We start from the raw sequence: 224,193 nt of genomic DNA, 5'->3' as shown, positions 1-224,193 counted from the left end.
AGGCCAGCTGCCACGGCATAGGACGTCACCGTGCCCGTGGCCTGCCGCGCGCGGTCGCGCATGTAGGCTTGCGTGGCGCGCCTGACGCGGTTCAGCCTCTGCTCGAGCCCCAGCCGCAACAGCTCTCCCGGCGGTGCAAGCATGTGCGTCCTCCAAAGGTCATCCGCCGCGCGCGAACCGCCGGCCCGCGAGATGAACGTGGAGGATTTGCGAAGGTTCCGGGGCGACCTGGGCTGTGGTTGCAGGAGCTGGCGACGTCGCGCTGACGACTCCGCTCGCGGGGCTGGCCAGCGTCGCTGGATGGCGACCTTTTCCAAGGACGTCGGGAGATGAAAAAGTAATGTTCAGCTGGAAAGATCGCCGGCGCCTATGGGACGGGGAAGGTCGCGCGACGATGGCTCGGTTTCTGCTGCCGAAGAATCCGTGGATGTACAATTACGGCTCCGATGCGCTCGATGGCGACGTCGACCAGGTCGCCTTCGAAGAGCCCGTGCCGGATGCGCTGGAGCACTTTCCTCCCCGGAGATGCTTTGGCGGCGGCGCGCGGGTTTCTAGCCGCAACATGCCGACCCGGTTGCGCCTGAAAGGGCGCAAGCGGACGTTGCTCGACTTCGACAACCAGTTTCACATGCTCTTGGTCAGCCGCCGTTTCATCGATCTGGTCGAGAGCCTTCAGCAGGACCTTCAGTATTTCCCTATCCAATGCGTCTGGCGCGATGGCTCCAGTGCTGGGCAGTTCTTCTTTTTCTTCACGACGGTGCTACGCGATGCGGTCAACCGAGAAAAGACCAATGCCAAATGGGTTCAGACATCCGGCGGCGGACTGTGGCAACCGGAATCAGGCCAAACATTCGCCTTCGACAAGGCCCGCATCGGCGACGTGCACATGTGGGTCGATCCGCACATGCCAACGAAGGGGCCGCTGGTCTCCGAGGAATTGTTCAAGAGGCTGAAGGACGCGGACATCCGCTCATTCTACGATGCTCCGCTGTTTGAAGAAGTCTGAGCATTGGCCGAGGGCAGATTGTGGCGGCCTCGATCGTAGCTGCTCCGCGCGCCTGGTCCTCGCAAGAAGCCGGCTCCGGCATGACGGTCGTCTGATGCGGTCGACAAAAATGGCGGCCACAAGGGCCGCCATTTCATCGAGGCTCGATGACCGCGCGGCTTACGCCACGGCCTTGATGACCTTGCCGACCTTGTCGATGATCTCGCCGATCTGGTCCTCGTTGATGATCAGCGGCGGGGTCAGGGCCAGGGTGTCGCCGGCGATGCGCAGCATCAGGTCGGTGTTGTGGAAGGCGTGCTCCATCGCGGAGTAGCCGCGCTTGCCGACCGCGTCGGGCAGCGACGCGAGGTCGATGCCGGCCGTGAGACCCACCGTGCGGATGTCGAGCACGTTGGGCAGGCCCTTCAGGCTCATCACGGCGTCGGCGAATTTAGGCTCGATGCCGCGGGCATGCTCGAACAGCTTCTCATCGCGATAGATGTCGAGCGTGGCGAGGCCGGCGGCGCAGGCGATCGGATGCGCCGAGTAGGTGTAGCCGTGGGTGAACTCGACGAGGTGCTCCGGGCCGCTCATGAAGGCGTCGTGGATGGTGTCGCGCACCAGCACGCCGCCCATCGGCGCGGCGCCATTGGTGACGCCCTTGGCGAAGGTGAGCAGGTCCGGCGTCACGCCGTAGCGCTCGGCGGCGAAGGCGTGGCCGAGGCGGCCGAAGCCGGTGATGACCTCGTCGAAGATCAGCAGGATGCCGTGCTTCTGGGTAATCTCGCGCAGTTTCTTGAGATAGCCCTTCGGCGCCGGGATCACGCCGGTCGAGCCAGCCATCGGCTCGACGATGACGGCGGCGATGGTGTTGGCGCCATGCAGCGCAACGAGGTTCTCCAGCTCATCGGCGAAGTGCGCGCCATACTCCGGCTCGCCCTTGGTGAAGGCCTGCTTCTCGCGGTCATAGGTCGCCGGGATGTGATCGACGCCGGTCAGGAGCGTACCGAACAGCTTGCGGTTGTTCACGATGCCGCCGACCGAGGTGCCGCCGAAGCCAACGCCGTGATAGCCGCGGACGCGGCCGATCAGGCGGGTGCGGCTGCCCTGGCCGTTGATCTGGTGATAGGCGAGCGCCATCTTCAGCGCGGTATCGGCCGCCTCCGAGCCGGAGTTGCAGAAGAACACGTGATCGAGACCGGCGGGCGCGAGGTCGGCGATGCGGTTGGCGAGCTCGAACGCCTGGGGAATGCCGAACTGGAACGGCGGCGCGTAGTCGAGCGCGGCGGCCTGCTTGCCGATGGCTTCTGCGATCTGGCTGCGGCCGTGGCCGGCGTTGCAGCACCACATGCCGGCGGCGGCGTCGATGATCTTGCGGCCGTCGACGGTGATGTAGTGCATGCCTTCCGCGCCGGCGAGCAGGCGCGGGTTCTTCTTGAACGCGCGGTTCGCGGTGAACGGCATCCAAAGCGCGGCAAGATCGTTGGGGACGGTGACGGCGGGGCGGGGGCTCTTGTCCAGCATGGGGACCTCTCGGACGGTTGAGGCAGGTTGTGCGACGGCGGCAGCATGATCCGGAAAAGTGGCGAACCGGTTGCCAGAACAGCTCGCCGAACGGATCGTGCCTGAGGGGCCTGAATGCGCGCGCCGACGTCGTCAGCCGATGATCCGGGCCGGCGGCAAGCTATCAGTTTCGCGGACGGACGGAAACGTCAAAGGTCCCAGCGTTCCCGCTGCCCTGGTGAGCGGTTTCTGCACAGCGGCAGCAGATTGTGCCGCATATTGGAAGTCGCTGCGTCATTTCGCGTCAGCGCGAGTCGGACGGGCGTGCCTCAGACCAGATCGCGCGCGGTGATCCAGAACACCTCGCCCTCGGAATCCTCGGTGTCGAGCCACAGCAGCGGCAGGTCCGGATAGGCGGCTTCGATCTGCGGCCGGTCGCGGCCGACCTCGCACAGCAGGCCGCCCTCGGCGGTCAGATGGTCGCGGGCCTGGCTGAGGATGCGGTGGATGATGTCGAGCCCGTCGTCGCCGCCGTCGAAGGCGAGCGCGGGCTCGGCACGGCATTCCCTGGGCAGCGCCGCCATGCCCTCGGCATCGACGTAAGGTGGATTGGTGATGATCAGGTCATAGCGGCGCTGGCTGAGCGGCGCGAACAGGTCGCCGCGGTGCAGCGAAAGGCGCTCGGCGAGGTCGTAGTCGGCGACGTTCTTCGCGGCGACCGCGAGCGCGTCCTTGGAGATGTCGACGGCATCGATCACGGCGTTGGGAAAGTGGCGGCTGGCCAGGATCGCGAGGCACCCCGAGCCGGTGCAGAGGTCGAGCACGCTGTCGACCGCGAGGGGATCGTCGATGAGCGAGGTGCCGTCGGCCTCGGCGCCGCCGAAATGCGTCTCCAGGAGTTCGCCGATGAACGACCGCGGCACGATGACGCGCTCGTCGACATAGAACGGCAGGCCGCGCATGTAGACCTTGTTGACCAGATAGGCCGCCGGCTTGCGCGTGGTGATTCGGGCCGTGATCAGGTCGAGGATCTGCCTGCCCTCGGCGGCGGTGACCCGGGCCGTGACGAAGCTCTCAAACTGGTCGGGGCGCAGATGCAAGGCTTCGCCGATCAGGAAGGCGGCCTCCGAGACCGGATCGGTGGTGCCGTGCGCGAACACCAGCTCGGCATCCTGGAATCGGCTCACCGCGTAGCGCAGGTAGTCGAGCAGGGTGAGAAGTTCGCCGGCATTGACCTTCGGCAGCTTCGGCGGGGGCGCCTTGCGCGGCGCTGCCGCCTTCGCTTTCTTCGTCATCACTTTGTCCAGCGCGCCGCGGCGGCATCGTCGTGGCTCTTGGCCTCGACCCAGCTGCCGCCGTCGTCGGTTTCCTCGCGCTTCCAGAACGGCGCGTTGGTCTTGAGATAGTCCATCAGGAATTCGGCCGCCTCGAACGCTGCCTTTCGGTGGCTCGATGCTGTGACGACGAGCACGATGTTCTCGCCGGGCGTGATGCGGCCGAAGCGGTGGATCACGGTGAGCCCCTGCAGCGGCCAGCGCGCCATCGCCTGCTCGGCATGGCGCATGATCTCGGCTTCCGCCATGCCCGGATAATGCTCGAGCGTCAGGGCTGAGATCGGCGTGTCCCGATCGTTGCCGCGGCACAGGCCGGAGAAGCTGACGACGGCGCCGATGTCGCTGCGGCCATGGCTGAGCGCCGCGATCTCGGCGGCGGTGTCGAAATCCTCGCGCTGCACGCGGACGGTGACGATCGCGGTCATGGATGTCTTCTGTCGCTTCAGCCGCCGGTCATCGGCGGGAAGAACGCAATCTCGCGGGCGCCGGCGATGGCGGCATCCGCCTGCACGTGGGACTGGTCGATCGCGGCGCGGATCACCTTCGGCTTCTCGAACGCATAGGCGTAGCCCTCGCCGCGCTCGGTCAGCCAGGCGATCAACTCGCCCACGGTGCGCACGCTCTCGGGCGGCTCGACCGTCTCCTCGGCCTTGCCGATGCGCTCGCGCACCCAGGCGAAATACTTCACCCTCATCGCTCGTCTTCCGCAATCAGGTGGTGGATGCCGAGGCGGAAATAATCGTAGCCGGTGTAGATCGTGAAGATCGCCGAGGCCCACAGCAGCACGATGCCGGTCATCGTCACCACCGGAACCAACTGGTCACCAGCCTCGCCGGCGAGCAGGAAGCCGATCGCGATCAGCTGCATCGTAGTCTTCCATTTGGCGACCTTGCTGACGGGCACGCTGACGCGGAGTGCGGCGAGATATTCGCGCAGGCCCGAGACCAGGATCTCGCGGCACAGGATCACGATCGCCGCCCACAAGGTCCAGCCATGGATGCTGTTGTCGGCGGCCAGCATCAGCAGGCAGGAGGCGACCAGCAGCTTGTCGGCGATCGGGTCGAGCATGCGGCCGAATGCCGATTGCTGGTTCCAGATGCGGGCGTAGTAGCCGTCGAGGTAATCGGTGACGCCGGCGGCAATGAACACGGCCACTGCGACCCAGCGCAGCCACAGCGGATAGTCCATGATGGACTGCGCGTAGATGCAGCCGACCACGACCGGTATCGCGGCGATGCGCGTATAGGTCAGGATGTTCGGCAGGGACGTCGACGTCTTGCTGGGCACGCGTGTGGTCGCAATATTCATCCGGTGTACCAATACTGCCGCCGTTCGAACGTCAACCTCCGAGCCGATCAGCCTGGGCAGGATGACGCAGATATGACGCTGTTCGCAACGAAGTCTTTGCGCAGATGGGAACTCTCCTGCCGGGAGCAAGACGAGCGCTAACGCTTCCTTAAGCAACGATACGTGCTCGCGCCAGTGCCGAGATCGGCCGGCGGCGCTGCATGGGCGGCTGACCATATTGCGACGCAATGACAGATGCACGAAGCACGGTCGCGCGAAGGGGTCAGATCGCCTCCGCGTTGTGGACCGCGCACCAATGCGCCTGGCGCTCCGCGAACAGGCGGTCGCGGACATAGGCCAGCGCCTCCTCATCGAAGGTCTCGATGACCTCCAGGCTGAACGCGTCCTCGCCATGAGCCGTCCAGGCCGCCTGCAGCCCGCCGCGGCGGTGGCCGCCCTGGCGCAGGGTGAACCAGAGGCGGTTCTGGATCTTGTCGAGGTCACCAGCTGAGCCGATCCAGCGCGCGCCAGTGGCCGCGCAGGTCACGGCGTAGATGCCGGCCGGCGTCTTGCGCTCCTTGTAGGCGGCGACGGCCGCCTTGCGCTGATCGGGGGTCATGGGAGGCTCCTGAATTTCACCCGGGTTCATATCTGATATTTATGTCCGGGTAAAATAAATTTTGAGCACCAAGCTTCCGCCAGGGGCTGGCCCGCCGTTCACGCGAAACTCTCTCCGTCATTCCGGGGCGCCCGAAGGGCGAGCCCGGAATCCATAACCACCACCATCAGTGATCATGCGCGATGATGCCACGGCCTGTCCCGTCCCCACGCCTGCCTGGGGGTATGGATTCCGGGCTCGCGCTGCGCGCGCCCCGGAATGACAGCGTGGAGAGAGCAGGGCCCAAGCTGTACCCGGGAAGCCAGTTGGTCGCCCGGTCCCCCTCAACCCGCGTTGCTGTGGAAGTACTCGAAGATCTTCCGGGCGCTCTCGGCGCTGACGCCGGGCACCTTGCCGAGATCGGCGATCGAGGCGCGCTCGATTTCCTTCAGGGTGCCGAAATGGTGCAGCAGCGCGCGCTTGCGTGACGGGCCGATGCCGGGGATCTCCTGCAGGCCGGCTTCGCGGATGTCCTTCTTGCGCAGCTTGCGGTGCGAGCCGATGACGAAGCGGTGCGCCTCGTCGCGCAGGCGCTGGATGAAATACAGCACGGGATCGCGCGGCTCGAGCTTGATCGCTTCGCGCTCGGGAATGAACAGCGTCTCGCGGCCGGCGTCGCGGTCCGGCCCCTTGGCGACCGACATCAGCGCCACCTTGGTGACGCCGAGCTCGGTGAAGATCTCGCGGACGGCGTTGAGCTGGCCGCGGCCGCCATCGATGATGACGAGGTCGGGCCATTGCGGCACGTCGTCCTCCTTGGCCGCGCGCGCGAGATCCTTTTCCGACGGCGCGACCAGCCGCTTGAAGCGGCGCTGCAGCACCTCCTTCATCATCGCGTAGTCGTCGCCGGGCGTCAGCCCTTCCGACTTGATGTTGAACTTGCGGTACTGGTTCTTCATGAAGCCGTCGGGGCCGGCGACGATCATCGCGCCGACCGCGTTGGTGCCCTGGATGTGGCTGTTGTCGTAGACCTCGATGCGCTTCGGGGTCTGAGGCAGGCCGAGCGTCGTCGTCATCGCCTCCAAGAGGCGGCTCTGCGTCGCGGTATCCGCGAGCTTGCGGCCGAGTGCCTCGCGCGCATTGGTCAGCGCATGCGCGACGAGGTCCTTCTTCTCGCCGCGCTTCGGGCAGGACACCTCGACCTTGTGGCCGGCCTTGACGCACAGCGCCTCGGCAAGCAGCTCGGCTTCCTCGATCTCGTGCGACAGCAGGATCAGCTTCGGCGGCGGCTTGTCGTCGTAGAACTGCGTGATGAAGGCGGACAGCACCTCCTCCGGCAGGTAGCTCTTCTCCGCGCGAGGAAAATAGGCGCGGTTGCCCCAGTTCTGGCCGGTGCGGAAGAAGAACACCTCGACGCAGGAATAGCCGCCCTCCTGGTGGATGGCGAACACGTCGGCCTCCTCGACCGTGCGCGGGTTGATGCCCTGCTGCGAGGAGATCGCCGACAGCGCGGCGAGACGGTCGCGATAGACCGCGGCGGTCTCGAATTCGAGTTCGCCGGAGGCTTTCTCCATCTCGGTCGCCAGCAGCGACTTCACCGCCTGGCTGCGGCCGGACAGGAAGTCGGTCGCCTCGCGCACCAGCTCGGTATAGCCGGGGAAGTCGATCTCCTGCGTGCACGGCCCGGCGCAGCGGCGGATCTGGTGCAGCAGGCAGGGACGGGTGCGGCTCTCGAAGAACGAATCGGTGCAGGAGCGGATCAGGAAGGCGCGCTGCAGCGCCGTGATGGTGCGATTGACGGCACCGGCCGAGGCGAACGGGCCGAAATAGCGGCCGGGCCGCGACTGCGCGCCGCGATGCTTGAGGATCTGCGGCGCCCAATGGTCGCCGGTGATCAGGATGTAGGGAAACGACTTGTCGTCGCGCAGCTGCACGTTGAAGCGCGGCTTGAGCTGCTTGATGAGGTTTGCTTCCAGCAGGAGCGCCTCGGTCTCCGTACCGGTCGAGACGATCTCGACGGTTACGGTGGCGGCGATCATGCGCAGGATGCGCGCCGGCAATGGCGCATTGGCGCGCGCATAGGACGACAGGCGCTTTTTGACGTTCTTGGCCTTGCCGACATAGAGCACGTCATGCGCCGCATTGAGCATGCGGTAGACGCCGGGCGAGGTCGGCGCCAGCCGCACCGCGTTCTCGATCGCGGCATGGCCGATCGCCAGCGGGCCTTCGCCGACCGTCTCCGCGCTGTCCTCGGTCAGCTCCGGCAGGCGGCCGTCGTCGTCCTCGTCCGCCGCAGCGGCGGGATCCAGATCAGGCGTATCGATGGCCTCGGGCGGCAGGTCGGCCCCGGCGCCACGCCGGCTTGCGGGCGCTGGCGCCTTGGGTGGATCGGAGCTGTGGGTGGTCATGGCCGACAAATTAAGCGCTGCCGCGCCGTCCCGCCAGCATGCGCTGGCGCCATGCACAGGGCAGGGCAGACAAGGGGCGGTAACGCTTCGTTAAGCACATTAATCGATCGCTAACCGGGCTTAACAACGGCTTAACCTAAAACTCTCGATAAATGCTCACGAAAAAAGACGGAGTTCCGTAACCATTCCGGCCCGCGCACGGCATCGCGCGACGCAGGTCCGGCTGGCAGCGGCGAGTTGCGTGGGAGTGAGCGATGAACAGGTTCTTGGTCGGTGCTGCCGCCGCGGCGGGCTTGGGCGCAGCGGCTTTCGGATCGGGGTCGGCGCAGGCCGCCGATCTCGGCTACGGGCGCCAGGCGCCTTATACGGTGAACCAGCCCCTCAACGCCTACAGCTGGGCCGGCCCTTATCTGGGCGGCACGCTGGGCTATGAATGGGGCTCGGTCGGCAACAACCCGACCAAGCCGTCCGGCCTCACTGGCGGCATCACCGCCGGCTACAATTGGCAGAACGGCCCGTGGGTGTTCGGCGTCGAAGGCGATTTCAACCTCACCGGCGCCAACGACACCTTTGCGCCGTGGAAGTTCTCGAACCCATGGTTCGGCACCTTGCGCGGCCGCGCCGGCTACGCCTTCAACAACATTCTGTTCTACGGCACCGGCGGTCTCGCCTTCGGCTCGCTGCGCGCCGAGACGTTCGGTCTGTCGGAATCGCACACGACGGCCGGCTGGACGCTCGGTGTCGGCACCGAGTTCGGCCTGGCACAGAACTGGAGCGCCAAGATCGAGTATCTCTATGTCGATCTCGACAGCAGCAATTTCGTGATCACGGGGGCGAAGAACGACTATCGGTCTGGATTGATCCGTGCAGGCATCAACTTCCACTTCTGATAGCAACAAAAATTAGGAAGAAGAAACGTCGAACGACGACCTTCCGGCCGCTCACGCGGCCGGAATTTTTTTGTCGTGACGAGTCGAGCGACCCGACCTGACAAGCTGACGTTGCAAGCTGACCAGGAGGCGTGCGTCATCATGCGCAGGCCGCGCGTGCTGATCAGCCAAGGCTGAGCACGCGAGCCGACTGCGCTGTCGGCAGCTTCCAAACCAATCTGTGAATGACGTTGCGGCGCCCGCTGGAGCAGGTCACGCTGGCGCGTGCCCTCCGCGGGCTCGCGCTACGACGACAGGACCAGGTTCACCGCCTTCGGGCCTTTGCCCTTCTTGTCCGGCTCGACCTCGAAGCTGATACGCTGTCCCTCGGTCAGATCCTTCAAGCCCGCGCGCTCCACCGCCGTGATGTGCACGAACACGTCGCGTCCACCGTCGTCCGGCTTGATGAAGCCGTAGCCGCGCTCACCATTGAAGAACTTGACTGTCCCAGTCATGGCCATCGGGAAACTCCTCCCCCGCAATGCTTCCTCCACTGCGCGCCCTGCGCAGCGTCCGACCGGTCATCACTTCAATCGGAAAGCGTTGGCCACCTTAACGCCCAGCGCTCGCCACGCCGGATCGTCGGATCTTGTTAGGCCTTGATCACCCCGCCGCAACCATTCGCGGAAGCGGAACGTAAAGCCAGTCTTACAGTCAGACACAATAATACGGTTCCGCGCCGATTGACTACGGCTTTTCGATGCGCGCCCGCTTCAAGCTTTGGGGATGTCCAGCCTGAAGCGTGCAGTGCCGCCCTGACCGAGCGGCCGCTGCAGTTCCTGCAGGATGAGCTTGAGCTCATCATGCAATGTCCATGGCGGGTTGACGATCAAGAGCCCGGTCGAGGTCAGCGCCTCGCCTTCGATCTGCGGTGCGACGCTGAATTCGACCCGCAACACCTTGCCCGGCGGCTTCGCTGCAGCGGCGAGATGCGCGACGCGATCGGTCAGATCCTCGGTCGCACGGCGGCTCTTGGCCGGATACCAGAGCACGTAGATACCGGTCGGCCACTTCGCATAAGCGGCAGCGAACCGGTCGGCGAGCCGCTCGAACTCGTCTTTCGCCTCGAAGGCCGGATCGATCAGCACCACGCCCCGCCGCTCGTTCGGCGGCACGAAGGCGGGCAGGGCGACCCAGCCGTCGAGATCGACGACGCGGGCCTGCGCATCGCGGCGCAGCACATCGATCAGCTGCTTGCGCGGCTCAGGTGCCAGCTCGCACAGGGTCATGCGATCCTGCGGCCGCAGCAGCGCCCGCGCGATCAGGGGCGAGCCGGGATAGGCGATCAGCTCGGGGGTCGGGTTGAACGACCGGACGATGTCGAGATAGGGCGCGACCAGGGCGTAGGCCTGGTCCGACAGCCGCGCCTGCAGCAGCCGCGCGATGCCGGTGAGAAACTCGCCGCTGCGGGTCGCCTCGTCGCCGGTCAGATCGTACAGCCCGGCGCCGGCATGCGTATCGATGACGCGAAACGCCGCCGGCTTGTCCTGCAGGTAGACCAGGATGCGCGTCAGCACGATGTGCTTGATGACGTCGGCGAAGCCGCCGGCGTGAAAGGCGTGTCGGTAGTTCATGCCGCAGGGGTTACGCCGTTCCGCGACAAAAGGGTACCCATTCGTGCGGTCGCGCGCGGGCCCGCCGGCCCGAGGCGCTAGCCGCCGCGCACCGGCGGCATGTTGATCTCGTCACGCCGGCAGGCCTGGCGATCGACCTCGTCGCAGCTGCGGAACTCGAGGTCCTTCGACAGGCAGATCCGCACCTCGCTCAGCCGGGTGCGGTTGCAGGTGACGGCGATGGCCGATGTCGTCAGCTTGGGGTTGACCTTGATGAAGGCCTCCTCGATGGCGGTCGGCGACGCGGTCTTGGCCTGCGACGGATCGAAGAACTCCGGAGGAATCTTGACCACGGCGCGGGCCTTGCGGATGGCCTCGAAATAGGCCTTTGCCGACAGGCCCGAGCAGGTGCCGTGCTTGTCCCACTCGTTGTAGATCAGCCCCGGCGCCGGCATCAGGTCGAGCATCGAGGTCATGATGTTGCGCGGCAGGCGCGGCGACGGCTGCTCGCAATATTCGGGATAGCCGTTTTCATATTGCGGCCACAGCCCATGCACGACGAAAGAGTAGGGTCGGCCGCTGCACTGCTGCGAGCCACGGCCGCGGCCACCGCGCTCCTCGGCCTCGGCGCAGAAGGACGGCGACCAGGACAGTGACAGGACGTAGAAGTCGAACGCGCCCGGCGCGTTCTGGCGGCGGTCCTGCGCTCCCGCGGGCGCGCACAGCAGCAGGGCGAAACCGGCGATCGCGGTGACAATGGCGGCAGGTCGGCGCAGGCAATCGAACATGGCAAACTCCCCGGACAATACCAGGAACTTAGCAGTCGGCCGGAACATTACAAGAACAAAAACGGCTGCCCGGAGGCAGCCGATAACCGAAGCTCAGAAATTCGCCGTGTGACGGCCGAATCAGGGCTTGGCGGCGCGGCACGCCGGATTGAAGGCCCAGTTGCGGTCGAGCCCGACCACGCAGAACTCGACACCCTGATCGTAGCCGGCGAAGCCGCCATCCTCGATGATGGAGTAGTTGACGGTGCGGACCTTGCCGTCGCTGACCATGACGCTGCCGGTGCAGTAGCGGCGCGGGATGTTGTCGGACTGCCAGGGCCGGAAGGCGATCTCGCGGACATTGGCGATGCCGGTGATCGTCAGCGACGAATTCCAGAAGGTGCTCTCCTTCTCCTGGAAGCGCGACACGATGGTCGGGACGGCCGCCTCGCAGGGCGCGACGCGGCCCTCATATTTCGGACCCGACAGCCAGAAGTTCATTTCCAGCGGGTTGGCGGCGTGGGCCGGCGCAGTGGCGACGAGAGCCGCGAGCAGCGCGCCGCAAGCAGCGCCGAGCGTCTTGATAGGGGTGCTGAAGTCGCGCATGGGCCGTCCGCAAGGTCTGATCCGGGAACATGGACCGTGCCGCGGCGGCCACAGGAGGTCAAGTGCAACGCGGCAACACTCCACGATTAGTCCTGTTAACCCGGGGCCGGTGTTCTTTTCTTGACGGGACAGGACCTTTAGGATGGCGCCAGCGCTAAGGAGACTCCAATGCGGATGCTGAAGGTCGGGATCGCGAACACCCGATTCGTGAAGATGGCTGGTGTGATGGCCGGCTTAACGGCCGCTTTGGCGGTGATGGCCGCCGCGCCGGCCCGGGCCGACTGGGTGCCGGCGTTCAAGGGCAACGACACCGGCGGCATCATCGCCTATCCGCTGGCCCAGACGGCGGACGCGCGCCAGATGGCGGTCGACCACTGCGCCTCCTACGGCAAGGTCGCGAAATTCCGCGCCGTCGATGCGCGCTATGGCGGCTACGTGTCGTTCTCCTGCCGCTGGGTGCCGTATGGCTCGGCGCAGCGACCGCTGCGGACGCTTTACTGAACCGCATCGAGGCCTGACTACACTAACGCCATGATTCGGCGTCATCGGTCCGCCGATCGACATCAAGCCGGAACACAATCATGACACGTCACCGCCTCGTCCTCGGACTCCTCTGTTGCGGCATGCTGGGCGTCACGGCGAGCGCGGCCGCGCTCGAGCTTCCGGTGCGCAAGGCGGGGCTGTGGGAGTTGAAAATGATCAGATCCGGCGGCCAGCTGCCGGAGATGACCATGCAGCACTGCACCGATGAGACCACCGACAAGGACATGAACAACATGGCCTCGCCGATGGCGCAGCAGGTCTGCTCCAAGCAGGACATCCAGAAGACGGCGACCGGCTATGTCAGCGATTCCGTCTGCAGCTTCGGCGGCATGAGCACGACCTCGCATGCCGACATCACCGGCGACTTCAACTCCGCCTACACGGTCAAGACGACCTCGAAGATCCAGGGCGGCGCCGCGGGGGCCAAGGACACCGCGATGACCATCGAGGCCAAGTGGCTCGGCGCCTGCAAGGCGGACCAGAAGCCCGGCGACATCGTCATGCCCGGCGGCATGAAGATGAACGTCAAGGACATGGCCAAGCTGAAGAACCTGATCCCGGGCGTGAAGCAATAGGCCGGCGCTCGTCGCGCGCGGCGGCCGCAGAGACGCCGTTTGGCGCTCATTCGCGGACGCGAAGCACGATCTTCCCGATGTGTCGGTTCGTTTCCATGCGTTCGTGCGCGCCGGCTGCCTCGGACAGGCGATAGGTGCTGTCGATTGGCGGCCGAATCGCTGTCCCGAGCAGGGGTGCGATGCGCTGCTTCAGGTCGGCTGCGATCCGCCGCTTGAGGTCGAGCGGCGTCGAACGCAACAACGCGCCGGTGATGCTGGCGCGGCGCGCCATCAGGCTGCGCAGCGGCACCGCCAGTTCCTTGCCCTGTCCTGCCGAGAGATGGGCGATCCGTCCTCCCATGGCCAGCGCCGCAAGGTCCTGTACGATGTGAGCGCCTGCGGAGGTGTCGAGGATGCAGTCGACGCCGCGCGTCCCTGTCGCGGCGCGGATCTGCTCGGCGAGATCTGGATCGGCATAGTCGAACACGGCGTTGCAGCCGAGCCCGAGCGCTGCGGCGCGCTTCTCCGCGGTGCCGGCCGTGGCCAAGACCGGATGACCCAGCGCGCGCAGCAGCTGGATCGCGATCGTGCCGACGCCGCTGCTGCCACCATGAATCAGAGCCGTCTCGCCGGGCGCCATGCGCATCAGCTCGAAGAAGTTGAACCAGGTCGTGAACAGCGCCTCGGGCAGCGCGGCGCCCTGGATCCAGTCGAGGTCGTCCGGCAGATCCAGAGCAAGATGCTGGTCGGTGGCGACGTATTGCGCGTAGGATCCGCCATCGGTCAGCGCAATCACCGCTTTCCCGAGTCGTCCCGGGGCAACGTTGGCGCCGCAGGCAACGATGCGTCCAGCGGCTTCCAATCCCGGGACGGGATTGGGCTCCCGCGAGGGCCCGGCGGCGCGCTGGTTGCAGTCGTGACGGTTGATGCCGGCGGCTGCGACCTCGATCAGCACGTCATCGGGGCCAAGCCGCGGGACCGGCCAGTCCTGACGCTCCGACAGAACCTCCGGTCCGCCCGGGGCGGTGATGATGACGGCGCGCTGATAGTCCGGAATCATGCTGGCTCGCTCAAGTGCTCACTTGCCGACCAGGCTGCATTTGCTGCGGTCGAGCGGACGAAACGCCTGATCGGGCGCGATCTTCGTCACCAGCTTGACGAAGTCCCACGGCGCCTTCGATTCGGCCGGTGTCTTGACCTGGACCAGATAGAGGTCGTGCACCATGCGCTGGTCGTCGCGGATCTGGCCGTGGTCCGCATAAGCATCGGCGACCGGCGTGGCCTTCATCTTCGCCATCACCGTTGCGCCGTCATCGCTGTCGGCATCCTTCACCGCCTGCAGATAGTGCCGCACGGCCGAATAGACGCCGGCCTGGATCTGTGACGGCATCGCCTTGCGGCGCGCGTAGAAGGCATCGGAGAAGCGTCGCGCGGCGGGCGAGGCATCCTCGAAGAAGCTGGTGACGATGAGATCGCCCTGCGTCGCCTTGAGGCCGATGGCTTCGATGTCGACGTTCTGGAACGACATCGGCACGATCTTCATGCCCTGGGCCGCGAGACCGAACTCCTCCGCCTGCTTGATCGCGGTGGCGTTGTCGCCGGCCACATTGAGCGCCAGGATCTTGGCGCCGGAGGCCTGCGCCTGCAGCAGGAACGAGCCGTAATCCGGCGTGCCGAGCTGCGCCTTGACGCTGCCGGCGACCGTGCCGCCGAGCTCGGCGATGCGGGCGCGCGCGGTCGCCTCGACCGAATGGCCGAAGGCGTAGTCGCCGGTGATGAAGAACCACGGCTCCTTGCTGGTCTGCATGATGCCCGAGACGACCGCGGTCGCGGTCGAATAGGCGTCGTGCGTCCATTGCACCGAGGTGGACGCGCACGCCTCTTCGGTCAGCTGGTTGGCGCCGGCCCCCGAGATCAGGAAGACCTTCTTGTTGGCGCGCACCAGCTCCTGCACGCCGAGCGCTGCGCCGGAGCTGCCGCCATCGGCGATCGCCTGCACGCCGTCCTGCTCGAACCAGCGCCGGGCGAGCGAGACCGCGATATCCGGCTTGTTCTGGTGGTCGGCCTGCAGGATCTCGATCGGCCTGCCGTTGATCTTGCCGCCGAATTCGTCCGCGGCCATCCGTGCTGCTTCCACCGAGCCGGGGCCCATCGCGGTTGCGAAGATGCCGGTCATGTCGGTGAGCACACCGATGCGGATGGCTTTTTCCTTGATCTCGGCCTGCGCGGATGAGCCCGCAAGCAGCAGCAGCGCGGCGATGCCGGATGTGAGACGGCGCGACATGATGATCCTCCCCGGATTCAACGATTTTGTTTGTTATGTCGTGTCTGGTTGGTACGCCTCGCGGTTGTCCGCGAGGCGCAGACGTCAGGCCGCCGCTTCGGCCGTCACGGAATTGCGCAGCACGCCAATGCCGGAGATCTCGACCTCGACCGTATCGCCGGGTTTCATGAACAGCGGCGGGGTGCGCTTGAAGCCGACGCCTCCCGGTGTGCCCGTGACGATCACGTCGCCCGGCAGCAAGGTCATGATCGTCGAGCAGTACACGATCAGATCAGGCACGTCGGTGATGAGCAGGTCCGTGGTGGTCTGTTGCACGGTCTCGCCATTGAGGCGGGTCTGCAGTGTCAGCCTGGACGGGTCGGGGATTTCATCGGCGGTGACCAGCCAGGGGCCGAAGGCGCCGGACTTGTCGAAGGTCTTGCCCGACAGGAATTGCGACGTATGGCGCTGCCAATCGCGGATGCTGCCTTCATTGTAGCAGGAATAGCCGGCGATGTGCGTGAGCGCATCCTCGCGCCGGACATGCCGGCCGGCCTTGCCGATCACGAGCGCAAGCTCGCCTTCGTAGTCGAAATGTTCGGAGACATCGGGGCGAACGATCGGCTGCAGATGTCCCACTTGGCTGGTCGGAAAGCGCGCGAACAGCGCGGGCTTCTCGGTGACGGTCCGTCCGGTCTCGGCAACGTGGTCGCGATAGTTCAGGCCGACGCAGATGATCTTGCCGGGGTCGGCAATGACGGGCGCGAAGGTGATCGCACTGAGAGGATAATCCGCCTGTTCAGCGGCGAGCAGCTTGGCGGCGTCGCCGAGCGCACCCGCTTCGAGCAGCGCGCGCAGGCTCTTCGACGGCAGCCGCCGGCCGAGGTCGACGACGCCGTCGCCCTTCACCGCGCCGTAGCCGGCGCGACCGTCGATGACAAAGGAAACCAGCTTCATACGTGAACCCTCTCAGGAAAGCAGAAACGATCAGGCCGCGCGCGGCGGCGGCGCAAGGCAGGTGAGGCCGGACAACAGCGTCACGGGATCTTCGCCGTTGCGGACAGCACCCATGATGTAGCGGTCAGGACGCATCAGCACGGCGTCGAAGCCGTGCTGATCGAGCCAGGCATCGAGGCCGCCAGCTTCCTCGCCGCAGATGATCGCGACGTCGGCGGCCGACAGGTCAGAATGATGCTGCTCGATCACTCCGGCACCGCGTCCCGACCGGCACAGCAGCGCGAAGCGATAGCCGACGCGGTCGTCGCTGCGGCCGTGATCACGGCTGCGGAATTGTGGGGCCAGCTTTCCCGTCAGGCTGCGATCGCCGCAGGCGAGGCCCGGGCCGAGCAGTGGCTTCTGCACGTCGAGCTTGAGCTGGCCGTCGCCCTGGGCCGTGCCGGTCGCGAGCGCCGCCGCGACTGCCTTGGTGTTGATGAGGCCGCCGAGCCGGATCGCAATCTCGATGAACTCGCGCACATGCGGGGCGCGCTCGCTTTGATAGGTGTCGAGAAGATCAGGCGCCGCCTTGCCGGCGATCACATAGGCGAGCTTCCAGGCGAGGTTGGCGACATCGCGAATGCCGGCACACATGCCCTGGCCGAGGAACGGCGGGGTTTGATGCGCGGAATCGCCGGCGAGCAACAGTCGTCCACCGCGCCATTGCTGCGCGACCGCGGAGTGGAACGTGTAGACGGCGGCGCGTTCGATCTCGGCCTCCGCGGGCTGGAGCCAAGGCGACAGCAGCTCCCATACGCGCGCCGGCTGGGTGATCTCGACCGCGTCCTCGTCGGGACGAACGGTGATCTCCCAGCGCCGGCGGTTGCCGGTGCCGCGGATGTAGGTCGCGGGACGCTGCGGATTGCAGTGCTGGACGCTGAAATCGCCGAGATCGGGCCGCTCCGCGCTGAGCAGCACGTCGCAGACCAGCCAGCGCTCGTGAAAGCCGAGATCGTCCAGCCCGGAGCCGATGAAGCGGCGCACCAGCGAACGTGCACCATCGCAGCCGACGACATAGGCGCAGGAGATGTCGACGAGCCGGCCGGTGGCGAGGTCCTCATAGCGGACGCGGGCGCCGTCCTGGTCCTGCTCCAGCGCGAAGACATCGCAGCGCGTGCGCAGCTCGACATGAGGCCAGCGCTCGAGGCCATTGTTGAGCACGGCTTCGAGATCCGGCTGGTGAAAGCGGTAGCTCAGATTCCAGCCCATCGCCGTCGGCTCACGCGTGCGTGGCCAGTCCAGCAGCAAGCGGCCCTCGGCATCGACGAAGCGCATGCCCGGACTTAGAGTGAGGTGGGGCAGGATGGCCTCGGCGAGGCTGATGGTCTGGAACACGCGCATGCACTCGTCGTCGAAATGCACTGCGCGCGGCAGATGGTAGGTCTTTGCCTCGCGCTCCAGGATCAGCGTGCGGATGCCGCAGAGGCCGAGCAGATTGGCGAGCGTCGAGCCGACGGGGCCGCGACCGACGATGACGACGTCGAAGTTCTGGGAGTGTTCGGCCGTGTTGCTCATGGCCGCATCTGATCCGCAACCGCCTCGCACCTTCAAGGCGCGGTCACGAACTGTCCGCCCTGCGGACGCTTAACGCTCGACGGGAATGGCGGCTGCGGTGTCGCGCAACGGCGCAGCATACTGGGCAACCGCCTCCTCCAGGGTCATGGCGGAGCGGATCCAGATGATCGAGATGCAGCCGAACACGATGTCGTCGCGCACGATCGGCACCGCGATCGACGACGTCTTCGGATTGAATTCGCCCTCGTCGCGGATCGCGTAGCCGCGCTGAGCTGTTTCATTCATCATGCGCTGCAGCCGCTCGGGCGCCAGGAAAGGAACGTCCTCGGCATCCTCGATGCGTCGCAGGTGGTTGATGATGAGGTCCCGCTCCGCGGGCGGGCAGGCCGCCAGATAGGCGCGGCCGGCCGAGGTTCGCAGCATCGGCAGGCGCTTGCCGATCATGCTGCGATCGATCGAGAGCGGGCTGCGCGCATGCGTGGTCTCCTGGATGACCATCGCGCCGTTCTCATAGGTCGACAGATCGACCGGCCAGACCAGGGTGCGGCTCAGCTCCGCGAGATAGGAGGCGGCTGCCTGGCAGATGACGATGCCGGGATCATAGCCGTCGCCGAGGCTCAAGGCGTGGCGCGTCACCCGGAAGCGGTCATCGCTGGCGCTGCGCGCGACATAGCCGAGTTCCTCCAGTGTTTCGAGCAGGCGATAGACCGTGGGCCGCGGCAGATCGAGCTGGCGGGCGACGTCGCCGGCGCGAATGCCGCCGGACCGGTTGACCGCGCGCAGCACGTCCAGGCCCCGCTTGAAGGCGCGGACACCCTCCGCAGGACGGGCTTGCGGAGCTCGCGTCCGTTGCTTGGACACCTGGAAAATCCTCCCTGTTCTTCGTTTGCGTCCGCCGATACCGTCTTGAGAACGCGAGCCGGATGCAGGGGCGGCAGTCTACTGCAGGACCGCGCGGAGCTGATACGAAATTCGGCCCGCGCCTTTCGGGAGAACACGTCATGGAAATAACGGCGCTCGGCTACATCGGCATCAAGTCGTCGCAGGCGGAGCAGTGGGGAAGGATGGCGACCGAGCTGCTGGGGATGCAGCGCGTCGATCGTGCCGCCGGGATGCAGGCCTATCGCATGGACGACCGCAAGCAGCGGCTGATCGTCGACGGCAGCGGTGACGACGGGCTCGCCGTGATGGGCTGGGAGGTCGGCGATGCCGCCGCGCTCGCGCGCCTCGCGGGCCGGCTCGAGAACAATGGCGTGAAGGTCATCAGCGGTTCGCAGGCGCTAGCCGACGAGCGTCATGTCAGCGAGCTGATCTCATTTCAGGATCCGGCCGGCCACACCATCGAGGTGTTCTGGGGCGCTGCCGTCGCCTCCGATTCGTTCAGGCCGGGACGCCCGATCTCGGGCTTTCGCACCGGACCGCTCGGCATGGGACACGCCGTGCTCAACGTCGAGGAGGTCGAGCCGCTGCTGGCGTTCTATCGCGACCTGCTCGGCTTCCAGGTGTCCGACTTCGGCCTGACGCCGTACAAGCTGTATTTCTTCCACGTCAACGGCCGCCATCATAGCTTCGCGATGGTCGGCTCCGGCCGCCGCACGCTGCATCATTTCATGGTCGAGCTCGGCAGCCTCGACGACGTCGGCCAGGGCTACGATCTAGCGCAGCTCGACGACGGGCGCGTGGCCTACACGCTGGGCCGTCACACCAACGACCACATGACCTCGTTCTACGTCAACACGCCCTCCGGCTTCTTCATCGAATATGGCTGGGGCGGCCGGGTGATCGATCCCGCGACCTGGCAGCCGCACGAGACGTTCGATGGCCCGTCATTGTGGGGACACGAGCGGTTGTATCTGCCGGATGAGCCGCGCAAGCGCATGCGCGACATGCGGCTGTCCGCCGCCGCACGCGGCGTCCGCGTGCCGGACCCGCGCGTACCGCCGCTGAACTGCGCGTGGCTCGATGCTGTCATTGCGCAGGAGTGAGTTGACCCGGCGCGCTACACCGGGATCCGCACGCTTGCGCGCAGGCCGCCCATCGGGCTGTCGCCGAGCGTGATGTCGCCGCCATGCGAGCGGGCGATGTCGCGGGCGATGGCGAGGCCGAGGCCGGTGCCGCCTTCGTCCTGGTTGCGCGCGTCGTCGAGGCGCAGGAACGGCTTGAACACCTCCTCGCGCATGTTGGCCGGAATGCCCGGGCCGTCATCGTCGACGGTGATGGTGAGGTAGCGGTGGTCGCGATGGCCGGTGATGGCGATCGCATCGGCATGGCGCGCGGCGTTGGAGACGAGGTTGCCGAGGCAGCGCTTCAGCGCCTGCGGCTTGACGGTGACCACCGGCAGGCCGTGGAACGACACCGTGGCGGAATGGCCGTTGCGCTCGGCGTCGCTGCGCAGCTCCTCGAGCGCGTTGGAGATGTCGGTCGGCTGCGCAATCTCGCCATTGTCGCCGCGCGCAAACGCCAGATAGTCCTCCAGCATGTGCGACATCTCGTCGACGTCCTTGCGCATGGCGTCGATCTCGGGGCCGTCGCCGAACAGCGCCAGCTCGAGCTTGAAGCGCGTCAGGATGGTGCGCAGGTCGTGGCTGACGCCGGCGAGCATCGCGGTGCGCTGCTCGAGCGTGCGCTCGATGCGCGCCTTCATCTCCAGGAAGGCGTGCGCCGCGCGCCGCACCTCGCTCGCGCCGCGCGGCCGGAAGTTCGGCACCTCGCGGCCCTTGCCGAAACTCTCCGCGGCGTCCGCGAGGCGCAGGATCGGCTTGATCTGGTTGCGCAGGAACAGCACCGAGACGATCAAGAGGATCGACGAGGTGCCGACCATCCAGAACAGGAAGATATCGGTGTTCGAGGCATAGGCCGCGCCGCGTTGCGCGAACACCCGCATCACGGCGTCATCGAGCGCGATGCGGATCTCGACCAGGTTGGAGCGGCCGACGGTGTCGATCCAATAGGGGCGGCTGATCTGGCGGCCGATCTGGCTCGACAGCGACTGGTCGAGCAGATTGAAGAACGGCTTCGGACCCGGCGGCGGCATGTCGCCGGCGGGCAGGAAGTCGACCACGAGGTTGAGCCGCTGCTGCGCGATCCGGCGCAGCATGGTGCGGTCCTTGTCCTGCGGATAGCCCTTGTAGATGTCGATCAGCGCCGCGACGTCCTGCACCACGGCGGCAGACAGTCGCCGCGTCACAGTGTTCCAGTGCCGCTCCATGAACACGCCGGCGACCACGGTCTGCAGGATCACCATCGGCACGATCATGATCAGCAGCGCGCGCGCATAGAGCCCGGTCGGCATCCAGCCCTTGAACGCGTTGCCGACCACGCTGTTGACGCGCGACACGCGGCGCGAGGCGGTGCGGATCAGGGTGAGGCCGGTGTCGAGCGTGGTCATGTGCGAACAAGGGGTTGTAGTTGCACGATCGCGCGCAGCGAAATCGGTGCACCCTCTCCCCTTGTGGGAGAGGGTGGTTTCGAACGAAGTTCGAAACCGGGTGAGGGGTATGCCTCCGCAGATGAGATCGCGGAGGCATACCCCTCACCCGGCTCGCATTTCGCTGCGCTCATGCGATCCACCCTCTCCCACAAGGGGAGAGGGGGCACCGCGTATGCCGCTGGATGTGTGCACAACTTCGTCGGCGAAGATGGAGCTCTGCCGTGATGCTCGCGTCGGATCATCACCCCGTCACCATCAGCCGATAGCCGATGCCGCGCACGGCCTGCAGGAACAGGGGATTGGCCGGATCGATCTCGAGCTTGCGGCGCAGGCGGTTGATCTGGACGTCGACGGCGCGCTCGTTGACGGTGCCGTTGCCGGTCAGCGCGCCGCGCGGCACGGTCTCGCCGCGGGCGTTGGCGAGGATGCGCAGCATCTCGCGCTCGCGGTCGGTGAGGTGGACGATCTCCTCGCCCTGCTTCAGCTCGCCGCGCGCCAGATGATAGACGAACGGACCGAACGCGATCTGCTCGACGACTTCCTGCGCCGGCGGCGGCGCCGCGCGCTTCAGGATGTTGCCGATGCGCAGCGCCAGCTCGCGCGGCTCGAACGGCTTGGCGACGTAGTCGTCGGCGCCGAGCTGCAGGCCTTCGATGCGGCTGTCCGGCTCCGCGCGCGCCGTCAGCATCACGATCGGCACCGAGGATTGCGTGCGAATGGAGCGAGCGAGATCGAAGCCGCTCTCGCCGGGCATCATCACGTCGAGGATCAGGAGGTCGAAATGCAGCCCGGTCAGCTTGGCGCGGGCGTCGCTCGCGCTGGCTGCCGTCGTCACGCGGTAGCCTTCGCCGCGCAGGAAGCGCGACAGCAGATCGCGGATGCGCCGGTCGTCATCGACGAGCAGGAGATGCGGCGCGTCGTCGGCCGGGGTCTGCGGATGATGCGGCGTGATGGCGGCGATCGTCACGGTCACTCCTTGGCAGCGGCGACGGGCGTCCTGAAGATCGCTTCCAGCACCTTGTCCGGATCGTCGCGATCGATCATGGCGCGCAGGAATTGCCGGACCTTCTCGGCACCGGCCGGTCCGACCTGCTCCAGCGCACGGTCGATGCGCCGCGTCTGCAGCCCGGCCAGCTTCACCACCAGCGCCTCGCCCTTGGGCGTGGCGAAAAGAAGGCGCTGCCGGCGGTCGTTGTTGCCGGTCTTCTGCACGATGTAGCCCTCGTCGAGCAGCTGCTTCAGCACGCGCCCGAGCGACTGCTTGGTGATGCGCAGCACGTCCAGGAGATCGGCGACCTTCAGGCCTGGATAGCGTGTGACGAAATGCATCACGCGGTGATGGGCGCGGCCGAAGCCGAACGCCTCCAGCTCGTGGTCGGCATCACCGACGAAATCGCGATAGGCGAAGAACAGCAGCTCGATGATGTCCCAGCGCAGCGGCCCCCCATCGGCGGCGGCCGCAGGCTCAGCCGCGCGCAAATCGGGGCTCAACGTCGGAGACGAGAAATTTATGTCAGCCATATTGACGTTTCTGCGGTTCAATGTTACAAAACAATCGCCCGCCACGAAATTTTAAATCGTTTCATTGGCGGGTGATGGTCTCGAGGCGTGTCTCAGCGGGCCGTGAGCAACCCGAACGGGCAGCTTGGGCCACGCATCGAACAACCGTGTGATGTCGAGCGGCATTTCGGCAAACCATACTGGACTTCCGCGGGGCGCAAAAGCATGTCCTGTGGTGGCATGCTTGCCCGTCGACCGGCCCTGAGACCGGCCGGGCAGGTCCGAAAATCAAAAAGCCGACTGGTCCCGGATGGACGGGTCGGCGTCAGAACTCGCGCAGGCGACCAGAGCGGGGGAAACAAGGACATGACTTTGACATTCGACATCAGGCCTTCGACGAACCCGACCTCCGACCAGGAGCGCGCTACCAAGCTCGCCAATCCGGGCTTCGGCCGGGTGTTCACCGATCACATGGCCGTGGTCCAGTACAGCCAGGACAAGGGCTGGCACAGCGCGCGGGTCGAATCCCGCGCCAATTTCCCGCTCGATCCGGCGGCGGCCGTGCTGCACTACGCGCAGGAGATCTTCGAGGGGCTCAAGGCCTACAAGCGTGACGATGGCGGCGTGAACCTGTTCCGCCCCGACGCCAACGCCAGGCGGTTCTGGAATTCGGCCGAGCGCATGGCGATGGCGCAATTGCCGCCGGAGGTCTTCATCGAGGCGGTCGAGCAGCTCGTCCGCATCGACCGCGCCTGGATCCCGGGCGGCGAGGGCAGCCTGTATCTGCGCCCGTTCATGATCGCCAACGAGGTGTTCCTCGGCGTCAAGCCGTCGGCGGAGTACATCTTCGCGGTGATCGCCTCGCCGGTCGGCTCCTATTTCAAGGGTGGCCCGGCGCCGGTCTCGATCTGGGTCTCCGAGAACTACACCCGCGCCGCGGTCGGCGGCACCGGCGGCGTCAAGTGCGGCGGAAACTATGCCGCGAGCCTTAAGGCGCAGGCCGAGGCGATCGCGAACGGCTGCGACCAGGTCGTGTTCCTGGACGCGGTCGAGCGCCGCTATGTCGAGGAGCTCGGCGGCATGAACGTGTTCTTCGTGTTCGCCGACGGCTCGCTGTCGACGCCGCCGCTCGGCACCATCCTGCCCGGCATCACCCGCGACTCGATCATCGCGCTGGCCCGCGATGCCGGCCGCGAGGTGCGCGAGGAGGCGTATTCGATCGACCAGTGGCGCGCCGATGCTGCGAGCGGCAAGCTGAAGGAGGCATTCGCCTGCGGCACCGCCGCGGTGATCTCGCCGATCGGCAAGGTCCGCTCGACGAGCGGCGATCTCGTCATCAACGGCGGCGAAGCCGGCCCGGTCGCCATGGGCCTGCGCAAGCAGCTGGTGGATATCCAGTACGGCCGCAGCCCGGATCCGCATCAGTGGATCAGGGATGTGAAGTAGGGCTGTCGCCGCACCGACGGTCGACTCCCCTCCCCCTTGCGGGGAGGGGTCGGGGGTGGGGGTCCCAGCAAAGACTGCCCGTGTGGACCCCCACCCCCAACCCCTCCCCGCAAGGGGGAGGGGGGCGCACTGCCCGTGAAGCGAACATCCTGGCTCTCATTGGGCATGAGTGACCCAATGAGATGCGTGGTTGCCCAAGGCCACCCGCGGGTTGCCGCACCCCGCCCTGACTGCTACCAACCGAGCCAAAGCATTCCATCCCGTAGGGTGGGCAAAGGACCGCGCAGCGGGCCGTGCCCACCACTGCGATGTCAGCCACGGTGGGCACGCTTCGCTTTGCCCACCCTACGGTCGAGTCCCATGTCCGACAAACCCAAGAAACCCCAGAAGTTGAAGGCGCGGCTGCCGCGCGGGCTCGAGGATCGTGGCCCGGCGGCGATCGCCGCCACGCGCGAGATGGTCGAGAAGATCCGCGCCGTCTACGAGCGCTACGGCTTCGAGCCGGTGGAGACGCCGGCGTTCGAATACACCGACGCGCTCGGCAAGTTCCTGCCCGACCAGGACCGTCCGAACGAGGGCGTGTTCTCGTTCCAGGACGATGACGAGCAGTGGATCTCGCTGCGCTATGATCTCACCGCGCCGCTGGCGCGCTACGTCGCCGAGAATTTCGACGCGCTGCCGAAGCCGTATCGCAGCTATCGCGCCGGCTACGTGTTCCGCAACGAGAAGCCCGGCCCCGGCCGCTTCCGCCAGTTCATGCAGTTCGATGCCGACACCGTCGGCTCGGGCTCGCCGGCGGCGGATGCCGAGATGTGCATGATGGCGGCCGATACGATGGAGGCGCTCGGCATTGCCCGCGGCGACTATGCGGTCAAGGTCAACAACCGCAAGGTGCTCGACGGCGTGATGGAGTCGATCGGCCTCGGCGGCGACGAGAACTTTGGCCGCCGTCTCACCGTGCTGCGCGCGATCGACAAGCTCGACCGTCTCGGCGAGCGCGGCGTGCGCGAGCTGCTCGGCCCGGGCCGCAAAGACGACAGCGGCGACTTCACCAAGGGCGCGGGGCTCGACGAGACGCAGATCAAGAAGATCGAGACCTTCGTCAATGCGCGCGCGCTGGTCGCGCCGCCGCTGCTCGCCTATGCCGGCGACAAGGACGTCGCGCAGCGGCTCGCCGGTGACGCGGATCGCAAGGAGAGCGAATACGAGGTTGCACGCCGTATCGCGGACATGCTGCGCGAGACCTTTGCCGATTCCAAGCTTGCGGTCGATGGCCTCGACGAACTCGTCGAGATCGCGCGCCTCGTCGATGCCTCGGGCTATCACAACCAGATCATGGTCGATCCGTCTGTCGTGCGCGGGCTCGAGTACTACACGGGCCCGGTGTTCGAGGCGCAGCTGCTGGCGGCGATCCCGAACGAGAAGGGGCAGCCGGTGGTGTTCGGCTCGGTCGGCGGCGGCGGTCGTTATGACGGGCTGGTCTCGCGCTTCCGCGGCGAGCCGGTGCCGGCGACCGGCTTCTCGATCGGTGTGTCCAGGTTGCAGGCGGCGCTGACCCTGCTCGGCAAGCTCGACACGCGGCCGGCGTTCGGCCCCGTGGTCGTCACCGTGTTCGATCGCGACCGCGTTGCCGACTATCAGAAGATGGTCTCGACCCTGCGCGGCCACGGCATCCGCGCCGAGCTCTATCTCGGCAACCCGAAGAACATGGGCAACCAGCTCAAATACGCCGACCGCCGCAACGCGCCATGCGTCATCATCCAGGGCTCGGACGAGAAGGCGCGCGGTGAGGTGCAGATCAAGGACCTGATCGAGGGCGCGAAAGCCGCCGCTGCGATCGCCTCCAACCAGGAATGGCGCGAGAGCCGCCCGGCGCAATTCTCCGCCAAGGAGGACGAACTCGTCGCCGCCGTCCGCGAGGTGCTCGCGCGCCATGACGTGAGCTGGGGGGAGGGCAGATCGTCATGCGCGGGCTCGACCCGCGCATCCATCACTTCACAACGGCCGGTCATTTGCGAAGATGGATTGCCGGGTCAAGCCCGGCAATGACAACTAACAAACCAGGTCACAACAGGGAGCAACCAATGCCTGAGATCACCGTGAGCATGGCCGCCGGCCGCACCGACGAGCAGAAGGCCAACATGATGCGCGACATCACCAAGGCGCTGGTGACGCATCTCGGCGTCGATCCGGAAGCGGTGGTGATCCAGATCAACGAGGCGCCGCTGGCGCACAAGATGAAGGGCGGCAAGACCTTCGTCGAGCGCGCGGCCGAGCTGAAGAGGTAAGCCCCGCCGTACTACCGGCGGAGCGTGGCCATCGCATCTGTCTCGACAACCACCGCCGTCGTCCCGGCGCAAGCCGGGACCCATACCCCCAGGGAGCGGTTTGAGGCAACGCTGGTCATTGGCCTTTTGCTCATCACGGCCGCCGCGGCGTATGGATCCCGGATCGGCGCTTCGCCGCGCTGGCGCGCGTCGCAGCTTGTCCGGGATGACAACGGAGTTCGGAGCCACCATGGACGCGCGTGAGATCATCAAGCCGGGGATGCGGGCCGAGCGGTTGCTGGTGGTGCCGCCGGAGCGCACGGTCGGGCACTTCGTGCCGCACATGCCGATGGTCTATGCGACGCCGATGATGATCCTGGAGATGGAGATGACCTCGGGCGACGCCATCAACCCTGTGCTGCCGCCGGGCTGGGTGACGGTCGGCACCGAGGTCAATGTCCGCCATCTCGCGGCCTCGCCGGTCGGCGCCACCATCCGCACCGCCGCCGAGGTGATCGAGGTCGAGCGCCGCATCATCCGCTTCGTCGTCCAGGCGTTTCATGGCGAGACCAAGATCGGCGACGGCCGCCACGGCCGCGGGCTGATCAATGTCGAGCAGTTCAAGAAGCGGTTCGCGGTGCCGTAGCGGCGCCTGGTGCGGATGACCCGCGATCGGAGCGTAAAATACGCTCGTCATGCGCGGGCTTGACCCGCGCATCCATCATCTCATCAAGCCGTTCTTGCCAAGAGGATGGATTGCCGGGTCAAGCCCGGCAATGACGGCGGAGCGCGTTGCGGCTACTTCGCCAATTCCTTCGAGCGTGCCGTCGCCGCCGCCACCGCGCGCTCCAGCAGCGGCTGGAAGCCGTCGGTCCCCATCAGCACCGACAGCGCCGCCGCGGTGGTGCCGCCGGGGGAGGTGACGTTCTGCCGCAGGGTCGCGGACGGCAGCTCGGACTGGCGCAGCAGTTCGCCGGCGCCCGACACGGTGTGCCGCGCCAGCTTCGTGGCCAGCGCCTCGGGCAGGCCGGCGGCGATGCCGGCGCGGGCGAGTTCCTCGGCGAGCAGGAACACATAAGCGGGGCCGGAGCCGGACACGGCGGTCACCGCATCCATCAGCGCCTCGTCATCGACCCATTCGACCGCGCCGGTGGCGCGCAGCAGCGCATCGGTCAGCGCGCGCTGCGTGGCGCTGACATTGGCGGCGGGCACCGCCACGGTGATGCCGCGGCCGATTGCGGCCGGCGTGTTGGGCATGGCGCGCACGACGGCCCCGCCGACCACGTCCCGCAGGCTCGCGATGGTCGTGCCGGCCATGATCGACAGCACCAGCGTCGTGTCGCCGACCCAGGGCTTCAGCGTCGGCCCGGCCTCGCGGAACATCTGCGGCTTGACGGCGAGGATGACGACCTCGGCGGCCGCAGCCTGCGCCGGATTGAGCCGAACGCCCTTGGCCGCCAGCGCGGTGATCTCGGCCGACGGCATCGGCTCGATCACCACCACCCGCGCCGGATCGAGGCCGCCGGCCAGCCAGCCGGTCAGCATCGCCCCGCCCATCTTGCCGGCGCCGGCCAGCACGATGGTGCCGGTGGTGTGTTGGAGTTCGGAAACGGTCGTCATCAAGCCACCACCCGTCATGGCCGGGCTTGACCCGGCCATCCATCGATCAAGAGAAGCGGCTTTTTGATGTGAGATGGATGCGCGGGTCAAGCCCGCGCATGACGAGAGGAGACGGCTTACGCCTCACCTTCCGTGTCGAACAGCGCCGCGGCCATCGCGTCCGGGGTCGACTTGCCGGCCCACACCACGAACTGGAAGGCCGGGAAATAGCGCTCGCAGGCGTGGATGGCGCCGGCCAGCATGCTCTCGCATTGCGGGCCCGAGGCGGTGATGCCGCCCGGAAGCACCAGGGCCTGGCGGTGCATCACCATGCCGGTGTGGGTCCAGATGTCGAAATGGCCGAGCCAGAGCTGCTCGTTAATGGCGGCGATCAGCCGCTGCACCTCGGCGCGGCGGGCTTCCGGAATCTTCATGTCGAAGGCGCAGGCCAGATGCAGCGCCTCGATCTCCGCCATCCAGGTGAAGGAGATCTGATAGTCGGTCCACTGCCCCTTGGAGGCGATCGTGATCTCGTCGTCGCCGGAGCGCTCGAACATCCAGTTGTTGTCGGACGCGATGTTCTCGACCACGCTCAGCGGATGATCTCCGGAATCGATAGTGCTTTCGAGCAGGGACATGCCGTCTCGACCTCGTCTTCTTGATTTCGTTGGTACTTACGCGGCGACCCGGCCCACGCCCTCACGGCGCTTCGAGACCCGGCTTGCAGCCCCGGAGGTACCCCGGGCGTGCGAGGACAAACTGATGTGATTTGCGGAATCTGCGCAACGGGGGGGTGAGTCCGTCCACAGCGAAACACCGCTTCGTCCACAACTCCTGTCCGGCCTGTGGAATCATGGCCGAACCAGAACAAAACGGAATCGGAATCGGATCAGCCGCCCGATCCGGCCCGAATGGGTGTCGGCCCTGCTGGCACGCGGCGCATGGCCGCCCTCCGCGGATCGCAGGTGTGAGCTCTTGTCGGCGCTGTGGCGTCCCTGCATAGTTCGCTCGGGCCGTCCAGCCGGGCGGCTCATGTTCTCAGGGCGGGGCGAAATTCCCCACCGGCGGTAAGCGCTCTCGGTCGAGCGCGCGAGCCCGCGAGCGCCTTCTCTGCAAGGGGCAATCCGGAGAATCCTGTTCTTCGGATCGCATCGAACAGAGAAGGGTCAGCAGATTCGGAGCAACTCCGAAGCCGACGGTCACAGTCCGGATGAAAGAGAACGGGTCCCGGCACCCCGCGCAATTCAGCGTGGGGGCGTCGTCGTTCCGTGTGCCCTGATTCTGGCGTCTTACGAGGACAACCATGAATCAGATGTTGCAAGACTCCATCGAAGCCACTTCCACCGAAGCTCCCACTCCCGAATCCGTGGCGACAACGGACACGCCGGTCGCGTCTCCGCCCGCCCCGTCGCATCCGCGCTTCAGCAAGCCGCAGCGCGTTGCCTTCGTGCAGGCGGCCTGGCATCGGGACGTCGTCGCCGAGTGCCGGATCGCATTTCTCGACGAGATCGAGGCGCGCCACATCCCGCGGGACCGCGTCGACATCTTCGAGGTGCCGGGCTCGTTCGAGATCCCGCTGCATGCGCAACTCTTGGCGAAGACGCGGCGCTACACCGCGATCGTCGCCGCCGGCCTCGTCGTCGACGGCGGCATCTACCGCCACGAATTCGTCGCCGACACCGTCATCAAAGCGCTGATGGACGTGCAGTTGCGCACCGAGGTGCCGGTGTTCTCCGCCGTCCTGACGCCCCAGCAATTCCACGAAACGCAGGCGCATTTCGAGTTCTTCCGGAAGCATTTCGCGACCAAGGGCATCGAGGTGGCGACGGCTTGCGCGGAGACATTGTTGAGCTTGGAGCGGCTGCGCAGCCAAGTGGCGGCGGGGATCGTCTGAGACGGAGTTGGTGTGTGGCCGGTCGCGGCCGGCCACACATGCTTCGGTGTAGGGACACGAACTCTCCCCGCGATGGCAGTCGACTCCCCTCCCCCCGCGCGAAGCGGAGCTTCGCTAGGCGGGGAGGGGTTGGGGGTGGGGGTCTCCGGGCGCTGATCTCCGTGAGATTCGCCTCTGCCAATATACTTCTTGGAGTCGAGGCTCATCAGTCTGAGCGGGACTCGTGGACCCCCACCCCCGACCCCTCCCCGCCTAGCGAAGCTCCGCTTCGCAAGGGGGGAGGGGAGCTCACCGCCGTTGTGGCGGCAGTGTGAATCAAATTTTCCTGTCGGCCGCACTTCCTCCTTTTGCCTCACGCCCAGCGACAACACGCCCGCGTACGCTCGCCGCCTTGTGTTGTCATTCTGCGCACGACGTCTATAAAATAATACCCGGAGGAGGCTGGCCCGTGGCGACGGGCGGCCGGCAAGGATGATCGAAGGATACGATCCTTATCTCGTCGCGCTCTCGGTGGTGATCGCGAGCCTGGGTGGCTATACCGGATTCAGTCTGACGGCGCGCATCCGCAGCGGGCCGGGAGCGAATCCGCGCGTGCTGCTGTCTGGCGCGGCGGCAATCCTGGCGGTGGGCATCTGGACGATGCATTTCGTGGGCATGATGGCCGCGCCATTGCCCGCCGATGCCGTCTATCTGGTGCTGCCGACCATCATCTCGTTCCTGATCTGCGCGCTCGTCGTCGGCATCTCGTTGTTCTTCGTCAGCATCGGCGATCCTTCGCCCCGGCGCGTCATCCCCTCGGCGCTGCTGCTCGGGGCCGGCATCGCCAGCATGCATTATGTCGGCATGCACGGGCTCGCGGGCAGTTTCGGATTGACGCATGATCCGCTGCTGGTCGTGCTGTCGGTCGGCATCGCGATCGTCGCCGCCTATGGCGGCCTGCGCATTTTCCTGGCGCGGCAGGATGGATTGCGGCTTGCCATCAGCGCGGTCGCGTTCGGCATCGCTGTTTCCGGCATGCACTATACGGCGATGCTCGGCATGCATGTCGAGCCGCAGGGCGAGGGGCATCGCCATGCGGCCATTGGTCTGGCTGCATCGCCTCAGGCGCTCTCGATCGTTGTCGCGGTGTTGTGCTTCGTGATTGCGGCTGGATTCCTGTTGTCTCTGGTGCCGGACCGCCGTCAGCCCCAACCGGCGCCTGTGGTCGCTGACACGGCGCCGCAGCCCGCACCGGAGCAGGCCGCGGCTGCCGAGCCGCCGGTCGAGGCCGTGCCGCCGAGCCGGGTCATCGCCGCGCCACTCGGCGGCATCGGCCAGCCGCCGCGGGTGACCGCGGCGCGGTTGCCGATCGAGGGCGCCAATGGAACCCATTTCATCGATGCCGGCGACGTCCGCAGCCTGCGCGCCGATGCTCATTATACAAGGGTGCATGATGGCACCCGCGAGCGGATGTGCCCATGGTCGATCTCCGAGGCCGAGGCGCAGCTCGATCCCGGCCGTTTCATCCGCGTCCATCGCAGCCACATCGTGGCGATCGAGCACGTCACCTTCGTCGGCAAGGAGGGCGAGGGCGCCATCATCGAGCTCGATGGGCCCTCGAAGCCGCGCGTGCCGGTCAGCCGTGCCAAGGTCGCCGAGGTCAAGGCGCGGCTCGGGCTGCGGCGGCCGGCCTGATCCGTTCGTAGCCGCGAACCCAAATCCTGCGCGCAATGGTTTTTGCATCGCACAGATGCGTCGCCGACTCTCGCCCACGATCCAGTTCAGCGCGCTCGCATTGCCGCTTTGAACTTCAAATCATCCTGTCTTCACATCGTCATGCCCGGACGTGTCCCAGGCATCCACGTCTATCCAAGGATGCCGAACGATTTTGATGGCCGCGACATGCCCGGGCATGCCGGTGGGGAGGAAACCGACCTCAAGCTTGGACCATCCCGGTACGCCGCGGCCGGGCGCGATGGGTCGCACTCGCTGACGCAATTCGTGCGCGGTCGACCGCAGTTCGTGCGAATTCGCCGCTCTCCGTGTCCGGTTCGTTGCGCAACTGGCTATCCCGATCGACGCTCGCCGCCAACCGCGATGCGACCGCGCGCACTTCGCTCACGCAGCATGAAGTCCGCCGCAGCAGCGCAAACGGCCAAGCCGACAAGGCATGCCAAGCAGAGGAGGGGAAACGAGATGATTCCTGGTCCGTTCGACTATCACCGGCCTGCGAGCGTCGGTGATGCCATCAAGCTGCTCGCCGATCTCGGCGACGAGGCGCGCCCGCTCGCCGGCGGCCACAGTCTGCTGCCGATGATGAAGCTGCGGTTGGCGACCCCGGCGCACCTGGTCGACCTGCACGGCATCGCCGGCCTCAAGGGCATCTGCCGTGATGGCGACCGCATCGTGATCGGCGCGATGACGACCCAGGCCGAGCTGCTGGCGTCAGCCGAGATCGGAACCAGCCTCCCCATTCTGCACGAGACCGCGCTGCTCATCGCCGATCCGCAGGTGCGCTACCGCGGCACGCTCGGCGGCAACGTCGCCAATGGCGATCCCGGCAACGACATGCCGGCGCTGATGCTGGCGCTGGACGCGAGCTATCGCTTGGAAGGGCCGAACGGCGCGCGCGAGGTCGCGGCGCGGGAGTTCTATCAGGGCGCCTATTTCACCGCGCTGGAGCCGGGCGAGATCCTGACCGGAATCAGCATTCCCGTGCCGCCCGCTGATCACGGCTACGCCTATGAGAAGCTGAAGCGCAAGGTGGGCGATTATGCGACGGCGGCTGCCGGCGTCGTGCTGACGATGGCGGGTGGCAAGGTTGCGAGCTGCGTGATCGCGCTCACCAACCTGCACGAGACGCCGCTGCTGGCGACGGATGCAGCAAAAGCCGTGATCGGCACGACGCTGGATGATGCGGCCCTGAAGGCCGCCGCGACGGCGGCGCGCGCGATCATGCAGCCGGCCTCCGATGCGCGAGGTCCGGCCGAATACCGCATCCATGTCGGCGGCATCATGGTGATGCGCGCCCTGCAGCGCGCGGCGAGCCGGGCGAAGTAGCGGCTTTGCCGATGGGTAGCCGCGCAGACGGGTGAGGGGACAGGTCTCACCACGAACACTTCCCGCGCGGCTGCCCCTCACCCCAACCCTCTCCCCGTGAAGAACGGGGCGAGGGAGCGCACCGAGATCGCGGCTAGCAGCTCGGCAAACGATTCAAAGAATTCCAAGGGAGCACCGAATGCCCAAAACCCACATCACGATGAAGGTGAACGGCAGCGAGGTCGAGGGCCTCGCCGAGCCGCGCACGCTTCTGGTTCATTTCCTGCGTGAGCAGGCGCAACTCACCGGCACGCATATCGGCTGCGAGACCAGCCATTGCGGCGCCTGCACCGTCGATATCGACGGCATGAGCGTGAAGAGCTGCACCATGCTCGCGGTGCAGGCCAATGGCGCCGAGATCACCACGATCGAGGGCATGGCCAATGCCGACGGCACCTTGTCGCCGCTGCAGGAGGGCTTCCGCATGATGCACGGTCTGCAATGCGGCTTCTGCACCCCCGGCATGATTCTGCGCGCGCATCGGTTGCTGAAGGAGAATCCGTCACCGACCGAGGCCGAGATCCGCGCCGGCATCTCCGGCAACATCTGCCGCTGCACCGGCTATCAGAACATCGTCAAGGCGATCCAATACGCCGCCGCCAAGATCAATGGCGTTGAATTCCAGGAGGCCGCGGAATGAATGACCTCACTCCCACGCGGGAACAACGCGAAGCCGCCCTCGAAGGCATGGGTTGCCGGCGCAAGCGCGTCGAGGACATCCGCTTCACGCAAGGGCGGGGCAACTACGTCGACGACGTGAAGTTGCCGGGTATGCTGCATGGCGATTTCGTGCGCTCGCCGCATGCGCATGCGCGCGTCAAGGCGATCCATACCGAGGAGGCGCTGAAGGTGCCGGGCGTGCTCGCGGTCATCACCGCGGAGACGCTGAAGACCGTCAACCTCGCCTGGATGCCGACGCTCGCCGGCGACGTGCAGATGGTGCTGGCCGACGGCAAGGTGCTGTTCCAGAACCAGGAGGTCGCGTTCGTCGTCGCCACCGACCGCTACGCCGCCGATGACGGCGTCGCCAAGGTCGTGGTCGAGTACGAGGCCCTGCCGGTGCTGGTCGATCCGTTCAAGGCGATGGACCCGGATGCGCCGGTGCTGCGCGAGGATCTTGCCGGTAAGACCACCGGCGCGCACGGCCCGCGCAAGCACCACAACCACATCTTCGAATGGACCGTCGGCGACAAGGAGCTGACCGACGCGGCCTTCAAGAAGGCGGATGTGACGATCAAGGAGATGATCTCCTATCACCGCACCCATCCGTCGCCGCTCGAGACCTGCCAGTGCGTGTGCTCGTTCGACAAGATCAAGGGTGAGCTGACGATCTGGGGCACCTTCCAGGCGCCGCATGTCATCCGCACCGTGGTGTCGCTGATCGCAAAACTGCCGGAGCAGAAGATCCACGTGATCGCGCCGGATATCGGCGGCGGCTTCGGCAACAAGGTCGGCGCCTATCCCGGCTATATCTGCGCGGCCGTCGCCTCGATCGTCACCGGCAAGCCGGTGAAATGGGTCGAGGATCGCATCGAGAACCTCACGGCGACGTCGTTCGCCCGCGACTATCACATGACCACCGAGATCGCGGCGACCAAGGACGGCAAGGTCACCGGCCTGCGCGTGCACGTGCTGGCCGACCACGGCGGCTTCGATGCCTGCGCCGATCCGTCGAAATGGCCGGCCGGCTTCTTCAACATCGTCACCGGCTCCTACGACTTCCCGGTCGCGCATCTCGCGGTGGACGGCGTCTACACCAACAAGGCGCCGGGCGGGGTCGCCTATCGCTGCTCGTTCCGCGTCACCGAGGCGGCCTATTGCATCGAGCGCGGCATGGACATCCTGGCGCAGAAGCTGGGAATGGATCCGGCCGAGCTTCGCCTGAAGAACTTCGTCAAGCCGGAGCAGTTTCCCTATCACTCCGCGCTCGGCTGGGAATACGATTCCGGTGACTATCACACCGCCATGCGCAAGATGATGGAGACCGTGGACTACGCGGGTCTGCGCAAGGAGCAGGCCGAGAAGCGCGAAGCGTTCAAGCGCGGCGAAACACGCGAGATCATGGGCATCGGCGTCTCGTTCTTCACCGAGATCGTCGGCGCCGGCCCTTCGAAGAACTGCGACATTCTCGGCATCGCGATGTTCGACTCCTGCGAGATCCGGCTGCACCCGACCGGGGCCGGCATCGCGCGCGTCGGCTCCAAGAGCCAGGGCCAAGGCCACGAGACGACTTGGGCGCAGATCATCGCCAGCGAGATCGGCATTCCCGCCGACAATATCATGGTCGAGGAGGGCAACACTGACACCGCGCCCTACGGCCTCGGCACCTACGGCTCGCGCTCGACGCCGGTTGCGGGTGCAGCCATCGCGATGGCGGCGCGCAAGATCAAGGCCAAGGCGCAGATGATCGCGGCCTACAAGCTCGAGGTCCATGAGGACGACCTCGAATGGGACATCGACGGCTTCCGGGTCAAGGGCCTGCCGGAGAAGGCGATGTCGATGAAGGACATCTGCTGGGCGGCGTACAACTCCGTGCCGCCGGGCATGGAGCCGGGGTTGGAAGCGGTGAGCTACTACGATCCGCCCAACATGACCTATCCGTTCGGCGCGTATCTCTGCGTGATGGACATCGACGTCGACACCGGCGTGTACAAGGTCCGGCGCTTCTACGCGCTCGATGATTGCGGCACCCGCATCAACCCGATGATCATCGAGGGCCAGATCCATGGCGGCCTCACCGAGGCCTTCGCCATCGCGATGGGCCAGGAGATCCGCTACGATGCCGAGGGCAACGTCGTCACCGGCTCGTTCATGGACTTCTTCATGCCGACCGCGGTCGAGACGCCGCATTGGGAGACCGACTTCACGGTGACGCCCTCGCCGCATCACCCGATCGGCGCCAAGGGCGTCGGCGAAAGCCCCAATGTCGGCGGCGTGCCGGCGTTCTCCAACGCGGTCAACGACGCGTTCTCATTCCTGGGCGCGACGCACATCCAGATGCCCCACGACTTCTGGCGCAACTGGCAGGCGGCGAAGAAACTGGGAGCGGTGGCGTAGGCGCGAGCGAAGCCAACATCACCGGCGTCCTTGCGAGGAGCGAAGCGACGACTTGTCCGCCATAGCCCGAAGGGCGACGGCGGAAGCAATACAGAGTCCCACCCGAGCCCCTGGATTGCTTCGCTTCGCTCGCAATGACGCGGAGGACGCGTACGATATAGCGGCAAACGAAATCGCGGCACCGACGGTGCGCTCCCTCTCCCCGTTCTTCACGGGGAGAGGGTCGGGGTGAGGGGCAGCCGCACGGGAAGTGTGTGTGGAGAGACCAGTGCTCCTTAAGACGACAAAGCGTTGGCCGTCCCGAGAGGCACAAACGTTACGATGACAATCCGCGACGACATCGCCCAATCCCTCGCCGCCTGCGGCTACATCGCCGATGGCGAGCTGGCGACGGCGATTGCGCTGATGCGGCTGTTGAAGCGGCCGCTGCTGCTGGAGGGCGAGGCCGGCGTCGGCAAGACCGAGGTGGCGAAGGTGCTGGCGGCGGTGCACGGCACCGAGCTGATCCGCCTGCAATGCTATGAAGGCCTCGACCAGAGCGCTGCGCTGTACGAGTGGAACTACCAGTGCCAACTGCTGGCGATCGAGGCGCATCGTGGCCAGCCCGATACGATCGAGGACCAGATCTTCTCCGAAAAATATCTGCTGGAGCGTCCCCTGCTGGCGGCGATCCGCCGCGCCACGCCGCCGGTGCTGCTGATCGACGAGATCGACCGCGCCGACGACGAGTTCGAGGCGTTCCTGCTGGAGCTGTTGTCGGACTTCCAGGTCTCGATCCCCGAGCTCGGCACCATCAAGGCCGCCAGCATTCCGCATGTGGTGCTGACCTCCAACGGCACCCGCGAGCTGTCGGACGCGCTGCGCCGGCGCTGCCTGTATCATTACGTCGACTATCCCGACGTCGACCGCGAGGCCCGCATCATCCTGGCGCGGATCGACGGCGCGTCCGCGTCGCTCGCTTTGCAGATTGCGCGGCTGGTGGAAAGCCTGCGCAAGGAGGAGCTGCGTAAGCTGCCCGGCGTTGCCGAGACGCTCGACTGGGCGGCGGCGCTGGTCGGGCTCGACGTGCGCGATCTCAGGGACCAGCCGGAGGTCGTGCATGACACGCTGATGTGCCTGCTCAAGACCCACGAGGACCGCTCGCGGATCACACGCGAGGTCGCGGCGCGATTGCTGGGGAGGGTCGTATGAGCTGCTGTGGCGCCACGCCGGACCATGAGGATCTGAACGCGGCGGCGCAGTTCGTGGCTGGCCGGCTCGGCGCCTTCCTGCGCACGCTGCGCGACAACGGCTTTGCGATCGGCCTGCCGGAAGGGCAGGACGCCGCCGCTGTCATGGCCGCAGGCTATGCCGGCACGCCCGGTCTGTTGCGTTCGGCGTTCAAGCATCTGTTCTCGGCGCGCAAGAGCGAGTGGGACCGCTTCGACGGCTTGTTCGATGCGTTCTGGCTCGGCAAGCGCGTGCGCTCGCGCTCACTCGTCTCCGGCGCTGCGCCGGCCGCCAACAGCCCGTCGCTGAAGAGCCTGCAGGACGCGGGCGCTGGCCAGCGCGGTCCTCAGGGTGCGACCGATCAAATCATCTCCGACGAGAAACCTGATGACGCCGGCGGCGAGGGCGTGCGCGAAGGCGCCTCGCGCATGGAATCGATCGGCGATACCGACTTCCGCAAGCTCGCCGATCCCGACCAGGTCGCGCTCGCGCATGAGGCGGCGGCGCGGCTGGCTAAGGTGATGCGGACGCGGTTGACGCGGCGTGATCAGATCAGGCGCAAGGGCTGGAGGCTCGACCTTCGCCGCACCATCCACCGCAACATCAGCCATGGCGGCGTACCGATCGCGCTGGTGCATCGCCGCCGCAAGGTGAAGCCGCTGCGGCTGGTGGTGCTGCTCGACGCGTCGGGTTCGATGAGCGCCTACACCGCGGTGTTCCTGCGCTTCATTCACGGCGTGCTCGACGCATTCCGCGAGGCCGAGGCGTTCTTGTTTCATACAAGGCTCGCCTACGTCTCCGACGCGATGAAGGAGCGCGACGCGGCGCGCGCGCTCGACCGGCTCTCGATGATGGCGCAGGGGGCAGGTGGCGGCACGCGGATCGGCGAGAGCCTGCAGACCTTCAATCGATGGCACGCCGCGCGCGTCATTCATTCGCGCACCTGCGTGATGATCGTCTCCGACGGTTACGACACCGGCGATCCCGCGCTGCTTGGCCGGGAGATGGCGCAGCTGTCGCGCCGCTGCCGCCGCATCGTCTGGCTCAATCCGATGCTCGGCTGGGACGGCTACGCGCCGGAGGCGCGCGGCATCAAGGCGGCACTGCCGCATGTCGATCTCTATGCGCCCGCGCATACCCTGAGCTCGCTCGCGGCGCTCGAGCCGTATCTGGCGAGGCTGTGATGGTCATGCCGCCAAGTGAGCCACCAAGAGGGATCAGCCGATGACCGCGTCTGTCGAATTGCTCGATCTCGCCGCGCAGCTCAAGGCCAGGGACGAGAGCTTCGTGCTCGCCACGGTCGTCCGCACCGTGTCGGTGACGGCGGCCAAGGCCGGCGCCAAGGCGATCATCCGTCCCGACGGCACCATCGTCGCCGGCTGGATCGGCGGCGGCTGCGCGCGTGGCGCGGTGTTGAAAGCCGCACGCGAGGCGCTCGGCGACGGTGTGCCGCGCATGGTCTCGGTGCAGCCGGACAATCTGCTCGCCGAGCTCGGCGTCAGTCCGGGCGAGACCAAGGAGGGCGTGCGCTTCGCCGCCAACATGTGCCCGAGCAAGGGCACGATGGACATCTTCGTCGAGCCGGTGCTGCCGCATCCCGCGCTGGTCGTTCTCGGCGCGAGTCCGGTGGCGCTCGCACTTGCTGCGCAGGCGCGGCCGCTCGGCTATCACGTGACGCTCGCCGCACCATCAGCCGATGTCGTCGGCACGCCGGAGGCGGATCGCGTCATCGACGGTTTCTCGCTGGACGATCTCGCCGGCGGCCGCCGCTTCATCGTGGTGTCGACGCAGGGCAAGGGCGACGAGGCGGCGTTGCGCGCCGCGCTGTCATGCGATGCCGCCTACCACGCCTTCGTCGGCAGCCGCCGCAAGATGGACAGCCTGCGCGAGAAGCTGATCAAGGACGGTATCGACGCGGCGCTGCTCGACAAAGTTAAAGCGCCCGCCGGGCTCGATCTCGGCGCCATCACGCCGGAGGAGATTGCGATGTCGATCCTCGCCGAGATCACCTTGACCCGCCGGCGCGGCCAGCGCGGCTGAGATCCGTCACGACGCCACCGGCAGGTCGAACCCCACCTTGAGGCCGTCGGTGGCGAAGTCGCGCGTTACCTCGCCCTTCAGCGCGGCGCCGAGGATGCGCTCGAACAGCAGCGAGCCGAAGCCGTTGCGCGTCGGGGGCGTGACCGGCGGGCCGCCGTTCTCGTGCCAGGACAGCCGCAGCCGGTCGTCAGCATGCGTCCAGCTCAGCGCCACCCGGCCGTCATCGGTCGACAGCGCGCCATATTTCACCGCGTTGGTGACGAGCTCGTGCAGGCCCATCGACAGATACAGCGCGACGCCCGGCGCGAGCTGCACGGCGGGACCATCGACGGCGACGCGGTCGGGTTGCAGCGGGGCCAGCTCGGCGCGGACCAGCTCGTCGAGCGCGATCGCCTCGCGGCCGCGATCCAGCGCCAGCGCGTGGCTGCGGGTGAGCGCGGCGATGCGGCCGCGCAGCACCTCGCCGAACTCGGCGAGGCCGGCATCGGCACGGATGCTGAGCGCGATGACGCTGTCGACCAGCGCCAGCGTGTTCTTGACGCGGTGATTGAGCTCGTGAACCAGCACGCGCTGGTGCTGCTCGATCGTGCGTCGCCGCGCGTTCTCGGTGCGGAGCGCGATCTCGTCCATCACGATCTCGCTGAGCTCGGTGAGCTGGGCGATGTCGTCGTCGGTCCATGTCCGAGGCACATAGTCGATCGCGCAGAGCGCGCCGATGACCTCGCCGCTGGGCAGCCGCAGCGGAACGCCGAGATAGGCGATGACGCAGAGGCTGGCGGTCGACAGACTGTCGCGCACCAGCGGCAGCTGGTTGGCGTCGTTGACGACCAGCGGCTCGGCCGTGATCACGACCTGCTGGCAGAACGAGTGGCTGAGCGGCGTCTCGCGCAGCGAGGCCCACGGCTCGCAGAGCCCGACCGAGCTCTTGAAGAATTGCCGGTCGCGATCGACCAGCGCAATGATCGAGGCCGGTGCCTGCAGCAGCCGCGACGTCAGCCGCGTGACGCGGTCGAAGCCCGGCTCCGGCGGCGAGTCGAGCAGCTCCGTCTGCAACACGGCAGTCATGCGGTCGGGCGCGGAGGGATCGCGATCGGACGTCATGAAGCCTTCGTCGGTCGGGCGTTCAGCCGGTGACAGGGGTGCACGACGAACCCGGCCGGGCGCCAATCCGGGCCGGGCGATCGTGCGGTGTAGTGGAATTCGGCTGAGACGAAGCCGGCACGGACACGAGATGGAACCGTTTCAAGCGATTGCTGGCCCGCTTTTGCGACGGAGGCGAATCCCGGTTCCATGCAGGTAACCAAGGGGCAGACTGTGGCTTGACCAAGGCAAATCTGGCATTCCGCTGCAGGTTATACTGGAATGCATTATACCGAACAAAACGCCGAAATCGCCACGACGTCAGCCGCCTTTCACGGCGCCCGCGGTCAAGCCGGCCACGATCTGCTGCTGCGCAAACACCGTCAGCAGCAGCACCGGCAGCGTCACGATCAGCGCCGCCGCGGCGAGCGGGCCCCAGCTCAGCTGGTCGAACGAGATCATGTTGTAGACGGCAACCGGCAGCGTGCGTGTCTCACGGCCGGCCAGCACGATGCCGAACACGAAATTATTCCACGAGAAGATGACCGCGAGGATGAAGGCCACCGCGAGGCCGGGCTTGGCCACCGGCAATGCCACGTGGCGGAAGACCTGCCAGCGCGTCGCGCCGTCGATGCGCGCGGCCTCCTCGAGCTCGATCGGCGTCGTCTCGAAATAGCCGATCATGATCCAGATCACGATCGGCACGGTCACGACGAGGTGGATGATGATCTGCGGCCACAGCGTGCCGAGCAGGCCGAGCCACTGGAACAGCAGGAACAGCGGAATCAGATAGGACAGGCCGGGCGTGATGCGCGCGATCAGGATCACGATCGCCGATTTGTGCGCGGCCATCCGCGCGATGCCATAGCCGGCGGGCACGCCGACCAGCATCGCGAGCGCCGTCGCGCCGCCGGTCACCAGCAGGCTGTTCTTGAAGTAGGTGAAGAAGCGGTTCGACGACAGCACGTCGGTGTAATTCTTCCAGGCGAAATGCTCCGGCCAGAACACCGGCGGATAGGCGGCGTTGTCGACCTCGAGCTTGACCGACAGCGAGATCATCCAGAGGAAAAACAGGATCGCCGGCGAGACGATGAGGAAGACGCCGAGCGCCAGCCCGAGCCGGCCGAGAATTGTGTTCACGCTCATGTCTCGCTCCCCAGCGCATTCCACTGCGCGCGCCGGCGCAGCACCAGGAGCAGCGCGGTCAGCGCGACGATCAGCGCGAAGAAGATCACCGCGATCGCCGAGGCATAGCCGAGGTCGTAATACACGAAGGCGACGCTGTAGAGGTAGAGGTTGATGGTCTCCGACGCCGAGCCGGGGCCGCCTTGGGTGATCGCGAAGATGATGTCGAAACTCTTCACCGCGTCGATGCCGCGGATCATCGCGGCGATGAACAGGAACGGCATGATCAGGGGCAAAGTGATGTAGCGGAACATCTGCCAGGTCGAGGCGCCGTCGATCTGCGCGCTCTCATACGGCTCGGTCGGCAGTGAGGCGATGCCGCCGAGCACGATCAGCATGACCAGCGGCGTCCATTGCCAGGTCTCGACCAGCACCAGCGAGGGGATCACGGTGCCCGGGTGGAACACCCAGAGCTGCGGCGGCAGCCCGACCAGCGACAACAGGTAGTTCAGAATGCCGAGCTGAGGGTGGAACATCATCGTCCACACCAGCGCGATCGCCACCGGCGTCGCCATCATCGGCATGATGAACAGCGCGCGCAGCAGGCCGCGCCCGGGGAAGCGGGCATGGAAGACGACTGCGGCCAGGGTGCCGAGCACGAGCGGCAGCAGCACCGACAGCGCGGTGTAGGACAGCGTATGCCCGACCGCCTCGACGAAGCGCGGATCGGCCGGCAGCCGCAGATAGTTCGACAGCCCGACGAAGGTCGTGGGCGAGCCGACCTTCCACTCCTGGAAGCTCATCCAGATCGTGAACAGCCAGGGAAAGATGATCACCGCCAGCACGGTGACCAGCGCCGGAATCACGAACGGCCAATAGGATGGCGGCCGCAATGCACGCTCCGGCGCAGCAGCGTCCGCTGCTGCGCCAGCCTGTTCGACAATCGTGCTCACGCTTTTTCGCTGCGCTCCAGGATCGGGCGGAACTGCTCGTGCGCCTTCTTCAGCTCGGTGGCCGGATCGGCGCCCGACAGCGTGGCGGTCAGCGCCGCGCCGACGAGATCGCGGAATTCGGCCACCGGGATGATCACGGGCAAGCCGAGCTTCGAGATCTTGCCGGAATCGATCGCCGACTGCAGCCATTCCTTCGGCATCTTGACGCCGCCCTGGACCTCGGCGTCGTTGAGCACGGAGTTGCGGAACGGCACGCCGCCGCCGGCCTGCACCAGGCGGGCGCCCTGCGCCTTCGAGACCATCCACTGGCACAACAGCCAGGCGGCCTCCTTGTTCTTGCACGCCGCGGGAATGCCGACGCCGTCGCCATAGGTCGCCGAATACTGCCCCTTGGGACCGGCCGGCACCATGGTGTAACCGACTTTGCCGACGACGCGCGAGGCATTGGGGTCCTCCAGCGGCGGCGCCCAGCCGACGCCGTCGATCCACATCGCCGACCGGCCTTGCGTGAACGAAGCCATCGACTCCATCCAGTTGAAGCCGGCCACGCCGGGCGGCGCGTAGGTCGTCAGCAGCTTCTGGTACATCTTGGTGGCCTCGACGGCCTCGGGACCGTCGGTCAGGATGTTGCCCTTGGCGTCGAGGAACTCGCCGCCATAGTTGAGGAAGAAGTTCGTCCACAACGTCATGTTGGCGTTGCGCAGGCCACGGCCGACGAAGCCGAAGGTGCCGTCCTTGGGGTCGGTGAGCTTCTGCGCCGCAATGACCATCTCGTCGAGCGTCTTCGGCACCTCGACGCCCTTCTTCGCGAACAGCTCCTTGTTGTAGTAGAGGATGAAGTAGTCGACCGACCACGGCAGCGAGAACATGCGGCCCTTGTCGTTGCTGGCGTAAGTGCGGCCGGCGGCGGAGAAATCGCTCGCCATGAGGTCCGGCGCCGTCAGGTTCGGATCCTTCATGAAGTCGGTGATGTCGGTGAGCCAGCCGGCCTTCTCGAACTGCCGCTTCTGCACGTGATAGCTGAGATGCACCACGTCGAAGCTCGGCTTGCCCGATGACAGCTCGATCACCACCTTCTGCCGCTGCTGCTGCTCGGGGATCTGCTCGGATTCCACCTCGATGCCGGTCAGCGCGGTGAATTCCTTGATGTTCTTCTGAAGATTGTCGCCGCGCGGCCCCTTGGCCAGGATCACCTCGAGCTTGGTGCCGGCATATTTCTTCCACTGCGGCTCCGACCAGGCCGGCTGGCCGGTGAGCGCCAGCGCGCCTGCTGCTGCCGTTCCCGCAAGCATGTTGCGGCGCGTGATCGCAGTCATTCGTATCCTCCCAGGATCAATTCAGAGTGCATTGTTCTTGTTCTGGAAGTGTAGCGCGATCCAGCGGCGCTGCAACAGGGCGTTGTCCGTTCGGCTGGGGATGCGGCGACACGGCGTGGTGCGCTGCGGCAACCTGCTCAGGCGCTGGACGCTGCCGCAAAATCCGCCCGCTCCAGCAGCCACGAGATCGCAAACCCCGCGACGAGGCCCCAGAATGCGGCGCCGATGTTGAGCAGCGGCACGTCGGCGACGGTGACGAGGAAGGCGACCAGCGCGCCGAGCGAGAATCGCGTCTTGAACGCGGTGACGAACGCCGTCTGCAGCACGCGCAGCATGGCGACGCCGGCGAGCGTCGTGATCAGCGATTTCGGCGCGATGAGCAGCAGCGTCGTGAAGGTCGGCGCCAGCAGGCCGAAGCCGAGCGCGAGCAGGCCGACGACCATCGCTGCGGTATAATGGCGCTTCGGCTCGCCGCCGGAGACGACGATGGCGTTGGTCGGCCCGGTGAGGCAGGTCGAGACTCCGCCGACGACCGCTGATAAGGCCGAGCCGATGCCGCAGGCGACGGTGACCAGGTTGACCGGCGGCTTATGGCCGGCTGCGGTGAGCACGGCGAAGCCTTGGCCGTTCTGCACCACCAGCACGGTGACCGCGAGCGGCACCACGAGCTCGATCAGGGCCGCGAGCGACCAGGACGGAGTCGGGATCACCGGGGTGATCAGCGCGAGCTGCAGCGACGCGCCGTGATCATATTTGCCGAAGATGATGGCGGCGAGCGTGCCGATCGCCAGCGCGCCGATGATCGGCGGACAGCGCCGCCCGAGCGCGGGAAGCGCGGTCAGCAGCAGCCACACCGCGACCATCGGCCCGGCAATGGCGAATTCGCCGAGCACGGCGCGAACCAGATCGAGCCCGAAGCGCAGGAACACGCCGGCAACCATGCCCATCACGATCGGCATCGGCACCAGCTGCATCGCGCGCTTCACCCAGCCGGACAGTCCGAGCACCAGCATCAGCAGCGCCGTGCCGTAGAACGCACCCACCACCTGCGCGAAGCTCAGATGCGTCAGCGACTGCCCGACGAGGACGGTCCCCGGAATGGTCCAGAACAGCACCAGCGGCTCGCGATAGCGCCACGACAGCAGAATCGTGATCAGCCCATTGATGAAGAACACCCCGAAGATCCACGACGCGATCTCGCCCTGCGACAGCCCGCCATTGGCGCCGACCGACAGGATGATGGCGACCGGCCCGGTGATCGCGAACAGCCAGCCGATGAAGCCGTGCGAGGCATAGAGCGGACCGAAATCATCGGCGATCTGGCGCAGGCCGGGCGGGGTGCCCGCGGGGCGTTCGATGGCGCTGAACATGGCGGGCAGGGCTCGTGGTGTTCTTGTTGTTGTCCTCGGGCGGTGTGGGGGATGTTGTGGCCGAATGAGGCGAGCTGTGCAAGGCGAGGTGGTGACGGGGAGCCGACCGGATCGAGTGTCCGGTTGGGCCTGCCGATCCATCCGCGCGTCATTCCGGGGCATTCGCGTTCGCGAAATGGCAAAGCCATTGCGTGAACGCGAATGAGCCCGGAATCCATCACCACAGGCAGTCATTTTGGAGATGACACTCGCGGCGTTCAGATATCTCGATTCACCGCGAGCGATCGTGGATATGGATTCCGGGCTCGCGCTCACGCGACTTCGTCGCTCCGCGCGCCCCGGAATGACGATCGAGAGAGCGCCGGATTCGATTCACCTTTCAAGGCCGATCAACGGTATGATCGATCATGAACTGGTTCATGAGAAAACGCCTCCGCGCCGTTTTTGGGGACTTCTTGACCAAGGAGGCGCTGCACACGATCGCGCAAGGCAATGTGCCCATGCCGCCGCTCGAGCGGTCGATGGTCTGTCATGTGCTTCTCCAGGTCCGCGATGACACGGCCGAAGACGTCTCGCAGAACGTGTCCGACGTGAGTGAGCTCCTCGTGCGTGAGGGCGCCATGATCGAGAGCATCCTGTCCTCACTGGTCTCCGCAGCCTTCCCACTGCAGGCGAACCGACTGGACGTGATCGAGGTGGCTCTCGGTCGGCTCGGGCCAAATGTCAGGGCTGTGTATCAGGCCGGCGAATATCCGCGCGGCATGTTCGGCTCACTCAGCCGCTTCGCCTACGGGACCGTCGTTCCAAACATGAGCGTGGCGATGGAGAGGCTGTTGCGCCTGGAGTTTGGTCGTGCCGAGCGGCTGGAGGGATGAAACGGAATCGATGTAGTCCGGTTTTGCGGTATCGCAGGCCGATGTTTTCGCGACGTCAAGCCGAAGCGGGCGGCGACGCGCGTGAAACCAGCTCGAGATCTGGATCTGCCACCTCATAGTGGATCAGTCCGTAAGTTGGAAACGCAACGAGAGCACCTTTCCCGAGATACGCCCATTCCGCTCGCGGATAGTCGGCGCTGTATTCGTTCGCATCGATGTGTGCGACGACGAGGCCGCCGTCATCCATGCCGAGGCGGACCCGATCTCCCAGCGTGATCGTTTGCCCGTCGGGATATCTCATCGTTCATCTCCGCAACGCGTGCGATCCAGATATTTAAATGATCCATGCCCGCCGGGCAAATCAGCTCAACCGTCGCAGATCTTGTCCAGCCCTTCGGATAAAAATAATTCCCTTGGAGATTTCGTCAATTCAGCATTATGGTCCCGCTCGTTCCGTTGCGTCGGAGGGGACGTATCGCGGTCGTCATGGACGTCGGCAGCGGAATGCGGTGGGCGTGTGGGGTCGCAGCGTGATTCAGTTTGCGCCGACGAACGATCCGGCACGCACGGTCAAGTCGCGCGGTCCTGATACCCCGACGCTGGTATCACGCTTGCGCCGATGCTCAGGCGTCGCGCAGGCAACGGTGGCCAAAAGCCGGTGCACCGGGGAGAGCGCGAAGCAGCCGTCAAAACCATCGCGCAGGGAGGGCCGGGCGTTCTCGGCCAGACCTGTGGTTCTGCCGCCTGCATTTTTTTCGCAGGCGGGCCACGGGCGCGGCCAGCGCCCGGCCTTCCCTGCGCCCTTCATTGTGAAGGGCGAAACGATTGGCACAGCTCGGATGCAAATCGCATCGCGAGATCGCGGAGACGCATCTCCACATGCTGCTAGACAACGTTGCGATGAAAGACAGCTCGGGCGTCATTGCGAGCCAAGCGACGACTTGCTCGCCACACACTCAGTCGTCATCGCCCGGCTTGACCGGGCGATCCAGTAAAGGGAGATGGTCGTGATGAATCGAGAGGCCGCGGCGTACTGGATTCCCCGCTTTCGCGGGGAATGACAGTGGTGGCTGGAGTGACTTTCCGAGGACTTCTCAGACGTGCCTTGAGGCTCGCCTCTTCGAAGAGATGCCTGGTCGCGGCACAAGACCGCCGTTGGACCAGCCTCAGTCGAACAGGCTCGACACCGACTCTTCCGCGGCCGTCCGTCCGATGGCTTCGGCGATCAGCGGGGCGATCGGCAGCGCACGGATGTTCGGCGCGTTGCGGACGGCTTCGGTCGGCATGATGGAGTCGGTGATGACGAGCTCCTTCAGCCGCGACGAGCTGATGCGGGCTGCGGCGCCGCCGGAGAGCACGCCATGGGTGATGTAGGCGTAGACGTCCTTGGCGCCGTATTTGAGCAGCGCATCCGCCGCGTTGACCAGCGTGCCGCCGGAATCGACGATGTCGTCGATCAGGATGCAGGTATGGCCCGAGACCTCGCCGATCACGTTCATGACCTCGGATTCGCCGGGACGCTCGCGGCGCTTGTCGACGATGGCGAGCGGCGTGTTGATGCGCTTGGCGAGGCCGCGGGCGCGCGCCACGCCGCCGACGTCGGGCGACACCACCATGACATTGGAGAGATCGAACCGCTCCTTGATGTCGCGCACCATCAGCGGCGAGGCAAACAGGTTGTCGGTCGGGATGTCGAAGAAGCCCTGGATCTGACCGGCATGCAGGTCGAGCGTCATGACGCGGTCGACGCCGGCATGGGTGATCAGGTTGGCGACCAGCTTGGCCGAGATCGGCGTCCGCGAGCCCGACTTGCGATCCTGCCGGGCGTAGCCGAAATACGGAACCACGGCGGTGATGCGGCGCGCCGAGGAGCGGCGCAGCGCATCGGTGATGATCAGGAGCTCCATCAGGAGGTCGTTCGCCGGATAGGACGTCGACTGGATGATGAAGACGTCGGAGCCGCGCACGTTCTCCTGGATCTCGACGAAGATCTCCATGTCGGCGAAGCGCCTGACCACGGCCTTGGTCAGCGGCAGGCCGAGCTCGGCGGCGATGCCGGCGGCGAGAGCCGGATTGGAGTTGCCGGCGACGAGTTTGATGGAGCCGTTCTTGGCCGACATCGTGAATTCTCCTCGCGGGTCGCTGGAGACCTTGTTCAGCATATCGGACTATCCGTGGAACCGGCGGTTTTGTACGGGCGAGGTGATATCAAGGACACCAAGCGGCTGGCAACCCGCTGCAGCTGTTTTCCCGGTCAAAAAACGGCGCAAAATACGCCGCTTTGCCTAATGGTCGGTGTAGCCGAGGGCGGCGACGCTGCTGCCGTCGGACATGTCAGATGCAGATTTGGGCGATGCAGGCTCGGCGGCTGCAATCGCAGGGCCCCGCGTGGCCGGCGCTGCGGGGGGCGTGGTGCCGGCGGGCGTGCCGTTCAGCATGTTGGAGAGACCGCTGAATCCCGCCTGCGCGATCTTTCGCAGAACCATATCGTCGACGGCATTCCAGGGATCGCGGCCGCCGCGTCCGATCGGCTCTTCGCCCGACAGGCGCAGCGCGCGCTGCTGATTGCGGTCATAGACATCGAACACCCAGGCGATCACGCTCTTGCCGCCGACGACCTGCGCCGAGAGGTAGGTGCGGACGCGGTAGGCGGCCGGCGCTTCGCGCGACACGATGGCGAGGCTGCGCAGCTTGGATTCGCTGTCGAGCACGCTCACCATGCGATCGAAGATCTGCGGCGGCGGGCCGTCGATCTGTTCGAAGGCGATGGTCGCGCCGTCGGACGACGGCGCCATGGCATAGGCATTGGCGGGGCCGCCGCTGCCGCTGCTGGCGCATCCGCCCAGCATGGCTGCAGACAGGATCAGCGCGGCGGCAACGCAGGCGTGCTGCGTGGCGCGGCTGATCAGTCGAAGTGGTGTCGGCGCTCCCCTCATTGTCGGGAGCGATATCGTTAAAATCGATTAACGTCTAGGTCGCGGCTGCCACAGATCGGGACAGAACGTCGTCAGTTGTAGAGAAACGGTTAAGCAATCCCCATGCGGCCACAATGGCGCCCCGCTTCAGCCCTCGAGCATGATCGCATGCACATGCCGACCGTAGTCCGGCTCTTTCCGGTGCACCGAGCGGCGGTAACTGAAGAAGCGCTCGTCGGCATAGGTGTCGAGCCCGAGATCGTCGACCAGGAGGACGCCGGCCCTTTCCAGCCGCATCCGGATGAAGCCGCCGAGGTCGAACATCGCGTGTCCCTGGCGTTCGGCCGGCAGGAAGAAGCGCGCATGCTCGGCATCGTGGTCGACGAAGCGGGTGACGAACTCGGGCCCGACCTCGTAGCTCGATTGCCGGATCAGTGGACCGATGGCGGCGATGATCTGCCCGCGCTCGGCGCCGAGCTCCTCCATCGCCTGCAGCGTGGCTTCGAGCACGCCGGTCAGCGCGCCCTTCCAGCCGGCATGCGCGGCGCCGATCACGCGCCGCTGCGCATCGACGAACAGGATAGGTCCGCAATCCGCCGTGGTGACGCCGATCGCCAGATTGGGGGTGGCGGTGACGAGCGCATCCGCCTTCGGCCTGACGGCGCCGTCCCACGGACCGGTGGCCACCACGACATCGGGCGAATGGATCTGATGCACGCTGAGGAACTGGTGCGGCCCGACGCCGAGATGCTCCGCCATGCGGCGGCGATTTTCCCGGACGTTCTCCGGCACGTCGTTCGATCCCAGCCCGCCGTTCAGCCCGGCATAGATGCCATCGGAGACGCCGCCCTCCCGGGTGAAGAAGGCATGGCGCAGACCCGGGATCGCGGACATCACATCCGATGACACCAGCATCATGCGCCTCCGCTCGTCGCGCTCGTATGCTCGTCGCTGATTCCGGCGAGCACGGGAATTTCGGAATCGGAGATGCCGAGCACCTTGAACATCGATCCCATGCCGCTGCGGCCGCCTTCGATCAGGCGCTTCAGCCCGCTTGCAATGTCCTCGGAGACCTCGGGCGCCGCCTTCTGCATCAAGGTCAGTGCGCGCGTCTCGATGCCGAGCCGGCGCAGGAATTCGCCCTGTGTGACCGGGCCGTGGACGCGGGCGCCGACGGCGTCGGCCGTCCGCGACAGCGCGTCGAAATCGACATGCGCCGTGATGTCGGCCAGCCCCGGTGTCTTCAGGGGATCGGCGAAGCTGTGCCGCGCGATCGCCTGGAAGGTGTCGCCGACGTCGCTGCGGACATGGCCGTAGTCGATGATGACCGCTGCGCCGCGCTGCTCGCGGATGCGCTTGGCGATCGCCATCATCTCGGTGTTGGGGCGCCACTCGAAGATCGCGCCGACGGGAGCGGCGCGCACCAGCGGCGGCAGCAGATGTTCGAAGCCGGGGGTCGGATCCGGCGCCGCGCCGTAGACGAAGTTCTCCTCCTCGTCGAGCTCGACCACGCGCTCGTGCCAGCCGGTGTCCCGCCTCAGCATCTGGTGGACCGGCAGCACGTCGAAATACTCGTTGGCGAAGATGACGCTCGGCCCTTCCGGCACCTCGTCGAAGCTGTCGTGCCATGTGACATTGCGCAGGCCGGTCAGCGTCTGTTTCTGTTTGTCGCGCAGCACCGGGTTGATCTCGACCAGGTGCACCGAGATCGTCTGGTACAGCGGTGGCAGCACGCGCAACGCGCGCAATGCATCCGACATCATGGTGCCGCGGCCGGGCCCGAGCTCGATCAGCCGGAACTGCTGCGGCGAACCGGTCGCCTTCCAGATCGAGGCCGCCCACAGCCCGAGCAGCTCGCCGAACATCTGGCTTACCTCCGGCGCGGTGGTGAAGTCGCCCTCGCGCCCGAGCGGATCGCGCGCGATGTAGTAGCCGTGCTCGGGGTGCGTGAGGCACAGCTCCATGTAGCGCCAGACCGGCATCGGACCGGACGCCCTGATCAGCCGCTTGATCTCGGAGTGCAGCGCAGACAGTTCGATCACGGCTGGGCCTGCAGCGAAGGAGTGGCGTGATGGATGTCAGGCTTGCGCAGCGCCCGGGCGACCAGGATGGCGCCGACGATCAGCATCGGCACCGACAGCAGCATGCCCATGGTCATGCCGCGCCACAGGAAACCGAGTTGCGGATCCGGTTCGCGGAACAGCTCACTGATGATGCGGGCTGTGCCATACAGGCAGATGAAGCTGCCGAGGATGAAGCCGGGCCGTTTCAATGCCCCGAACCGGATCATGGCAGCCAGGATGCAGAACAGCAGCAGGCCCTCGAGGCCGGCCTCATAGAGCTGGCTCGGGTGACGCGGCAGATGGGTGGGATCGGTCGGAAAAACCATGGACCAGGGCAGATCCGGATCAGCCGCCCGGCCCCACAATTCGGGTTTGATGAAATTGGCGATGCGGCCGAGCAGCAGGCCGATCGGCGCGACCGCGGTGGTGATGTCGCCGAGCGAGAGGATCGGCAGGCCGTTGCGGCGGGCAAACCAGATCACGGCGACCACGCAGCCCATGAAGCCGCCATGGAACGACATGCCGCCGTTCCACAGCTGGAAGATATCCAGCGGGTCCTTGATGAAGTGCGGAAGGTTGTAGAACAGCACGTAGCCGGTGCGGCCGCCCACGATGATGCCGAGCGTGACCCACAGGATGAAGTCGTCCAGCTGGACCAGCGACACCGGCGCCGGGCCTCCCCACAGCCGCTCCTTCTTCAGGAGCGAGCGGGCATAGAGCCAGCCGAGCACGATGCCGCAGATATAGGCCAGCGCGTACCAGCGGACGGCGAACGGGCCGATCTGGACCGCGACCGGATCGAAGACGGGGAAGTCGACGAGGAGGGGCGTCATTCAGGGGCTTTCGTGGGCACGGCGTTCCGGCTCGGGACTCACGCGGGCGATGCGGGCTTCGAACGGGCCCGCCACATGAACAGCTGCGGCGCGCCGTCGATCTGGGCCGCTTATGCCGCACGGCGCGGCTGCCTCACAAGTACGATGACAAGGAAACCGCCGCGTGACAAGACGAGCCCATCTTGAAGCCGGCGGGCCGGATCGCCATTGTGTGATCGAGCGCGTCGCGCCAGCGGAGTTTGAGCATGACCCAGACCAACAACCGGTTTTTCGACGAGATCGGCCGCCTGATGAACGACGCGGCCGGCGCCGCCCAGGGCATGAAGCGGGAGGTCGATTCGGTCATCCGCAACCAGGCCGAAAAGATCCTGAACGACCTCGACATCGTGAAGCGCGAGGAGTTCGAGGCGGTCAAGGACATGGCCCGGCTCGCCCGCGAGGAGAACGAGGCGCTGAAGGCCCGCATCGCCGTGCTCGAGGCCAAGCTCGGCGGCGCCGCCGGCGGTCAGCCGGGGACCGGCACCGCGGACGGCTGACCCCGCGCGCGAAATACCTTCGGAGAGTTGGTGGGATGAAGGGGCCGTCGGTCCCTTCATTTCCTTGTCATTTCCCGGGTTTGCCGCTAGAACGCCGCCACGTCCGCGGCCCCCGCACCCCTGGAGGCTTGCCGAAGGACGTCCAGCAACGGGCCGCATTGCGGCCTTTAACTTTTTAAAACAAGGACTTAACACGATGGCGACCGTCAGAGAACTGAAGGCGACCGCCCGTCCGTCAGTCGGCAAGGGGGCCGCACGGGCAGAGCGTCGCGCCGGGAGAGTGCCCGGAGTGATTTATGGAGACAACCAGCCCCCGCTGCCGATCTCGGTGGACGACCGCGAACTGCGCCAGCGCATCCTGGCGGGCCGGTTTCTGACCACGATCTTCGACGTCAGCCTCGACGGCAAGAAGCATCGCGTGATCCCGCGCGACTTCCATCTCGATCCGGTCAAGGACTTCCCGATCCACGTCGACTTCATGCGGCTCGGCCAGGGCGCGACCATTCGCGTCAGCGTGCCGCTGCACGTGGTGGGCTCGGAAGGCGCGCCGGGCGTGAAGCGTGGCGGCACGGTCAACATCGTGACCCACACGCTCGACCTCGAGTGCCTGGCTGAGAACATCCCGCAGTTCATCGAGGCCGACGTCAGCGCGCTGGAAATCAACCACTCGCTGCACATCTCCGACGTCAAGCTGCCGACCGGCGTGAAGACGCTGTCGCGTGACGACGCCACCCTCGTCACCATCGTGCCGCCGTCCGGCTACGGCGAGGAGCAGAAGGCCGCCGCTGGCGCCGCCGCGGCTCCTGCTGCTGCTGCCGCTCCGGCCGCCGGTGCCAAGGCGCCCGCCGCCGCCGCGAAGGCTCCTGCTGCCGCGGCCAAGGCCCCCGAGAAGAAGAAGTAAGCCGATCCGCTGTCGGGGCGCGCGGGCTGGTCCCGCGCGTCCCGGAGCGACGGCAGGTCCCGGTGCCGCGCCATGCTGCTGTTCGTCGGTCTCGGCAATCCCGGCGCGAAATATGCGCGCAACCGGCACAATATCGGCTTCATGGCCGTGGATGAGATTTCGCGACGCCACCGCTTTGCGCCGTGGCGCCGCAGGTTTCAGGGCGAAACCTCGGAAGGCACGCTGGACAACGAGCGCGTCATCCTGCTGAAGCCCACGACTTTCATGAACGAGTCGGGCCGAGCGGTGCAGGAAGCCGCGAGCTTCTTCAAGCTCGGCATCGGCGACGTCACCGTGTTTCAGGACGAGCTGGAATTGCCCCCCGGCAAGCTGCGCGTGAAGGTCGGCGGTGGCATCGCCGGGCATAACGGGCTGCGCTCGATCTCGGCGCATCTCGGCAACGACTACCGCCGTGTCCGGCTCGGCATCGGTCATCCCGGCGTCAAGGAGCTGGTGCACGGCCACGTGCTGTCGGACTTCGCCAAGTCCGACATGCCCTGGGTCGAGGCGCTGTGCGAGGCGGTGGCCGACAATGCCGGTTTGTTGACCGGCAAGCGCGACGCCACCTTCGCCAACAAGGTGCATCTGGCGCTGCAGGCCAAAGGTTTTCTGGACAAGGGTGACGCCGGCGCCGCGTGAGGCGCGCGCGGTTGTTGCCTTGAGAGGATGCGAGACGGGTCATGGGATTCAAATGCGGGATCGTCGGGCTGCCGAACGTCGGCAAATCGACGCTGTTCAATGCGCTGACGGAGACGGCGGCCGCGCAGGCGGCGAACTATCCGTTCTGCACGATCGAGCCGAATGTCGGTGAGGTCGCCGTGCCCGATCCGCGGCTGGAGAAGCTGGCGGCGATTGCCAAGTCCGGCCAGATCATCCCGACGCGGCTGACCTTCGTCGACATCGCCGGCCTCGTGCGCGGCGCCTCGAAGGGGGAAGGGCTCGGCAACCAGTTCCTCGCCAATATCCGCGAGGTCGACGCGATCGCGCATGTCGTGCGCTGCTTCGAGGATTCCGACATCACCCATGTCGAGGGCAAGATCGCCCCGCTTGCCGACATCGAGACCATCGAGACCGAGCTGATGCTCGCTGATCTCGACAGCCTCGAAAAGCGCGTCGACAACCTCGCCAAGAAGGCCAAGGGCGGCGACAAGGACGCCAAGGAGCAGCACGATCTCGTCGCCCGCGCACTGGTGCTGCTGCGCGACGGCAAGCCGGCGCGGCTCCTGGAGCGCAAGCCGGAGGAGGAGCGCGCCTTCGGCATGCTCGGCCTCCTGAGCTCGAAGCCGGTGCTCTATGTGTGCAATGTCGAGGAAGGCTCGGCGAAGGACGGCAACAGCTTCTCGCAGGCGGTGTTTGCCCGCGCCAAGGAAGAGGGCGCGATCGCGGTGGTGATCTCCGCCAAGATCGAATCGGAGATCGCGACGTTGTCGCGTGAGGAGCGGGTGGATTTCCTCGAGACGCTCGGCCTCGAAGAGGCCGGCCTCGATCGGCTGATCCGCGCCGGCTATCAGCTGCTCGACCTGATCACCTATTTTACCGTCGGTCCGAAGGAAGCCCGTGCCTGGACCATCCATCGCGGCACCAAGGCTCCGGCGGCCGCCGGCGTGATCCACACCGACTTCGAGAAGGGCTTCATCCGCGCCGAGACCATCGCCTATGCCGACTACGTCGCACTCGGCGGCGAGGCCGGGGCGCGCGAGGGCGGCAAGCTCCGGCTCGAGGGCAAGGAGTATGTCGTCGCCGATGGCGACGTGATGCACTTCCGCTTCAACAACTGATGCGATGGTGTGGGGCGGTTACATCCGCCCCTGTTCGCGGATCGCGCCGAGATGCTCGTTGATGCGGAAGACGATCAGCACGAACTCGGCGATGATGCGCGAGAACACCATGCCGACGATGATGCCGGCGAGCGAGGACAGCAGCATCAGGAAACCGCCGAACGGACTGATCGCCATCTCCGATAGTCCCTGGAAGATGCCGCGGATGCCCGAGAGAATGATGAGCGCGACCACGAGCCAATAGAACGTCTTGATGATGGTGGGCGTGATGAAACGGTCCCACTGGAACAAATCGCGAAATTCCAACATCCTGATCCCCCAGCAAATTCCGAATCGCAGGCAAATCGTCTTTAAGTGGTGCTCTGGTCTTACGCCAGATGACGAACAGGCGCGCCGACCTCGTTCTCGGCTTTTGCAGCCGTCAGAATGAGATCAGCGACCGCAACGGGCAGCCATGCGAGGGCCCCAGTTGTGATTGCCGCAAAGTGCGGCCACAATCAGGCTTCTGCAGCCATTCCCGGTGGTCATGACCCTCAGCTTCGAAGATTTTCCGCAAGGCCATTTCGGCAGTTTCGGCCCCCGCCACGTCACCCGCGACGAAATCATTGCCTTCGCATCCGAATTCGATCCGCAGCCGATGCATCTGGACGAGCAGGCTGCCTTGCAGTCGATGCTCAAGGGCCTCTCCGGGTCGGGCTGGCATCTCTGTTCGCTGATGATGCGCATGATGTTCGACGGCTTCATCGGTCGCACCGCCTCGCTCGGCTCACCGGGGGTCAACGAGGTCCGATGGCTGTCGCCGCTGCGCCCCGATGATGAGCTCATGCTCGATGTCGAAGTCGTCGAAGCGCGCGAATCGCGCAGTCGGCCGTCGACCGGAATCGTGACGTTCAAATGCAGCGTGCGCAACAAGGCCGGCCAACGGCTTTGCGAGATGGTGTCCCCGATCATCGTCGAGCGGCGCGCCGGCGGGCAGGTGAGCTGATGCGGTTCTTCGAGGATCTTCAGGTCGGCCAGCGCCGCGAGCTCGGCTGCTACACATTCACGGCCGACGAGATCAAACGCTTCGCCCGGCAATTCGATCCGCAGCGCTTTCATCTCGACGAGGAGGAAGGCCGCAACTCGCTGTTCGGCGGGCTCGCTGCTTCGGGCTGGCACGTCGGTTCGGTCTGCATGAAGCTGATCGTCGCCGACAATCAACGGCTCGCGGAGATCGCGCGCTCGCGCGGAGAGCCGGTCGTGCTCGGCGGACCGTCGCCGGGCTTCCGGGAGCTGCGCTGGCTGAAGCCGGTGCTCGCCGGCGATACAATTACCTTCTCCAGCGAAATTGATTCGCTGCGCGCATCGGCGTCGCGACCGCAATGGGGCCTGCTGCAGGCGCGCAATACCGGCGTCAATCAGCGCGGCGAACTGGTGTTCTCGGTGCTTGCGTCGGCCTTTGTGCCACGACGGAACAATGGTTGAGGCGAAAAGGTCACGCTGCGTAGGATTGTCTTTGCGGAACGAACTTCCCGCTAACGCATTTTGAACCCGGACTCTATAAGACAGCCCATCAGGGATCAGGATGTGGGGGATGAGTATGGCAGATCGCAGTGGTCTGAAACTCCTCGGCTTTATCTTTGCCAGTGTGACGCTTGCGGTGATGCTCGCGACCGGAATGGTCGTGAAGGGCTACGCCGACGGCTCGTATTCGCTTGAGAGCTCTGCTTCCATCAGCGAGTGACGGTTTAACTGTTCGTTAACGAAGGCGGGCAGCGCGGGCGCTGCTCGAGCGGGTCTAGCGGCTCCAGATGAGCACCATGACCGCGATGGCAATCACCAGCAATCCCAAGAAGCGGACCATGATGGTCCCCACCCGCTGAGGCTCCTGCCTGAGCGGAATCGGATCGGTGTTCTCAGGTCTAATCGTTTCCATCAAAATGACAGCCCCTGACGCTACGGGCCCGTGAGGAAACGGGCACGTGTTGGTCGCGGGGACGCCGCAACGCGTTCAAAAATGCAGCGCTGGAAAGGCGAAACCGCCGCGCGGTGTCATCGCGCGACGGCTTCGGAATGCGTCCGGCAAACGAGATCAGTTGTTGCGAAGCCCGTCGGCGGCGCGCTTCCACTGCGTCACGTTCTCGGCGATCGCCCGGGTCGACTTCATCGCCGCCTGGCTCAGCTGGGCATAGCTCGCGATCTCGCGCTGCACGCGCTGACCCTCGGCATGCAGCAGCTCCCGCAGGTTCTCTAGCTCGCCGATCAGGTTCTCGATCTCCGACAGCGAGGTGCCGGCGACACGCTGAATCAGCGTGGTGACGCTGTTCACGGCCGCATCGGCATCGATGACGGCCTCGGCCGTGGCGGTCGCGTTGGGGCGGCGCAGATAGGCGATGTCATTGCGGACGAAATCACGAATGCCGGCTTCGACCTCGGAGACTGCGGCGAGATCTGGATCCAGCTCGGTTTCAGTTCCTTCGATCTTGTCCGGACGAATAGCATTCATCGGCTCATTCCTCATTTCGCGTTCATATGAGCGCGGTGTCCCCGCACGACGAAATTCTCAAAGCCTATCAGTGCGGCGAAATTGGGCCGCAACGCGGCGAAGCTGCGGCGACCGTTCGATCATTCGTGGCGGGCCGCCGCAATCCTTAAGCTTCACCAGCTGCGTTTGAAGCCGGCCGAGATGCTCTTGCTGGTGCCGCCCTGCGCCGTTTCGCCGATCGCACCGGATACGCTGAGACCATCGGACAGCTTCTGCTCGGCTCCGACCTTGCGCAGCCATTTCTCCTCGCTCGACGACATCGTCTGACCCGCGGTGACGCTCGTGCCGGTATCCTTGACCGAAAGCTTCGCCGATTGCTCGGTGTCGAAGCTGCGGCTGGTGCGGCTCGTCCCGCCGGGGAGCGGCACCATGCCTTGTTGCGTGACGTTGTAGCCGTTCTGCAAAGTCAGATTGTAATGATCGAGCGGCACGGCCTTGGTGATGGTGGTGCCGAGCCGGCCCTGGTCGGAGCCGGGATCGACGCGAGCCTCGATCGCGGTCGTGTCCCAGATCGTGCCGGCGCCGGGCGCGGTGACTGCGGCCCAGGCCGAGCCGCCGGATTGTGGCGTGCTGCCGCCGTTCTCGGCCTTCTCCGCCAGCAGTTCGGACATCGTCGTGGGCTGCCGCGTAACCGTCATGTCGGCGCCGACCCGTGCATCCCAGAACGGCGACACCGACTGCTTGACCGAGACGCCGGACGCGGCGCTGCCCTTGTTCTGGTTGGACCAGTCGAGCGCCGCCTTCTCGGCGGCTGCCCTGCGCTTCGCCGCCGCCGCTTCGGGGCGATCGAGAAAGGTTGTCTCGTCGATCGCAAGCTGGCTCCAGTCGAGCTTGTCGACATCGATGCCCTTCATCGGATCGGCCGCGGATGCCTGCGCCTCCGCCTCATCCTCATCGCCGTCCTGTGGCGCGATCTGTTGCCACGGGGTCGATTGCGTCGGCTGCGGCGCCTGCATCAACGTCTGGGCTTGCGCCGCGGAGACAAGGCAACCGAGGCTGGCCGTGAAAACCGCCAGCACGCAACCATACGATGTCATGAGAGCAACCCCCGCCGCCCGAACCTGCCGGTCGAAATATGGTGGAATCTTGGCGCGAAATTATGACCGCGCCAATCACGATGTGTTGGGTTGTCGCGATCCGATCCACAGCCCCGCGGGCCCGCGGGCATCATCCGGCCATCATGCGACGTTGCCGATCCGCGGCAGGTTGATCGGACGGCCCAGTGTCTGCTCCACCAGATCGAACGTGTCGATCAGGATCCGCAACCGCGCCAGCTTGCCGCCGCGGAACTGCATGAACTGCGCCAGCCGGGCGGTGATTGGCTTGTCGGAATCCTGCGCCGTCATCGCGCAGCGGACCATCGTGGCGGCGCCGCTCTCGTCCAGCATCAGCGTCTCGCGCTCCAGCCTGCGGATATGCACGGCATTCCCGATCTGCCGGATCGCTTCGAGCACCGCGGCCTTGCCGTGGCGCGCGCCGAGAAACGGGAACATGTCGATCGGGCCGTAGATGGCCCAGTCCACGTCGTCGTCGAGCAACTCGGCGAGCGCGTCGAAATGGTGGTCGTTGATCGCGCGATGCAAGGCTCGCGACAGACGCCAGAGGCTGTGCTCGGTCATGTCCGGTGATCCCTGATCTGGCTCGCAAGATGACGCATCAGCCGTCAGGCCACGCCACCGATGCCGAATCTCGGCCGCTGGCCGCGGGGTTGCAATCTCAGCGCACCTCTCTCAGCACGTGCCGCCGGGCGACGGCGACCTCGTGCTCGCGAAAGGCCGCCATGCCGAACAGGGTGGCGCCGGCGAGGCCGCCGACCAGGGCGCCCAGCGGCATGAAGGTGAAGAACACGAGCATGCCCGCATAGCCCTCGAATTCGCTGGTGTTGCACAGCTCTATCCAGGCCAGCCCGATCCCGATCCCGATCGTGGCGCCGCCGACGACCCCCATCACCAGACCTGCCATCGCCAGGAATGCAATCTTCATATCGCCATGCCCCGCATGCCACCCGGAAATGGGTTCGGGGCGTCGAAGCGAGGTTCAAAGCAGGACGGCCGAATTCGGTGACGTTTCCGTGATCAGCCCCCTGGCGGGCAACGCTTGCTGCGTCAGCGGGGAGAGTCGGCGATCAGCAGCCGGCTGAGGTCGCATTCGAGCACCTGCTGCACCAGGTCGAACGTGTCCATGATTTCCCTGATCCGGCAGATGCGGCCGTCGCGCAGGGTATAGAAGGCTGCGAGGTCATATTGCACGATGCGGTCATTGTCGCGCTTGCGCAGGAAGACGCGGAGGTCGGCGGCGACCTGATCCCCCTCGCAGATCATCACCTTGATCTCGTGCCTGACTTCGGCATAGCGATTTCGGGTCGTTTCCCACATCTGCCGCACCTCCGCCTTGCCGGAGCGGCGGCCGAGATGCGGGAAGATGTCGATCGGCGCCGAGGCGAAGTGCTCGACGTCGTCGCTGCAGCTGGCCAGCACGGCGTCGAAATCGCCGGCGGCGTGGGCCTCGAGCAGCTTGCGCACCCGCTGCTTGTTGATGTGCTCGATCATCCTGTCTCCACTGACTGGAATGCCCGCGTCGGCTCTGACCTTGTTGGAGAGGTCGGCGCACCGCCGTCAATCACCTGTGGGAGTGCCGGCTGGTACAATACATCGGCAGGGTGAATGGAATCTTGGCGGCGGATCGCGCCGCTGTCCGAGCCTTTGGTCACCGCTTCGGGCCATGAGGTTCGCATCGCGCCGATGCGGGAACCGCACCGCCGCGCCGACGTTACTCGGCAACATCCATTTCGGAGTCTCATCATGAAGACCATGATCGCCGTTTCCGTCGCAGCGCTCACGCTGCTTTCCACGCAGGCCGCCGAGGCCAAGGGCTGCATCAAGGGCGCCATCGTCGGCGGCGTTGCCGGTCACTATGCCGGTCATCACGGCATGCTCGGCGCCGCCGCGGGCTGCCTCTATGGACGTCACCGCGCCAAGCAGGAGGATCGCCGGGAGCAGCAGACCCAGGTGAACGGCCAGGGCCGGATGTAGTCGAACCCGGCGTCGCCTGCTCTTGACGCGACCTCACGTCAGCCGGCCGCGACGCGGCCCGGCGTGATGGGGCTCACGGTCACCGCAGCCGCCGCCAGCTACACGGATGCGGTCTGGTCCTCGCCGAGGACCGCCGCAACCGGATGTCCCCGTCATGCTCGCCGTATCCTCCCCCAGCACATCGACGCCGAAGCCGGCGTCTCTTAACCTGCTCGAAGGCATGGCGCTGACCGCGCTGTTCCAGGCCATTCCGACCTATGCCGGGGCCGCGCTGATCCTGAAGCTCGCGCACAGCACCGCGCTGCGGCCCGGCATCCTGGGCTTCGTGATATCGGCGACCGTCATCCACGTGCTGATGGTCTCGGCGGCCGGTCCGCGCTTTCAGCGCCTGCTCAAGCAGGCCTATGCCGCCGTGTTCTACGACGCGACGCTAGGCTTCGCCGACAAGGTGCTGCGCTGGCGCACGCAGCCGGAAACATCGCTGCAGCTCTTGAGCACGACCGTCATGCTCGCGCTGCTCTCGGTGGCCGCGCTCGCGATGGGCTGAGACGCGCATCTCGCGCAACACCCACCGCCGTCGTCCCACAGCTTGTCCGGGACGACACGTGGAAAGAGACTGCTTCACATCTCAAACAGCACGCGACACGCCATCTCGATCTCGCGGCGCGACGCGCCCGAGGTCTGCTCTTAGTTGGTCCCTCGCAAACAGTGCAGAGGGCGCAGGGAATGCCGGGTGAGGGCCTCACCCATGGCCCGCCTGCAGAAAGAAATGCAGGCGGCAGTACCACAGGCAAAGCCGAACACGCCGGCATTCCCTGCGCGATGGGTTTCACGCTTATACGCAGTCTCCCTGGTGCGCCGGGCTTGTTGGCCACCATTGCGCATGATGCTTACGCATCAGCGCGTGATACCAGCGTCGGGGTATCAGGACCCTGCGACTTCACGTCCGCGCCGAGCCGTTCGTCGGCACGCTGGATCAGCATGCTGCGGCTCCATCGCGGCCATCGCATCCCCACCTCGCGTGTCGTGACGATCGCGCGCAACGCCCCTCTGCGGTGAGGCGGGATGCGCGGAGATAATCATGATTTCCGAAAATACGCAAGATGTTTATTTTTATCAGAAGTTCGCTGAGGATAATGATCACCTCGGGTGCAGGAATTTCGTTGCACGAGTGGTGTGCTCCTCTGTCTCCACGTCGTCATGGCCGGGCTTGTCCCGGCCATCCACGTCGTTCAGTACGCCGAGAACCACGTGGATGCCCGGGCCTTCGCCGCGCCGAAGCGGCTTCGGCCGCGCAGGCGGGACGAGCGCGGGCATGGCGGAGTAACTAACTGTCAGGACTGTTTCGTTGCGACAGTTCGTCTCTCTGTATGTGATCGCCCTGCCGCAAAGGGCGGGGAGAGGTGGCGCCGTCCGCAGCGTGCCCGAGTGCCTCGGCGGCCAGACGGGGCCTATCCTCGTACACTGACCTCACTGACCGAAAAATCCAGGAGCAGGCGCGTCAGCAATAGGTGTTCTTACACCGCCGTCGAAGCCGCCATGCCGCTGATGTAAACAGCAAGCTTACGCTTTCGTTCTATTTGTCGCGCGGCGGCGCACGCTCCTTTGCGCGCTTCGCTGCTACTTTCCTAGGAAGCCGTCGATAACGAGATCGCCGGAGCGCAGCCCGTCCGCGTTGGGGGCAAAGGACCTGGACATGAAGGGACGGATGATACCCCAGGCCTCGGTCGCATCGGCTGAGCACGACGAGTTCAAGAGGATGTTTTCTCTCCTCGTCGCGCTGGTCACGGCCGCGTTCACCGCGCTGTTCGACCTTTCGGCGGTGTTCGGCCTGTTCTGGCTGTCGCCTGTCATCTTCACGGCCAATCTCGTCAGCATGTCCGTCAGCATCGCCACGGCGACGCTGCTGCACGTCCGACCGCAATAGTCGAAGGCGCTCGCATGGGTCGCCGCGGGCAACGCCTATCTGCTGTTCCTGATCGCGCTCTACACGATGCCGGGCGACGAGCTGCGCTATGTCTGGTTCTTCACCCATGCCGGCGGTACCTTCCTGCTGCTGGGATCGCGGGCCGGCTGGGCGACGCTCGCCGTCACCGCGACCATCGTCGTGGCGTCGCGCATCGCCGGCCTCCTCGTGCTGTCGGACAACGCGCTGCCGACGTTCTGCTTCGGTCTCGTCGCCATCGGCGCCCTGTACCAGTGCTACAATGTTCGCACGGCCGCTTTCCTGCGACGGATCGAGCTCGGCCGCAAACAGCTGGAATATGCCGCCGCGCATGACGGCCTGACCGGCCTGCTCAACCGGCCGGCCTTCATCGCGCGCGGCCATGGCGTGTTGGCGGCGGCAGAGACCGGGATGCAGCCGGTGTCCCTGCTGTTCATCGACGTCGACCGTTTCAAGGCTATCAACGACCGTCATGGCCACAAGGGCGGAGACGACACCCTGGTCGCCGTCGCGTCGGCGATCGCGAGCGCCGTTCGCGCTGACGACGTGGTGGCCCGGATCGGCGGCGAGGAGATCGTCGTGCTGTTGCCGGACACCGACGCGGCCGACGCCTTCGCCATGGCCGAGCATCTGCGCGCGACGGTCGAAGCTGCGCGTCCGGTGGTCGCGGGTCAAATGCTGAACGTGACGGCGAGCATCGGCTGGGCGACGATCGGCCCGTCAGCCTATTCGATCGAGACGCTGCTGGCGGAGGCCGACGAGGCGATGTACCGGGCCAAGCAATCCGGCCGCAACCGCGTCGAGCCGCGCCCGACGACGGGCGGCCTGGTGGATCTGGTCAGGCGGAGCCGCGGGCTCAGTGATGCGCCGGGGCTGCAGCCGGCCGACGACGAGGTTCGCGATCACAGGACCGCGGTGTCGAGCTGAGATCGAGCGTTACTTGTCGAGTGATTGTAGAGATGCTGAAGAGCGAACCTCGCTGCCGAATGCGAAGTCAAAGCGCATAGGCCGACTGCTGCTGAGGAGCCCGACCGCTCCCACATCGTCATGGCCGGGACAAGCCCGGGCATCACGAGTTTCCTGACTGACAGCTCTCTGCGCCGCGGTGTCTGTGATCGCAGGAAGTGATGATCCCGATGGCTCACCGCTTCTTCCACCCGCCGCGCTTCCCCGGCGCGCCGCCGGTCGAGCGCGGGGCTGGGCCGAATTCCGGGCCGGACTCGCGGGAGTTGGTCGGCTGGATGATCTTGCTGCTGCCGCCGAAGGGTTTTGGTGGGAGCTTGGCGTTGGGGCGGTAGGGCAGGGATTCCGGGCCGTGCATTTCGTCGAGGTGGGGTTTGTGGACTTTGGAGGTGGAGGGAGTCCCCGTGGGGCGCCCCTCACTCCGACCCTCTCCCCGTGAAGAACGGGGAGAGGGGGAAGAGGCACCACCCGTGATGTCATCAAGAGAGGGCGCCAGCGGGTCGCGCTCGCGCGACTTCGAGCCGCCTCGCGCGCCGCCGCGGCCCTTCATCGCTGTGGTCGGCAAATTGGCGGCGGCGCCGTATTGCTTGGTGCCGGCGTAGGCGCCGGCCTTGTCCTGGACGGTGCGCTGCTTGGCGGTGGGGTCGTCGACGACGGCGAGTTCGGTGGCGCGCAGGCGCTTGACCTCGTCGCGGAGGCGGGCGGCCTCTTCGAAGTTCAGATCGGCGGCGGCCTCGCGCATGCGGGTTTCGAGATCGGCCAGCACGGCCTTGAAATTGTGCCCGATCGAGATGATGTCGTCGGTGGTGGTGCCGCCGCCGGTCTCGATCAGCACATGATCGCGCTCGTAGACCGAGTTGAGGATGTCGCCGATCGACTTCTTCACGCTCTCCGGCGTGATGCCATGGGCGGTGTTGTACTCGACCTGCTTCTCGCGGCGGCGCGTGGTCTCGGCCATCGCGCGCTCCATCGAGCCGGTGACCTGGTCGGCATAGAGGATCACCTTGCCGTCGACGTTGCGGGCGGCGCGGCCGATGGTCTGGATCAGTGACGTCTCGCTGCGCAGAAAGCCTTCCTTGTCGGCGTCGAGGATCGCGACCAGCGCGCATTCGGGAATGTCGAGGCCCTCGCGCAGCAGGTTGATGCCGACCAGCGCGTCGAACGCGCCAAGCCTGAGATCCCTGATGATCTCGATGCGCTCGATGGTGTCGATGTCGCTGTGCATGTAGCGGACGCGGATGCCCTGCTCGTGCAGATATTCGGTGAGGTCCTCGGCCATGCGCTTGGTCAGCACGGTGATCAGCGAGCGATAGCCCTTCTGCGCCGTGGCGCGGACTTCGCCGAGGAGATCATCGACCTGGGTGCGGGCCGGGCGGATGTCGACCGGCGGATCGATCAGGCCGGTGGGACGGATGACCTGCTCGACGAACACGCCGCCGGCCTCGTTGAGCTCCCAGCCGCTCGGGGTCGCCGACACCGCGACCGTCTGCGGCCGCATCATGTCCCATTCCTCGAAGCGCAGCGGGCGGTTGTCCATGCAGGACGGCAGGCGGAAGCCGTATTCGGCCAAGGTCGCCTTGCGGCGGAAGTCGCCGCGGAACATGCCGCCGATCTGCGGGATGGTGACGTGGCTCTCGTCGGCGAACACCAGCGCGTTGTCGGGGACGTATTCGAACAGGGTCGGCGGCGGCTCGCCTGGGCGGCGTCCGGTCAAATAGCGCGAGTAGTTCTCGATGCCGGCGCAGCTGCCGGTCGCTTCCATCATCTCGATGTCGAACGTCGTGCGCTGCTCCAGCCGCTGCGCCTCGAGCAGCCGGCCCTGAGCATGCAACTGGTCGAGCCGTATCTTCAGCTCATGCTTGATCGACTTCATCGCCTGCACCAGGGTCGGGCGCGGCGTGACGTAGTGCGAATTGGCGTAGACCTTGATGAACTCCAGCTCGTCCTGCTTGTGGCCGGTGAGCGGGTCGAATTCCTCGATGTTTTCAACGGTGTCGCCGAACAAATTCACGCGCCAGGCGCGGTCCTCATAGTGCGCCGGGAAGATGTCGATGACGTCGCCGCGCACACGGAAGGTGCCGCGGGTGAAATCATGTTGCGTGCGCTTGTATTGCAGGGCGACGAGGTCGGCAATCAGCTGGCGCTGGTCGATGCGCTCCCCCTTCTTCAGCGCGAAGGTCATCGCGGTGTAGGTCTCGACCGAGCCGATACCGTAGATGCAGGACACCGAGGCAACGATGATGACGTCGTCGCGCTCCAAGAGCGCGCGCGTTGCCGAATGGCGCATCCGGTCGATCTGCTCGTTGATCGAGGAATCCTTCTCGATATAGGTGTCAGTGCGCGGGACGTAGGCTTCGGGCTGGTAGTAGTCGTAATAGGAGACGAAGTACTCGACCGCGTTGTCCGGGAAGAAGCTCTTGAACTCGCCGTAGAGCTGGGCCGCCAAGGTCTTGTTCGGCGCCAGGATCAGGGCCGGGCGCTGTGTCGCCTCGATCACCTTGGCCATGGTGTAGGTCTTGCCCGAGCCGGTGACGCCGAGCAGCACCTGGGTGCGGTCGTTACGGTCGATGCCCTCGACCAGCTCCTTGATCGCCTGCGGCTGATCGCCCTTGGGCTCATAGGCCGACTTGATCTCAAAGCGGACACCGCCTTCCGATTTCTCCGGGCGCGGCGGCCGGTGCGGAGTCCAGACCTTAAGCGCGCCGTCGTTGGTGCGAAACTCCGGTCGGCCTTCGCGAATCAGCGCCTCCAGCGCCTCGGCCGTCGCCTTGACGCCGAGCGCCTCCATCTTGCTGCGCGGCGGCCGCGCCAGCGCTTCGTCGTCGTCCTCCGCCGTGGGCAGGCCGAGCTGCCGCGCCAGTTCGGGATCGAGCGTCGGAATGGTGGCCGCCGTGCCGTAGTTGGCTTGCGGCGCTTCGGCAAAGCCGGTTGCTCCCTCGCCGGGCGCGCGTGAGTCGCGCGATTCGTCGGCGTGCGGCGAACCCGTCGCGACATCAGCGCTCTTGTCGCGCGTGGACGCGCGCGCGCGATGGGCGGCTGCTTCGCCGCCGCTGCGGCGGTCCCACGAATTGTCGGGCGGTGGTTTCAATCCGGTTGAAGAACCGATTCCGCTCTCGCCCCGGTTGATAGCTGGATTGAGCAGCTCGGCGAGTGCCGGCGCGATCGGCTGAACATCGGGCCGGTGCGCTTTGGATTTCGGTGTTCGGCCGGGCTTCTTGGGGGTCTCAGGGGTCTTCGCCATGGCCCGAATATGGGACCGAACGCGCCGACATGAAAGACTGATTGCTCATCGGCCGACAGCTTGCTGACAGCATGCTGGCAGCAGCGATGACCTGGACAATCGATTGCAGGAGGTGATCCGCGCGGCGGAAACAGGTTCCGCTGCGACTGATCAGTGTCGGGTCGGGGGCTCGACGATGTCGAGATGAACGCCCTCGCAGACGACACACTGCAGGGCCCAATACTCGGAACCGGCACGCCCGTTGATGACGCTCAGGATGCTCAGTTCCGCATCGCAGTCCGGGCATCGCGTCCGAACCGAATAAGTGAGGTGTCTGACGGCAGGCTCAGCCATGAATTGCAGTCCGCATTACGAATACATTTGGCAGTCGAATGATGGATGAATGCTCGTATCGGATAGATCACCTCTCGATGGTTTCACTCTCCGAGATTGTCCCGGACTGCGCTATCCGTCGTTTCCCGGGGTTCGGTCGATATCCTGCAATGGCTGCAAATTCGCCGCACTATGACCATCGCTCGCGGAACCGATCGATGTGGTTCTTGGCATCGGCGATGGCTTTCTCTGCATCACACCATGCAAAGCCGACTTCAACTGAAGGAAACGAAACACCATTGATCACCACCGGAGTCCTGTCCGCGCGGCGAATCCGCGCGTGCCACAAGCCTCGACCTGCTTCGAAGGGCTCGATGGCGAAATCGTCGTAAACATACGTCATGGCACGATCCAGGATGTCCGGATCGCAATGACAGCATCAGTTACGTCTGCGGAAATGTGAACAGGTTCACAGCGCGGGATCTTTTTTTGTTGTATCGCGTCGCTGTGAGTTCCCGGTCGCGGACCGCGCCGCTGCGCGCATGACCCAGCGCCGGAATGCCGCGAAATCGCGCTGGCCCGCCTGAAAGCTGCGGTAGACCAAATACCATCGCTCGCCTTTGGGGACGGTCAAAGCAAACGGCGCAACCAATCGTCCTGCGGCGAGGTCGTCGTCGATATAGGGGCGGATGCCCATCGCGACGCCGAGCCCGTCGATCGCCGCCTGAAGGGCATGGCCATAATATTCGAACTCGGTGCCGCGCGCGGTGACGCGGGTGATCCCGGCCGCCTTCAACCAGAGCGACCAGTCCTCGGCGGCATGCGACACCCGCAGCAGGCTCGGTCCCTTCAGGTCGCTCGGGCGTTTCAGGGTGGCCGCGAGTCGCGGCGTGCACACCGGCACGAGGTCCGCAGCGAACAGCGGCTCGGCGACGAGGCCCGGCCAGGCGCCGTCGCCGAGCCTGATGCCGCAACTCCAATCGTCGCCGAACGGCACGGCCGCGCCGCCGGTGGTGATGCGGACCTCGATGTCGGGCTCCTCCTTGCTGAAATCGGCGAGCCGGGGGATCAGCCATTTCATTGCGAAGGTCGGGCCGACGCCGAGCGTCAGCACGCGCATCGACGACGGCGCCATGATCTGCGCGGTCAGGCTCGACAGCGCATCGAAGATCGGCGTCAGCCCGCTCTGATAGGCGCGGCCGGCCGCCGTCAGCGCCAGCCGGTTGGCCTTGCGCTCGAACAGCACCACGCCGAGGCGCTGCTCGAGCAGGTTGACCATGCGGCTGATCGCGGCGGCGGAGACGTTCAGCTCGGTCCCGGCCGCGGCGAAGCTGCCGGTGCGCGCCGCCGCCTCGAATGCCTTGATGCCGTTCAGGAACAGAAGCCGCCGCATGTCAGCCCTCAGGAAAACTGATGGAGGGCAAGATAACCCGGTTTGTGCCGGCGCGGCTAGTACGTCATCCTGCTGCGCGAACGAGACCGGCCGTGAAGCCCGTTCTGATTGCAGCGCTTAAATTGCTGATGGTCACGACGGCGTTCCTGTTCGGCATGGCCGGCTGGCTGATGCTGATCGCGCGGAGCCCGGTGGCGGCGGAGTGAGGCTGAGATGAGCGCAGATCCCCTGGTGCTGGATTTCGTCGAATGGGTTGCGCGCGCGCCGCGCAGCCATGCCGAGGTGATCGACAGCTGGCGGACCAGCTGTCCGCGCCTGACGGTGTGGGAGGATGCCGCCGATCTCGGCTACGTCGCGCGGCAGGCGGTCGCCGGGGCGGGCCTCTGCATCGTCGTCACGGATGCCGGCGCGCAGCTGCTGCGCGACAACGGCCGTGCCGTGGGGTAGAAATCCATCCATCAACTGGAGGATCGACCGGGCATGGCACTGAAGCTGTTCGAACTCGTTGGCCGCGATGCGGGGCGCCCGTTCAGCCCATTCTGCTGGCGCACGCGCATGGCGCTGGCGCACAAGGGCCTGAGCGTCGAGTCCGTGCCCTGGCGCTTCACCGAGAAGAGCGCGATCGCGGCGCACGGATCGGAAAAGGTGCCGGTGATGCTCGACGGCGATCGGGCCATGGCCGATTCCTGGACCATCGCGAACTATCTCGAGGACAGCTATCCGGACCGGCCGTCGCTGTTCGGCGGCGCCGGCGGCCGCGCGATGGCCCGCTTCATGAATGCCTGGGGCGACATCGCCGTCGTCGGCGGCATCTTTCCGCTGATCATCGCCGACATCCCGACCAACCTCGCCGCCGAGGACGCCGCCTATTTCCGCGCCTCGCGCGAGGCGCGGTTCGGCAAGAGCCTCGAGGAGATCATGGCCACGCGTGACCAGGCCGTGATCGGCTTCCGCAAGTCGCTGGAGCCGCTGCGCCAGACCTTCAAGACGCAACCCTTCATCGGCGGCGACGCGCCAGACTATGCCGACTACATCGTTTTCGGCGGCTTCCAATGGGCGCGCGTGGTCAGCCCGTTCAGGCTGCTGGAAGAGAGCGACAGCGTCTACGCCTGGCGCGAGCGGCTGCTCGACGCGTTCGACGCGCTGGCGCGCAAGTCGCCGGCCCATCCAGTCTGATCACGGCGACGGCACCGGCTGCAGGTGCAGTCCGAGCATCTCGCGCACGGCGTCGAGATGCGGCAGCACGGCCACGCATCTGTCGCGCGACTGCGCGGTCGGCGGCACGATGTCCGGAACCATCAGCGTGATCGCGCCGGCCGCATGGGCGGCGGCGACGCCGGGATTGGAATCCTCGATCGCGACACAGGCTGGCGCGCGGGTCCTCAGCCGTTCCGCGGCGAGCAGATAGAGGTCGGGATGCGGCTTGGCGCGGCTGACATCGTCGCGGGTCAGGACCGCGTCGAAGCGGTGATCGATGCGCGCGAGGCGGAGATGCTCCGCCGCCGTGCTGCGCGACGACGCGGTGACGACGGCCTTCGGCAGCCCGGCCGCCTCGATCGCATCGAGCAGCGCGATCACGCCGCGCTTCAGCGGCATGCCCGCCTGCAGGATCTCGACGGTCTTGGCAGCAAACAGGCGGTTGACCTCGACCAGCGGGAAATCGTCGCCGAAACGATCGCGCAGCGTCTTCTCGTTGTCAGGCCCGGGAATGCCGATCATGGCATGGCACAGCTCGGTGACGCCGTCGGTGTAGCCGAGCGTGTTCAGCGCTGCGATGGACGCTTCGAGATAGACCTTCTCGGTATCGAGCAGCGTGCCGTCCATGTCGATCAGGACGGCCTCCACATGCCAACGCGTCATCGCGTCGGCTCCGCCTCGGCGGCCAGACGTGTCAGGCAGTTGACGCACAGGCAATCCTTGAAGCCGCTCTGACCCGCCTTGGGCAGCGGCAGCCGCGCCTGTTCCGCGAAGCACCAGCAGGAACCGCCGGGATCGCAGCTGAACGAGGTACCACAGGACTCGCAAACGAGCTGTCGCGCGGTAACGTTTGCTAAACGCTTTGTAACCTTCGGAACCACGTCCGGCCCGTCCTTTTCACGTCCGGTTCATCTGCTGGGCCAACTATAATGCGCAGCAATACCGGACGCCAGCGCGTCGCCGTCGAACCCCGCGACGATGGCGACGCACTCATGCTGGTGCAGACGACGAGGACGAGGCATGGCGCGTGATCCGCAGGCAGCTCTGGTGGCGCTGAACCGCTTCGGCTTCGGCGCGCGCGGCGGCGCGTCCGGCGATCTCGTCAACGCGGCGTCGGATCCGCGCGGCTTCGTCAAGGCCGAACTCAGCCGCCCCACCGGCGCGCTGCTCGAGGTGCCGGGCCTGCAAGGCACTCCTGCACTTGCGGAGGCGGTGTTTGCCTATCAAGACGAGGTGAAGCGGGCGCGCGAAGCGGCGGCAAAGTCGGAGCCGCCGCCCGAGCAGCCCGGCCAGACGCGCGGCCTGTCGATGACTACCGCCGACGCGCCGACACCGGCGCCGTCTGCAACCCCGACCCCCAGCATGACACCAGCGGCAGGCGAGGCGGCGCCTGCGATGCAGCCGATACCGGCCAAGCCTCCGCAGCAGCCGCTCAACGTCGTGCAGAAGACGTTCCGCGCCGAAGCGCTGGCGCGCCTGCAGCGCACAGTGCTCGCCGATTGCGGCGTCACCGAACGGCTGGTGGCGTTCTGGTCGAACCATTTCTGCATCTCCGCGGGCAAGGGCGAGCTGGCGCGGATGTGGGCCGGCGCGTTCGAGCGCGAGGCGATCCGGCCGCATCTGCTCGGCCGCTTCGCCGACATGCTCAAGGCTGTCGAGCAGCATCCGGCGATGCTGTTCTTTCTGGACAATCAGGAATCGCTCGGGCCGGACTCGCGCGCCGGCCAGAACCGCAAGCGTGGCCTCAACGAGAATCTCGCGCGCGAGATCATGGAGCTGCATACGCTCGGCGTCGGCGGCGGCTATACGCAGGACGACGTGACGTCGCTGGCGCGCATCATCACCGGTTGGAGCTTTGCCGGCCGCAATGCCCGCAACGGCGCCCCAGGCAGCTTCGTGTTCAATGCCAACGCGCATCAGCCGGGATCGCAGACGCTGCTCGGCAAGATCTATCAGGACGATGGCCTCGCGCAGGGCGAGGCGGCGCTCGCCGACATCGCGCGCCATCCGTCGACGGCGAAATTCATCGCCACCAAGCTGGTCCGCCATTTCGTCGCCGACGATCCGCCGCCTGCGCTCGTGGCCAGGCTCGAGGCCGTGTTCAAGAAGACCGACGGCGATCTCAAGGCGGTCACGCTGGCGCTGGTCGATGCCGACGAAGCCTGGTCCGCGCCGCTGACCAAGATCCGCTCGCCCTATGAGTTCCTGATGGCCGGCGGCCGTCTGTTGGCGCGCGTGCCCGAGGATCCCGGCTTCTATCTCAACTCGCTCAACGCGCTCGGCCAGCCGCTATGGTCGCCGGCCGGGCCGAACGGCTTTGCCGACAGCAATGCGATGTGGGCCGCGCCGGAAGGCATGAAGCTGCGGCTCGACATCTCCGCGCAGCTCGCCTCGCGCCTCGGCAACAATCTCGATCCGCGCGAACTGCTCGATCTCGTCGCCGGCGACGCGGCCTCGACCGAGACGCGGCGCACGATCGAACGTGCGGAATCGCGCCAGCAGGCGCTGGCGCTGCTGCTGATGTCGCCGGAATTCCAGAGGAGATGATGATGCAGCGGATCATGACCTCGCGGCGTCAGCTGCTGCTGGCAGGCGCATCCTTCGCCGCCTGGGCCTATGTGCCGAAATTCGCCCGTGCCGCCGATCAGCGCGATCCGCGGCTGATCGTCGTCATCCTGCGCGGCGCGCTCGACGGGCTCGCCACCGTCGCGCCGATCGGCGATCCCGACTATGCCGGACTGCATGGCGTGATCGCGCTGGCATCCGACGGCGCGCATCCGGCGTTGCCGCTGGACTCGTTCTTTGCGCTACATCCGTCGATGCCGGAATTCGCGCGCATGTACCGCGACAAGCAAGCGGCGGTGATCCATGCGGTCGCGACGCCGTATCGCGAGCGCTCGCATTTCGACGGCCAGGACGTGCTCGAAAGCGGCTTTGCTGGCCCCGGCCGCGTGCAGTCCGGCTGGCTCAATCGCGCGCTGGAAGCCCTGCCGCGCGGCCCCCGCGTCTCCAGTGCGCTCGCCGTTGGACCGACCGCGCCGCTGGTGCTGCGCGGCTCAGCGCCCACCGTCGGCTGGGCGCCCGTGACCCTGCCGCAGGCCGATGACGACACCGCGATGCGGCTGGTCGATCTCTATGCGCATCGTGATCCCGCACTCGCGTCGGCCCTGTTGCAAGGGTTGAAGCTGGAGAAGGTCGCCTTTGGCGACGACATTAAGCCGAAGCCCGGCGGCAATCAGATTGCGGCGATGCGCCAGGTCGCGCGTGGTGCCGCGAAGCTGATGGCGGCCGATGACGGTCCCCGCATCGCCGCGCTGGCCTTCGACGGCTGGGATACGCACGCCAATGAAGGCGGTGCGGTCGGGCGGCTCGCACAATTGCTGTCGGGGCTCGACGGCGCGCTCGCCGAATTCGAGAGCGGGCTCGGTGCGCGCTGGCGCGATACGGTGGTGGTGGTCGCAACCGAGTTCGGCCGCACCGCGCGGATCAACGGCACGCAGGGCACCGATCACGGCACCGGCACGATCGCGCTGCTGGCCGGCGGCGCCGTGAAGGGCGGCCGCGTCATCGCCGATTGGCCGACGCTGAAGATGGCGAGCCTCTATCAGGGCCGCGATCTCGCGCCGACCACCGATCTGCGCGCGGTGTTCAAGGGCGTGCTCAACGATCATCTCGGTGTGAGCGAGCGTGCGCTCGGCGACAGCGTGTTTCCGGAGAGCGCGGCCGTGAAGCCGATCAAGGGGCTGGTGGCGTAAGTCCCGCCTGCGGCGCTTCGCTCACGGCCGCCTTCGATCGTGCCAGACATCGATCGTGAAAGACATCGATCGCGCATGACAGCGCCGCATCGGCCGCGCGGTCGTGAGGCGCATTGCGGCGTGAAGTCTGCTATTCCTGGACCTGCGGCACATCATCCAGGAGACCACCATGTTCATCGCCATGAATCGTTTTCGCGTCGCCAAGGGCTCGGAAGCCGCCTTCGAGCAGGTCTGGCTGTCGCGCGACAGCCATCTCGACAAGGTGCCCGGCTTCGTCGAGTTTCATCTGTTGAAGGGGCCGGAGGCCGAAGACCACACGCTCTACGCCTCGCACACCATCTGGGCCTCGAAGACCGCCTTCGAGGACTGGACCAAGTCCGAAGCCTTCCGCATGGCCCACAAGGGCGCCGGCGATAACAAGCCGCTCTATCTCGGCCCCCCGCAATTCGAAGGCTTCGAGGTAAGGCAGACGGTGGGTGGGAAGAAGTAGCTCGCCACGCTCGGAGAAGGGCATTCTGTTTCGACACGGATGGTACTAACCTCTCCCCGCCTTCTGCGGGGAGAGGTCGGATTGCGCAGCAATCCGGGTGAGGGGCATGGCACACACTGAGCCCGGATCTCAGGTCCATCGGACTCGCATCGGCGCCGTTGCCGTACTCGCTGTTCTATTCTGATAGAATTAGTCCTTGCAGATCGTCTGCATCTCCCGTGCCGCTGCCCCTCACCCCGGCCCTCTCCCCGTGAAGAACGGGGAGAGGGGGGCGCAGCGCCGATTGGGGCGGCAGTTCGCTTGGAAATGTCCAGCAATCGCTTTCACAAAAAAAAACGGCCCCGGTCAGAGACGGCGTCTGACGGGGACCGCTGAAACGCGTGATCGGTGACGGGGGGTGATCAGGCGCTGGAGAGGAGACTAGGCTCGCTGCGTGACGGCTGCGTGACAGTTGTTCGCGCTACAACGCTTTCCGGTAAACGATGAAGCCGGAGCGTTCGGCGAGCTTGTCGTAGAGCGCCCGCGCCGTCGTGTTGGTCTCGTGGGTCTGCCAGTAGACCCGCGGCGCGCCGGCCTGCCGGGCTTCGGCGTAGACCGCCTCGATCAGCGCGCGCCCGACGCCCTTGCCGCGGGCGGCTTCGCTCGTGAACAGGTCGTTGAGATAGCACAGCGGCGCGATCGTGGTGGTGGCGCGGTGATACAGATAGTGGGCAAGGCCGATCAGTTCGCTGCCGCTCTCGGCGACGAGCGCGTGCACCGGCTCAGCGGGATCGAAGAAGCGCTCCCAGGTGACGGCGGTGATCTCGGCCGGCAGCGCGGTCGGACCCGAGCGGCCGTAGAAGGCATTGTAGCCGTCCCACAGCGGCAGCCAGCTCTGATAGTCCGCGCGCGCCATGGGACGCACCGTGAGTGCTTGATGCATGAGGACTTCACCCGCTGTTGGCCGTTAACGGGTTGTCGATACGCGGAGAACGGCTGACGATCAATCCGTGACCGGCACCGCCGGATCCGGCGCCGGAGGCCTCACCCTCGCGGCTTGGATCGTTCGACCTTCCTCGGTCAGCGGCGACAGCGAAAGTTCGCCGCGCCGCTCGATGATGACAAGCAGTGACGCCGCCAGCAGGATCGCGAGTGCCAGAGTCACGGCAACGATTACGACCGTTGATTTCATCGCCATTTGGAGCGCGAGACAATCATCGCCTGTTGTCGCGAAAACCGCGAAGGGTTGTCAAAATGGCTTCCTGCTAAGCGGGGATCGACATGAGCGTGCGGATCGAGATCATGGCGAGGCTGACGCTGACGCCGAGCGACAGCGTGCCGACGGCAATGCTCGCGGCGACGACGCTGGTCAGGCGCGGCGGGAGCGTGAGTGTCGCGGTGTCGTGAAAGCCTTCGCTGGCGCGCGACGGCTCGTCAGAGCGTCCCGGCAGGAGCGACCACGTGCGGTCTCGGACGCAAGAGACCTTCGGAACGGAAGCACGACGCCACCCGTACATTAGTCGAATCCCTTACCTGTACATCGGCGAGCGAATCACTCGCAGAGGTAAATTCTGCAGTAATGACAGGCAGGATTGCGGCGGGGGCGGGCTGAAAACGGCGAAAGGATGGCGTTGAAGGTATCTGTTCCCGCCTGGACGTGTATTTTCTCCGCGCTTCTACGGGCGGCCGGTAGTCTTACGGGCCGCGTCCTAACCGTAATCTGCAGCGATTCCGGCCGAATCGATCAGGGCCGGCTGCCAGTCCATCGCGACGAATCCCGGTGTCTGTTCGACCCGGCGCAGCCAGCTGCGGATCCTGGGGAAGGTCGAGAGATCGAAGTCGCAGCGGTCCGCGACATGCGTGTAGCCGTAAAGCGCGATGTCGGCGACGGTGAGCTGCCGCGCGGCGAAGTAGTCGTTGCTCTTGAGATGGTTCTCCATCACCTGCAGCGCCGCGTAGCCGCGCTCCATCCAGTCTTCCAGCGCATGGGTCTGCAGGTCGCGTCCGCCTTTCACCAGCAGCAGCCAGAAATAGGCGGCACCGATGTTGGGCTCCAGCGCGTGCTGTTCGAAGAACATCCACTGCAGCGCTTCGGCGCGCTCGATGCGTGACTCCGGCACCAGCGGCGTGCCGCCGGCGACATACCAGAGGATCGCGTTTGACTCGGCGATGAAACGATCCTCACCGACCTCCAGCAGCGGCACCTGGCCGCTCGGATTCTTCGCGAGGAAGTCCGGCGTGCGGCTCTCACCGCGCAGGATGTCGATCTCGATCGCCTGATAAGGCGCGTTCAGGAGCGCGAGCGCAAGGCGGACCTTGTAGCTGTTGCCTGATCGCTGCATCGAATAGAGCTTGTACATCCGGCCATGTCGAGTTGGAGGAATCATCCGCGGCGCAGAATCACGCGACGGGACGCCAGATCGTCCCGCAATGCGGCCAGACAATGATGCCGATGGGCGCGGGCTGCAAGAGCCGATGGATGGAAAAAGTCGAAAAGCACTACTGCAGTGCACGCGCGCGCAACAACTTTCCATCAACTTCGAGCAATCGAGATCACGCTTGTGCGATACGCGCGTGTTCTCCGCCGATCTCGGTGGCCCGATCGGTAGAAGCGCGGCGCAGCGTCAGCGCAAACAGCCCGATCAGCGCGATCAGTCCGAGTGGAATCGTGGTGAGCCCCGCGATGCTGCGCGACAGCAGCGGTACGATCCACGCCGCTGCCAGCAGGCTGATCTCATAATCGCGGAAGCCGTGCGCGAGGCCATGCCGGACGAAGAACACGATCGCAACCGAGATGACCATGAGATCGTAGTCGAGCACGTAAGGGGTCGCCAGCAGGCTCGCGCTCGCCAGCGCCGACGCCTTGAGATCGATTGCAGAGTCGCTCTGCCACAGCCAGGCGAGACCGGCTGCGAGCGACAGCGCGAGCACGCCCTGCACGGCGTAGGCGGTGCGGATATCGGCTCCCCAGTGACGCGCGGCTGAAAACGCCGACTGGATCTTTTCCCAGCCGGTGCCGCCTTGTTCGAGAACGACGTTCTGTGTGAAGCTCATCGACTGGAAGAAGGCATGCCAGACGTCGCTGCCGAGCACGGCGAAGCTGATCGCGACCAGGGCCGCGACCGTGGCAGCTGCGGCCGCGATCGTCGGCCATCGCGCGCCCGCGACCAGGGCTATCGGGATGAGCACGCCGAATTGCGGCTTGTAGGCAAGGAGCCCGATCAGGATGCCGGCCAGCCACGGTCTGCGATCGATCAGCAGCAGCGCGCCGCCGAGCAGCGCCGCGGTGAAGAATGCGTTCTGGCCGTGGCCGATGTTGACGAACACGGCTGGAAACGCTGCGGCGACGAGCAGCGTCTCGGGACGCGGCAGGATTGCGCGCATCACGGCGAGATAGGCGATCAGGCTCGACACCACCCACAGCGCCAGCCCGCCCGCATAGGGCAGCAGTGCGGTGATCGCGGCGATGGCGAAGAAGAACGGCGGATAGTGCCAGCCGAAAAATGGCACGTCGCGGCCGTCGAACACGGCCTTCTCCATCGCGTGCTGCAGCGGCGGGTCGTAGGCGTCGGCCGCCTGGCCCTGAAGGGTCAATACGCCTGCCGCATACACGTTCGAGAAATCGGTGCCGAGCGGCTTGCCGTTGCGGTCGATCAGGCCATCGGACAGCGCGATCCAGCCGGCAATCGCGGCCACTGTGACGGCGAGCAGGATCCAGCTGTAGGACTTGATCCGCGCGACCGTGAGCCAGTCGCCGGATCGCAGGGCGCACGCGAGAGTGGTCATTTCGGCCTGAAAATCGGGACAATCGTGGGCCCACGCTAGCGGGGCGGCTTTAACGTTCCCTAAAGTCTTGGGAGCCATGTGCCCAAGCTTCTTGCGATGCAGCGCGCGGGGCCTTACAAATGGGCGTTTCCCTGACATGAACGGTCGTGGCCCGAAACCGGGTGATCCACGACGCCTGCATAGGAGCTGATGATGTCCTTTCTCGCCGCTGCGCTCGACCGTGTGAAGCCGTCCGCGACCATCGCGGTCACGGATAAAGCGCGCGTCCTCAAAGCGGCGGGCCGCAACGTCATCGGTCTCGGCGCTGGCGAGCCGGATTTCGACACGCCCGACAACATCAAGCAGGCCGCGATCAAGGCGATCCAGGACGGCAAGACCAAGTACACCGCGGTCGACGGCATTCCCGAGCTGAAGGAAGCCATCATCGGCAAGTTCCAGCGCGAGAACGGCCTGACCTACAAGCCGAACCAGGTGATCGTCGGCGTCGGCGGCAAGCAGGTGCTCTACAATGCGCTGATGGCGACCATCAATCCCGGCGACCAGGTGATCATCCCGGCGCCGTATTGGGTCAGCTATCCGGAGATGGTGGCGCTCGCCGGCGGCGAGCCGGTGCCGGTGGTCTGCACCGCCGCCCACGGCTTCAAGCTGCAGCCGGAGGCGCTTGAGAAGGCGATTACGCCGAAGACCAAGTGGCTGATCCTGTGCTCGCCGTCGAATCCGACCGGTGCGGCCTACACCAAGGCGGAGCTGAAGGCGCTCACCGAGGTGCTGGTCAAGCATCCGCATGTCTGGATCATGACCGACGACATGTATGAGCATCTGGTCTATGACGACTTCGTCTTCACCACGCCCGCGCAGGTCGAGCCGTCGCTGTTCGACCGCACGCTGACCGTGAACGGCGTCTCCAAGGCTTATTGCATGACCGGCTGGCGCATCGGCTATGCCGGCGGTCCGGCGCAGCTGATCAAGGCGATGGCGACGATCCAGTCGCAGTCGACCTCGAACCCGTGCTCGATCGCGCAGTGGGCAGCGGTGGAAGCTCTCAACGGTCCGCAGAACTTCATCCCAGCGAACAATAAGGTGTTCAAGGAGCGCCGTGACCTCGTGGTCTCGATGCTGAACCAGGCCAATGGCATCGAATGCCCGCGGCCAGAGGGGGCGTTCTACGTCTATCCGTCCTGCGCCGGCACGATTGGCAAGACCGCGCCGTCGGGCAAGGTGATCGACAATGACGAGTCGTTCGTCACCGAGCTGTTGGAGACCGAGGGCGTGGCCGTCGTGCACGGCTCGGCGTTCGGCCTCGGCCCGGCGTTCCGCATCTCCTATGCGACCAAGACCTCGGATCTCGAGGATGCCTGCAAGCGCATCCAGCGCTTCTGCGGTAATCTGAGGTAATTGGGCAACAACCCGCCCGAATTTCGGTCGGTCAATTTCCACTCGGGAAAGCGCCATGTTTTGAACATGGCGCTTTCCTTTTGTCCGGACCAAGTTGCGTTGCGTAAGGTTGGAGTTCGATGCGGCTGCTTGTGCTGTCGATCGTGGCGATGGTGATGATCGTGCCGCTCGCGCAGGCCCATCAGGGCCGGCCGATGCGAGCGGGGGTTCTGGAGTGCGAGGGGCACCGGACGACCGGCAGGCTCGTGATGTCGCAGGCCCGTCTGCGTTGCGTCTTCCGTAGCCAGGGTCGCGCGCCGGAGCGTTATGTCGCCCGTGTTCGCCGCTATGGGCTCGATCTCGGCCTGACCGATCAGACCAGGATGGCGTGGGCGGTCTACGCGCCCGTGAATGATTTCGGTCGCAGCGAGCTGCGCGGACGCTACGGCGGATTGTCCGCCAACGCCGCAGCGCTGATCGGCTTCGGCGGCAGCTTCCTGGTGCGCGACAATGATCGCGCCACTCAGCTGCAGCCGATCAGTCTGCAGGGGCAGACCGGCATGAACATCGCCGCTGGCATCACCGAGGTCGAGCTGGTGCCGCTGCTGCCGATTCATCCGAGTCCGAGCCAACCCTCGTCCTACTTCTCACGCTACTATCGCTGAGCACGACGCCAACGCCTCGCAGCGGCGACGCTGGATCAGAAGTGGTTCGTTCAGCCAGATGAACGGCGTGTCGCTTCTGGTGCGGCTGTAAGCCTTGTGGCATAGATGTGATCGCCCGTGATCGTCAGTTCGATCGACGGGGATGCATCACACCTTCATTTCAGCCGGAGTTTATTCATGCGCTCGATCATCCTCGCCGGGCTCACTGCTGCGGTCCTCTGCATCGCCGGCGCTGCCGAGGCGCAGAATCGCGTGCGGGTCGGTGTCCTCGAATGCCGCGGCGGCGCCAGTGTCGGCTTCATCGTCGGCTCGGTCACGCATCTCGGCTGCGTGCTGCGCGCCGATGGCATTCCCGAGGACCGCTACGTCGCGACCATCCGCAAGGTCGGGCTCGACATCGGCATCACCCAGGAATCGCTGCTGGCCTGGGTGGTCTATGCGCCGGTCGCCCGCCTCGGGGCGGGCGATCTCTCCGGCGACTATGCCGGCGCGCAGGGCTCGGCGTCGGTCGGCGTCGGCCTTGGCGGCAATGTCCTGGTCGGCGGCTCGGCCAACTCGATCGCGCTGCAGCCGCTGAGCGTGCAGGGGCAGGTCGGCCTTGCCGTCTCGGCCGGACTCGAGAGCCTCGAATTGCGTCCGGGGCGCTGATCTTCCCTTTGCCGTGAACACGCGCTCTTCCTCTTCCCGCAATTGTGCGGGAAGAGTGACGGCCTCCTTGCACTGCAGCAACGTTTTTCGCTGACCGCCTGCTTGCCAAAGCAGCAGACGAGGCAGAGCATTCGGCTTTGCCGACCCAATCAAGGGCCGAGCTCCAGAAAGAGGAGGCGGCGAATGGGACAAGACCTGAGAAGTCCCCGAGGTCCACGGTGCATCGCACTGGTGGGCCCTTTCCAAAGCGGTAAAACCACTCTGTTGGAGGCAATCCTGGCGCGGACGGGCGCGATCCCGCGCGCCGGCAGCGTCGACGCCGGCACATGCGTCGGCGATGCCAGTGCCGAGGCGCGTCAGCACAAAATGAGCGTCGCGATGACCGCGGCGACCACGACCTTCATGGGCGACAGCTACACATTCCTGGATTGTCCCGGCTCGATCGAGTTCGCGCACGACATGCGCGCCGCGTTGCCGGCGGTCGATGCCGCGATCGTGGTGTGCGAGGCCGACGAGAAGAAGCTGCCGCAACTGCAGATCATTCTCCGTGAGCTCGAAGAGCTGCGTATCCCGCGCTTCCTGTTCCTCAACAAGATCGATCGCGCCAGTGCGCGGATCCGCGAGACGCTCGCAACCCTGCAGCCGGCCTCGCGCGTGCCGCTGGTGCTGCGCCAGATCCCGATCTGGCATGGCGAATTGATCGAAGGCTTCGTCGATCTCGCGCTGGAGCGCGCCTTCATCTATCGCGAGCACAAGGCGAGCGAGGTGATCGCGCTCGAAGGCGGCGATCTCGATCGCGAGAAGGAGGCGCGCTTCTCGATGCTGGAGAAGCTCGCCGATCACGACGACGCGCTGATGGAGCAGTTGCTGGAGGACATTCCGCCGCCGCGCGATGCCGTGTTCGACGATCTCGCTCGCGAATTGCGCGAGGGGCTGATCTGCCCGGTGCTGCTCGGCTCGGCGCTGCGCGAGAACGGCGTGCTCCGGTTGATGAAGGCGCTGCGCCACGAAGCGCCCGGCGTTGCCGACACCGCGAAGCGGCTCGGCGTCAAGGAGACCAAGGAGGCGCTCGGCTACGTCTTCAAGACGCTGCATCTGCAGCACGGCGGCAAGCTGTCGCTGACCCGCCTGTTGTCAGGCCATATCGACGACGGCGCGACGGTGCATGCGGCCGCGGGCGAGGCGGGGCGGGTCTCCGGCATCCTGGCCGCGACCGGCGCCTATGACAGCAAGCGCGCGGCTGCCGCGGCCGGCGATACAATCGCGCTCGGCAAGCTCGACGCGGTCAAGACCGGCGATACGGTGGCGACCGGCAAGCTCGCGCCGTCTGCGCTGGCCAAGATCGATCCGTGTCCCCCGGTGCTGGCGATCTCGATCGCGGCGGTCGACCGCAAGGACGACGTCAAGCTCGGCCAGGCGTTGCAGCGGCTCCACGAGGAGGATCCGTCGCTGACCATGGTGCAGAACCCGCAGACCCACGACACGGTGCTGTGGGGGCAGGGCGAGATGCATCTGCGCGTCGCGCTGGAGCGGCTGCGCGATCGCTTCGGCGTCAACGTCAAATCGCATACGCCGGCGATCGGCTATCAGGAGACCATCCGCAAGGCGATCACGCAGCGCGGCCGCCACAAGAAGCAGTCCGGCGGCCACGGCCAATTCGGCGACGTCGTGCTCGACATCAAGCCGCTGCCGCGCGGCGAGGGCTTCCAGTTCACCGAGAAGGTGGTCGGCGGCGCGGTTCCGCGCAACTACATCCCGGCGGTGGAGGAGGGGGTCGTCGATGCGCTGGTGCGCGGCCCGCTCGGCTTCCCCGTGATCGACGTGGCGGTGACGCTGACGGACGGCTCCTATCACAGCGTCGATTCGTCCGACCTCGCGTTCCGAACGGCGGCGCGGGCCGGAGTCAGCGAGGCCCTGGCGCAATGCGCGCCGGTGCTGCTGGAGCCGATCCACACCGTAGAGATCGTCTGCCCGAGCGAGGCCACCGCCAGGATCAACGCGATCCTGTCGGCCCGGCGCGGCCAGATCCTGTCGTTCGATACCCGCGACGGCTGGCCCGGCTGGGATTGCGTCCGCGCAATGATGCCGGAAGCGGAGATCGGCGAACTGATCGTCGAGCTGCGCTCGGCCACCGCCGGCGCCGGCAGTTTCACCCGCCAGTTCGACCACATGGCCGAAGTGACGGGCCGCGCCGCCGACCACATCATCGCCTCGCATCGCGACGCGGCGTAGACGCTGTACCACCGCGGCTGAAAGCCGGCCCGTCAAGCTTCTCGCCTCGAAGCTTGGCGGGCCGTTGTCGCTTCATGCAGCAGCGGAGCGAGCGGTAGCGCTCGCCTGGCCGGATGCGACGCCGTAGTCATACGGGAGCGGCCTTGGCGGCGTCCCAGCACGGTCTCGAATGATGAGCGATCCGAGACACTTGGAACACGCGCCGGCCGCGTCACGCGGCCTTGCGTTGGTTACCAGCGGCTTTCCGCCGGCCGCGCGTTAAGCACCGGGTAACCACGAAAACTCAAGGTTCCGAGGATGTTCCCGGCTCTGCGCTGACAGCGCGGTGCCGTTCGCTCAACTTGCCTCGGGACGCGTAGGATGTGGTCGCGGTGGCGCGATGCTGTGATCTGTGTCGGTGCCGGACTCGCCGCCTTGACCGCGGCGAGCTCGGATGCGCCGGCGCAGGCGATCGCGCCGAGCCAGGTGACACCGCCGAGCCTGCGTCCGGCGCAGCCGCCCGCCGGCGCCGTCATCGTGAGTCCGCGGACATCCCCTCTGACCGCGCCGCCCGGCGCGCGTGACCTGACCGTGCTGATCGGCAACGTGGTCGTCGAAGGCTCCTTTCCCGAGCTCGCCGGGGCTTCCGAAACCTTCACGGCCCAACTGACGGGCAAGCGGGTCAGCGTCGAGGCGATCTATGCGGCCGCGGCCCGGCTCGAGCAGGCCTACGTGCAGGCCGGCTTTTCGCTGGTGCGCGTGGTGCTCCCTGCGCAGCATCTGGTGGATCGCGGGCCGCTGCGGGTGGCCGTGATCGACGGCTTCATCGAGCAGGTCGACGTCTCGGCGCTGCCGGCGCAGGTGCGCGGCGTGATCGAGCGACGCACCGCTGCGCTGGTCGGACGCCGTCATGTCACCCAGGCGCAGATCGAGCATGCGCTGCTGATTGCGGCCGAGGTGCCCGGCATGAAATTGAAGAGCTCGCTGGCGCGCGGCGTGGCCGAGGGCGGCACCAGGCTGATTCTGGAGGGCGAGCATCATCTCGTGTCGGTCGCCGCCGGCACCGACAACCGCCTGTCCAAGTCGCTTGGGATTTGGCAGTTGCGCGGCTCGGTCACGGTGAACAGCGCGCTGGGGTGGGGTGAACAGGTCTACGCATCGGCCGGCAGCGGCGCAAATCCCAACGATTTCGTCGGCGGCCGTCCGCCGCTGCTGCTCTACGGCGTCGGCGCGGTGCTCCCGTTCGGCAGTGACGGCCTGACCGTCAATCCCGAGTATACGAGGTCGATCACCCGCACCGCGGCGGCTGCGAACGTGCCGGCGACGCTCGGGACGTTCGAACGCTATTCGCTGCGTCTGCGCGACCCGATCAGGCTGACGCGGACCGGCTCGCTGTACGCCAATGCGGCGCTTGAGCTGATCGATCAGCAGTCGCAGGCCTCCGAATTCGGCGTCGCGCTCAATCACGATCATTACGGCGCGCTGCGCTTAGGCTCCGAATACGCGACCGTCCTGCCGTGGGGAGCTGGGCTGCAGCTGGGCGCGCAAGGCTCGTTCGGTCTCGGCGGCCGCGGGACGCTCGACGCCGACGCGACCGGCATTCCGCTGTCGCGGCAAAGCGCGAGCCCGCAATTCGTCAAATGGTCCGCCAACGCCCGGCTGTCGCAGCCGCTGCCCGGCGGGCTGCAACTCGATGTGCTGACCGCCGGCCAGTATTCGCACGGCCGCGCGCTGCTGCGGCCCGAACAGATTGCGCTCGATGGCAGCGACGCGCTGACCGCCTTCGCGTCGGGAACATTCACCGCCGACCAGGGCGTCACGTTGCGTGGCGAGCTGTCGCGCGCCTTCGCGCTTCCCTTCAACACCAGCACCATGAATCTGTCGCCCTATCTGTTCGGCGCCTACGGCCATGGCTGGATCGTGAACGCGACCGCGGTCGAGCAACCGAGCTTCAACGCCGAATCCGTCGGCGCCGGCGTTCGCAGCGGCCTCGGCGGGGCCGCCGGCTGGACGGCCGCGAACCTCACGCTGGAGGTGGCGCGCGGCTTTACTGATCTCGCCGGCGTCAAGGCTGGATGGAGGGGGACGATGCTGCTCAACGTGGCGTTCTGAACGGCCGTGCTTCCGCGCGGCGCTTGGTCGTGGTGACCAAAGCGTTAATGCGGGAGCTGCCTCGATCGAGAAAGCTTTAATCGAATATCAGTTCGAACCGGGTCGAATCCGGCTTCTTGCGGCCGCAACATGGAGTTCAGGTTCGGGGTTCCGGGGCGCGGCCCAGGCCCGCATATCGGTGTCGAGTATCGAGTATCATGTTGATGTGCAAAGCTCGGACGCAGCGATCTCAGGCCGGCACCCGCCGGCGTCTCGGCGCAGCCGTCCTGCTCGGGACCGCGTCGGTTCTGGTGCTGTCGTCGCCTGCCGGCGCGCAGAGCGCGCTGCCGCAGGGCGCCGCGGTCGCGTCGGGCCAGGTGAGCTTCTCCAATCCCGCCAGTAACGCGCTAACGATCACCCAGAGCTCGGCGAAGGCGATCGTCAACTGGAACAGCTTCTCGGTCGGCAGCAATGCCAGCGTCAACTTCGCGCAGCCGAATGCCAATGCGGCGATCCTCAACCGCGTCACCGGCGGCACCTCGTCCACGATCGCCGGACAGATCACCGGCAACGGCCAGGTCTATCTGGTCAACCCGAACGGCATCGCGATCACGCCGACCGGCAACGTACGGGTCGGCGGCGGCTTCGTCGCCTCGACCCTCGACATCAGCGATGCGGATTTCAACGCGGGCCGGCTCAACTTCACCGGCAGGGGATCGTCGGCCGCGGTCAGCAATGCCGGCACGATCAGCGGCGCGGCCGGATCCTATGTCGGCCTGATCGGCGGCTCGGTCAGCAACAGCGGCACCATCAGCGTGCCGCTCGGCAAGGTCGGGCTCGGCGCCGGCGAGCAGGTCACGCTCGATCCGAGCGGTGACGGTTTCCTGCAGGTCGCGCTGCCGACCAGCGGCACGGCGGCGGACGGCAAGGCGCTGCTCGACGTCTCCGGCCGGATCAGGGCCGCCGGCGGACGGGTCGAGATCAGGGCCGCGGCCGCGCAGCAGGCCGCGCGCGACGTCGTCAACGTCTCGGGCACGATTTCGGCGCGCTCGGTGTCCGGCCGCTCCGGCAACATCGTGCTCGGCGGCGGCGGTGGCGCGGTGACGGTCTCCGGCCGGCTCGCGGCCAATGGCGGCCGCCGGCATGCCGGCGGCACGATCGTGGTGACCGGCAGCAAGGTGGCGCTGACCGAGACGGCGAGGATCAGCGCCAACGGCAGGCGCGGCGGCACGATCCTGATCGGCGGCGACCAACGCGGCGGCAGCGATGCCGCGGCCAAGCTCGTGAGCGCCGATGTCCAGAACGCGCAGACCACGACCGTCGCGCAGGGCGCTGTGATCTCGGCCAACGGCAGTGGCGGCGATGGCGGCAAGGTCGTGCTGTGGTCCGACGAGTTCACCGAGTTTCGCGGCACGATCAGCGCAACGGGTGCTGGCACGGGCAATGGCGGCGCGGTCGAAACCTCGAGCCACGGCGTGCTGAACTATCAGGGCACGGTCGACGTCACCGCGCAGAACGGCCGCACCGGGACGCTGCTGCTCGATCCCTACAACATCACCATCTCGACCGGCAGCGACACCACGGTGTCGAACTCCGGCGGCACCTACTCGCCGACCGCCAACTCGTCGATCCTTTCGGTCGCGACGCTGCAGACCGCGCTCGCCAGCGCCAATGTCACCGTCGACACCGGCAGCTCCGGCTCGCAGAGCGGCAACATCACGCTGGCCAACGCGCTCACCTGGAGCAGCGGCAATTCGCTGTCACTCAGCGCCGCCGGCGCGATCCTGCTCAATGCCGGCATCACCGCGAGCAATGGCAGCCTGCATCTGACGGGCACGCAGATCTCCTTCAACAGCTCCGTCAATCTCGGCGGCACCCTGACCGCGACGGCGACCGCGAGCGGTGGCAGCACCGGCGTCAGCTTCAGTGGCGCGACCATCACGACGGGCGCCGGCACCAGTACGATCAGCGGCACATCATCGAGTGGATACGGAGTCAACTTCGCCGGTGCGACGAGTCTGTCGAGCGCGGGCTCGTTCGCGGTGTCGGGAACATCGACCAGTGGCTACGGCATCTATCTCGGGTCCGCGGCAACGCTGTCGACCTCGGGGACCACCACCGTCCACGGAACATCCAGCTCCAATACCGGCATCTATCTCGACAACGCGTCCGGTGTCACCGCCGCGTCGGGCAACCTCACGGTCACCGGCGACAGCACGAGCGACAAGGGTGTGTTCTTCTACACCGGGTCCAACACGCTGACCAATTCCGGCGCGGGCTCGTTCGCCGTTACCGGTAACTCCGCGGCCGCCTCGAACTACGGTGTCGCGATCAATTCCAACCTCACCACCTCCGGCAACATCACGGTGTCCGGTGTCAACACGGGCGCGGCTTATGGGTTGTTCTCCAACGGCACGACGATCACCGACACGGCCGGCAATCTGACAATCAGCGGCACCGCCTCGAACAACAATGCCGTCTGGGTCGAGGCCAACACCTTGAATCTCGTCAATACCGGCACCGGTACGCTGCAACTCACCGGAACGACGCCGAGCGCATCCGGTCGCGGCGTCCGTTTCAACACCGGCGCCAACCTGACGACGTCGGGTACCGTGACGGTGCATGGCACATCCAGCGGCAGCGATGGCCTGTCGTTCAAGGGCGGCAACACCATCACCATTGCGAGCGGCACGCCGACTCTCACCGGGACTTCGACCTCCGGAAATGGCGTCTACTTCCAGGGCTCCGCGACGATCGACAATCAGACCGGCGCTGCGATCACCTTCGCGGGGACGAGCGCGAGCGGGTATGGATTGAAGATCGAGAACGGAGCGAATCTCACGAGCCACGGCGCCGTGCAACTCTCCGGAACGAGCACGAGCGGATTGGGCCTGGTCGCCGTGGGTGGCGACATGCTCACAGCGGCTACGGGGACGCTGAGCCTGTCGGGAACCAGCAGCTCGACCGACGGCATCAATCTCGCGTCGGGTGGATCGATCGGAACCTCCGGCGCCGTGTCGATGACCGGCACCTCGACCAGCGGCACGGGGCTGGTGCTGAATGGCGTGAACACGATCACCGATAGCGCCGGCAATCTGACCTTGGCCGGATTGTCGACCTCAGGGCATGGCGCCTTTCTCGCGGGAACCTCCGCCCTGACCAATGCTGGCGCCGGGACGTTCTCGCTGACCGGAACCAGCACCAGCAGCCAGGGCTTCGTCGTCTCCGGCGCGACCGTGACCACCTCCGGCAACATCGGCATCTCGGGAATGTCGAACAGTGAGGTTGGGCTCTACTTCCTGGGCGCGAACGCAATCTCCAGCAGTGCGGGGAATGCGACCTGGTCTGGAACCTCGCAGAGCAATCAGGGCGTCTGGTTCAACAACGGAGGTTCGAGCCTGGTCAATTCCGGTGCCGGGACGCTCGGCCTGAACGGTTCGAGCAGCAGCCAGAACGGCATAGTGTTCAATGGCAGTACCAGCTTGTCGTTGTCCGGCGGCGTCAACCTGTCCGGCACATCGGCAAGCGGCTCCGGCCTGTATTGGCTCGGCAACAATACGCTCACCATCGCTGGTGGCGCGCCGACGATTGCGGGGACCTCGACGACCGGCACAGGCATCTCCCTCGCGAGCACGACCGTCGACAACCAGACCGGTAGCGCCGTGACCCTCGCTGGCAACAGCACCAGCGGCTCGGGGCTCACGATCGGAAACGGGGCCTCGCTGACCACCATCGGTGGCGGCGTCCAGTTGTCGGGATCCAGCAGCAGCGGATCGGGTCTCGTCACCGGCGGCAGCAATGCGATCACCATGACGTCAGGCGCATTGACGGTGTCGGGAGCCACGTCATCCGGAGCGACGTTCGGCTATGACATGTCGGCCAGCGGAACAACGATCACCAACAACGGCGCGGGCGTGCTCACGCTGGCCGGCAGTGGTGGCGGCAAGCTCGGAGCCACGATCACGTCCAATGCTGCACCCGTGGTGCTCACCGGGACCGGGACGGTGACGCAGACCGGCGGCGCCGTCACGACCACCGGGCTGAAGCTTTCGGGCACGGCAAGCTATGCGCTGAACGCCAACAATCTGGTCGGCACGCTGGCGGCCAGCGGAATCGGCTCGCTCGGCTTCTCCAACGCGCAAGCTCTGACGATCGGCACCGTGCAGGGGACGACCGGGATCAGCGCGAGTGGAGCCGCCACCGTGGTCACCACAGGCGACCTGACCCTTGCCAGCGGAGCGATCGTCTCCGCCACGAGCCCGGTCCTGTCCACTGCGCTGGCCTTCATCAACAATGCCGGCGCCAACGCCGTGACGGCAACCTCGGGCCGCTGGCTGATCTATTCCAGCGCGCCGGGCTCCGACAGCTTTGGGAGCCTCAACAGCGGCAACACCGCGATCTGGAACGCGACCTATGCCAGCCTGCCGCCGGCCAGCGTCACGGCCTCGGGCAACCGCTATCTGTTCGCGATGCAGCCGACGCTGACCTTCAGCCCGATCAGCTTCAGCAAGACCTACGGCGCCGATGCGTCGGCCACGCTGGCGACCAGCTATGGCGTGTCCGGCTATCAATCCGGCGCCGCCAATGCCTTCCTCGGCGATGCCGCCGCAACGGCCTTCACCGGGACGCCCGTGCTGTCCTCCAGCGGTGCGGCGCCGACCGCAGGTGTTGCCGGCAGCCCCTATGCGATCAGCGTCGCACAGGGCTCGCTCGCCTCGGCTGCGGGCTATGCATTCGGCTTCGGCAGCGGCGCGTTGACCGTGACGCCCGCGCAAGTGATGGTGCGGGCGCTCGGCGGCACATCGGTGATCGGCGTCCCATCCTCCAATCCCGGGCTTGCGGCGACCGGCCTGCAGAACGGCGAGAGCGCGAGCGTACTCACGGGCCTGTCGAACAGCTACGGTATCACGCCATCGACGCGGCTCGGCAGCTACACGCTCACGGTCGCGGGGACGCTGACGAACCCGAACTACGTCGTCGCTGCGACGTCGTCCGCCGTATGGCGCGTGACCGCGCCGGACATGCCGAACCTGGCGCCGAGCCTGCGTGGCGGATCCGCCAAGTGGGTCTGCTCCGCCTCGGACTTCGGCGGAGGGCCGGCCCGTTCGATCTGCGGTTGGCAGATGTCGAATCGATGACGAGGCCGACCAGTCCGATCCGACACGCGGCCTGACCTCAGTCCCGGGCCACGAGGCCGGCGTCGCCGCCGCGGTCAGATGCCAACGGCAGACTTTCCGCGCAGCGCCGGCGCAACCAAGCCTTGCCTTCCTCGCTGGGGATGATGTATTTTACATCATTGTCTTTGTTTTACGCATCAATTATGGTGTGTACCACGTGAGGCCATCGTGATCACGTCGTTCCAGATGCGGGCAGCGCGTGCGCTGCTCGGGATTGATCAGAAAACCTTGGCCGAGCTGGCCGGCGTGTCGCTGCCGACGATCCAGCGGATGGAAGCCTCCACCGGCAACGTCCGCGGCGTGGTGGACTCGCTGACCAAGGTCGTCGATGCGCTCAATCGTGCGGGCGTGGATCTGATCGGCGAGCGTGCCCGCAGCGAAGATGGCGGGCGTGGCGTTCGCCTGAAGGACCCGGGACCGCCCAATCGCATGGGCCGTCAAACTGACACTGCGCGCGATGGCGCGAGCTAGCTTCATCGCGCGGCACGAGGGCTGCTGAGCTCGTCGTGTGAGACGCGCCGTGAGCCGCGCAGCGGCCCCGCGGCGGGAGCGTGATAGGCATGAGCATCACTGACGGGCGCGGCACGCGGGGGCGGGTCGGACATCATGAGCCGACCTTCGCCGAGCTGTATTCTCCGAAACTTCTGACCGTTCTGCGCGAAGGGTATGGCTTCGCGGACTTCCGCGCCGATGCGCTCGCAGGCCTGACGGTGGCCATCGTCGCGCTGCCGCTGTCGATGGCCATCGCGATCGCCTCCGGCGTCTCGCCGGGGCGCGGCCTCTACACCGCCGTGATCGGCGGCTTCCTGATCTCGCTGCTCGGCGGCAGCCGCTTCCAGATCGGCGGTCCGGCTGGCGCCTTCATCGTCCTCGTCGCCGCCACCGTCGATCGCCAGGGCGTCGACGGCTTGCTGCTCGCCACCATGATGTCCGGCGTGATGCTGGTGATCGCCGGGTACTTGCGGCTCGGCACCTACATCAAGTTCATCCCCTATCCGGTCACGGTCGGCTTCACCGCCGGCATCGCCGTGATCATCTTCGCGAGCCAGCTGAAGGATCTGTTCGGCATCACGCTTGCGGCCAAGGAGCCCGGCGAGCTGATCCCGAAGCTGATCGCGCTGGCGCATGGCGCACCGACCGCGAGCCTCGCTGCGGTCGCTCTGGCCACGATGTCGATCACGATCATCGTCGGTCTCAAGCAGCTGCGGCCGACCTGGCCCGGCATCCTGATCGCCGTCGTGGTCGCGGCGATCTTCACTTATGCGCTGCAACTGCCGGTCGAAACCATCGGCACCAAATTCGGCGGCATCCCGCGCGAGCTGCCGGCGCCGGCGCTGCCGGCGTTCTCGCTCGCCAAGATCCAGGCGGTGTTTCCCGACGCGATTGCCTTCGCGCTGCTCGGCGCGATCGAATCGCTTCTATCGGCCGTCGTGGCCGACGGCATGACCGGGCGCCGCCACCGCTCGAACTGCGAGCTGGTCGCCCAGGGTTTCGCCAATGTCGGCTCGGCGCTGTTCGGCGGCATCTGCGTCACCGGGACGATCGCGCGCACCGCGACCAATGTCCGCGCCGGCGCGCGCGGCCCGGTTTCGGGCATGCTGCATTCGCTGTTCCTGCTGGTGTTCATGCTGGTCGCCGCGCCGCTCGCGAGCTACATCCCGCTGTCGGCGCTGGCCGCCGTGCTAGTCGTGGTCGCCTGGAACATGGCCGAGAAGCATGAATTCGCGACCCTGATCCGCTCCTCCTGGGGCGATGCCACGGTGCTGCTCGCCACCTTCGGGCTCACCATCTTCCGCGACCTCACCGAAGGCATCCTGGTCGGCTTCGCGCTGGGCGCTGTCCTCTTCATCAATCGCATGGCGCAGATGACGGGTGTCGAGGACGGATCGCCGCTCGCGGCCGAGGACCGCGCCGATTTCGAGGACGGCGCACGCGTGCCGTACAATCCCAAGCTCAGCGCCGACAAGGACGTGCTGATCTATCGCATCACCGGCGCGTTCTTCTTCGGCGCCGCCTCGACGGTGGGCACCGTGCTCGATTCCATCGCCGACCGCCGCAAGGCCTTCGTGGTCGATTTCGCCGCCGTGCCGTTCCTGGATTCGACGGCCGCCAACGCGATGAGCCGGGTCGCCGCCAAGGCCAAGCGGCAGGGCATTCGGCTGTTCATCACCGGCGCGTCGCCGACGGTGCGCCGGGCGCTGCTGACCCACGGCGTGCGGCCGCCGCTGGTGCGCTACCGCGAGACCATCGAGCGCGCCGTGGCCGACATCAAGGGCAAGGACACGCCGCGCGACGAGATCTCCGCCGACGGGCTGGCCGCTAGCTGAGTGCCTGTCTGCAAGGTGGCCGGGATCGAAGTGGCGCCGCCAAGGCGGCGTCACCGAGGTCGTCCCTCCGCCCGTGAGCATTGACTCCGGCCGGAGCTTGTCCGATGTCACCGCCATGACCGCCGCCGCCAAACCCCGTGCCGCCTGCCTGATCGGATGGCCAGCCGCCCATTCGCGCTCGCCGCTGATCCATCATCACTGGCTGCACAAGCTCGGGCTTGCCGGCGGCTACACGATCGAGGCGGTGCCGCCGGAAGAGTTGGCTGAATTCGTCCTGCATCTCGACCGGCGCGGCTTCGTCGGCGCCAACGTCACGATCCCGCACAAGGAGCGCGTGCTGGAGCTGACCGAGCCCGACGCGCGGGCCCGCGCCGTCGGTGCCGCGAACACGCTGTGGTACGAGCACGGCCGCCTGCGCGCGACCAATACCGACGTCGAGGGCTTCATCGGCAATCTCGATGCCGTGGCGCCGGGCTGGGATCGCACCGACACGGCCGTCGTGCTCGGCTCCGGCGGCTCGGCACGCGCGGTCGTGTTCGGCCTGCTGGAGCGCGGCCTCGGCCGCATTCATGTCGTCAACCGCACTGCCGCGCGCGCGCAGGCGCTGGCGGACCAGTTCGGCAGCCGCGTCGTCGCCGAAGGCTGGCAGCGCGTCGCCGCACTGCTACCGAATGCGGGTCTGCTGGTGAACACGACGTCGCTCGGCATGCATGGTCAGCCGCCGCTGGAGATCGATCTCGCACCGCTGTCACATCATGCCGTCGTCGCCGACCTGGTCTACGTGCCGCTGCGGACGCAGCTCCTTGCCGCGGCGCAAGCGCGGGGACTGCGCACCGCTGATGGCCTCGGCATGCTGCTGCATCAGGCCGTGCGCGGCTTTCAGCTGTGGTTCGGCGAGCGTCCGCAGGTCACGGCCGAGCTCCGCGCGCTGATCGAGGCCGATCTCACAAAGGCTTGAGCGCGGAATAAGCTCCCCACACCGGCGTTTCACTCCTCATGCGTCCGCGCCCGGACTATGAAGCGCGGAGCTTTCGCCTCGGTCCCGGAGCCCCCTGCATGTTTGTCCGTACCTTTCTGATCCGTCCCGCCATCGCGCTCGCGATGGTTGCGACGACGTCCGTTCTGGCGATCTGCCAGCAGGCCCCGGTGCCGACGCGAATCCGCGGCGCCATCGAGAGCATCGATGCCGATACGATGACGGTGAAGGCCCGCAGCGGTGAGCTGTTCAAGCTTCACGTCGCCGGCGACATGAGCGTGAGCGGTGTCGTCAAGGCGGAGCTCTCCGACATCAAGCCGGGATCGTTCATCGGCGCCACCACGGTGCCCGGTCCGGATGGCGCGCCCAAGGCCGTCGAGATCCACATCTTCCCGGAGGCCATGCGCGGCACCGGCGAGGGCTCGCGGCCCTGGGATCTCAAGCCGAACTCCAGCATGACCAACGCGACCGTGGCGGAAAGCTCGGTCTCGACGGATGGCCACACGCTGCTGGTGAAGTACAAGGGCGGCGAGAAGCGCGTCGACATCACGCCGGACACCCCGATCGTCACCTTCGTCCCCGGCGACAAGTCCGAGCTGAAGCCGGGCGCCAAGGTGATCGCGACCGTCAAGCAACTGCCCGACGGCTCCCTCGAAACCAGCCGCGTCAGCGTCGGCCGCGACGGGCTGACACCGCCGATGTGAGGCTGAGCTCATGGTCCCCGGATGCGCGGCGATGGTGTTCGGGGACGCACCTAATTTGTCGGGTTGAATCTCAAGTCAGGCTGATGCGGTACACTGCCTCGGCGCCGAAAAAGGTGAGATCTCGGCCCCGGCCGAGCAATTGTCCCTTCGGTAGCGGGGAGCCGTCCGGAAGCTGGAGTTGCACCCGTTCCGTGCGCAACGTCCCGTCCGACGTCAGCTGTCCCCAATACGCCGCATCCGGGGGATCTTTGTATTGACGTGAGAAAAGGACGTCTGATCCGGACAACGCAAAACGATGACAGCCACCCAGCTCGGTCGTCCAATAGGACAGCTGAAAATCCGAGGAAATCTTGCACAGCGGAAAGTCGGTGTAGAAGAACATCGCGGCTTCCGCGCCGCTGACGTTCAGCGCGTAACAGTCCGCCATCCCGTCGTCCGGCGGATAGCTCCAGATGATATCGCCTGCTGCCGAGAAACAGACCAGCCCCGCAGATCCAACTCCGCCGCCGAACACCCCTTCGTCGAAATAGCCGACCCAGATGCGGGCGAGGGAATCGACGTACACGTGGCTGATGCCATCGTCGAGATCGATGCGCGTGTGCTGTCCCGAAGCCGGGTCGTAGATGACGGCGTTTCCGACGCCTTCAGGGTATGAGCGAGGATAGACGAGCAGGATCCGTCCATCCGGAAAAAGGTCGACATAGTGAGCCGCGATATCAAGCGGCGGCAGCGCCACGCTTTGAGGCGTTCCCTGGACAGGTACGATCGACAGCCGAAAGGCCTTGCCGGTGGGAGTCTGGGGATCGGACGTTCCAACGCCGCATGGCGCGCCCTCGCTGGTTTCCCTGCGTGCGTCAGCGACGGAGAGAAACAGCAGCGATCCGTCATTCGCGACGCAGCTCGCCCTGAGCGTCCATCCTCCGGCCGTGTCAGGGAGGTCGGCGATCTTATGCAGGCGTATCGTGCGCAAGGATGATGATCCGTTGTCATGACGGCCTCCGCGACGGATTGACGCCGCCGAGGTGAACCGGTGGTGCGCTCCCTCTCCCCGTTCTTCACGGGGAGAGGGGCAGCGGCACGGATGGTGCAACTGATTAGCTGTTAGCTCGGCTAAATGACGATTGCCTCACGGCATAACCAGACTTGCGACCTGGCTCGAACTAATCCGCCAGCACCTTGCGGTCGATCTCCGCCACCGTGTTGACGCCGCACAGGCCCATCGTCGTCAAGAGCTCGTTGCGGATGATGTCGATCGCCTTGGCGACGCCGGCCTGGCCGCCGGCGCCGAGGCCGTAGGCGTAGGCGCGGCCGAGCATGCAGGACTTGGCGCCGAGCGCGAGCGCGCGCATCACGTCCTGGCCGGAGCGGATGCCGCCGTCGAACATGATCTCGATCTTGTCGCCGACCGCCTCGGCAATGCCGGGCAGCACATGGATCGACGACGGCGCGCCGTCGAGCTGGCGGCCGCCATGGTTGGAGACGACCAGCGCCTGTGCGCCGGTCTCGACCGCGAGTTTGGCGTCCTCGATGTCATGGATGCCCTTGATGATCAGCTTGCCGGGCCAGATCGAGCGGATCCAGTCGACGTCCTTCCAGTTCAGCGAGGTGTCGAACTGCGCGGCCGTCCAGGCCGACAGCTTGGTGAGGTCCTCGGTGTTCTTCACGTGGCCCGCGATATTGCCGAAGGTGCGGCGCTTGCCCTGCAGCACGCCCTGCACCCAGGCCGGCTTGGTGGCGAAATCGAACAGCTTCGACAGCGACCACTCCGGCGGCACGCTCATGCCGTTCTTGATGTCCTGGTGGCGCTGGCCGATCACCTGCAGGTCGACGGTCAGGCACAGAGCGGAGCACTTGGCGGCGATGGCACGCTCGACCAGCGCCTTGATGAAGCCGCGGTCCTTCATGACGTAGAGCTGGAACCAGAACGGCTTCTCGACGCTGGAGGCGATGTCCTCGATCGAGCAGATCGACATGGTGCTCTGGGTGAACGGGATCCCGGCGGCCTGGGCGGCCCGGCAGGCGTGGATCTCGCCATCGCCATGCTGCATGCCGAGCAGGCCGACCGGGGCGAGGACCAGCGGCATCGAGGAGGGCTCGCCGAGGATCGTGGTCGACAGATCGCGCTTGGAGACGTCGACCAGGATGCGCTGGCGGAACTTGATCTTCTGCAGGTCGTCGCGATTGGCGCGCAGCGTCTCCTCGGCATAGGAGCCGCGATCGGCGTAGTCGAAGAACGCCTTCGGGACGCGCCGCTTGTGCAGCAGGCGCAGGTCTTCGATGCAGGTGATGTGCTTCATTGCGGTCGTCGGCTCCCCACCGAGTGTCGTTTCTCGAGCTGGCAGTGATCTAGCATCTTTGCGGCGCCTGCCAAATCCGGCTTGGGACCTGCAACCGCACTCAAGCTGAAGCCCACGCCTGCAACCCCGATCAGGGCCGCCGCACATGCGGTTGTTTGCCGGTCCAGGAACCCGGCGGGGGCGAGATGCTTTGCTATGGCAGGCCGCACCGCGGTGCGGGACGAGCCCGTCGGGCGGACTGTCGGAACGCGAAAAATTAGTCTTAACAGTATCTTACGGCTATGGCGGCGGTTTCGAGGTAATGATTCATCACATTTTTTGAAGCCATCTTAGCTTCAAGGCGACTATAACCCGCGGGCTGACCCGACCGCCCGATCCAATGATTCGGGGCGCGCGGCCGGTGCGGGGAAACCAGGGGCTGTTGCTGGGGGTCATATGAGCCGTAACTATTTCGGGACCGATGGGATTCGTGGCCGTGCCAACGGCCTGATCACGCCGGAACTCGCGCTCAAGGTCGGGCAGGCCGCAGGTCTTCTGTTTCAGCGCGGCGAGCACCGCCACCGCGTGGTGATCGGCAAGGACACGCGGCTGTCCGGCTACATGATCGAATACGCCATGGTTGCGGGCTTCACCTCGGTGGGCATGGACGTGCTGCTGGTCGGCCCGATGCCGACGCCGGCGGTCGCGATGCTGACCAAGTCGATGCGCGCCGATCTCGGCGTCATGATCTCGGCCTCGCACAACCTGTTCGAGGACAACGGCATCAAGTTGTTCGGGCCGCAGGGCTTCAAGCTGTCCGACGATGTCGAAAAGCAGATCGAGCAGCTGCTCGATGAATCGCTCGACAAGAAGCTGGCGCAGAGCGCGAGCCTTGGCCGCGCCCGCCGCATCGACGGCGTGCACGACCGCTACATCGAATTCGCCAAGCGCACGCTGCCGCGTGACCTCTCGCTCGACGGCCTGCGCGTGGTCGTCGATTGTGCCAATGGCGCGGCCTACAAGGTGGTGCCGGAAGCGCTGTGGGAGCTCGGGGCCGACGTGATCTCGATCGGCGTCGAGCCCGACGGCTTCAACATCAACAAGGAATGCGGCTCGACCTCGCCGGAGGCGCTGTGCCGGAAAGTTCGCGAGATGCGCGCCGACATCGGCATCGCGCTGGACGGTGACGCGGATCGCGTCATCCTGGTCGACGAGCGCGGCCACATCGTCGACGGCGATCAGCTGCTCGCCGTGATCGCGCAGAGCTGGAAGGAAGACGGCCGCTTGGCGCGTCCCGGCATCGTCGCCACCGTGATGTCCAATCTCGGCCTCGAGCGCTTCCTGCAGGGGCAGGGGATGGAGCTGGTGCGCACGCCGGTCGGCGACCGCTACGTGCTCGAGCGCATGTTGGCCGACGGCTACAATCTCGGCGGCGAGCAGTCCGGCCACATCATCCTGTCGGACTATGCGACCACCGGCGACGGCTTCGTCGCGGCGCTGCAGGTGCTGGCGACGGTGCAGCGCTTGCGCCGCCCGGTCTCCGAGGTCTGTCACAAGTTCGACCCGCTGCCGCAGATCCTCAAGAACGTGCGCTATCGCAGCGGCAAGCCGCTCGATGCCGACGAGGTGAAGTCGGCGATCGACACCGGCCAGAAGCGCCTCAACGGCCACGGCCGTCTGCTCGTGCGCTCCTCCGGCACCGAGCCGGTCATCCGCGTGATGGGCGAGGGCGACGACCGCGATCTGGTCGAGGAGGTCGTCGACGAGATCGTCGCCGCCGTGGGCAACGCCGCCGCTGCCGCCTGATCATCGCCATCCCAATCGCATCGAGGCCTGCCATCGTCAGCTGATGGCAGGCCTTTTTTGTTGCAGAGGCGTCGGCTGCATCAACCGAAAGATTCTTGGCGTCCGATTGAGGCAAGCTCTGTCGTGACTACAGGTGTAACCTCTCGTCGCTCTTCGCGGGGAGAGGTCGGATTGCGCAGCAATCCGGGTGAGGGGCATGGCACATACGAGGCCCAGAACGAGGTCTGTCGGACGGGCGCCGCCCTTCTTCATTGATCAAAAGTATCGCGAGCATCCCGCGGTCATTTGCTGAACTAACAGAGGATCAAGTCGCGGCACGGAAGCTTCACTGCCCGTGTGGCTGCCCCTCACCCCGACCCTCTCCCCGTGAAGGACGGGGAGAGGGAGCGTGCCTTGCGTGCGGTGAAAGCTCGTATCGCCATCCTGATCGTCCGATGAGCCGTCGAAGGCGAATGCTCTGTCCGAACTAATTAGTAGATCGACGCTTCAGTTTGATTGATGCTCGATCCGGCAGAAGCGCGCTCGCTAACCAATCATTAGGATGCGTTGCGCGTGCGTTAACGGTTCCGTCGTGATCAGGAAATATCAACCTTAATTATTAGGGTTAAGCGCTGCTTAAGCATTTGGTGCGATTGTACAGCCGTCAGTTGTGATGTGGGGCCCATTCCGAACGCCTCACCGGCCAAAGGGACGAAGCCAATGCGTAGCGTTATGTCTTTGATCGCCGCCGGAGCGGCCTCTCTGTTTTCAACTCTGGCCTTTGCGGCCGATATGCCCATCATGCCTCCTCCGGTCTACGCGCCGCCGCCGGCGGCCGATTTCGGCGGCTGGTACCTGCGCGGCGACATCGGCTTCAGCAACCAGAAGGTCAAGGACGTCCATTACACCAACGCGGCGCTCTATGCGCCGATGACCTCGTTCCAGCAGACGTCGGCGTTCGACACCGCCGGGATCTACGGCATCGGCGCCGGCTATCGCTTCAACAGCTGGTTCCGCGCCGACGTGACCGGCCAGTATCGCGGCAATGCGAACTTCAAGGCCACCGACCGCTTCAACTTCACCTCGGCCGGCAACACATATAGCGGCATCGACAACTACACCGGCAGCAAGTCGGAATGGCTGGTGCTCGCCAACGTCTATGTCGATCTCGGCACCTGGTGGTGCATCACTCCGTTCGTCGGCGCCGGTGTCGGCGGATCGCGGGTGACCATCTCGAACTTCACCGATACGGGCATCAACAACAGCCCGGGCGCGACGACGAGCTTTGCGACGGCTCCGACCTCCTCGAAGTGGAATCTCGCCTGGGCCGCACATGCGGGTCTCGCCTACAACGTCAATCCGAACCTCGTGCTCGAACTGGCCTACAGCTATGTCGATCTGGGGCAGGGACAGACCGGCGTGCTCTCGACCTATACCGGCACCACCACCGGCAACATCTTCAAGTTCAGGGACATCACGTCTCACGACCTGAAGCTCGGCGTGCGCTGGAACTTCGACAATCCTCCGCCGCCTCCGATGCCGCCCCTCATCCGCAAGGGCTGAGCCGAACGTTCCTGATCCTGACTACCAACGGCGCGGGCCTCCCGCGCCGTTTTGCTTTTGAGCCGGCAGTCGAGCCGCGCGGCGCTGAAAGAATTGCCGCGGACAGTGTTCCGGCAACGGATGATTAAGGTTAACGCGCGATGATCACGCCTGAGAGTTCAAGTGGAATTTGGAGCGTTGCGATGCGTAGCCTGATGGTGGGGATTTCGGTGTTCGGCATGGTCTCGGCTGCTCAGGCTGCCGACTTGCCCGATCTGCCGATCCTGAGGGGCGGCCTGACCGAAGGTCTCAACAACTCGCGGGTCAACTGGGACGGCTACTACGCGGGTGTGCAGGGTGGCTACGGCTCTTCGGACGAGAACTTCAACGGCTCGACCAGCACGATGACCGCGGCGGTGCTCGCCAACACGCTGATCGAGAGCCAGATGCAGGTCTCGTCCTGGAACACTCAACTCGGCAAGCAGTCGGCCCGCTCCTCGAGCTATGGCGCTTTCGTCGGCTATAACAGCCAGTGGGAAGACGTGGTGCTCGGCGTCGAAGCGAGTTACATGCACGGCAAGTTCGGTGGCATTGCCTCTTCCTCCCGCTCACTCGTCAGCAGCGCCGCGCTCACCGACGGCCTCTATCACAGCGTGACGTCGACGCAATCGTCCCAGATTTCGATCTCCGACATGGCCACCATTCGCGGCCGCGCCGGCTACGCGATGGGCTGCTTCCTGCCCTACGCATTCTTCGGCCTGGCGCTCGGCAACGCCGATATCGGCCAGAGCGTGACGGTGCAGGACCGGACGAGCGCGGTACAGGCCGGGCCGTTCACGGCGCTGACGCCGCTCAGCGCCAACAACCTCCAGCACAATCACCTGATCTACGGCTACAGCGCCGGCCTGGGCGTCGACGTCAATCTGGTCGGCGGCGTGTTCGCGCGTGCGGAATACGAATACGTCCGCTTCACCTCGACCGTCGACACCAACATCAACACGGTGCGCGCCGGCGTCGGCTACAAGTTCTGATCCGGCTGTCTCAGACGAAGTCGAACACGATGACGGCCACCATTCGATCCGCGCGGCGCGAGGATGTCGGCGCCATCGTGGCGATGCTCGCCGACGACCATCTCGGCCGCGCCCGCGAGCGTCTCGAAGATCCGCTGCCGGAATCCTATTTCGCGGCCTTTGATGCGATCTCGCGCGCTTCGAATATCACGCTGGTGGTGGCGGAGGAGGCGGGCAGGGTGGTCGGCTGCCTGCAATTGTGCATCCTGCCCGGCCTCAGCTCGCAAGGCGCATCACGGGCACTGGTCGAAGATGTCCGCGTCGCCACCGACCGCCGCAGCCGCGGCATCGGCGAGCAGCTGCTGCAATGGGCGATCGGTGAGGCACGCCGCCGGCACTGCAATCTGATCGAGCTGATGACGCACCAGAGCCGCACCGACGCGCAACGCTTCTACGAGCGGCTCGGCTTCGCCAAGAGCCATTTCGGCATGGTGATGCGGTTCTGACGTCGGCTATGTCGGCAGCCGGTAGGCTGCCATGGCATTCGGACCGAAGGCCTTGTTGCGGATGTCGGGGCCGAGTTGCGCCAGGCAGGAGTCGAGCGCCTGCTTGATCTCGTGATAGCTGCCGGCGAGCAGGCACACCGGCCAGTCCGAGCCGAAGATCAGCCGGTCCGGACCAAAGCAGCGCGCGACATGCGCCACATAGGGGTGCAGCCGCTCGGCATCCCAGTCGGTCCAGTCAGCTTCCGTGGCGAGCCCCGAGACCTTGCACCAGACATTCCCTGCGGTCGCCAATTCGGCGATGCGATCGGCCCAGGCCTGATCGAAGCCGGTTGCGATCGGCGGCTTGGCGGCGTGGTCGAGCACGAAGCGCGCGGTCGGGAACGCGCGCACGGTGGCGATCGACGACGGCAGTTCGCGTGTGCGCACCAGGAGATCGTAGGTCAGATCGTGCGCGAACACGGCTTCGAGGCCACGCCGCACGTCGCTGCGCGACAGCCAATCAGGATCGGCCTCGTCGTGAACCTGATGCCGGATTCCGATCAGCCTGTCGCCGCCGGGCAGACCGCGCAGCCGGTCGATCGTCGCTGTCAGCGATGGATCGGTCAGGTCGACCCAGCCGACGACGCCCGCGACGAACGGCGTCTCATGCGCGATGCGCAGGAACTCCTCGGTCTCGTCGAGCGACGATCTCGTCTGCACCAGGATGCTGGCATCGAGCGCATGGTCGGCGAGCAGCGGCGCGAGATCGGCGGGGCCGAATGGCCGCCGGATCGGCGCCAGCGCGTCGCCGGCCATCCAGGGATAATCGGCGCGCGCGGGATCCCAGAAATGCTGATGCGCATCGATGCGGCGGCTCATCACGCCCCCCCGGGCAGCGGTGCCCGCGCATCGACCAGGTTGCTGTCGCGCAGCGCGCGCCAGAACGCGGCAGGAACCGGCGCCTGCGCCATCGCAATGTTGTCGGCCGCCTCCTGCGCCGTGCGCGCGCCCTGCAGGCCGACGGTGATGGCGGGATGAGCGAGGCAGAACTGGATCGCGGCGGCCTTGAGCTCGGTGCCGTGCTGCTTGCACAGCGCATGGAGCTGGCGCGCGCGGGCAACCAGGTCGGCGTTGGCGTCCTCGTAGTTGAACTTCGCCTGCCCGAACGGATCAGCCAGGATGCCGCTGTTGTAGATGCCGCCGAGCAGGATGGCGATGGTCTGCCTCTCGCACAACGGAAGCAGCGTGTTCAGCGATCCCTGGTCGAGCAGCGTGTAGCGGCCGGCCAGGAGGAAACAATCGACTGAAACGGCTTCCGCGAAGCGCGCCAGCATCTCCGACTGGTTCATGCCGGCCCCGATCGCCTTGACGCTCCCGTCGTCCCGTAGCCGCTGCAGCGCGCGGAACGCGCCGGCGACGGCGTCGTCGTAGTGATCGTCGGGATCGTGCACCAGCAGGACGTCGACGCGGTCGAGCCCGAGGCGGTTCAGGCTGTCGTCAACAGAACGCATGACGCCGTCGTAGGAATAGTCGAAATACGCCCGCACCGGTGGGACGCCCTTGAATTGCGGGTCTTCCGCTGGATTCGTTTCAGGGCGCAGCAGGCGTCCAACCTTGGTCGAGAGCACGTAGCTGTCGCGGGGCTGCTGGCGGAGAAATGCGCCGAGCCGCTGCTCGGCGATGCCGAAGCCATAGAAGGGGGCGGTGTCGAAAAATCGCACCCCGTTTGCCCACGCGGCCGCGATCGTGGCCTCGGCATCGTGATCGCTCACCGGCTCGAACAGGCCGCCGAGCGGCGCTGTGCCCAGGCCAAGCCGGGTGACGTCGAGCGAGGTTCTCCCCAGACGGACGCGTTGCATTGTTCTGATCCTTGTTGTTCGGCGCGTTTGGATGGCCTCATTGTGCATGGATGCATGCGGCCAGACAATGACCTCGCATGGTGCGCCACAACGAGAACGGAATGGGGGAACGATGTCTGAGATCAATCCGCTGACCGCGCTGGGCGTCGTCGTGGCCACGGCGGCGACGGACGCCGTCTATGTGATGTTCACCTCGGCGGTGGTTGCGCATCGCCGATTGTCGGCGGCGACGTGGAGCTCGATCTGGTACATGCTCTCGTCGTTCGCCGTCATCAGCTACACCGAGAACTGGATCTACGTCGCCTTCGCGGCGGTGGGCTCCTGGATCGGCGCCTACGCGTCGATGACGTTCCTGCACCGTCCACCCGCAGGCCAAGCGCCGGTGGGATCGCCGCCGGAATGATGCTGCTTGTATGCCAGCACGTCTGCGTGAGCGGGGAAACGAGAGCGCGCGAAGTTCCTTGACGAGGAACGACCGTTCCCTTAATCACGCCGGCGGGACACCTCCCCCCAACGGGAGGCTTACTATCTGGAAGGATAGACGATGACTGCAGCGAAGCCCTCGCAGCGGCCTGCCGTGCCGCATTTCTCCTCCGGCCCCTGCGCCAAGCGCCCCGGATGGACCTCCGAAAATCTCAAGGACGCTCCCCTCGGCCGCTCGCATCGCGCGAAGGTCGGTAAAGCCAAGCTGAAGCAGGCGATCGAGCTGACCCGCGAGGTCCTCGAAGTGCCCGCCGACTACAAGATCGGCATCGTGCCGGCGTCGGACACCGGCGCGGTCGAGATGGCGCTGTGGTCGCTGCTCGGTGCGCGCCCCGTGACCACGATCGCCTGGGAATCGTTCGGCGAAGGCTGGGTCAGCGACATCGTCAAGGAGCTCAAGCTCAAGGACGTCACCAAGCTGCATGCCGGCTACGGCGAGATCCCGGACCTCTCGAAGGTCGATCCGGCCAGCGACATCGTCTTCACCTGGAACGGCACCACCTCGGGCGTGCGCGTGCCGAATGCCGACTGGATCAGCGCGAGCCGCGAGGGCCTGGCGATCTGCGACGCGACCTCTGCGGCGTTCGCGCAACCGCTCGACTGGCCGAAGCTCGATGTGGTCACTTTCTCCTGGCAGAAGGCGCTCGGCGGCGAGGCCGCGCATGGCATGCTCATTCTCTCGCCGCGTGCGGTGGAGCGCCTCGAGACCTACAAGCCGGCTTGGCCGTTGCCGAAGATCTTCCGTCTCACCAAGGGCGGCAAGCTCAATGCCGGCATCTTCGAAGGCGAGACCATCAACACCCCGTCGATGCTGTGCGTCGAGGACTATCTGGACGCGCTCAACTGGGGCAAGTCGATCGGCGGCCTGAAGGCGCTGATCGCGCGTGCCGACGCCAACACAAAGGTGCTGGCGGATTGGAAGGCGCGCACGCCCTGGATCGACTTCCTCGCGCAGGATCCGGCGATCCGTTCCAACACCTCGGTGTGCCTGAAGGTCGTCGATCCCGCGATCACCGCGCTGTCGGCCGACGCGCAGGCTGACTTTGCCAAGAAGCTGGTGTCGCTGGTCGAGAAGGAGAACGCCGGGTTCGACTTCGCGCATTATCGTGATGCGCCGGCGGGCCTGCGGATCTGGTGCGGCGCGACTGTGGAAGCGGCCGACGTCGCGCTGCTGACGCAGTGGATCGACTGGGCGTTCGCTGAAGCCAAGGCCGCGCTGCCGAAGGCGGCCTGATACGAGCACCGTTCGTAGGGTGGGCAAAGGCGCGCAGCGCCGTGCCCACCGTCTACCTGACCTGACGCGAGAGAGCGGTGGGCACGCTTCGCTTTGCCCACCCTACGAGCTTTCATCTCATTTCGGCGCCGTGCGCCGCGCCTCTGTCGAGGAGGCCGTGAAGGACCATCATCATGACCAAACCCAGAGTTCTCATCTCCGATGCACTGTCGCCGGCTGCCGTGCAGATCTTCAAAGATCGCGGCGTCGAGGTCGACTTCCAGCCCAATCTCGGCAAGGACAAGGACAAGCTCGCCGACATCATCGGCGACTATGACGGCCTCGCGATCCGTTCCGCGACCAAGGCCACGGCCAAGATCATCGAGCGCGCCAAGCGGCTCAAGGTGATCGGCCGCGCCGGCATCGGCGTCGACAATGTCGAGATTCCCGCGGCGACCGCCAAGGGCGTCATCGTCATGAACACGCCGTTCGGCAACTCGATCACGACCGCCGAGCACGCCATCACGCTGATGCTGTCGCTGGCGCGCGAGATCCCGCAGGCCGACGCCTCGACCCAGGCCGGCAAGTGGGAGAAGAACCGCTTCATGGGCGTCGAGATCACCGGCAAGACGCTGGGCGTGATCGGCTGCGGCAACATCGGCTCGATCGTCTGCGACCGTGCGCAGGGCCTGCGCATGAAGGTGATCGGCTTCGACCCGTTCCTCACCGAGGAGCGCGCGCTCGATCTCGGCGTCGAGAAGGTCGAGCTCGACGAGCTGCTGAAGCGCGCCGATTTCATCACGCTGCATACGCCGCTGACCGACAAGACCCGCAACATCATCGACGCCGCGGCGTTCGCCAAGATGAAGAAGGGCGTGCGCCTCATCAACTGCGCGCGCGGCGGCCTGGTCGACGAGCAGGCGCTGCTCGCGGCGCTCGACTCCAAGCATGTCGCAGGCGCCGCGCTCGACGTGTTCGCCGAGGAGCCGGCGACCAGCAATGCGCTGTTCGGCCACCCCAACGTGATCTGCACGCCGCATCTCGGCGCCTCCACCACCGAGGCCCAGGAGAACGTCGCGCTGCAGATCGCCGAGCAGATGTCGGACTATCTGCTGACCGGCGCGATCTCCAACGCGATCAACTTCCCGTCGATCACCGCCGAGGAAGCGCCGAAGCTGAAGCCGTTCATTGCGCTCGCCGAGAAGCTCGGCTCGTTCGCGGGCCAGCTCACCGAGAGCAGCATCACCAAGATCCAGATCACCTACGAAGGTCAGGTCGCGGAGATGAAGACGCGCGCGCTCTCGTCGGCGGTGCTGGCCGGTCTGCTCAGGCCGATGCTGGGCGAGGTCAACGTCGTGTCGGCGCCGGTCATCGCCAAGGAGCGCGGCATGATCGTCGACGAGGTGCTGCGCGCCGGCGAAAGCGACTATGAGAGCCTGATCACGGTGTCGGTCACCACCGAGCATCAGGAGCGCGCGGTGTCGGGCACGGTCTATGCCGACGGCAAGCCGCGTCTGGTCGACATCAAGGGCATCCGCGTCGACGCCGAGTTCGGCTCATCGATGATCTACGTCACCAACGAGGACAAGCCGGGCTTCATCGGCAAGTTCGCGAGCCTGCTCGGCGATGCCAAGATCAACATCGCGACCTTCCACCTCGGCCGCGTCGCCGCCGGCGGCGACGCCATCGCGCTGGTCGAGGTCGACGGCGTGGTGCCGGCGGAGTTGCTGGCGAAGATCCAGGCGCTGCCGCAGGTCAAGCAGGCCAAGGCGCTGGCGTTCTGATCGCACGGCCAAATTGGCCGGCCATGAAAGGCAGCACGGCATGGCGCCGCGCTGCCTTTTTTGATTCTCCGCGGCATTCGAACGATCGGCTTTCCGCGGCTTCAATTGAACCCGCTTATCCTTCCCCGCGTCTAACGCCCGTTGAAGGACCGGCTGACCCGGTCGCGAGGGCGCTGGGCTGCGGAGAAAGTGATGACCATGCGAAACAAGGGCCTGCTTGCCACGGGTCTCGTCCTGGGCGCTGCGCTGACGGCTGTGCCCGGCCATGCTGCAAACCTCGATGCGACGTCCACGGTCGACGCCGTGACGGTCTATCCGGATGGCGCGACGGTGACGCGGGTCATCTCGCTCGATGTTCCCGCCGGTGACAGCACCGCCTTTGCCAAGGACTTTCCGCTCGGCCTCGATATTGCTTCGCTGCGTGTCGAGGGCGAGGCCGGGACGAAGCTCGTGATCGGCACCGTGGATGCCAAGCCTCCCCGTGCGGCGCCGCCCGTCAATCTGCCCGATATCGACAAGCGCATCGAGGCGTTGAAGGACGAGCGCGCCAATCTCGACGGCGCCATCGCCGCCGCGCTCGCGCGCAAGAAATTCGCCGAGCGGTTTGCCGAGGCCTCTCCCGCCGGTCTCGGCGAGAAGGGCGAAGCGCGTCCGATCGCGGAATGGCGCACTGCCTTCGCGGCCGTTGCGGAGGAGGTCGGTCAGGCCGACGGGGCCATTCGCGACGCCGAGCGCAAGCAGCGCGACATCGATCGCGAGATCGCGCGGCTGCAGGCCGATCGCGCCGCGAAGCCTCCGAGCAAGCTGGAGGTCCAGATCGAGCTGTCGGCTGCGGCTGCGACGAAGGCGACCCTCCGCGTGACCTACGCCGTGCGCAACGCGCGCTGGGTGCCGCTCTACGACGCGCGCCTCGATACGTCGGCGAAGGACCGCAAGCCCGCGCTGGAGCTGGTGCGCCGTGCCGAGGTTCAGCAGAGCACCGGCGAGGACTGGTCGGATGTGGCGCTCTCGGTCTCAACTGTCAGGACCGGGCGCGGCGGCAGCGCCCCGGAGTTGAGGACGGTGATTGCGCAATATCCATCGCCGCCGGCTCCGCCCATGGCCCAGCTCGGGACGCTGGCCGACAAGGCACCGAGGCAGCGCAGCGTGGAAGCGCTCGCCCCGAGCGCCGCAGCTCCCGAGACGGCCAAGCGAGCAGAAGAGCGCGAGACCGCTGTCGAGATCAGCGCCTTCCAGACCGCGTTCCGCCTTCCCGGCCGTGTCAGCCTCGGCACCCATGATGGCGCCAAGAGCCTGCGCATCTCGATGGCAATGATCATGCCGGAGCTCATCATTCGTTCGGCGCCGGTGGCAGACCCCACCGCCTATCTCGAGGCGAGCTTCATGCAGAGCGAGGACGCGCCGCTGCTGCCCGGCAAGGTCGCGATCTATCGCGATGGCATGTTCGTCGGCACGTCGAAGCTGGCCTCCTCCGGCAAGGACGAGACCGTTCGCCTCGGCTTCGGAGCCGACGACAAGGTCAAGGTCGAGCGCAGCGTGGTCAAGCGCAACGAGGGCTCCGCCGGCCTGATCGTGACGACGGCGAAGATCGACGAGCGCGCGTTCAAGACGACGGTGCGCAACGCGCATGACTTCCCGGTCAAGGTGGCGATCCAGGATCAGTTGCCGGTCAGCGAGAACGAGGACATCGTCGTCGATATGCTGCCTTCGACCACGCCGCCGACCGCGACCAATGTGCGCGACCGGCGCGGTGTCACCGAATGGCTGCTCGACGCCAAGCCGGGCGAGACCAAGGAGATCTCGTTCGCCTGGCGCGTCCGCTGGCCCAAGGACAAGTCGATCGTGATGCAGCCGTCCGGCTAGCTGCTTGGCTTTGCTGATTCCGGGGGCGGGGCTATTCCCGCCTCCGCGTGGGTTCATTGACGGCTGGCGCCGACGCGGTCGAGCAGGGCCGCTCCGGTGCGGATGCCGTTGTAGAAGCAGTCGATCGTCATGTTCTCGTTCGGGGCATGGTTGGCTTCGTCGGCGTTGGCATAGGGCACGACGAAGGCGGGCACGCCCAGGATCTTGGTGAACACGTAGTCCGGCAGGCTGCCGCCGGTGCAAGGAATCTCGATAGGCGAGACGCCCTGCGCGACCTCGATGGCGCTGCGGATAATCGCGCCATAGGGCGAGTCCATCGGCACGCGCGACGGCAGCATGCCTCCACGAGGAATGAACTCCACCTCCGGCGCGTGCTTCCTGACATGGACCTCGACCTTGGCCAGCACGTCGGCGGGCGTCATCGCCTCGACCAGGCGGATGTCGCATTTCGCGACGGCCTCGCACGGCAGCACGGTCTTGGTGCCCGGGCCGCCATAGCCGCCATGCAGGCCGTTGATGGTCAGCGTCGGGTGGAACATCAGTCGTTCGTAATAGCCGCGGTCGGCCGGTTGATCGAGCCGGCTGAGACCGAGGCTCGCCTTGGCGGCGTCGAGGTCGAGCGGCAGGCGCTTCACCGCGGCGACGTCCAGCTCGCTCGGCGGCACGATCGCATCATGCAGTCCGTCGATCGTGATCTCGCCGGCGGCGTTCTTCATCGTCGCGAGCAGATGCACCAGCGTCCAGATCGGGTTCGGCACGATGCCGCCGAGATTGCCCGAATGCACGTCGCGGCTGGCGTGCCTGGCGCGCAGCTCGAACGAGCACATGCCGCGCACGCCATAGGTCATGGTCGGCCGCCCCGAGGGATGCATCGGGCCGTCGGCCGTGACGACGAAATCGGCCTTGAGCAGTTCCTTGTGGGCGGCAACAAAATCGGCAATCCGCGGGCTGCCGATCTCCTCTTCGCCCTCGAGCAGGAAGATCACGTTGCACGGCAGCTCGCCATGCACCTTCAGATGGGACTCGATCGCCATCAGCTGCGCGAAGTGCTGGCCCTTGTTGTCGCCGATGCCGCGCGCATAGATGCGGCCGTCGCGGATGGTCGGCTCGAACGGCGGGCTGAGCCACAGCTCCAGCGGATCCGGCGGCTGAACGTCATAGTGGCCGTAGAGCAGCACGGTCGGCGCACCCGGCTTCTTCTGCCAGCGTCCGAGCACCATCGGATGCCCGGCGGTCGGCAGCGTCTCGGCGTCGAGCCCGATCTCCTTGAGCATGTCGACCAGAAGTGCTGCGACCTCGGCAATGCCGATATTGTGCGCGCTGATGGACGGATGCCGGACGTAGTCCATCACGCGGGTCAGGAAGCGCTCCTTCTTCGCATCGATGTGGCGGAACACCGCCTCCAGCGTGGCGGAGGCAGATGGCGGCGGCTGCACCTCGGTCATGAGAACGTCCTGCGCGGAAGAGATGAGAAGGCGCTGCCGTTGTGACGCAAATGACGGCGAAAGCAAAGCAGCGATCATCCGGCATGGGGGCCGGCCGCACTTGATCCAGAACAAGCGCGAGAACGCGCCTGATTGTTAAAGGCTGGTGCAGTTCCGGGGGCCTTCGGTCGATCTTGGAGCGGTCCAACGCGAGTGTCTGACATGGAATCCGATCCGAATGTCCGCAAGCAGGCCATCGCCGTCGGCTACATCTTTCTGGCTGGCGTCGGGATGCTGCTGCTGCAATGGCTGCTGACCACGTACAACACCGTCGAGACCATCCCCTATAGCCAGTTCGAGCAGCTGGTGGAGCAGGGGAAGATCGCCGAGGTGTCGGTCAGCCAGGATACGATTCAAGGAAAATTCAAGGACAAGCAGGCGGACGGCAAGACCTCGTTCATCACGGCGCGCGTCGATCCGCCGCTGGCCGAGAAGCTTGCCGCGAAGGGCGTCACCGTGACCGGCGTCCCCTCCGGCGGCGCGATTCAGACATTGCTGTCCTGGATCGTGCCGGCGCTGATGTTCTACCTGATCTGGGTGTTTCTCGGCCGCAAGGTCATGGACCGGCAGGGCTTCGGCGGCCTGATGTCGATCGGCAAGTCGCGCGCCAAGGTCTATGTCGAGACCGACACCAAGGTGACCTTTGCCGATGTCGCGGGTGTTGACGAGGCGAAGTTCGAGCTGCAGGAGGTCGTGCAGTTCCTGAAGGATCCGAAGAGCTATGGCCGGCTCGGCGCGCACGTGCCGAAGGGCATCCTGCTCGTCGGCCCGCCCGGCACCGGCAAGACCTTGCTCGCGCGGGCCGTGGCCGGCGAAGCCGGGGTTGCGTTCTTCTCGATCTCGGGATCCGAGTTCGTCGAGATGTTCGTCGGTGTCGGCGCTGCCCGCGTCCGCGACCTGTTCGAGCAGGCGCGCAAAGCCGCGCCCTGCATCATCTTCATCGACGAGCTCGATGCGCTCGGCCGCAGCCGCACGGCGGGCGGTCAGCTCGGCGGCTATGACGAGAAGGAGCAGACGCTCAACCAGCTGCTGGCCGAGCTCGACGGCTTCGATCCGAGCGCCGGCGTGATCCTGCTTGCCGCCACCAACCGGCCCGAGATCCTGGATCCGGCGCTGCTGCGCGCCGGCCGCTTCGATCGCCAGGTGCTGGTCGATCGGCCCGACAAGGGCGGCCGGCTCGCGATCCTGAAGGTCCATGTTCGCAGGATCACGATGGCCGGGAGCGTCGATCTCGACAAGGTCGCGGCGCTGACGGCCGGCTTCACCGGCGCCGACCTCGCCAACCTCATCAACGAGGCCGCGATCGCGGCGACGCGCCGCAACGGCAGCGACGTGACGTTCGACGACTTCACTTTGGCCATCGAGCGCATCGTCGCCGGTATCGAAAAGAAGAGCCGTGTGCTCAGTGCCTCCGAGCGGCGCCGGGTCGCCTATCACGAGATGGGCCACGCGCTGGTCGCAGCCAATCTCACCGGCGTCGATCCGGTGCAGAAGGTCTCGATCATTCCCCGCGGTGTCGGCGCGCTTGGTTACACCATGCAGCGTCCGACCGAGGATCGTTTCCTGCTCGCCGTCAGCGAGCTCAAGAACCGCATCGCGGTGCTGATGGGCGGGCGGGCGTCGGAGCAGCTGATCTTCGACGGCGACGTGTCGACCGGCGCGGCCGACGACCTGCAGCGCGCGACCGAGATCGCGATCGAAATGGTCACCAAATACGGAATGGATGGGACGGTCGGCCAGAGGACCTACGCGCCGCGTCCGCAGGCTTCGTTCCTGCAGCCGCAGGATCAGATCGTCTCGGCGGCCGAGGAGACCGGGCGCGAGATCGACCTGGCCGTGCGGCAGCTGATCGCCGACGGCGATGAGCAAGCACGCGCGATTCTCGAACGCCACCGCCCGGATCTCGAGCGCGGGGCTGCGCTGTTGATCGCCAAGGAGACGCTGACGGCCGAGGAGTTTGCTCCGCTGCGGCCGGCCGCCTCCCGGGAGGCGGCGATGACGGGCTGACCCGTGGTTCTACGGGCAAGTTCCGCAACGGAACCCTAACCAACACGTGATGAATTCTTCCGGGACAATTCGCTGGTGATTGATGCCATCGACCGAGGAGTTCGTCGCGTGCTGTTGAATAACATGAAGATCGCTCCCAAGCTGGCGATCGTGGTCGGCGTCGCGCTCCTGGGTCTCGCTGCGGCCGGAACGTTCGCCGGCAACCTGATGCATCGAGAGATGGTCAACGCACGCATCGAGCAGTGCCGGGCGATCGTCGAGACGGCGCGCAACATGGCGATGGGCCTGATCAAGGAGGTCGAGGCTGGCAAGTTGACGAAGGAGGCGGCGCTGGACGAGTTCGTCAAGCGCGGCAGCACGATGACCTTCGACAAGGGCTCGGGCTATCTGTTCGCCTATACGATGGAGGGCAACGTCGTGTTGTCCCAGGACCCGAAGCTGCGCGGCTCGAACGTCATCGATTTCGAGCTCAACGGCCGCAAGCTCGTCGTCGAGCTGCGCGACGGCGTCGCCAAGGACGGCGAGGTGACCCTGCACTATGAATATCTGCGGCCGGGCCAGGAGCAGCCGATCCGCAAGATCTCTTATGCGGTAGCCATCCCCGGCTGGAATACGTTCGTCGGCACTGGCGTCTATGTCGACGATCTCGATGCCAAGATGAAGCCGTTGAAGCTGTTGATGTGGCTGGCTTGCGCCGGCATCGCGGTCGTCGCCGGCGGCATTGCCTGGCTGATCAGCCGCAGCATCAGCGTGCCGCTCAACCGTCTCGGCGGCCGCATGCGCGAGCTCGCCGGCGGGCAGCTCGATGGCGAGATTCCCGGGGTCGGTCGTGGCGACGAGGTCGGCGCGATGGCTGCCTCGGTGCAGATCTTCAAGGACAATGCGATGCGTGTGCGCCAGCTGGAGCAGGCGGAGGCCGCGACCCACCAGCGCGCCGAGGCGGAGCGCCGCGCGGCCATGCAGAACCTCGCCGCCGACTTCGAGCGCAGCGTCAACGGCATCGTTCGCTCGGTTGCGTCGGCCGCCGAGGGTATGCAGCACACCGCTGAATCGATGACGTCGACGGCGAGCGATGCGAGTTCGCGGGCCTCCACCGTCAGCGCCGCCACCCAGAGCGCCAACGACAATGTCGGCACGGTCGCGGCCGCTGCGGAGGAGCTCTCCAGCTCGGTCACCGAGATCTCCCGCCAGGTCGCCCGCTCCAGCGAGATCGCGAGCAAGGCAGTCGGCGACGCCGAGCGCACCAATGCCACCGTCCAGGTGCTCTCGACCGGGGCCGAGAAGATCGGCGAGGTGGTCAAGCTGATCCACTCGATCGCGGCTCAAACCAATCTGCTGGCGCTGAACGCCACCATCGAGGCGGCACGTGCGGGCGAGTCCGGCAAGGGGTTTGCCGTGGTCGCCTCCGAGGTCAAGGCGCTCGCCAACCAGACGGCGAAGGCGACCGAGGAGATCTCGGCCCAGGTCGCAGCGATGCAGACCTCGACCCAGGATGCGGTCGCGGCGATCAGCGGCATCACCCAGACGATCGCGCAGATGAGCGAGATCACGAACTCGATCTCCACCTCGATCACGCAGCAGGGCGACGCGACGCGCGAGATCGCCCGCAACATCCAGTCGGTGGCGGCCGGCTCCAATGAGATCAGCGCCCATATCGGCGGCGTCACCAAGGCGGCGGAAGCGACCGGCATGGCGGCTTCGGAAGTGCTGGCCAGCGCGCGCGAACTCGATAGCCAGTCCGGCCTGCTGCAGCAGGCGGTCGACGGCTTCATGGCCAAGGTGCGAACCGCGTAGCCGAGGCGACGACATCGAATCTGCTCTCGAAGCCGGAGCGACGGGGCAGAGATCGTCGCGGTCAGGCGACCTTGGTACGGCCGGTGCGTGATGCGATGACCACGCCAGCGATGACCAGTGCGTAGCCCGCCAGGTGAAACGGCTTCAGCTGTTCACCGAGCAGCAGGATCGCCAGCACCGAGCCGAACAACGGCACGAGATGCAGAAACGGCGCGGCCCGGTTCGGTCCGATCAGCCCGATGCCGCGGTTGAAGAACAGGTAGGCGAGCGTGGATGCGAACACCACGACATAGCCGAGCGTCAGGATCGACAGCAGGTCGGGCTGCAGCACGAAGCCGGACGCGTATTCCCAGGCCGCCAGCGGGAACAGCAGCACCGCACCCAGGGCCGTGCAGGACGAGATCAGCGACAATTGGTGCACGGCAGGCCGCCGCGTCATGACGGCCGAGTAGATCCCGAACACCATGAGCGCCCCGGCAAACATCAGGTCGCCGCGGTTGAACTGGATGGCGGCGAGAGCCCCGAGATCGCCGCGCAGCAGGATCACCAGCACGCCGATCAGCGACATCGCGATGCCGGCGAACTGCGCGGCGGTCAGCCGCACTCCGAACAGGACGAGCGACCAGAGCGCCACGAACAGCGGCGCGGAGGATTGGATCAGCAGCCCATTGAGAGCCTGGGTGTACTGCATCGCCCAATAGGACAGCGCATTGTTGATGGCGAAGCCGGTCAGCGCGAGCACCAGCAGCAGCGGCCAGTTGGCCAGCAGCGTCCGCCAGTCACGCGCCAGATGCGCGCGGGCGAACGGCCACAGCATCAGGAACGTCCCGACCCAGCGAATGCAGGACAGCGTCAGCGGCGGGACGTGCCCGGCGACATAGCGCGCCAGCACGATGTTGCCCGCCCAGAACAGCGACGCCAAGGTGAGCAGCAGATAGGGCTGATTGTTGAGCCAGGCCAGCGGCGAGGTCGGACGTGATGAGGTGGGCAAGGAATCGGCTTCTCTTGTTGACCAAGCTTGCGTCGGAAACCGCCGGCGGGACAAGAGCGCCCGGCGGCATGGCGCCATGCCGAAACGCAACCGGGTCTTTACAAAACGGATATTCGTTTTGTATGGTGACGGGGTGAGGTCAGCCGATCGAGCCGACGGCTGCGGTTTGTGGCGTCGGACAGGAGCCGCGCATGCCGAAACTCAAGCCTGAATCGATGGCGGCGCGCCGTGACGAGATCCTGCAGGCCGCTGAAATCTGCTTCGCGCGCCAGGGTTTCCACCAAACCACGATCGCCGACGTGATCGCGCAATCCGGTTTGAGCGCGGGCTGCATCTACGGTCATTTCGCCGGCAAGGAGCAGCTCATTCAGGCGATCGGCGAGCATCGCCATGCCCGCGACGCGGCGTTGCTCGCCGTAGCGCGCGACAGCTCCGATCCGCTGGACGCATTGCGCGCCATCGCGCGCGCGTCGCTTGCCGACATGCAGAAGGACGAGGGCCTGCGCAGCCGTCGCATTGCGCTGCAGCTCTGGGCCGAGGCGCTGCGGGACGACGCCATCCGCGGCCAGGTGACCGACGGCGTTCGCAAGCCCGTCGCGCTGATTGCCGAGTTGCTGCAGCGCGGCCAGCGGCTCGGTCTCATCGACCGGGCCGTCAATGCGCGCAGCATGGCCCGCACGATGGTCGCGATGTTTCAGGGCTTCGTGCTGCAGCGGCTCTGGGGTGAGCCGTTCTCGCCGTCCGAGGCGATGGCGAGCTTCGAGGTGCTGCTGTCGGGCCTGGCGCCGCGGCGATGAGGGGCACCGATCGTCTCCAACAGCGTAGGGCGGGTCGGCGCGATGGATGTCATTGAACTCATCGGCGGTCTCGGCACCGGATTGGTCGGCGGCTTCACCTCGGGGCTGCTCGGCGTCACGCCCGGAGGCGGGCTCGTCGTGTTCGCGGTCGTCCTGCTCGGAGCCGAGCAGCACGCCGCGCAGGGCCTCTCGCTGGTCGCGCAGATCCCACCGACCAGCGCAGCCGGCATCAGGCGCTATTGGGACAGCGGAAGCCGGGTGACCGCGGCGGTGCTGCTCTGGCTCGGCGTGGGGTTCCTGGTCGGCGGCGTCATCGGCGCGCTGATGGCGAACTGGGCGACGGCCGCGGTGCTGCAATGGTCATATGTAGTGTACCTGCTGCTGCTCGATGCCCTGCTGCTGCGCCGGCGGCCGGCGAAGGAGTCCGCCGAAGCAGGCGGAGCTGCGCCGGAGCCGGGTCGAGCGGCGCTGCTGGCGGTGGGCTGCGCGGCGGGCGTGTCCTCAGGGTTTCTCGGGATCGGCGGCGGCCTGGCCACGGTGGTGGGCTTGAGCGCGGTGCTCGGCATGGCGCAGCACCGGGCGCAGATGATCAGCCTGGCGCTGACGATGGTCCCTACGACACTTCCATCAGCCTGGGTCTACTGGCGGCACGGCGCCATGCCGGCCTGGCCCGTTCTCGTCGCGGTGATCGTCGGCCTTGTAGTCGGTACCGACATCGGCGCACGCTTGGCCAACCGCGTTCCACCGGAACGGTTGCGCGTCCTGCTGGTCGGCTTCGTGTCGCTGATGGCCGTCTGCATGACGCTCAAGGCGCTCGGATGAGCCGTTCGCCTTACGTCGCCTGTTTGCGCGAGGCTGCGTAGACGCCGCTCAGCACCAGGGCGAAGCCGATGACGTGAAAGACCTGCGGCTGCTCACCGAGGAAGACGAAGGCCATGATCGAGCCGAACACCGGCACGACGTGGAAGAACGGCGCGGCGCGGTTGGCGCCGATCAGCAGCACGCCGCGATTGAAGCAGAGATAGGCGATCGTCGACGGAAAGATCGCGACATAGAGGAGCGACAGCAGGTTCTGGGTGTCGAGCGCCATCACCGGGCGCGTGTTGAGCTCCCAGATCAACAGCGGAATCAGGCTCGCCGCGCCGCAGCCGAAGGTGAAGGCGACCATCGAAAGGCCGTGAATCTGCGGCCGCTTGATGGACAGCACCGAGTAGAAGCCGAACACCGCCAAGGCGACCAGGAAGATCAGATCGCCCTTGTTGAAGCTGATCTCGGCGAGCGCAGCCGGATGGCCGCGGGTCAGGATCAGCAGTACGCCTGCGAGCGACAGCACGATGCCGATCGCCTGCGCCAGCGTCAGGTGCACGCGCAGCAGCACCATCGACCAGAGAGCCACGATCAGCGGCCCGCCGGATTGCAGCAGCAGCGTATTGAGGGCCTGGGTGTATTCGAGCGACCAGTATTGCAGCGTATTGAACGCGCCGATGCCGGTCACCGACAGTGCGATCATGATGCCGAGCTTGGAGCGGATCGCCGGCCAGTCCTGGCGAAGCTGCTTCCAGGCCAGCGGCAGAACGATCAGAAAGGCCATTGACCAGCGCAGGAACGACAGTGTCACCGGCGGGATGTGACCGGCCGCGAGACGGCCGACGACGGCATTGCCGGCCCAGCACAGCGCCGTGATGCTGAGCAGCACATAGGGCTGGTTGGCGATCCAGGCGCGTGCTGGCGCTGGGGACGCTGTGGGATCGGCGGCAGACATGCGGTGTTGGCCCCGGTTCGTACGCCCTGGGCATCCGGCCCGGTCATTCCGGCCGCTGGTCCTCCCCGGCCTCGTCGAGAGACACCAATTGCAGCTGCCCATCAAGAGGGCAGATGCATCGCGACCATGCAGCGGTGGCGGTCATCAACGTCGGTGATGATGCCGCCGGTGAGATCGTCGAGCCCCGGATCGCACGGCGATCGATTTGAGTTGCTCCGCGCAGACGAGATAGGCGGCAACGAGCGCCGCGATCGCAGCCAACATGGTGAGCGGCGGCGCGACGAAGCCGAACCATGCGCCCGCCGGCGTGAACGGCACGACCATTGCGACGCCCAATGCGATCAGCGACGACGCCGTCAGCATCGGATCGGCGCGGTTGCTCCAGGGACGTCCGTTGGTCCTGATGATGAAGATCACGAGGATCTGCGTCGCCATGGATTCCAGGAACCAGGCGGTGCGGAACTCGTCAGGCGTTTCCTGGAACAGATAGAGCAGCGCGCCGAAGGTGAGGAAGTCGAACAGCGACGACAACGGGCCCATGATGGCGGCGAAGCGCAGCAGCCGCTTCATGTCCCAGCGCTGCGGACGCGCGGTCGCCTGCGGGCTCACGCGGTCGAACGGGATGCCGAGTTCCGACAGATCGTAGAGCAGGTTGTTGAGCAGGATCTGCGTCGGCAGCATCGGCAGGAACGGCAGCATGATCGAGGCGACCGCCATCGACAGCATGTTGCCGAAATTCGAGCTCGCGCCCATGCGCACGTATTTCAGGATATTGGCGAAGGTGCGCCGCCCTTCCTCGACGCCATCGGCGACGACCTCGAGGTCGGAGGCGAGCAGGATCATGTCGGCAGCTGCCTGCGCCACGCCGGTCGCGCCATCGACGGACAGGCCGATATCCGCCACCTTCAGCGCCGGCGCGTCATTGATGCCGTCGCCGAGAAAGCCGACGACCTCGCCCGAGGCCTGCAGCGCCTTGACGATGCGCGACTTCTGATCCGGCGCGAGCCGGCCGAACGCATCGGCCGAGCGCACCTGCACGGCCAGTGCATCGTCGCTGAGCTCGGCGATGTCGCTGCCGGACAGCACGCGATCCGCCTTCAGCCCGACCAGGCCGGCGAGGCGTTTCACGACGACTGGATCATCGCCGGAGAGGATCTTCAACGCGATGCCGGCGCGCGCGAGCTGGGCGATCGCTGCGGCCGCGGTTGGCTTGGGCGGATCAGCGAACGCGCACAGGCCCTCGAAGATCAGCTCCTGCTCGTCGTCAGTCTCGATTTCGCGGGCAGCGCCGGTCCAGGGTTTCGAGGCGATCGCGACGGTGCGCAGCCCCTCGCGCGCCAGCGCGTGAACGCGCGCGCGCATCTCGTCGCGAGCCGTGTCATCGATTGCCGCGATCGTGCTGCCCTGCCGTTGCTGCGTGCAGAGTTCGATGACGGCCTCCGGCGCACCCTTCACGATCAGGATCTGATCCTCTCCGCGGAGGGCCAGCACCGAGCCGAGCCGGCGTGAGAAGTCGAAGGTCTGCTGGCCACCGAGCGTCCATCCGGCCGCTGCGTGATCCGCACCTGCAATGAGCGCGGTATCGAGCGAGCCGCGGTCGCCGCCGAGTGCGGCCGCAATGGCGCCGAGCTCCGCCGCGCGCGAATGGTCGCTGCCGTCGGGTGCGATGCTGCGCGCGAGCGTGATCTCCGCCGAGGTCAGCGTTCCCGTCTTGTCGGTGCACAGCACCGACATCGCGCCGAGATCGTGAATCGCCGCGAGCCGCTTCACGATCACCTTGCGCTTGGCCATGCGCAGCGCGCCGCGGGACAGCGTCACCGTCGTGATCATCGGCAACAGCTCGGGCGTCAGTCCGACCGCGAGCGCCACCGAGAACAACAGCGAGTCGAGCACGTCGCGGCCGAACACGACGCGGACTGCGAGCACGATCAGCACCAGCGCCAGCGTGAGCCGCGCAATGACGAGGCCGAATTCGTGCAGGTCGCGCTCGAACGGCGTGCGCGCCTGCGCTTCCGCCAGCGCCGCGGCGGCCGCACCGAACATCGTGTTAGGTCCGGTGTTGACGACGAGGGCGACCGCCTCGCCGGTCTGCGCGACCGAGCCGCGGAACAGCGCGTTCGAGGTGTCGTTCTCATCGCTCGCGACGCCGGCCTGCTTGGTCACGGGATAGGGCTCGCCCGTGAGCGCGGCCTCGCCGGCGGTGAAAGCCTTGGATTCGAGGATCAGCGCATCGGCCGGAACGATGTCGCCGGCGCGCACGCGCAGGACATCGCCAGGCACGACCATGTCGACGTCGATCTCGCGATAGGCGCCATCGCGTTTGACCTCGGCCTTCAAGGCGACGGAGCGTCGCAGCTCCTCGGCGGCCTTGACGGCATGTCCCTCCTGAACGGTATCGAGGCCGATCGACAGTGTCAGGATGAGAACGATGATCGCGCCGCCGATCGCGTCTCCTGTCGCCATCGAGATGATGCCCGCGACCAGCAGGATGAGAGACAGCGGCTCGAGCAAGCGGCGAAGCACGGCGCGAAGCGGACCAACGACGTGCGACGGCGTATCGGCATTGCGGCCGTAGCCCAGGAGCCGTTGCGCAGCCTCGGTTTCGCCCAGGCCGTTGAGGTCGCAGCCCAGCGCTTCACAGGATTGCGCGGGAGAGAGGCGCCAGAACTTGTGCAGGACGGAGGTGGTGTCAGCGGTCACGTGCGCCCGTTCATGTTCGTGGACAAGGTTTCATGGCCATCATGCCTGATTTGCATGAACGATCGCTCCGCGGTTGACCTAGCGCAACATCCTGAGGGGGTGACGGCCTAGGTTGCGGACAACGCGCCGTGGGGCTGACGGTCGCACGTTCACGAGGACGAGATCCCGCCCGGTCCCGCCGGGCGCTCTGTAAGACGGACATGGTCGATCAAGCCGCAGCCCTCCCGCGTCAGAGCAGCAAATCCTTGCCGAAGGTGTGGTCCGCGCTTCTGGCGCATCGCTGGTTCATTCTCGCGGTCGTCCTGGTGTTCGGCCTCAGTGGCTGGCAGAGCGCGCGCGTCCTGATCGGTCCGGCGGTTGTCGTCGATCAGGTCAAGCGCGGCGACTTGGTCGAGACCGTGGTCGCCAGCGGCCATGTCGAGACGCCGTTTCGCGTCGAGATCGGCAGCCAGATCACCGGCACGGTCGATGAGGTCCTCGTGCTCGAAGGTCAGCGCGTGACCAAGGGCCAGCCGCTGATCTCGCTGGAATCGCGCGAGCTGAAGGCCGCGGTGGTCCAGGCACAAGGGCAGGTGGCGCAGGCCGAGGCGCGGATGCGCCAGCTCGCCGAGCTGACCTTGCCGTCGGCCAAGGAGGCACTGCGCCAGGCGCAGGCGACCCTGCTCAACGCGCAGCAGACCTATGATCGCACCTCGCAGCTGACCAGCAACGGCTATGCGACGCGAGCGTCTCTCGATGAAGCCCAGAAGACCCTCGACATCGCGCTGGCGCAGAAGCGCGCCGCCGAATTCCAGGTGTTCACCGCGAGCCCCGGCGGCAGCGACTACGTCATGGCCGAGACGCAGCTGAACCAGGCCCGCGCCACGCTCGACACCGCGCAGTCGCGGCTCGGCTACGCGACGATCTCGGCGCCTCGTGACGGCGTGCTGATCACGCGCAACGTCGAGAAGGGTACTGTTGCGCAGCCCGGCAAGGCGCTGCTGGTGCTGGCTCCATCAGGCGACGTGCAACTCGTGCTGCAGATCGACGAGCGCAACCTCGGCAAGCTGTCGCTGGGCCAGACGGCGTTGGCCTCGGCCGACGCCTATCCCGACAAGCGCTTCCCTGCCGTTCTCAGCTACATCAATCCTGGTGTCGATCTCTCGCGCGCCTCGGTGCAGGTCAAGCTGACGATCAAGGACCCGCCCGACTATCTGCGCCAGGACATGACCGTGTCGGTCGACATCGAGATCGCCTCCCGCAAGGACACGCTGGAGCTGCCGGTGCGCTCGGTTCATGATCTCACCTCCGGCCAGCCCTGGGTGCTCGGCGAGAAGGACGGCCGCGCGGTCAAGCGGCCTGTCCGCGCCGGCATCCGGGGCAACAGCCATGTCGAGATCGTCGATGGACTGAGCGTCGGCGACATCGCGATCCCCGCAAGCTCCGGCCTGATGACCGGGCAGCGTTTCCGTCCGGTGCTGCCGTGAACCGTTGGCTGCCGTTCGAGTGGATCGCGGCCGTGCGCTTCCTGCGCGAAGGACGGCTGCAGACCCTGTTCATCATCGGCGGCATCGCGATCGGCGTCGCCGTCATCGTGTTCATGTCGGCCATGCTGGCGGGTCTCGAGGCCAACTTCATCAAGCGCGTGCTGACCTCGCAGCCGCAGATCCAGCTGCTGACACCGGATCAGGTCGCGCGTCCGCTGCGCAACGGCAACGGCGTGATCGAGGACGCCACCGTGCAGCGGCCGAGCCAGCGCGTGATCTCGATCGACCAATGGCCGAAGATCCGCGCCCAGATGCTGGCGATGCCGGAGATCACCGCAGTGTCGCCGACCATCTCGGGCTCGGCGCTCGCCATTCGCGGCGACGCCAGCCGCGCCGTGACGCTGTCCGGCATCGAGCCGGAGAGCTATTTCACGATCGTGCGGGTGCCGGATTACATCGTCGCCGGCGAGCCGCGGCTGACCAGCGAGGACATCATCATCGGCATAGAGCTGGCGAAGGACCTCGGCGCCGTGGTGGGTGACAAGCTCAACGTCCAGGCCGCCTCCGGCGCCAACCGCGTGCTGACCATCACCGGGCTTGTCGACCTCGGCAATAAGGGCGTCAACCTGCGTGCCGCCTATGTCGCGCTGCGCACGGCGCAGTCGCTGCTCGGCATGATCGGCGGCGTCACCACCATCGACATCACTGTGCAGGACATCTACGCGGCCGAGGACATCGCGCAGCGGATCCAGGCCGCCAATCTCGTCAAGGCCGACAGCTGGATCAAGACCAATGCGCAGTTCTTCACCGCGGTGCGCGCGCAGGAGACCTCAAACACGTTGATCCGCGTGTTCGTCGCGATGTCGGTCGCCTTCGGCATCGCGGCCGTGCTGATCGTGTCGGTGATCCAGCGATCCAAGGAGATCGGCATCCTCAGGGCGATGGGTACCTCGCGTGGCCAGATCCTGCGCGTGTTCCTGCTGCAGGGCGGGCTGCTTGGCTTCATCGGCTCGCTGTTCGGCGCCGCGCTGGGCGCGGGTGCGCTGATCTACTGGCACGCGGTCCAGCGCCAGGCGGATGGATCGGAGTTGTTTCCGCTGATTCTCGAGCGTCGCCTGTTCGTCCTCACGGCCTTGCTCGCGACCGTGACAGGACTCCTCGCCGCGACCGCGCCGGCGTTGCGCGCGGCCAAGCTCGATCCGGTGGTGGCGATCCGTGGCTGAGGAAATCCTGCGGCTGGAAAAGGTGTGCAAGGCCTACAATGTCGGCCTGCCGACCGAGACGGAGGTGCTGCATGACATCGATCTGGAGGTCGATCGCGGCGAGTTTGTCGCGCTGATCGGCCCATCGGGCTCGGGCAAGAGCACACTGCTCAACATCGTCGGCCTGCTGGATCGTCCGACCTCGGGCCGGTTGACGATCAAGGGCCATGATACGGCGTCGCTTTCCGACACCGAGTTGACCCATCTGCGCGGCCACACCATCGGCTTCATCTTCCAGTCGCACCTGCTGATCTCCGCCTTCACGGCCAAGGAGAACGTGATGATGCCGCTCCTGGTCGAACGCGGCTTTCCGAGTCCGGAAATCGAGGCGCAGGCCGGCAAGCTGCTCGACCAGGTCGGTCTGTCGAAGTTCGCCGGTCATCTCGCGAGCAACATGTCGGGCGGCCAGCAGCAGCGTGTTGCGGTGGCCCGGGCCTTGGCGATGAACCCGGATCTGGTGCTGGCGGACGAGCCGACCGGCAATCTCGATACCAAGTCTGCCGAGGCCGTGTTCGATCTGATGCGCGAGGTCAACCGAACCGTCGGCACCAGCTTCCTGCTCGTCACCCACAACCTCGACCTGGCACGCCGCTGTGACCGCATCATTGAGGTTGTCGACGGACGTATCCAGACCTGAGCCCCTGCTGATGGCGCGTCGGGCCGAGACCGCGGCTTCGACCGTAGATTCGCCGCCGTTCGAGTCCTCAATGCAATGGCCTGGATCAACGCGTCGTCAGAAGCGCGGGGCCGGGTAGTCCGATCCGCAGCCGGGGCGGCATGAAATTTTGGGGCTTATCAAAGGCTTGGTGGCGCTGTTGTGTGCTCCGAGGGCCCGTTCTTGCTTGCCTAGCCCGGCCGCTTCCTTTATCCGGTGGGGCGCCTCGCAAGCGAGCGGTTCCGGCCGCCTTTTCGGCTGGGCGCATGGTTGGCCTGGCCGGCCCCTCTTCGGAACCGATCTCATCCGAGTCGATCGTGCTGTTTTGGATTTTGGCAGAGGAAAGAGCTGCGAATGGCTAACGTGGTCGTCGTCGGCGCCCAATGGGGTGACGAGGGGAAGGGCAAGATCGTCGATTGGCTGTCGGAGCAGGCCGACATCGTCGTGCGCTTCCAGGGCGGCCACAACGCCGGCCATACGCTGGTGATCAATGGCGCGACCTACAAGCTGGCGCTGCTGCCGTCGGGCGTGCTGCGCGCGGGCAAGCTGTCGGTGATCGGCAATGGCGTCGTATTCGATCCGCAGGCCTTTCTGGACGAGGTTGGCAAGCTCCAGGCGCAGGGACTGACCATCAGCCCAGACAATCTGCGCGTCGCCGAGAACGTCACCCTGATCCTGCCGCTGCACCGTGAGCTCGATGCGCTCCGCGAATCTGCCAGCGCTGCGACCGCCATCGGCACCACCCGTCGCGGCATCGGCCCTGCCTATGAGGACAAGGTCGGCCGTCGTGCCATTCGCCTGATGGATCTCGCCGATCTCGATACGCTGCCGCACAAGATCGATCGCCTGCTTGCCCATCACAACGCTCTGCGTCGCGGGCTCGGCCTGGAGCCGATCGATGGCAACGTCATTCTGAACGAGCTGACCGCGCTGGCGCCGAAGCTGCTGCCTTATACCGAGACGGTGTGGCGGCTGCTCGACATCAAGCGCCGCGAGGGCAAGCGCCTGTTGTTCGAAGGCGCGCAAGGCGCGCTGCTCGACGTCGACCATGGCACCTATCCCTACGTGACCTCGTCCAACACGGTGGCGGCCCAGGCCGCGACCGGCGCAGGCCTCGGCCCGGGCGCGATCGGCTACGTGCTCGGCCTGTGCAAGGCCTACACGACCCGGGTCGGCCAGGGACCTTTTCCCACCGAGCAGGACAACGAAATCGGCCGCAAGATCGGCGAGCGTGGTCGTGAGTTCGGAACGAACACCGGTCGGCCGCGTCGTTGCGGCTGGTTCGATGCGGTCCTGGTTCGCCAGGCGGTGCGGACCTGCGGCATTAACGGTCTTGCCCTGACCAAGCTGGACATTCTCGATGGTTTCGACACCATCGAGGTCTGCACCGGCTACAGGCTGGACGGCAAGGAGATCGATCATTTCCCGGCAGGCGAGGGCGCACAGGCTCGGGTTGAACCGATCTACGAGACGATCGAAGGTTGGAAGCAGCCGACGGCGAACGCCCGCTCCTGGGCCGATCTGCCGGCGCAGGCCATCAAATACGTCCGGCGCATCGAGGAACTGGTGGGTTGTCCGATCGCGCTGCTTTCCACCAGCCCCGAACGCGAGGATACTATTCTGGTCCAGAATCCCTTCGAGGCGTGACGGGATCCGACAGCGAAGCGCGCGAATTGAGTTGATATGGCCGACTACTACCCGCTGATAGCCCGTGCCATTGCCGGATTGGACCCCAACGCTCCCGGGGAAAGCCGGCGCGCGCTCTACGAGCGGGCGCGGGCGGCCTTGATCGCGCAATTGCGCAGCGTCCAGCCGCCGCTCAGCGAGTCCGAGATCACGCGCGAACGGCTGTCGCTCGAGGAGGCCGTTCGCAAGGTCGAGGCGGAAGCCGCCCAGCGTGCCCGCGAAGCGCAGCGCGCCTCCAGCGGTGCCGCTCGTCCAGGCGACGCGTTGCGGCGGGCCGGCGCGCGCAGTCCCGATGCGCCGAGCGCGCCCGCTGCACAGCCAAGCGCCGCGCCGGAGCAGGCGGCAACTCCCAAGCCTCGGCCAGCCGCAGCGCCCGTTGCTGCACGCGCCGATCGTGCGCCGCCCACTCCCGAGCCGACCGACCGGCCGGCTCGTTCTGCCCGGCCGGAGACGCCGGCTGCCGCCGCGGCGCCGGTGGTGCCGCCGCGCCCCCAACCGCCGCCGCCCGCTCCGGCGGATGCCCCGCTGCCGGGGCGTGACCGCCCGGCTGCTCCGCGCCGCGGTCAGGACAACAACGGTGCTGCTGTCCCGCCGCCGTCGATGCGCGGCTTCCGCGACATCACCGCCGATGTCGATGATCTCGGCAAGGCCACCGCGCAGGCCAACCGCGCCGCCCGCAAGACCTACGCCAACGTTCCGGCGACCGACCTCGACCGGCTCGAGGATGACGACGACAGGCCGCCACTGCCCACCGAACCGGCATATTCGTATGACGAATCGGTCCAGGAGGCCGAACGGTACGCGGTGCCGGCGACATCGACCCGTCAGCGCGCGAGTGCCGAGCGCGAGGTCAAGAAGAAGCCGGAGCGCAGCGGCTCGGCCTTTCCGTTCAAGATTGCGATCGCGGTCGGCATGGTGCTGATCCTGATCGGTGCCGGTCTTCTGTGGGGCCGGCCGCTGATCGGTACGGTTTCGGGCCTGTTCAAGTCGACCTCCACGGTCGAGACGCCCAAGGACACCGGCGCGCCGCTCACCAAGCCGAAGATCACCGACCGCGTCGGCCAGGCGCCGTCCGCGGACCAGATCGCTCCGGTGGCCCAGAAGGTCGTGCTCTATGACGAGGATCCGGCCGATCCGAAGGGCAAGCAGTATCTCGGCTCGGTGGTCTGGCGCACCGAGCAGATCAAGGCGACGGGCACGCAGAAGGCCGACATCGCGGTGCGTGCGGACATCGAGATTCCCGACCGCAAGTTCAAGATGACGATGTCGTTCCGCCGCAATACCGATACGTCGCTGCCGGCGAGCCATACCGCCGAGTTGACCTTCATCCTGCCGCAGGACTTCGCGGGCGGCGGTGTCGGCAATGTGCCCGGCATCCTGATGAAGTCCAACGAGCAGTCGCGCGGCACGCCGCTGGCCGGCCTCGCGGTCAAGGTGACCGACGGCTTCTTCCTGGTCGGCCTGTCCAACGTCGACGCCGACCGGAGCCGCAATGTGCAGCTGCTGAAGGAGCGCTCCTGGTTCGACGTTCCGCTGGTCTATTCCAACCAGCGCCGCGCGATCATCGCGATCGAGAAGGGGGCGCCGGGCGAGCGCGCCTTCAACGACGCCTTCGCGATTTGGGGTGACTGACCGAGCGGCAGGGCTTCGTTGGTTCGGCGGATCGGCGAGGCAGGAGGTTTGGCATGAAGCGTTATCTGATCTTCGTCGCCGTCGGCCCGGCGCTGGGCGGCTTCGCGCTGCTCCTGGTCACCACTTACTTGTCGGGCTATTGGACCGAAACCAATCCGGCTGAGGTGGCCAAGCTGTTCAAGGTGTTCGTCACCTCGCTGCAATACAGCTATCTGTTCGGCTTCCTGCCGGCGCTCATGATCTGCGCGATCGACGACATCCTGTTTCACGTCCGCCGCATTCCGCCGGTCCTGCGCATGCTGATCGTCGGCGGCATCGCCTTCCTGCTCGCCGGCTTCAACTATGCCTCGCACGGCTCCGAATATGGCGCCGTGCAGTGGATCCTGTACGGTCTGGTCGGCTTCATTCCGGCGACGGTGTCATCGTGGCTGGTGCACAGATTCGTCGACGAGTCGCAACCGGCGGTCGTCACCGATCCGCCGGCTGCGTAGCAGCCCAGCCTATCTTCCGTTGCCGCGGCAGCGGCCGCCGGGTCCGATATGGAAGCCGCGCGGGCAGGCGTGAGCCGCCGGATTGGCGTAGTTGCGCAGGCATCCGCCATAAGGGCCGCGATGCCAGCCCGGGCCGCAGCCGCCGGCAACCTGGATCACCGCGGGCTGCGATCCGGCGGTGATGGGTGCCAGCGGCATGGCTGATGCGCCGGCGGTCAGAGCTCCCAGGAGCAGGGCGCTGGCGATGATGATTCGCATCGATGGTCTCCGTCGTGTGAGTAAGGTCGCCGTGATCCGGATTAGCCGCCCGCCGCGAAGGCGATGCCGGCGCGCACTTCGGCGATCGCCTGATCGATCAGCCCCATGGCGCGCTCGCGATGCCCGCCCTTGTTGGGGGTGGCCTGGGCCAGTTCTGCACGCGCCGATTGCAGGAGCGTGATCGTTTGGGTCATGTGCGGCTGCGCGCCGACGGCATAGCCGATCCCGATGCCGATCGTGAGGGCGGCGCCGAGGCCGAGCTTTCGGGCAGCGGAAGACAATCTCATTTCATTCCCTCCTTGCACTCTTGGCTGTCGACTTGAAGGTCGCGGTCCGCACGGCAGCGTGCGTCCATCCGCATCGCTAGTTGAACCCCTGGCCGCTGTCTTGGACTAATCGGCATTGACGGGCGCACGATTTGGACTGGACGGCGCTCTCGCGCGCGTAGTGATGCTCTTTGCTCATTTGGATCGCCGTTCATCCTTCGACTGACACATTGATCGCGTTGCTTCTGATATCCGCTGCCTCGGGGTCCGATTTCGATGACCATCGTCAGGAAGATGCTTTCGACCGACATGCTGCCGAGCGGGCTCGACGACCGGCAACGCTTCTTGTGCTTTGCGGAATTGTTCGAGCATTTCTCCAACACCGGTGAGCTCGATCCCGCTGAAGACGTGCCGTTTCGCGCTGCAATGAATGCGATCCACATCGGCACGACGTTGCTTGGCCGCTGCGACGGCACCTTCACCACAGTGCGGCGCGAACGCCGCCAGGTGCTCGCGACCAATGACGACCGCTACTGCCTGGCGCGCAACACCGGCAGCCGCGAGGCCATGGTCGTCCATCGCGGACGGGAGTTCTCGTTGCGGCCCGGCGCGATGGTGCTGCTCAAGCTCGACGAGCCGTTCTTCAGCGCCGACGGCGCGAACCACAAGCGCTTCGTCAACGTGCATCTGCCGATGATGACGCTGCGCTCGATGGTGCCCGACGTCGATGATCTCGTCGGACGCGAACTGGAGCCGGGCGGGGCGCTCTCGCTCGCGATGGATTACAGCGAGCTGCTGCTCGCCCGTCCCGTGGCCGCCGACGAGGCCGGCACGGCCGTCGCGCAGCACCTGCTCGATCTGGTGGCGCTCGGTCTCGGCTTGCGCGGCGAAATGATGCTGAAGGCCCGCCGCGGCGGCCTGCGCAGCGTGCGGCTGAGCGGCGTGCTGGCGATCCTGAACCGGCGTTTCAGCGAACCGGATTTCTCGGCGCAAAAGCTCGCACTGGAGGCCGGCCTGTCCGAGCGCTACGTCAACGACCTGCTCCACGAGGCTGGCGCCGGCTTCTCCGCCCGCGTCACCGAATTGCGCCTGCGCAAGGCGATGGACCTGCTGTCGAGGGACGCACGGCGCGTCAGCGATATCGCTTTTGCCTGCGGCTTCAACGACCTGTCCTATTTCAACCGCTGCTTCCGGCGCCGCTTCGGGCTGACGCCAACCGGCGCGAGAGGACGATAGACGAGAACAAGGCCCGGCGGCGGTTCGACGCAACTTGTGCCCGGGGCTGCGCGTTGCCATGTCATGGCTATGCAAGACCAGATGTCCACCTCGCCCCGCCGTGCCTCCGGACGCGCCTCGCAGGCGCATTTCGATGCCAAGGAGGCGCGCGGGCCGATCATCGACCAGGACGGGCGCGAGATCCCGCAGGGTCCGTTCCAGTCGTCGTTCAACGGCGCCTTTACAGGCCCCGGCGGCGTGCGATTCGACTTCAACACGGCCAACCCGTTCGGCAACCTGACCCGCGAGCAGCGCATCGCCCGACTCGAGGCGGTGGCGAAGCTGCTCGACGTCGCCTTCGTGCTGCCGGGCACCAACATCCGCTACGGCATCGATGGCATCATCGGCCTGATCCCGGTGGTCGGCGACCTCATCGCGACCGCGCTGTCGCTGTGGCTGGTGCGCGAGGCCCGCGCGCTCGGTGCGCCCTGGCACGTCATCACCCGCATGCTCGGCAACGTCGCGGTCGAGGGGGTGATCGGCATGGTGCCGGTGGCCGGCGATGCCTTCGACGTGCTGTTCCGCGCCAACATGCGCAACGCCAAGATCCTGCGGCGGTGGCTGGATACGCAGCCGCGCTGAGGGGCGGCAAAAGCCGATAAAAGGACCCCCATAAAAAAACTGCCCCGCACTGGGCGGGGCAGGGTGTCGTCTGGTTGGCTGGCTGCCGTCAGGCCGCATCGGCGTCTTGCGCCTTGTCGGCCGCGCGACGCGGCAGCGGAAACGCCTCGCTCTCATACAGGGTGCGGATGCCGTTCTGGTCGAACCGGGCCTCCTCGACCTGCAGATAGGCGCCATTCAGCGAGTCCGCCGGCAACTCCTCCATGGCGAATTGCACGGCTTCCGCCGCGGTGCCGAACCGCCGATAGGCAAAGCCCGCCCGCTTCTTCTTGCGAATCGCAGCGGGAAACAGTTCGGCGGAGGTGTTGAAGTTGAACGGACGCAGTGGACGCATGGTCTGAGACCTCTTCTTGTCGGCAAAAAAGCGCTGACGCGAGCTTTCGAACGATCAAGCTTGGCAATGACGCCAGCGATTGCGGGTGTGGAGGGCGCTAGTTTGCCGCTCCAGGCGGCCCGGCCCTGCATGTCAGTTACAGTGCCTAATATAGGCCGATTTGACAGAAATGCGAATCCTGCCCAGTCACATCGTAAATCACGGCTGGTTCCAGCGGAAATGAAATATCTTTCCTTTTCAATAACTTGACGGATCTGCAACTTGCGAATGAAGGGGAAGCCGGTTCGCGTTGCAAAAATCTCGCTCGTTAGGGCTGATTTTGGCTGCCGCCGGCGGCCCGGCCAAGGCGCGCCGGCCGCCCGGTACCGTCAGTGACGGCCCGGGGGCCCACGGGTCAGCGCGGCTTCAGCTTGAGTGCCGCGGAGTTGATGCAGTAGCGCAGTCCGGTCGGCCCGGGCCCGTCCGGAAACACGTGGCCGAGATGGCCCGAGCATTTCGAGCACAGCACCTCGGTCCGGACCATGCCGTGGGTCCTGTCGGTCTCCTCGTCGATATGACTCTCCGTCGCCGGCTGGGTGAAGCTGGGCCAGCCGCAGCCGGAATCGAACTTGGCATCGGATTCGAACAGCGTCTGGCCGCAGCCGGCGCATACGTAGGTCCCAGGGCGATGCTCATGCTCGTACTCGCCAGAGAAGGGACGCTCGGTCGCCTTCTCGCGCAGCACGGCGTACTGCATCGGGGTCAGCTCCTTGCGCCACTCCGCCTCGCTCTTGACGACCTTGTCGCCCGTCTTGGTGTCGCTCATGTCAGCTCCTCCGGCGGACCCGATTGATCCGCCCCCTGTCATTGTCGTTTCTGGCCCGGCGCGCCCCAGTGGGGCGCCTCAGTTGGTCACCTTGGCGTCGCGGACCAGCGTCGGCTTGTCGATGTAGTTCTCGGCGAAGATCTTCTTCAGATTGTCGATCTTCGGCAGGTCGTTATAGGCAATATAGGGCTGGCTCGGGTGCAGCGTCAGGTAGTCCTGGTGATAGTCCTCGGCCGGGTAGAACGCCTCGAGCTTGCCGATCTTGGTGACGATCGGCTTGCCGAACACCTTGGCCTTGTCGAGCTGGGCGATGTAGGCCTCCGCCACCTTCTTCTGCGCCTCCGACGTGGTGAAGATCGCCGAGCGATATTGCGGTCCGGAGTCCGGGCCCTGGCGGTTGAGCTGGGTCGGATCGTGCACGACCGAGAAGAAGATCTGCAGGATCTTGCCGTAGGAGACCTTCTTCGGGTCGAACTTGATCTGGACCGATTCGGCGTGGCCGGTGCTGCCGCTGGAGACCGTGCGGTAGTCGGCCGTCGCCTTGGTGCCGCCGGCATAGCCGGACACCGCGCTGACCACGCCCGCGGTGTGCTGGTAGACGCCCTGGACACCCCAGAAGCAGCCGCCGGCGACGACCGCGGTTTCCAATCCATCGCCAACCGGCTGATCTTGGGCCGGAGGCGGGATCACGACGGCCTCCTCGGCGGCGGCATGCAGCGGCTGCCAGGCCAGGAGACCGGCGGCGGCGACGACGCCGATGACGGCCGTCTTGACGAAAAGGGAGCGGGTGAGGCGCATGTTCGGATCCTCGTTGGGTGGTTGTCTCGTTTCGCCGGACCGGGAACACTGGCCCGGAGCGGCCTTCACCGCAAGATACGTTGCCTCCCCGGCGACGTTACGGGGGCGGTCACACGACTGCGTGAACGCCTGAACGCCTTCGCCATCCCCCTTCCACGCTGGCCTCGGCCGAACCCTAACGATATTCGTTCGACAAACCATCGACCCTTTCGCCACGCGAGATCCCTTCCGGCCATGCCGCGCCTCCTGCTGCTGCTCCTGCTGCTGATTGCTCCCGCCGTTCCCGCCGCCGCCGGTCCTGTCCTGGGCGACGATCTCGCCGTCTGCCGCAGCCGTCAGGCCGACCTGCCGACGCGGGCGGTCGCCTGCGAGCGGCTGCTCGACGGTGGCAACCTGACCGGCAGGGACCTCGCCGGCGCGCTCGACGTCCGCGCCCTCGCTGCGCTGAACAAGCGCGAGGACGACAAGGCCCTCGAGGCGCTGACGGGTGCGATCGCCGCGGATCCCGACAACGTCGCGGTCCTGAACCGGCGCGGCTATGTCTACGAGCGCAAGGGCAAGGACGATCTGGCCCTGGCGGACTACGACGCGGCGCTGCAGAAGCGCCCGGCATTCGGGCTTGTCTACAACAATCGCGGCACCATCCACCTGCGTCGCGGCGCGCTGCAAAGCGCGCTCGACGATTTCAACGCGGCCATCCGTGCCGTGCCGACGCTCTATCTCGGCTACGTCAATCGCGGCCGGGTGCGTGCGCTGATGGGCGACTATGAGGGCGCGCTGGGGGACCTCGACGAGGCCGAGCGGATCGATGCGGCCGCGCCGCTGACGGCGATCTATCGCAGCGAGACGCTGTCGCTGATGGGCCGCAGCGATGATGCGATCGCGGGCTGGAGCGGCGTCATCGAACGCTCGCCGAAGAACCAGTTCGCCATCGTCGGCCGTGCCGACGCCTATCTGCGCAAAGGCGATCTCGATGCGGCGCTGAAGGATCTCAATGCGGTCCTGGCGATGAACCCGAACAACGTTCACGCCCATGCCAGCCGCGGCCGACTGTTCGAGAAGCGCGGCAACCTCGCGCAGGCGCGCGCCGATTATCGTGCGGCCGCATTCGCGTTGACGTCCTACGATCCGTACGACGTCGCCGTCGCGCGCAAGCTGGCGCAGGACCGGCTCGCGGCACTCGCGCCGCAGGCGCCGGCCGCTGCGCCATCGGCGCGCCGGGTCGCGCTCGTGATCGGCAACGGTGCCTACACATCCGTCCACGCGCTGCCCAATCCGCCGCGTGACGCCAGGCTGATCGCAGATACGCTGCGTGCGGCGGGTTTCCAGTCGGTCACGCTGGTGAACGATCTTTCCCGCGACAAGTTCTTCGACGCATTGCGCAGCTTCGAGGCCGAGGCCGAAAAGGCCGACTGGGCGGTCGTGTACTATGCCGGGCACGGCTTCGAGATCGGCGGCGTCAACTACCTGGTGCCGATCGATGCCCGGCTCGCCGCCGACAAGGATGCAGAGACGGAAGCCGTTGCGCTCGAGCAGGTGCTGGCCGCCGTCGGTGCCGCGCGCAAGCTGCGGCTGGTCATTCTCGACGCCTGCCGCGACAACCCGTTCGCGCCAGGCATGAAGCAGACGCTGGCGCTGAAGCTCGTCGACAAGGGCTTCTCGAATATCGAGCCGGGCGCGGGGATGATGGTGGTCTACGCCGCCAAGCATGGCGCCACTGCGCTCGACGGCGACGGCGGCAACAGCCCATTCGCCACCTCGCTCGCCCGCACCATCAAGGAGCCGCGCATCGAGGTGCGCAAGCTGTTCGATATCGTCCGCGACGACGTCTGGGCGATGACCAAGCAACGTCAGCAGCCCTTCACCTACGGCTCGCCGCCAGGACGGGAGGACTTCTTCTTCGTGGCGGCGAAGTGAGACGTCGCGGCTTGTCTTTGCGGGACGCACCAATTGCGCATGGGATAGGAGATGGCCGCACCATCCTCCGTCGTCGTCCCGGCGAACGCCGGGACCCATACTCCGCAGCGTGAGTGGTAAGAGCAAAACGGCCGCCATTATGCGTCAAACGACAGCCGGTGGCTATGGGTCCCGGCGTTCGCCGGGACGACATGATGGAGTGAGGCGAGATCTCGGACATAACTAACCGTTCTCGCGACCTTCACGGCCCGAGTGATGCTTGATCCTTGTCCCTCCGGAAAACGGAGGGCGCAGGGAAGGCCGGACCTCGGCTGAGGCCCGTGGCCCGCCTGCGAAAAAAAATGCAGGCGGCAGGTACCACAGGTTCAGCCGGACAGGCCCGGCCTTCCCTGCGCGATGGTGTTAACGCTTATACGTGCTCTCCCCGGGGACCGGCTGTCTTGCCCCCGTGACCGGCGGATCATCGTCACAACCGGCTTGGCCTCAGCGTCGGGAGACCAGGACCACACGCTTTCGCCGTCCGCGCCGTGCCGTTCGTCCGCAGGTCGAAGACCCGCTGCAACACGTCGCGTCCATCGCATCACCGGCTCCACGTTCGTGACGTTCGCGAGGCGCCCCTCCTGGCGAGCCGGGATGCACGAGAAGGTGCCAGTGATTTGCTCGACGGCGCAACATCCGTCGGGATGCGACAAAGTAACGCGACGGGCAAAAGAGGCTGTGTCGTATTCTCGAACAGAGTTCGAGGTTCGCGACAACGAACGATCAGCGTCATGGCGATGCTCATGACTGCGCCCTCTCCCCTTGTGGGAGAGGGCCACACCGGTGGGCGCTCCGTTCTCGCTTGGGTGAGGGGGCGCCACGAGCTCATATCTCGCGCGTGGCGCCCCCTCACCCAAGCGAGCTTGTCGTGGGCATCAGTGAAGCCCTCTCCCACAAGGGGAGAGGGCGCAGTCATGCGCCGCGCGAGAAGCTGATGAGTTGATACGTATCGGAGCTGAGATCGCGCGAGCCGGAGACCGCGTAGGGTGGGCAAAGCGGCCGCCGTAGGCGGCAGCGTGCCCACCGTCGGGCGGCGTGCTCGCGGTGAGACGGTGGGCACGGCGCCACAGCGATCGTATGCGTGGAGAGGGCGGTGGCGCGCCTTTGCCCACCCTACGAGTTTTGCTAACTCGCGTGCTCCTCGCGCTCGTGGATCACGCTGGCGCGGCCGACGATCAGGTCGTCGACATGGCCGATGCGCGAGACGTCCTTGCCGGCGTAGGGCAGGGAGTGCAGCACGCAGCGCATCGCATTCAAGCGCGCGCGCTTCTTGTCGTCGGACTTGATCACGGTCCACGGACAGTCGGCGGTGTCGGTGGAGAAGAACATCGCCTCCTTGGCCCGGGTGTAGTCGTCCCATTTGTCGAGCGAGGCGGTGTCGATCGGCGACAGCTTCCACTGCTTCAGCGGATGCGCCTCGCGCTCCTTGAAGCGGCGGCGCTGCTCGTCGCGGCTGACCGAGAACCAGAACTTGATCAGATGCATGCCGCTGCGCACGAGGTTGCGCTCGAACTCCGGCACCTGGCGCAGGAATTCATCGTACTCGGCTTGCGAGCAGAACCCCATCACGCGTTCGACGCCGGCGCGGTTGTACCAGGAGCGGTCGAACAGCACGATCTCGCCCGATGTGGGCAGATGCTCGACATAGCGCTGGAAGTACCACTGGCCGCGTTCGACATCGCTCGGCTTGTCCAGCGCCACGACCCGGGCACCACGGGGGTTGAGATGCTCCATGAAGCGCTTGATGGCGCCGCCCTTGCCGGCGGCGTCGCGGCCCTCGAACAGCAGCACCAGGCGCTGGCGCGCGTCCTTCATCCAGTTCTGCAGCTTCAACAGCTCGGTCTGCAGAACGAATTTCTGCTCCTCATAATCCTTGCGGAGCATGCGGTATTTGTAGGGGTAGCCGCCGTGGCGCCAATTGTCGGAGAGCTCGTCCGAGGTGCGGCGCTTGTCGCGCTTGGCCTTGCCGTCGATCAGCGCCCGCATCAGCTTGGCGTCGTCGGGCGATGCGCCATCCAGCATCGCCTTCACCGGCGCGCTGTCGGCATCGAGCGCCGGCGGTCCGTTCAGCACGCTCTCGAACGCGGACAGCTCGGTGATCCGCGCCGCCTGCATCGATTCGTCGACCAGCGACTGCGCGATTGGATCGAGCGTCGCGGTCGACTGCTTGCGCGCGACGTGCGCCGTGGCGCTCGCGCGCTTGCCTTTGGACGCGCTGCTCTTGGTACCCTTGGAGTTTGCCATGCGATTCCGCCCCGACTGCTGTTGCCGTACAGACATGTGAATCGATTTTTATCCGCCAAGCGCGCTGCGGCAGGTTGACCTGGATCAACGGGTCGCAGGCTTCGCGCGAGCAGGGCAGGGCGATACCGCTCCCGCCGATTTCTCGTCGTCTGAACGGGGTTGGCGATTATTTTGCTCCGTCATGCCCGGGCTCGTCCCGGGCATCCACGTCGTTCCATAGCGCCGTGCGACGTGGATGGCCGGGACGAGCCCGGCCATGACGGCGCGGAGAGAGCGATAGCAGCTTCGACGAAGTGAGCGCGCGGATATTAGGGAAGCGTCACACCACGATGCTCAGCCGCTTCGCCGCCCGCGTAATGCCGGTGTAGAGCCAGCGGGCGCGGGCTTCCTGAAATGCAAAACTTTCGTCGAACAGCACGACGTCGTCCCATTGCGAGCCCTGCGACTTGTGCACGGTCAGCACATAGCCGTAGTCGAACTCGTCATAGGGCTTGCGCTGCTCCCACGGGATGTCCTCGATGCCGCCGGCGAAGCATTCGCCGCGCACCGAGACCTTGGTCACCTTGCGTCCCAGCTCCTCGTCGGGCGCGACGCGCATGGTCACGATCTTGGACTTCGAGGTGGCGCGCGACTTCACCCGCCACAGGCCGCCATTGAACAGGCCCTTCTTGCGGTTGTTGCGCAGGCAGACCAGCTTGTCGCCGGCGACGGGCAGTGCGTCCTCGATGTCCAGGCGCTGGCGGAAACGGTTGTTGTAGGCGCGGCGGGTGGCGTTGCGGCCGACCAGCACCTGGTCGGCCTCCATGACGCGCGACGGATCGAGCTCGCGGCGCTCCACCACCTCGCTCTCACCATAGCGGCCGATATCCAACGTGTTGCCCTCCCGCACGTCCATCGACATCCGCACGATGGGATCGTCCTGCGCCTGGCGATGCACCTCGGTCAGCATCACGTCCGGCTCGCTGTCGGTGAAGAAGCCGCCGCCCTTGACCGGCGGCAGCTGCGCGGGATCGCCGAGCACCAAGAGCGGGCAGTCGAACGAGAGCAGGTCACGGCCGAGATCGGCGTCGACCATCGAGCATTCGTCGATGATGATCAGCTTGGCCTTGGACGCCGGCGCGTCGTCCCACAATTCGAAGTTCGGCTGCTCCTCGCCGGTTTCCTGGGCGCGATAGATCAGCGAGTGGATGGTGGAGGCGTTGTCGCAGCCCTTGCTGCGCATCACCAGCGCCGCCTTGCCGGTGAACGCCGCGAACTTGACCTCGCCATCGACGCCCTCGGCGATGTGGCGGGCCAGCGTGGTCTTGCCGGTGCCGGCATAGCCGAACAGCCGGAACACCTGCGGTGTGCTGGTTTTGCCCGGCTTTGCCTTCAGCCAATCGGCAACGGCCTTGAGGGCGGAATCCTGGTGGGGAGAGAAGGTGGTCATGGCTCACGGGGAAGGAGCCGCGGCGCGACTCGGGACATTCCGTGAACCTAAGGGCTGATGCGGGGAGATCAAGCGCTGGATGCGGGAGAGGGCCGCCGCGTTCCGCGATGGGATGCTGAACGTGCCTGGAAGTGGAGCACGTGCGGCCCGGACGGTGCGCCCCCCTCCCCCTTGCGGGGAGGGGTTGGGGGTGGGGGTCCCAGCAAAGACTGCCCGTGTGGACCCCCACCCCCGACCCATCCCCGCAAGGGGGAGGGGAGCGTAGCGAGTTCGCGGTGACAGCTTGGACTTCCCTCGAAAAGAATCTACTGCCAGCCCGGGACGCCCCGCATGTCCGGCAGATGGTGCGCGATGCCCTTGTGGCAGTCGATGCAGGTCTTTTCGCCGGTGAAGAGGAAGCGCTGGTGGGCTTCGACGGCGCGGGGGGACTGCTTGGTGATGTCCATCGACTGCGAGCTGTGGCAGTTGCGGCACTCGAGCGAATCATTCGCCTTGAAGCGCGCCCATTCGTGCAGGGCCAGTTCCAGCCTGCGGTCGGTGAACTTCTCGCGGGTATCGATCGAGCCGAACAGGTGGCCCCAGACCTCCTTCGAGGCCTGCATCTTGCGCGCGATCTTGTCGGTCCAATTGTGCGGCACGTGGCAGTCCGGGCATGACGCGCGGACGCCGGAGCGGTTGGAGAAGTGAACGGTGGTCTTCAGCTCGGCGAACACGTTGTCTTTCATCTCGTGACAGCCGGTGCAGAATTTCTCGGTGTTGGTGATCTCCAGCGCGGTGTTGAAGCCGCCCCAGAAGATCACGCCGGCGACGAAGCCGGCGAGCACCAGCACGCCGAGCCCGAAGATGGAGCTCGGCTTCAGCAGCACATCGATCAGGTCGAGCACGAACTGCCAGGCGCGGCGGATCAAGCCGAGCCGTTTTTCCGGGGCCGGCGTTCCCGTCCCCTGCGGGATGTCGGCGCTGCTCATCGCTTGCCACCCGGCTTGTCGTGCGACAGCACGGTGTCGATGTCGACGAAGTCGTTGCTGACCGGCGGAGTGGCGACACTCTGCGACACATGACACTGCGTGCAGAAGTAGCGCCGCGGCGATACCGACGCCAGGAACTGGCCGTCGCGATCCATGAAGTGGGTGATCGACAGCATCGGCGCCTTGGATTCGGCGGTGCGCGCGCGGGCGTGGCAGGACAGGCATTTGTTGCCCTGCATGTCGACCTGATAGCCGTCGATGGAATGCGGGATCACCGGCGGCTGCTCTGGATAGTTGCGCACCTCCTTCTCGGCGGTGTTCTTGGTCGGCTGCATCGGCGGCGCCGGGCCTTCGTCGTTGAGCGGCGTCTGGCCGCGCAGCGAGGACGAGACGCTCTGGGCGAGCAGGGCGCTCGAGCCGGCCGCAAGGCTGGCGGCGAGCAGCATCATCGCAAGTTTCTTGATCATGGTCGTCACACCCGCTCGATGCGCACGGCGCATTTCTTGTAGTCGGTCTGCAGCGAGATCGGATCGGTGGCGTCGAGCGTCACCTTGTTGATCAGCTTGGATTCGTCGAACCACGGCACGAACACGAGCCCGCGCGGCGGCTTGTCTCGGCCGCGGGTTTCGACGCGGGCGCGGATGAAGCCGCGCCGCGAGGCGACCTTGACCTCGTCACCGCGCCGCAGGTTCGCGGCCTCGGCGTCGTCCGGATGCATGAAGCAGACGGCTTCGGGGAACGCCTTGTAGAGTTCGGGCACACGACGCGTCATCGTGCCGGAATGCCAGTGCTCGACGACGCGGCCCGTCGACAGCCAGAACGGATAGTCCTTGTCGGGCGATTCCGCCGGCGGCTCGTAGGGCAGGGCGAAGATGCGCGCCTTGCCGTCGGGGAAACCATAGAACTGCACGCCGGTGCCGGCCTTGACGTAAGGATCCGAGCCCTCGCGGAAACGCCAGCGCGTCTCCTTGCCGTCGACGACCGGCCAGCGCAGGCCGCGCTCTTTGTGATAGATCTCGAACGGTGCCAAGTCATGGCCGTGGCCGCGGCCGAACTCGGCATATTCCTCGAACAGGCCCTTGTGGACGTAGAAGCCGAACGCCTTGGATTCGTCGTTGGCATAGCCCGGCTCGATCTGGTCGAGCGGGAATTTGTCGACCTGGCCGTTCTTGTAGAGCACGTCGAACAGCGTCTTGCCGCGGACATCAGGCTTCTTGGCGATCAGCTCCTCGGGCCACACCTCATCGATCTTGAAGCGCTTCGAGAACTCCATCAGCTGCCACAGGTCGGAGCGGGCTTCGCCCGGCGCCGAAACCAGCTGATGCCAGAACTGGGTGCGGCGCTCGGCATTGCCGTAGGCGCCTTCCTTCTCCACCCACATCGCGGTCGGCAGGATGAGGTCGGCGGCGAGCGCGGTCACCGACGGATAGGCGTCGGAGACGACGATGAAATTGTCGGGGTTGCGAAAACCTGGATAGGTTTCTTCATTCGCGTTGGGGCCGGCCTGCAGGTTGTTGTTGACCTGCACCCAATAGGCGTTGAGCAGGCCGTCCTTCAGCATCCGGCTCTGCAGCACCGCGTGATAGCCGGGCTTGTCGGGGATGGTGCCTTCCGGCAGCTGCCAGATGTGCTCGGCCTTGGTGCGGTGCTCCTTGTTGGTGACGACCATGTCGGCGGGCAGGCGGTGCGAGAAGGTGCCAACCTCGCGCGCGGTGCCGCAGGCCGAGGGCTGGCCGGTCAGCGAGAACGGGCTGTTGCCGGCTTCCGCGATTTTGCCCGTCAGCAGATGGATGTTGTAGACGAGGTTGTTGCACCAGACGCCGCGGGTGTGCTGGTTGAACCCCATGGTCCAGAATGAGACCACCTTGGTCTTGGGATCAGCATAGAGCTCGGCCAACGCCTGGAGCCGGTTCAACGGCACGCCGGACATCTCCGCGGCCTTCTCCAGCGTGTAGTCCGAGACGAACTTCGCATACTCGTCGAACGAGATGTCGGTGGCGTCGTTGGCCTTCGCCGCACCCGTCGCCTTCTTCTGCAGCGGATGCTCGGGCCGCAGGCCGTAGCCGATGTCGGTCTGGCCCTTCTTGAATACGGTGTGCGCCTGGACGAAGTCCTTGTTGACGCGCCCTGTCGTGATGATGTGGTTGGCGATGGCGTTGAGGATGTAGAGGTCGGTCTGCGGCTTGAACACCATGCCGACGTCGGCGAGGTCGAACGAGCGGTGCTCGAAGGTCGAGAGCACGGCGACCTTGACATGCGGCGCCGACAGCCTGCGGTCGGTGACGCGCGTCCACAGGATCGGATGCATCTCCGCCATGTTGGAGCCCCACAGCACGAACGCATCGGTGGCCTCGATGTCGTCGTAGCAGCCCGGAGGCTCGTCGATGCCGAAGGTGCGCATCATGCCGGCCACCGCTGAGGCCATGCAGTGCCGCGCATTGGGATCGATGTTGTTGGTGCGGAAGCCGGCCTTGAACAGCTTTGAGGCCGCATAGCCTTCCCAGATCGTCCACTGGCCCGAGCCGAACATGCCGACGCCGGACGGACCGCGCTTCTTTATCGCGTCCTTGAACTTCGACGCCATGACGTCGAACGCCTCGTCCCACGACACAGGCGTGAACTCGCCGTTCTTGTCGTACTTGCCGTTGGTCTTGCGCAGCATCGGATGCGTCAGGCGATCATGGCCGTACATGATCTTGGACAGGAAGTAGCCCTTGACGCAGTTGAGGCCGCGATTGACCTCGGACTTGATGTCGCCATGGGTGGCGACGACGCGGTTGTCCTTGGTCGCGACCATCACGCTGCAGCCGGTGCCGCAGAAGCGGCAGGCGGCCTTGTCCCATTTCAGCTCGCTCTGCTCGCGCTCGGTGACGAGGTTCGCGGCGCGTGCCGCGGCCGGCATGCCGGCGGCCGCTGCGGCAATCGCGGCGGCTTCGAGCTTGAGCATCTGACGGCGATCGATCTTTGCTTCGGTCATGGGTGTCTCGGTTGATTAGCCGGCGTCGATGGCGTGGAAGACGAGGCAGGCGGAATGCACGCAGGGAATCGCTGATATCGTGGTCATGGTGGCGCCGAGCGCGCCGGCGCTGGGCGCGTCGACCACGACGATCAGCTTGCCGCGCTCGTCGCGGCCGTGGATCTCGCAGCCGGACAGCGCGAGGATCTCGGCCGACACGTGGTCGAGCTGATCGGGGCGGGTCTGCACGATGATCGAGGCGATCTCGCCCGAGGGCGGCGCGACCACGGGCTCGGCCGTGAGCACGCGGCCGGTGATCAGCGCGCGCCGGTCGAGAGCAGTGCGGGTTGAGAGCATGCGGGCCGTCCTTCTGGTCAATGTGCAGCGGGCGGGCCGGGCGGCCCGGCCATCATCTGGTAGATCCACACCGCCAGTCCGTAGGAGCCGACGGTGGCGACCGCGAGCGTGGGCATGATCACGGCGGTGAGGAACAGGAAGGCAAAAACTTCCATGCGTCTGCGGCGCGCACGCGCATTCGCATCGCTGCCAACGAGCGACATGAGAGAATTCTCTGCTGTGTAAGGGGATTGATTGCGGCATCCGGGCCGCGCCTGAGCATTATATTAGACAGAATGCAGGGAACCGGCGTTGACCTGAATCAAGGCGCGGAACCCGGCAGCTGAGCTGCGCGCCGGACGATCAGATTCGCTCCGGCTTGCTCACGATCTTGGTTGATGCGCCGTGAAGACACGTGATCGCATCTTCAGGGGTGAGAATTTATCGCTTCCTGGCGTGGCGCACCCGATACGAACATGCCCTCTCGCAGCGAGCTGACAGGGCCCGCATCGCTATTTTTCCAGGGTGCTCGACACGCGTTCGGCCCACCACCATCATCTCTCGCATCGCATCAACGTCGATGCGCAGCTGATCTCGGAGAGGGCCATGAAGCGTCGTGATTTTCTGAAACTGTCGATGGCGTCGGCTGCACTGATGACGTGCGCCACGCCGTTGCGCGCCCAGGACAGGCCGAAGGAAATCCGGATCGGCACCCAGAAGGGCGGCTTCTTCCCGGCGGTGCGGGCGCGCGGCACGATCGAGAATGCCTTCAAGGCCGACGGCATCAACATCGTCTGGGTCGACTTCCAGTTCGGCCCGCCGCTGCTCGAAGCCATCAACGTCGGCAGCGTCGATTTCGGCTATGTCGGCGACGCGCCGCCGATCTTCGCCCAGGCCGCCAGCGCCAAGATCCGCTATGCGGCGGCGGTGAAGCAGAACGGCAGCAGCCAGGCGATCATCGTGCCGAAGGACTCGCCGATCCAGACGCTGGCCGATCTCAAGGGCAAGCGCGTCGCCTTCGGCAAGGGATCGAGCGCGCACAATCTGCTGGTCGCCGCGCTGGAGAAGGCGGGCCTCGCCTGGAGCGACATCACGCCCGCGCCGCTGGCGCCGGCCGATGCCACCGCCGCCTTCGTGAAGGGCTCGGTGGACGCCTGGTCGATCTGGGATCCGTATCTGGCGCTGGCCGAACTGAAGGAGAATGCGCGCGTGATCGCGTGGGACAGAGACGTTCACAAGCCGAATTCGTTCTACATCGTCGGCAGCGATTTCGTTGAAAAGTATCCCGCCGTGGTCGCCAGATTGAATGCGGCCTTTGCCGCCGAAGGTGTCTGGGCCAACAGCCATCACGAGGAGGTCGCCAAGGCGCAGGCCGAGGCGACCGGCGTCGACCTCGAAGCCGTCCGCCGCTTCGTCGACCGCTCGATCTACAGCGTCGTGCCGCTCGACGACGACATCATCAAGAGCCAGCAGGCCGTGGCCGACCGCTTCGCCCGCGTCGGTCTCATTCCGAAATCCATCAACGTCGCCGACATCGTCTGGAAGTGGACGCCGTCCACCTGACGCCTGATCGCGCGCAGCAATCCGAAAGTGAACGACATGAGCAATGCATCGAAGCCCAACGTCCTCTGGTTCCTGCCGACCCATGGCGACGGCCGCTATCTCGGCACGTCGCAGGGTGGCCGCGAGGTCAATTTCAACTATCTGCGCCAGATCGCGCAGGCCGCCGACCAGCTCGGCTATTACGGCGTGCTGATCCCGACCGGGCGCAGCTGCGAGGATTCCTGGATCGTGGCGTCGGCGGTGGCGCCGTTCACCGAGAAGCTGCGCTATCTCGTGGCCGTGCGCCCCGGCCTGCAGTCACCGGCCGTAGCCGCGCGCATGACCGCGACGCTCGACCGTGTCAGCAATGGCCGCCTGCTTGTCAACGTCGTCACCGGCGGAGACCCGATCGAGAACAAGGGCGACGGCATCTTCCTGTCGCATGAGGAGCGCTACGAGGTCACCCGCGAGTTCCTCACCATCTACAACAAGCTGCTCGAAGGCGAGGCGGTCAACTTTTCCGGCAAGCACATCACGGTCGAGGACGGCCGGCTGCTGTTCCCGCCGGTGCAGTCGCCGCGCCCGCCGCTGTTCTTCGGCGGCTCGTCGGATGCCGGCATCGACGTCGCCGTCGACACCGTCGAGAAGTACCTGACCTGGGGCGAGCCGCCGGCCGACGTTGCCGCCAAGATCGCCAAGGTGAAGGCCGTCGCCGACAAGCGCGGCCGTAAGCTGTCGTTCGGCATCCGCCTGCACGTGATCGTGCGCGAGACCAACGACGAGGCGTGGGCGGCGGCCGACGATCTCATCAAGCACGTCACCGACGAGACCATCGCCTCGGCGCAGAAGATCTTCGCCCGCATGGACTCGGTCGGGCAGCAGCGCATGTCGCAGCTGCATGGCGGCCGCCGCGACAAACTCGAGATCAGCCCGAACCTCTGGGCCGGCGTCGGCCTCGTCCGCGGCGGCGCCGGCACGGCGCTGGTCGGCGATCCCGACACGGTCGCGGCGCGCATCCGCGAGTATCAGGATATCGGCATCGACACCTTCATCCTGTCCGGCTACCCGCATCTCGAGGAGGCCTATCGCTTCGCCGAGCTGGTGTTCCCGAAGCTGGGTCTGAACGCGGTGGAGCAGGGCGGCAACGTGACGAAGCTCCGTACAAACACCGGTCCGTTTGGCGAGACCATCGCCAATGAGCATCGTCCTCTGCAGCGGGCATCGCAGTCATGAGCCTGATCGAGAGCCTTCCCAAAGTCCGCAAGCTCAGCGTGCCCAAGGCGGATGGATTGCTGCCCTGGCTCGTCCCGCTCGCGATCCTGCTTATCTGGCAGGCGGCCTCGGTCGCCGGCCTGGTCTCGCCGCGCGTGCTGCCGGCGCCGAGCGACGTCGCGCGCGCCGGCTGGAAGCTGTTGTGGTCGGGCGAACTCGGCCGCAACGTCTGGGTCAGCTTCTGGCGCGCCTCGATCGGCTTTTTGATCGGCGGCAGCATCGGCTTCGCCTTCGGGCTCGCCAACGGCCTGTCGCAGCTGTCATCGAAGCTGACTGATACGACGCTGCAGATGATCCGCAACGTGCCGCATCTGGCGCTGATCCCGCTGGTCATCCTGTGGTTCGGAATCGACGAGAGCGCAAAGCTGTTTCTCGTCGCGCTCGGCGTGTTCTTTCCGGTCTACCTCAACACGCTGCACGGGATTCGCACCGTCGACCCGCAACTCATTGAAATGGGCCGCGTCTACGGCATGACGGACGGCGAATTGTTTCGCCGCGTGATCTTCCCCGGTGCGCTGCCGTCGATCTTCGTCGGCCTGCGCTTCGCGCTCGGCATCATGTGGCTCACCTTGATTGTTGCCGAGACGATCGCGGCCTCATCGGGCCTCGGCTACATGGCGATGCAGGCGCGCGAGTTCATGCAGATCGACGTCGTCGTGCTCTCCATCCTGATCTACGCGCTGCTCGGCAAGCTCGCCGACAGCGCCTCGCGGCTGCTGGAGCGCCTGACCTTGTCCTGGCATCCGGCCTTCAGCAAGCATTGAGGTTTGTCCATGCAGCAAGTGCTCCGAATTCCCGTATCCCAGGTCGAGGCGATCGACGGCGCCGATGTGATCGGGCATGCTGAGGCTTTCCGCCATGTGAGCAAGCCAGGCGTGACTCCGCAGCCCGACAAGAACGCAACGCGTGGCCTGCCGCTCGTCATCCGCGATGTGCGCAAATCGTTCGGCGACAACGAGGTGTTGCGCGGCATCGACCTGGAGATTCCGGCCGGCCAGTTCGTCGCCATCGTCGGCCAGAGCGGCTGCGGCAAGAGCACGCTGCTGCGGCTGATCGCAGGTCTCGACAAGCCGACGTCCGGCACGATCAGCTTCGGCGAGGCTGCCGCGCGGCCGGAGGACGTCCGCGTGATGTTCCAGGAGCCGCGGCTGCTGCCGTGGGCGCGGGTGCTCGCCAATGTCGAGGTCGGCCTTGGCCGCGATAGCAAGGCCGCCGGCGCCCATGATCGGGCGCGACGCGCGCTGGAGGACGTCGGGCTGGCCGAGAAGCGTGACCAATGGCCGGCGGTGCTGTCGGGCGGCCAGAAGCAGCGTGTCGCGCTCGCCCGCGCGCTGGTGAGCGGGCCGCGGCTGCTCGCCTTCGACGAGCCGCTCGGCGCGCTCGACGCGCTCACGCGCATTGCGATGCAGCGGCTGCTCGAGGGGGTCTGGGCAAACCAAACCTTTACCGCAATCCTGGTCACCCATGATGTCGCGGAGGCTGTCGCACTTGCGGATCGGGTCCTCGTCATCGAAGATGGCCGGATTGCCGAGGACATCACGGTCGGTCTGGCGCGGCCACGTCAGCGCGGATCTGCCGGGCTGGCCGCGCTGGAAGGCTCGATCCTGGCCCAGTTGCTTGGACCGGGCACGACGGGGTAGGAAAGACCAACGCAATGAACTCCATCGTCCGTCACATGCCTGATGCCACGGCGCTCCAGCCGGATTTCCGTTCTGCGATGCGCCAACTGGTCGGAGGCGTCAGCATCATCACGGTTGGACGTGGCGATGAGGTCACCGGCATGACGGTGAGCTCGCTCGCATCGCTGTCGATCGATCCGCCATCGGTCATCGTCAGCCTCAATCGGAACGCCTCGTCATGGCCGATCCTGCAGCGGGAGCGCGTTTTCGGGGCCAATCTGCTGGCGGCGGACCAGATCGGCGTTGCCGAGCGGTTCTCGGGTAAAGGCGGGCTGCGGGGCGCCGAGCGGTTCGCCGGCGCCGACTGGCGTAAGCACGTCACCGGTGTGCCGCTTCTGGTCGGTGCGCTCGCCGCGCTCGACTGCGAGGTCGAGGAGATCATCGAGCGGCATTCCCATGGCATCGTGATCGGCCGCGTCGTCCATGTCGACGTGGCGCCGCAGTCGGCGGCCCTGGCGTATTGGCATGGCAGCTATGTGTCGGTAGGGCCGGAGGACGATGGAGCCCAGCTCGCTGCGCTCAGTGTGCCCCCGCGCTTCACGCCTTAGGCCCTCTGCTGACCCCCACTGGTGTCCGCGCGCAAGACGCCGTACAAGCGCGCCGTCGGCCTCGGCAGCGGAAATCATGAATCGGATCGGAACCTGGGCTCTCTACGCGATCGGCACGGTGGCGATGCTCTATCTCGCGCTCTATGCCTATGCGGTGCTGACGCAGCGCGAGTTCACGCCGGGCGATCCGATCCACATCTTCCGCAATCCCGAGGCGCCGAACTATTCGTGACCGCGCGCCGCGCGGCGGCGGCGTTGCGGCGGCTCGCGCACCCACGGGTCGCTCGACTGTGCGCAATCCTGGAGCTGCATCCAGTCGTCGGTCAGAAACTGCACCCGGCAGCGACGCCAGACCCGCTTCTGAGCCTTGCCATCCGGCGCGGTCTCGATGTCGGACAGCGCGAGATAGGGTGGCTGCCAGCGATAACGGCGCTCGTTGTCCCAGCCGTCGCATCCGCCGGCGCCGCAGGCGAGGGTCCGCGAGATCAATTTTCCCTTGCGGGCGAAGCACCAGCTGCGCGCGCCCCATTCCTCGCCCGACGATGGCTGCACCAGCGGCGCGTGCGAGGTCTGCTCCCAGCAGCCGACCAGCCGGCCGAGCGATTCGGCGCCCGTTGCCGAAACGGCGAACGGCGCGCTGAGGAGCAGCGCGCCGCCGAGAATGTTGCGGATCAGGGCTGACGAACTAGACAGTACTCGGCATGCGCGGACCGTCGCCGGCGCCCGGCGGCGGAATCGGCACGCCGCCGTCGGCATATTCGTTGAGCTTGTTGCGCAACGTGCGGATCGATATGCCCAGAATGTTGGCCGCATGTGTCCGGTTGCCCAGGCAGTGCTTCAAGGTTTCCAGGATCAGGTCGCGCTCGACGTCGGCGACCGTGCGGCCGACGAGCGCCCGCGTGACCTGCTCCGCCGCCATCGTAGCATGGGCCACGGCCGGCTGGGTCTTGCTGATGTCGAGGCGCGCGCCGTCGGGCGTGAGGATCGCATCTGGCCCGATCTCGTCGCCCTGCGCCATCAGCACGGCGCGATGCATCGTGTTCTCCAACTCGCGGACATTGCCCGGCCAGCGATTGCTGGTCAGGATGCGCTTGGCTTCCGCCGAGATCGGCCGCAGCGGCACGGCATTGGCCTCGGAATATTTGCGCGCGAAGTGCTGCGCCAGTTCGAGAATGTCGGCGGGGCGCTCGCGCAACGGCGGGATCTTCAGGTTTACGACGTTGAGCCGGAACAGCAGGTCCTCGCGGAACGTGCCTTCGCGCACGGCATCTGCGAGATTGCGGTTCGAGGTCGCGATGATGCGGATGTCGACCGGCACCGGGCGGGTGCCGCCGACGCGGTCGATCACGCGCTCCTGGATGGCGCGCAGCAGCTTCGACTGCAGCCGCACGTCCATCTCGGAGATTTCGTCGAGCAGCAGCGTGCCGCCATTGGCCTCCTCGAACTTGCCGATGCGGCGGGCCACCGCGCCGGTGAAGGCGCCCTTCTCGTGACCGAACAGCTCGGATTCCAGGAGATGCTCGGGGATCGCGGCGCAGTTGATCGAGATGAAGGGACGCTTGGCGCGGGCCGAGCGGGTGTGGACGTAGCGCGCCAGCACCTCCTTGCCGGTACCGGATTCGCCGGTGATCATCACCGAGGCGTCGGAGCCGGCGATCTGCTGGGCGAGCTTGATCACCTTGGCCATCGCGTCGTCGCGATAGACGAGGTCGCGGCTGTCGTTGGCGACGGCGGCCAGCACGGCCGCGATCAGTTCGGGATCCGGCGGCAGCGGAATGTATTCCTTGGCGCCGGCATGGATGGCGGCGACCGCGGCGCGGGCATCACTGGTGATGCCGCAGGCGACGATCGGCACGTGGATGTGCTCGGCGTCGAGCCGCATCACCAGGTCGCGGATGTCGAGGGCGACGTCGACCAGCATGAGGTCGGCCCCCTTGCCCCCGCGCAGCACCCGCATCGCCTGCTCGTTGTCCTCGGCATGGGTCACGGTGGCGCCGTTCTCCATGGCGATCTTGGTGGCCGCGGTGAGCTGGCCCTTCAGCGTTCCGACGATGAGAAGCCGCATGTTCGTCTCCTATTCGCTGGCGCCGCTCTCGATCAGCGCGCCGGTCATGTCTGTCAGTTGCGGTCGGACTTGATGATTTCCGTCATCGTCACGCCGAGCTTGTCCTCGACCAGCACGACCTCGCCGCGGGCCACGAGCCGGTTGTTGACGTAGATGTCGATGGCCTCGCCGACCTTGCGGTCGAGCTCGAGCACGGTGCCGGGCCCGAGCTTCAAGAGCTCGCCGACATCCATCTTGGAGCGACCGAGCACGGCCGAGACCTGGACCGGCACGTCGAACACGGCCTCCAGGTCGGCCGCAATGCGAGCGGCGTGCTCCTCCTCGTTGTAGCCGACGTCGCCGGTGATCGGCGGGGCATCGGCGGAATTGAGGTCGGGAAGCGGGATCTCGTTGTCGCTCATGACTTAACTCCCTCGGCCACGGCTGCGGCCTAGCTATTTCTGGACGCCATGTAGCGTCCGACCAGTTCGTTGACCTTGGCGTCGATGGCGGCGCGATCCAGCACGACGCCGCCGTCGGCCCATTCGATCCGGCAGTCTCCGGTCGGGATCTCCGGCTCGGCCAGGATCACGAGGCGCCCCTCGAAGCCGCTCTGCTTGGCGAGCTTCTCGATCTTCTCGCGGGCCAGTTCGTAGAGCGAGTCGTTGATGCGCAGTACGAGATGCGGTGTCGCCACCAGATGAGCGAAACAGTCGTGAACCAGGCCGGTGATCTCGCCGAGCGGCTCGGCGGCAACCAGGGCAGCGCACAGCTTGCGCGCCACGGCCACCGCGACGTCAACGGCCTCCGTCTCCATCCGCGTCTCGATGCCGGTGAAGCGCGCGGAGATGCCCTGTAGCTGGATGTTGATCTGCTCCAGTGCCGCGGCGACGCGGCGGTCGGCCTCGACCTTGGCTTCGCGCTGCGCCGCCTCGTAGCCGTTGCGGTAGGCTGCGGCCTCGGCGGCTGCGACCTTCTGTGCGATCTCGGCGGTCGTGGCCGCGCGCTCGCGCGTCTTCTCCGGCGCGGCAAAGTCGGTATCGAACAGGAACTTCGCTGGCTGAGCCATCAATACACCAGTTCGTCGTCGGCGCGGTTCTTGCTGAGCATGATCTCGCCCTTGGCGGCGAGGTCCTTGGCGAGGTTGACGAGCAGGGCCTGCGCCTCGTCGACGTCGCGCAGACGCACCGGGCCCATCGCGGCCATGTCGTCCTGCAGCATCTTGGCGGCGCGGGAGGACATGTTGCCGAAGAAGAAGTTGCGGACCTCCTCGTTGGCGCTCTTCAGCGCCACGCCCAGCTTGTCCTTGTCGACGTTGCGCAGCAGCGTCTGGGCGGAAGCGGAGTCGAGCTTGATCAGGTCGTCGAAGGTGAACATCAGCGCCTTGATGCGCTCGGCGGATTCGCGATTCTCTTCTTCCAGCGAGGTGATGAAGCGGGTCTCGGTCTGGCGGTCGAAATTGTTGAAGATCTCGGCCATCACCTCATGGGCGTCGCGGCGGCGGGTCTGCGACAGGTTCGACATGAACTCGGTGCGCAACGTCTGCTCGACGCGCTCGATGACCTCCTTCTGCACCGCTTCCATGCGCAGCATGCGGCCGATGACGTCGAGCGCCATGTCCTCGGGCAGGATCGCGAGCACGCGCGCCGCATGCTCCGGCTTCAGCTTGGACAGCACGACGGCGATGGTCTGCGGGTATTCGTTCTTGAGATAGTTCGCCAGCACCTCTTCCTGGACGTTGGAGAGCTTCTCCCACATGTTGCGGCCGGCGGGGCCGCGGATCTCGTCCATGATGCCGGAGACACGCTCCGACGGAAGGTATTGCTGCAGCAGCCGCTCGGTGGCGTCGAAATTGCCCATCAGCGCGCCCGACGCCGACATGCGCGAGACGAATTCAAGCATCAGATCCTCGACGACGTCGGCCTCGACGGTGCCGAGCGTCGACATCGCCAGCGACAATTCGCGCACCTCGTCATCGTCGAGCTGCTGCCAGATCTTGCCACCGTACTGTTCGCCGAGCGCGAGCATCATCACGGCTGCGCGGCGCGGGCCGGACAAGGGCTCGCTCTTCTCGCGGCCGGCCTGGCGGCTCGCGAGCGTCGCGATGACGGTGGAGATGTCGTTGGCGTTGGCGTTCTGCGTCTGCGGGAGCGACATGCGATTACGTTCTTCTCAGTTCAGATGGTTCACGTCGTTGGATCAGTTCTGCGGCTCGGCGAGCCACTGGCGGATGATGGCGGCGGCTTCACCCGGGTTGCGATCGGCCAGTTCGCCCACCCGGTGAACGGACTGGGCGTGAACCTGGCCTTGCACCTGGGCGACGTCGATCATGTTGGCGGTCTGCTGCGCATGGGCCTGCGCCTGCGCGGTTTCGTCGGTGAGAGCCGGCGTCGCAGCGTTCATCGCCGCAACGACCTCGTCGGTCGTGATGATCTTCTTCACCAGCGGACGGACCACCATGAACACCACGACGATGCCGAGCAGCATCATCACGGCGAGTTCGATGACGTACATCACGTCATCCTTGGTGAAGTGGAGCATGGCGAGGAAGCCGGTGGGCTCGTTGATCTGCGGCACGGTCGGCGCGTCGGCGAATTTCAGGTTGACCACCTCGACCTGGTCGCCGCGTTTCTGGTCGAAGCCGATCGCGGAGCGGACCAGTGCCGCGATGCGGTCGAGTTCGTCCTTGCCGCGCTCCTTGTAGACCAGCTCACCCTTCTCGTTCTTGGAGTAGGCGCCGTCGACCAGGACCGCGACCGAGATGCGATTGACCCGGCCCGCCTCGGTAACTTCGGTCTTGGTGGTGCGGGAGATCTCGTAATTGTTGGTCTCTTCGGTCTTCTTGCTCTGGTCCTTGGGCTGCTGCTGCCCCTGGTTCTGCTGGTTGCCGGGCAGCTCGTTGTTGACCGTGACCTGACCGTTGTTCTCCGAGGTGGCCGACTGCTCTTCGCGGGTCTGGCTCGACCTGAGCACCCGGCCTTCGGGATCGTAGCGGTCCGAGGTCTGGGTGATGCGGTTGAAGTCGAAATCGGCCGAGAGCTGGACGCGGGCGCGGCCCGATCCGACCACCGAGGACACGATGTCCTCGACCTGCTTGCGCATCCGCTTCTCGAAGGCGCTCCGACGCTCGTCGCCGACCTGCTGGTCGATGTCGGTCTGGGTGCCGTCGGCGAGCAGCTGTCCGGCCTCGTCGACGATCGACACCCGCTGCGGCTTGAGGCCGTTCACGGCCGAGGCGACGAGGTGGCGGATGGCGCGGATCTGGTTGGCTTCGAGGGAGCCGCGCACGCGCACGACGATCGAGGCCGACGGCTCCGGGGTCTCGCGCGAGAACAGCGGCCGCTCGGGGAGAACCAGGTGGACGCGGGCTTGCTGAACGCGGTCGATGGCGCGGATGGTGCGGGCGAGCTCGCCCTCGAGCGCCCGCAGATGGTTGATGTTCTGAACGAAGCTCGTGGTGCCCAGCGCGTCCGACTTGTCGAAGATCTCGTAGCCGACGCCGCCGCCCTTTGGCAGGCCGCCCTCGGCGAGCTTCATGCGCAGCCGGGTCACCTTGTCCTTCGGAACCAGGATCACGCTGCCTTCATTGCGGATCTCGAACGGAATGCCCTGGCGCTCCAGGTCTTTGATAATGCTGGAGGAGTCGTCCATGCTGAGGTCGGTGAACAGGGTCGTCAGCTGCGGCGCCGTCACGCGCATGATGACGAAGCCGAAGAAGCCGATCAAAGCGGCGGTGACCGCCAGCATGGCGGTGAGCCGCGCGGCGCCCAAACTCTTCAGGAAGTCCAAGAGACCTTGCAAGCAACTGCCCCATAGTTCGGCATTCGACGGGTGGCTGCTGAAGGTGATTTGAGCTTCGCGGGTCTTTAAGACCGGTTGCAGAGATCGCGAAATTCAATCCTTAAACCCTCGCCGGCACCCGCATTCCAGGTGGCGATCCGGTTTCAGCCTGGCTGCCGCGGTGTGGCGGACACGTCGCGCAGGTTGAATCGAACCACTGGGCAATTATTGCCTATGGGAAGGTTTCGATATGGTTAACGACGGTTAATGGGTCCTAACAAAGTGTCGACATGCAAAAAATCGGCTTGGCGGAGCCAAGCCGATTTTCGAAGAATTCCGCTCGCGTCGTTAACGCTTTATTGGCGATATTGCTGAATTCGGGTGGTGCGCAGTCCGGCGAGACCATGCTGGTCGATCGAGAACTGCCACGACAGGAATTCGTCGACGGTCAGGGTGTAGCGACTGCACGCTTCTTCGAGGGACAACAATCCGCCGCGGACCGCGGCAACGACTTCGGCCTTGCGGCGTATGACCCACCTCTTGGTGCCTGGCGCAGGCAAATCCGCGATGGTGAGCGGGCTGCCGTCAGGCCCGATGACGTATTTCACCCTCGGGCGATGGGGTTCTGTCATGGCGTACTCACAAACTCTTAACCACTGAACTCACGGTAAGAACCTACGCCGCCTCGCTTAAAATTTGCCTAAGCAAAGGGCGCGAATGCGGTTCTCGGCGCAAATGCCAGCGCTCCCGGCGCCAAACGGCTCCGGGAGCGAAAACGTGGTCAATGATAGGTTAAGAATTTCCGGCGCTTACGCCGATGTGTCGCCGTCTTGGCTGAGCTTGAGGTTCAAGCTCAGCCGCAAATGTATCCGCAATCTTAAGTGCGGCGCGCCGGCTTAACGGCTAGTTAACGATCCGCTGGATCTGGTTCATGGTGTAGGTCTGGCCGCCGATCGACAGCATGGGCGGCTGCTGGGTCAGATCGACTGACGAGACGGTGCCCTGGACCTGGGTCGAGACCGCCACCGGATTGCCTGAGTTGTCCTTGGCGGTGATGGTGAGCTTGTACTGGCCGTCCGGCCACTGGGTGCCGTCGCTGCCCTGGCCGTTCCAGGTGTAGGGCTGGTTGTCGCCGGAGGTGCCGTTATAGGTGCCGCTGAAGACGGTCTGGCCGACGCTGTTGGTGATCGTCGCCGTCATCGTGCAGTCCTTGGGAATGCTGACGTTCCAGTTCGCCTTGCCGCTGGCCAGCGCCGTGGTGGAGCCGTTGACGACCGCGGTCTTGCCGACGAAGGCCAGCGCCTGGGTGGCCTGCGTCGTCTGCTGCAGCGTGAGCAGGGAGGCCAGCTGGTCGTTGGTCTTCAGCTGCTGCTCGACGCCGGCGAACTGCACCAGCTGCTGGGTGAACTGGTTGGTGTCCAGCGGATCGAGCGGGTTCTGGTTCTGCAGCTGCGTCGTCAGCAGCGTCAGGAAGGTCTGGAAATTGCCCGCGATGGTCGACCCCGCGGTCGTGCCCATGCTGCCGGTGGATGTGGTGCTGGTGGTGGTCTTGGTCGTGCCGGAGACCGCCGGGCTTGCCGTGATTGCGTCGCCAATTGCCATGGAAGCCTCCTGTTACACCCTGATATCGACGCCACCCTGCGCGCCGAACATCCGTCCATAGGACCGTCCGGCGAGCTGGACCGGGACGTTTTCGTCCTCGGTCACGATCAGGCGCTGTGAGTTACCGTTCTGTTGATAGTCGCCGCCGTTCTGGCCGGACGAGTTCTGGTCACGAAGCGAGAATTGCAGCCCGCTGTTGTTGCTCTTGAGACCGGCGTCCTGCAGCGCCTGCTGCAGCTGCGGCGCGGTCTGCTGCAGCATCGCCAGCGTCTCCGGCTTTTCGACCCGCAGATGCGAGGTGACCTGGCCGTTGCGGTCGACATCGATGCGGACGTCGATCCTGCCGAGCTCGGCTGGATCGAGCCTGATCTCGAAGCGGCTCTTGCCGTTGAGTGCTGACGCCGCGATCTCCACCGCGAGGCCGTGCAGCGGCACGGCAGCAGCCGTTGCCGCCGTCGCGGTCAGGTTGGCCGCGGTGAGCTGGCTGGTCGATGCGGTCGGTGTCGACAGCTGCGGCTGTGGCGTGGCGACGGCCGCTGCTGCCGGATCGGGAGCCGAAACGTTGTTCTGGGGGCCGGTCTGAACCGTGTTGCGCTCGTGGGAGGCGGGCGCCGGCGCATTGCCGGTGGCCTTGGCGGCTTCGGTCCCTTCCACCGCGTCAGCCTTGGCGGCAGTAGCTGGGGGCGGTGCCAGGCCGGCATGGTTCGTCTGCTGCGGGCCCTGCAGATTGCCGGCGCCATGCTCCGGCGTCTTGCCGGCGTCGGCGGCGGTAACGCCGGATTTCGTCGGCGTGCCCGGCTTGCCGGCTGGCTTGGCTGCGCCCGGAGTGGCCGAATCGAGTGCGGCGGTGAAGGTCTGATCGGGCGAGGCCGACGCTTCGCCGGAGCCGGCGGCCGCTGTGTCGGCGCCTGCGGCAGTCGTGGTCGCCGTTGCAGTTTTCTCATCGGGTGTCTTGCTGGCGCCAGCTTTCGCCGCTGCGGCCATCAGGCCGGCGGCAGCGTCGACGGTGTCCTGCTGGATGGCGGTGGCGGCTCCGACCGGCGCGGTTGCCGTCGGAGCGGTGGAGGAGCCGTCGCCATTCGCCGCCGCATCGCCGCTCGCGGCGCTGGCCAGCGTGATCTCTGTGGGGATCGCGACCGCGACCGGCGCCAAGGTCGCCTGATCGACCGCGGCCTGCGCCGCGGCCGTGGTATCGGCGCCGCTCTGGTCGCCGTCCTTGCTGCCGGCGGTCTTGGCGTCTGCGGTGTTGCTGTCGGTGCTGTCCGCCTTGTCGGTTGCGGTCTTGGCCGATTTGTCAGCCGTGCCCGTCGCATCGGACGCGGCGTTGTCGCCGCGCGAGGCGCTGCCGTCAGCCTTGTCCGCGGTCTTGTCCTGGCTGTTATCCTGAGCCCTGGACGGGCTGTTGCGGTCGGCGTCGGCGCGTGCGGGCGCGCGGCCGGCATCCGGTGCGCTGCTGCGCGGCGCCGGCGAGGCCGGCGGCGGCGTGCTCGAACTCTCCGGCGGCGTCGCGGCATCGACCAGTGCCGAGAAGCTGTCGGACGGCGGCGGCGCGTCCGAACGGGACGGCTTCGGCGTGGCTGTCCGCAGGGTCGTACCGCTCTGGATGTCTGACGTGACGCTGAACACCTTTGAACCTCTCGCAATGAACTCGACGAGGCAGGTCAGCAAGGAGCGGGCCAAGCGTGGCGAATCTTAAAACTTTTGTAATTTCAATCGGTTGCTTGGACGTTGGCTGAGCCGGGGCGCGCTCTTGCCCCCGCTTTTTCTGCCCGGCCGGCAAGATTTGCCGTCGAGGTCCGCGGCCAGCGCGATTGCTTCGCAGGATGCGCGCCTATATTAAAGATGTCAGCTTCTTGCGCCGTTTTCCGATCAGGCAGGCTTGTCCGGAAGATTGCGGGAGGCAAGCCATCCGCAAACACGGCACATGCGGGGTGTTCCCACACCGGGAACCTTCGGCCTGATGCCGCGATCGCAGTGACCTGATCATGCTCAACAGTCTCGATCTCGAAGGCCGGCCTGAAGACACCAGGGTCGTCGTCGCCATGTCCGGTGGCGTGGACTCGTCGGTCACGGCCGCGCTGTTGAAGTCGGAAGGTTACGACGTCGTCGGCATCACCCTGCAGCTCTATGATCATGGTGCGGCGACGCATCGCAAGGGCGCCTGCTGCGCCGGCCAAGACATTCACGACGCCCGCAACGTCGCCGAGCGGCTCGGCATCCCGCACTACGTGCTGGACTACGAGGATCGCTTCCGCGAGTCGGTGATCGACAATTTCGCCGCCAGCTATGCCTCGGGCGAGACGCCGGTGCCGTGCATCGAATGCAACCGCGCCATCAAGTTCGGCGATCTCCTGAAGACCGCGCGCGAGCTCGGCGCCTCCGTGCTTGCGACCGGCCACTATGTCGCCTCGCGCGGGCTGTCGAACGGATCGCGTGCGCTGGTCTGCGCCGCGGATTCCGATCGTGACCAGAGCTATTTCCTGTTCGCGACGACGCGCGAGCAGCTCGACTACTTACGCTTTCCGCTCGGAGACATGACCAAGCCGGAGGTGCGCGAGCTGGCGCGCCGCTTCGGTCTGGAGGTCGCCGACAAGCACGACAGCCAGGACATCTGCTTCGTGCCGACCGGCCGCTACACCGACATCATCGGCAAGCTGCGCCCGAACGCGATGGAGCCCGGCGAGATCGTCGATCTCAATGGCCGCGTGCTCGGCGCGCATCAGGGCATCGCCAACTACACGATCGGCCAGCGCAAGGGGCTCGGCATCGCCGCAGGCGCGCCGCTCTATGTGGTCAAGCTCGACGTCGCGACCCGCCGCATCGTGGTCGGTCCGCGCGAGGCGCTGCGCACGCATCGCATCACCTTGCGCGAGGTCAACTGGATCGGCGACGGCGCGCTCGATGCCGCCGCCCGCGACGGTCTCGAACTGTTCGTGCGCGTGCGCTCGACCCGTGCGCCGCAGCCGGCCTGGCTGCGCGGCGCCGATGGTCACTACGAGGTCGAGCTGGTCGGCGGCGAGGAGGGCGTTTCGCCCGGCCAGGCCTGCGTATTCTACGATGCCGCCTCCGGCCGCGCCCGCGTGCTCGGCGGCGGCTTCATCCAGAGCGCTGTTGCGGAGAGCAGCAGCGCCGGCGGCAACGCCATCCGGCCGCAGCGCGTGGCCGAGCCGGTTCGCGGCTGATCAGCATTCATCAATTCAGGGCAGGGGCATGGGGGACATCGACCGCGCGGGGGTCGAAAAGGCCTACGAGCGCTGGGCGCCGATCTATGATCTGGTGTTCGGCAAGGTTTTCGATCAGGGACGTCAATCGACCATCGCGGAAGCCGATCGCATCGGCGGCCGCATCCTCGACGTCGGTGTCGGCACCGGCCTGTCGCTGTCGGACTATGCTCGCACCACGAAGATCTGCGGCGTCGACATCTCCGAGCCGATGCTGCGGCGGGCGCAGGCGCGGGTGCGCGAGCTGAAGCTGCTCAATGTCGAGACGCTCGCGGTGATGGATGCGAAGCATCTCGCTTTTCCCAACGACTTCTTCGATGCCGTGGTCGCGCAATACGTGATCACGGCGGTGCCGGATCCCGAAGCGACGCTGGATGATTTCGTCCGCGTGCTCAAGCCGGGCGGCGAGCTGATCCTGGTCAATCACATCGGCGCCGAGAGCGGGCCGCGGCGCGTGTTCGAGCTCGCCTTCGCGCCGATCGCGCGCCGGCTCGGCTGGCGGCCGGAGTTCCCGTGGGCGCGGCTGGTGAACTGGGCCGCCAAGCACGGCGGCGTCACGCTGGCCGAACGCCGGCCGATGCCGCCGCTCGGGCATTTCTCGCTGATCCGCTACCGCAAGGGCTGACCGCCGGATTGCTGCTGCGCCGCTTCGGCGCGGGAACGCCCGCGCCGCCCCGGCGTTGCCCCGGCATGAGCATCAAGCAATCCTTGTTCCTCTCCTTCGTGCTGGCCGCGGCCTCAACCGTAGCCCACGCCCAGGCGCCGCCGACCCCGGCCACCCCGCCGCAGGCGACCGCACCGGCTCCCGGTACGAATGCGGCCTGCGCACCGAACGAGCGTGCAACGCCGACGCCCGACGGCATCACCACTGGCCGCGCCGGCGAGCCGCTGGGCGACAAGCTCGCCAAGACCAATGGCGTGCTGTGTCCGCCGAGCGGGGTCGATCCCGAGATGCATGCGCCGACCCCGGAAGGCGGCACCACGCCGGTGATCCCGCCGCCCGGCAGCCCCGGCGGCAATCCCAACGTGCAGCCGAAATAGAAAAATTCGCCGCGGGAGATTCGGGCGGCGGCGACTCCGGGCTGACCACACGCGACGAATGCCGCTCCGCCGTGTGCGGTTGTGTCCGCAACGTGTTGACGAGTCGGACAGAAATCCCGCTGTCGGAAAACCTCTGGCGGCTGCGAGCTTTGCTTGACAGCAACCGAGCCGGCTCCTTATATGCCGCCCGTTCGCAAGGCCCACCGCGCACGTCGCTGGACTCTCCTTGATCGGACACCGTGGCGGGGTAGCTCAGCTGGTTAGAGCACGGGAATCATAATCCTGGGGTCGGGGGTTCGAGTCCCTCCCCCGCTACCACCTTTCCCCACACTTCCTTCACTCTGTTTGCCTTCACTCTTCTTGCCCTTCACTCCGCTTGGCGTCCCCGCTAATCAGCGAGTGGAGACGGCTCGCAATTATGGACAGCCCGCTGTCCGGTGTTCACGACATCAAACAGGACGGTGACTTCGCGGAGGCCGACTGAGTTCTGGTTCCGCGCTGCCTCATCCTGACCGCAGGATCTGCAACATGGCTGACAGCTTCACCATTCGTGAGGTCGCGGCGTTCTGCTATCGGTATCCCCTGGCAACCCCGGTGGTGACGTCGTTCGGCAAAATGCTCGACCGTCCTGCCGTCTTCGTTCGCGTCGTCGACGAAGGCGGCGTCGAGGGCTGGGGTGAAGCCTGGTCGAACTTTCCCGCGCCGGGCGCGGAGCATCGTGCCCGGCTGGTCAGCGAGGTGCTTGCACCTGGTCTCGTCGGGCACACATTCGACAGTCCCGCTCAGGCTTTCGAGACCCTGACCAGGGGGACGGAAGTTCTGGCGCTCCAATGCGGTGAACCCGGTCCGTTCGCGCAGGCGATCTCGGGCATCGATCTTGCGTTGTGGGATCTCTGCGCGCGTCGTCAGCGGCTACCGCTATGGCGACTGCTTGGCGGACAGTCGCGCAAGATCAAGGTCTATGCCAGCGGCATCAATCCCGGCGCTGCCGCGAAAACGGCCGAGGCCGCGGTCAAGCGTGGCCATCGTGCGCTGAAGCTCAAGGTCGGTTTCGCCGCGGAGACCGATCTCACCAATTTGCATGCGTTGCGCGAGATCATCGGCGCGGGCATGCTTGCCGCCGATGCCAATCAGGGCTGGTCGGTCGCGCAGGCGATGGAGATGCTGCCGCGGCTTGCCGAATTCGGCCTGCGTTGGCTGGAGGAGCCGATCCGCGCCGATCGTCCGCGTGAGGAATGGCGCAGGCTGCGTGCCGAAGCGACGATGCCGCTTGCCGCCGGCGAAAACATTTCCGGCGCCGAAGCATTCAAGCACGTCTTGTCTGAAGACGTGCTCGGCGTGGTCCAACCCGATATCGCGAAATGGGGGGGCCTCAGTAACTGTGCCGGGCTGGCTCGCGACATCCTGATGGCAGGCAAGACGTTTTGCCCGCATTATCTCGGCGGCGGTCTCGGCCTGCTTGCGTCGGCGCATCTTCTTGCCGGAGTGGGTGGTGATGGCTGGCTCGAAATCGACACCAACGACAACCCGTTGCGCGATTTGCTTTGCGGCTCGATCATCAACGTGAGGGAAGGTACCGTTGAGCTGGATGAAACTCCGGGGCTCGGAATAGTGCCTGATCTTTCCTGTATCGAGCGCTATCGCAGCTAGACGAGAGCCTTCTCGGCTTCCGCTGCATCGGAACAGGGCATATCGCATGTCGGTAGCAGCTGGCGCAAACCGGGCGTTTAGCTTCGGTCATATGGCAAGCAACGTCAAAAGCCGGCCTCAACAAGTGCTCCACTACGACTGCAACTCGCGTGACCTTCGTGTTCGCCGACTCGCACGATGGAGACCTCGTACTTCCTGCTGTTGAAAGAGCTCCGCACAGACACTTCGCAACCATTGGCTGGCGGGATCGAATGAGGCCGCTCGATAAATCGTATGCCGCTGATCTTGATAATGCCTTGTCTGGTTGTCCTCGGTTCGTTCCAATCCTCCTATGGCAACAGCAACCGGCCGGCGCAATTGTCCTGTCGTGTCCGCTCGCATCCGTTCTCTCGACATTCGGCAGCAAGTAACTCTCGGCCCGTCAACAGCGGCAATGTGGGCGGGGACGAGCATTCGCAACGTGTCAGCCGATAGTCCGAGAGCCGACGGCGCACTGCGGGAATCGTCGTAAAGAGCGCGATGATTCCGGCCTAGCCGGAAGGGAGGCTTAGGTGGCACTATCGTATGCCTCGCGCACGCGCGAGAGGGAACCCACGACAGAAGGGGAGCATGCGATGAAGCCGATCAAGGGACCGGGATTGTTCCTGGCTCAGTTCGCCGGGGATACAGCGCCGTTCAATTCCTTCGATGCGATCTGCGGGTGGGCGGCGTCGCTCGGATATCAGGGGGTTCAGATCCCGACCTGGGATGGCAGGCTCTTCGACCTCACCAAGGCATCCGAATCGCAGGACTATGCCGACGAGGTGAAGGGCATTGCGGCGCGGCATGGATTGGCGATCACCGAGCTCTCGACGCATCTGCAGGGCCAGCTGGTTGCCGTTCACCCGGCCTATGATGCAGCCTTCGACGGGTTCGCAGCGCCCGAGGTCCGCGGCAATCCGACAGCGCGCGCGGCTTGGGCCGTCGACCAGGTGAAGCGGGCGATCCTGGCTTCGCGTCGGCTCGGGCTCACCGCGCATGCGACCTTCTCCGGCGCCCTGGCCTGGCCCTACATCTACCCGTGGCCGCAGCGTCCGCCCGGCCTCGTCGAGACCGCGTTCGACGAGCTCGCCAGGCGCTGGCGGCCGATCCTCGACCATGCCGAGGAGCACGGGGTCGACATCGCCTATGAGATCCATCCCGGCGAGGATCTGCACGACGGCGTCTCCTACGAAATGTTCCTGCAGCGGGTGAGCAATCACAAGCGCGCCAACCTGCTGTACGATCCCTCGCACTTCGTCCTGCAGCAGCTCGATTATCTCGACTACATCGATATCTATCACGAGCGCATCAAGGCCTTCCACGTCAAGGACGCCGAGTTCAACCCGACGGGACGCCAGGGCGTGTACGGCGGATTTCAGAGCTGGGTCGACCGGGCCGGCCGCTTCCGCTCGCCCGGCGATGGCCAAGTCGATTTCGGCGCGATCTTCTCCAAGCTGACGCAATATGACTATGGCAGCTGGGCCGTGCTGGAATGGGAGTGCGCCATCAAGCATCCCGAACAGGGCGCGCGTGAGGGCGCCGACTTCATCAGGAATCATATCATTGAGGTCACCGAGAAGGCCTTCGATGATTTCGCAGGTTCGGGCGCCGACGACATGGCGAACCGCAAGATGCTCGGCCTCGCCTGAGCGGAGGAATACATGGCCATCAACGCAAGCAACGAAGCCGGTCGACGTCAGCGCATCCGGCTGGGAATGGTCGGCGGCGGGCAGGGCGCCTTCATCGGCGCCGTCCATCGCATTGCCGCACGCCTCGACGACCAGTTCGAGCTGGTCGCCGGTGCGCTCGCATCCGATCCGGTCCGAGCCAAGGCATCGGCCAGGGAGATCGGCATTGCCGATGATCGCGCCTATGGCTCGTTCGAGGAGATGGCTCGGGCCGAAGCGGCGCGCGCCGACGGTATCGAGGCGGTGTCGATCGTCACGCCGAACCACATGCATGCTCCGGTCGCGAAAGCCTTCCTGCAGGCCGGCATCCACGTCATCTGCGACAAGCCGCTGACGACGACCGTGGCCGAGGCCGAAGAGCTGGTGGCCCTGGTGCGCTCGACCGGCAAGGTGTTCGTGGTGACGCACAACTACACCGGCTATCCGATGGTGCGGCAGGCGCGGGCGATGATCGCAAGCGGCGAGCTCGGCGACATCCGGCTGGTGCAGGCCGAATATCTCCAGGACTGGCTCACCGAGCGGCTGGAGCAGAGCGATCACAAGCAGGCGGCGTGGCGCACCGACCCGGCCCGCTCCGGCCCGGGCGGCTGCATCGGCGACATCGGCACGCATGCCTACAATCTCGCCTGTTTCGTCAGCGGCCTCGAACTGGATGAGCTGCTCGCGCAGTTGTCGACCTTCGTCGAGGGGCGGCGCCTCGACGACGACGTCCAGATCCTTCTCAGATGGAAGGGCGGGGCCAAGGGCCTGCTCTGGGCAAGCCAGGTCGCGGTCGGCAACGAGAACGGCCTGACGCTGCGCGTCTACGGCAGCAAGGGCGGCCTCGAATGGGCCCAGGAGAATCCGAACCAGCTCTGGTTCACGCCGCATGGGCGGCCCAAGCAGCTCCTGACCCGCGGCGGCGCGGGCGCGCTCCATGACGCGGCTCGCGTCACCCGCGTGCCCTCGGGTCACCCCGAAGGCTATCTCGAAGGTTTTGCGACGATCTATGCCGAGGCCGCGCTCGCCATTCGAGCAGCAAGGGCCGGCGCAAAGCCGGATCGCGAGGTCCTGTTCCCGACCGTCGAGGATGGCCTCGCTGGTGTGAAGTTCATCGAGGCTGCCGTGACGTCATCGGCGCGGAAAGGCGCGTGGGTATCAATGACGTGACGAGCCATCAACGCTTGCGACCAGAAAATGAGACTGCGCTCTTCGTGTCTCAGACCGACTTCAGCCGCGGCAGATCTCCAACGTCATCCAGATCCGGGGCTTGTCCGTAGCCCATGCGACGGATCTGCTCGTGGACCTGTGCCATGTCGGCCTCCGTCAGGCGCGGCGGCTCGCCGATCGCCAGCGCATGGACGTACATCTTCGCCAACGTCTCCACCTCGACGGCGAGCCAGAGCGCCTTTTCGAAGGTCGGCCCCGTGACGATCAGTCCATGATGGCCGAGCAGGCAGGCCTTGCGTCCGTCTAGCGCGGCGAGCGCGTGGTCCGACAAGGCCTGGGTGCCGAAGCAGGCATAGGGCGCGCAGCGGATGTCGTTGCCGCCGGCGACCGCGACCATGTAGTGGAAGCACGGAATGGCGCGCTCGTGCACCGCCAGAATGGTGGAGAAGGTGGAGTGCGTATGCAGCACGACATTGACGTCGTCCCGCGCCTTGAGGATGTCGCGATGGAAGCGCCACTCCGATGACGGCCGATGATTGCCCTCGTACTCCGCGGAAAAATCCATCGCGACGATATCGTCTGTGGTCATCTGCTCATAGGGCAGCGAGGTCGGCGTAATGAGCATGCCGCCGGGGATCCGGTGCGAGAGATTGCCGGAGGTGCCCTGGTTGAGTCCGTTGCGATTCATTTCCCGGCAGGTTTCGACAATGCCCTGGCGAAGGATCGTGTGCTGGTCTCTGGTCATGCTGATTGCTCCGATTGGACGAGCCAGGATTGGTAGGCCTCGAGAACTTGCCTGCGTTCGGCGACGTCGTCGAGCGGGGTGGCCTCATCGAGCAGAACGCTCGAGACCGGTGCGGTACGGGACGAACGCTTCCAGAGCAGCGCGGCGCCGAGCGCGGTGCCATCGCGCGACTGGCTCCGCGACACGCGCTGACCCGGCCGCAGCGTCGCCAGGGCCCGCGCGAATGGCGCGTTGGCAGCAAAACCGCCGTCGATGATGATGTGCCCGCTGCTCGCCAGCGCATCGAGGCATTTGCTGGCGGTGAACGCGGCGTAGAGAGCCGCCAGCGCCTGCCATTCCGACGGCGCGAGCGGCGACGGGCCCGTGATCCGGCCGCGCCTGCCGGCTCCGGGAAACAGTCCGTCGTCGCCGACGAAGGAGGGCAGCGCCAGCGTCCGCTGTGCGCAAAGCTTGGGGATCGCGGCCAGCACCGCTGCGTCGTCGGCCAAGTGGTCGCGCCGGATCAGATCATACTCCCGTCCCGTCATCGTCAGCGTCGACGGCACATTCTCGCCATCGACATTGACGTTGAGCACCATGGCCCGATCGGGATCGAGCTGGGCCGGATCGAGGCCGCGGTTGAAGCAGATCATCCAGGTCCCGGTCGACAGCACCGAGGCCTGGCGCAGGCCGGCGGCGTTGTAGCGGAACAGATTGGCGTTGGAATCGTGCGCCCCGCACAGGATCTCGGTCGACGGCGACAGGCCGGTGCGGCGGATCACTGCTTCGGACACCGTCCCGAGCACGGCCCCCGCCGTCTCGCGCGGCGGCAACAGCCTGTCCCAGCCTCGCGCGCGCATGATCGAGGACGGTCGCTGCCGGATCGCATCCCAGATATGGCCCTGCGCAGCCAGCTGCGAGATTTCACTCGTGGCGCGGCCGCCGAGCCGCATGGCAATGTATTGCGCCGTGGTGAGATACAAGGTGGCGCGGGCAAACTCGGTCGGGAACGCGGTCTGTTGCCAGAGCAGTTGCTTGGCCAGCCGCATCGCTCCTGAACCATTGGAGCAGAACACCTCGCCGTAGGGCGGCGCGATCTCTTCATACGCCCGATCGATTTCGGGCGGCGAAACCGCTTCGTAGTCCATCATCGGCAGCACCGGCGATTGGCCGTCGGTGAGCACCGCGGAGCAGCCATGCGCTGTCGCGACCACGGCCCGGATGGCGTGCCGCCGCGCGACCTCGGTCAAGGCGTCGAGGAACCAGTTTTCCAGCGCCGCCAGATCGTAGGCGAGATAGCGGTCGGAGGTCGTCGCGGCATTGGGAATCGACAGCGTCTCGATCGGCCAACCGTCATCGCTCGCGACCAGGAGTTTGAGGTTGCTCTTGCCGATGTCGAGGACGGCGATCCTGGAAGGTGCTGCCGCGCCGTGCATCGCGGGCCTCACCTTCGCAGCAAAGCGCGCAGATGCGGCACGGCGGCCACCGCGATCAGAGTGCCGCCCCAGATCGCGAGCGTGAGGAACTGGCTGAGATTGAGCAGATTGAAGGCCGACGAGATCATCTGCAGGATCGCCAGCGCCAGGATCAGGCCGCCAACCTTGCCGAATCCTCCGAACGGATCGACCCCGCCCAGCACCGCCGCCAGGATCGTGACCAGGAGGTAGCTCTCGCCATAGGCGGCGTTGGCGGAATTGAACCGCGCCATCATCACGACCGCGGCGACGCCGGCAAGCAGGCTCGAATACACGTAGAGCCGCAACAGCACGGCGCGGGTATCGACGCCGGAATAGCGTGTCGCCTTTTCGTTCGACCCGATCAGATAGACCTGGGCGCCGAACGGCGTGGCGTTGAGCAGGATCGCCACCGGGACAGCGCAGAGCGCGAAGACGACAAGCGCGAACGGCACACCGAAGATGGTGCCGTTGCCGATGAAGATGATCGGATCGGGAAAGCCTGATATCACGTTGCCGCGGGTCAGCCCGATGGCAATGCCCTTGCACAGCGTCATGGTGCCGAGCGTCGCGAGGATCGGCGACACGCCGAGATAGGCGATCACGTAGCCGTTGATCAGCCCGATCAGCCCGGCGACGGCGAAGCCGGCGGCGATCGCCAGCAATTGCCATCCCACCCAGGCGATGCCTTCGCTGCCCGGCACCGTGCGGGTCAGCACGAATGCGATGGTCAGGCCGGTGAGATTGGCCGTGGCGATGATCGAGAGATTGAGTCCCCCTGACAGCAGAGCGAGCATCATCGCCAGCGACAGGATGCCCAGCTCCGGCATCTGAAAGGCCATCGACTGCAGCGTGCTCGCCGAGAAGAAGCGGTCGCCGATCACGAGTGCGAACACGACCCATAGCGACACCAGCAGCAGGATCAGCGTCCCGATCGTGCCGCCGCCGACGAAGCGGCCGACGCGCTTGAGCAGCGAGTGCGAGGTTTTCTGCGTCATGCCCGCACTCGTCTTGCACGCCGTTCGCGCTGCGACCACGCCGTCACCGACACCGAGATCAGGATCACGAGCCCGACGAACAGCTGTGACCAGTAGGACGACACGCCGAGCAGGATCAGCCCGTTCTGCAACACGGCGAGCAAGGTCAGGCCGAGGAACGTGCCGAACACCGTTCCGACGCCTCCCGTGAGGCTGGCGCCGCCGAGCACCACGGCGGCCACCACGTCGAGCTCCTTGCCGACCAGCACGGTGGGCGCCACCGATTGGGCGAGCTGCGCCTGCACCAGCGAGGCGGCGCCCGCCATCACGCCCATATAGCAATAGACCAGCACATTGAGCCTGAAGGTGTGAAAGCCGAGCCGCTGCGCGGCGTCCGGATTGCCGCCCATCGCGTAGACCTGACGGCCGATATTGGTGCGGTTGAGCAGCAGCCAGGTGACGAGAAAGGCAACGCCAAGCACCAGGATCTGCAGGTTGACGCCGTAGGAGCTGGTCGGGCCCCAGTCGAACTCGAACCAGAAGATGCCGGTCGCGAACCAGTCGGGCAGCGAATAGATGTATTTGCCGCCGGTGACGAAGATCAGAAGGCCGTAGAAGATGTTGAGCGTAGCGACGGAGACGATGATCGAGGGGATGCGCAGCGTCTGGATGAACAGCGCATTGATGGCGCCGAGCGCGAGGCCGACGCCGCACGCGATCGCGAACACGGTGAACCAGTTCGCGCCATAGGCATTGGCCAATGCCAGCGCGACATATTGGGCCACCGATGCGGTCGCGGTGAATGAGATGTCGATCCCGCCGGCGATCAGCACGACCAGGAGCCCGAGCGCCAGGATGCCGACGAAGGCATAGGAGGTCAGCAGATCGAACAGATTCTGCATGGTCAGAAACTGCGCGTTGGCGATGCCGAGCCCGGCGCAGAGCACCAGGATGACCGCAAGCAGCCAGAATTCGTGGCTGCGCCGGAATCGTGCCAATGCGGCTTTGAGACTGTCAGGCATTGACCGCCTGTCGCAATGCCGGCTCGGAGGTTTGCGAGCACAGGACATCCACGGTCAACCGTCCGTGCCGCATCACCAGCACGCGATGGCTGTGATAGAGCACCTCGGGAATCTCATCGGATATCAGTAAGACCGCGACGCCGGCGTCCGCGAGGCGGCGAATGACGTCATAGATGCCGTCCTTGGCGGAGATGTCGACTCCCACCGTCGGGCTGTCGAGGATCAGGACACGCGGGTTGGTCGCCATCCACTTCGCCAGCACGACCCGCTGCTGGTTGCCGCCCGACAGCGTCTTCACCGGGTTCTCCGGATCGGACACCTTGATCCCGAGCTTGGACACCCATTGTGCGACGTGGTCCTTCCGCGTCCCGGCGCTGATCAGCCCGAGGGGGCCGGCCAGACGCTCGAGAACGGTGAGCGTGAGGTTCGAGGTGATGGACTGGTCGAGGACGAGGCCGAGGGTGAGCCTGTCCTCCGGGACATAGGCGATGCCTTTGCGGATCGCGTCCGCATTGGAGGCGAGCGTGACCGGCTTGCCGTCGAGCAGGATGGCGCCGCGATCGGGCGGGTTCATGCCGAACAGTGACAGCGCCAGCTCGGTCCGGCCGGAGCCGAGCAGACCGGTGAGGCCGAGGATCTCTCCGGACCTTAGTGTGAGATCGACATCCTCGTAGTCGCCGTCGCGACTGAGCCCCTGCAGCTCGAGCACCACCGGCGCCGCCGAGAGATTGTAGGGATGAATGTCGTAGTCGAAGGCGTGGCCGGTCATCAGATGGCTGAGCTTGCGGCTGTCGATGGTATCGGCGGCGAAGGTGCCGACCTTGACGCCGTCGCGCAGGACGGTGACGCGCTCGGCGATCTCGAGCACCTCGTCCAGGCGGTGGCTGACGAAAACGATGCACATGCCGGCGCGCTTCAGTTCGCTGACCAGGGCGATCAGCGCATCGACCTCGTGCCGGGTCAGCGACGCCGTCGGCTCGTCCATGATGATGAGCTTGGCATCCGCCGCCAGGGCGCGGCAGATCGCAACCAGCTGACGTCCGGCGATCGGCAGCTCGGCGACCTTGGTGTCCGGATCGAACTCGGCGCCGACCTTGGCCATCGCGTTCAGCGCAATGGTGCGCATCGCCGCCCAGTCGACCTTGCGCAGGCCGCCGAGATGCTGGCCGATCGCAATGTTCTCCGCCACGGTGAGGTTGGGAAACAGCGACAGGTCCTGGTAGATCACCTGGATGCCGCAATGGGTCGAGCGGACCGGATTGAGATGCGGGTAGTCCTGGCCCGCGATCGTGATCCGCCCGCCGGGCTCCGGGGCCTGCACGCCGGAAATGATCTTGATCAGCGTCGACTTGCCGGAGCCGTTTTCGCCAACCAGGCAATGCACTTCGCCGGCTTCCAACGTCAGGTCCACATTGCGAAGGGCATGGACGCCGCCGAAGCGCTTTGAAATGCCGGACATGTCCAGGAATGGCGCCAAGGTCTTGATCTCGAACTGAAGAAAGATGCCGGCAACAGGAGCGGCAAGAATGTGGAGCGGCCAGAATGATGCGCGCTGCAGGGAGACGGCAGCACGCGCGGGATCGGCAACGTCGCGCCCCGGGCACAGTGCCCGGAGCGCGATGTGATGGATCAGAGGCCGCCGGCGATCAGGCCGTCGACGGTTTCCTTGTTGATCCGCATGATCTTGTCGACCTTGATCTGCTTTCCGGCCACGTCCACCGCCGCCTTGCCCAGGCCGGGCACCTCGATGCCATCGGTGATCGGCTTGCCGCTGAGCACGAGCGAAGCCACGGACACCATCGCGTAGCCTGCATCCGTGGGATTCCAGAGGAAGCCCTCGCGGATGATGTCGTCGTTGATCAGCGCCTTGGCCTGGCTCGGCAGCACGGTGCCGACAATGGCGATCTTCTTCTGCAGACGCTGCTGGCGGACCGCGTTGCCGGCGCCGATCGGTCCGTTCGAGCCGAAGCCGAGAATGCCGGCGAGGTTCGGATAGGCCTTGATGACGTCCTGCGTCGTCCGCTGGCTGGTGTCGATCTCGTCGGCGCCGGGAAACCGGTCGGCGACGAGCTTCATGTCGGGGAAGTTCTTCTTCTGGTAGGCGATGGCGGCATCGGCCCACTTGTTATGCAGCGGCGTCGTCAGCGTGCCGACATAGACAACGTATTCGCCCTTGCCGCCCATGTCCTTGGCGAGCCGCTCCATCTGCACTTCGCCGAAGCGGACGGAATCGATCAGTTCGACGTTCCAGTCGCGCCCTTCCTGCTCCGGACCTTCGTGGGTAATGACCTTGATTCCGGCGGCCTGCGCGCGCTTCAGAACCGGCTCGCACACCTTGACGTCGAGCGGCACGAGGCCGATCACGGCGACCTTCTTGGCAATCAGGTCTTCCAGCAGCTTGACCTGCTGCGCCGGGTCTACGTTCGCCGGGCCCACCATGCTGGCGTTGATGCTGAAATCCTTGGCGCCCTTCTGGATTCCCTTTTCCAGCGCGTTGAACCACGGAATTCCTGCGATCTTGACGACGGTGACCATTTCCTTCGGAGTATCAGCCCAGGCCAGACTCGGCAGGCCGGCCAGGGACATGGCTCCGCCCATCAGCTTGAGCGTCTCGCGTCTATTCATTATTCCCTCCCAGGAACATCTTTATGACACTGCTCGCACGTTCTCGGCTTTGGCCGGAGCGGAGCTTTTTCGTCGGATCCCATGAGAACGCCGGATGAGACCTCCGGTCGGGCCATGTAAGCCGCGCCATGAAGACTAGAGGCTGCACCTCTCGTGTCAAGCGAACGCGACCGCGCAGCACGCCAGCGCCGACATCTGCGCTGCAGCAAAGATGGCTTCAGCTTGCACCGCCGCGCACGAGAGGATGGAGTGCATGTTGTGCGCGCCTCAGACCGGCGCCGGGGCGCAGTACCGGAGACGTGAAGGACAACATGCTGTTCAACACTGGCCATCCGAACGCGTCGATGAAGAGCATGCCATTGACGTTGAGGTTGACCGCTTGCGCCGGTCATCGATCTGCATGTCGAAGAGTCAGGGCTTCGTGTCCGATGCCCGAGCTGGAAGAGCGTTTCCTTAGAACCGGTGATTGTTTCCGGGTTGAGCTTTTGCCGTCCCCACTGCTGTCATGCTCCGCGCAGGCGGAACATCCAGTACGCCGCAGCAGAAGATATCGAACCGAGGTGTCACGGCGTACTGGATCCTCGTCCTTCGCGGACGAAGACAGCCGGGTCGACATGGTCAAGCTTGCAACGACATCGGCGCGCGCGAGCAGATGAGCGAGCTCGGTCGAGCCGGCGGACCGTCATTTCGTTCACGCGGTCCGCGCATGTGAATGCTCCGGTTGCGCCATGCGAAGGCCGGGGCGGCGTGTTGGTCACGCCGCCGATTGTGGTCTCCGCCTACATGTAGCGCGCGACCATAGCGGCGATATCAGGCGCATGCTGCCGCAATGCCTGCAGGCCACGTTCTTCCAGCGCGTTGGATGATCCCGACCTGCGGCTGGACTGCGCCGACGCGACCGCCTTGCTGGCGCGTCGCGGCTTCTGCGTCGTCTCGTTGCGAGCGGCAGGCTCGGCGACCTTGGCTGGCGCCGTTGTCGGCGCGGCAGTGCTAACAGCCGGCGCTGGCTGCGCGGGTGTCGCGTCGACCGGCTGCTGGGAGAGAACATCGGCCGGCTTGGAGTCCTCGCGCGCCGGGGCGGCGACGGGAACGACGGCCGGCGGAGGGATGGGCTCGTCGAGCGCGGGCTTGGCCGGCGGCGTGATCATCGTCTGGGTCGGTGCTGACGCCAGGACCATGGCAGTGCTGGAGTCGCGCTCGGGCGTCGCAGGAACGTCCTGCACGGCGACTACAGCGGGCATTGCAGCTGGCTGCGAGCGGATCGCGGCGGGCTGGTCGGCCGCTTCCACGGTGCTTGGCGCCTGGATTGTGTTCGGAACAGCAGTGCCGGCGTCCGCGCCGATCTTGCGCTGGATTACGGCATCCCGCGCCTTGGTGGCGAATTCGGACTGGGCCTTGGCCAGCCAATCCTGCGACGAACGTGCCGGCTGCGCGCCCCAGGGCATCGCGACGATAGCTGAAATCGCGGCGACACTGCTCAGCATCAAGATCTTGGTCATGTGCATCTCCCGAATTGCTGGCGGGAGGATCGCCGATTGCGCAGTCGGCGACTGTGACGTCGATCACGGCGCATGCGAACGGGAGAATCGACCTTTGCGGAATACGCGTCCCGAAGCCCCGTTCGGCTCAGGTCGCCTCCAGCGGGATCACCCTCGCCTTGGCGAGGGCGAACACGTCGTGCGCGCCAGCCCCGTCGCCCAGTGCGAGCACGTCGCACGCCGATGCGTCGATGCCGGCGTGACGGAAGACCGCCGGATCGGCCAGCACCTGCTTGCCGCGGCGCTGGGCCTGCGCGGCCAGAACGGCGGCCAGATCTATGGCGACACCGATCGCGCTCAGCGTCTTGGCCGGGCCGGCGCCGATCCGGCCGATGTAAGCCGGTCCGCTGACCAGGCCCATCGCAGCTTCGATCGGCCGACCGAGCTCCGCGGCAAACCGCTCGTTCAAGCGGTCCAGCGCCACGTCCATCGCCCCGCTCGCGGCGACGGCGGCGCGGCAGGCTGCATCGAGCTCGTCCTCGCGGCCGAACACCGCGATCAGTCCGCCGGTGCTGGTGTGGGCGATCCAGCCGCGATGGGCTGTGACGGCCTCATGCGCCGCATCGAGAAAGGCGTTGAGCAGAAAGATCGCGTCATAGGCCGCGCGGCTCCGAACCACCGCGGCGTGATCGCGCAGCTGGATGCATAGCGCCACCACCTGGCGCTCGATGCCTGAAGCGTCGATATCCGGTTCGGCGGATGCCGGATCGCTGTGAGCCGCGGCCAGGCGCGTCACGGTGAGTGATGCGGTCGGCCAGATCTGGCAGGCCAGGCGAACCTGGCTGTCGGCATCGCCCAGCAGCGCCCGCTCCGCGGCACTTGCGGGCGGCAATGAGTCGATACCCTGCTCGATCCGCACGCTGCAGGCGGTGCAACGTCCGCGCCCGCCGCAGCCGTCGCCATGCGCGACGTCATGGCTGCGGCTGATTTCGAGCAGCGTCGGCCCGATCGCCGTCTTGAGCGTCGGCCCGTTGACATAGGTGACGTCGATCTTGGGCGCCACGACGATGCGAAGCAGCCGTGTCACCAGCGCGATGGCGGCTGCGAGCAACACCACGCCATACACCGACAGCGCCAGCAGCCGGATGCGCCCGAGCGTCGCCTCGGCTTCAGGGGAGGGCCAATGACCCATGCTGCGGATCTGCGCCGCGACCTGCCCGTCGGCCACGAGCACACCGGCGACGCGCGCCGAGGCGATCAGTCCCGCGACGGCCGCGATCGGCAAGGCGAGCGCGATCACCCCGAGCAGCGGCGCGACGCGGGCGTAGCCGGGGCGCGGCCGCAGCGATTGGTGCAGTCCGAGGCAGCCATGGGCCCACAACAGCGCGATCAGCGCGACGTAGAGATACGCGCGCTCGGGCCAGAGCTTGGCCAGCCGGTACAGCGTGTCGTCGGTGACACCGAACAGAATCGCAGCACCGGCGGTATCGACCATGGCCGGCAGGAGCAGCAGCGGAACCAGGATGCCGCTGATGATTTCCATCGCATCCTGCCACGACATCCGCAACGTCCCGCGGCTGGCCGTGAGCCACAACGTCGCGCCGATGTGGCTCGCCAGCGCGAGGGTGAGAATCGTCAGGCACGGGCCGGACTGCAGCAGCGCGTCGCGCCAGTCGGCGATGCGGCCCATGGTCTCGAGCGAGACCAATCCGACGGCATCGGTGACCAGCTCGAGCGCCGCGAACGCAAATATGACGAGGCCCGAGCCGAGAGCCCACAGGCGCGTGACACGCGCGATTCTCTGGCGGTGCTCAGTCATCCTGTCAGCCGATGTCTCGTGAGCTTGGCCAGAAATCTGTACGGGGTCCATCTCGTGTTGGATGGCCATAATGCCTAGCTCGACGCGAGCGGGTCAAGCCATGCGATCGCGCTGGGCGCGTGCGGAGGATCCCGATGCTCAGAGCACGTTGATCGGCACTTTCAGAAAGGTCTTGCCGCTGGCATCCGCGGGCGGCAGATGTCCGGCGCGGATATTGACCTGCAGCGAGGGAATGATCAGGCGCGGCATGCCCAGCGTCTTGTCGCGGGCCTCGCGGAGCGCGACGAATTCGTCCTCCGACATGCCGTCTCGCGCATGAATGTTGTGCAGCCGCTCCTCGCCGACGGTCGTCTCCCAGCGTACGTCACGGCCGTTCGGGCCGTAGTCGTGGCACATGAACAGCCGGGTCTCCTGCGGCAGCGTTTCCAGGATCCTGCGGATCGAGAGAAACAGCGTGCGCGCATCGCCGCCGGGAAAGTCGGCCCGCGCCGTGCCGCCGTCGGGCATGAACAGGGTGTCGCCGACAAAGGCCGCATCGCCCATCACATGCGTCGCGCAGGCCGGCGTATGGCCGGGCGTGTGCATCACGAACGCGGTCATCTCTCCGACCTGGTAGGTGTCGCCATCCTTGAACAGCCGGTCGAACTGGCTGCCGTCGCGGCGAAACTCCGTGCCCTCGTTGAACACCTTGCCGAAGGTTTCCTGCACGGTCAGGATATGCTCGCCGATGCCGATCCTGCCGCCGAGCCTGTCCTGAATGTAGGGCGCGGCGGAGAGATGATCGGCATGGGCGTGCGTCTCGATCAGCCATTCCGGACGCAGGCCGTTGATCCGGACATAATCGATCAGCGTGTCGGCGGAGCGGGTGCTGAGGCGCCCCGCCGCGTAGTCGATGTCGAGCACGGGGTCGACGATCGCGCAGGACGACGACGACGGGTCCTTCACCACATAGCTGATCGTGCTGGTGTCCGGATCGAAGAAACCGGCCACCTTGGGCTGCACGCGCAGATCGATTGGATAGGACATGGCTCTGCTCCGTTCCAGGGCGGCACCGCCGCCCACGCGCTGTTCGTGTTTCTGCCGGTCTAGGGTGCCTGCTTGGTTCCGCAGGTGTTGATGCCGAGCATCGCGTAAGGCGGGCACCAGCCGGTCAGTGCCGTGCCGAGTGGGATCAGGCCCAGCAATCCCCACAGCGTCTGCGGGCCGACAAAAACCAGGCTGAGCACCGCCAGCCCGACGATGATCCTGAGCAACCGGTCGATATTGCCAACGTTCCGTGTCATGTCGCGCTCCCCTTTGGCTTTGCAACGATGCGAGTGATAAAGCGGGACCCGGCCGAGGTATGTAACTAAGTCACCGAGAACGACAGCTCTCAACCGTGCTGCGCCAGCCGGGTCAGCGCCGATCTGTCGGCAATCTCCACGGCGCCGCGCGTCACCCGCAGCCAGCCGCGCCTAGCGAACTCGTTGAGCTGCCGGCTGATGACCTCGCGCGCGCTGCCGAGCTCGTTGGCGAGCTCCTGGTGCGTCGCGACCACCTGCGGCTTCGCGCCGGCGAGCTCGAGCAGCTTTTGCGCCAGGCGTACGTCGATGCGCTCGAACGCGACTTCCTCGATGACGCGAAACAGGTTGGTGACGCGGCGGCTGAACGCGGTGAAGACGAACTGGCGGAATTCGCGCGAGCTCGCGATCAGCCGGTCGAACAGCGTGCGGGGGATCGCCACGGCGCGGATCTGCGTCTCCGCGATGCCCTCGGCCTGGTATTCCTCGTATCCCATCAGGCATGCGGTGGTCAGCGCGCAGCTTTCGCCGGCCTGGACGCGGTACAGCACGATCTCGCGACCGGACTCCGAGGTCTGCTGCACGCGAATGGTGCCCTCCAGCAGCAACAGGAAGGAGTCCGGCGCCTGGCCGGGACCGAAGATGCGGCTGCCCTCGGGGAGTTCGACGATGAGGCTCGATTCGCGCAGCTGCGCGAAGACCTCCGCCGGCAGCTGCCGCAACGGCGGAAAAGCGTGCGTCCAATCCTGCTTCGACGACATCACGACATCCGACTGTGGCAGCGGCCCGGCCGCCGCGACGGCTGAGCGCCGGCCCTTGGACACCGGTAGCGCGAGCCGGATCATCGTCACTTGAGCTGCGTCAACGATGGATTGTCCAGGCAGCTCGATCCGGACATGCATGACGAGCTCGTGCGACCGCATAGATCTGTTGCGATGCAGCGATCCCGGCCGCCCGTGATCTGTCCGCCCGGCCACGATCAGGCCGACGCAACGTGATCGTGCTCGGAGGTCGCAGGATCTGCCGGTCGTGCTAGGATTGCCCGTACCCATCAACGACATTCGCCTCCTCTTTTTGCGCCCGAGCGAACGGCTGAGAAAGCCGGGGAGAGTGGATCGTCGCGACGAGCCGGAGCGCTGCCATGAACGCCAATGTCAAACTGCCTGCCGCCAAGGGCGTCTTCATCGATAACAAGTGGCAACCCGCACAATCGGGCCGCACCATCGCGATGCTGGCGCCAGCCACCGGGCAGGTGATCGCCTCGATCGCGGCCGGCGACAAGGCCGATATCGATCTCGCGGTGGCCGCGGCGCGCCGTGCGCTGGACGGACCCTGGGGCCGGCTCACGGCCGTGGAGCGCGGTCGCCTGCTGTCGCGGCTCGGTCGCCTCGTCGAGGACAATGCCGAGGAGCTGGCCAAGCTCGAGGCCGCGGACACCGGCAAGCCGATGAAGCAGGCCAAGGCCGATGTCGTCGCGGTCGCGCGCTATTTCGAGTATTACGGCGGCGCCGCCGACAAGGTGCATGGCGACACCATCCCGTTCCTCGACGGCTTCTTCGTCACCACGGTCTACGAGCCGCTCGGCGTCACCGGCCACATCATTCCCTGGAACTATCCGGGCCAGATGTTCGGCCGTACGGTTGCCCCAGCGCTGGCGATGGGCAATGCAACGGTGATCAAGCCCGCCGAAGAGGCCTGCCTGGTGCCACTGCGGCTCGCCGAACTCGCGGCGGAAGCCGGCTTCCCGCCCGGTGCCATCAATGTCGTGCCTGGTCTCGGCGAGGAGGCGGGCGCGGCGCTGTCAGCGCATGACGGCATCGACTTCGTCTCTTTCACCGGCAGCCCCGAGGTCGGCACCCTGGTGCAGACGGCGGCGGCGAGAAATCACATCGGCTGCACGCTCGAGCTCGGCGGCAAGTCGCCGCAGATCGTGTTTGCCGACGCCGATCTCGATGCGGCGCTGACCTCGGTCGCCGCGGCGATCGTGCAGAATGCCGGCCAGACCTGCTCGGCCGGCTCGCGCGTGCTGGTCGAGCGCTCGATGTGGGACCGCTTCCTGTCGGAGCTGAAGCTTCGCTTCGAGAAGATCACCGCCGGCACGCCGGAGATGGATCTCGATCTCGGCCCGGTCATCAGCGCAGGCCAGAAGAAGCGCATCGAGGGCATGCTCGCGCGCGCCGAAAGCGGTGGTGCCAAGCGCGTTGCGACCGGCAGGATCGCCGAGGGCGTGCCGAGCGAAGGCTTCTACGTTCCTCCTGCGCTGTATCAGCACGTCGATCGTAATTCCGAGCTGGCGCGCGAGGAGGTGTTCGGCCCGGTGCTGGCGGCGATGCCGTTCGACGACGAGGCCGACGCGATCAGGCTCGCCAACGGCACCGATTTTGGTCTGGTGGCCGGCGTGTGGTCGGGCGACGGCTCGCGGGCGATGCGCGTCGCGCGCAAGGTCAAGGTCGGCCAGATGTTCGTCAACGGCTACGGCGCCGGCGGCGGCATCGAGCTGCCGTTCGGCGGCATGAAGAAGTCCGGCCATGGCCGCGAGAAGGGGTTTGAGGCACTGTACGAGTTCGGCGCGATGAAGACCCTGATCGTGAAGCACGGCTAGATCAGCGAGCCTGGGCTCCGGTCAATTCCGCCGCACGGACGCGACGACCGCACGCCGTGCGGCGTTGTTGTCAGTCCGGGCGGCGAAGCGCTAATGACGTCAGGTGTTGCAACGGAGACGAGCGGAATGAGCGACGAGAAGGAACTGTTCGAGAAGGGTCTGAAGGTGCGTCGCGAGGTGCTCGGCGCTGGTTACGTCGACGGCAGCCTTGCGAAGGCCGACGACTTCATGATGGCGTTCCAGCACATCACCACCGAAATGTGCTGGGGCTATGCCTGGACCCGGCCGGGTCTCGATCGCCGCACGCGCAGCATCGTCAATCTCGCGATGTTGACGGCGCTCAGCAAGCCGAGCGAATTGAAGCTGCACGTCAAGGGCGCGCTGACCAATGGCGTGACGGTCGACGAGATCAAGGAGATCCTGCTGCATGCGACCGTGTATTGCGGCATTCCCGCCGGCCTCGAAGCCTTCAAGGCCGCGCATGAGGTGTTGGTGGCGGAAGGCGCCATCGCCAAGAAGGACGGCGCATGAGCGCGCCGAAATCCGTTCTGTTCGTGGGCATCGGCAACATGGGCTGGCCGATGTCCGCGCGGCTGCTCGGTGCCGGCTATACAGTGGCCGTCAACGACGCGGTCGCCGGCCGCGCCGCGGATTTCGTCCGCCAAGTCGGCGCCACCGAAGCGGCCGATCTCGCGGCGGCCGCGGCGCAGGCGGATGTTGTCATCACCATGCTGCCGACCAGCAAGCATGTCGCCGACGCCGTCGCAGCGATGCGCCCCGGCTTGAAGCAGGGGCACATCGTCGTCGACATGAGCTCCGGCGCGCCAGCGGCGACGCAGGCGATCGCGGGGGATCTCGCGCAGCTCGGCGTGATCATGCTCGATGCGCCGGTCAGCGGCGGCGTGCCGCGCGCGAAAACCGGCGAGCTCGCGATCATGGCCGGCGGCGATGCCGCGGCGCTCGACCGCGTCGAGCCGCTGCTGCGTGCGATGGGCACCACCATCCACCGCATCGGCGGCCTCGGCTCGGGGCAGGCGATGAAGGCGCTCAACAATCTCGTCTCCACCGGCGGCTTCCTGATCGGCATCGAGGCACTGCTGATCGGCCAGCAGTTCGGCATCGATCCCGGCCTGATGACCGACGTGCTGAATGCGTCGACCGGCATGAACAACTCGACGCAGAAGAAGTTCAGGCAGTTCGTGCTGTCTCGGCAGTTCAACAGCGGCTTCGGCCTCGACCTGATGGTCAAGGACCTGTCGATCGCCCTCGAAGTCGCCCGCGCCAGCGGCGTCGCCGCGCCGTTCTCGAACCTGTGCCGCGAATTGAGCGCGAGCGCGCAAGGCCTGCTCGGTCCCGGACAGGATCACACCGCGCTGGCGAAGCTGAGCGAGGCGCTGGCGGGCGTCGAACTGGGCGGTGAGTAACTAGTCGACCGCTTGCAGAATCCGGTCAGGTGGCCCGCACGCTGACCAAACAAACAGTGTCATCCCGGGCAAGGCCGCCAACGCGACAGCGTTGGTGGCCGCCGACCCGGGATCCATACGCCGTGGCGCTTGTGGCTGGTCGAACTGGAGCGGCCTTCGTGCCTCGCAGATCTCCCTGTGGCTATGGATCCCGGATCTGCGCGCGCGTGCCGCGCGCTTGTCCGGGATGACAGCGGGGGTGTGGTTGAGCGCCGGACTACCCCTGCCGCCGCAGAAATCCCGTGATCGTCACCTTCTCCCAGATGCCGGCGGCGGCGAACGGGTCGTTGCGATTGAAGGCCTCGACCTCGGCGCGGCCGGGGGCCTCGACCAGGAACAGGCTGCCGATCATCGTCGCGCCGTCGTCGGAGACCAGCGGGCCCGACATGACGATGGTGACGGGCAGGCGTGCGGTGTCGCCGAGATAGGCCTTGTGCGCGTCGTAGTTGGCCAGCCGGACCGGCAGCGCACCGGGCTTGTCGAGCGCGTGAATCGCAAACAGCATGAAGACTACTCCGAGAGCTGATGCGGGACGGCTGCGCGCCGTCCCGCATGTCAACGATAGGCTGATCCTACTTCGCCGCGAGCTTGCTCGCATCCTCGAAGCTCGGACAGGTCCGCTGTTCCAGCGGCACGTCGAACGGCTGGTAGTTGTCCTTGGTGATGACCGTCGGCTTCAGCACGATCTCGGTGATGACAGGTTCGCCGCGCAAGGTGCGGACCGCCATCATGGTACCGAGGCAGCCCTGGGCGAAGCCGTTGTAGTCGCCGCTGGCGAGCAGCTTGCCGGACTTGATCGCGTCGATCGCCTCCTTGGTGCCGTTGATGCCGATCACCTGGGCCTTGCGGTTGGCGCCGTCCAGCGCCTCGATCGCGCCGACCGCCATGGCATCGTTGGCGGCGAGCACGCCGTCGATCTGCGGGTTGGACTGCATCAGGTTTTCCATCACCTGCAGTGCCTGAAGGCGCTGGTAGTTGCCGGGCTGCGACGCCAGCAGCTTGGCGCCGGGATTCTCCTTTAGCGCGTCGTTGAAACCGCGGACGCGGTCGACATTGGTCAGCGAGCCCTTGACGCCTTCGATGATGACGATGTTGCCCTTGCCGCCGAGCGTCTTGAGCAGGAAGCGTCCGGTTTCCAAGCCGAGGCTGTAATCGTCGGCGCCGACGAAGGAAACGAACTTGCCGCCGGCGGAGCGGTCGGTGATGTTGACGACCGGAATCTTGGCGTCGTTCATCTTCTCGACGCCCGGCACCATCGCCTTGTAGTCGACCGGCGTGAACACGATCGCGCTCGGCTTCTTCACCACCACGTCCTCGATCTGGCTGAGCTGCTCGGGAATCGAGTCCGGCTTGGTCGGGATGTAGTGCAGGATCTTGGCGTTGAGCACCTTGGCCATGTTGTCAGCACCGACGCGCACCGTCTGGAAGAACGGATTGGTCTGGTTCTTGGTGAAGACGGCGATGGTCTCGCCGTCGGCATGGGCCTGGGTGGTGGCCGCCGCGAACAGCAGTGACAGCGCGAGGCCGCGCGATATCCGGTATTTCATGTTGTTTCCCTCCCTGTTTTTTTGGTTTGCTTCCGACTTTATTGCGTCCGGCGCCGCGTCTTCATGTCGAGCCAGACTGCGATGATCACGATGATTCCGGTGACGAGCGGCTGCCAGTTGGCGCTGATCGCGAGCAGGTTCATGCCGTTCAGCACCAGCGTCAGGATCAAGGCGCCGATGAAAGTTCCGAACACGGTGCCGACGCCGCCGAACAGCGAGGTGCCGCCGATCAGCACGGCGGCGATCGCAGGCAGGGTCAGGCTCTCGCCGATGTCGGCCTCGGCGGAGTTGAGCCGCGACAGGAAGATGATCGAGGCGAGCCCCGCCATGGTGCCCGACACGGTGTAGACCAGCAGCAGCCGGCGCGCGACCGGGATGCCGGACAGCCGCGCCGCGACAGGGTTGGCGCCGACCGCGTAGATCTCCTGGCCCCAGATCGTGCGCTGCGCGAAGAACGATCCGATCGCGAGGAACACCAGCAGCAGATAGACAGGGATTGGCAGGCCGAGGAAGTAGCCGCTGCCGATCTGGCGGAAGCCGGCCGGAAAGCCGTGAATGGTCTCGCCCGCCATGTACCAGTAGGTCACGCCGTTCAGCACCCAGAGCATGCCGTAGGTGGCGATGAAGGAGGGGATGCGCAGCGCCGTGACCATGAAGCCGTTGAGGAAGCCGACGCTGCCGCCGGCGGCGAGCCCGGTCAGGATCCCCAGCACCGGCGAGCCGGTCTGGTGGATCACGGTGCCGGCGAGACACGCCGACAATGCGACGTTGGCGCCGACCGACAGATCGAGGCCGGCGGTCAGCACCACCAGCGTGAGGCCGGAGGCGATGAAGAAGGTCAGGCTCGCCTGCCTCAGCACGTTGAGGATGTTGCCGAGGCTGAGGAAGGAGTCGCTCAGCACGCTCAGCGCGGCGCAGATCAATAGCGCAGCCGCCAGCCGGTAGAACAACTGAGTCGCATTTTGCGACAGCAACGAGCGCGGCGGCGGCAGCGTGTCCTTGGCGATGTCGCTCATGATCGGCTCCGCAGGCCATCGAGGAACATCGCGAAGATGACCAGCGCCCCGACGCTCGCGACCTGCACGGAGGAGGGCAGCGACACCAGGTTGAGCCCGTTGCGCAGCACGCCGACGGAGATGACGCCGAGCACGGTGCCGAGCAGCCAGCCATTGCCGCGCTCGAACGAGGTGCCGCCGACGGCGACCGCCGCGATGGCGTCGAACTCCAGCCCGAGGCCGGCGGTCGGATGTCCCGAATTCATCCGCGCGGTCATCAGCAGCCCCGCGATGCCGGCCATCGTGCCGCTGATCGCGTAGACCGCGATGAGCAGCCTCGTCGGCGAGAGGCCGGCATAGCGCAGCGCCTCGCGGTTGCCGCCGAGCGCGAAGATGTAGGTGCCGAATCTCGTATGATAGAGCAGGCCGTGAAACACGGCGTAGGTGGCGAGCCCCATCAGGATCGGCACGGGGATGCCGGCGAGCGTCGCCGAATAGATGTCGCGCACGCCATGGGGAATGCCGACCACGCTCTGGCCGTCGCTGACGATCAGCGACAGGCCCTGCGCCATGCCGAGCGTGGCGAGCGTCGCGACGAACGGCGGAATGCCGACGATCGCGACCAGCCAGCCATTGACGGTGCCGAACGCCGCGCCGACCAGCACGGCGGCGCCGAGGCCGAGCAGCACCGACTTGGTCGCGAGCGAGACGATCGCGACGCACAGCGAGGTCAGCGTCAGCACCGCGCCCATCGAGAGGTCGAGCCCCTCGGTCATGATGATCAGGGTCATCGGCAGCGCGAGCATCGTCAGGATCGTCGACTGCACCAGCACGTTGGAGAGGTTCGCGGCCGACAGGAAGCCGGGCGCGATCGCGCCGAACAGCGCGATCAGCAGCACCAGCACGATGGCGACGCCGGGGATGCGCTGCAGGGATCGGATCGGCGAGACGATGGCGGCGTCACTCATCATGCATCCCCAGTCGCACGATATTCTCCTCGGTCAGCTCGCCGCGTGACAGATGCCCGGCGATGCGGCCCTCGCGCATCACATAGGCGCGGTCGCAGACGTGGCAGATCTCGATCTGCTCGGACGAGATCATCAGCGCCGCCGCGCCCTCGGCGACCAGCCGGTCGATCAGCGCGAAGATCTCCGACTTGGCGCCGACATCGATGCCGCGCGTCGGCTCGTCGAAGATGAAGAGCCTGGCGCCGGCCGCCAGCCATTTGCCGATCACCACCTTCTGCTGGTTGCCGCCGGAGAGCAGGCCGACCGTCTGCCGCGCCGTCGGCGTCGCGATCCGGAGCTGCCGGATCAGGCCGTCCGCCGCGCGCTGCGCGCCGCGGGGATCATAAAGCCCGCTCGGAAACAGCTTCTTCAGCGCCGACACCACGAGATTGTCGCCGACCGAGCGCAGCAGCGCCAGGCCCTCGCTCTTGCGGCTCTCGGGGATCAGCGCGATGCCGCGGCGCGCCGCGATGTCGGGCTCGCCGGTGATCGGCCGGCCGTCGAAGATGATCTCGCCGGCGCTGACCGGATCGGCGCCGAAGATCGCGCGCGCCACCTCAGTGCGGCCCGAGCCGACCAGGCCGCACAGGCCGACGATCTCGCCGCGCCGCACCTCGATGTTGATGTCGGCGATGCCGCTCGGCGCGCTCAGTCCCTTGACCTCGAGCACGAGCTCGCCCGGCGCGTCGGCGAAGCGGCGCGGATAGCTCATGTCGACGGTGCGGCCGACCATCATGCGCACCAACTGGTCGGGCGTGACCTCGCCGGGCCGGACGTCGCCGATGCGGCGGCCATCGCGCAGCACGGTGATGCGGTCGCCGAGCGCGAACACCTCGGCCATGCGGTGCGAGATGTAGACGATGGCGACGCCGTCGGCCTTCAGCCGCGCGATCAGCGCGAACAACAATTCCGCCTCGCGGTCGGACAGCGCCGCGGTCGGCTCGTCCATCACCAGGATGCGCGCATTCTGGCTGACCGCTTTCGCAATCTCGACCATCTGCTGCTGCGCCACGCCGAGCGTGTCGACGATGACGGAGGGATCGATGTCGAAGCCGATGCTGTCGAGCACGCGCCGCGCATGGGCGAGAATTTTTCGGCGGTCGATGGTGCCGGGCAGGCGGCCCTTCGGCTCGCGGCCGAGATAGATGTTCTGCGCGATGTCGAGGAACGGCACCAGCGAGAACTCCTGGAAGATCACGGCGATGCCGAGTGCCTGCGCATCCGCCGTCGAAGAGATCTCGACCTTCTTGCCGTTGTAGTAGACCTCGCCGGCATCGGCGCTGTAGGCGCCGCACAGGATCTTCATCAGGCTCGACTTGCCGGCGCCGTTCTCGCCGAGCAGCATGTGTACTTCGCCCGGATGGATCGCGAACGATACGTCGTCCAGCGCCTTGACGCCGGGGAACGACTTGCTGATACCGCGCAGCTCCAGCAGCGGCGCGTCCGGGGATGTTGCAAGCGCAGCCGCCGCGGTCATGCCTGCGCTCCGCCGGCAAAGATCTTGCCCGGGTTCATCAGTCCATCGGGATCGAGCGCGGTCTTGATCGCGCGCATCACCGTGACGGCGTCGCCGAGCTCGTCCCTGAGATAGTCGATTTTGCCGAGGCCGATGCCGTGCTCGCCGGTGCAGGTGCCGTCCATGCCGATCGCGCGCGCCACCATGCGCGCCTGCAGCGCCTTGGCGCCGGCCAGCTCATTCTCATTGCTCGGATCGACCAGGATCAGCATATGGAAATTGCCGTCGCCGACATGGCCGACGATCGGCGCGAGGAAGCCGCTGGCGTCGGCATCCGCACGCGTCTCGGTGAGGCATTCGGCAAGCCGCGAGATCGGCACGCAGACATCGGTGATCACGGCGCGTGCGCCGGGTCGCAGTCCCAAGCCGGCATACAGCGTGTTGTCGCGCGCGTGCCAGAGCCGGCTGCGGTCCTCGGCCGCCTTGGCCCAGGCAAAGCCGCGGCCGCCATGCTCGTTCGCGATCGCCTCCGCGATCTGCGCCTGCTCGGCGACGGCGGCCTCGGAGCCGTGGAATTCCAGGAACAGGGTCGGCGCTTCCTGATAGCCGAGCTTCGAATAGGCGTTGATGCCGCGGATCATGACATCGTCGACGAGCTCGATGCGGGCCGCGGGGATCGCCGACTGGATCAGGGCGATCGCGGTGTCGACCGCGTCGTGCAGGCTCGGGAAGCTGCAGGTTGCGGCCGAGATCGCCTGCGGCAGCGGATGCAGCTTCAGCGTCACTTCCGTGATCACGCCGAGCGTGCCCTCCGATCCGACGAACAGCCGCGTCAGGTCATAGCCGGCGGCGGATTTGCGCGCGCGCCGTGCGGTACGGATCACGCGGCCGTCGGCCAGCACGACCTCGAGCGCGAGCACGTTGTCCTTCATGGTGCCGTAGCGCACCGCCATGGTGCCGGAGGCGCGGGTCGAGGTCATGCCACCGATCGAGGCGTCGGCGCCGGGATCGATCGGAAAGAACAGGCCGCTGCCGCGCAGCTCGGCATTGAGCTGCTTGCGGGTGATGCCGGGCTGCACGACGACGTCCATGTCGGCTGCGTCGACCGCCAGCACCCGGTTCATGCGCGCGAAGTCGATGCAGACGCCGCCGGCTGCGGCCGCGGCGTTGCCCTCGAGCGAGGTGCCGGCCCCGAACGGAACGATCGGCATGCCGGCTTCGGCGCACAGTCTCACGATGCCGGCGACCTCCTGCGTGGTCTCGGGAAACACCACGATGTCGGGCGGCATCGCCGGGTAGTACGATTCGCTGCGGCCGTGCTGATCCAGCACGCCGCGTGCGATGCTCGCGCGGGCGCCGATCAGGTTCGAAAGCCGCTCGGCCAATGCGCTCGCGCCGACCCGCAGGTCCATCAGTCCTCCCGTTGATGCCGCGACGCTGTGCTGACGCGCGCGGTCGATTGTCGTCAGCTCAGGCCCGCTCGGCGGGCGCAAGCTGCTTCAGCCCGAAATCGTATTTGAGATGATAATAGTGGTCTGTCACCATGCGTCCATCTGGCGCACGGCCCGGCGAGCAGCGCGCGAAGTCGCGGATCAGGCTGTCCTTGACGCCGAACACGACATCGGAATCGAGATACTCGTCGCCGGCCACGAACACATGCGTCACCAGCCGCTCGAACCCGGGCGCCGAGATCATGAAATGTACATGCGCCGGCCGCCACGGGTGCCGCCCCTGCGCCTTCAGCATGTCGCCGACCGGCCCGTCATTGGGGATCGGGTAGGCGGCGGGCTTGATCGACCAGAAATGAAAACGCCCGTCGGCATCGGCGCGGAAGCGACCGCGCATGGCGAGATCGCCGATCTGCTCGAGCCGCTGCACGTCGTAATAGCCGTCATCGTCGGAATGCCAGACGTCGACGATGGCGCCCGCCAGCGGCCGGCCGTCCGCGCTCGACACCGAGCCCGTCACCAGCAGCGGATCGCCCTTCATCGGCCCCGAGATGTCGTCGCCATTGGCGCGTTCGGGCGCGGCCTGGACGAAGAACGGGCCGAGCACCGTGGTCTCGGTGGCGCCCTCCGGCACCGGATGGTTGATGGCGTCAACCAGCATGGACGCGCCGAGCACGTCCGACAGCAGGATGAATTCCTGGCGCTTGTCGTCGCACATGTGGCCGGTGCGGGTGAGGAAGTCGATGCCGAACTCCCATTCCGCCTGCGTCGGGCGGACCTCGCGCAAGAAGGCATGGAGATGGCGCACCAGGGCCTCGCTGACCTGCTTGGCCCTGGCATCGGTTGCTCCCGCCAGCCGTTCGAGCACCGCATGCGTGATCGTGTTCTCGTCGAAGTTTCGCAAGATGCAGTCTCCTTTCAGAGCGGCTCGCCGAGGCCGGACAGCCGTTCGACGTGCCGAACGGTTGCGAGGAAGTCGGTCTCGGCGTCGCCTGACGCAATCAATGCAGTATAGGTCTCGCGGACCTGCGCGGCGAGCTGCAACGGCACGCCCGCGGCGTGGCCGGCGCCGAGGATGAGATCGAGATCCTTGGCCATCTGCGCGCAGGAGAAGGTCGCGGCGAAGTCGCGCGCCAGCAGCGGCGCGGTCTTGTACTTCACCATCGGCGAGGCGATCGCGCTGTCGTGCAGCACCTTGAGAATGTCCGGCCAGGCGATGCCGCCCTTGCGCGCCAGCGCCAGGCTCTCGGCCATCATCGCCGCCGTCGTCGCGATCATGAGGTTGACGGCGAGCTTGGCGTAGCGCGCTTCTTCCGCGGCACCGAGATAGGTCTGGGCTCGGGTGAACGCCTGCAGCAGCGGCGTGACCTTGACGAAGGCGTCCTGCGGTCCCGACACGAAGCAGGTCAGCTCGCCGGTGTGGGCGATGCTGGCATTGCCCGAGATCGGCGTGCGCAGATAGGCGATGCCGCGCGCCTCTGCTGCGGCTGCCACGGCGCCCGACGCCTCGACGCCGACGGTGCTGGTCTCGATCAGGATCGAGCCCGGCGCCATCGCCGCAATCAGTCCGCCGCTGCCGAGCATCGCGCCGCGCATCGCGCCGTCGTCGGGCAGCGACGAGATCACCACGGCACTGTCGCGCACGGCGTCGGTGGCCGACGGCGCGGACGCGACCCCGAGCGCACGCGCCTCGTCGAGCCGCCGGGCATTGGGATCGAACGCTGTGACTTTGTAGCCGGCCTTGGCGAGCCGCACTGCGATCGGCAGGCCGATCTTGCCGATCCCGATGAAGGCGATGCTGATGTCAGAACGTGACATGGCGGTTGTCCGTTGCTTGCGTCGTCACGCCGCCTCCGGCGGGACGTCTGCGTAGTTGGCTCTGGTGACAACGACCGATCACGCGCCCGCCGCTCCGCCAATGGGATAGTCGACCTGGAAGCGCCCGATCCTGAGGTCGCCGAGCTCGTCGCGCACCCGCAGGTGCTCCGGATGCGAGGCGTAGGCCTTGAGGGCGGCGTGGCTGGCGAATTCGGAGAACAGGACGACGTCGCAGGCATAGTCGACGTCGCTGACATCGACGCCGACCTCGATATGGGTCAGTCCGTCGATGCGGCCCTTCAGCCCCTCGAACAGGGTCTTCACCTTGAGCCGGGCCGCGGCACGCTCGGCGGCCGTTTCGGCGCGCAGCCGCCACATCACGATGTGCCTGATCGGCCCCGACATCCCGTGCGTCCTCACCTGTGATTGTTCTTGTTTGGCGATTTTGCCTTGCGTCAGGCGGAAATAAAGACCAGATTTTGTAACTCTCTTTTCCGATATGCGCAACAATGGACCGTCTGCTCCAGCTCGAGGTGTTTTCAAAGACGGCCGAGCTGGGCAGCCTGTCCAAGGCCGCCGAGACGCTGCGCATGTCGAACGCCGCGGCGAGCCGGCATCTCAGCGCGCTGGAGGAGCGGCTCGCCGTGCGCCTGATCGAGCGCAATACGCGCCGGCTGTGGCTGACCGAAGCGGGGCAGGAGCTGCTGCAGCGCTGCGGCCCGCTGCTCAACGAGCTGGCCGAGGCCGAGGATGCGGTCAGCGATCGCGCGCTGTCGCCGCAGGGCCTGCTGCGCGTCACCAGCTCGCTGTCGTTTGCGACCATCTATCTTGCGCCGATGCTGCCGGCGTTCCGCGCCGCGTATCCGAAGCTGAACCTGCAGATCATCGCCGCCAATCGCTACCCTGATTTCATCGAGGCGGGCATCGACGTGGCGATCCGCACCCGCGAGTCCGAGCCGGACTCCAGCATCGTCGTCCGCCGCATCGGCCAGATGCGGCGCGTGCTGGCCGCGGCCCCGTCCTATCTCGCGAGCCGCGGGCGTCCCGTCGTCCCGGCCGATCTCGCGCGTCACGACATGCTGATCTACAATCTGGCCAACGATCCCTATTCGCTGTCGCTGCGCAGCGGCGCCACCGCCCAGAGCATCCGGATCGCACCGACGCTCGACAGCAATGACGGCCAGGTGATCCGCGGCGCGGCGCTCGCCGGGCTCGGCATACTGATCCAGCCGCTCTACATCGTGCAGGGCGACATTCTCGCCGGCCGGCTGGTGCCGGTGCTGCTCGACTGGGAGCTTCCGTTGCTCACGATGAACATCGCCTACCAGAACCGGGGCCGGCTGCCGGCCAAGATCAGGGTGTTCGCCGACGCGCTGATCGACCACATCCGCACCCATTCCGATCCGGGCATCTGGATCGAGCCACCGAAGCCGGCTTGAGAGGTGAGGTGGCGTATTCTGAAAAAAATAAAACTATTGCTATTTTTCGGAAATCATGTTTTGTTGTGTTCAACCCGCCTCGAGCAGAGGGACGTACGCGTCGTCACGAACGTGAGGTGGGCTGCGATGGACGTGGCGGCGGCGCTTGACGAGCGCGGTTGGCACGGACGGCGAAGTCGTGTGGTCCTGGCCTCTCGACGCTGAGGTCAAGTCCGTGATCGTTGCTTATGGGCACGCGCGGGCGATGGGGGCAATAAAGCCGATCCCCAGGGAGAGCACGAAGGACACCGTTAAAACCAGTCGCGCGGGGAAGGCCGGGATGTCCGAGCCGAACCTGTGGTACCTGCCGCCTGCATTTTTCTTCTGCAGGCGGGCCATGGGAGCGGCAGGCTCCCGGCCTTCTCCGCGCCCTCTCGTTGTTGGAGGGCGATGACGAATGCATGATCCGGGCACGCCGTGTCGCGGGAAGGCGATGTCGCGTGTCATTGAGTCGTGTCTGATGGGCAAAGCGCCAATCAACTCCTCCGCCGTCATCCCGGACAAGCGCGCGGCACGCGCGCGCCGATCCGGGATCCATAACCCCAGGGAGCAGTATGAGGCACGATGGCCGCTCCATCCCGCCCCGCCACGACCGTCACGGCGTATGGATCCCGGGTCAGCGGCCACCAACGCTTCGCGTTGGCGGCCTTGCCCGGGATGACACTGAGGGTGTGGAGGCGCTGGCAATTCGTCGTGAGCAGGGGTCCTTACAAGCCGTGAGCAGGGTTCTTACAAGACGGCGCCCGGCCGCGATCCGAGTCCCGCCGAGCGATCCGTGAAACTCCGGAGCGAAATCGAATCATCAAACATTATCAATTGCTTGCGTTTGTCATCCAGCTGTCATCGAACCTTTATAAAAGCAGCATCGAGGCCCCTTAAAGCGGCCGGGGAAGCGCGATCGGGCGCACATGGCGCTTCGCTTCCCGAGCATGGAGACCAGCTATGAATTTCGTCAAAGCACTCGTCGCTGCCGGCTTGGTCGCCGCATCGACGTCGGCATTTGCCGCCGATATCACCGGCGCGGGCGCGACGTTTCCGTTCCCGATCTATTCGAAGTGGGCCGACGCCTACAAGAAGGAGACCGGCAACGGTCTGAACTACCAGTCGATCGGCTCCGGCGGCGGCATCAAGCAGATCCAGGCCAAGACCGTGACCTTCGGCGCCACCGACGCGCCGCTCAAGGCCGCGCAACTCGAGAAGGACGGCCTGGTGCAGTGGCCGATGGTGATGGGCGGCATCGTGCCGGTCGTCAATCTCGATGGCGTGAAGCCCGGCGAGATGGTGCTGGACGGCGAGACGCTCGCCAACATCTATCTCGGCAAGATCACCAAGTGGGACGACGCCGCGATCAAGAAGCTCAACCCCAATGTCAAGCTGCCGGGCGATGCGATCGCCGTCGTGCGCCGCTCCGACGGTTCGGGCACGACCTTCAACTTCACCTATTACCTCTCCGAGGCGAGCGCCGACTGGAAGAGCAAGGTCGGCTTCAACACCGCGGTCGAGTGGCCGGTCGGCGTCGGCGCCAAGGGCAATGAGGGCGTGTCCGGCAACATCGGCCAGACCAAGAACGCGATCGGCTATGTCGAATATGCCTACGCCAAGCAGAACAAGCTGACCTACACCGGCATGGTCAACAAGGCCGGCAAGACCGTGCAGCCGACCGTCGAGGCCTTCCAGGCTGCCGCCGCCAACGCCGACTGGGCCAAGGCTCCCGGCTACTACGTCATCCTTGCCAACCAGCAGGGCGACAAGTCCTGGCCGATGACGGCGGCGACCTTCATCCTGATGCACAAGGAACCGACCGACAAGGCGGCCTCGGCGGAAGCGATCAAGTTCTTCAAATGGTCGTTCGAGAAGGGTGGTAAGATGGCTGAGGATCTCGACTACATCCCGATGCCCGACAGCGTCGTGAAGCTGATCGAGAAGACCTGGTCGGCCGACATCAAGAGCTGATCTCAGCGGCATCGGTAACGGTCTCCTCCCCACCGTGGGGAGGAGACAGACGGGTCTCACGGATTTCCAGCGTGTCCAACAAACAGGGGGCTGAGTTGGCGGAAATGGCCGTTCAATCCGAGGTCGGCGATATAGCTGCCTCTGCAGGGCCTTACGACCGCGCCCGCGCCTTGAGCGCCTTCAAGCTCGGCGATGTGACGTTCTACTGGATCACCCGGCTGTCGGCGATCTCGGTGCTGCTCATCCTCGGCGGCATCATCATCTCGCTGGTCATCGGCGCCTGGCCGGCGATGAAGGAATATGGCTTCCAGTTCCTGCTCACCAAGCGCTGGGCGCCCTCGGCCGATCCGCCGGTGCTCGGCGCGCTCGGCCCGATCTACGGCACGCTGGTCACCTCGTTCATTGCGATGTTGATCGCCATTCCCGTGGGTCTCGGCATTGCGATCTTCCTCACCGAGCTGTGCCCGCAATGGCTGCGGCGCCCGATCGGGCTGGCCATCGAGCTGCTCGCCGGCATTCCCTCGATCATCTACGGCATGTGGGGCTTCTTCGTGCTGGGGCCGTTCCTGGCGACCACGTTCCAGCCGTTCATGATCAGCCTCTGCGCCAACATCCCGGTGCTGCAGGACATCTTTGCAGGACCTCCGTCCTATCTCAGCCTGTTCAACGCCTCGCTGATCCTGGCGATCATGGTGCTGCCCTTCATCACCTCGATCTCGGTCGACGTCTTCAAGACCGTTCCTCCGGTGCTGAAGGAAGCCGCCTATGGCGTCGGCTGCACCACCTGGGAGGTCGTGCGCAGCGTGGTCATCCCGTACACCCGCGTCGGCGTGATCGGCGGCGTCATGCTGGCGCTGGGCCGCGCGCTCGGCGAGACCATGGCGGTGACCTTCATCATCGGCAACTCGTTCCGGATCTCGTCCTCGATCTTCGCGCCGGGCACGACGATCTCGGCCGCGATCGCCTCCGAGTTCCAGGAGAGCGATGGTCTGCACCAGTCGAGCCTGATCCTGCTCGGTCTGCTGCTGTTCGTTCTCACCTTTTTCGTGCTCGCGAGCGCCCGGCTGATGCTGGCGCGGCTTGAAGCCAAGGCGGGGAAGTAGCTCATGTCCACCGTCGATATGCCGGTCAACACCGTCAATCCGATCTATGCCCGCCGCCGCCGCAAGGACATCGTGATCCGCGGCCTGTGCATCGCCGCCGCGGCGTTCGGCGTCACCTGGCTGGCGCTGATCCTGTTCACGCTGTTCTACAACGGTCTCGCCGGCCTGAGCGTGCAGGTGTTCTCGGCCGACACGCCTCCGCCGGGCGCCAGCGAGGGCGGCCTGCGCAACGCCATCGTCGGCTCGGTGATCATGACCGTGATCGGCGTCGGCATCGGTGCGCCGCTCGGCCTGTTCGCCGGCACCTATCTCGCCGAATACGGCCGCAACGACCGGCTGACCTCGGTGATCCGCTTCATCAACGACATCCTGCTGTCGGCGCCGTCGATCATCATCGGCCTTTTCATCTACGGCGCGGTCGTGGTGCCGATGGGCGGCTTCTCGGCGATCGCCGGCGCGCTGGCGCTGGCCGTGATCGTGATCCCCGTCGTGCTCCGAACCACCGAGGACATGCTGCTGCTGGTGCCGAACCCGCTGCGCGAGGCGGCCTCTGCGCTCGGCCTGCCGCGCTCGCTGGTGATCCGCCGCATCGCCTATCGCGCGGCCCGGTCGGGCCTCATCACCGGCGTCCTGCTCGCGACCGCCCGTGTCGCCGGCGAGACCGCGCCGCTCTTGTTCACCGCGCTGTCGAACCAGTTCGGGAGCCTGAACCTGTTCAAGACGATGGCGAACCTGCCCGTCACCATCAACAATTTCGTCCAGAGCCCGTACGCTTATTGGAAGCAGTTGGCCTGGAGCGGAGCCCTTCTCATCACTCTGGCCGTGCTCGCTCTGAACGTCGGTGCACGCATTCTCGGCGCCGAGAGGAACGCAAAATGACCGAACTGTCCGTTTCCGTCAGCCAACCTAATCCCGCTCTCCTGCATGGCCAGCCGCTTCCCGAAGCGCCCGCCAAGGTGACCGCGCGCAACCTGAATTTCTACTACGGCGATCACCACGCGCTGAAGAACATCAACCTGACGCTCGGCACCAACCGTGTCACGGCGTTCATCGGCCCGTCCGGTTGCGGCAAGTCCACGCTGCTGCGGATCTTCAACCGGATGTACGATCTCTATCCGGGCCAGCGCGCCACCGGCCAGCTGATGCTGGACAACACCAACATCCTCGATCCCAAGCTCGACCTCAATCTGTTGCGCGCGCGGGTCGGCATGGTGTTCCAGAAGCCGACGCCGTTCCCGATGACGATCTACGAGAACATCGCCTTCGGCATCCGCCTCTATGAGAAGATCTCGAAGTCCGAGATGGACGACCGGGTCGAGAAGGCGCTGCGCGGCGGCGCGCTGTGGAACGAGGTCAAGGACAAGCTCAACGCGTCGGGCCTGTCGCTGTCCGGCGGCCAGCAGCAGCGCCTGTGCATCGCCCGCACCGTGGCGGTTCGGCCGGAGGTGATCCTGTTCGACGAGCCGTGCTCGGCGCTCGATCCGATCTCGACCGCCAAGGTCGAGGAGCTGATCCAGGAGCTCGCCGAGAACTACACGATCGCGATCGTCACCCATAACATGCAGCAGGCGGCGCGCGTCTCCGACAAGACCGCCTTCATGTATCTCGGCGAACTGATCGAGTTCGACGACACCAACAAGATCTTCACCTCGCCGAGCGATCGGCGGACCCAGGATTACATCACCGGCCGGTTCGGCTGACGCCGACGCATTGCTTTCAGGAGATCATCATGGCCAGTGAACATACCGCCAAGGCATTCGACAGCGACCTGCAGGATCTGACCCGCCTCGTCTCCGAGATGGGCGGCCTCGCCGAGCGTCTGATCGTCGATTCCGTCGATGCACTGGTGCGGCGCGACGTGGCGCTCGGGCAGAAGGTCGTCACCGCGGATGCCGAGGTCGACCGTCTGCAGCGGCTGATCGAGGAGCGCGCCGTGCTCACCATCGCGCGCCGCCAGCCGATGGCGGTCGATTTGCGCGAGATCGTCGGCGCCATGCGCGTCGCGACCGATCTCGAGCGGATCGGCGACCTCGCCAAGAACATCGGCAAGCGCGTCGCGGCGCTGGAGAGCGATTTCCATCCGCTCAAGCTGATCCGCGGCCTGGAGCACATGACCGATCTGGTGCAGTCGCAGGTCAAGTCGGTGCTGGATGCCTATGCCGCGCATGATCTGCCGGCGGCAATGGCGGTGTGGAAGGGCGACGAGGAGGTCGACGCCATCTGCACCTCGCTGTTCCGCGAGCTTCTCACCTACATGATGGAGGATCCGCGCAACATCTCGTTCTGCATCCATCTGATGTTCTGCGCCAAGAACATCGAGCGGATCGGCGATCACGCGACCAATATCGCGGAGACCGTGTTCTACATGATCGAGGGCCAGGCGATCGTCGACAAGCGTCCGAAGGGCGACATGACGAGCTTCACGGCGACGATCCCCGGCAACTGAGAAAGACCCGTTCGACATGACCGCGCGCATTCTGGTGGTGGAAGACGAAGAGGCGCTGACCACGCTCCTGCGCTATAATCTCGAGACCGAGGGCTACGAGGTCGAGACGGTGGGGCGCGGCGACGAGGCCGATACGCGGCTGAAGGAGCGCATTCCCGATCTCGTCGTGCTCGACTGGATGTTGCCGGGCCTGTCCGGCATCGAGCTGTGCCGGCGGCTGCGGGCGCGGTCCGAGACCAAGCAGCTGCCGATCATCATGCTGACGGCGCGCGGCGAGGAGAGCGAGCGCGTGCGCGGGCTCGCGACCGGCGCCGACGACTACATCGTCAAGCCGTTCTCGGTGCCCGAGCTGCTGGCGCGGGTGAAGGGCCTGCTGCGCCGGGCGATCCCGGAGCGGCTCGCGACGATCCTGTCCTATGGCGACATCGAGCTCGACCGCGAGAAGCGCCGCGTCGCGCGATCGGGACGGCCGATCGATCTCGGCCCGACCGAGTACCGGCTGCTCGAATTTTTCCTGGAGCATCCCGGTCGCGTGTTCAGCCGCGAGCAGTTGCTCGACAGCGTGTGGGGCCGCGACATCTATATCGACGAGCGCACCGTCGACGTTCATATCGGCCGCCTGCGCAAGCTGCTCAATCCCGGCCGCGAGCAGGACCCGATCCGCACCGTGCGCGGCGCCGGCTATGCGCTCGACGACCGCTTCGCCAAATCCGAGCAGGCGTGAGCGGCGGACCGGCCTGATGGCCGGCAGCATTAAGCATTAAGGAGTTCATCGTCCGCTTTCCGCCACGCCGCCGCCGTCTTGATCATCTTGGCTGGACGACCCATCTCGGTGTTGCCAGTCGCAGCGGACGCCCTTGATCAAGCCCCTCATCATCATTCTTTCCGTGCTGCTCGGTGCAGTCACGAGCGCCTCGGCCGCCGAGCTCGAGGACGCCGTCGCAGCCGCGGCGAATGGACAGTCCGCGTCGGCGCTACGCCGTCTGCAGCCGCTCGCCGCCAAAGGCGATGCGCGGGCGCAGTTCGACCTCGGCTTCATGACTGCCTTCGGCTGGGGCGTGCCGCGCAATCCGACCGAGGCGCTGGTCTGGTACCGCAAGGCTGCCGATCAGGGGCTCGCCGTCGCACAGCACTATCTCGGCATCGCCTATTTCAACGGTGAGGGCGCCGCCCGCGATCACGGCGAAGCCGGACGCTGGTTCAACCGCGCCGCCGCGCAGGGCTTCGCCCAGTCGCAATACATGCTCGGCCTGATGATGCTCGACGGCCAAGTCATGACCCGGGACGTGATCCAAGGTTATGCCTGGCTGGTGATGGCCGGCCGCAACGGCGTCAGATCGGCCGGTCGCGAGCTCCAGCGGGCGAGGCTCAACGACGCGCAGCGGCAGCAGGCCGAGGCGACGATCGCGGCGTGGCGTCCGAAGCCGGAATCGACTGACGCGGGCATCGTCAATCCGCGCCCCGAGCAGCTGCTCGGACTCGACCGTCATTTCGGCGATGTCGTCGATCCCACCTCGTGGCCGGCGTCGGCGATCGGCGTCGTCACCGTGGCGCAGTTCAGCACCGGAGGCTCGTGCACGGGAACGCTGGTGGCCCCGCGCGTGGTGCTGACGGCGGCGCATTGCGTGTTCAACGGCGTGACGCTGGTCAGCCCCGGGAACGTCCACTTCCTGGTCGGCATGAACAAGGGTACCCCTGCCGCGTCATCGATCGCCGACAAGCTGATCTTGGCGCCGGATTTCATCCCGACGCAGCACGACAAATGGTCGAGCGACCGCTCACCCGCTGATTGGGCGCTGATCGTGTTGAAGGACGCATTGCCGTCGAAGCCGGTGGCCGTGAAGGTGATGAGCCGCGACGAGCTCGCCGCGGCGACCCAGGCCGGCACCATTTCCGAGATCGGCTACGGCCAGGAGCGGCGCTATTCGCCGACCGGCCAGCGCAACTGCACCGCCGGCATGACCAAGGATGCGCGGCTGCTCATCGTGCATTGCCTCGCCAATTTCGGCTATTCGGGCTCGCCGATCCTCGCTGAGATCGGCGGCGTTCCGACGGTGGTCGGCATCTTCTCCGCCTTCCACGAGGAGACCCGGCTGATGTTCGCCTCTCCCGCCAGCCAGTTCGAAGCAGCGGTGCGGCGCGAGATCGCGGCGCAGAGTGCCTCGGCGCGGTGAGGTGAGAGGCGAGCTGGTCAATGTTTGTGCGTGACCGGATAGCGGGTTGCCAAGGGAGGGAGATCGATCGCGGTCGAACGGGCCGCGGTTGTTGATTTGCGAGGGATTCTGACGCTGGAGCGCGAGCCTTGCCTTTTGGCGCAGGTCTTGCTCTCCTGTCCAAGTATGACGATTTTGCCAATTGATCATCCTCGGTCCTCGATCCTCGCCCGGTTCCGCACCGAGGGCGGCCGGAACGCGGCGCTGCTGGCGGGCCTCGTGCTCGCCAACGCGCTGGCCTGGGCTTGGGCTTTCGCGCTGTATGCCGACCGCCCCGCCATCGTCGGCACCGCCATGCTGGCCTGGCTGCTCGGCCTCCGCCACGCGGTCGACGCGGATCACATCGCGGCGATCGACAATGTGGTGCGCAAGCTGGTGCAGGACGGCGACGCACCGCGCGCCGCGGGTCTGTACTTCGCGCTCGGCCATTCCAGCGTCGTCGTCATCGCCACCATCGTCGTGAGCCTGATCGCCGGCGCCGATCTCTTGAGCGAGGACAGCGCGATCCGGGCGATCGGCGGCACCATCGGCACCGCGGTATCAGCAGGCTTCCTGCTGCTGATCGCGGTGTCCAACCTGATCCTGTTCGTCAACCTCTGGCGCCGCAAGGCACGGCCGCAGCCGGACATCGAAGCCGTCGGAAGCGCAGAGCGCGGCTTGCTGATTCGTCTCCTCCGTCCGTTGCTCCGCATCATCTCGCGCGCCTGGCACATGTACCCGCTCGGCTTCCTGTTCGGTCTCGGCTTCGACACCGCCAGCGAGATCGGCCTGTTGAGCCTGTCGGCGACGGAGGCGGCGCGTGGCGCAAGTCTCGCGCATGTGCTGGTGTTCCCGGCGCTGTTCGCCGCCGCGATGGCCACCGTCGATACGGCCGACAGCATGCTGATGGTCGGCGCCTATCGCTGGGCGCTGACCGATCCCGCGCGCAAGCGGCGCTACAATCTCGTGATCACGGGTGCGTCGGTGGCGATTGCGCTGGTGATCGGCAGCGTCGAGGCAGCCACGCTGCTGGCGCCGCGACTTGGTCTCCCGTCGATCGGCCTCGGCGACGAGATCGCCAATCTCGGCATCGTCGCCATCGGTGCGTTCGGGCTGATCTGGGCCGTGGCCATGCTGGCCGGCCGGCGGCGCGGTTCCGCACCGGGCGAACCGCTTGCCAGCATTCGCGCCGGAGGGCTAAACCCGAACCCGGTAGGCCGAACGCTTGGAACGGGATAGCGGCGGGACCTGACGATGGCCGGCTCGGACGCAATGATCAGGATGCTGTGGCTGCAGGGCGCGAGCTGCGGCGGCTGCACAATGTCGATCCTGGAAAGCGGTGCCTCGGGTTGGTTCGACGAGCTGCGCCAATCCGGCATCGAGCTCGTGTGGCATCCCTCGGTCAGCGAACAGACCGGTGACGAGGTCGTCGATGTGCTCGAGGCGATTCGCGATGGCCGCGAGCGGCTCGATCTGCTGGTGCTCGAAGGCTCGGTGGCGCGCGGACCCGGTCTGACCGGGCGCTTCAACATGCTCGCCGGCACGGGCCGCTCGATCTATCACTGGCTGCTCGACCTGGCGCCGCTGGCCGACTACGTCGTCGCGGTCGGCAGTTGCGCCGCCTATGGCGGCATTCCCGCGGCCGGCATCAATCCGACCGATGCGGTCGGACTGCAGTTCGAGGGCAGCGATGTCGGCGGCGCGCTCGGCGCCGGCTTCCGTTCGAAGCGCGGATTGCCGGTGATCAACGTCGCCGGCTGCGCGCCGCATCCGGGCTGGATGATGGAAAGCCTGCTGGCCCTCGTGTCGGGCGATCTGACCGCGGATGGCCTCGACGCGGTGGGACGTCCGACCTTCATCGCCAATCATCTCGCCCATCACGGCTGCTCCCGCAACGAGTTCTATGAGTTCAAGGCGAGCGCCGAGACGATGTCGGAGCGCGGCTGCCTGATGGAGCATCTCGGCTGCCGCGCCACGCAGGCGGTCGGCGACTGCAATCAGCGCTCGTGGAATGGCGGCGGCTCCTGCACCAAGGGCGGCTATGCCTGCATCGCCTGCACCTCGCCGGGCTTCGAAAGTGCGCAGAACTATCTGCAGACGGCCAAGCTCGCCGGCATTCCGGTGGGCTTGCCGACCGACATGCCGAAGGCCTGGTTCGTCGCGCTCGCGGCGCTGTCGAAGTCGGCGACGCCACGGCGCGTGCGGGTCAACGCGACCGCCGATCACGTCGTGGTGCCGCCGAGCCGGCCCAGTGACAAGCGCAGCTCATGACCCGGATTACCGTCGGCCCGTTCAACCGCGTCGAGGGCGACCTCGAGGTCAGGCTCGACATCGAGAGTGGCCGGGTCGCGCGCGCGGAAGTGACGGCGCCGCTGTATCGCGGCTTCGAGCAGATCCTGGAAGGCCGTCCGCCGCTCGATGCCCTGGTGATCGCACCGCGCATTTGCGGCATCTGCTCGGTGTCGCAATCGATCGCCGCCGCCAGCGCGCTGCGTCAGGCGATGGGAGTGACAGCGGCCCCGAACGGCATGCTCGCGACCAACATTGCCCATGCCGCCGAGAACGCCGCCGATCATCTCACCCATTTCTACATCTTCTTCATGCCCGACTTCGCACGCGACGCCTACGCCGCGCACGCTTGGCATGCCGCGACGGCCGAGCGGTTCACCGCCACCAAGGGGAGCGCGACGCGTGAGGCGCTGCCGGCGCGGGCGCGGCTGCTCGAGATCATGGGCCTGATTGCCGGGAAATGGCCGCACAGCCTGGCGTTCCAGCCCGGCGGCACGACACGCGCGATCGAGCTCGGCGAGCGCGTCCGGCTCAATGCGATCGCGGCGTCGTTTCGCGGCTTCCTCGAACGCGTCGTCTTTGCCGACAAACTGGAAAACGTCCTCGCTCTGTCGACGGGGGATGAACTCGATCACTGGCGCGAGGGGCGCGGCGGCGACTTCGCGCATTTCCTTCGCTTGGCGGATGCGCTGGCGTTGGCCGATCTCGGCAAGGGACCGGGCGTGCTGATGAGCTTCGGGGCCTATCACGATGCGGATGGCGCGCGCTTTCGTGCCGGCCTGCGCCTCAGTGATGGCGCGATAGGGGGCCTACCGGGCGATCAGATCACGGAAGACGTCTCGCATGCCTGGATGCTGGAGACGTCGAGCGATCCGGCCGAGAGCCGCACGCTGCCCGATGCCGACAAGGCCGACGCCTACAGCTGGTGCAAGGCACCGCGTCTTGCGGGACAACCCGTCGAGGTCGGCGCCCTCGCCAGGCAAGCGGTCGATGGTCAGAGGCTGATCACCGCCCTGGTGAAGGCCGATGGCAGCAATGTCCGCAACCGCGTCATTGCCCGATTGATCGAGACGGCACAGCTTGCGCTGTCGATCGAGCATTGGATCAAGGCGCTGCGCCTGAACGAGCCGTTCTGCGAAAACAGCGCTGGCGTGGCCGACGGCGATTTCGTCGGACGCGTCGAGGCTGCGCGCGGAAGTCTCGGCCACTGGATGGCGGTCCGCTCCGGCCGTATCGCCCGCTATCAGATCATCGCGCCGACCAGCTGGAACTTCTCGCCGCGTGATGCCGATGGCGTCGCCGGCCCACTCGAGCAGGCGCTGGTCGGAACCGAAGTGGGCGAGGCCGGCGCGCGCGCCGTCAGCATCCAGCATGTCGTCAGATCGTTCGATCCCTGCATGGTCTGCACCGCGCATTGAACGCGCCGCGAACCAGCGGAAACCAGCTTGCCGGGTGCAAAGCGCGTGATTTCCGTTTCTAACCAGAGATCCGGCTCTGATGTGTTGTTTGGTCTCGTGCCCCGACTCCAAGCATCTGGAATCATTATGATTCAAATCCAGCGCTGATGCTGGCCCGCATCTTGCTGTCCTCTCTCGCCAGATCGCGATCGGATGATCGCCAACGCGATAGCAGGGGGAGGACTCATGGGCGCGACGACGGAAACTTTTTACAGCGTGATCCGGCGCCAGGGCATCACGCGGCGCAGCTTCCATAAGTTCTGCAGCCTGACGGCGACGAGCCTCGGCCTCGGCCCGCTCGCGGCGACGCGCATCGCCAATGCGCTCGAGACCAAGCCGCGCACGCCGGTGATTTGGATGCACGGGCTGGAATGCACCTGCTGCTCGGAGAGCTTCATCCGCTCGGCGCATCCGCTGGTGAAGGATGCCGTGCTGTCGATGATCTCGCTCGACTATGACGACACGATCATGGCAGCAGCCGGCAAGCAGGCCGAGGAAATCCTCGAAGAGACCCGCGCCAAGTACAAGGGGCAGTACATTCTCGCGGTCGAGGGCAACCCGCCGCTCAACGAAGGCGGCATGTTCTGCATCGACGGTGGCAAGCCGTTCGTCGAGAAGCTGAAGCTGATGGCCGAGGATGCGATGGCGATCATCGCCTGGGGCGCGTGCGCATCCTGGGGCTGCGTGCAGGCCGCGAAGCCGAATCCGACGCAGGCGACCCCGATCGACAAGGTCATCACCAACAAGCCGATCATCAAGGTGCCGGGTTGTCCGCCGATCGCGGAAGTCATGACCGGCGTCGTCACCTTCATCACCACCTTCGGCAAGCTGCCCGAGCTCGACCGCCAGGGCCGGCCGAAGATGTTCTACTCGCAGCGCATCCACGACAAGTGCTATCGCCGGCCGCATTTCGACGCCGGCCAGTTCGTCGAGGAGTGGGACGACGAGGCCGCGCGCAAGGGCTACTGCCTCTACAAGATGGGCTGCAAGGGCCCGACGACCTACAACGCCTGCTCGACGGTGCGCTGGAACGGCGGCGTGTCGTTCCCGATCCAGTCGGGCCACGGTTGCATCGGCTGTTCCGAGGACGGCTTTTGGGACAAAGGCTCGTTCTACGACCGGCTCACCACGATCAAGCAGTTCGGCATCGAGCGCAACGCCGACCAGGTCGGCATGGTGGCGGCGGGAACGGTGGGCGTCGCGGTCGCGGCGCATGCGGCGGCCACCGCCGTCAAGCGGCTCGCGACCAAGCGCGACGACGCCAACGCCAAGCAAGATCACTAATCGCATTCAGGGCAGGCAACGATGGGCATCCAGACCCCCAACGGCTTCAATCTCGATAATTCCGGCAAACGTGTCGTCGTCGATCCGCTCACGCGCATCGAGGGACATCTCCGCGTCGAGGTCAACGTCGACTCCAACAACGTCATCCGCAACGCGGTCTCGACCGGCACGATGTGGCGCGGCATCGAGACCATTTTGCGCGGCCGCGATCCGCGTGATGCCTGGGCGTTCACCGAGCGGATCTGCGGCGTCTGCACCGGCACCCATGCGCTGACCTCGGTCCGCGCGGTCGAAAATGCGCTGGGGATCATGATCCCCGACAACGCCAACTCGATCCGCAACATCATGCAGCTCTGCCTGCAGGTGCACGATCATCTCGTGCACTTCTATCACCTGCATGCGCTCGACTGGGTCGACGTGGTCTCGGCGCTGAAGGCCGATCCGAAGGCGACGTCGGTATTGGCGCAATCGATCTCGGATTGGCCGCTGTCCTCGCCCGGCTATTTCAAGGATCTGCAGATACGGCTGACAAAGTTCGTGGAATCGGGCCAGCTCGGTCCGTTCAAGAACGCCTATTGGGGGCACGCGGCCTACAAGCTGCCGCCGGAAGCGAACCTGATGGCGGTGGCGCATTATCTGGAGGCGCTCGATTTCCAGAAGGAGATCGTCAAGATCCACACCATCTATGGCGGCAAGAACCCGCATCCGAACTGGCTGGTCGGCGGCGTGCCCTGCGCCGTCAATGTCGACGGCACTGGTGCGGTCGGCGCGATCAACATGGAGCGGCTGAATCTCGTCTCCTCGATCATCGATCGTTCGATCGAGTTCGTGCAGAAGGTCTATATTCCTGACGTTGTCGCGATCGGATCGTTCTACAAGGACTGGCTGTATGGCGGCGGCCTGTCCGGCAAGAGCGTGATGTCGTATGGCGACATTCCGGAGACGGCCAACGACTATTCGGCCAAGAGCCTGAAGCTGCCGCGTGGCGTGATCCTCAATGGCAACCTCAACGAGGTGCTGCCGATCGATCATGGTGATCCCGAGCAGATCCAGGAGTTCGTGACGCATTCCTGGTACAAATATCCGGATGAGACCAAGGGCCTGCATCCCTGGGACGGCGTGACCGAGCCGAACTATCAGCTCGGCCCGAACGCCAAGGGGACGAAGACCGACATCAAGGAGCTCGACGAGGGCGGCAAGTACTCCTGGATCAAGGCGCCGCGTTGGCGTGGCAACGCGGTCGAGGTCGGGCCGCTGGCGCGCTACATCATCGGCTACGCGCAGAACAAGCCGGAGTTCAAGGAGCCGACCGACAAGCTGCTGAAGGCTCTGAACCTGCCGGTGACGGCGCTGTTCTCGACGCTCGGCCGCACCGCGGCGCGCGCGTTGGAGTGCGACTGGGCCGCGACACAGATGCGCTACTTCCAGGACAAGCTGGTGGCGCGCATCAAGGCCGGCGATTCCTCGACCGCCAATGTCGAGAAGTGGAAGCCGGAGAGCTGGCCGAAGGAGGCCAAGGGTTATGGCTTCACCGAGGCACCGCGCGGTGCGCTCGCGCACTGGATCAAGATCAAGGAAACGAAGATCGATAACTACCAGTGCGTGGTGCCGACGACCTGGAACGGCTCGCCGCGCGACCCCAAGGGCAACATCGGCGCCTTCGAGGCTTCGCTGATGGATACGCCGATGGCGGATCCGGAGAAGCCGCTGGAGATCCTGCGGACGATTCATTCGTTCGATCCGTGCCTGGCGTGCTCGACCCATGTCATGAGTCCGGATGGCCAGGAAATGGCAACGGTCAAGGTCAGGTAGGAGGGGCGCCATGATGGATGCGATTGCACGTCCCGCCGATAACGAACCGAACCTCGCCGCGATCGCGGCCGACGCTGCCGGTGAGCACGCGATCGGCCGGCCCACGGTGTATGTCTACGAAGCCCCGGTGCGCATCTGCCACTGGGTCAATGCGTTCGCGATCCTGATCCTGATGGTCACCGGCTATCTGATCGGCACTCCGCTGCCGACGGTGGAAGGCGAGGCATCGGCCAGCTTCGTCATGGGCTACATCCGCTTTGCCCATTTCGCGGCCGGGCAGGTGCTGGCGGTGTTCTTCCTCGCCCGCATTCTCTGGGCCTTCGTCGGCAACCACCACTCGCGGCAGATCTTCTACATCCCGGTGCATCGCAAGCAGTTCTGGAAGGAAGTGCTGCACGAGATCCGCTGGTATGCGTTCCTCGAACGCGAGCCGAAGATGTATGTCGGTCACAACCCGCTGGCGCAGACGGCGATGTTCACCGGCTTCACGGTGTTCGTCGCCTTCATGATCGTTACCGGCTTCGCGTTGTATTCGGAAGGCAAGGGCATCGACAGCTGGCAGCACAGACTGTTCGGCTGGGTGTTCTCGATCTGGCCGAACAGCCAGGATGTCCACACCTGGCATCATCTCGGCATGTGGGCGTTGGTTACGTTCGTGATCGTCCACATCTATGCGGCCATTCGCGAGGACATCATGTCCCGCCAGAGCATCATCTCCTCGATGATCTCGGGCGAGCGGCAGTTCCGGGATTGATCGCGATGACGGAGCAAGTGGTCATGGGCGAGGTCGGGCGTAACCGCATCCTGGTGCTCGGGATCGGCAACATCCTGTGGGCGGACGAAGGCTTTGGCGTGCGCGTGGTGGAGGAATTCCACCGCCGCTACACTGTGCCCGACAACGTCACGATCCTCGATGGCGGCACGCAGGGACTCTATCTCGTCAACTACGTCGAGGAGGCCGACGACCTGATCGTGTTCGACGCCATCGACTACGGTCTCGTTCCGGGCGAGCTCAAGCTCGTCCGTGATGACGAGGTGCCGCGTTTCACCGGCGCCAAGAAGATGAGCCTGCACCAGACCGGCTTCCAGGAGGTCCTCAGCGCCGCCGATCTGCTCGGCCGCTACCCGCGCCGTCTGGCGCTGATCGGCTGCCAGCCGCTCGACCTCGAGGACTGGGGCGGGCCGCTCACCGCCCCGGTGCGTGCGCAGATCGCGCCGGCGATCGAGCTTGCCTGCGCATTGCTCGCGGAGTGGGGCGCGCCCGCCGTGCTGCGGCCGGAGCCGCTCGCCGGCGACGCGCGATTGCTCGCCAACGACATCGATCATCACAGCTACGAGATGCGGGCCGACGCGGCAGAGTGAGGCCCTGGCCCGCGAGGGAGAGTGACATGTGCCTGGGTCTGCCGATGACCATCGTGGAGACTGACGGCGTTTCGGCGCTGTGCAGTCTCGATGGTGAGCAGCGCCGCGTCTCGGTGCTGCTGCTGTCCGATCCGCCCGTCGGCGCGAAGGTGCTGGTCTATCTCGACAACGCCGTTCGCGTGCTCGACGACGATGAAGCCCGGCTGATCGGCGAGGCGCTGCGGGGGCTGCACGCGGCGATGAATGGCGAGAACTGCGACGACTTCTTTGCCGACCTGGTCGGCCGCGAGCCGCAGCTCCCGGAGCATCTGCGCTAGGGCCTTTGCTCCGCCGTCCGCCGGAAACAAGGTTGCCATCTATAAAGAAAGTTGGCAGGCTTCGTCTGCAAAGTTCCTTGGCAAGTTTGTCGGTGGAACTCGGGCTTCTAAGAATACGTAGAATTTTCAATATCTTGCTGAGGTCGCCGCAAGCCCGGTGTCTGGCACGTTGATTGCTGACCATTCAGAACACGTCAACGATAACTGGTCAGGGGGAGACGTCGATGGAGATGCTGCAGCGTGATCCCGCGCGCAGGCGAAACGGATTGCCGGAGGTCGACGCCACCACGGTCGACGGCTTCCTCGATGACGCGCATCGCGCCGGCACGATTGCCGTGCTGCTGTCCGCCGGAGATCCCGTGCGTTTTCCCGAAGCGCTCGATGTCGCGATCGTGCTGCCGGAGCTGATCACGGCATTTCAGGGGCGGCTGCGTGGGGCTGTCATCGCGCGCGATGCCGAAGCCGAACTCGCGACAAGGTTCGGCGTGCGCGTGCAGCCGAGCCTGATCCTGTGCCGCGGGACCGAGGCGCTCGGACTGATCGCGAAGATTCAGGACTGGTCGGTCTATGTCGAGCGCATCTCGCGGCTGATCGATCGCCCTGCAGGCGCAACAGCCGCAGTGGTCGCCAGCATCATTCCGTCCCATCAGCCGTCAGGAGCCGACCGATGAAACCCGGGTTTTGGATCGCGCCCGAAGGCGCGGAGCAGCCGGTCAGCGTGTTTCCAATCGGCGAAGAGGCGCTCGAGGCGCAGTACAAGGGGCTGACGGCCTCCGGCGCGTTGGCCAAGCTCGCCACGCTGGATTCGGAGGCGCTGGCGCGAAGCTGCCCGCGCGCAGTCGAACTGCTGTCGACGATCGCATCCGCCGTCGCAACGCAAACCGCCGATGCGCCGACGCAGTTGTTCCGGCTCGCCGGTCTCAACGACCTCGAACGCCGCCTGATCGACGACGTGCTCGGAGAAGGCGAGGTCGCCGGCGTGGTGGCCTTGCCCGACGGGACGCTTGCGCAGATCCAGGAATCCGTGCTGGCGGGCATTTGGCGGGTCCGGCTGGAGCGGGACGACAGCCACGACTACATCGAGATCGGCGCCGTCCCGGAGATCGTCGCGCGCGCGGCTGCCGATCTGACCGCCTCCGACATCGTCATCGGGGCCGCACCCGAGGGAACGATGAACGCGCTGCCGGTGCTCGCCGAGATCCGCGAGCGCGCGCTGTCGTGGCGTCCGGGCCAGCGCTCGCAGACGATCAACTTCACGCTGCTGCCGATGAGTGCCGTCGACATGAGCTTCCTGCAGGAGACGCTCGGCAACGGGCCGATCCAGCTGATGTCGCGCGGCTACGGCACCTGCCGCGTGCTCGCAACCGGCGTACGCCACGTCTGGTCGGTGCAGTTCTTCAACGCCATGGACACGATCATCCTCGACACGCTCGAGGTCGGAGGCGTGCCGGTGGTCGCGCTCGCAGCATCAGAGGATTTCGAGGATTCGGCCGAACGTCTGAAGCAGATCATCGAGGCCTATTTCTCATGAGCGGAGGCTTTGAGAATTTCGGCGTGCGCAGCGATCTCGCCGACGACGTGCTGCTGGAGTGCGGCATCTGCTGGACGCGGTACGACCCGGCCGAGGGCGATGCCGTCGCGCAGATCGCGCCGGGCACGCCGTTCTCCGCACTGCCGGACGAGTGGCATTGCCCGAACTGCGATGCGCCGAAGGCGAAGTTCATGGCGGTGGAGTCATGAGCGCCGCCGTGGCCGGGCAGGTGACTGACGACGTCACGCCTGTCGCGTGGGGCGAACGCCTGGCACGAAGCTATCAGGACATCGGCGAGCGCGTGATGCGCGACCTGCCGATCTATCACGATGCGCTTGCCGTCGAAGCGATCGGCTTCACCAGCATTCAGGGACGGACGATCGGTATCGTCATCACGCCCTGGTTCCTGAATGTGGTTACTCCGGTCGCACAAGGTGCGGCCCGATCGTCCGTGACGATCGCACTTCCCGCTGGTGGCTTCGAGTTCACGATCGGCGAGGTCGCCGGAATAGGGCAGATTGCGAGCTGTTCGTTGTTCTCGCCGATGTTCGAGTTCGAGGACATGGCCGCGGCGCGCGCGGCCGCCGATGCGGCGTTGGTTGCGATCATGACTCCGCCGGAGGACGAAGCGTCAGCCGTGCCAGCCGGAAAGCCATCCGGCGCAATCGACCGCCGCGCCTTCCTGCGCGGCACGCTGTCGGAGGGGCGTCCATGACGCTGGCCTTCCGCAACCACATCGACGTGACGCTGTCGGTTGCCGATCAGGTGATCACCGGCGTGGATATCCAGCCGCGCACGCGTCCGCCGCTGGGACGTCTGTTCGCCGGCAAGCCGGCCGAGACGTTGCTCGCGACACTGCCGCGCCTGTTCTCGCTGTGCGCCGGAGCGCATCAGGTCGCGCTGATCTCGGCGCTCGAGGCGGCGCGCGGCGAGCAGCCGTCATCCTTGACGCATCACCGTCGCATCAAGGCTGTCATCAGCGAGCGGTTTGTGGAGATGTTGCGCGGGCTGCTGCTCGGCCCGCTGGCTGGGGATCGCGGCATCGCGCAATTGGCGCAGCACCTGCTGAGGGCCGCCGCGTCGCTGCAGCGCGCATCCGGCGACGTCGAGCCCGATTTGCCCCGGGTGGAAACCTTGTCACAGATCAAGATGGGCCTGTCGGCCTTGGGCATAGGCTTGGTGTCGGAGCTCGTCCTGCCGGGAACTCCGCTCGCATCGTTGATGGCAGCGGCAATTGCTGCCGATGAAGGATGGAAGCCCATGTCGCCCGAGCATGGCGTGCTCTCGGCGGTCGACGATGCCTACGTCGTCGCCCGGCTGGCGGAGCCGGACTCGGCGTTCGCGGACTTGCCGGATCTCGATGGCCGTGTGCCGGAGACCGGCGTGTGGGCCCGGCATGCGGGGCACGGTGCGCGACAAACCGCGGGACCGCTAGAGCGCCTGTCGGCCAGGGTCGCCGAACTCGCCGGGCTCGCGCGCTGGATCGAGGTCGGCGAGGCCGAGGATGAGGCCAGCGATGACCGTCTCGTCGCGAGCTTTGCGATGGGGCCGCGGCGTGGCGCCGGCGCGGTCGAATGCGCGCGCGGGCGGCTGTACCACTTCGTTGAACTCGACGCTCAGGGCGCGATCACGCGCTTCGACTACCTCGCGCCGACGGAATGGAATTTCCATCCGCGCGGTCCCGTGGTGAACAGCCTGACCGGGGCCCAGCTGCGCGACGCCACCGATCACGCCGCGGTCGAGGCAATGATCGGCGCGTTCGATGCCTGCGTCGGCTGTCGCCTGGTGGTCCGGGAGATGGCCGATGCATGAGATGGCGCTGTGCGAGGGCATCGTCGAGATTGTCGAGCAGGAGGCGCGCAAGAGCGCGTTCTCCAAGGTGAAGACCGTGTGGCTCGAGATCGGCGCGCTGAGCCATGTTGCGCCGGACGCCCTGCGGTTCTGCTTCGAGGCGGTCACCGCGAATACGATCGCGAAAGGGGCGGCGCTCGAGATCATTGAACAGAAGGGCACGGCGTGGTGCCTGGGCTGCTCGCGCAGCGTCGAGATCGCCCAACGCTATGACGCCTGTCCCGAATGCGGCAGCCATCAGCTGCAGGTCACGGGCGGGGAAGACATGCGGGTCAAGGAGCTGGAGGTCGAGTGATGTGTACTGTCTGTGGCTGCGGTGACGGCAAGTCCGCCATCGAACATGGCGATCATCAACACGATCATGGTGATCACCATCATCATGCTCATGGGGATGATCATGGTCACCATCATCACCACGGCCATCATCACCATCACGATCATCATAGTCACGACCACGATCACGATCATCACCACCATCATGGCCATGATCATCATGATCATGACCACGCGCATGACGACCATCATTCCCATGGCGCGGTCGATCGCATCGACTGCTCGGCCAACCCGGCCGGTCAGGAGATCGCCGGCCTGTCGAGCGGGCGCATCATCCAGATCGAGCGCGACATTCTCGGCAAGAACAATCGGCTGGCGGCCGAGAACCGCGCGCGCTTCGCGGCCCATGACGTGCTCGCGTTCAATCTCGTCTCGAGCCCTGGTGCTGGCAAGACCTCGCTGCTGGTGAGGGCCGTGTCCGAGCTTAAGCAGAGCCGGCCCGTTGCAGTGATCGAGGGTGATCAGCAGACCTCGAACGACGCCGAGCGCATCCGCGCGACCGGCGTGCCGGCGATCCAGATCAACACCGGCAAGGGCTGTCATCTCGACGCGGCGATGGTCGGCGAGGCCTATGGCCGGTTGCCGGCGCTGCGCGGCGGCCTGCTGTTCATCGAGAATGTCGGCAATCTGGTCTGCCCGGCGGCCTTCGATCTCGGCGAGGCCTGCAAGATCGTCGTGTTCTCGACCACCGAGGGCGAAGACAAGCCGCTCAAATATCCGGACATGTTCGCGGCGTCGGCGCTGATGCTGATCAACAAGATCGACCTGGCGCCGGTGCTCGATTTCGATCTGGCGCAGACGATCGAATATGCCCGACGCGTCAATCCAAAGATCGAGGTATTGACGATCTCGGCCAAGACCGGCGAAGGTTTTTCGGCCTTCTATGCCTGGATCCGCAAGCAGGGCGAGCGGATGCGGGCCAGCGCGCTGTCAGCTGTACAGCCATGAGCATGCCTGGCCTGCCATCGGCGGTGGATCGCCCGCGCCTCCGGCTCCGCGTTCGCGGCGCCGTGCAGGGCGTCGGCTTCCGCCCCTATGTCCATGGCCTGGCCACGCGCTACAGACTCGGCGGCTTCGTTGCCAATGATGCCGACGGCGTCGTCATCGAGGTCGAAGGTGAAGAGGTCGCCCGTTTCGTCGACGCGCTGCCGCGCCAGATGCCGCCGCTGGCGCGCATCGATGACATCGCAGTGGAGCCGGTCACGGCCGATTCCAGCGCGGACTTCCGTATTGCCGAGAGCAGGGGCGGCCGGGTGACGACGCGGATCGTCCCGGACGCTGCGACCTGCGCGGCGTGCCTGGCCGAGCTGTTTAATCCCGCCAGTCGCTTCCATCTCTATCCCTTCGTCAACTGCACGCATTGCGGCCCGCGCTTTACCATTGCCGAGCGACTACCCTACGACCGCGCGACCACAGCGATGAAGCGGTTTCCGATGTGCGCGGAGTGCCGCGCGGACTACGACGATCCCGCTGGACGCCGGTTTCATACCGAGGCGATCTCGTGCCCGCGTTGCGGTCCGCAACTGAGTCATGGGATCGCCGATATCGCGGCGGCGCTGGCCGCGGGCAAGATCGTCGCCATCAAGGGCCTCGGCGGCTATCAACTGCTCTGTGATGCGCGCGATGAGCACGCTGTCCAGCGTCTGCGCGCGCGCAAGCAGCGCGACGGCAAGCCGTTCGCTGTCATGCTGGACAGCGTGGAAGCCGCGACCGATGTCGCCCCGATCGGCGCAGACGAGCGCGCGCTGCTGGAGCAGGTGGCGCGGCCGATCGTGCTGCTGCGCTCGCGCCATCGCGTTGCGCGCTCGGTCGCGCCGGGGCTGGCGAAGATCGGTGTCATGCTTCCGGTCGCGCCGCTGCATCATCTGATCTTCCACGCGCTCCGCGCGTACGATGGCGAGACCCGCTGGGCGCTGGTCTGCACCAGCGCCAATCCGAGCGGCGAGCCGCTCCTCACCGACAATGACGAGGCCAAGGCCGATCTCGCCGATATCGCGGATCTGATCGTCACGCATGACCGCGACATCGTCATCCGCGCTGACGATTCCGTGGTCGCGGTGATGGCCGGCGCGCCGCGTTTCATCAGGCGCGCCCGCGGCTACGTTCCGGAGCCGATCCGGCTGGGGCGCAGCATGCCGCCGGTGCTCGCAGTCGGCGCGCAGTTGAAGGCGACGGTCACGGCGACGCGCGGCGACGAGGCGTTCGTCTCGCAGCATCTCGGTGATCTCGATAGGGCCGCAGCGATCCGCTTCTTCGAGGAAACCATCAGCCATCTCACGTCGGTTCTCGACGTTGCGCCGGTTGTCATCGCGCATGACCTGCATCCGGACATGGCCTCGACCCGCTTCGCGTTGGCGCGGGGCTTGCCGACGCTGCCCGTGCAGCACCACCATGCCCACGCCGCCTCCGTCCTGGCCGAGCACGGCCGCACGGAGCCCGCGCTCGCGCTGGTCTTGGATGGCTATGGCTATGGCAGTGACGGCGGCGCGTGGGGCGGTGAGTTGCTGTCTTGCGAGGGAACCCGCGTCCAGCGCCTTGGCCATCTCGCGCCACTGAAGATGCCGGGCGGCGATCGCGCCGCGCGCGAGCCGTGGCGGATGGCGGCGGCCGTGCTGCACGATGCCGGCCGCGCTGCCGAGATCGCCTCGCGCTTCGCGGATCAGCCGCAGGCGCGTCACTTGCCGATGTTGCTCGATCGCGCCGACAGTCCGGTGACGACCAGCGCCGGCCGGCTGTTCGATGCCGTCGCCGGACTGCTCGGTGTCAGCGCCGTCCAGCGCTATGAAGGTGAGGCCGCCATGATGCTGGAGGCGCTGGTCCGGGAGCCCGCGGTGCTGCCACGGGGCTGGACCATCACCGATGGCGTGCTGTCGCTGCGGCCGCTGTTGGCGCATCTGATCGCGTCCGACGTCGATGCGGGCGAAGCGGCCGGACTGTTTCATGGCACCCTCGCCGCGGCATGCGTCGACTGGATCGCGAGCGTTGCGCGGCGCAGCGGCATCGACACCGTAGCGCTGAGCGGAGGCTGCTTCCTCAACGCTATTCTCGCCGATGAGATCGTGCGCGGCTGCCGCGCCGCCGGGCTCGCTCCGCTGCTGCCGCGCCGACTGCCGCCGAATGATGGTGGCCTCAGTCTGGGGCAGGCCTGGGTGGCAGGCCTGCAGCTGATCGACGACGACAAACAATCTGGAGGGATCGTCTGATGTGCCTGGCCATTCCCGCCGAGGTGATCAAGCTGCTGCCTGACGACATGGCGATCGTCTCGATCGACGGCGTCAGCAAGGAGGTGTCGGTCGCGCTGATCGAGGAGATCGCGATCGGCGACTACGTCATTCTCCATGTCGGCCACGCGCTGGCGAAGATCGATCCGGAGGAGGCGCGCGAGACGCTCGATCTGCTCCGGCAGATGGGACAGGCAGTCGCGGAGGTCAGACCATGAAATATGCCGACGAGTTTCGCGACAAGGAGCTGGCGATCGGGCTCGCGCGCGCGATCCGGGCGAAGGCCGATCCATCGCGCGCCTATCGCTTCATGGAGTTCTGCGGCGGCCATACGCATGCGATTGCGCGCTATGGCCTGGAAGACATGCTGCCCGATAATGTCCGCATGATCCACGGTCCCGGCTGCCCGGTGTGCGTGCTGCCGGCCGGCCGCATCGACATGGCGATTGCGCTGGCCGAACGACCGGAGGTGATCCTCTGCGTCTATGGCGACCTGATGCGGGTGCCCGGCTCGCGCGGCGCCTCGCTGCTAAAGGCCAAAGCACGCGGCGCTGATATCCGGATGGTCTATTCGACGCTGGATGCGATCGCGCTCGCCGAGCAGAACCCGGCGCGCGAGGTCGTGTTCTTCGCGATCGGCTTCGAGACCACGACGCCGCCGACCGCCGTGATGATCCGGGCTGCCGAGAAGAAGGGACTTAAGAACTTCAGCGTGTTCTGCAATCACGTGCTGACGCCGCCGGCAATGCGCGCGATCCTCGACAGCAAGGAGACCGTGGAGATCGACGGCTTCGTCGGTCCGGCTCACGTGTCGACGGTGATCGGCACCGAGCCCTATGCGCCATTTGCGCGCAACGACGGCAAGCCGGTCGTGATCGCCGGCTTCGAGCCGCTCGACATGATGCAGGCGATTCTGATGCTGATCGAGCAGGTGAACGACGGCCGCTATGAGGTCGAGAACCAGTATCGCCGTGCGGTCACCGGCAGCGGGAACCAGCGCGCCATCCGGGAGGTCGCGGAGATCTTCGAGCTGCGCGATCAGTTCGAGTGGCGCGGCCTCGGCAGCATCCCGGCGAGCGCCCTGAAGCTGCGGCCCGCTTTCGCGCATCTCGACGCCGAGCAGCGCTTCGGCATGGCCGAGCTGGTCGTGGCCGACAATCCGGCCTGCGAATGTCCGGCGATCCTGCGCGGGTTGAAGAAGCCGGTCGACTGCAAGCTGTTCGGCACGGCCTGCACGCCGGAGACGCCGATCGGCTCCTGCATGGTGTCGTCGGAAGGCGCTTGCGCGGCGCATTGGACCTATGGCCGCTTCCGCGACCATCAGCGGAGGCTCGCATCATGAGCATGCATCAGCGCCGGCTCGACCTGAAGAACGGCTGCGTCGATCTCTCGCACGGCGCCGGCGGCCGGGCGATGGCGCAGCTGATCGCCGGGCTGTTCCACGAGGCCTTCGGCAACGAATGGCTGGCGCGCGGCAACGATCAGTCGGCGTTCGACGTCGCTGCCGGGCGCATGGTGATGACCACGGACGGCTACGTCGTCTCGCCGCTGTTCTTTCCCGGCGGCAATATCGGCTCGCTCGCGGTGCACGGCACCGTCAACGACATCGCAATGGCCGGCGCCAAGCCGTTGTATCTCTCCGCTAGCTTCATCATCGAGGAGGGGTTTCCGTTCTCCGATTTGAAGCGCATCGCCGACGCCATGGGGCAGGCCGCGCGAGACGCCGGCATCGCGATCATCACCGGCGATACCAAGGTGGTCGAGCGCGGCAAGGCCGACGGCGTCTTCATCTCCACCGCCGGTGTCGGCGTGCTGCCCGAGGACCTTGATCTTTCCGCTGACAAGGCGCGGCCGGGCGATCGCGTGCTGCTGTCCGGCAGCCTGGGCGATCACGGCGTCGCCATCATGTCGAAGCGTCAGAACCTGACCTTCGACACCGAGATCGTGTCGGATTCGGCCTCCCTGCATGATCTCGTGGCCGCTATGGTGGCGGCTGGCGGACAGGGAATCCGGCTGATGCGCGATCCGACGCGCGGGGGACTTGCAGCGACGATGAATGAGATCGCCCAGCAATCCAATCTCGGCTTCCGCCTGCAGGAGGAGACGATTCCGGTGAAGCCGGCGGTTGCCGCAGCTTGCGAACTGCTCGGGCTCGATCCGCTGCATGTCGCGAATGAAGGCAAGCTGGTCGCGGTCGTTGCCCCGGCGCAAGCCGGCGCCGTACTCGCCGCCATGAAGGCGCATCCGCTGGGACGCGATTCGGCCGATATCGGCGAAGCGGTGGCCGACGATCATCGCTTCGTGCAGATGGCGACGAGCTTCGGCGGCGGGCGCATCGTCGACTGGCTGTCGGGCGAACAGCTGCCGCGGATCTGCTGAGACGGACGATGGGCATCCAGGGAACGATACTGGTCGTGGATGACGAGATCCGGTCGCAGGAGGCGCTGCGGCGCGTCCTCAACCAGGATTTCGAGGTGCTGTGCGCGGGCAACACCAGCGATGCGGAGAAGCTGCTCGAGGGCGAGATCGTGCATGCCGTGATCTGCGACCAGCGCATGCCGCAGGAATCCGGCGTCAGCTTCCTGAAGCGCGTGCGCGAGCTGTGGCCTGATCCTGTCCGGATGATCATCTCGGGCTATTCGGATTCCGAGGACATCATCGCCGGCCTCAACGAGGCCGGCATCTATCAGTACATCACAAAGCCCTGGCAGCCGGACCGCCTGATCGAGATCGTGCGCGAGGCCGTGCAGCTCTATCGCCTGCAGAAGGAGACGGAGACCGCGGGCGTCGACGTCAAGGCCACGCCCGACCACATCAAGAAGGTCGTCTCGGTCAAGCGCGGCGCCGCCAAAAAGCTGTATGATTTCGATCGTATCGTGCATTCGCCGGCGAGCCCGATGCGCAACGTCATTGAGCTCGGCCGCCGCGCCGCCGACTATGACATTTCGGTGCTGATCACCGGCGAATCCGGCACCGGCAAGGAACTGCTCGCCCGCGCCATCCATTACGGCTCGGGCCGCGCCAACAAGGCGTTCGTGGTCGAAAATTGCGGCGCGCTGCCCGACGAGTTGCTGGAAAGCGAGCTGTTCGGCTGCAAGAAGGGCGCTTTCACCGGCGCCTACCAGGACCGCATCGGCCTGTTCGAGGTCGCCGATGGCGGCACCATCTTCCTCGACGAGATTGGCGAGACCTCGCCGGCGTTCCAGGTCAAGCTGCTGCGCGTGCTGCAGGAGAGTGAGATCCGGCCGCTCGGCGCCCAGCGCGTGCGCAAGGTCGACGTGCGCGTGGTCGCCGCCACCAATCGGGATCTCGAGGCCGAGGTCGAGGCCGGCCGCTTCCGCCGCGACCTCTACTACCGGCTCGCGGCGTTCCCGGTGCACATGCCCTCGCTGCGCGAGCGCCCGATGGACATTCCGCTGATCGCGGAGGGCGTGCTGTCGGCGGTGAAGATCTCGTTCAACCGGCCGCATCTGCGCTTTGCGCCGCCGGCGCTGGAGGAATTCTCGAAATACCATTGGCCCGGCAATGTCCGCGAGCTGCAGAACGAGATCCAGCGCATGGTCGTGCTCGCGGATGCCGACGAGCTGCGCTGCCCGCCCTTTGGCGGCCGGCGCAACGGCCGCCGCGCCGCGCCTGCCACGGCCAATGGCAAACTGAACGGCTCGGGCAGCCTGAAGGACAGGGTGGAGGATCTGGAAAAGACCATCATCGTTCACTGTCTCGAGAAATATGATGGTAACATCAGCCGTGTCGCGAGCGAGCTCGGCCTGTCGCGGGTGGGCTTGCGGAACAAATTGTCGAGATACGATCTGAAGAAAAATGGCAAAGGCCACGCATTCTCCTGAGGGCTCGGGAGCCGATACGCTTCTCAAGCTGATCGCGAGCAGCAGCACGCTCGAGCTCGACAGCGAACGCGAAGGCGTGTGGATCGAAGTCATCCGCAAGATGGATGAGGTCTATTCCGACCTGCTGCGCTACGAGGTCGATCTCGAGCACAAGAACGCGGAGCTCGAAGAGGCCCAGGCGTTCGTCACCAACGTCATCGAGTCGGTCTCGGACATCCTGGTCGTCTGCGACGCCAGGGGCAACGTGCAGCAGGCCAACTCGGCGTTCCAGCAGACCTCCGGCCGCGCTCTGGCTGATATCGTCGGTCGCGACATCTCCGAGCTGATCGAGCTCGATCACCGGAGCAAGCTGGTCGCCCTGCTGAAGCCGCGCAGCAGCGCCGAAGTGGTCGATGGCGAGCTGCGCTTTGCCGCCGACGGCGCAAGCTCCGACCTGTTCGCCATCAACAGCTCACCCCGGCACGACCATCGCGGCCGCTTCATCGGCGTCGTGCTGACGGGACGGCCGATCGGCGAGCTGCGGCGTGCCTATGAAGCCTTGCACAAGGCGCATCACGAGCTGCAGCGGGCGCAGCGCCAGCTGGTCGAGCAGGAGAAGATGGCGAGCCTCGGCCGCCTCGTCGCCGGTGTCGCGCACGAGCTGAACAATCCGATCAGCTTCGTGTACGGCAACATTCATACCTTGATGCGCTATAGGACCTCGCTGGTCGGCTATCTCGATGCCGTGCACGAGCAGCCGGTGGCCGATGAACTGACGGCGTTGCGGTCCGATCTGCGGATCGATGCCATCCTCGAGGATTTCGGGCCGCTGATCGAGGGCACGCTCGAAGGTGCGGTGCGGATCAGCGAGATCGTCAAGAACCTGCGCCGGCTGTCGTTCTCAAAGCTCGGCGAGGTCGAGCGCGTCAACATCGAGCGGCTGGTCAACACCGCGGTGTTGTGGGCCGGGCGTACCAAGCAGCACCGCGTCGACATCCAGGTCGAGGTCGAGCCCGACCTATGGATCTCAGGCAATGAAGGCCAGCTGCATCAGGTGATCGTCAATCTCGTCGAGAACGCCATCGATGCAATGCGCTCGACCGAGCTGCCGCGCCTCGTGGTCGCAGCATCGCGGCAGGGCGGCGAGATCGCTTTCCGGATCACCGATAATGGTCCGGGGATCGACAAGGATCATCTCAGCCACATCTTCGAGCCGTTCTTCACGACCAAGCGCGTCGGGGAGGGCACGGGGCTTGGGCTGTGGATCAGCTACGGCATCGTCCGCGAGCATGGCGGCGAGCTCTCCGCCCGCAACGAGCCGGAGGGCGGGGCGACGTTCTCGTTTGCTCTTCCCGCGGCGTGACGGCCGGCGCGTTCCCGTTCAACCGTCCTGGTCGAGCTCGGCCGCGACCTGTCCATAATTGAGAATGGCCACCAGCGTCGTGCCGCCGACGATATTGCCCAGCAAGGTCGGAACGAAGAAGACGCCGACATAGTCGGCGAGCGAGACCTCTCCCTTGAACACGAGGAATGCGCATTCGACGGAGCCGGCGACGATGTGCGCGAACTGCCCCAGCGCCACCAGATAGGTCATCACCACCACGATATGGGCGCGGGCTCCGCGCACGGCCGGCAGCAGCCAGGCCATCAAGGCGATTAGCCAGCCCGCGAACACCGCGCGCGCAAAGGTGGTCGAGAAAGGCCCTTCGACGGTGTGACGGCTGATCTCGGTGAAGGCATCGACGATGCGCGGCTCGAACACGTCGGTGTGCGCCAGCGTGGCGGCCGCTGCCCATGTCCCTGCGACGTTGGCGATGAGCACCAGGGTCCACAGACGTGCGACCTGGCCGAGCGTCTTCATGTCGCGATGATGCAGCAGCGGCAGGATCGGCGTGAGCGTGTTCTCCGTGAACAATTGCTGCCGGCCGAGCACCACGACCAGGAAGCCGGCGGTATAGCCGAGCGGCGCGAACAGCCGCCGCGCAGCCTCGTCGGACACGAAGGCGTGGAATTCGCCTTGCACGATCAGCGAGAGGCTAATCGACAGGCCCGCAGCGAGGCCCGATAGCAGGATCGCCCACCAGCGCCGCTCGAGCTCGCTCTCGCCTTCGGCGCGGATCGTCTCGTGGATCAGTGCCGCGTTCGGCCGGCTTTGCGCCTGGATCTCGCGCCGCTGCTGATCCGAGACGCCTTCAATGTCGGCGGCCGGGCTGAACGTCGGCGCGGTGGCCTTGCTGCTCACGTCGGATACTCCGTCGGCTGGCGCGGGCTGTTACCGACGCTGAACGGAGATCGAGGTCTCCCTTCGGCCTGAACGTCCGACAAGCTGGCAAAGTTCCTGACCGCGGGATGCGGCGCGATGCGGTCAGCGCCTCATCAGGAGGGCGTTGCGACGGGTACGCGATCGCGCTGTTTGGATAGCCGCGCCAACAACACGGTGGCGGTGCGCGTGATGTGCTGCCGCGCGAGATCTTCGGCCTTCTGCGCATCGCCCGCGATCACCGCACAGAGGATCTCCTCGTGCTGGTCCCAAATCCGGCGCGGGGTCTCATCGCGCATCAAGACCTCGCCCATCAGCCGGCGCAGATGCAGCCAATGCGGCTGGGTGGTGTCCTGGATGACGGAATTGCCGGAGATCGCGTAGAGGAATTCGTGGAACTTGACGTCGGCCTCGATCAGCTTCTCGACCGAATGCTCGCGCTCGGCGCGGCGGCCTTCCTCGATCAGCCTGGGGCCTTCCTTGGCGGCCCGCTCTGCGCCTCGGGTCGCGGCAAGCCGGCAGGCGAGGCCTTCGGCGACGGCGCGGATTTCATACAGATTGCGGATGAAGTCGGTGTCGATCGGCGCAACTTCGAGCCCGCGTCCGGGAGCCTCACGGACGAATCCCTGATTGCGCAGCAGCAGCAGCGCCTGCTGCACCGGCTGCCGTGAGACGCCGAGGTCACGCGCCAGGTCGTCCTGGATCAGGCGGGCCGATTCCGGCAACTCGCCGCCGACGATGTCGGAGAGGATGCGCTGGTAGACGCGTTCCGTCAGGTTGGGCTGGGTCTTCAGCGGCGTCACGTCAACGGGACCTTTCGCGCCGAGAGGGTGCGCCGCTGCATCGGCCTGCTCTCCTGCTGCGCCTCGAGGCGATGGATGAAGACGGCGGCCGCCCGCGTGATGTGCTCGCGGCTCAGCCGCTCGGCGTCGGCGCTGCGGCCCTCGATCACGGCGGCGAGAATGTCCTCGTGCTCGTCCCAGACCGTCTGCGACATGCTCTGCTCTTTCTGCAGCACCTCGGACATGACGCGCTTCAGGTAGGGCCAATGCGGCGCCATCGTCTCGTCGATCAGCGTATTGCCGGACAGGCTGCTCAGGAAACGATGAAAGGCGATGTCCGTCTCGATCTTGCGGCTGACCAGCCCGCTCCTGACGGCCTCGTGCCCGGCGACGATGTAGGCGGGACCTTCGCTTGCTGCGCGCCGGCTCGCGCGCTCGGCGGCAAGCCGCGCCGCGAGCCCTTCGAGAACGGCGCGCATCTCGTAGAGATCGCGGACGAGACGCGGGTCGAGCGGCGCCACGATCAGTCCGCGCCCGGGGGCGCTCTGCACCAGCCCGCATCCGCGCAACAGCACCAGCGCCTGCTGCACGGGCTGGCGCGACACGCCATAGGCCTTGGCCAGGTCGTCCTGGATCAGTCGGGAGCCGGAGGTGAGCACGCCACTGACGATCTCGTCAGTGATGGCTTCAACGACCTGGTCGACCAGGGAGGGAGCAGAAGTCTCGATTCGCATGGGGCATCACAATTTCGCGCAGGTTAGCACGTCAAGGGTGAAAATCCATTTGCCAGGAATTCGAATTCAGAGTACGAATTCAGAAAAAGGAAGCCAACACAAAACGGCTTCATCGTACCGGGGAGGGCGTCCGTGTCGGATCATCCGGCTCGTCAGAAGCGAGTTTACGATTGCTCGGCTCCCTCGGAGGGCAGCGTGCGCGTGCGCCTATTGGCCAATGCCCTTGGCGGGCTGTTGGCAGCGCTCGTTGGGCTGGTGGCTTTTGATTCCTGGCATCTTGCGTTCGCGGGAGAGGGGCTGACGCTGTCCGATGCCTGGGTGCCCGCGGCGCCCGAGGTCGGGCGCGACATTCCGCTGCTGATCACGATCAAGAACGAAACGACGGCGCCGGAAGCGCTGATGCGCGTGCGTTGTCCGATCGCGAATTTCTCGGAACGTCACACCGTCGATCGGGGCGAGGGCGCGCCAGCGATGCGCTCGATTCCGAACATTCCCGTCGCTGCAGGCAGCACGCTGGTGCTGCTGCCGACCTCCTATCATGTGATGCTGCTGCAGACCCGCGAGCCGCTCGAGCCCGGCAAGCGCTTCACCTGCACGATCGTGTTTCAAAAAGCAGGATCCATCGAAACGGAGGTCGAGGTTCGCAAGTCCCCCTGAAGCCTGTTTGTCGCCTGCGGCCCTTCGCTCACCGGCGGAGTGGTTTTCGTTCGAACTGATAATCAAGACGGGAGAAGGAAACGATGAGGATCAACGTCAGGACAACCCTGCGGGCGATGCTGCTCGCCAGCGCGGCCTTTGCTTGTTTCAATCTGGCCTCGCCGGCGCGCGCCGCCGACGAGATGACGCCGGAGCGGCTGCTCAATGCTGACAAGGAAGCCGGCAACTGGCTGCATCATCACAAGAACTACTCGGGGACGCGCTTCTCAGCGCTGAAGGAGATCAACAAGGACACCGTCAAGAATCTCAAGGTCGCCTGGACCATGCACCTGGGTGGCGTCGAGGGCGGCGGCATCTGGAGCCATGGCGGTCTTGAGGGTACGCCGATCGTCGAGAACGGCATGATCTACGTCACCGACGGCTGGGGTTCGGTCTACAAGATCGACGCGCGCGGCGGCAAAGGCCAGCTGGTCTGGAAGATGGATCCGAAGACGGATCACGACTGGGCCGGCGCAGTCGCCTGCTGCGGCGTCGACAACCGCGGCGTCGCGTTGTGGGGCAATCTCGTCGTCTCGCACACGCTCGATGGCCGTCTGATCGCGACCAACAAGGAGACCGGACAGGTCGCCTGGCAGCGTCAGGTTGCCGATCCCGACAAGGGCGAAGTGATCACCGGCGCGCCGCTGATCGTGAAGAACATGGCCGTGTCGGGCGTAGCCGGTGCCGAATACGGCATTCGCGGCTGGATCGCCGCCACCGATCTCACCACGCAGAAGGAAGTCTGGCGCACCCACACCATTCCGGCGAAGGGCGAGCCCGGCAGCGAGACCTGGAAGGACAGCAACGACGCGGCTGCGGCCGGCGGTGGCTCGACCTGGGTCACGGGCACCTACGATCCGGCGACCGACACCATCATCTGGGGCGTCGGCAACCCCGGTCCGGACTGGGACAACGCCTATCGTCCGGGCGACAACCTCTACACCGACAGTTCGCTAGCGCTCGACGCCAACACCGGCAAGATCAAGTGGCACTATCAGCACACGCCGAACGATCCCTACGACTATGACAGCGTTGCTGAGAACGTCCTGGTCGACGTGCCCGCGCCGAACGGCTCGACCCTGAAGCTCGCGCTCGAGGCCGATCGCAACGGCTTCGCCTATGCGATCGACCGCACCAACGGCAAGTTCCTGTGGGGCCTGCCGTTCGTCAAGAAGGTCACCTGGACCAAGGGGCTCGATGCCGAGACCGGCAAGCCGATCGAGTACGATCCGAAGAACCCGGTGCAGCGCTACAATGCGTCAGTGACGCCGCATCGCGAGAACAAGGTCGCGGACATCTGCCCGGGTAACATGGGCGGAAAGAACTGGCCGCCGACCTCGTATAATCCGGATCTCAAGCTCTGGTACATTCCGGTGATCGAGAGCTGCAACCGGATCACCGTCGAGGAAGCGACCAAGGACAAGCTGAAGGCGCGTGAGTTCTGGACGGGTGGCGGACCGAGCCAGCCGTTCAAGATCACGGGCAGCGTGACCGCGATCGACGTCACCACAGGCAAGATCGCCGGCAAGATGGAGACGCCGTTCCCGAATCTCGGCGGCATGCTGTCGACGCCTGACCTCGTCTTCACCGGCCAGCCCTCGGGCGAGGTGATGGCGCTCGATGGCAAGACCTTGCAGAAGCTCTGGGAGTTCAACACCGGCGGCGGCGTCAATGCGCCTCCCGTGACGTTCTCGGTCGACGGCAAGCAGTATGTCGCGATCCTGGTTGGTCTCGGCGGTGCGTGGGATAAGTGGTTCATCGAAGCCACGCCCGAGCTGAAGAAGATCCAGCCCGGCTCGATGCTCTACGTCTTCTCGCTGTGATCAGAGCAAGGAGCGGAGGCGTTGCCTCCGCTCCTTCCATCTCCCTTGTTCGACAAGAAGATCAGATGAAACTCAGTGCGATCACGTCTGCCGTGGCGTCGGCTCTCGTCCTCTTCTCCGCGTCGGTCGCGTCGGCTCAGTCAGCCGCGCCGGTCGATCCGACCGAGGCCGGCAAAGCCGTGTTCAAGCGCGCCAATTGCGTCGGCTGCCACAAATGGCACGGCAATGGCGGCGGCGGCTATGGCGGCGACGCGCTGTCGCTGCGCAAGACCGAGCTCAACCGCGAGCACATCATCGAGACCGTGACCTGCGGCCGGCCCGGAACGGGCATGCCGTATTTCGCGCGCGGTTCCTACGACACCACGAAGTGCTACGGCATGAGTCGCCAGGACGTCGGCGAGCGCATGCCGCCGGAGGGCGGCGTGTTCCTGCGGCCGAACGACATCGAGGCCGTCGCGGACTACGTTCTCGCTCACATCAAGGGCCGCGGCGAGCCGAACTATGACGAGTGCACCGCCTTCTTCGGCACCACCTCCCGGGTCTGCGACATCTACAAGACGAACGCCACCAAGCCTGCAAGCGAGCCGTCAAAATGAAGCGTTCAACCTGCGCCGCCATCTTCGCAACGTTGCTGCTGTCTTTCGTCATGCATCCCGCTTCGGCGCAGGCCGTGCCGAACTACGATCTGCGTGACATCACCGTCGGCATGCCGATCGGTGATCTGCCGGATGCCGGCTATGTCAATCTGACCTGCGCCAAGGATGCGGAGCGCAAGCTCAACGCGTGGTCCGGCTGGCGCGATTGTCCCGCCGACCCGCAAGGCACGCGTGCGGTGCGCTTCGAGTTCGATCCGGAGACCAGCCAGGACGGCACCAAGGTCGCCGGTCACCCCGTGCTGCTGACCGCGCTGGTCGACGACAAGGGCACGGTCAGCGGCCTGACCATCGAGACTGATCCGAAGGCGCGGCTCTACATCCGCAAGAAGGCGTTCCTGCTCGGCAACCAGGTGAAGTCGCGCTACGGCGCCGAGGGCTGGGACTGCAAGGAACAGCAGCCTACCGCGGGTGAGCAGCCCGTCGGCGGTGTGTTCCTGCGCGAGGTCTGCAAGAAGGTGGTGCCCGGTCGCACGCTCACCGTCGAGCGCGAGCTGTTCCGCAGGCCTGATCAGGACGCCAAGAGCTTCGTCGACCAGACGCTGGTGCGGATCGCGAAGCAGACGAATTAATCCCGAGATGCTCCTGCCAGGACGGGCGGGAGCATGCGCGTCACGCTTGCAGTCGCCGGGTTACGGAGAGTTGCCGGAGATGCAGGTGGCCGCCGGTCGCGGCGTTCATCATCCTCTCCGGGAGAACGAGCATGAGCTGGACTGCCCCCAAGATCGTCGAAGTGCCCGTCGGCATGGAAATCAACATGTACGCCTGCGCCGCCCGTAAGGCTGCCGAGCGCAAGAGCTGACAAGAGCTGATCTGACGTCATCGCGGCGGCGGCCGCCTGTGTCGCCGCCGCGAGTCGAGACTGCAACTTCACGATCCGGCGAGCGTGCGGGCGATGGGGCGCCGCGCGGCCGAGATGAGCCGGGACGCCGATGGGCGTTCGCTGCAGAGCAAATCCGTCCCGTAAGGAGGTTCTTGGCAATGGCGAAACTCAGTATCAACGGCAGAGACGTCTCTGTCGACGCGGCGAGCGATACGCCGCTGCTATGGGTCATCCGCGAGCAGTTGCAGATGACCGGCACCAAGTTCGGCTGCGGCGCGGGGCTGTGCGGCGCCTGCACCGTGCATGTCAATGGCGAGGCCGTGCGCTCGTGCCAGACCATGGTCGGCGACGTCAAGGACAAGAAGATCACCACCATCGAGGGCCTGTCGCAGAAGGGCGATCATCCCTTGCAGAAGGCCTGGGTCGCCGAGCAGGTGCCGCAATGCGGCTACTGCCAGTCCGGCCAGATCATGCAGGCGGCCTCGCTGCTGGCCAAGACGACGAGCCCGACCAAGGAGGAGATCACAGCGCACATGGACGGCAACCTCTGCCGCTGCATGACCTATTCGCGGATCCAGAAGGCGATCCAGCGCGCCGCGTCGGAAATGCGCACCGCGTCCAACACCAGCGACCGGAGGGCGACATGAACCAGCACGTGAAAGCAGCGCCCACCATGGCACCAGATATGGCCCCCGATCTCAGCCGCCGCTCCTTCCTGGTCGGCACCGCCGCCACCGGCCTCGTGCTCGGCTATGCCGGCCTCGCCGATTCCGCGCTTGCCGCGACGACGCCGTCGGCCTTCGAGCCCAGCGTCTGGTACTCGATCGCCCCCGATGGTCTCGTCACCGTGACCTGCGGCAAGGCAGATATGGGTCAGCACATCGCCTCGACCATGGCGCAGATCGTCTGCGAGGAGCTGGGTGCGGCCTGGAAGGACATGCGCGTCCAGCTCGCCTCCAACGATCCGAAGTTCAACGATCCCGTGCTCGGCGCCCAGATCACCGGCGGCAGCTGGAGCACGATGATGAACTTCGACGCCATGAGCCGCGCCGGCGCCGCAGGGCGCATCGCGCTCACCGAGGCGGCAGCCGCGTCGATGGGCGTACCGGCCAAGGAGCTCACGGTGCGCGACGGCATCGTGATGCATGCGAAGTCCAAGAAGCAGATGAGCTATGCCGAGATCGTCAAGAGCGGCAAGATCACCAAGAGCTTCACGCCGGACGAGCTGAAGGCGATCACGCTCAAGACACCTGATCAGTACACGATGATCGGCGTCTCGGTGCCGCAGATCGACATCCCGTCGAAGACCAACGGCACGGCGAAGTACGGCATCGATACGATGCTGCCGGGCATGGTCTACGGCAAGGTGGTGACGCCGCCGGTGCGCTTCGGCGCGACCGTCACGGCGGTCGACGACTCCGAGGCCAAGAAGGTGCCGGGCTTCATCAAGGCGGTCGTGCTCGATGACAAGACCGGCTCGACCTCGGGCTGGGTGGTCGCAGTGGCCTCGACCTTTGCCAACGCCAGGAAGGCGGCGGACGCGCTCAAGATCAGCTACGACAAGGGCCCGTACGCCAATGTCAGCACCGACTCGATCATCACCGAGGCGATGCGGCTGCAGGCGCAGGACGACGCCGGGCAGTTCTTCGTCAAGGACGGCGATGCCAATGCGGCGCTCGCCGGCGCGGTGAAGGTGCTGGAGGCGGAGTACACCACCAGCATCAATATCCACGCGCCGATGGAGCCGATGAACGCGACCGCCGAGTTCAAGGGCGACATCCTGCACATCTACTCCGGCAATCAGTTCGC

General features: G+C 66.0%; 217 protein-coding genes, 1 tRNA gene, 1 pseudogene and 1 riboswitch (1 of these 220 only partly in view). Of the genes and pseudogenes, 118 read left to right on the top strand and 101 right to left on the bottom strand.

Annotation, left to right across the window (positions count from 1 at the left end):
• Positions 1-143, bottom strand: partial view of a phage holin family protein gene (locus tag ACQR1I_RS26220; RefSeq protein ID WP_434869384.1) — the beginning only. The gene continues 415 nt to the left of window position 1, outside the view; only the first 143 of its 558 coding nucleotides appear in the window; it begins with the start codon at positions 141-143; its stop codon lies off the left edge, out of view.
• Positions 144-340: 197 nt separating this feature from the next.
• On the opposite strand from ACQR1I_RS26220, the gene ACQR1I_RS26215 reads away from it, so the two are divergent.
• Complete coding sequence (locus ACQR1I_RS26215) at positions 341-1,006, top strand: imm11 family protein (RefSeq protein ID WP_434869385.1); 666 nt, start codon at positions 341-343, stop codon at positions 1,004-1,006.
• 159 nt (positions 1,007-1,165) lie between these two features.
• Here the strand turns inward: ACQR1I_RS26215 and ACQR1I_RS26210 are convergent, their stop codons facing one another.
• From ACQR1I_RS26210 to uvrC, 7 genes are all read right to left on the bottom strand, one after another.
• Entirely contained in the window at positions 1,166-2,509 is a 1,344-nt protein-coding gene (locus tag ACQR1I_RS26210) for an aspartate aminotransferase family protein (protein ID WP_434869386.1), read from the bottom strand.
• A 308-nt stretch (positions 2,510-2,817) separates the two neighbouring features.
• Positions 2,818-3,783, bottom strand: a complete 966-nt coding sequence (gene prmB, locus ACQR1I_RS26205) for a 50S ribosomal protein L3 N(5)-glutamine methyltransferase (RefSeq protein ID WP_434869387.1) — start codon at positions 3,781-3,783, stop codon at positions 2,818-2,820.
• On the bottom strand, positions 3,783-4,247 hold the full coding sequence (locus ACQR1I_RS26200; RefSeq protein WP_434869388.1) for a molybdenum cofactor biosynthesis protein MoaE: 465 nt from the start codon (positions 4,245-4,247) through the stop codon (positions 3,783-3,785). The genes prmB and ACQR1I_RS26200 overlap by 1 nt, the downstream gene beginning before the upstream one ends.
• A gap of 17 nt (positions 4,248-4,264) precedes the next feature.
• Complete coding sequence (moaD, locus tag ACQR1I_RS26195) at positions 4,265-4,516, bottom strand: molybdopterin converting factor subunit 1 (protein ID WP_434869389.1); 252 nt, start codon at positions 4,514-4,516, stop codon at positions 4,265-4,267.
• A complete protein-coding gene (pgsA, locus tag ACQR1I_RS26190; RefSeq protein ID WP_434869390.1) occupies positions 4,513-5,130 on the bottom strand; it encodes a CDP-diacylglycerol--glycerol-3-phosphate 3-phosphatidyltransferase in 618 nt (205 codons plus the stop codon). The genes moaD and pgsA overlap by 4 nt, the downstream gene beginning before the upstream one ends.
• A gap of 262 nt (positions 5,131-5,392) precedes the next feature.
• On the bottom strand, positions 5,393-5,728 hold the full coding sequence (locus ACQR1I_RS26185; RefSeq protein ID WP_434869391.1) for a GIY-YIG nuclease family protein: 336 nt from the start codon (positions 5,726-5,728) through the stop codon (positions 5,393-5,395).
• Positions 5,729-6,051: 323 nt separating this feature from the next.
• Positions 6,052-8,115, bottom strand: a complete 2,064-nt coding sequence (uvrC, locus tag ACQR1I_RS26180; RefSeq protein WP_434869392.1) for an excinuclease ABC subunit UvrC — start codon at positions 8,113-8,115, stop codon at positions 6,052-6,054.
• Between the two features lie 254 nt (positions 8,116-8,369).
• Here uvrC and ACQR1I_RS26175 point away from each other — a divergent pair, with 254 nt between their 5' ends.
• Positions 8,370-9,005: an outer membrane protein gene (locus ACQR1I_RS26175; RefSeq protein WP_434869393.1), complete on the top strand. Its 636-nt coding sequence runs from the start codon at positions 8,370-8,372 to the stop codon at positions 9,003-9,005.
• 284 nt (positions 9,006-9,289) lie between these two features.
• Here ACQR1I_RS26175 and ACQR1I_RS26170 read toward each other — a convergent pair whose 3' ends face one another.
• The 4 genes from ACQR1I_RS26170 to ACQR1I_RS26155 form a co-directional block, all read right to left on the bottom strand.
• The gene (locus ACQR1I_RS26170; RefSeq protein ID WP_006612991.1) at positions 9,290-9,505 is read right to left on the bottom strand and encodes a cold-shock protein; all 216 of its coding nucleotides are present in this window, start codon (positions 9,503-9,505) and stop codon (positions 9,290-9,292) included.
• A gap of 252 nt (positions 9,506-9,757) precedes the next feature.
• Complete coding sequence (locus ACQR1I_RS26165) at positions 9,758-10,618, bottom strand: 23S rRNA (adenine(2030)-N(6))-methyltransferase RlmJ (protein ID WP_434869394.1); 861 nt, start codon at positions 10,616-10,618, stop codon at positions 9,758-9,760.
• A gap of 77 nt (positions 10,619-10,695) precedes the next feature.
• Positions 10,696-11,385, bottom strand: a complete 690-nt coding sequence (locus tag ACQR1I_RS26160; protein WP_434869395.1) for a ribonuclease T2 family protein — start codon at positions 11,383-11,385, stop codon at positions 10,696-10,698.
• Positions 11,386-11,505: 120 nt separating this feature from the next.
• A complete protein-coding gene (locus ACQR1I_RS26155; protein WP_434869396.1) occupies positions 11,506-11,970 on the bottom strand; it encodes a hypothetical protein in 465 nt (154 codons plus the stop codon).
• 168 nt (positions 11,971-12,138) lie between these two features.
• On the opposite strand from ACQR1I_RS26155, the gene ACQR1I_RS26150 reads away from it, so the two are divergent.
• Together ACQR1I_RS26150 and ACQR1I_RS26145 are read left to right on the top strand one after the other, a co-directional pair.
• Positions 12,139-12,471, top strand: a complete 333-nt coding sequence (locus ACQR1I_RS26150; protein ID WP_434869397.1) for a hypothetical protein — start codon at positions 12,139-12,141, stop codon at positions 12,469-12,471.
• 80 nt (positions 12,472-12,551) lie between these two features.
• Positions 12,552-13,088 carry a DUF3617 domain-containing protein gene (locus ACQR1I_RS26145; RefSeq protein ID WP_434869398.1) on the top strand — a complete coding sequence of 179 codons (537 nt, stop codon included), beginning with the start codon at positions 12,552-12,554 and terminating at the stop codon, positions 13,086-13,088.
• A gap of 46 nt (positions 13,089-13,134) precedes the next feature.
• On the opposite strand, the gene ACQR1I_RS26140 is transcribed toward ACQR1I_RS26145, so the two are convergent.
• The 5 genes from ACQR1I_RS26140 to ACQR1I_RS26120 all read right to left on the bottom strand — a co-directional run bounded on the left by ACQR1I_RS26140 (position 13,135) and on the right by ACQR1I_RS26120 (position 18,702).
• Positions 13,135-14,127 carry an NAD(P)H-quinone oxidoreductase gene (locus ACQR1I_RS26140; protein WP_434869399.1) on the bottom strand — a complete coding sequence of 331 codons (993 nt, stop codon included), beginning with the start codon at positions 14,125-14,127 and terminating at the stop codon, positions 13,135-13,137.
• Positions 14,128-14,145: 18 nt separating this feature from the next.
• Positions 14,146-15,351 carry an ABC transporter substrate-binding protein gene (locus ACQR1I_RS26135; RefSeq protein ID WP_434869400.1) on the bottom strand — a complete coding sequence of 402 codons (1,206 nt, stop codon included), beginning with the start codon at positions 15,349-15,351 and terminating at the stop codon, positions 14,146-14,148.
• Positions 15,352-15,435: 84 nt separating this feature from the next.
• The gene (locus tag ACQR1I_RS26130; protein WP_434869401.1) at positions 15,436-16,287 is read right to left on the bottom strand and encodes a fumarylacetoacetate hydrolase family protein; all 852 of its coding nucleotides are present in this window, start codon (positions 16,285-16,287) and stop codon (positions 15,436-15,438) included.
• 30 nt (positions 16,288-16,317) lie between these two features.
• Entirely contained in the window at positions 16,318-17,841 is a 1,524-nt protein-coding gene (locus ACQR1I_RS26125) for a bifunctional 3-(3-hydroxy-phenyl)propionate/3-hydroxycinnamic acid hydroxylase (protein ID WP_434869402.1), read from the bottom strand.
• Between the two features lie 69 nt (positions 17,842-17,910).
• On the bottom strand, positions 17,911-18,702 hold the full coding sequence (locus ACQR1I_RS26120; RefSeq protein WP_434869403.1) for a DNA-binding transcriptional regulator: 792 nt from the start codon (positions 18,700-18,702) through the stop codon (positions 17,911-17,913).
• Between the two features lie 140 nt (positions 18,703-18,842).
• Between ACQR1I_RS26120 and ACQR1I_RS26115 the strand changes: the two genes are divergently transcribed.
• On the top strand, positions 18,843-19,826 hold the full coding sequence (locus ACQR1I_RS26115; RefSeq protein WP_434869404.1) for a VOC family protein: 984 nt from the start codon (positions 18,843-18,845) through the stop codon (positions 19,824-19,826).
• Positions 19,827-19,840: 14 nt separating this feature from the next.
• Here the strand turns inward: ACQR1I_RS26115 and ACQR1I_RS26110 are convergent, their stop codons facing one another.
• The 3 genes from ACQR1I_RS26110 to ACQR1I_RS26100 all read right to left on the bottom strand — a co-directional run bounded on the left by ACQR1I_RS26110 (position 19,841) and on the right by ACQR1I_RS26100 (position 22,792).
• Positions 19,841-21,229, bottom strand: a complete 1,389-nt coding sequence (locus ACQR1I_RS26110; protein ID WP_434869405.1) for an ATP-binding protein — start codon at positions 21,227-21,229, stop codon at positions 19,841-19,843.
• Between the two features lie 283 nt (positions 21,230-21,512).
• Positions 21,513-22,244 carry a response regulator gene (locus tag ACQR1I_RS26105; RefSeq protein ID WP_434869406.1) on the bottom strand — a complete coding sequence of 244 codons (732 nt, stop codon included), beginning with the start codon at positions 22,242-22,244 and terminating at the stop codon, positions 21,513-21,515.
• Entirely contained in the window at positions 22,241-22,792 is a 552-nt protein-coding gene (locus tag ACQR1I_RS26100; RefSeq protein ID WP_434869407.1) for a MarR family winged helix-turn-helix transcriptional regulator, read from the bottom strand. Before ACQR1I_RS26100 ends, ACQR1I_RS26105 begins: the two co-directional genes overlap by 4 nt.
• A gap of 345 nt (positions 22,793-23,137) precedes the next feature.
• Between ACQR1I_RS26100 and ACQR1I_RS26095 the strand changes: the two genes are divergently transcribed.
• From ACQR1I_RS26095 to ACQR1I_RS26080, 4 genes are all read left to right on the top strand, one after another.
• Positions 23,138-24,217 (top strand): branched-chain amino acid aminotransferase, encoded by a 1,080-nt coding sequence (locus ACQR1I_RS26095; RefSeq protein WP_434869408.1) that lies wholly within the window; start codon positions 23,138-23,140, stop codon positions 24,215-24,217.
• A 360-nt stretch (positions 24,218-24,577) separates the two neighbouring features.
• Positions 24,578-26,266: a histidine--tRNA ligase gene (hisS, locus tag ACQR1I_RS26090; protein WP_434869409.1), complete on the top strand. Its 1,689-nt coding sequence runs from the start codon at positions 24,578-24,580 to the stop codon at positions 26,264-26,266.
• Positions 26,263-26,505, top strand: a complete 243-nt coding sequence (locus ACQR1I_RS26085; RefSeq protein ID WP_434869410.1) for a tautomerase family protein — start codon at positions 26,263-26,265, stop codon at positions 26,503-26,505. The genes hisS and ACQR1I_RS26085 overlap by 4 nt, the downstream gene beginning before the upstream one ends.
• A gap of 229 nt (positions 26,506-26,734) precedes the next feature.
• Positions 26,735-27,130 carry a thioesterase family protein gene (locus ACQR1I_RS26080; protein ID WP_434869411.1) on the top strand — a complete coding sequence of 132 codons (396 nt, stop codon included), beginning with the start codon at positions 26,735-26,737 and terminating at the stop codon, positions 27,128-27,130.
• A gap of 152 nt (positions 27,131-27,282) precedes the next feature.
• Here the strand turns inward: ACQR1I_RS26080 and proC are convergent, their stop codons facing one another.
• The gene (proC, locus tag ACQR1I_RS26075; protein ID WP_434869412.1) at positions 27,283-28,104 is read right to left on the bottom strand and encodes a pyrroline-5-carboxylate reductase; all 822 of its coding nucleotides are present in this window, start codon (positions 28,102-28,104) and stop codon (positions 27,283-27,285) included.
• Between the two features lie 116 nt (positions 28,105-28,220).
• Entirely contained in the window at positions 28,221-28,721 is a 501-nt protein-coding gene (locus tag ACQR1I_RS26070) for a YbjN domain-containing protein (protein ID WP_434869413.1), read from the bottom strand.
• Positions 28,722-29,113: 392 nt separating this feature from the next.
• A riboswitch (FMN riboswitch) is annotated at positions 29,114-29,309 on the top strand.
• A gap of 77 nt (positions 29,310-29,386) precedes the next feature.
• On the opposite strand from ACQR1I_RS26070, the gene ACQR1I_RS26065 reads away from it, so the two are divergent.
• From ACQR1I_RS26065 to ACQR1I_RS26030, 8 genes are all read left to right on the top strand, one after another.
• A complete protein-coding gene (locus tag ACQR1I_RS26065; RefSeq protein ID WP_434869414.1) occupies positions 29,387-29,977 on the top strand; it encodes a 6,7-dimethyl-8-ribityllumazine synthase in 591 nt (196 codons plus the stop codon).
• A 471-nt stretch (positions 29,978-30,448) separates the two neighbouring features.
• Complete coding sequence (locus ACQR1I_RS26060; protein WP_434869415.1) at positions 30,449-31,651, top strand: MHYT domain-containing protein; 1,203 nt, start codon at positions 30,449-30,451, stop codon at positions 31,649-31,651.
• A 501-nt stretch (positions 31,652-32,152) separates the two neighbouring features.
• Complete coding sequence (locus tag ACQR1I_RS26055) at positions 32,153-33,016, top strand: FAD binding domain-containing protein (RefSeq protein WP_434869416.1); 864 nt, start codon at positions 32,153-32,155, stop codon at positions 33,014-33,016.
• Positions 33,017-33,194: 178 nt separating this feature from the next.
• Positions 33,195-33,695, top strand: coding sequence for a (2Fe-2S)-binding protein (locus tag ACQR1I_RS26050; protein ID WP_434869417.1), 501 nt, complete (start codon positions 33,195-33,197; stop codon positions 33,693-33,695).
• The gene (locus ACQR1I_RS26045) at positions 33,692-36,112 is read left to right on the top strand and encodes an aerobic carbon-monoxide dehydrogenase large subunit (RefSeq protein WP_434869418.1); all 2,421 of its coding nucleotides are present in this window, start codon (positions 33,692-33,694) and stop codon (positions 36,110-36,112) included. Before ACQR1I_RS26050 ends, ACQR1I_RS26045 begins: the two co-directional genes overlap by 4 nt.
• Positions 36,113-36,433: 321 nt before the next feature.
• Positions 36,434-37,303: an AAA family ATPase gene (locus ACQR1I_RS26040; protein ID WP_434869419.1), complete on the top strand. Its 870-nt coding sequence runs from the start codon at positions 36,434-36,436 to the stop codon at positions 37,301-37,303.
• Positions 37,300-38,505, top strand: a complete 1,206-nt coding sequence (locus ACQR1I_RS26035; protein WP_434869420.1) for a vWA domain-containing protein — start codon at positions 37,300-37,302, stop codon at positions 38,503-38,505. Before ACQR1I_RS26040 ends, ACQR1I_RS26035 begins: the two co-directional genes overlap by 4 nt.
• A gap of 40 nt (positions 38,506-38,545) precedes the next feature.
• Positions 38,546-39,361, top strand: coding sequence for an XdhC family protein (locus ACQR1I_RS26030; RefSeq protein ID WP_434869421.1), 816 nt, complete (start codon positions 38,546-38,548; stop codon positions 39,359-39,361).
• A 6-nt stretch (positions 39,362-39,367) separates the two neighbouring features.
• Here the strand turns inward: ACQR1I_RS26030 and ACQR1I_RS26025 are convergent, their stop codons facing one another.
• The 5 genes from ACQR1I_RS26025 to ACQR1I_RS26005 form a co-directional block, all read right to left on the bottom strand.
• Entirely contained in the window at positions 39,368-40,462 is a 1,095-nt protein-coding gene (locus ACQR1I_RS26025; protein WP_434869422.1) for an HWE histidine kinase domain-containing protein, read from the bottom strand.
• Between the two features lie 300 nt (positions 40,463-40,762).
• Positions 40,763-41,587 (bottom strand): carbohydrate ABC transporter permease, encoded by an 825-nt coding sequence (locus ACQR1I_RS26020; RefSeq protein WP_434869423.1) that lies wholly within the window; start codon positions 41,585-41,587, stop codon positions 40,763-40,765.
• Entirely contained in the window at positions 41,584-42,519 is a 936-nt protein-coding gene (locus ACQR1I_RS26015) for a carbohydrate ABC transporter permease (RefSeq protein WP_434869424.1), read from the bottom strand. The genes ACQR1I_RS26020 and ACQR1I_RS26015 overlap by 4 nt, the downstream gene beginning before the upstream one ends.
• Positions 42,516-43,835 (bottom strand): ABC transporter substrate-binding protein, encoded by a 1,320-nt coding sequence (locus ACQR1I_RS26010; RefSeq protein WP_434869425.1) that lies wholly within the window; start codon positions 43,833-43,835, stop codon positions 42,516-42,518. Before ACQR1I_RS26010 ends, ACQR1I_RS26015 begins: the two co-directional genes overlap by 4 nt.
• A gap of 137 nt (positions 43,836-43,972) precedes the next feature.
• The gene (locus ACQR1I_RS26005) at positions 43,973-45,205 is read right to left on the bottom strand and encodes a benzoate/H(+) symporter BenE family transporter (protein WP_434869426.1); all 1,233 of its coding nucleotides are present in this window, start codon (positions 45,203-45,205) and stop codon (positions 43,973-43,975) included.
• Positions 45,206-45,612: 407 nt separating this feature from the next.
• On the opposite strand from ACQR1I_RS26005, the gene ACQR1I_RS26000 reads away from it, so the two are divergent.
• On the top strand, positions 45,613-46,080 hold the full coding sequence (locus tag ACQR1I_RS26000) for a hypothetical protein (RefSeq protein WP_434869427.1): 468 nt from the start codon (positions 45,613-45,615) through the stop codon (positions 46,078-46,080).
• 55 nt (positions 46,081-46,135) lie between these two features.
• On the opposite strand, the gene ACQR1I_RS25995 is transcribed toward ACQR1I_RS26000, so the two are convergent.
• From ACQR1I_RS25995 to lgt, 6 genes are all read right to left on the bottom strand, one after another.
• Positions 46,136-46,381 (bottom strand): hypothetical protein, encoded by a 246-nt coding sequence (locus ACQR1I_RS25995; protein WP_434869428.1) that lies wholly within the window; start codon positions 46,379-46,381, stop codon positions 46,136-46,138.
• A gap of 865 nt (positions 46,382-47,246) precedes the next feature.
• A complete protein-coding gene (locus ACQR1I_RS25990) occupies positions 47,247-48,200 on the bottom strand; it encodes a ribose-phosphate pyrophosphokinase (protein WP_434869429.1) in 954 nt (317 codons plus the stop codon).
• A 165-nt stretch (positions 48,201-48,365) separates the two neighbouring features.
• Positions 48,366-49,016, bottom strand: a complete 651-nt coding sequence (locus ACQR1I_RS25985) for a hypothetical protein (protein WP_434869430.1) — start codon at positions 49,014-49,016, stop codon at positions 48,366-48,368.
• A gap of 126 nt (positions 49,017-49,142) precedes the next feature.
• A complete protein-coding gene (pgeF, locus tag ACQR1I_RS25980) occupies positions 49,143-49,889 on the bottom strand; it encodes a peptidoglycan editing factor PgeF (protein WP_434869554.1) in 747 nt (248 codons plus the stop codon).
• A 20-nt stretch (positions 49,890-49,909) separates the two neighbouring features.
• Positions 49,910-51,037: a class I SAM-dependent methyltransferase gene (locus tag ACQR1I_RS25975; protein WP_434869431.1), complete on the bottom strand. Its 1,128-nt coding sequence runs from the start codon at positions 51,035-51,037 to the stop codon at positions 49,910-49,912.
• On the bottom strand, positions 51,034-51,891 hold the full coding sequence (gene lgt, locus ACQR1I_RS25970) for a prolipoprotein diacylglyceryl transferase (protein WP_434869432.1): 858 nt from the start codon (positions 51,889-51,891) through the stop codon (positions 51,034-51,036). Before lgt ends, ACQR1I_RS25975 begins: the two co-directional genes overlap by 4 nt.
• A gap of 245 nt (positions 51,892-52,136) precedes the next feature.
• Between lgt and ACQR1I_RS25965 the strand changes: the two genes are divergently transcribed.
• From ACQR1I_RS25965 to ychF, 4 genes are all read left to right on the top strand, one after another.
• A complete protein-coding gene (locus ACQR1I_RS25965) occupies positions 52,137-52,427 on the top strand; it encodes an accessory factor UbiK family protein (RefSeq protein WP_434869433.1) in 291 nt (96 codons plus the stop codon).
• A 196-nt stretch (positions 52,428-52,623) separates the two neighbouring features.
• Complete coding sequence (locus tag ACQR1I_RS25960) at positions 52,624-53,328, top strand: 50S ribosomal protein L25/general stress protein Ctc (RefSeq protein WP_434869434.1); 705 nt, start codon at positions 52,624-52,626, stop codon at positions 53,326-53,328.
• 72 nt (positions 53,329-53,400) lie between these two features.
• Entirely contained in the window at positions 53,401-54,006 is a 606-nt protein-coding gene (gene pth / locus ACQR1I_RS25955) for an aminoacyl-tRNA hydrolase (protein WP_434869435.1), read from the top strand.
• A 41-nt stretch (positions 54,007-54,047) separates the two neighbouring features.
• Positions 54,048-55,145 (top strand): redox-regulated ATPase YchF, encoded by a 1,098-nt coding sequence (ychF, locus tag ACQR1I_RS25950; protein WP_434869436.1) that lies wholly within the window; start codon positions 54,048-54,050, stop codon positions 55,143-55,145.
• Positions 55,146-55,163: 18 nt separating this feature from the next.
• On the opposite strand, the gene ACQR1I_RS25945 is transcribed toward ychF, so the two are convergent.
• Positions 55,164-55,454, bottom strand: a complete 291-nt coding sequence (locus ACQR1I_RS25945) for a DUF4282 domain-containing protein (protein WP_434869437.1) — start codon at positions 55,452-55,454, stop codon at positions 55,164-55,166.
• A gap of 217 nt (positions 55,455-55,671) precedes the next feature.
• Between ACQR1I_RS25945 and ACQR1I_RS25940 the strand changes: the two genes are divergently transcribed.
• The 3 genes from ACQR1I_RS25940 (at position 55,672) to ACQR1I_RS25930 (ending at position 56,868) form a co-directional block, all read left to right on the top strand.
• Positions 55,672-56,130, top strand: coding sequence for a MaoC family dehydratase (locus tag ACQR1I_RS25940; RefSeq protein WP_434869438.1), 459 nt, complete (start codon positions 55,672-55,674; stop codon positions 56,128-56,130).
• Positions 56,130-56,609, top strand: a complete 480-nt coding sequence (locus ACQR1I_RS25935; RefSeq protein ID WP_434869439.1) for a MaoC family dehydratase — start codon at positions 56,130-56,132, stop codon at positions 56,607-56,609. The genes ACQR1I_RS25940 and ACQR1I_RS25935 overlap by 1 nt, the downstream gene beginning before the upstream one ends.
• 109 nt (positions 56,610-56,718) lie before the next feature.
• Complete coding sequence (locus ACQR1I_RS25930) at positions 56,719-56,868, top strand: hypothetical protein (protein WP_434869561.1); 150 nt, start codon at positions 56,719-56,721, stop codon at positions 56,866-56,868.
• Between the two features lie 348 nt (positions 56,869-57,216).
• Here ACQR1I_RS25930 and ACQR1I_RS25925 read toward each other — a convergent pair whose 3' ends face one another.
• The 5 genes from ACQR1I_RS25925 to ACQR1I_RS25905 form a co-directional block, all read right to left on the bottom strand.
• Entirely contained in the window at positions 57,217-57,630 is a 414-nt protein-coding gene (locus tag ACQR1I_RS25925; protein ID WP_434869440.1) for a hypothetical protein, read from the bottom strand.
• A 152-nt stretch (positions 57,631-57,782) separates the two neighbouring features.
• Entirely contained in the window at positions 57,783-58,706 is a 924-nt protein-coding gene (locus ACQR1I_RS25920) for a hypothetical protein (protein ID WP_434869441.1), read from the bottom strand.
• Positions 58,707-58,847: 141 nt separating this feature from the next.
• On the bottom strand, positions 58,848-59,288 hold the full coding sequence (locus ACQR1I_RS25915) for a nuclear transport factor 2 family protein (protein ID WP_434869442.1): 441 nt from the start codon (positions 59,286-59,288) through the stop codon (positions 58,848-58,850).
• 97 nt (positions 59,289-59,385) lie between these two features.
• Positions 59,386-59,652 (bottom strand): hypothetical protein, encoded by a 267-nt coding sequence (locus tag ACQR1I_RS25910; RefSeq protein WP_434869443.1) that lies wholly within the window; start codon positions 59,650-59,652, stop codon positions 59,386-59,388.
• 122 nt (positions 59,653-59,774) lie between these two features.
• Positions 59,775-60,218: a nuclear transport factor 2 family protein gene (locus ACQR1I_RS25905; protein WP_434869444.1), complete on the bottom strand. Its 444-nt coding sequence runs from the start codon at positions 60,216-60,218 to the stop codon at positions 59,775-59,777.
• Positions 60,219-60,470: 252 nt separating this feature from the next.
• Here ACQR1I_RS25905 and ACQR1I_RS25900 point away from each other — a divergent pair, with 252 nt between their 5' ends.
• From ACQR1I_RS25900 to ACQR1I_RS25885, 4 genes are all read left to right on the top strand, one after another.
• Entirely contained in the window at positions 60,471-60,701 is a 231-nt protein-coding gene (locus ACQR1I_RS25900; RefSeq protein WP_434869445.1) for a hypothetical protein, read from the top strand.
• Between the two features lie 154 nt (positions 60,702-60,855).
• Positions 60,856-61,248: a hypothetical protein gene (locus ACQR1I_RS25895; protein ID WP_434869446.1), complete on the top strand. Its 393-nt coding sequence runs from the start codon at positions 60,856-60,858 to the stop codon at positions 61,246-61,248.
• 1,149 nt (positions 61,249-62,397) lie between these two features.
• Positions 62,398-62,628 carry a hypothetical protein gene (locus ACQR1I_RS25890; protein ID WP_434869447.1) on the top strand — a complete coding sequence of 77 codons (231 nt, stop codon included), beginning with the start codon at positions 62,398-62,400 and terminating at the stop codon, positions 62,626-62,628.
• A 66-nt stretch (positions 62,629-62,694) separates the two neighbouring features.
• Positions 62,695-63,573 carry a GGDEF domain-containing protein gene (locus tag ACQR1I_RS25885; RefSeq protein ID WP_434869448.1) on the top strand — a complete coding sequence of 293 codons (879 nt, stop codon included), beginning with the start codon at positions 62,695-62,697 and terminating at the stop codon, positions 63,571-63,573.
• Between the two features lie 214 nt (positions 63,574-63,787).
• Here the strand turns inward: ACQR1I_RS25885 and uvrB are convergent, their stop codons facing one another.
• From uvrB to ACQR1I_RS25870, 3 genes are all read right to left on the bottom strand, one after another.
• Positions 63,788-66,850: an excinuclease ABC subunit UvrB gene (gene uvrB / locus ACQR1I_RS25880; RefSeq protein WP_434869449.1), complete on the bottom strand. Its 3,063-nt coding sequence runs from the start codon at positions 66,848-66,850 to the stop codon at positions 63,788-63,790.
• 502 nt (positions 66,851-67,352) lie between these two features.
• Positions 67,353-67,565, bottom strand: coding sequence for a hypothetical protein (locus tag ACQR1I_RS25875; RefSeq protein WP_434869450.1), 213 nt, complete (start codon positions 67,563-67,565; stop codon positions 67,353-67,355).
• 66 nt (positions 67,566-67,631) lie between these two features.
• Positions 67,632-68,555, bottom strand: coding sequence for a LysR substrate-binding domain-containing protein (locus ACQR1I_RS25870; RefSeq protein WP_434869451.1), 924 nt, complete (start codon positions 68,553-68,555; stop codon positions 67,632-67,634).
• Between the two features lie 213 nt (positions 68,556-68,768).
• Between ACQR1I_RS25870 and ACQR1I_RS25865 the strand changes: the two genes are divergently transcribed.
• Together ACQR1I_RS25865 and ACQR1I_RS25860 are read left to right on the top strand one after the other, a co-directional pair.
• Positions 68,769-69,002, top strand: a complete 234-nt coding sequence (locus ACQR1I_RS25865; protein ID WP_434869452.1) for a hypothetical protein — start codon at positions 68,769-68,771, stop codon at positions 69,000-69,002.
• A 33-nt stretch (positions 69,003-69,035) separates the two neighbouring features.
• On the top strand, positions 69,036-69,731 hold the full coding sequence (locus ACQR1I_RS25860) for a glutathione S-transferase family protein (protein WP_434869453.1): 696 nt from the start codon (positions 69,036-69,038) through the stop codon (positions 69,729-69,731).
• Here ACQR1I_RS25860 and ACQR1I_RS25855 read toward each other — a convergent pair whose 3' ends face one another.
• Together ACQR1I_RS25855 and ACQR1I_RS25850 are read right to left on the bottom strand one after the other, a co-directional pair.
• Positions 69,732-70,415 carry an HAD family hydrolase gene (locus ACQR1I_RS25855; RefSeq protein ID WP_434869454.1) on the bottom strand — a complete coding sequence of 228 codons (684 nt, stop codon included), beginning with the start codon at positions 70,413-70,415 and terminating at the stop codon, positions 69,732-69,734.
• Complete coding sequence (locus tag ACQR1I_RS25850; RefSeq protein WP_434869455.1) at positions 70,412-70,633, bottom strand: cysteine-rich CWC family protein; 222 nt, start codon at positions 70,631-70,633, stop codon at positions 70,412-70,414. The genes ACQR1I_RS25855 and ACQR1I_RS25850 overlap by 4 nt, the downstream gene beginning before the upstream one ends.
• 139 nt (positions 70,634-70,772) lie before the next feature.
• On the opposite strand from ACQR1I_RS25850, the gene ACQR1I_RS25845 reads away from it, so the two are divergent.
• From ACQR1I_RS25845 to ACQR1I_RS25835, 3 genes are all read left to right on the top strand, one after another.
• The gene (locus ACQR1I_RS25845; RefSeq protein WP_434869456.1) at positions 70,773-72,299 is read left to right on the top strand and encodes a DUF1800 family protein; all 1,527 of its coding nucleotides are present in this window, start codon (positions 70,773-70,775) and stop codon (positions 72,297-72,299) included.
• Positions 72,296-73,507, top strand: a complete 1,212-nt coding sequence (locus ACQR1I_RS25840) for a DUF1501 domain-containing protein (RefSeq protein ID WP_434869457.1) — start codon at positions 72,296-72,298, stop codon at positions 73,505-73,507. The genes ACQR1I_RS25845 and ACQR1I_RS25840 overlap by 4 nt, the downstream gene beginning before the upstream one ends.
• A gap of 169 nt (positions 73,508-73,676) precedes the next feature.
• Positions 73,677-73,997 carry an antibiotic biosynthesis monooxygenase family protein gene (locus ACQR1I_RS25835; RefSeq protein ID WP_009026294.1) on the top strand — a complete coding sequence of 107 codons (321 nt, stop codon included), beginning with the start codon at positions 73,677-73,679 and terminating at the stop codon, positions 73,995-73,997.
• 460 nt (positions 73,998-74,457) lie between these two features.
• Here the strand turns inward: ACQR1I_RS25835 and ACQR1I_RS25830 are convergent, their stop codons facing one another.
• Complete coding sequence (locus tag ACQR1I_RS25830; RefSeq protein ID WP_434869458.1) at positions 74,458-74,919, bottom strand: GNAT family N-acetyltransferase; 462 nt, start codon at positions 74,917-74,919, stop codon at positions 74,458-74,460.
• Between the two features lie 60 nt (positions 74,920-74,979).
• Entirely contained in the window at positions 74,980-75,174 is a 195-nt protein-coding gene (locus ACQR1I_RS25825; protein ID WP_434869459.1) for a hypothetical protein, read from the bottom strand.
• A gap of 83 nt (positions 75,175-75,257) precedes the next feature.
• Between ACQR1I_RS25825 and ACQR1I_RS25820 the strand changes: the two genes are divergently transcribed.
• Positions 75,258-75,383 carry a hypothetical protein gene (locus tag ACQR1I_RS25820; protein ID WP_434869460.1) on the top strand — a complete coding sequence of 42 codons (126 nt, stop codon included), beginning with the start codon at positions 75,258-75,260 and terminating at the stop codon, positions 75,381-75,383.
• Positions 75,384-75,685: 302 nt separating this feature from the next.
• Here ACQR1I_RS25820 and ACQR1I_RS25815 read toward each other — a convergent pair whose 3' ends face one another.
• Entirely contained in the window at positions 75,686-76,336 is a 651-nt protein-coding gene (locus ACQR1I_RS25815; protein WP_434869461.1) for a glutathione S-transferase family protein, read from the bottom strand.
• A gap of 193 nt (positions 76,337-76,529) precedes the next feature.
• On the bottom strand, positions 76,530-77,762 hold the full coding sequence (locus ACQR1I_RS25810; RefSeq protein WP_434869462.1) for a glycosyltransferase family 87 protein: 1,233 nt from the start codon (positions 77,760-77,762) through the stop codon (positions 76,530-76,532).
• Positions 77,763-77,954: 192 nt separating this feature from the next.
• Here ACQR1I_RS25810 and ACQR1I_RS25805 point away from each other — a divergent pair, with 192 nt between their 5' ends.
• From ACQR1I_RS25805 to ACQR1I_RS25760, 10 genes are all read left to right on the top strand, one after another.
• Complete coding sequence (locus tag ACQR1I_RS25805; RefSeq protein WP_434869463.1) at positions 77,955-79,157, top strand: pyridoxal phosphate-dependent aminotransferase; 1,203 nt, start codon at positions 77,955-77,957, stop codon at positions 79,155-79,157.
• Positions 79,158-79,276: 119 nt separating this feature from the next.
• Positions 79,277-79,801, top strand: coding sequence for a DUF992 domain-containing protein (locus ACQR1I_RS25800; protein WP_434869464.1), 525 nt, complete (start codon positions 79,277-79,279; stop codon positions 79,799-79,801).
• 177 nt (positions 79,802-79,978) lie between these two features.
• A complete protein-coding gene (locus tag ACQR1I_RS25795) occupies positions 79,979-80,449 on the top strand; it encodes a DUF992 domain-containing protein (protein ID WP_434869465.1) in 471 nt (156 codons plus the stop codon).
• Positions 80,450-80,632: 183 nt separating this feature from the next.
• Positions 80,633-82,681, top strand: a complete 2,049-nt coding sequence (locus tag ACQR1I_RS25790) for an elongation factor G (RefSeq protein ID WP_434869466.1) — start codon at positions 80,633-80,635, stop codon at positions 82,679-82,681.
• Positions 82,682-83,041: 360 nt separating this feature from the next.
• Positions 83,042-84,772 carry a ShlB/FhaC/HecB family hemolysin secretion/activation protein gene (locus ACQR1I_RS25785; protein WP_434869467.1) on the top strand — a complete coding sequence of 577 codons (1,731 nt, stop codon included), beginning with the start codon at positions 83,042-83,044 and terminating at the stop codon, positions 84,770-84,772.
• 203 nt (positions 84,773-84,975) lie between these two features.
• Positions 84,976-89,889, top strand: coding sequence for a beta strand repeat-containing protein (locus ACQR1I_RS25780; RefSeq protein WP_434869468.1), 4,914 nt, complete (start codon positions 84,976-84,978; stop codon positions 89,887-89,889).
• Between the two features lie 207 nt (positions 89,890-90,096).
• On the top strand, positions 90,097-90,399 hold the full coding sequence (locus tag ACQR1I_RS25775; protein ID WP_434869469.1) for a helix-turn-helix domain-containing protein: 303 nt from the start codon (positions 90,097-90,099) through the stop codon (positions 90,397-90,399).
• A gap of 89 nt (positions 90,400-90,488) precedes the next feature.
• A complete protein-coding gene (locus ACQR1I_RS25770) occupies positions 90,489-92,255 on the top strand; it encodes a SulP family inorganic anion transporter (protein ID WP_434869470.1) in 1,767 nt (588 codons plus the stop codon).
• A gap of 115 nt (positions 92,256-92,370) precedes the next feature.
• Positions 92,371-93,213 (top strand): shikimate dehydrogenase, encoded by an 843-nt coding sequence (locus ACQR1I_RS25765; RefSeq protein ID WP_434869471.1) that lies wholly within the window; start codon positions 92,371-92,373, stop codon positions 93,211-93,213.
• A 143-nt stretch (positions 93,214-93,356) separates the two neighbouring features.
• On the top strand, positions 93,357-93,935 hold the full coding sequence (locus tag ACQR1I_RS25760) for a hypothetical protein (RefSeq protein WP_434869555.1): 579 nt from the start codon (positions 93,357-93,359) through the stop codon (positions 93,933-93,935).
• A 70-nt stretch (positions 93,936-94,005) separates the two neighbouring features.
• Here ACQR1I_RS25760 and ACQR1I_RS25755 read toward each other — a convergent pair whose 3' ends face one another.
• Positions 94,006-94,905 (bottom strand): hypothetical protein, encoded by a 900-nt coding sequence (locus ACQR1I_RS25755; RefSeq protein ID WP_434869472.1) that lies wholly within the window; start codon positions 94,903-94,905, stop codon positions 94,006-94,008.
• 190 nt (positions 94,906-95,095) lie between these two features.
• A complete protein-coding gene (locus ACQR1I_RS25750; protein ID WP_434869473.1) occupies positions 95,096-96,232 on the bottom strand; it encodes an alpha-hydroxy acid oxidase in 1,137 nt (378 codons plus the stop codon).
• A gap of 435 nt (positions 96,233-96,667) precedes the next feature.
• On the opposite strand from ACQR1I_RS25750, the gene glmM reads away from it, so the two are divergent.
• The 4 genes from glmM (at position 96,668) to ACQR1I_RS25730 (ending at position 101,054) form a co-directional block, all read left to right on the top strand.
• Complete coding sequence (gene glmM / locus ACQR1I_RS25745; protein WP_434869474.1) at positions 96,668-98,017, top strand: phosphoglucosamine mutase; 1,350 nt, start codon at positions 96,668-96,670, stop codon at positions 98,015-98,017.
• A gap of 699 nt (positions 98,018-98,716) precedes the next feature.
• Positions 98,717-99,559 carry an outer membrane protein gene (locus ACQR1I_RS25740; RefSeq protein WP_434869475.1) on the top strand — a complete coding sequence of 281 codons (843 nt, stop codon included), beginning with the start codon at positions 98,717-98,719 and terminating at the stop codon, positions 99,557-99,559.
• Between the two features lie 182 nt (positions 99,560-99,741).
• On the top strand, positions 99,742-100,569 hold the full coding sequence (locus ACQR1I_RS25735; RefSeq protein WP_434869476.1) for an outer membrane protein: 828 nt from the start codon (positions 99,742-99,744) through the stop codon (positions 100,567-100,569).
• 29 nt (positions 100,570-100,598) lie between these two features.
• Positions 100,599-101,054 (top strand): GNAT family N-acetyltransferase, encoded by a 456-nt coding sequence (locus tag ACQR1I_RS25730; protein WP_434869477.1) that lies wholly within the window; start codon positions 100,599-100,601, stop codon positions 101,052-101,054.
• 6 nt (positions 101,055-101,060) lie between these two features.
• Here ACQR1I_RS25730 and ACQR1I_RS25725 read toward each other — a convergent pair whose 3' ends face one another.
• Entirely contained in the window at positions 101,061-101,912 is an 852-nt protein-coding gene (locus ACQR1I_RS25725) for an amidohydrolase family protein (RefSeq protein WP_434869478.1), read from the bottom strand.
• Complete coding sequence (locus ACQR1I_RS25720; protein ID WP_434869479.1) at positions 101,912-102,892, bottom strand: aldo/keto reductase; 981 nt, start codon at positions 102,890-102,892, stop codon at positions 101,912-101,914. The genes ACQR1I_RS25725 and ACQR1I_RS25720 overlap by 1 nt, the downstream gene beginning before the upstream one ends.
• A gap of 112 nt (positions 102,893-103,004) precedes the next feature.
• Here ACQR1I_RS25720 and ACQR1I_RS25715 point away from each other — a divergent pair, with 112 nt between their 5' ends.
• From ACQR1I_RS25715 to ACQR1I_RS25700, 4 genes are all read left to right on the top strand, one after another.
• Positions 103,005-103,295 (top strand): hypothetical protein, encoded by a 291-nt coding sequence (locus ACQR1I_RS25715; RefSeq protein WP_434869480.1) that lies wholly within the window; start codon positions 103,005-103,007, stop codon positions 103,293-103,295.
• A gap of 141 nt (positions 103,296-103,436) precedes the next feature.
• Positions 103,437-104,609 carry a phosphoserine transaminase gene (locus ACQR1I_RS25710; RefSeq protein ID WP_434869481.1) on the top strand — a complete coding sequence of 391 codons (1,173 nt, stop codon included), beginning with the start codon at positions 103,437-103,439 and terminating at the stop codon, positions 104,607-104,609.
• 173 nt (positions 104,610-104,782) lie between these two features.
• Positions 104,783-106,372, top strand: a complete 1,590-nt coding sequence (serA, locus tag ACQR1I_RS25705; protein ID WP_434869482.1) for a phosphoglycerate dehydrogenase — start codon at positions 104,783-104,785, stop codon at positions 106,370-106,372.
• 198 nt (positions 106,373-106,570) lie between these two features.
• A complete protein-coding gene (locus tag ACQR1I_RS25700) occupies positions 106,571-108,235 on the top strand; it encodes a mucoidy inhibitor MuiA family protein (protein ID WP_434869556.1) in 1,665 nt (554 codons plus the stop codon).
• 53 nt (positions 108,236-108,288) lie between these two features.
• On the opposite strand, the gene ACQR1I_RS25695 is transcribed toward ACQR1I_RS25700, so the two are convergent.
• A complete protein-coding gene (locus ACQR1I_RS25695) occupies positions 108,289-109,680 on the bottom strand; it encodes a M20/M25/M40 family metallo-hydrolase (protein WP_434869483.1) in 1,392 nt (463 codons plus the stop codon).
• A 201-nt stretch (positions 109,681-109,881) separates the two neighbouring features.
• Here ACQR1I_RS25695 and ftsH point away from each other — a divergent pair, with 201 nt between their 5' ends.
• Entirely contained in the window at positions 109,882-111,726 is a 1,845-nt protein-coding gene (ftsH, locus tag ACQR1I_RS25690; protein WP_434869484.1) for an ATP-dependent zinc metalloprotease FtsH, read from the top strand.
• A gap of 108 nt (positions 111,727-111,834) precedes the next feature.
• Positions 111,835-113,520, top strand: coding sequence for a methyl-accepting chemotaxis protein (locus ACQR1I_RS25685; protein WP_434869485.1), 1,686 nt, complete (start codon positions 111,835-111,837; stop codon positions 113,518-113,520).
• 61 nt (positions 113,521-113,581) lie between these two features.
• Here the strand turns inward: ACQR1I_RS25685 and ACQR1I_RS25680 are convergent, their stop codons facing one another.
• On the bottom strand, positions 113,582-114,511 hold the full coding sequence (locus ACQR1I_RS25680) for a DMT family transporter (RefSeq protein ID WP_434869486.1): 930 nt from the start codon (positions 114,509-114,511) through the stop codon (positions 113,582-113,584).
• 191 nt (positions 114,512-114,702) lie between these two features.
• Here ACQR1I_RS25680 and ACQR1I_RS25675 point away from each other — a divergent pair, with 191 nt between their 5' ends.
• Both ACQR1I_RS25675 and ACQR1I_RS25670 read left to right on the top strand, forming a co-directional pair.
• A complete protein-coding gene (locus tag ACQR1I_RS25675; RefSeq protein WP_434869487.1) occupies positions 114,703-115,308 on the top strand; it encodes a TetR/AcrR family transcriptional regulator in 606 nt (201 codons plus the stop codon).
• Between the two features lie 42 nt (positions 115,309-115,350).
• Entirely contained in the window at positions 115,351-116,130 is a 780-nt protein-coding gene (locus tag ACQR1I_RS25670; protein WP_434869488.1) for a sulfite exporter TauE/SafE family protein, read from the top strand.
• A 10-nt stretch (positions 116,131-116,140) separates the two neighbouring features.
• Here the strand turns inward: ACQR1I_RS25670 and ACQR1I_RS25665 are convergent, their stop codons facing one another.
• Positions 116,141-117,070, bottom strand: coding sequence for a DMT family transporter (locus tag ACQR1I_RS25665; protein WP_434869489.1), 930 nt, complete (start codon positions 117,068-117,070; stop codon positions 116,141-116,143).
• A gap of 144 nt (positions 117,071-117,214) precedes the next feature.
• Positions 117,215-119,770 (bottom strand): magnesium-translocating P-type ATPase, encoded by a 2,556-nt coding sequence (gene mgtA / locus ACQR1I_RS25660; RefSeq protein WP_434869490.1) that lies wholly within the window; start codon positions 119,768-119,770, stop codon positions 117,215-117,217.
• A gap of 200 nt (positions 119,771-119,970) precedes the next feature.
• Between mgtA and ACQR1I_RS25655 the strand changes: the two genes are divergently transcribed.
• The 6 genes from ACQR1I_RS25655 to ACQR1I_RS25630 all read left to right on the top strand — a co-directional run bounded on the left by ACQR1I_RS25655 (position 119,971) and on the right by ACQR1I_RS25630 (position 126,962).
• Complete coding sequence (locus ACQR1I_RS25655) at positions 119,971-121,236, top strand: efflux RND transporter periplasmic adaptor subunit (protein WP_434869491.1); 1,266 nt, start codon at positions 119,971-119,973, stop codon at positions 121,234-121,236.
• Positions 121,233-122,459 (top strand): ABC transporter permease, encoded by a 1,227-nt coding sequence (locus ACQR1I_RS25650; protein ID WP_434869492.1) that lies wholly within the window; start codon positions 121,233-121,235, stop codon positions 122,457-122,459. Before ACQR1I_RS25655 ends, ACQR1I_RS25650 begins: the two co-directional genes overlap by 4 nt.
• Positions 122,452-123,135 (top strand): ABC transporter ATP-binding protein, encoded by a 684-nt coding sequence (locus ACQR1I_RS25645; protein WP_434869493.1) that lies wholly within the window; start codon positions 122,452-122,454, stop codon positions 123,133-123,135. The genes ACQR1I_RS25650 and ACQR1I_RS25645 overlap by 8 nt, the downstream gene beginning before the upstream one ends.
• Positions 123,136-123,507: 372 nt before the next feature.
• On the top strand, positions 123,508-124,800 hold the full coding sequence (locus tag ACQR1I_RS25640; protein ID WP_434869494.1) for an adenylosuccinate synthase: 1,293 nt from the start codon (positions 123,508-123,510) through the stop codon (positions 124,798-124,800).
• Positions 124,801-124,836: 36 nt separating this feature from the next.
• The gene (locus ACQR1I_RS25635; RefSeq protein WP_434869495.1) at positions 124,837-126,471 is read left to right on the top strand and encodes a hypothetical protein; all 1,635 of its coding nucleotides are present in this window, start codon (positions 124,837-124,839) and stop codon (positions 126,469-126,471) included.
• A gap of 53 nt (positions 126,472-126,524) precedes the next feature.
• On the top strand, positions 126,525-126,962 hold the full coding sequence (locus tag ACQR1I_RS25630) for a DUF5413 family protein (protein WP_434869496.1): 438 nt from the start codon (positions 126,525-126,527) through the stop codon (positions 126,960-126,962).
• Between the two features lie 9 nt (positions 126,963-126,971).
• Here the strand turns inward: ACQR1I_RS25630 and ACQR1I_RS25625 are convergent, their stop codons facing one another.
• Both ACQR1I_RS25625 and ACQR1I_RS25620 read right to left on the bottom strand, forming a co-directional pair.
• The gene (locus ACQR1I_RS25625; RefSeq protein ID WP_434869497.1) at positions 126,972-127,220 is read right to left on the bottom strand and encodes a GCG_CRPN prefix-to-repeats domain-containing protein; all 249 of its coding nucleotides are present in this window, start codon (positions 127,218-127,220) and stop codon (positions 126,972-126,974) included.
• 41 nt (positions 127,221-127,261) lie between these two features.
• Positions 127,262-127,507, bottom strand: coding sequence for a hypothetical protein (locus tag ACQR1I_RS25620; RefSeq protein ID WP_434869498.1), 246 nt, complete (start codon positions 127,505-127,507; stop codon positions 127,262-127,264).
• Between the two features lie 255 nt (positions 127,508-127,762).
• On the opposite strand from ACQR1I_RS25620, the gene ACQR1I_RS25615 reads away from it, so the two are divergent.
• Together ACQR1I_RS25615 and ACQR1I_RS25610 are read left to right on the top strand one after the other, a co-directional pair.
• Positions 127,763-128,722 carry an AraC family transcriptional regulator gene (locus ACQR1I_RS25615; protein WP_434869499.1) on the top strand — a complete coding sequence of 320 codons (960 nt, stop codon included), beginning with the start codon at positions 127,763-127,765 and terminating at the stop codon, positions 128,720-128,722.
• 69 nt (positions 128,723-128,791) lie between these two features.
• Positions 128,792-129,343, top strand: coding sequence for a DUF4112 domain-containing protein (locus ACQR1I_RS25610; protein WP_434869557.1), 552 nt, complete (start codon positions 128,792-128,794; stop codon positions 129,341-129,343).
• Between the two features lie 88 nt (positions 129,344-129,431).
• On the opposite strand, the gene ACQR1I_RS25605 is transcribed toward ACQR1I_RS25610, so the two are convergent.
• The 3 genes from ACQR1I_RS25605 to msrA all read right to left on the bottom strand — a co-directional run bounded on the left by ACQR1I_RS25605 (position 129,432) and on the right by msrA (position 131,319).
• The gene (locus ACQR1I_RS25605) at positions 129,432-129,716 is read right to left on the bottom strand and encodes a hypothetical protein (protein WP_434869500.1); all 285 of its coding nucleotides are present in this window, start codon (positions 129,714-129,716) and stop codon (positions 129,432-129,434) included.
• Between the two features lie 394 nt (positions 129,717-130,110).
• Positions 130,111-130,521: a peptide-methionine (R)-S-oxide reductase MsrB gene (gene msrB / locus ACQR1I_RS25600; protein ID WP_434869501.1), complete on the bottom strand. Its 411-nt coding sequence runs from the start codon at positions 130,519-130,521 to the stop codon at positions 130,111-130,113.
• A gap of 78 nt (positions 130,522-130,599) precedes the next feature.
• Entirely contained in the window at positions 130,600-131,319 is a 720-nt protein-coding gene (gene msrA, locus ACQR1I_RS25595) for a peptide-methionine (S)-S-oxide reductase MsrA (RefSeq protein ID WP_434869502.1), read from the bottom strand.
• 234 nt (positions 131,320-131,553) lie between these two features.
• Between msrA and ACQR1I_RS25590 the strand changes: the two genes are divergently transcribed.
• On the top strand, positions 131,554-133,236 hold the full coding sequence (locus ACQR1I_RS25590) for a caspase family protein (RefSeq protein WP_434869503.1): 1,683 nt from the start codon (positions 131,554-131,556) through the stop codon (positions 133,234-133,236).
• 1,164 nt (positions 133,237-134,400) lie between these two features.
• Here the strand turns inward: ACQR1I_RS25590 and ppk2 are convergent.
• The 7 genes from ppk2 to napE all read right to left on the bottom strand — a co-directional run bounded on the left by ppk2 (position 134,401) and on the right by napE (position 141,432).
• The gene (ppk2, locus tag ACQR1I_RS25585; RefSeq protein ID WP_434869504.1) at positions 134,401-135,519 is read right to left on the bottom strand and encodes a polyphosphate kinase 2; all 1,119 of its coding nucleotides are present in this window, start codon (positions 135,517-135,519) and stop codon (positions 134,401-134,403) included.
• A 319-nt stretch (positions 135,520-135,838) separates the two neighbouring features.
• Positions 135,839-136,948, bottom strand: coding sequence for an ATP-dependent DNA helicase (locus ACQR1I_RS25580; protein ID WP_434869505.1), 1,110 nt, complete (start codon positions 136,946-136,948; stop codon positions 135,839-135,841).
• 305 nt (positions 136,949-137,253) lie between these two features.
• A complete protein-coding gene (locus ACQR1I_RS25575; RefSeq protein ID WP_434869506.1) occupies positions 137,254-137,916 on the bottom strand; it encodes a NapC/NirT family cytochrome c in 663 nt (220 codons plus the stop codon).
• Positions 137,913-138,365: a nitrate reductase cytochrome c-type subunit gene (locus ACQR1I_RS25570; RefSeq protein WP_434869558.1), complete on the bottom strand. Its 453-nt coding sequence runs from the start codon at positions 138,363-138,365 to the stop codon at positions 137,913-137,915. Before ACQR1I_RS25570 ends, ACQR1I_RS25575 begins: the two co-directional genes overlap by 4 nt.
• 23 nt (positions 138,366-138,388) lie before the next feature.
• Positions 138,389-140,893 carry a nitrate reductase catalytic subunit NapA gene (napA, locus tag ACQR1I_RS25565; protein ID WP_434869507.1) on the bottom strand — a complete coding sequence of 835 codons (2,505 nt, stop codon included), beginning with the start codon at positions 140,891-140,893 and terminating at the stop codon, positions 138,389-138,391.
• Positions 140,894-140,908: 15 nt separating this feature from the next.
• The gene (locus ACQR1I_RS25560) at positions 140,909-141,229 is read right to left on the bottom strand and encodes a chaperone NapD (protein ID WP_434869508.1); all 321 of its coding nucleotides are present in this window, start codon (positions 141,227-141,229) and stop codon (positions 140,909-140,911) included.
• Positions 141,230-141,246: 17 nt separating this feature from the next.
• Positions 141,247-141,432, bottom strand: a complete 186-nt coding sequence (gene napE, locus ACQR1I_RS25555) for a periplasmic nitrate reductase, NapE protein (protein WP_434869509.1) — start codon at positions 141,430-141,432, stop codon at positions 141,247-141,249.
• A 382-nt stretch (positions 141,433-141,814) separates the two neighbouring features.
• On the opposite strand from napE, the gene ACQR1I_RS25550 reads away from it, so the two are divergent.
• The 6 genes from ACQR1I_RS25550 to ACQR1I_RS25525 all read left to right on the top strand — a co-directional run bounded on the left by ACQR1I_RS25550 (position 141,815) and on the right by ACQR1I_RS25525 (position 146,481).
• Positions 141,815-142,771, top strand: coding sequence for an aliphatic sulfonate ABC transporter substrate-binding protein (locus ACQR1I_RS25550; RefSeq protein ID WP_434869510.1), 957 nt, complete (start codon positions 141,815-141,817; stop codon positions 142,769-142,771).
• Positions 142,772-142,807: 36 nt separating this feature from the next.
• Positions 142,808-143,983 (top strand): FMNH2-dependent alkanesulfonate monooxygenase, encoded by a 1,176-nt coding sequence (gene ssuD, locus ACQR1I_RS25545; RefSeq protein WP_434869511.1) that lies wholly within the window; start codon positions 142,808-142,810, stop codon positions 143,981-143,983.
• Positions 143,980-144,786 (top strand): aliphatic sulfonate ABC transporter permease SsuC, encoded by an 807-nt coding sequence (gene ssuC, locus ACQR1I_RS25540; protein ID WP_434869512.1) that lies wholly within the window; start codon positions 143,980-143,982, stop codon positions 144,784-144,786. The genes ssuD and ssuC overlap by 4 nt, the downstream gene beginning before the upstream one ends.
• Before the next feature lie 9 nt (positions 144,787-144,795).
• Positions 144,796-145,662: an ATP-binding cassette domain-containing protein gene (locus tag ACQR1I_RS25535; protein ID WP_434869513.1), complete on the top strand. Its 867-nt coding sequence runs from the start codon at positions 144,796-144,798 to the stop codon at positions 145,660-145,662.
• Positions 145,663-145,676: 14 nt separating this feature from the next.
• Positions 145,677-146,249 (top strand): flavin reductase family protein, encoded by a 573-nt coding sequence (locus tag ACQR1I_RS25530; RefSeq protein ID WP_434869514.1) that lies wholly within the window; start codon positions 145,677-145,679, stop codon positions 146,247-146,249.
• Positions 146,250-146,325: 76 nt separating this feature from the next.
• Positions 146,326-146,481 (top strand): hypothetical protein, encoded by a 156-nt coding sequence (locus ACQR1I_RS25525; protein ID WP_434869515.1) that lies wholly within the window; start codon positions 146,326-146,328, stop codon positions 146,479-146,481.
• Here the strand turns inward: ACQR1I_RS25525 and ACQR1I_RS25520 are convergent.
• The 9 genes from ACQR1I_RS25520 to ACQR1I_RS25480 form a co-directional block, all read right to left on the bottom strand.
• Positions 146,472-147,005 (bottom strand): hypothetical protein, encoded by a 534-nt coding sequence (locus ACQR1I_RS25520; protein WP_434869516.1) that lies wholly within the window; start codon positions 147,003-147,005, stop codon positions 146,472-146,474. The two genes, ACQR1I_RS25525 and ACQR1I_RS25520, sit on opposite strands and share 10 nt — an antisense overlap.
• Complete coding sequence (gene flbD, locus ACQR1I_RS25515) at positions 146,935-148,314, bottom strand: sigma-54-dependent transcriptional regulator FlbD (RefSeq protein ID WP_434869517.1); 1,380 nt, start codon at positions 148,312-148,314, stop codon at positions 146,935-146,937. The genes ACQR1I_RS25520 and flbD overlap by 71 nt, the downstream gene beginning before the upstream one ends.
• Before the next feature lie 53 nt (positions 148,315-148,367).
• On the bottom strand, positions 148,368-148,715 hold the full coding sequence (gene fliN / locus ACQR1I_RS25510; protein ID WP_434869518.1) for a flagellar motor switch protein FliN: 348 nt from the start codon (positions 148,713-148,715) through the stop codon (positions 148,368-148,370).
• Between the two features lie 29 nt (positions 148,716-148,744).
• Positions 148,745-149,362 (bottom strand): FliH/SctL family protein, encoded by a 618-nt coding sequence (locus tag ACQR1I_RS25505; protein ID WP_434869519.1) that lies wholly within the window; start codon positions 149,360-149,362, stop codon positions 148,745-148,747.
• Positions 149,362-150,450 carry a flagellar motor switch protein FliG gene (fliG, locus tag ACQR1I_RS25500; RefSeq protein WP_434869520.1) on the bottom strand — a complete coding sequence of 363 codons (1,089 nt, stop codon included), beginning with the start codon at positions 150,448-150,450 and terminating at the stop codon, positions 149,362-149,364. The genes ACQR1I_RS25505 and fliG overlap by 1 nt, the downstream gene beginning before the upstream one ends.
• A 42-nt stretch (positions 150,451-150,492) precedes the next feature.
• Positions 150,493-152,094, bottom strand: coding sequence for a flagellar basal-body MS-ring/collar protein FliF (fliF, locus tag ACQR1I_RS25495; RefSeq protein WP_434869521.1), 1,602 nt, complete (start codon positions 152,092-152,094; stop codon positions 150,493-150,495).
• A 335-nt stretch (positions 152,095-152,429) separates the two neighbouring features.
• Positions 152,430-152,705, bottom strand: a complete 276-nt coding sequence (locus ACQR1I_RS25490) for a DUF1153 domain-containing protein (protein WP_002714638.1) — start codon at positions 152,703-152,705, stop codon at positions 152,430-152,432.
• A gap of 271 nt (positions 152,706-152,976) precedes the next feature.
• Positions 152,977-153,675 (bottom strand): flagellar hook assembly protein FlgD, encoded by a 699-nt coding sequence (locus tag ACQR1I_RS25485; RefSeq protein WP_434869522.1) that lies wholly within the window; start codon positions 153,673-153,675, stop codon positions 152,977-152,979.
• Positions 153,676-153,687: 12 nt separating this feature from the next.
• The gene (locus ACQR1I_RS25480) at positions 153,688-155,301 is read right to left on the bottom strand and encodes a flagellar hook-length control protein FliK (protein ID WP_434869559.1); all 1,614 of its coding nucleotides are present in this window, start codon (positions 155,299-155,301) and stop codon (positions 153,688-153,690) included.
• A gap of 359 nt (positions 155,302-155,660) precedes the next feature.
• Here ACQR1I_RS25480 and mnmA point away from each other — a divergent pair, with 359 nt between their 5' ends.
• From mnmA to ACQR1I_RS25455, 5 genes are all read left to right on the top strand, one after another.
• Positions 155,661-156,857: a tRNA 2-thiouridine(34) synthase MnmA gene (gene mnmA / locus ACQR1I_RS25475; protein ID WP_434869523.1), complete on the top strand. Its 1,197-nt coding sequence runs from the start codon at positions 155,661-155,663 to the stop codon at positions 156,855-156,857.
• Between the two features lie 28 nt (positions 156,858-156,885).
• Positions 156,886-157,521: a class I SAM-dependent methyltransferase gene (locus ACQR1I_RS25470; protein ID WP_434869524.1), complete on the top strand. Its 636-nt coding sequence runs from the start codon at positions 156,886-156,888 to the stop codon at positions 157,519-157,521.
• Between the two features lie 65 nt (positions 157,522-157,586).
• A complete protein-coding gene (locus ACQR1I_RS25465) occupies positions 157,587-157,937 on the top strand; it encodes a hypothetical protein (RefSeq protein ID WP_434869525.1) in 351 nt (116 codons plus the stop codon).
• Positions 157,938-158,178: 241 nt separating this feature from the next.
• Positions 158,179-158,255: transfer RNA gene (locus ACQR1I_RS25460), tRNA-Met, on the top strand.
• A gap of 210 nt (positions 158,256-158,465) precedes the next feature.
• Complete coding sequence (locus tag ACQR1I_RS25455) at positions 158,466-159,587, top strand: mandelate racemase/muconate lactonizing enzyme family protein (protein ID WP_434869526.1); 1,122 nt, start codon at positions 158,466-158,468, stop codon at positions 159,585-159,587.
• Positions 159,588-159,719: 132 nt separating this feature from the next.
• Here ACQR1I_RS25455 and ACQR1I_RS25450 read toward each other — a convergent pair.
• A pseudogene (locus ACQR1I_RS25450) lies at positions 159,720-159,836 on the bottom strand (LysR family transcriptional regulator); the annotation flags it as partial.
• Between the two features lie 365 nt (positions 159,837-160,201).
• Between ACQR1I_RS25450 and ACQR1I_RS25445 the strand changes: the two are divergent.
• Both ACQR1I_RS25445 and ACQR1I_RS25440 read left to right on the top strand, forming a co-directional pair.
• Positions 160,202-161,257 carry a sugar phosphate isomerase/epimerase family protein gene (locus ACQR1I_RS25445; protein WP_434869527.1) on the top strand — a complete coding sequence of 352 codons (1,056 nt, stop codon included), beginning with the start codon at positions 160,202-160,204 and terminating at the stop codon, positions 161,255-161,257.
• A gap of 12 nt (positions 161,258-161,269) precedes the next feature.
• Entirely contained in the window at positions 161,270-162,445 is a 1,176-nt protein-coding gene (locus ACQR1I_RS25440) for a Gfo/Idh/MocA family protein (RefSeq protein WP_434869528.1), read from the top strand.
• A gap of 49 nt (positions 162,446-162,494) precedes the next feature.
• Here the strand turns inward: ACQR1I_RS25440 and ACQR1I_RS25435 are convergent, their stop codons facing one another.
• The 11 genes from ACQR1I_RS25435 to ACQR1I_RS25385 form a co-directional block, all read right to left on the bottom strand.
• Entirely contained in the window at positions 162,495-163,190 is a 696-nt protein-coding gene (locus ACQR1I_RS25435) for a class II aldolase/adducin family protein (RefSeq protein ID WP_434869529.1), read from the bottom strand.
• A complete protein-coding gene (locus tag ACQR1I_RS25430; protein ID WP_434869530.1) occupies positions 163,187-164,605 on the bottom strand; it encodes an FGGY-family carbohydrate kinase in 1,419 nt (472 codons plus the stop codon). The genes ACQR1I_RS25435 and ACQR1I_RS25430 overlap by 4 nt, the downstream gene beginning before the upstream one ends.
• A gap of 8 nt (positions 164,606-164,613) precedes the next feature.
• Positions 164,614-165,621 (bottom strand): ABC transporter permease, encoded by a 1,008-nt coding sequence (locus ACQR1I_RS25425; RefSeq protein ID WP_434869531.1) that lies wholly within the window; start codon positions 165,619-165,621, stop codon positions 164,614-164,616.
• Entirely contained in the window at positions 165,618-166,622 is a 1,005-nt protein-coding gene (locus tag ACQR1I_RS25420) for an ABC transporter permease (protein ID WP_434869532.1), read from the bottom strand. The genes ACQR1I_RS25425 and ACQR1I_RS25420 overlap by 4 nt, the downstream gene beginning before the upstream one ends.
• Positions 166,615-168,099, bottom strand: a complete 1,485-nt coding sequence (locus ACQR1I_RS25415) for a sugar ABC transporter ATP-binding protein (protein WP_434869533.1) — start codon at positions 168,097-168,099, stop codon at positions 166,615-166,617. The genes ACQR1I_RS25420 and ACQR1I_RS25415 overlap by 8 nt, the downstream gene beginning before the upstream one ends.
• A gap of 152 nt (positions 168,100-168,251) precedes the next feature.
• Positions 168,252-169,247 (bottom strand): autoinducer 2 ABC transporter substrate-binding protein, encoded by a 996-nt coding sequence (locus ACQR1I_RS25410; RefSeq protein ID WP_434869534.1) that lies wholly within the window; start codon positions 169,245-169,247, stop codon positions 168,252-168,254.
• 779 nt (positions 169,248-170,026) lie between these two features.
• A complete protein-coding gene (locus tag ACQR1I_RS25405) occupies positions 170,027-170,746 on the bottom strand; it encodes a hypothetical protein (protein ID WP_434869535.1) in 720 nt (239 codons plus the stop codon).
• Between the two features lie 127 nt (positions 170,747-170,873).
• Positions 170,874-172,544, bottom strand: coding sequence for a 2Fe-2S iron-sulfur cluster-binding protein (locus ACQR1I_RS25400; RefSeq protein WP_434869536.1), 1,671 nt, complete (start codon positions 172,542-172,544; stop codon positions 170,874-170,876).
• A 138-nt stretch (positions 172,545-172,682) separates the two neighbouring features.
• Entirely contained in the window at positions 172,683-173,570 is an 888-nt protein-coding gene (locus ACQR1I_RS25395; protein WP_434869537.1) for an MBL fold metallo-hydrolase, read from the bottom strand.
• Positions 173,571-173,629: 59 nt separating this feature from the next.
• A complete protein-coding gene (locus ACQR1I_RS25390; protein ID WP_434869538.1) occupies positions 173,630-173,827 on the bottom strand; it encodes a YgaP family membrane protein in 198 nt (65 codons plus the stop codon).
• An 89-nt stretch (positions 173,828-173,916) separates the two neighbouring features.
• Complete coding sequence (locus tag ACQR1I_RS25385) at positions 173,917-174,585, bottom strand: Crp/Fnr family transcriptional regulator (protein WP_434869560.1); 669 nt, start codon at positions 174,583-174,585, stop codon at positions 173,917-173,919.
• Between the two features lie 380 nt (positions 174,586-174,965).
• On the opposite strand from ACQR1I_RS25385, the gene ACQR1I_RS25380 reads away from it, so the two are divergent.
• The 3 genes from ACQR1I_RS25380 to ACQR1I_RS25370 all read left to right on the top strand — a co-directional run bounded on the left by ACQR1I_RS25380 (position 174,966) and on the right by ACQR1I_RS25370 (position 177,850).
• Complete coding sequence (locus ACQR1I_RS25380) at positions 174,966-176,426, top strand: aldehyde dehydrogenase family protein (protein ID WP_434869539.1); 1,461 nt, start codon at positions 174,966-174,968, stop codon at positions 176,424-176,426.
• A gap of 126 nt (positions 176,427-176,552) precedes the next feature.
• Entirely contained in the window at positions 176,553-176,957 is a 405-nt protein-coding gene (locus ACQR1I_RS25375; protein ID WP_434869540.1) for a carboxymuconolactone decarboxylase family protein, read from the top strand.
• Positions 176,954-177,850, top strand: coding sequence for an NAD(P)-dependent oxidoreductase (locus ACQR1I_RS25370; RefSeq protein WP_434869541.1), 897 nt, complete (start codon positions 176,954-176,956; stop codon positions 177,848-177,850). Before ACQR1I_RS25375 ends, ACQR1I_RS25370 begins: the two co-directional genes overlap by 4 nt.
• Positions 177,851-178,106: 256 nt before the next feature.
• On the opposite strand, the gene ACQR1I_RS25365 is transcribed toward ACQR1I_RS25370, so the two are convergent.
• From ACQR1I_RS25365 to ACQR1I_RS25325, 9 genes are all read right to left on the bottom strand, one after another.
• Positions 178,107-178,394 carry a YciI family protein gene (locus ACQR1I_RS25365; protein WP_434869542.1) on the bottom strand — a complete coding sequence of 96 codons (288 nt, stop codon included), beginning with the start codon at positions 178,392-178,394 and terminating at the stop codon, positions 178,107-178,109.
• Between the two features lie 67 nt (positions 178,395-178,461).
• Positions 178,462-179,436, bottom strand: a complete 975-nt coding sequence (locus tag ACQR1I_RS25360; RefSeq protein ID WP_434869543.1) for a sugar ABC transporter substrate-binding protein — start codon at positions 179,434-179,436, stop codon at positions 178,462-178,464.
• A 38-nt stretch (positions 179,437-179,474) separates the two neighbouring features.
• Positions 179,475-180,452 (bottom strand): ABC transporter permease, encoded by a 978-nt coding sequence (locus tag ACQR1I_RS25355; RefSeq protein WP_434869544.1) that lies wholly within the window; start codon positions 180,450-180,452, stop codon positions 179,475-179,477.
• Positions 180,449-181,399, bottom strand: coding sequence for an ABC transporter permease (locus ACQR1I_RS25350; protein ID WP_434869545.1), 951 nt, complete (start codon positions 181,397-181,399; stop codon positions 180,449-180,451). The genes ACQR1I_RS25355 and ACQR1I_RS25350 overlap by 4 nt, the downstream gene beginning before the upstream one ends.
• Positions 181,392-182,915 (bottom strand): sugar ABC transporter ATP-binding protein, encoded by a 1,524-nt coding sequence (locus tag ACQR1I_RS25345; protein WP_434869546.1) that lies wholly within the window; start codon positions 182,913-182,915, stop codon positions 181,392-181,394. The genes ACQR1I_RS25350 and ACQR1I_RS25345 overlap by 8 nt, the downstream gene beginning before the upstream one ends.
• Positions 182,912-184,306, bottom strand: coding sequence for an FAD-linked oxidase C-terminal domain-containing protein (locus ACQR1I_RS25340; protein WP_434869547.1), 1,395 nt, complete (start codon positions 184,304-184,306; stop codon positions 182,912-182,914). Before ACQR1I_RS25340 ends, ACQR1I_RS25345 begins: the two co-directional genes overlap by 4 nt.
• 58 nt (positions 184,307-184,364) lie before the next feature.
• Complete coding sequence (locus tag ACQR1I_RS25335; protein ID WP_434869548.1) at positions 184,365-185,246, bottom strand: intradiol ring-cleavage dioxygenase; 882 nt, start codon at positions 185,244-185,246, stop codon at positions 184,365-184,367.
• Between the two features lie 14 nt (positions 185,247-185,260).
• Entirely contained in the window at positions 185,261-186,160 is a 900-nt protein-coding gene (locus tag ACQR1I_RS25330) for an NAD(P)-dependent oxidoreductase (RefSeq protein ID WP_434869549.1), read from the bottom strand.
• Between the two features lie 78 nt (positions 186,161-186,238).
• Entirely contained in the window at positions 186,239-186,565 is a 327-nt protein-coding gene (locus ACQR1I_RS25325) for a Dabb family protein (RefSeq protein WP_434869550.1), read from the bottom strand.
• A 104-nt stretch (positions 186,566-186,669) separates the two neighbouring features.
• On the opposite strand from ACQR1I_RS25325, the gene ACQR1I_RS25320 reads away from it, so the two are divergent.
• The 29 genes from ACQR1I_RS25320 (at position 186,670) to ACQR1I_RS25180 (ending at position 215,976) form a co-directional block, all read left to right on the top strand.
• Positions 186,670-187,599 carry a LysR substrate-binding domain-containing protein gene (locus ACQR1I_RS25320; protein WP_434869551.1) on the top strand — a complete coding sequence of 310 codons (930 nt, stop codon included), beginning with the start codon at positions 186,670-186,672 and terminating at the stop codon, positions 187,597-187,599.
• Positions 187,600-188,580: 981 nt separating this feature from the next.
• The gene (pstS, locus tag ACQR1I_RS25315; protein WP_434869066.1) at positions 188,581-189,591 is read left to right on the top strand and encodes a phosphate ABC transporter substrate-binding protein PstS; all 1,011 of its coding nucleotides are present in this window, start codon (positions 188,581-188,583) and stop codon (positions 189,589-189,591) included.
• 104 nt (positions 189,592-189,695) lie between these two features.
• The gene (gene pstC / locus ACQR1I_RS25310; RefSeq protein WP_434869067.1) at positions 189,696-190,694 is read left to right on the top strand and encodes a phosphate ABC transporter permease subunit PstC; all 999 of its coding nucleotides are present in this window, start codon (positions 189,696-189,698) and stop codon (positions 190,692-190,694) included.
• A gap of 3 nt (positions 190,695-190,697) precedes the next feature.
• Positions 190,698-191,573, top strand: coding sequence for a phosphate ABC transporter permease PstA (gene pstA / locus ACQR1I_RS25305; RefSeq protein WP_434869068.1), 876 nt, complete (start codon positions 190,698-190,700; stop codon positions 191,571-191,573).
• Positions 191,570-192,394 carry a phosphate ABC transporter ATP-binding protein PstB gene (pstB, locus tag ACQR1I_RS25300; RefSeq protein WP_434869069.1) on the top strand — a complete coding sequence of 275 codons (825 nt, stop codon included), beginning with the start codon at positions 191,570-191,572 and terminating at the stop codon, positions 192,392-192,394. The genes pstA and pstB overlap by 4 nt, the downstream gene beginning before the upstream one ends.
• Before the next feature lie 29 nt (positions 192,395-192,423).
• A complete protein-coding gene (gene phoU / locus ACQR1I_RS25295; protein WP_434869070.1) occupies positions 192,424-193,140 on the top strand; it encodes a phosphate signaling complex protein PhoU in 717 nt (238 codons plus the stop codon).
• A 16-nt stretch (positions 193,141-193,156) separates the two neighbouring features.
• The gene (phoB, locus tag ACQR1I_RS25290) at positions 193,157-193,864 is read left to right on the top strand and encodes a phosphate regulon transcriptional regulator PhoB (RefSeq protein ID WP_434869071.1); all 708 of its coding nucleotides are present in this window, start codon (positions 193,157-193,159) and stop codon (positions 193,862-193,864) included.
• A gap of 133 nt (positions 193,865-193,997) precedes the next feature.
• Positions 193,998-195,314 carry a trypsin-like serine protease gene (locus ACQR1I_RS25285; protein WP_434869072.1) on the top strand — a complete coding sequence of 439 codons (1,317 nt, stop codon included), beginning with the start codon at positions 193,998-194,000 and terminating at the stop codon, positions 195,312-195,314.
• 165 nt (positions 195,315-195,479) lie between these two features.
• A complete protein-coding gene (locus tag ACQR1I_RS25280; RefSeq protein WP_434869073.1) occupies positions 195,480-196,571 on the top strand; it encodes a HoxN/HupN/NixA family nickel/cobalt transporter in 1,092 nt (363 codons plus the stop codon).
• 15 nt (positions 196,572-196,586) lie between these two features.
• Entirely contained in the window at positions 196,587-197,603 is a 1,017-nt protein-coding gene (locus ACQR1I_RS25275) for a HupU protein (protein ID WP_434869074.1), read from the top strand.
• Positions 197,600-199,039, top strand: a complete 1,440-nt coding sequence (locus ACQR1I_RS25270; protein WP_434869075.1) for a nickel-dependent hydrogenase large subunit — start codon at positions 197,600-197,602, stop codon at positions 199,037-199,039. Before ACQR1I_RS25275 ends, ACQR1I_RS25270 begins: the two co-directional genes overlap by 4 nt.
• 225 nt (positions 199,040-199,264) lie before the next feature.
• Complete coding sequence (locus ACQR1I_RS25265) at positions 199,265-200,362, top strand: hydrogenase small subunit (protein ID WP_434869076.1); 1,098 nt, start codon at positions 199,265-199,267, stop codon at positions 200,360-200,362.
• A 21-nt stretch (positions 200,363-200,383) separates the two neighbouring features.
• Entirely contained in the window at positions 200,384-202,174 is a 1,791-nt protein-coding gene (locus ACQR1I_RS25260) for a nickel-dependent hydrogenase large subunit (RefSeq protein WP_434869077.1), read from the top strand.
• A 10-nt stretch (positions 202,175-202,184) separates the two neighbouring features.
• Positions 202,185-202,928 carry a Ni/Fe-hydrogenase, b-type cytochrome subunit gene (gene cybH / locus ACQR1I_RS25255; protein WP_434869078.1) on the top strand — a complete coding sequence of 248 codons (744 nt, stop codon included), beginning with the start codon at positions 202,185-202,187 and terminating at the stop codon, positions 202,926-202,928.
• Between the two features lie 5 nt (positions 202,929-202,933).
• Entirely contained in the window at positions 202,934-203,536 is a 603-nt protein-coding gene (locus tag ACQR1I_RS25250) for a HyaD/HybD family hydrogenase maturation endopeptidase (protein WP_434869079.1), read from the top strand.
• A 26-nt stretch (positions 203,537-203,562) separates the two neighbouring features.
• Complete coding sequence (locus ACQR1I_RS25245) at positions 203,563-203,853, top strand: HypC/HybG/HupF family hydrogenase formation chaperone (protein ID WP_434869080.1); 291 nt, start codon at positions 203,563-203,565, stop codon at positions 203,851-203,853.
• A gap of 224 nt (positions 203,854-204,077) precedes the next feature.
• The gene (locus ACQR1I_RS25240; protein WP_434869081.1) at positions 204,078-204,524 is read left to right on the top strand and encodes a hydrogenase accessory protein; all 447 of its coding nucleotides are present in this window, start codon (positions 204,078-204,080) and stop codon (positions 204,522-204,524) included.
• The gene (locus tag ACQR1I_RS25235; protein ID WP_434869082.1) at positions 204,521-205,384 is read left to right on the top strand and encodes a hydrogenase expression/formation C-terminal domain-containing protein; all 864 of its coding nucleotides are present in this window, start codon (positions 204,521-204,523) and stop codon (positions 205,382-205,384) included. The genes ACQR1I_RS25240 and ACQR1I_RS25235 overlap by 4 nt, the downstream gene beginning before the upstream one ends.
• On the top strand, positions 205,381-205,593 hold the full coding sequence (locus ACQR1I_RS25230; protein WP_434869083.1) for a rubredoxin: 213 nt from the start codon (positions 205,381-205,383) through the stop codon (positions 205,591-205,593). Before ACQR1I_RS25235 ends, ACQR1I_RS25230 begins: the two co-directional genes overlap by 4 nt.
• Complete coding sequence (gene hybE / locus ACQR1I_RS25225; RefSeq protein ID WP_434869084.1) at positions 205,590-206,099, top strand: [NiFe]-hydrogenase assembly chaperone HybE; 510 nt, start codon at positions 205,590-205,592, stop codon at positions 206,097-206,099. The genes ACQR1I_RS25230 and hybE overlap by 4 nt, the downstream gene beginning before the upstream one ends.
• A complete protein-coding gene (locus ACQR1I_RS25220) occupies positions 206,096-207,196 on the top strand; it encodes a nickel-dependent hydrogenase large subunit (RefSeq protein WP_434869085.1) in 1,101 nt (366 codons plus the stop codon). Before hybE ends, ACQR1I_RS25220 begins: the two co-directional genes overlap by 4 nt.
• Positions 207,189-207,530: a hydrogenase maturation nickel metallochaperone HypA gene (hypA, locus tag ACQR1I_RS25215; RefSeq protein ID WP_434869086.1), complete on the top strand. Its 342-nt coding sequence runs from the start codon at positions 207,189-207,191 to the stop codon at positions 207,528-207,530. Before ACQR1I_RS25220 ends, hypA begins: the two co-directional genes overlap by 8 nt.
• Entirely contained in the window at positions 207,530-208,516 is a 987-nt protein-coding gene (gene hypB / locus ACQR1I_RS25210) for a hydrogenase nickel incorporation protein HypB (RefSeq protein WP_434869087.1), read from the top strand. The genes hypA and hypB overlap by 1 nt, the downstream gene beginning before the upstream one ends.
• Positions 208,513-210,771: a carbamoyltransferase HypF gene (gene hypF, locus ACQR1I_RS25205; protein WP_434869088.1), complete on the top strand. Its 2,259-nt coding sequence runs from the start codon at positions 208,513-208,515 to the stop codon at positions 210,769-210,771. Before hypB ends, hypF begins: the two co-directional genes overlap by 4 nt.
• Positions 210,771-211,007, top strand: coding sequence for a HypC/HybG/HupF family hydrogenase formation chaperone (locus ACQR1I_RS25200; RefSeq protein ID WP_434869089.1), 237 nt, complete (start codon positions 210,771-210,773; stop codon positions 211,005-211,007). The genes hypF and ACQR1I_RS25200 overlap by 1 nt, the downstream gene beginning before the upstream one ends.
• The gene (gene hypD, locus ACQR1I_RS25195) at positions 211,004-212,131 is read left to right on the top strand and encodes a hydrogenase formation protein HypD (RefSeq protein ID WP_434869090.1); all 1,128 of its coding nucleotides are present in this window, start codon (positions 211,004-211,006) and stop codon (positions 212,129-212,131) included. The genes ACQR1I_RS25200 and hypD overlap by 4 nt, the downstream gene beginning before the upstream one ends.
• Entirely contained in the window at positions 212,128-213,168 is a 1,041-nt protein-coding gene (hypE, locus tag ACQR1I_RS25190) for a hydrogenase expression/formation protein HypE (protein WP_434869091.1), read from the top strand. Before hypD ends, hypE begins: the two co-directional genes overlap by 4 nt.
• Positions 213,169-213,176: 8 nt before the next feature.
• Positions 213,177-214,634, top strand: coding sequence for a sigma-54-dependent transcriptional regulator (locus ACQR1I_RS25185; RefSeq protein ID WP_434869092.1), 1,458 nt, complete (start codon positions 213,177-213,179; stop codon positions 214,632-214,634).
• The gene (locus ACQR1I_RS25180) at positions 214,609-215,976 is read left to right on the top strand and encodes a sensor histidine kinase (protein WP_434869093.1); all 1,368 of its coding nucleotides are present in this window, start codon (positions 214,609-214,611) and stop codon (positions 215,974-215,976) included. Before ACQR1I_RS25185 ends, ACQR1I_RS25180 begins: the two co-directional genes overlap by 26 nt.
• 18 nt (positions 215,977-215,994) lie before the next feature.
• Here the strand turns inward: ACQR1I_RS25180 and ACQR1I_RS25175 are convergent, their stop codons facing one another.
• From ACQR1I_RS25175 to ACQR1I_RS25165, 3 genes are all read right to left on the bottom strand, one after another.
• Positions 215,995-216,855 carry a formate/nitrite transporter family protein gene (locus ACQR1I_RS25175; RefSeq protein WP_434869094.1) on the bottom strand — a complete coding sequence of 287 codons (861 nt, stop codon included), beginning with the start codon at positions 216,853-216,855 and terminating at the stop codon, positions 215,995-215,997.
• A gap of 134 nt (positions 216,856-216,989) precedes the next feature.
• Positions 216,990-217,676: a GntR family transcriptional regulator gene (locus ACQR1I_RS25170; protein ID WP_434869095.1), complete on the bottom strand. Its 687-nt coding sequence runs from the start codon at positions 217,674-217,676 to the stop codon at positions 216,990-216,992.
• A complete protein-coding gene (locus ACQR1I_RS25165; RefSeq protein ID WP_434869096.1) occupies positions 217,673-218,389 on the bottom strand; it encodes a GntR family transcriptional regulator in 717 nt (238 codons plus the stop codon). Before ACQR1I_RS25165 ends, ACQR1I_RS25170 begins: the two co-directional genes overlap by 4 nt.
• 231 nt (positions 218,390-218,620) lie before the next feature.
• Here ACQR1I_RS25165 and ACQR1I_RS25160 point away from each other — a divergent pair, with 231 nt between their 5' ends.
• The 7 genes from ACQR1I_RS25160 to ACQR1I_RS25130 form a co-directional block, all read left to right on the top strand.
• Positions 218,621-219,046: a copper chaperone PCu(A)C gene (locus ACQR1I_RS25160; protein ID WP_434869118.1), complete on the top strand. Its 426-nt coding sequence runs from the start codon at positions 218,621-218,623 to the stop codon at positions 219,044-219,046.
• 83 nt (positions 219,047-219,129) lie between these two features.
• The gene (locus tag ACQR1I_RS25155; protein WP_434869097.1) at positions 219,130-220,908 is read left to right on the top strand and encodes a PQQ-dependent dehydrogenase, methanol/ethanol family; all 1,779 of its coding nucleotides are present in this window, start codon (positions 219,130-219,132) and stop codon (positions 220,906-220,908) included.
• A gap of 65 nt (positions 220,909-220,973) precedes the next feature.
• Positions 220,974-221,504, top strand: coding sequence for a c-type cytochrome (locus tag ACQR1I_RS25150; RefSeq protein ID WP_434869098.1), 531 nt, complete (start codon positions 220,974-220,976; stop codon positions 221,502-221,504).
• A complete protein-coding gene (locus ACQR1I_RS25145) occupies positions 221,501-222,133 on the top strand; it encodes a hypothetical protein (RefSeq protein WP_434869099.1) in 633 nt (210 codons plus the stop codon). Before ACQR1I_RS25150 ends, ACQR1I_RS25145 begins: the two co-directional genes overlap by 4 nt.
• 131 nt (positions 222,134-222,264) lie before the next feature.
• Complete coding sequence (gene pqqA / locus ACQR1I_RS25140; RefSeq protein ID WP_434869100.1) at positions 222,265-222,363, top strand: pyrroloquinoline quinone precursor peptide PqqA; 99 nt, start codon at positions 222,265-222,267, stop codon at positions 222,361-222,363.
• Positions 222,364-222,542: 179 nt separating this feature from the next.
• Entirely contained in the window at positions 222,543-223,031 is a 489-nt protein-coding gene (locus ACQR1I_RS25135) for a (2Fe-2S)-binding protein (RefSeq protein WP_434869101.1), read from the top strand.
• Positions 223,028-224,193 (top strand): molybdopterin cofactor-binding domain-containing protein (locus ACQR1I_RS25130; RefSeq protein ID WP_434888849.1); only part of this gene is annotated, 1,166 nt, incomplete at its 3' end. The genes ACQR1I_RS25135 and ACQR1I_RS25130, both read left to right, overlap by 4 nt.

Source organism: Bradyrhizobium sp. HKCCYLS2038, assembly GCF_051167655.1.
Taxonomy (GTDB): domain Bacteria; phylum Pseudomonadota; class Alphaproteobacteria; order Rhizobiales; family Xanthobacteraceae; genus Bradyrhizobium.
This window is presented reverse-complemented; position numbering and strand designations above follow the sequence as displayed.

Excerpts from the sequence above, each read along its gene's own strand:
- ACQR1I_RS26215 (WP_434869385.1), top strand. The coding sequence starts at position 341 with ATGTTCAGCTGGAAAGATCGCCGGCGCCTATGGGACGGGGAAGGTCGC.
- ACQR1I_RS26210 (WP_434869386.1), bottom strand. The coding sequence starts at position 2,509 with ATGCTGGACAAGAGCCCCCGCCCCGCCGTCACCGTCCCCAACGATCTT.
- prmB (WP_434869387.1), bottom strand. The coding sequence starts at position 3,783 with ATGACGAAGAAAGCGAAGGCGGCAGCGCCGCGCAAGGCGCCCCCGCCG.
- ACQR1I_RS26200 (WP_434869388.1), bottom strand. The coding sequence starts at position 4,247 with ATGACCGCGATCGTCACCGTCCGCGTGCAGCGCGAGGATTTCGACACC.
- moaD (WP_434869389.1), bottom strand. The coding sequence starts at position 4,516 with ATGAGGGTGAAGTATTTCGCCTGGGTGCGCGAGCGCATCGGCAAGGCC.
- pgsA (WP_434869390.1), bottom strand. The coding sequence starts at position 5,130 with ATGAATATTGCGACCACACGCGTGCCCAGCAAGACGTCGACGTCCCTG.
- ACQR1I_RS26185 (WP_434869391.1), bottom strand. The coding sequence starts at position 5,728 with ATGACCCCCGATCAGCGCAAGGCGGCCGTCGCCGCCTACAAGGAGCGC.
- uvrC (WP_434869392.1), bottom strand. The coding sequence starts at position 8,115 with ATGACCACCCACAGCTCCGATCCACCCAAGGCGCCAGCGCCCGCAAGC.
- ACQR1I_RS26175 (WP_434869393.1), top strand. The coding sequence starts at position 8,370 with ATGAACAGGTTCTTGGTCGGTGCTGCCGCCGCGGCGGGCTTGGGCGCA.
- ACQR1I_RS26170 (WP_006612991.1), bottom strand. The coding sequence starts at position 9,505 with ATGGCCATGACTGGGACAGTCAAGTTCTTCAATGGTGAGCGCGGCTAC.
- ACQR1I_RS26165 (WP_434869394.1), bottom strand. The coding sequence starts at position 10,618 with ATGAACTACCGACACGCCTTTCACGCCGGCGGCTTCGCCGACGTCATC.
- ACQR1I_RS26160 (WP_434869395.1), bottom strand. The coding sequence starts at position 11,385 with ATGTTCGATTGCCTGCGCCGACCTGCCGCCATTGTCACCGCGATCGCC.
- ACQR1I_RS26155 (WP_434869396.1), bottom strand. The coding sequence starts at position 11,970 with ATGCGCGACTTCAGCACCCCTATCAAGACGCTCGGCGCTGCTTGCGGC.
- ACQR1I_RS26150 (WP_434869397.1), top strand. The coding sequence starts at position 12,139 with ATGCGGATGCTGAAGGTCGGGATCGCGAACACCCGATTCGTGAAGATG.
- ACQR1I_RS26145 (WP_434869398.1), top strand. The coding sequence starts at position 12,552 with ATGACACGTCACCGCCTCGTCCTCGGACTCCTCTGTTGCGGCATGCTG.
- ACQR1I_RS26140 (WP_434869399.1), bottom strand. The coding sequence starts at position 14,127 with ATGATTCCGGACTATCAGCGCGCCGTCATCATCACCGCCCCGGGCGGA.
- ACQR1I_RS26135 (WP_434869400.1), bottom strand. The coding sequence starts at position 15,351 with ATGTCGCGCCGTCTCACATCCGGCATCGCCGCGCTGCTGCTGCTTGCG.
- ACQR1I_RS26130 (WP_434869401.1), bottom strand. The coding sequence starts at position 16,287 with ATGAAGCTGGTTTCCTTTGTCATCGACGGTCGCGCCGGCTACGGCGCG.
- ACQR1I_RS26125 (WP_434869402.1), bottom strand. The coding sequence starts at position 17,841 with ATGAGCAACACGGCCGAACACTCCCAGAACTTCGACGTCGTCATCGTC.
- ACQR1I_RS26115 (WP_434869404.1), top strand. The coding sequence starts at position 18,843 with ATGGAAATAACGGCGCTCGGCTACATCGGCATCAAGTCGTCGCAGGCG.
- ACQR1I_RS26110 (WP_434869405.1), bottom strand. The coding sequence starts at position 21,229 with ATGACCACGCTCGACACCGGCCTCACCCTGATCCGCACCGCCTCGCGC.
- ACQR1I_RS26100 (WP_434869407.1), bottom strand. The coding sequence starts at position 22,792 with ATGGCTGACATAAATTTCTCGTCTCCGACGTTGAGCCCCGATTTGCGC.
- ACQR1I_RS26095 (WP_434869408.1), top strand. The coding sequence starts at position 23,138 with ATGACTTTGACATTCGACATCAGGCCTTCGACGAACCCGACCTCCGAC.
- hisS (WP_434869409.1), top strand. The coding sequence starts at position 24,578 with ATGTCCGACAAACCCAAGAAACCCCAGAAGTTGAAGGCGCGGCTGCCG.
- ACQR1I_RS26085 (WP_434869410.1), top strand. The coding sequence starts at position 26,263 with ATGACAACTAACAAACCAGGTCACAACAGGGAGCAACCAATGCCTGAG.
- ACQR1I_RS26080 (WP_434869411.1), top strand. The coding sequence starts at position 26,735 with ATGGACGCGCGTGAGATCATCAAGCCGGGGATGCGGGCCGAGCGGTTG.
- proC (WP_434869412.1), bottom strand. The coding sequence starts at position 28,104 with ATGACGACCGTTTCCGAACTCCAACACACCACCGGCACCATCGTGCTG.
- ACQR1I_RS26070 (WP_434869413.1), bottom strand. The coding sequence starts at position 28,721 with ATGTCCCTGCTCGAAAGCACTATCGATTCCGGAGATCATCCGCTGAGC.
- ACQR1I_RS26065 (WP_434869414.1), top strand. The coding sequence starts at position 29,387 with ATGAATCAGATGTTGCAAGACTCCATCGAAGCCACTTCCACCGAAGCT.
- ACQR1I_RS26060 (WP_434869415.1), top strand. The coding sequence starts at position 30,449 with ATGATCGAAGGATACGATCCTTATCTCGTCGCGCTCTCGGTGGTGATC.
- ACQR1I_RS26055 (WP_434869416.1), top strand. The coding sequence starts at position 32,153 with ATGATTCCTGGTCCGTTCGACTATCACCGGCCTGCGAGCGTCGGTGAT.
- ACQR1I_RS26050 (WP_434869417.1), top strand. The coding sequence starts at position 33,195 with ATGCCCAAAACCCACATCACGATGAAGGTGAACGGCAGCGAGGTCGAG.
- ACQR1I_RS26045 (WP_434869418.1), top strand. The coding sequence starts at position 33,692 with ATGAATGACCTCACTCCCACGCGGGAACAACGCGAAGCCGCCCTCGAA.
- ACQR1I_RS26040 (WP_434869419.1), top strand. The coding sequence starts at position 36,434 with ATGACAATCCGCGACGACATCGCCCAATCCCTCGCCGCCTGCGGCTAC.
- ACQR1I_RS26035 (WP_434869420.1), top strand. The coding sequence starts at position 37,300 with ATGAGCTGCTGTGGCGCCACGCCGGACCATGAGGATCTGAACGCGGCG.
- ACQR1I_RS26030 (WP_434869421.1), top strand. The coding sequence starts at position 38,546 with ATGACCGCGTCTGTCGAATTGCTCGATCTCGCCGCGCAGCTCAAGGCC.
- ACQR1I_RS26025 (WP_434869422.1), bottom strand. The coding sequence starts at position 40,462 with ATGACGTCCGATCGCGATCCCTCCGCGCCCGACCGCATGACTGCCGTG.
- ACQR1I_RS26020 (WP_434869423.1), bottom strand. The coding sequence starts at position 41,587 with ATGAGCGTGAACACAATTCTCGGCCGGCTCGGGCTGGCGCTCGGCGTC.
- ACQR1I_RS26010 (WP_434869425.1), bottom strand. The coding sequence starts at position 43,835 with ATGACTGCGATCACGCGCCGCAACATGCTTGCGGGAACGGCAGCAGCA.
- ACQR1I_RS26005 (WP_434869426.1), bottom strand. The coding sequence starts at position 45,205 with ATGTTCAGCGCCATCGAACGCCCCGCGGGCACCCCGCCCGGCCTGCGC.
- ACQR1I_RS26000 (WP_434869427.1), top strand. The coding sequence starts at position 45,613 with ATGAACTGGTTCATGAGAAAACGCCTCCGCGCCGTTTTTGGGGACTTC.
- ACQR1I_RS25995 (WP_434869428.1), bottom strand. The coding sequence starts at position 46,381 with ATGAGATATCCCGACGGGCAAACGATCACGCTGGGAGATCGGGTCCGC.
- ACQR1I_RS25990 (WP_434869429.1), bottom strand. The coding sequence starts at position 48,200 with ATGTCGGCCAAGAACGGCTCCATCAAACTCGTCGCCGGCAACTCCAAT.
- ACQR1I_RS25985 (WP_434869430.1), bottom strand. The coding sequence starts at position 49,016 with ATGAGGGGAGCGCCGACACCACTTCGACTGATCAGCCGCGCCACGCAG.
- pgeF (WP_434869554.1), bottom strand. The coding sequence starts at position 49,889 with ATGTCCGCGATCCCGGGTCTGCGCCATGCCTTCTTCACCCGGGAGGGC.
- lgt (WP_434869432.1), bottom strand. The coding sequence starts at position 51,891 with ATGACGCCCCTCCTCGTCGACTTCCCCGTCTTCGATCCGGTCGCGGTC.
- ACQR1I_RS25965 (WP_434869433.1), top strand. The coding sequence starts at position 52,137 with ATGACCCAGACCAACAACCGGTTTTTCGACGAGATCGGCCGCCTGATG.
- ACQR1I_RS25960 (WP_434869434.1), top strand. The coding sequence starts at position 52,624 with ATGGCGACCGTCAGAGAACTGAAGGCGACCGCCCGTCCGTCAGTCGGC.
- pth (WP_434869435.1), top strand. The coding sequence starts at position 53,401 with ATGCTGCTGTTCGTCGGTCTCGGCAATCCCGGCGCGAAATATGCGCGC.
- ychF (WP_434869436.1), top strand. The coding sequence starts at position 54,048 with ATGGGATTCAAATGCGGGATCGTCGGGCTGCCGAACGTCGGCAAATCG.
- ACQR1I_RS25945 (WP_434869437.1), bottom strand. The coding sequence starts at position 55,454 with ATGTTGGAATTTCGCGATTTGTTCCAGTGGGACCGTTTCATCACGCCC.
- ACQR1I_RS25940 (WP_434869438.1), top strand. The coding sequence starts at position 55,672 with ATGACCCTCAGCTTCGAAGATTTTCCGCAAGGCCATTTCGGCAGTTTC.
- ACQR1I_RS25935 (WP_434869439.1), top strand. The coding sequence starts at position 56,130 with ATGCGGTTCTTCGAGGATCTTCAGGTCGGCCAGCGCCGCGAGCTCGGC.
- ACQR1I_RS25930 (WP_434869561.1), top strand. The coding sequence starts at position 56,719 with ATGAGTATGGCAGATCGCAGTGGTCTGAAACTCCTCGGCTTTATCTTT.
- ACQR1I_RS25925 (WP_434869440.1), bottom strand. The coding sequence starts at position 57,630 with ATGAATGCTATTCGTCCGGACAAGATCGAAGGAACTGAAACCGAGCTG.
- ACQR1I_RS25920 (WP_434869441.1), bottom strand. The coding sequence starts at position 58,706 with ATGACATCGTATGGTTGCGTGCTGGCGGTTTTCACGGCCAGCCTCGGT.
- ACQR1I_RS25915 (WP_434869442.1), bottom strand. The coding sequence starts at position 59,288 with ATGACCGAGCACAGCCTCTGGCGTCTGTCGCGAGCCTTGCATCGCGCG.
- ACQR1I_RS25910 (WP_434869443.1), bottom strand. The coding sequence starts at position 59,652 with ATGAAGATTGCATTCCTGGCGATGGCAGGTCTGGTGATGGGGGTCGTC.
- ACQR1I_RS25905 (WP_434869444.1), bottom strand. The coding sequence starts at position 60,218 with ATGATCGAGCACATCAACAAGCAGCGGGTGCGCAAGCTGCTCGAGGCC.
- ACQR1I_RS25900 (WP_434869445.1), top strand. The coding sequence starts at position 60,471 with ATGAAGACCATGATCGCCGTTTCCGTCGCAGCGCTCACGCTGCTTTCC.
- ACQR1I_RS25895 (WP_434869446.1), top strand. The coding sequence starts at position 60,856 with ATGCTCGCCGTATCCTCCCCCAGCACATCGACGCCGAAGCCGGCGTCT.
- ACQR1I_RS25890 (WP_434869447.1), top strand. The coding sequence starts at position 62,398 with ATGAAGGGACGGATGATACCCCAGGCCTCGGTCGCATCGGCTGAGCAC.
- ACQR1I_RS25885 (WP_434869448.1), top strand. The coding sequence starts at position 62,695 with ATGCCGGGCGACGAGCTGCGCTATGTCTGGTTCTTCACCCATGCCGGC.
- uvrB (WP_434869449.1), bottom strand. The coding sequence starts at position 66,850 with ATGGCGAAGACCCCTGAGACCCCCAAGAAGCCCGGCCGAACACCGAAA.
- ACQR1I_RS25875 (WP_434869450.1), bottom strand. The coding sequence starts at position 67,565 with ATGACGTATGTTTACGACGATTTCGCCATCGAGCCCTTCGAAGCAGGT.
- ACQR1I_RS25870 (WP_434869451.1), bottom strand. The coding sequence starts at position 68,555 with ATGCGGCGGCTTCTGTTCCTGAACGGCATCAAGGCATTCGAGGCGGCG.
- ACQR1I_RS25865 (WP_434869452.1), top strand. The coding sequence starts at position 68,769 with ATGAGCGCAGATCCCCTGGTGCTGGATTTCGTCGAATGGGTTGCGCGC.
- ACQR1I_RS25860 (WP_434869453.1), top strand. The coding sequence starts at position 69,036 with ATGGCACTGAAGCTGTTCGAACTCGTTGGCCGCGATGCGGGGCGCCCG.
- ACQR1I_RS25855 (WP_434869454.1), bottom strand. The coding sequence starts at position 70,415 with ATGACGCGTTGGCATGTGGAGGCCGTCCTGATCGACATGGACGGCACG.
- ACQR1I_RS25845 (WP_434869456.1), top strand. The coding sequence starts at position 70,773 with ATGGCGCGTGATCCGCAGGCAGCTCTGGTGGCGCTGAACCGCTTCGGC.
- ACQR1I_RS25840 (WP_434869457.1), top strand. The coding sequence starts at position 72,296 with ATGATGATGCAGCGGATCATGACCTCGCGGCGTCAGCTGCTGCTGGCA.
- ACQR1I_RS25835 (WP_009026294.1), top strand. The coding sequence starts at position 73,677 with ATGTTCATCGCCATGAATCGTTTTCGCGTCGCCAAGGGCTCGGAAGCC.
- ACQR1I_RS25830 (WP_434869458.1), bottom strand. The coding sequence starts at position 74,919 with ATGCATCAAGCACTCACGGTGCGTCCCATGGCGCGCGCGGACTATCAG.
- ACQR1I_RS25825 (WP_434869459.1), bottom strand. The coding sequence starts at position 75,174 with ATGGCGATGAAATCAACGGTCGTAATCGTTGCCGTGACTCTGGCACTC.
- ACQR1I_RS25820 (WP_434869460.1), top strand. The coding sequence starts at position 75,258 with ATGAGCGTGCGGATCGAGATCATGGCGAGGCTGACGCTGACGCCGAGC.
- ACQR1I_RS25815 (WP_434869461.1), bottom strand. The coding sequence starts at position 76,336 with ATGTACAAGCTCTATTCGATGCAGCGATCAGGCAACAGCTACAAGGTC.
- ACQR1I_RS25810 (WP_434869462.1), bottom strand. The coding sequence starts at position 77,762 with ATGACCACTCTCGCGTGCGCCCTGCGATCCGGCGACTGGCTCACGGTC.
- ACQR1I_RS25805 (WP_434869463.1), top strand. The coding sequence starts at position 77,955 with ATGTCCTTTCTCGCCGCTGCGCTCGACCGTGTGAAGCCGTCCGCGACC.
- ACQR1I_RS25800 (WP_434869464.1), top strand. The coding sequence starts at position 79,277 with ATGCGGCTGCTTGTGCTGTCGATCGTGGCGATGGTGATGATCGTGCCG.
- ACQR1I_RS25795 (WP_434869465.1), top strand. The coding sequence starts at position 79,979 with ATGCGCTCGATCATCCTCGCCGGGCTCACTGCTGCGGTCCTCTGCATC.
- ACQR1I_RS25790 (WP_434869466.1), top strand. The coding sequence starts at position 80,633 with ATGGGACAAGACCTGAGAAGTCCCCGAGGTCCACGGTGCATCGCACTG.
- ACQR1I_RS25785 (WP_434869467.1), top strand. The coding sequence starts at position 83,042 with ATGTGGTCGCGGTGGCGCGATGCTGTGATCTGTGTCGGTGCCGGACTC.
- ACQR1I_RS25780 (WP_434869468.1), top strand. The coding sequence starts at position 84,976 with ATGTGCAAAGCTCGGACGCAGCGATCTCAGGCCGGCACCCGCCGGCGT.
- ACQR1I_RS25770 (WP_434869470.1), top strand. The coding sequence starts at position 90,489 with ATGAGCATCACTGACGGGCGCGGCACGCGGGGGCGGGTCGGACATCAT.
- ACQR1I_RS25765 (WP_434869471.1), top strand. The coding sequence starts at position 92,371 with ATGACCGCCGCCGCCAAACCCCGTGCCGCCTGCCTGATCGGATGGCCA.
- ACQR1I_RS25760 (WP_434869555.1), top strand. The coding sequence starts at position 93,357 with ATGGTTGCGACGACGTCCGTTCTGGCGATCTGCCAGCAGGCCCCGGTG.
- ACQR1I_RS25750 (WP_434869473.1), bottom strand. The coding sequence starts at position 96,232 with ATGAAGCACATCACCTGCATCGAAGACCTGCGCCTGCTGCACAAGCGG.
- glmM (WP_434869474.1), top strand. The coding sequence starts at position 96,668 with ATGAGCCGTAACTATTTCGGGACCGATGGGATTCGTGGCCGTGCCAAC.
- ACQR1I_RS25740 (WP_434869475.1), top strand. The coding sequence starts at position 98,717 with ATGCGTAGCGTTATGTCTTTGATCGCCGCCGGAGCGGCCTCTCTGTTT.
- ACQR1I_RS25735 (WP_434869476.1), top strand. The coding sequence starts at position 99,742 with ATGCGTAGCCTGATGGTGGGGATTTCGGTGTTCGGCATGGTCTCGGCT.
- ACQR1I_RS25730 (WP_434869477.1), top strand. The coding sequence starts at position 100,599 with ATGACGGCCACCATTCGATCCGCGCGGCGCGAGGATGTCGGCGCCATC.
- ACQR1I_RS25725 (WP_434869478.1), bottom strand. The coding sequence starts at position 101,912 with ATGAGCCGCCGCATCGATGCGCATCAGCATTTCTGGGATCCCGCGCGC.
- ACQR1I_RS25720 (WP_434869479.1), bottom strand. The coding sequence starts at position 102,892 with ATGCAACGCGTCCGTCTGGGGAGAACCTCGCTCGACGTCACCCGGCTT.
- ACQR1I_RS25715 (WP_434869480.1), top strand. The coding sequence starts at position 103,005 with ATGTCTGAGATCAATCCGCTGACCGCGCTGGGCGTCGTCGTGGCCACG.
- ACQR1I_RS25710 (WP_434869481.1), top strand. The coding sequence starts at position 103,437 with ATGACTGCAGCGAAGCCCTCGCAGCGGCCTGCCGTGCCGCATTTCTCC.
- serA (WP_434869482.1), top strand. The coding sequence starts at position 104,783 with ATGACCAAACCCAGAGTTCTCATCTCCGATGCACTGTCGCCGGCTGCC.
- ACQR1I_RS25700 (WP_434869556.1), top strand. The coding sequence starts at position 106,571 with ATGCGAAACAAGGGCCTGCTTGCCACGGGTCTCGTCCTGGGCGCTGCG.
- ACQR1I_RS25695 (WP_434869483.1), bottom strand. The coding sequence starts at position 109,680 with ATGACCGAGGTGCAGCCGCCGCCATCTGCCTCCGCCACGCTGGAGGCG.
- ftsH (WP_434869484.1), top strand. The coding sequence starts at position 109,882 with ATGGAATCCGATCCGAATGTCCGCAAGCAGGCCATCGCCGTCGGCTAC.
- ACQR1I_RS25675 (WP_434869487.1), top strand. The coding sequence starts at position 114,703 with ATGCCGAAACTCAAGCCTGAATCGATGGCGGCGCGCCGTGACGAGATC.
- ACQR1I_RS25670 (WP_434869488.1), top strand. The coding sequence starts at position 115,351 with ATGGATGTCATTGAACTCATCGGCGGTCTCGGCACCGGATTGGTCGGC.
- ACQR1I_RS25665 (WP_434869489.1), bottom strand. The coding sequence starts at position 117,070 with ATGTCTGCCGCCGATCCCACAGCGTCCCCAGCGCCAGCACGCGCCTGG.
- ACQR1I_RS25655 (WP_434869491.1), top strand. The coding sequence starts at position 119,971 with ATGGTCGATCAAGCCGCAGCCCTCCCGCGTCAGAGCAGCAAATCCTTG.
- ACQR1I_RS25640 (WP_434869494.1), top strand. The coding sequence starts at position 123,508 with ATGGCTAACGTGGTCGTCGTCGGCGCCCAATGGGGTGACGAGGGGAAG.
- ACQR1I_RS25635 (WP_434869495.1), top strand. The coding sequence starts at position 124,837 with ATGGCCGACTACTACCCGCTGATAGCCCGTGCCATTGCCGGATTGGAC.
- ACQR1I_RS25630 (WP_434869496.1), top strand. The coding sequence starts at position 126,525 with ATGAAGCGTTATCTGATCTTCGTCGCCGTCGGCCCGGCGCTGGGCGGC.
- ACQR1I_RS25625 (WP_434869497.1), bottom strand. The coding sequence starts at position 127,220 with ATGCGAATCATCATCGCCAGCGCCCTGCTCCTGGGAGCTCTGACCGCC.
- ACQR1I_RS25620 (WP_434869498.1), bottom strand. The coding sequence starts at position 127,507 with ATGAGATTGTCTTCCGCTGCCCGAAAGCTCGGCCTCGGCGCCGCCCTC.
- ACQR1I_RS25615 (WP_434869499.1), top strand. The coding sequence starts at position 127,763 with ATGACCATCGTCAGGAAGATGCTTTCGACCGACATGCTGCCGAGCGGG.
- ACQR1I_RS25610 (WP_434869557.1), top strand. The coding sequence starts at position 128,792 with ATGCAAGACCAGATGTCCACCTCGCCCCGCCGTGCCTCCGGACGCGCC.
- ACQR1I_RS25605 (WP_434869500.1), bottom strand. The coding sequence starts at position 129,716 with ATGCGTCCACTGCGTCCGTTCAACTTCAACACCTCCGCCGAACTGTTT.
- msrB (WP_434869501.1), bottom strand. The coding sequence starts at position 130,521 with ATGAGCGACACCAAGACGGGCGACAAGGTCGTCAAGAGCGAGGCGGAG.
- msrA (WP_434869502.1), bottom strand. The coding sequence starts at position 131,319 with ATGCGCCTCACCCGCTCCCTTTTCGTCAAGACGGCCGTCATCGGCGTC.
- ACQR1I_RS25590 (WP_434869503.1), top strand. The coding sequence starts at position 131,554 with ATGCCGCGCCTCCTGCTGCTGCTCCTGCTGCTGATTGCTCCCGCCGTT.
- ppk2 (WP_434869504.1), bottom strand. The coding sequence starts at position 135,519 with ATGGCAAACTCCAAGGGTACCAAGAGCAGCGCGTCCAAAGGCAAGCGC.
- ACQR1I_RS25580 (WP_434869505.1), bottom strand. The coding sequence starts at position 136,948 with ATGACCACCTTCTCTCCCCACCAGGATTCCGCCCTCAAGGCCGTTGCC.
- ACQR1I_RS25575 (WP_434869506.1), bottom strand. The coding sequence starts at position 137,916 with ATGAGCAGCGCCGACATCCCGCAGGGGACGGGAACGCCGGCCCCGGAA.
- ACQR1I_RS25570 (WP_434869558.1), bottom strand. The coding sequence starts at position 138,365 with ATGATGCTGCTCGCCGCCAGCCTTGCGGCCGGCTCGAGCGCCCTGCTC.
- napA (WP_434869507.1), bottom strand. The coding sequence starts at position 140,893 with ATGACCGAAGCAAAGATCGATCGCCGTCAGATGCTCAAGCTCGAAGCC.
- ACQR1I_RS25560 (WP_434869508.1), bottom strand. The coding sequence starts at position 141,229 with ATGCTCTCAACCCGCACTGCTCTCGACCGGCGCGCGCTGATCACCGGC.
- napE (WP_434869509.1), bottom strand. The coding sequence starts at position 141,432 with ATGTCGCTCGTTGGCAGCGATGCGAATGCGCGTGCGCGCCGCAGACGC.
- ACQR1I_RS25550 (WP_434869510.1), top strand. The coding sequence starts at position 141,815 with ATGAAGCGTCGTGATTTTCTGAAACTGTCGATGGCGTCGGCTGCACTG.
- ssuD (WP_434869511.1), top strand. The coding sequence starts at position 142,808 with ATGAGCAATGCATCGAAGCCCAACGTCCTCTGGTTCCTGCCGACCCAT.
- ssuC (WP_434869512.1), top strand. The coding sequence starts at position 143,980 with ATGAGCCTGATCGAGAGCCTTCCCAAAGTCCGCAAGCTCAGCGTGCCC.
- ACQR1I_RS25535 (WP_434869513.1), top strand. The coding sequence starts at position 144,796 with ATGCAGCAAGTGCTCCGAATTCCCGTATCCCAGGTCGAGGCGATCGAC.
- ACQR1I_RS25530 (WP_434869514.1), top strand. The coding sequence starts at position 145,677 with ATGAACTCCATCGTCCGTCACATGCCTGATGCCACGGCGCTCCAGCCG.
- ACQR1I_RS25525 (WP_434869515.1), top strand. The coding sequence starts at position 146,326 with ATGAATCGGATCGGAACCTGGGCTCTCTACGCGATCGGCACGGTGGCG.
- ACQR1I_RS25520 (WP_434869516.1), bottom strand. The coding sequence starts at position 147,005 with ATGCCGACGGCGGCGTGCCGATTCCGCCGCCGGGCGCCGGCGACGGTC.
- flbD (WP_434869517.1), bottom strand. The coding sequence starts at position 148,314 with ATGCGGCTTCTCATCGTCGGAACGCTGAAGGGCCAGCTCACCGCGGCC.
- fliN (WP_434869518.1), bottom strand. The coding sequence starts at position 148,715 with ATGAGCGACAACGAGATCCCGCTTCCCGACCTCAATTCCGCCGATGCC.
- ACQR1I_RS25505 (WP_434869519.1), bottom strand. The coding sequence starts at position 149,362 with ATGGCTCAGCCAGCGAAGTTCCTGTTCGATACCGACTTTGCCGCGCCG.
- fliG (WP_434869520.1), bottom strand. The coding sequence starts at position 150,450 with ATGTCGCTCCCGCAGACGCAGAACGCCAACGCCAACGACATCTCCACC.
- ACQR1I_RS25490 (WP_002714638.1), bottom strand. The coding sequence starts at position 152,705 with ATGACAGAACCCCATCGCCCGAGGGTGAAATACGTCATCGGGCCTGAC.
- ACQR1I_RS25485 (WP_434869522.1), bottom strand. The coding sequence starts at position 153,675 with ATGGCAATTGGCGACGCAATCACGGCAAGCCCGGCGGTCTCCGGCACG.
- mnmA (WP_434869523.1), top strand. The coding sequence starts at position 155,661 with ATGCTCAACAGTCTCGATCTCGAAGGCCGGCCTGAAGACACCAGGGTC.
- ACQR1I_RS25470 (WP_434869524.1), top strand. The coding sequence starts at position 156,886 with ATGGGGGACATCGACCGCGCGGGGGTCGAAAAGGCCTACGAGCGCTGG.
- ACQR1I_RS25465 (WP_434869525.1), top strand. The coding sequence starts at position 157,587 with ATGAGCATCAAGCAATCCTTGTTCCTCTCCTTCGTGCTGGCCGCGGCC.
- ACQR1I_RS25455 (WP_434869526.1), top strand. The coding sequence starts at position 158,466 with ATGGCTGACAGCTTCACCATTCGTGAGGTCGCGGCGTTCTGCTATCGG.
- ACQR1I_RS25445 (WP_434869527.1), top strand. The coding sequence starts at position 160,202 with ATGAAGCCGATCAAGGGACCGGGATTGTTCCTGGCTCAGTTCGCCGGG.
- ACQR1I_RS25440 (WP_434869528.1), top strand. The coding sequence starts at position 161,270 with ATGGCCATCAACGCAAGCAACGAAGCCGGTCGACGTCAGCGCATCCGG.
- ACQR1I_RS25435 (WP_434869529.1), bottom strand. The coding sequence starts at position 163,190 with ATGACCAGAGACCAGCACACGATCCTTCGCCAGGGCATTGTCGAAACC.
- ACQR1I_RS25430 (WP_434869530.1), bottom strand. The coding sequence starts at position 164,605 with ATGCACGGCGCGGCAGCACCTTCCAGGATCGCCGTCCTCGACATCGGC.
- ACQR1I_RS25425 (WP_434869531.1), bottom strand. The coding sequence starts at position 165,621 with ATGACGCAGAAAACCTCGCACTCGCTGCTCAAGCGCGTCGGCCGCTTC.
- ACQR1I_RS25420 (WP_434869532.1), bottom strand. The coding sequence starts at position 166,622 with ATGCCTGACAGTCTCAAAGCCGCATTGGCACGATTCCGGCGCAGCCAC.
- ACQR1I_RS25410 (WP_434869534.1), bottom strand. The coding sequence starts at position 169,247 with ATGAATAGACGCGAGACGCTCAAGCTGATGGGCGGAGCCATGTCCCTG.
- ACQR1I_RS25405 (WP_434869535.1), bottom strand. The coding sequence starts at position 170,746 with ATGACCAAGATCTTGATGCTGAGCAGTGTCGCCGCGATTTCAGCTATC.
- ACQR1I_RS25400 (WP_434869536.1), bottom strand. The coding sequence starts at position 172,544 with ATGACTGAGCACCGCCAGAGAATCGCGCGTGTCACGCGCCTGTGGGCT.
- ACQR1I_RS25395 (WP_434869537.1), bottom strand. The coding sequence starts at position 173,570 with ATGTCCTATCCAATCGATCTGCGCGTGCAGCCCAAGGTGGCCGGTTTC.
- ACQR1I_RS25390 (WP_434869538.1), bottom strand. The coding sequence starts at position 173,827 with ATGACACGGAACGTTGGCAATATCGACCGGTTGCTCAGGATCATCGTC.
- ACQR1I_RS25385 (WP_434869560.1), bottom strand. The coding sequence starts at position 174,585 with ATGTCGTCGAAGCAGGATTGGACGCACGCTTTTCCGCCGTTGCGGCAG.
- ACQR1I_RS25380 (WP_434869539.1), top strand. The coding sequence starts at position 174,966 with ATGAACGCCAATGTCAAACTGCCTGCCGCCAAGGGCGTCTTCATCGAT.
- ACQR1I_RS25375 (WP_434869540.1), top strand. The coding sequence starts at position 176,553 with ATGAGCGACGAGAAGGAACTGTTCGAGAAGGGTCTGAAGGTGCGTCGC.
- ACQR1I_RS25370 (WP_434869541.1), top strand. The coding sequence starts at position 176,954 with ATGAGCGCGCCGAAATCCGTTCTGTTCGTGGGCATCGGCAACATGGGC.
- ACQR1I_RS25365 (WP_434869542.1), bottom strand. The coding sequence starts at position 178,394 with ATGCTGTTTGCGATTCACGCGCTCGACAAGCCCGGTGCGCTGCCGGTC.
- ACQR1I_RS25360 (WP_434869543.1), bottom strand. The coding sequence starts at position 179,436 with ATGAAATACCGGATATCGCGCGGCCTCGCGCTGTCACTGCTGTTCGCG.
- ACQR1I_RS25355 (WP_434869544.1), bottom strand. The coding sequence starts at position 180,452 with ATGAGCGACATCGCCAAGGACACGCTGCCGCCGCCGCGCTCGTTGCTG.
- ACQR1I_RS25350 (WP_434869545.1), bottom strand. The coding sequence starts at position 181,399 with ATGAGTGACGCCGCCATCGTCTCGCCGATCCGATCCCTGCAGCGCATC.
- ACQR1I_RS25345 (WP_434869546.1), bottom strand. The coding sequence starts at position 182,915 with ATGACCGCGGCGGCTGCGCTTGCAACATCCCCGGACGCGCCGCTGCTG.
- ACQR1I_RS25340 (WP_434869547.1), bottom strand. The coding sequence starts at position 184,306 with ATGGACCTGCGGGTCGGCGCGAGCGCATTGGCCGAGCGGCTTTCGAAC.
- ACQR1I_RS25330 (WP_434869549.1), bottom strand. The coding sequence starts at position 186,160 with ATGTCACGTTCTGACATCAGCATCGCCTTCATCGGGATCGGCAAGATC.
- ACQR1I_RS25325 (WP_434869550.1), bottom strand. The coding sequence starts at position 186,565 with ATGTCGGGGCCGATCAGGCACATCGTGATGTGGCGGCTGCGCGCCGAA.
- ACQR1I_RS25320 (WP_434869551.1), top strand. The coding sequence starts at position 186,670 with ATGGACCGTCTGCTCCAGCTCGAGGTGTTTTCAAAGACGGCCGAGCTG.
- pstS (WP_434869066.1), top strand. The coding sequence starts at position 188,581 with ATGAATTTCGTCAAAGCACTCGTCGCTGCCGGCTTGGTCGCCGCATCG.
- pstC (WP_434869067.1), top strand. The coding sequence starts at position 189,696 with ATGGCCGTTCAATCCGAGGTCGGCGATATAGCTGCCTCTGCAGGGCCT.
- pstA (WP_434869068.1), top strand. The coding sequence starts at position 190,698 with ATGTCCACCGTCGATATGCCGGTCAACACCGTCAATCCGATCTATGCC.
- pstB (WP_434869069.1), top strand. The coding sequence starts at position 191,570 with ATGACCGAACTGTCCGTTTCCGTCAGCCAACCTAATCCCGCTCTCCTG.
- phoU (WP_434869070.1), top strand. The coding sequence starts at position 192,424 with ATGGCCAGTGAACATACCGCCAAGGCATTCGACAGCGACCTGCAGGAT.
- phoB (WP_434869071.1), top strand. The coding sequence starts at position 193,157 with ATGACCGCGCGCATTCTGGTGGTGGAAGACGAAGAGGCGCTGACCACG.
- ACQR1I_RS25280 (WP_434869073.1), top strand. The coding sequence starts at position 195,480 with ATGACGATTTTGCCAATTGATCATCCTCGGTCCTCGATCCTCGCCCGG.
- ACQR1I_RS25275 (WP_434869074.1), top strand. The coding sequence starts at position 196,587 with ATGGCCGGCTCGGACGCAATGATCAGGATGCTGTGGCTGCAGGGCGCG.
- ACQR1I_RS25270 (WP_434869075.1), top strand. The coding sequence starts at position 197,600 with ATGACCCGGATTACCGTCGGCCCGTTCAACCGCGTCGAGGGCGACCTC.
- ACQR1I_RS25265 (WP_434869076.1), top strand. The coding sequence starts at position 199,265 with ATGGGCGCGACGACGGAAACTTTTTACAGCGTGATCCGGCGCCAGGGC.
- ACQR1I_RS25260 (WP_434869077.1), top strand. The coding sequence starts at position 200,384 with ATGGGCATCCAGACCCCCAACGGCTTCAATCTCGATAATTCCGGCAAA.
- cybH (WP_434869078.1), top strand. The coding sequence starts at position 202,185 with ATGATGGATGCGATTGCACGTCCCGCCGATAACGAACCGAACCTCGCC.
- ACQR1I_RS25250 (WP_434869079.1), top strand. The coding sequence starts at position 202,934 with ATGACGGAGCAAGTGGTCATGGGCGAGGTCGGGCGTAACCGCATCCTG.
- ACQR1I_RS25245 (WP_434869080.1), top strand. The coding sequence starts at position 203,563 with ATGTGCCTGGGTCTGCCGATGACCATCGTGGAGACTGACGGCGTTTCG.
- ACQR1I_RS25240 (WP_434869081.1), top strand. The coding sequence starts at position 204,078 with ATGGAGATGCTGCAGCGTGATCCCGCGCGCAGGCGAAACGGATTGCCG.
- ACQR1I_RS25235 (WP_434869082.1), top strand. The coding sequence starts at position 204,521 with ATGAAACCCGGGTTTTGGATCGCGCCCGAAGGCGCGGAGCAGCCGGTC.
- ACQR1I_RS25230 (WP_434869083.1), top strand. The coding sequence starts at position 205,381 with ATGAGCGGAGGCTTTGAGAATTTCGGCGTGCGCAGCGATCTCGCCGAC.
- hybE (WP_434869084.1), top strand. The coding sequence starts at position 205,590 with ATGAGCGCCGCCGTGGCCGGGCAGGTGACTGACGACGTCACGCCTGTC.
- ACQR1I_RS25220 (WP_434869085.1), top strand. The coding sequence starts at position 206,096 with ATGACGCTGGCCTTCCGCAACCACATCGACGTGACGCTGTCGGTTGCC.
- hypA (WP_434869086.1), top strand. The coding sequence starts at position 207,189 with ATGCATGAGATGGCGCTGTGCGAGGGCATCGTCGAGATTGTCGAGCAG.
- hypB (WP_434869087.1), top strand. The coding sequence starts at position 207,530 with ATGTGTACTGTCTGTGGCTGCGGTGACGGCAAGTCCGCCATCGAACAT.
- hypF (WP_434869088.1), top strand. The coding sequence starts at position 208,513 with ATGAGCATGCCTGGCCTGCCATCGGCGGTGGATCGCCCGCGCCTCCGG.
- ACQR1I_RS25200 (WP_434869089.1), top strand. The coding sequence starts at position 210,771 with ATGTGCCTGGCCATTCCCGCCGAGGTGATCAAGCTGCTGCCTGACGAC.
- hypD (WP_434869090.1), top strand. The coding sequence starts at position 211,004 with ATGAAATATGCCGACGAGTTTCGCGACAAGGAGCTGGCGATCGGGCTC.
- hypE (WP_434869091.1), top strand. The coding sequence starts at position 212,128 with ATGAGCATGCATCAGCGCCGGCTCGACCTGAAGAACGGCTGCGTCGAT.
- ACQR1I_RS25185 (WP_434869092.1), top strand. The coding sequence starts at position 213,177 with ATGGGCATCCAGGGAACGATACTGGTCGTGGATGACGAGATCCGGTCG.
- ACQR1I_RS25180 (WP_434869093.1), top strand. The coding sequence starts at position 214,609 with ATGGCAAAGGCCACGCATTCTCCTGAGGGCTCGGGAGCCGATACGCTT.
- ACQR1I_RS25165 (WP_434869096.1), bottom strand. The coding sequence starts at position 218,389 with ATGCGAATCGAGACTTCTGCTCCCTCCCTGGTCGACCAGGTCGTTGAA.
- ACQR1I_RS25155 (WP_434869097.1), top strand. The coding sequence starts at position 219,130 with ATGAGGATCAACGTCAGGACAACCCTGCGGGCGATGCTGCTCGCCAGC.
- ACQR1I_RS25150 (WP_434869098.1), top strand. The coding sequence starts at position 220,974 with ATGAAACTCAGTGCGATCACGTCTGCCGTGGCGTCGGCTCTCGTCCTC.
- ACQR1I_RS25145 (WP_434869099.1), top strand. The coding sequence starts at position 221,501 with ATGAAGCGTTCAACCTGCGCCGCCATCTTCGCAACGTTGCTGCTGTCT.
- pqqA (WP_434869100.1), top strand. The coding sequence starts at position 222,265 with ATGAGCTGGACTGCCCCCAAGATCGTCGAAGTGCCCGTCGGCATGGAA.
- ACQR1I_RS25135 (WP_434869101.1), top strand. The coding sequence starts at position 222,543 with ATGGCGAAACTCAGTATCAACGGCAGAGACGTCTCTGTCGACGCGGCG.